Annotated in this window: 205 protein-coding genes and 3 tRNA genes (2 of these 208 running past the window's edge); 116 read left to right on the top strand and 92 right to left on the bottom strand. The window is 40.7% G+C overall.

All coding sequences use genetic code 11. The features are described 5' to 3' along the window. Together HX021_RS03515 and HX021_RS03510 are read left to right on the top strand one after the other, a co-directional pair. Nucleotides 1-358 carry the end of a TlpA family protein disulfide reductase gene (locus HX021_RS03515; protein WP_286588394.1) on the top strand. The gene continues 1,163 nt to the left of window position 1, outside the view, so 358 of the gene's 1,521 nt are visible here — the last part of the coding sequence; the start codon falls outside the window, past its left edge; it ends in the stop codon at nucleotides 356-358. Between the two features lie 66 nt (nucleotides 359-424). Next, complete coding sequence (locus HX021_RS03510) at nucleotides 425-790, top strand: hypothetical protein (protein ID WP_286588392.1); 366 nt, start codon at nucleotides 425-427, stop codon at nucleotides 788-790. A 33-nt stretch (nucleotides 791-823) separates the two neighbouring features. Here HX021_RS03510 and HX021_RS03505 read toward each other — a convergent pair whose 3' ends face one another. The 3 genes from HX021_RS03505 to HX021_RS03495 are packed head-to-tail and all read right to left on the bottom strand — an operon-like array spanning nucleotide 824 to nucleotide 2,901. Continuing rightward, nucleotides 824-1,627 carry a helix-turn-helix domain-containing protein gene (locus HX021_RS03505; RefSeq protein WP_286588391.1) on the bottom strand — a complete coding sequence of 268 codons (804 nt, stop codon included), beginning with the start codon at nucleotides 1,625-1,627 and terminating at the stop codon, nucleotides 824-826. A gap of 18 nt (nucleotides 1,628-1,645) precedes the next feature. Further along, entirely contained in the window at nucleotides 1,646-2,128 is a 483-nt protein-coding gene (locus HX021_RS03500; protein WP_286588390.1) for a GlcG/HbpS family heme-binding protein, read from the bottom strand. Then, nucleotides 2,110-2,901 (bottom strand): SDR family oxidoreductase, encoded by a 792-nt coding sequence (locus HX021_RS03495; RefSeq protein ID WP_286588388.1) that lies wholly within the window; start codon nucleotides 2,899-2,901, stop codon nucleotides 2,110-2,112. Before HX021_RS03495 ends, HX021_RS03500 begins: the two co-directional genes overlap by 19 nt. A 245-nt stretch (nucleotides 2,902-3,146) precedes the next feature. Here HX021_RS03495 and HX021_RS03490 point away from each other — a divergent pair, with 245 nt between their 5' ends. Together HX021_RS03490 and HX021_RS03485 are read left to right on the top strand one after the other, a co-directional pair. After that, nucleotides 3,147-3,509 carry a response regulator transcription factor gene (locus HX021_RS03490; RefSeq protein ID WP_286588387.1) on the top strand — a complete coding sequence of 121 codons (363 nt, stop codon included), beginning with the start codon at nucleotides 3,147-3,149 and terminating at the stop codon, nucleotides 3,507-3,509. Nucleotides 3,510-3,653: 144 nt separating this feature from the next. Then, the gene (locus HX021_RS03485; RefSeq protein ID WP_286588386.1) at nucleotides 3,654-5,843 is read left to right on the top strand and encodes an ATP-binding protein; all 2,190 of its coding nucleotides are present in this window, start codon (nucleotides 3,654-3,656) and stop codon (nucleotides 5,841-5,843) included. 185 nt (nucleotides 5,844-6,028) lie between these two features. Here the strand turns inward: HX021_RS03485 and HX021_RS03480 are convergent, their stop codons facing one another. Continuing rightward, complete coding sequence (locus tag HX021_RS03480) at nucleotides 6,029-6,973, bottom strand: SPFH domain-containing protein (protein WP_286588385.1); 945 nt, start codon at nucleotides 6,971-6,973, stop codon at nucleotides 6,029-6,031. A 233-nt stretch (nucleotides 6,974-7,206) separates the two neighbouring features. Here HX021_RS03480 and HX021_RS03475 point away from each other — a divergent pair, with 233 nt between their 5' ends. Next, nucleotides 7,207-7,398, top strand: a complete 192-nt coding sequence (locus HX021_RS03475) for a hypothetical protein (protein ID WP_286588383.1) — start codon at nucleotides 7,207-7,209, stop codon at nucleotides 7,396-7,398. Here the strand turns inward: HX021_RS03475 and HX021_RS21660 are convergent. Beyond that, nucleotides 7,343-7,576 (bottom strand): PepSY-like domain-containing protein, encoded by a 234-nt coding sequence (locus tag HX021_RS21660; RefSeq protein WP_353621009.1) that lies wholly within the window; start codon nucleotides 7,574-7,576, stop codon nucleotides 7,343-7,345. The two genes, HX021_RS03475 and HX021_RS21660, sit on opposite strands and share 56 nt — an antisense overlap. Nucleotides 7,577-8,213: 637 nt before the next feature. Here HX021_RS21660 and HX021_RS03470 point away from each other — a divergent pair. Continuing rightward, nucleotides 8,214-8,948: a DNA-formamidopyrimidine glycosylase family protein gene (locus HX021_RS03470; protein ID WP_353621008.1), complete on the top strand. Its 735-nt coding sequence runs from the start codon at nucleotides 8,214-8,216 to the stop codon at nucleotides 8,946-8,948. A 189-nt stretch (nucleotides 8,949-9,137) separates the two neighbouring features. Here the strand turns inward: HX021_RS03470 and HX021_RS03465 are convergent, their stop codons facing one another. Beyond that, nucleotides 9,138-11,384 (bottom strand): TonB-dependent siderophore receptor, encoded by a 2,247-nt coding sequence (locus tag HX021_RS03465; protein ID WP_286588380.1) that lies wholly within the window; start codon nucleotides 11,382-11,384, stop codon nucleotides 9,138-9,140. A gap of 94 nt (nucleotides 11,385-11,478) precedes the next feature. Between HX021_RS03465 and HX021_RS03460 the strand changes: the two genes are divergently transcribed. After that, nucleotides 11,479-12,456: a helix-turn-helix domain-containing protein gene (locus tag HX021_RS03460; RefSeq protein ID WP_286588378.1), complete on the top strand. Its 978-nt coding sequence runs from the start codon at nucleotides 11,479-11,481 to the stop codon at nucleotides 12,454-12,456. A 515-nt stretch (nucleotides 12,457-12,971) separates the two neighbouring features. Beyond that, complete coding sequence (locus HX021_RS03455) at nucleotides 12,972-13,544, top strand: dihydrofolate reductase family protein (protein WP_286588377.1); 573 nt, start codon at nucleotides 12,972-12,974, stop codon at nucleotides 13,542-13,544. Here the strand turns inward: HX021_RS03455 and HX021_RS03450 are convergent. Further along, the gene (locus HX021_RS03450; protein WP_286588376.1) at nucleotides 13,534-13,929 is read right to left on the bottom strand and encodes a VOC family protein; all 396 of its coding nucleotides are present in this window, start codon (nucleotides 13,927-13,929) and stop codon (nucleotides 13,534-13,536) included. The two genes, HX021_RS03455 and HX021_RS03450, sit on opposite strands and share 11 nt — an antisense overlap. 164 nt (nucleotides 13,930-14,093) lie before the next feature. Then, nucleotides 14,094-14,372 (bottom strand): hypothetical protein, encoded by a 279-nt coding sequence (locus HX021_RS03445; protein WP_286588375.1) that lies wholly within the window; start codon nucleotides 14,370-14,372, stop codon nucleotides 14,094-14,096. Between the two features lie 268 nt (nucleotides 14,373-14,640). Here HX021_RS03445 and HX021_RS03440 point away from each other — a divergent pair, with 268 nt between their 5' ends. Genes HX021_RS03440 through HX021_RS03430 form a run of 3 tightly spaced genes read left to right on the top strand, consistent with a single transcriptional unit; the run spans nucleotide 14,641 to nucleotide 17,687 of the window. After that, entirely contained in the window at nucleotides 14,641-16,218 is a 1,578-nt protein-coding gene (locus tag HX021_RS03440) for a Na+/H+ antiporter (RefSeq protein WP_286588373.1), read from the top strand. A gap of 9 nt (nucleotides 16,219-16,227) precedes the next feature. Beyond that, a complete protein-coding gene (locus HX021_RS03435) occupies nucleotides 16,228-17,061 on the top strand; it encodes a helix-turn-helix domain-containing protein (protein ID WP_286588372.1) in 834 nt (277 codons plus the stop codon). A 59-nt stretch (nucleotides 17,062-17,120) separates the two neighbouring features. Next, nucleotides 17,121-17,687 (top strand): DUF417 family protein, encoded by a 567-nt coding sequence (locus HX021_RS03430; RefSeq protein ID WP_286588371.1) that lies wholly within the window; start codon nucleotides 17,121-17,123, stop codon nucleotides 17,685-17,687. Between the two features lie 148 nt (nucleotides 17,688-17,835). Here the strand turns inward: HX021_RS03430 and HX021_RS03425 are convergent, their stop codons facing one another. From HX021_RS03425 to HX021_RS03415, 3 genes are all read right to left on the bottom strand, one after another. After that, entirely contained in the window at nucleotides 17,836-18,270 is a 435-nt protein-coding gene (locus tag HX021_RS03425) for a MarR family winged helix-turn-helix transcriptional regulator (RefSeq protein ID WP_286588370.1), read from the bottom strand. Nucleotides 18,271-18,294: 24 nt separating this feature from the next. Then, nucleotides 18,295-18,927, bottom strand: a complete 633-nt coding sequence (locus tag HX021_RS03420) for a nitroreductase family protein (RefSeq protein WP_286588369.1) — start codon at nucleotides 18,925-18,927, stop codon at nucleotides 18,295-18,297. Nucleotides 18,928-19,144: 217 nt separating this feature from the next. Continuing rightward, nucleotides 19,145-20,467, bottom strand: coding sequence for an endonuclease/exonuclease/phosphatase family protein (locus HX021_RS03415; RefSeq protein ID WP_286588368.1), 1,323 nt, complete (start codon nucleotides 20,465-20,467; stop codon nucleotides 19,145-19,147). Between the two features lie 269 nt (nucleotides 20,468-20,736). Between HX021_RS03415 and HX021_RS03410 the strand changes: the two genes are divergently transcribed. Then, nucleotides 20,737-21,396, top strand: coding sequence for a FadR/GntR family transcriptional regulator (locus HX021_RS03410; protein WP_286588367.1), 660 nt, complete (start codon nucleotides 20,737-20,739; stop codon nucleotides 21,394-21,396). An 84-nt stretch (nucleotides 21,397-21,480) separates the two neighbouring features. Then, nucleotides 21,481-22,695 (top strand): MFS transporter, encoded by a 1,215-nt coding sequence (locus tag HX021_RS03405; RefSeq protein ID WP_286588366.1) that lies wholly within the window; start codon nucleotides 21,481-21,483, stop codon nucleotides 22,693-22,695. 48 nt (nucleotides 22,696-22,743) lie between these two features. On the opposite strand, the gene HX021_RS03400 is transcribed toward HX021_RS03405, so the two are convergent. Beyond that, nucleotides 22,744-24,615 carry a RagB/SusD family nutrient uptake outer membrane protein gene (locus tag HX021_RS03400; protein ID WP_286588364.1) on the bottom strand — a complete coding sequence of 624 codons (1,872 nt, stop codon included), beginning with the start codon at nucleotides 24,613-24,615 and terminating at the stop codon, nucleotides 22,744-22,746. 38 nt (nucleotides 24,616-24,653) lie between these two features. After that, the gene (locus HX021_RS03395; RefSeq protein ID WP_286588362.1) at nucleotides 24,654-27,869 is read right to left on the bottom strand and encodes a SusC/RagA family TonB-linked outer membrane protein; all 3,216 of its coding nucleotides are present in this window, start codon (nucleotides 27,867-27,869) and stop codon (nucleotides 24,654-24,656) included. Between the two features lie 425 nt (nucleotides 27,870-28,294). Here HX021_RS03395 and HX021_RS03390 point away from each other — a divergent pair, with 425 nt between their 5' ends. Further along, on the top strand, nucleotides 28,295-28,834 hold the full coding sequence (locus tag HX021_RS03390; RefSeq protein WP_286588360.1) for a GNAT family N-acetyltransferase: 540 nt from the start codon (nucleotides 28,295-28,297) through the stop codon (nucleotides 28,832-28,834). Nucleotides 28,835-28,873: 39 nt separating this feature from the next. Here HX021_RS03390 and HX021_RS03385 read toward each other — a convergent pair whose 3' ends face one another. Next, complete coding sequence (locus HX021_RS03385) at nucleotides 28,874-29,725, bottom strand: polysaccharide deacetylase family protein (protein WP_286588359.1); 852 nt, start codon at nucleotides 29,723-29,725, stop codon at nucleotides 28,874-28,876. A gap of 505 nt (nucleotides 29,726-30,230) precedes the next feature. Between HX021_RS03385 and HX021_RS03380 the strand changes: the two genes are divergently transcribed. From HX021_RS03380 to HX021_RS03370, 3 genes are all read left to right on the top strand, one after another. Further along, nucleotides 30,231-31,622 (top strand): glycoside hydrolase family protein, encoded by a 1,392-nt coding sequence (locus HX021_RS03380; RefSeq protein ID WP_286588357.1) that lies wholly within the window; start codon nucleotides 30,231-30,233, stop codon nucleotides 31,620-31,622. Between the two features lie 102 nt (nucleotides 31,623-31,724). Beyond that, nucleotides 31,725-32,756 (top strand): glutaminase A, encoded by a 1,032-nt coding sequence (gene glsA, locus HX021_RS03375; protein ID WP_286588356.1) that lies wholly within the window; start codon nucleotides 31,725-31,727, stop codon nucleotides 32,754-32,756. A 168-nt stretch (nucleotides 32,757-32,924) separates the two neighbouring features. Then, complete coding sequence (locus HX021_RS03370; RefSeq protein WP_286588355.1) at nucleotides 32,925-33,365, top strand: carboxymuconolactone decarboxylase family protein; 441 nt, start codon at nucleotides 32,925-32,927, stop codon at nucleotides 33,363-33,365. A gap of 366 nt (nucleotides 33,366-33,731) precedes the next feature. On the opposite strand, the gene HX021_RS03365 is transcribed toward HX021_RS03370, so the two are convergent. The 3 genes from HX021_RS03365 to HX021_RS03355 all read right to left on the bottom strand — a co-directional run bounded on the left by HX021_RS03365 (nucleotide 33,732) and on the right by HX021_RS03355 (nucleotide 38,842). Next, on the bottom strand, nucleotides 33,732-34,952 hold the full coding sequence (locus HX021_RS03365) for a DUF763 domain-containing protein (RefSeq protein WP_353621007.1): 1,221 nt from the start codon (nucleotides 34,950-34,952) through the stop codon (nucleotides 33,732-33,734). A 220-nt stretch (nucleotides 34,953-35,172) separates the two neighbouring features. Further along, a complete protein-coding gene (locus tag HX021_RS03360; RefSeq protein WP_286588354.1) occupies nucleotides 35,173-35,823 on the bottom strand; it encodes a hypothetical protein in 651 nt (216 codons plus the stop codon). A gap of 97 nt (nucleotides 35,824-35,920) precedes the next feature. Next, the gene (locus tag HX021_RS03355; RefSeq protein WP_286588353.1) at nucleotides 35,921-38,842 is read right to left on the bottom strand and encodes an FAD-binding and (Fe-S)-binding domain-containing protein; all 2,922 of its coding nucleotides are present in this window, start codon (nucleotides 38,840-38,842) and stop codon (nucleotides 35,921-35,923) included. Between the two features lie 210 nt (nucleotides 38,843-39,052). Here HX021_RS03355 and HX021_RS03350 point away from each other — a divergent pair, with 210 nt between their 5' ends. The 6 genes from HX021_RS03350 (at nucleotide 39,053) to HX021_RS03325 (ending at nucleotide 44,512) form a co-directional block, all read left to right on the top strand. Beyond that, nucleotides 39,053-39,556 (top strand): FUSC family protein, encoded by a 504-nt coding sequence (locus HX021_RS03350; RefSeq protein WP_286588351.1) that lies wholly within the window; start codon nucleotides 39,053-39,055, stop codon nucleotides 39,554-39,556. A 182-nt stretch (nucleotides 39,557-39,738) separates the two neighbouring features. Beyond that, a complete protein-coding gene (locus HX021_RS03345) occupies nucleotides 39,739-40,212 on the top strand; it encodes an Lrp/AsnC family transcriptional regulator (RefSeq protein WP_286588350.1) in 474 nt (157 codons plus the stop codon). Nucleotides 40,213-40,230: 18 nt separating this feature from the next. After that, entirely contained in the window at nucleotides 40,231-41,292 is a 1,062-nt protein-coding gene (locus HX021_RS03340) for an EamA family transporter (RefSeq protein ID WP_286588348.1), read from the top strand. Between the two features lie 152 nt (nucleotides 41,293-41,444). Next, on the top strand, nucleotides 41,445-42,206 hold the full coding sequence (locus HX021_RS03335) for a 5'-nucleotidase C-terminal domain-containing protein (protein ID WP_286588346.1): 762 nt from the start codon (nucleotides 41,445-41,447) through the stop codon (nucleotides 42,204-42,206). After that, a complete protein-coding gene (locus HX021_RS03330; protein WP_286588344.1) occupies nucleotides 42,184-43,143 on the top strand; it encodes a bifunctional metallophosphatase/5'-nucleotidase in 960 nt (319 codons plus the stop codon). Before HX021_RS03335 ends, HX021_RS03330 begins: the two co-directional genes overlap by 23 nt. Nucleotides 43,144-43,297: 154 nt before the next feature. Continuing rightward, nucleotides 43,298-44,512, top strand: a complete 1,215-nt coding sequence (locus tag HX021_RS03325; protein ID WP_286588342.1) for an MFS transporter — start codon at nucleotides 43,298-43,300, stop codon at nucleotides 44,510-44,512. Between the two features lie 68 nt (nucleotides 44,513-44,580). Here the strand turns inward: HX021_RS03325 and HX021_RS03320 are convergent, their stop codons facing one another. The 4 genes from HX021_RS03320 to HX021_RS03305 form a co-directional block, all read right to left on the bottom strand. Continuing rightward, nucleotides 44,581-46,584 carry a M13 family metallopeptidase gene (locus HX021_RS03320; RefSeq protein ID WP_286588341.1) on the bottom strand — a complete coding sequence of 668 codons (2,004 nt, stop codon included), beginning with the start codon at nucleotides 46,582-46,584 and terminating at the stop codon, nucleotides 44,581-44,583. A 105-nt stretch (nucleotides 46,585-46,689) separates the two neighbouring features. Continuing rightward, a complete protein-coding gene (locus tag HX021_RS03315) occupies nucleotides 46,690-46,899 on the bottom strand; it encodes a hypothetical protein (protein WP_286588339.1) in 210 nt (69 codons plus the stop codon). Nucleotides 46,900-47,002: 103 nt separating this feature from the next. After that, entirely contained in the window at nucleotides 47,003-47,947 is a 945-nt protein-coding gene (metA, locus tag HX021_RS03310) for a homoserine O-acetyltransferase MetA (protein WP_286588338.1), read from the bottom strand. A 112-nt stretch (nucleotides 47,948-48,059) separates the two neighbouring features. Next, nucleotides 48,060-48,587, bottom strand: coding sequence for a TlpA family protein disulfide reductase (locus HX021_RS03305; RefSeq protein ID WP_286588336.1), 528 nt, complete (start codon nucleotides 48,585-48,587; stop codon nucleotides 48,060-48,062). Nucleotides 48,588-48,836: 249 nt separating this feature from the next. Here HX021_RS03305 and acnA point away from each other — a divergent pair, with 249 nt between their 5' ends. From acnA to HX021_RS03290, 3 genes are all read left to right on the top strand, one after another. Continuing rightward, a complete protein-coding gene (acnA, locus tag HX021_RS03300) occupies nucleotides 48,837-51,605 on the top strand; it encodes an aconitate hydratase AcnA (protein ID WP_286588334.1) in 2,769 nt (922 codons plus the stop codon). Nucleotides 51,606-51,901: 296 nt separating this feature from the next. Continuing rightward, entirely contained in the window at nucleotides 51,902-52,468 is a 567-nt protein-coding gene (locus tag HX021_RS03295) for a pentapeptide repeat-containing protein (protein ID WP_286588332.1), read from the top strand. 175 nt (nucleotides 52,469-52,643) lie between these two features. After that, entirely contained in the window at nucleotides 52,644-54,029 is a 1,386-nt protein-coding gene (locus HX021_RS03290; protein ID WP_286588331.1) for a WG repeat-containing protein, read from the top strand. A gap of 69 nt (nucleotides 54,030-54,098) precedes the next feature. On the opposite strand, the gene HX021_RS03285 is transcribed toward HX021_RS03290, so the two are convergent. Then, nucleotides 54,099-54,986 (bottom strand): DUF808 domain-containing protein, encoded by an 888-nt coding sequence (locus tag HX021_RS03285; protein WP_286588330.1) that lies wholly within the window; start codon nucleotides 54,984-54,986, stop codon nucleotides 54,099-54,101. A gap of 137 nt (nucleotides 54,987-55,123) precedes the next feature. Between HX021_RS03285 and HX021_RS03280 the strand changes: the two genes are divergently transcribed. The 4 genes from HX021_RS03280 to HX021_RS03265 all read left to right on the top strand — a co-directional run bounded on the left by HX021_RS03280 (nucleotide 55,124) and on the right by HX021_RS03265 (nucleotide 58,599). Further along, nucleotides 55,124-55,681, top strand: coding sequence for a DUF4256 domain-containing protein (locus HX021_RS03280; RefSeq protein WP_286588329.1), 558 nt, complete (start codon nucleotides 55,124-55,126; stop codon nucleotides 55,679-55,681). 192 nt (nucleotides 55,682-55,873) lie between these two features. Next, on the top strand, nucleotides 55,874-56,335 hold the full coding sequence (locus HX021_RS03275; protein ID WP_286588328.1) for a GyrI-like domain-containing protein: 462 nt from the start codon (nucleotides 55,874-55,876) through the stop codon (nucleotides 56,333-56,335). Between the two features lie 266 nt (nucleotides 56,336-56,601). Continuing rightward, nucleotides 56,602-57,792, top strand: coding sequence for a chloride channel protein (locus HX021_RS03270; protein ID WP_286588326.1), 1,191 nt, complete (start codon nucleotides 56,602-56,604; stop codon nucleotides 57,790-57,792). Nucleotides 57,793-58,011: 219 nt separating this feature from the next. Next, on the top strand, nucleotides 58,012-58,599 hold the full coding sequence (locus HX021_RS03265) for a hypothetical protein (RefSeq protein ID WP_286588324.1): 588 nt from the start codon (nucleotides 58,012-58,014) through the stop codon (nucleotides 58,597-58,599). An 82-nt stretch (nucleotides 58,600-58,681) separates the two neighbouring features. Here HX021_RS03265 and HX021_RS03260 read toward each other — a convergent pair whose 3' ends face one another. From HX021_RS03260 to HX021_RS03250, 3 genes are all read right to left on the bottom strand, one after another. Beyond that, nucleotides 58,682-59,935, bottom strand: a complete 1,254-nt coding sequence (locus tag HX021_RS03260; RefSeq protein ID WP_286588323.1) for an amidohydrolase — start codon at nucleotides 59,933-59,935, stop codon at nucleotides 58,682-58,684. A 76-nt stretch (nucleotides 59,936-60,011) separates the two neighbouring features. Continuing rightward, nucleotides 60,012-60,863 carry an AraC family transcriptional regulator gene (locus HX021_RS03255; RefSeq protein WP_286588321.1) on the bottom strand — a complete coding sequence of 284 codons (852 nt, stop codon included), beginning with the start codon at nucleotides 60,861-60,863 and terminating at the stop codon, nucleotides 60,012-60,014. A 98-nt stretch (nucleotides 60,864-60,961) separates the two neighbouring features. Continuing rightward, nucleotides 60,962-61,357 carry a hypothetical protein gene (locus HX021_RS03250; RefSeq protein ID WP_286588319.1) on the bottom strand — a complete coding sequence of 132 codons (396 nt, stop codon included), beginning with the start codon at nucleotides 61,355-61,357 and terminating at the stop codon, nucleotides 60,962-60,964. 154 nt (nucleotides 61,358-61,511) lie between these two features. On the opposite strand from HX021_RS03250, the gene HX021_RS03245 reads away from it, so the two are divergent. From HX021_RS03245 to HX021_RS03235, 3 genes are read left to right on the top strand one after another with little or no spacing between them, the layout of a single operon-like run. After that, nucleotides 61,512-62,132: a hypothetical protein gene (locus HX021_RS03245; RefSeq protein ID WP_286588317.1), complete on the top strand. Its 621-nt coding sequence runs from the start codon at nucleotides 61,512-61,514 to the stop codon at nucleotides 62,130-62,132. A gap of 9 nt (nucleotides 62,133-62,141) precedes the next feature. Beyond that, the gene (locus HX021_RS03240) at nucleotides 62,142-62,504 is read left to right on the top strand and encodes a hypothetical protein (protein WP_286588316.1); all 363 of its coding nucleotides are present in this window, start codon (nucleotides 62,142-62,144) and stop codon (nucleotides 62,502-62,504) included. A gap of 21 nt (nucleotides 62,505-62,525) precedes the next feature. Further along, nucleotides 62,526-63,737 (top strand): oxygenase MpaB family protein, encoded by a 1,212-nt coding sequence (locus HX021_RS03235; protein WP_286588315.1) that lies wholly within the window; start codon nucleotides 62,526-62,528, stop codon nucleotides 63,735-63,737. On the opposite strand, the gene recR is transcribed toward HX021_RS03235, so the two are convergent. Continuing rightward, nucleotides 63,734-64,348 carry a recombination mediator RecR gene (recR, locus tag HX021_RS03230; protein WP_286588313.1) on the bottom strand — a complete coding sequence of 205 codons (615 nt, stop codon included), beginning with the start codon at nucleotides 64,346-64,348 and terminating at the stop codon, nucleotides 63,734-63,736. The two genes, HX021_RS03235 and recR, sit on opposite strands and share 4 nt — an antisense overlap. Before the next feature lie 115 nt (nucleotides 64,349-64,463). Here recR and HX021_RS03225 point away from each other — a divergent pair, with 115 nt between their 5' ends. Beyond that, entirely contained in the window at nucleotides 64,464-65,168 is a 705-nt protein-coding gene (locus tag HX021_RS03225; RefSeq protein ID WP_286588519.1) for an LOG family protein, read from the top strand. 1,050 nt (nucleotides 65,169-66,218) lie between these two features. Here HX021_RS03225 and HX021_RS03220 read toward each other — a convergent pair. Then, nucleotides 66,219-67,673, bottom strand: a complete 1,455-nt coding sequence (locus HX021_RS03220) for an exonuclease domain-containing protein (protein WP_286588311.1) — start codon at nucleotides 67,671-67,673, stop codon at nucleotides 66,219-66,221. A 353-nt stretch (nucleotides 67,674-68,026) separates the two neighbouring features. Between HX021_RS03220 and HX021_RS03215 the strand changes: the two genes are divergently transcribed. Beyond that, a complete protein-coding gene (locus HX021_RS03215) occupies nucleotides 68,027-68,308 on the top strand; it encodes a GNAT family N-acetyltransferase (protein ID WP_286588309.1) in 282 nt (93 codons plus the stop codon). Nucleotides 68,309-68,418: 110 nt separating this feature from the next. Here the strand turns inward: HX021_RS03215 and hutG are convergent, their stop codons facing one another. The 4 genes from hutG to hutH are packed head-to-tail and all read right to left on the bottom strand — an operon-like array spanning nucleotide 68,419 to nucleotide 74,249. Then, nucleotides 68,419-69,408: a formimidoylglutamase gene (gene hutG / locus HX021_RS03210; protein ID WP_286588308.1), complete on the bottom strand. Its 990-nt coding sequence runs from the start codon at nucleotides 69,406-69,408 to the stop codon at nucleotides 68,419-68,421. Continuing rightward, nucleotides 69,405-71,423, bottom strand: coding sequence for a urocanate hydratase (hutU, locus tag HX021_RS03205; RefSeq protein WP_286588306.1), 2,019 nt, complete (start codon nucleotides 71,421-71,423; stop codon nucleotides 69,405-69,407). The genes hutG and hutU overlap by 4 nt, the downstream gene beginning before the upstream one ends. Beyond that, entirely contained in the window at nucleotides 71,407-72,675 is a 1,269-nt protein-coding gene (gene hutI / locus HX021_RS03200) for an imidazolonepropionase (protein WP_286588305.1), read from the bottom strand. Before hutI ends, hutU begins: the two co-directional genes overlap by 17 nt. Nucleotides 72,676-72,686: 11 nt before the next feature. Next, nucleotides 72,687-74,249 carry a histidine ammonia-lyase gene (gene hutH, locus HX021_RS03195; RefSeq protein WP_286588304.1) on the bottom strand — a complete coding sequence of 521 codons (1,563 nt, stop codon included), beginning with the start codon at nucleotides 74,247-74,249 and terminating at the stop codon, nucleotides 72,687-72,689. Nucleotides 74,250-74,326: 77 nt separating this feature from the next. Between hutH and HX021_RS03190 the strand changes: the two genes are divergently transcribed. Further along, complete coding sequence (locus HX021_RS03190) at nucleotides 74,327-75,217, top strand: LysR family transcriptional regulator (RefSeq protein ID WP_286588302.1); 891 nt, start codon at nucleotides 74,327-74,329, stop codon at nucleotides 75,215-75,217. Nucleotides 75,218-75,235: 18 nt separating this feature from the next. On the opposite strand, the gene bioB is transcribed toward HX021_RS03190, so the two are convergent. After that, nucleotides 75,236-76,225: a biotin synthase BioB gene (gene bioB / locus HX021_RS03185; protein ID WP_286588518.1), complete on the bottom strand. Its 990-nt coding sequence runs from the start codon at nucleotides 76,223-76,225 to the stop codon at nucleotides 75,236-75,238. A gap of 155 nt (nucleotides 76,226-76,380) precedes the next feature. Between bioB and HX021_RS03180 the strand changes: the two genes are divergently transcribed. The 5 genes from HX021_RS03180 to HX021_RS03160 all read left to right on the top strand — a co-directional run bounded on the left by HX021_RS03180 (nucleotide 76,381) and on the right by HX021_RS03160 (nucleotide 82,124). Beyond that, nucleotides 76,381-76,671: an antibiotic biosynthesis monooxygenase family protein gene (locus HX021_RS03180; RefSeq protein ID WP_286588301.1), complete on the top strand. Its 291-nt coding sequence runs from the start codon at nucleotides 76,381-76,383 to the stop codon at nucleotides 76,669-76,671. 109 nt (nucleotides 76,672-76,780) lie between these two features. Then, a complete protein-coding gene (locus HX021_RS03175) occupies nucleotides 76,781-77,287 on the top strand; it encodes an S-ribosylhomocysteine lyase (RefSeq protein ID WP_286588300.1) in 507 nt (168 codons plus the stop codon). Next, nucleotides 77,288-77,932 carry a 5'-methylthioadenosine/S-adenosylhomocysteine nucleosidase family protein gene (locus HX021_RS03170; protein ID WP_286588299.1) on the top strand — a complete coding sequence of 215 codons (645 nt, stop codon included), beginning with the start codon at nucleotides 77,288-77,290 and terminating at the stop codon, nucleotides 77,930-77,932. It begins immediately after the preceding gene. A 194-nt stretch (nucleotides 77,933-78,126) separates the two neighbouring features. Further along, complete coding sequence (locus tag HX021_RS03165; RefSeq protein ID WP_286588298.1) at nucleotides 78,127-80,310, top strand: bifunctional alpha,alpha-trehalose-phosphate synthase (UDP-forming)/trehalose-phosphatase; 2,184 nt, start codon at nucleotides 78,127-78,129, stop codon at nucleotides 80,308-80,310. Beyond that, nucleotides 80,310-82,124: a glycoside hydrolase family 15 protein gene (locus HX021_RS03160; RefSeq protein WP_286588297.1), complete on the top strand. Its 1,815-nt coding sequence runs from the start codon at nucleotides 80,310-80,312 to the stop codon at nucleotides 82,122-82,124. The genes HX021_RS03165 and HX021_RS03160 overlap by 1 nt, the downstream gene beginning before the upstream one ends. Before the next feature lie 79 nt (nucleotides 82,125-82,203). Here the strand turns inward: HX021_RS03160 and HX021_RS03155 are convergent, their stop codons facing one another. The 3 genes from HX021_RS03155 to HX021_RS03145 all read right to left on the bottom strand — a co-directional run bounded on the left by HX021_RS03155 (nucleotide 82,204) and on the right by HX021_RS03145 (nucleotide 83,543). After that, complete coding sequence (locus HX021_RS03155; protein WP_077434089.1) at nucleotides 82,204-82,389, bottom strand: CsbD family protein; 186 nt, start codon at nucleotides 82,387-82,389, stop codon at nucleotides 82,204-82,206. A 44-nt stretch (nucleotides 82,390-82,433) separates the two neighbouring features. Beyond that, on the bottom strand, nucleotides 82,434-82,703 hold the full coding sequence (locus tag HX021_RS03150; protein WP_286588294.1) for a hypothetical protein: 270 nt from the start codon (nucleotides 82,701-82,703) through the stop codon (nucleotides 82,434-82,436). Between the two features lie 261 nt (nucleotides 82,704-82,964). Next, nucleotides 82,965-83,543 (bottom strand): hypothetical protein, encoded by a 579-nt coding sequence (locus tag HX021_RS03145; RefSeq protein ID WP_286588293.1) that lies wholly within the window; start codon nucleotides 83,541-83,543, stop codon nucleotides 82,965-82,967. 177 nt (nucleotides 83,544-83,720) lie between these two features. Here HX021_RS03145 and HX021_RS03140 point away from each other — a divergent pair, with 177 nt between their 5' ends. Further along, nucleotides 83,721-84,068, top strand: coding sequence for a hypothetical protein (locus HX021_RS03140; RefSeq protein WP_286588292.1), 348 nt, complete (start codon nucleotides 83,721-83,723; stop codon nucleotides 84,066-84,068). Between the two features lie 23 nt (nucleotides 84,069-84,091). Next, nucleotides 84,092-84,337, top strand: a complete 246-nt coding sequence (locus HX021_RS03135; RefSeq protein WP_286588291.1) for a DUF7218 family protein — start codon at nucleotides 84,092-84,094, stop codon at nucleotides 84,335-84,337. Between the two features lie 95 nt (nucleotides 84,338-84,432). Here the strand turns inward: HX021_RS03135 and HX021_RS03130 are convergent, their stop codons facing one another. Further along, on the bottom strand, nucleotides 84,433-84,675 hold the full coding sequence (locus tag HX021_RS03130) for a hypothetical protein (protein WP_286588290.1): 243 nt from the start codon (nucleotides 84,673-84,675) through the stop codon (nucleotides 84,433-84,435). Between the two features lie 403 nt (nucleotides 84,676-85,078). Between HX021_RS03130 and HX021_RS03125 the strand changes: the two genes are divergently transcribed. From HX021_RS03125 to HX021_RS03110, 4 genes are all read left to right on the top strand, one after another. After that, complete coding sequence (locus HX021_RS03125) at nucleotides 85,079-85,579, top strand: RNA polymerase sigma factor (RefSeq protein ID WP_286588289.1); 501 nt, start codon at nucleotides 85,079-85,081, stop codon at nucleotides 85,577-85,579. A 70-nt stretch (nucleotides 85,580-85,649) separates the two neighbouring features. Then, nucleotides 85,650-85,847, top strand: a complete 198-nt coding sequence (locus HX021_RS03120; protein ID WP_286588288.1) for a hypothetical protein — start codon at nucleotides 85,650-85,652, stop codon at nucleotides 85,845-85,847. A gap of 95 nt (nucleotides 85,848-85,942) precedes the next feature. Further along, on the top strand, nucleotides 85,943-86,410 hold the full coding sequence (locus tag HX021_RS03115; RefSeq protein WP_286588287.1) for a ferritin-like domain-containing protein: 468 nt from the start codon (nucleotides 85,943-85,945) through the stop codon (nucleotides 86,408-86,410). A 103-nt stretch (nucleotides 86,411-86,513) separates the two neighbouring features. Further along, nucleotides 86,514-87,473 (top strand): DNA topoisomerase IB, encoded by a 960-nt coding sequence (locus HX021_RS03110; RefSeq protein ID WP_286588285.1) that lies wholly within the window; start codon nucleotides 86,514-86,516, stop codon nucleotides 87,471-87,473. A 17-nt stretch (nucleotides 87,474-87,490) separates the two neighbouring features. On the opposite strand, the gene HX021_RS03105 is transcribed toward HX021_RS03110, so the two are convergent. Further along, nucleotides 87,491-88,693 (bottom strand): NAD(P)/FAD-dependent oxidoreductase, encoded by a 1,203-nt coding sequence (locus HX021_RS03105; RefSeq protein ID WP_286588284.1) that lies wholly within the window; start codon nucleotides 88,691-88,693, stop codon nucleotides 87,491-87,493. Between the two features lie 175 nt (nucleotides 88,694-88,868). Between HX021_RS03105 and ku the strand changes: the two genes are divergently transcribed. The 4 genes from ku to HX021_RS03085 all read left to right on the top strand — a co-directional run bounded on the left by ku (nucleotide 88,869) and on the right by HX021_RS03085 (nucleotide 93,884). Then, nucleotides 88,869-89,624: a non-homologous end joining protein Ku gene (ku, locus tag HX021_RS03100; protein ID WP_286588283.1), complete on the top strand. Its 756-nt coding sequence runs from the start codon at nucleotides 88,869-88,871 to the stop codon at nucleotides 89,622-89,624. 137 nt (nucleotides 89,625-89,761) lie between these two features. Beyond that, nucleotides 89,762-90,853 (top strand): sensor histidine kinase, encoded by a 1,092-nt coding sequence (locus HX021_RS03095; RefSeq protein WP_286588282.1) that lies wholly within the window; start codon nucleotides 89,762-89,764, stop codon nucleotides 90,851-90,853. Between the two features lie 68 nt (nucleotides 90,854-90,921). Further along, nucleotides 90,922-91,533: a hypothetical protein gene (locus tag HX021_RS03090; RefSeq protein WP_286588280.1), complete on the top strand. Its 612-nt coding sequence runs from the start codon at nucleotides 90,922-90,924 to the stop codon at nucleotides 91,531-91,533. A 173-nt stretch (nucleotides 91,534-91,706) separates the two neighbouring features. Continuing rightward, nucleotides 91,707-93,884, top strand: coding sequence for an ATP-binding protein (locus tag HX021_RS03085; protein WP_286588279.1), 2,178 nt, complete (start codon nucleotides 91,707-91,709; stop codon nucleotides 93,882-93,884). Nucleotides 93,885-93,917: 33 nt separating this feature from the next. Here HX021_RS03085 and HX021_RS03080 read toward each other — a convergent pair whose 3' ends face one another. After that, nucleotides 93,918-94,109, bottom strand: a complete 192-nt coding sequence (locus HX021_RS03080) for a hypothetical protein (protein WP_286588277.1) — start codon at nucleotides 94,107-94,109, stop codon at nucleotides 93,918-93,920. A gap of 180 nt (nucleotides 94,110-94,289) precedes the next feature. On the opposite strand from HX021_RS03080, the gene HX021_RS03075 reads away from it, so the two are divergent. Next, a complete protein-coding gene (locus HX021_RS03075) occupies nucleotides 94,290-94,592 on the top strand; it encodes a hypothetical protein (RefSeq protein WP_286588276.1) in 303 nt (100 codons plus the stop codon). Nucleotides 94,593-94,599: 7 nt separating this feature from the next. Here HX021_RS03075 and HX021_RS03070 read toward each other — a convergent pair whose 3' ends face one another. Together HX021_RS03070 and HX021_RS03065 are read right to left on the bottom strand one after the other, a co-directional pair. Then, on the bottom strand, nucleotides 94,600-96,630 hold the full coding sequence (locus tag HX021_RS03070; protein WP_286588275.1) for a glycoside hydrolase family 43 protein: 2,031 nt from the start codon (nucleotides 96,628-96,630) through the stop codon (nucleotides 94,600-94,602). A gap of 105 nt (nucleotides 96,631-96,735) precedes the next feature. Then, entirely contained in the window at nucleotides 96,736-96,900 is a 165-nt protein-coding gene (locus HX021_RS03065) for a hypothetical protein (RefSeq protein WP_286588274.1), read from the bottom strand. Between the two features lie 156 nt (nucleotides 96,901-97,056). On the opposite strand from HX021_RS03065, the gene HX021_RS03060 reads away from it, so the two are divergent. Together HX021_RS03060 and HX021_RS03055 are read left to right on the top strand one after the other, a co-directional pair. Beyond that, nucleotides 97,057-97,530, top strand: a complete 474-nt coding sequence (locus HX021_RS03060) for a hypothetical protein (RefSeq protein ID WP_286588272.1) — start codon at nucleotides 97,057-97,059, stop codon at nucleotides 97,528-97,530. Between the two features lie 24 nt (nucleotides 97,531-97,554). Beyond that, nucleotides 97,555-97,884 (top strand): four-helix bundle copper-binding protein, encoded by a 330-nt coding sequence (locus HX021_RS03055; RefSeq protein WP_286588270.1) that lies wholly within the window; start codon nucleotides 97,555-97,557, stop codon nucleotides 97,882-97,884. 132 nt (nucleotides 97,885-98,016) lie between these two features. Here the strand turns inward: HX021_RS03055 and HX021_RS03050 are convergent, their stop codons facing one another. Both HX021_RS03050 and HX021_RS03045 read right to left on the bottom strand, forming a co-directional pair. After that, nucleotides 98,017-98,673, bottom strand: a complete 657-nt coding sequence (locus HX021_RS03050) for a response regulator transcription factor (protein WP_286588269.1) — start codon at nucleotides 98,671-98,673, stop codon at nucleotides 98,017-98,019. A gap of 9 nt (nucleotides 98,674-98,682) precedes the next feature. Then, nucleotides 98,683-99,390: a hypothetical protein gene (locus HX021_RS03045; RefSeq protein WP_286588268.1), complete on the bottom strand. Its 708-nt coding sequence runs from the start codon at nucleotides 99,388-99,390 to the stop codon at nucleotides 98,683-98,685. Between the two features lie 371 nt (nucleotides 99,391-99,761). On the opposite strand from HX021_RS03045, the gene HX021_RS03040 reads away from it, so the two are divergent. The 4 genes from HX021_RS03040 (at nucleotide 99,762) to HX021_RS03025 (ending at nucleotide 104,026) form a co-directional block, all read left to right on the top strand. Further along, nucleotides 99,762-100,268 carry an RNA polymerase sigma factor gene (locus HX021_RS03040; RefSeq protein WP_286588266.1) on the top strand — a complete coding sequence of 169 codons (507 nt, stop codon included), beginning with the start codon at nucleotides 99,762-99,764 and terminating at the stop codon, nucleotides 100,266-100,268. 168 nt (nucleotides 100,269-100,436) lie between these two features. Next, the gene (locus HX021_RS03035; protein ID WP_286588265.1) at nucleotides 100,437-101,162 is read left to right on the top strand and encodes an SIMPL domain-containing protein; all 726 of its coding nucleotides are present in this window, start codon (nucleotides 100,437-100,439) and stop codon (nucleotides 101,160-101,162) included. 300 nt (nucleotides 101,163-101,462) lie between these two features. Continuing rightward, on the top strand, nucleotides 101,463-102,797 hold the full coding sequence (locus tag HX021_RS03030) for a GH1 family beta-glucosidase (protein WP_286588264.1): 1,335 nt from the start codon (nucleotides 101,463-101,465) through the stop codon (nucleotides 102,795-102,797). Nucleotides 102,798-102,985: 188 nt separating this feature from the next. Then, nucleotides 102,986-104,026, top strand: a complete 1,041-nt coding sequence (locus HX021_RS03025) for a threonine aldolase family protein (RefSeq protein ID WP_286588262.1) — start codon at nucleotides 102,986-102,988, stop codon at nucleotides 104,024-104,026. A 79-nt stretch (nucleotides 104,027-104,105) separates the two neighbouring features. Here HX021_RS03025 and HX021_RS03020 read toward each other — a convergent pair whose 3' ends face one another. From HX021_RS03020 to HX021_RS02990, 7 genes are all read right to left on the bottom strand, one after another. Continuing rightward, the gene (locus tag HX021_RS03020; RefSeq protein WP_286588261.1) at nucleotides 104,106-104,822 is read right to left on the bottom strand and encodes an MIP family channel protein; all 717 of its coding nucleotides are present in this window, start codon (nucleotides 104,820-104,822) and stop codon (nucleotides 104,106-104,108) included. Nucleotides 104,823-104,940: 118 nt separating this feature from the next. Then, a complete protein-coding gene (locus tag HX021_RS03015) occupies nucleotides 104,941-107,151 on the bottom strand; it encodes a glycoside hydrolase family 20 protein (protein ID WP_286588260.1) in 2,211 nt (736 codons plus the stop codon). 1 nt (nucleotide 107,152) lies between these two features. Beyond that, complete coding sequence (locus tag HX021_RS03010; RefSeq protein ID WP_286588258.1) at nucleotides 107,153-108,682, bottom strand: YaiO family outer membrane beta-barrel protein; 1,530 nt, start codon at nucleotides 108,680-108,682, stop codon at nucleotides 107,153-107,155. Nucleotides 108,683-108,686: 4 nt separating this feature from the next. Further along, nucleotides 108,687-110,123, bottom strand: coding sequence for a glycosyltransferase family 2 protein (locus tag HX021_RS03005; protein WP_286588257.1), 1,437 nt, complete (start codon nucleotides 110,121-110,123; stop codon nucleotides 108,687-108,689). A 33-nt stretch (nucleotides 110,124-110,156) separates the two neighbouring features. After that, nucleotides 110,157-111,263, bottom strand: a complete 1,107-nt coding sequence (locus tag HX021_RS03000) for a HEAT repeat domain-containing protein (RefSeq protein ID WP_286588256.1) — start codon at nucleotides 111,261-111,263, stop codon at nucleotides 110,157-110,159. A gap of 22 nt (nucleotides 111,264-111,285) precedes the next feature. Then, on the bottom strand, nucleotides 111,286-111,666 hold the full coding sequence (locus HX021_RS02995; RefSeq protein ID WP_286588255.1) for a response regulator: 381 nt from the start codon (nucleotides 111,664-111,666) through the stop codon (nucleotides 111,286-111,288). A gap of 166 nt (nucleotides 111,667-111,832) precedes the next feature. Continuing rightward, nucleotides 111,833-112,915 carry an NAD(P)H-dependent flavin oxidoreductase gene (locus HX021_RS02990; RefSeq protein WP_286588253.1) on the bottom strand — a complete coding sequence of 361 codons (1,083 nt, stop codon included), beginning with the start codon at nucleotides 112,913-112,915 and terminating at the stop codon, nucleotides 111,833-111,835. A 136-nt stretch (nucleotides 112,916-113,051) separates the two neighbouring features. Here HX021_RS02990 and HX021_RS02985 point away from each other — a divergent pair, with 136 nt between their 5' ends. Continuing rightward, complete coding sequence (locus HX021_RS02985) at nucleotides 113,052-113,975, top strand: EamA family transporter (protein ID WP_286588252.1); 924 nt, start codon at nucleotides 113,052-113,054, stop codon at nucleotides 113,973-113,975. Nucleotides 113,976-113,985: 10 nt separating this feature from the next. Here HX021_RS02985 and HX021_RS02980 read toward each other — a convergent pair whose 3' ends face one another. Then, nucleotides 113,986-114,324: a winged helix-turn-helix transcriptional regulator gene (locus HX021_RS02980; RefSeq protein WP_286588251.1), complete on the bottom strand. Its 339-nt coding sequence runs from the start codon at nucleotides 114,322-114,324 to the stop codon at nucleotides 113,986-113,988. Between the two features lie 118 nt (nucleotides 114,325-114,442). On the opposite strand from HX021_RS02980, the gene HX021_RS02975 reads away from it, so the two are divergent. After that, nucleotides 114,443-115,903 carry an MFS transporter gene (locus HX021_RS02975; RefSeq protein ID WP_286588250.1) on the top strand — a complete coding sequence of 487 codons (1,461 nt, stop codon included), beginning with the start codon at nucleotides 114,443-114,445 and terminating at the stop codon, nucleotides 115,901-115,903. Here the strand turns inward: HX021_RS02975 and HX021_RS02970 are convergent. Then, nucleotides 115,869-116,528, bottom strand: a complete 660-nt coding sequence (locus tag HX021_RS02970; RefSeq protein ID WP_286588248.1) for a response regulator transcription factor — start codon at nucleotides 116,526-116,528, stop codon at nucleotides 115,869-115,871. The two genes, HX021_RS02975 and HX021_RS02970, sit on opposite strands and share 35 nt — an antisense overlap. Before the next feature lie 316 nt (nucleotides 116,529-116,844). Between HX021_RS02970 and HX021_RS02965 the strand changes: the two genes are divergently transcribed. Further along, complete coding sequence (locus tag HX021_RS02965) at nucleotides 116,845-118,875, top strand: ATP-binding protein (RefSeq protein ID WP_286588247.1); 2,031 nt, start codon at nucleotides 116,845-116,847, stop codon at nucleotides 118,873-118,875. Nucleotides 118,876-119,003: 128 nt separating this feature from the next. Here HX021_RS02965 and HX021_RS02960 read toward each other — a convergent pair whose 3' ends face one another. Beyond that, entirely contained in the window at nucleotides 119,004-119,969 is a 966-nt protein-coding gene (locus tag HX021_RS02960) for an arginase (protein WP_286588246.1), read from the bottom strand. 3 nt (nucleotides 119,970-119,972) lie between these two features. Continuing rightward, complete coding sequence (gene rocD, locus HX021_RS02955) at nucleotides 119,973-121,232, bottom strand: ornithine--oxo-acid transaminase (RefSeq protein ID WP_286588245.1); 1,260 nt, start codon at nucleotides 121,230-121,232, stop codon at nucleotides 119,973-119,975. 125 nt (nucleotides 121,233-121,357) lie between these two features. Here rocD and HX021_RS02950 point away from each other — a divergent pair, with 125 nt between their 5' ends. Then, on the top strand, nucleotides 121,358-121,810 hold the full coding sequence (locus HX021_RS02950) for an Lrp/AsnC family transcriptional regulator (protein ID WP_286588243.1): 453 nt from the start codon (nucleotides 121,358-121,360) through the stop codon (nucleotides 121,808-121,810). Between the two features lie 82 nt (nucleotides 121,811-121,892). Here the strand turns inward: HX021_RS02950 and HX021_RS02945 are convergent, their stop codons facing one another. Then, on the bottom strand, nucleotides 121,893-122,078 hold the full coding sequence (locus HX021_RS02945; RefSeq protein ID WP_286588242.1) for a hypothetical protein: 186 nt from the start codon (nucleotides 122,076-122,078) through the stop codon (nucleotides 121,893-121,895). Nucleotides 122,079-122,235: 157 nt separating this feature from the next. On the opposite strand from HX021_RS02945, the gene HX021_RS02940 reads away from it, so the two are divergent. The 3 genes from HX021_RS02940 to HX021_RS02930 are packed head-to-tail and all read left to right on the top strand — an operon-like array spanning nucleotide 122,236 to nucleotide 124,672. After that, on the top strand, nucleotides 122,236-122,478 hold the full coding sequence (locus tag HX021_RS02940; RefSeq protein ID WP_286588240.1) for a hypothetical protein: 243 nt from the start codon (nucleotides 122,236-122,238) through the stop codon (nucleotides 122,476-122,478). Between the two features lie 32 nt (nucleotides 122,479-122,510). Further along, nucleotides 122,511-123,209 (top strand): NAD(P)H-binding protein, encoded by a 699-nt coding sequence (locus HX021_RS02935; RefSeq protein WP_286588238.1) that lies wholly within the window; start codon nucleotides 122,511-122,513, stop codon nucleotides 123,207-123,209. Nucleotides 123,210-123,259: 50 nt separating this feature from the next. Further along, nucleotides 123,260-124,672, top strand: coding sequence for an alkaline phosphatase (locus HX021_RS02930; RefSeq protein WP_286588236.1), 1,413 nt, complete (start codon nucleotides 123,260-123,262; stop codon nucleotides 124,670-124,672). Nucleotides 124,673-124,715: 43 nt separating this feature from the next. Here the strand turns inward: HX021_RS02930 and HX021_RS02925 are convergent. Both HX021_RS02925 and HX021_RS02920 read right to left on the bottom strand, forming a co-directional pair. Next, nucleotides 124,716-124,788 (bottom strand) — tRNA-Thr (locus tag HX021_RS02925). 35 nt (nucleotides 124,789-124,823) lie between these two features. After that, nucleotides 124,824-124,896: transfer RNA gene (locus HX021_RS02920), tRNA-Thr, on the bottom strand. Between the two features lie 261 nt (nucleotides 124,897-125,157). Between HX021_RS02920 and clpB the strand changes: the two genes are divergently transcribed. Continuing rightward, the gene (gene clpB / locus HX021_RS02915; RefSeq protein WP_286588234.1) at nucleotides 125,158-127,761 is read left to right on the top strand and encodes an ATP-dependent chaperone ClpB; all 2,604 of its coding nucleotides are present in this window, start codon (nucleotides 125,158-125,160) and stop codon (nucleotides 127,759-127,761) included. Nucleotides 127,762-127,821: 60 nt separating this feature from the next. Here the strand turns inward: clpB and HX021_RS02910 are convergent, their stop codons facing one another. Then, the gene (locus tag HX021_RS02910) at nucleotides 127,822-128,316 is read right to left on the bottom strand and encodes a TlpA family protein disulfide reductase (RefSeq protein WP_286588233.1); all 495 of its coding nucleotides are present in this window, start codon (nucleotides 128,314-128,316) and stop codon (nucleotides 127,822-127,824) included. Between the two features lie 158 nt (nucleotides 128,317-128,474). Here HX021_RS02910 and purN point away from each other — a divergent pair, with 158 nt between their 5' ends. Beyond that, on the top strand, nucleotides 128,475-129,047 hold the full coding sequence (purN, locus tag HX021_RS02905; protein ID WP_286588231.1) for a phosphoribosylglycinamide formyltransferase: 573 nt from the start codon (nucleotides 128,475-128,477) through the stop codon (nucleotides 129,045-129,047). A gap of 247 nt (nucleotides 129,048-129,294) precedes the next feature. Here the strand turns inward: purN and HX021_RS02900 are convergent, their stop codons facing one another. Beyond that, nucleotides 129,295-130,530 (bottom strand): MFS transporter, encoded by a 1,236-nt coding sequence (locus HX021_RS02900; RefSeq protein ID WP_286588230.1) that lies wholly within the window; start codon nucleotides 130,528-130,530, stop codon nucleotides 129,295-129,297. A 92-nt stretch (nucleotides 130,531-130,622) separates the two neighbouring features. Here HX021_RS02900 and HX021_RS02895 point away from each other — a divergent pair, with 92 nt between their 5' ends. From HX021_RS02895 to HX021_RS02855, 9 genes are all read left to right on the top strand, one after another. Further along, nucleotides 130,623-131,120 (top strand): DUF4442 domain-containing protein, encoded by a 498-nt coding sequence (locus tag HX021_RS02895; protein WP_286588229.1) that lies wholly within the window; start codon nucleotides 130,623-130,625, stop codon nucleotides 131,118-131,120. Nucleotides 131,121-131,159: 39 nt separating this feature from the next. Then, on the top strand, nucleotides 131,160-131,576 hold the full coding sequence (locus HX021_RS02890) for a transposase (protein ID WP_286588228.1): 417 nt from the start codon (nucleotides 131,160-131,162) through the stop codon (nucleotides 131,574-131,576). A 94-nt stretch (nucleotides 131,577-131,670) separates the two neighbouring features. Further along, a complete protein-coding gene (locus HX021_RS02885) occupies nucleotides 131,671-132,318 on the top strand; it encodes an SCO family protein (protein ID WP_286588227.1) in 648 nt (215 codons plus the stop codon). A 1-nt stretch (nucleotide 132,319) separates the two neighbouring features. Then, nucleotides 132,320-132,739 (top strand): c-type cytochrome, encoded by a 420-nt coding sequence (locus HX021_RS02880; RefSeq protein ID WP_286588225.1) that lies wholly within the window; start codon nucleotides 132,320-132,322, stop codon nucleotides 132,737-132,739. Nucleotides 132,740-132,951: 212 nt separating this feature from the next. After that, nucleotides 132,952-133,539, top strand: coding sequence for a TetR/AcrR family transcriptional regulator (locus HX021_RS02875; RefSeq protein WP_286588223.1), 588 nt, complete (start codon nucleotides 132,952-132,954; stop codon nucleotides 133,537-133,539). An 8-nt stretch (nucleotides 133,540-133,547) separates the two neighbouring features. Further along, nucleotides 133,548-134,873 carry a TolC family protein gene (locus tag HX021_RS02870; protein ID WP_286588222.1) on the top strand — a complete coding sequence of 442 codons (1,326 nt, stop codon included), beginning with the start codon at nucleotides 133,548-133,550 and terminating at the stop codon, nucleotides 134,871-134,873. Between the two features lie 29 nt (nucleotides 134,874-134,902). Next, complete coding sequence (locus tag HX021_RS02865; protein ID WP_286588221.1) at nucleotides 134,903-136,060, top strand: efflux RND transporter periplasmic adaptor subunit; 1,158 nt, start codon at nucleotides 134,903-134,905, stop codon at nucleotides 136,058-136,060. Nucleotides 136,061-136,097: 37 nt separating this feature from the next. Then, on the top strand, nucleotides 136,098-139,268 hold the full coding sequence (locus HX021_RS02860; RefSeq protein ID WP_286588219.1) for an efflux RND transporter permease subunit: 3,171 nt from the start codon (nucleotides 136,098-136,100) through the stop codon (nucleotides 139,266-139,268). A gap of 145 nt (nucleotides 139,269-139,413) precedes the next feature. Next, complete coding sequence (locus HX021_RS02855; protein ID WP_286588218.1) at nucleotides 139,414-140,025, top strand: HAD family hydrolase; 612 nt, start codon at nucleotides 139,414-139,416, stop codon at nucleotides 140,023-140,025. Between the two features lie 82 nt (nucleotides 140,026-140,107). Here the strand turns inward: HX021_RS02855 and HX021_RS02850 are convergent, their stop codons facing one another. Both HX021_RS02850 and HX021_RS02845 read right to left on the bottom strand, forming a co-directional pair. Beyond that, nucleotides 140,108-141,469, bottom strand: coding sequence for a hypothetical protein (locus HX021_RS02850; protein ID WP_286588217.1), 1,362 nt, complete (start codon nucleotides 141,467-141,469; stop codon nucleotides 140,108-140,110). A 14-nt stretch (nucleotides 141,470-141,483) separates the two neighbouring features. Then, nucleotides 141,484-142,089 carry an RNA polymerase sigma factor gene (locus HX021_RS02845; RefSeq protein ID WP_286588215.1) on the bottom strand — a complete coding sequence of 202 codons (606 nt, stop codon included), beginning with the start codon at nucleotides 142,087-142,089 and terminating at the stop codon, nucleotides 141,484-141,486. A 224-nt stretch (nucleotides 142,090-142,313) separates the two neighbouring features. Between HX021_RS02845 and lysS the strand changes: the two genes are divergently transcribed. From lysS to coaA, 6 genes are all read left to right on the top strand, one after another. Beyond that, on the top strand, nucleotides 142,314-144,032 hold the full coding sequence (lysS, locus tag HX021_RS02840; protein WP_286588213.1) for a lysine--tRNA ligase: 1,719 nt from the start codon (nucleotides 142,314-142,316) through the stop codon (nucleotides 144,030-144,032). 156 nt (nucleotides 144,033-144,188) lie between these two features. Beyond that, nucleotides 144,189-145,244 carry a patatin-like phospholipase family protein gene (locus HX021_RS02835; RefSeq protein ID WP_286588211.1) on the top strand — a complete coding sequence of 352 codons (1,056 nt, stop codon included), beginning with the start codon at nucleotides 144,189-144,191 and terminating at the stop codon, nucleotides 145,242-145,244. Between the two features lie 30 nt (nucleotides 145,245-145,274). Then, on the top strand, nucleotides 145,275-146,507 hold the full coding sequence (locus HX021_RS02830) for a spore maturation protein (protein WP_286588209.1): 1,233 nt from the start codon (nucleotides 145,275-145,277) through the stop codon (nucleotides 146,505-146,507). Nucleotides 146,508-146,643: 136 nt separating this feature from the next. After that, nucleotides 146,644-147,024: a methylglyoxal synthase gene (locus HX021_RS02825; RefSeq protein WP_286588208.1), complete on the top strand. Its 381-nt coding sequence runs from the start codon at nucleotides 146,644-146,646 to the stop codon at nucleotides 147,022-147,024. Nucleotides 147,025-147,045: 21 nt separating this feature from the next. Next, nucleotides 147,046-147,462 (top strand): OsmC family protein, encoded by a 417-nt coding sequence (locus HX021_RS02820; RefSeq protein ID WP_286588206.1) that lies wholly within the window; start codon nucleotides 147,046-147,048, stop codon nucleotides 147,460-147,462. Nucleotides 147,463-147,510: 48 nt separating this feature from the next. Further along, nucleotides 147,511-148,470, top strand: coding sequence for a type I pantothenate kinase (coaA, locus tag HX021_RS02815; protein ID WP_286588204.1), 960 nt, complete (start codon nucleotides 147,511-147,513; stop codon nucleotides 148,468-148,470). Here coaA and HX021_RS02810 read toward each other — a convergent pair. After that, the gene (locus HX021_RS02810; RefSeq protein ID WP_286588202.1) at nucleotides 148,467-149,315 is read right to left on the bottom strand and encodes a mechanosensitive ion channel family protein; all 849 of its coding nucleotides are present in this window, start codon (nucleotides 149,313-149,315) and stop codon (nucleotides 148,467-148,469) included. The genes coaA and HX021_RS02810 overlap by 4 nt on opposite strands. 177 nt (nucleotides 149,316-149,492) lie before the next feature. Here HX021_RS02810 and HX021_RS02805 point away from each other — a divergent pair, with 177 nt between their 5' ends. The 4 genes from HX021_RS02805 (at nucleotide 149,493) to HX021_RS02790 (ending at nucleotide 156,674) form a co-directional block, all read left to right on the top strand. Beyond that, on the top strand, nucleotides 149,493-151,592 hold the full coding sequence (locus HX021_RS02805; RefSeq protein ID WP_286588200.1) for a heavy metal translocating P-type ATPase: 2,100 nt from the start codon (nucleotides 149,493-149,495) through the stop codon (nucleotides 151,590-151,592). 161 nt (nucleotides 151,593-151,753) lie between these two features. Continuing rightward, on the top strand, nucleotides 151,754-154,303 hold the full coding sequence (gene gyrA / locus HX021_RS02800) for a DNA gyrase subunit A (protein WP_286588198.1): 2,550 nt from the start codon (nucleotides 151,754-151,756) through the stop codon (nucleotides 154,301-154,303). Nucleotides 154,304-154,398: 95 nt separating this feature from the next. Next, nucleotides 154,399-155,499 (top strand): tetratricopeptide repeat protein, encoded by a 1,101-nt coding sequence (locus HX021_RS02795; RefSeq protein WP_286588196.1) that lies wholly within the window; start codon nucleotides 154,399-154,401, stop codon nucleotides 155,497-155,499. A gap of 2 nt (nucleotides 155,500-155,501) precedes the next feature. Continuing rightward, nucleotides 155,502-156,674: a tetratricopeptide repeat protein gene (locus HX021_RS02790; protein ID WP_286588195.1), complete on the top strand. Its 1,173-nt coding sequence runs from the start codon at nucleotides 155,502-155,504 to the stop codon at nucleotides 156,672-156,674. Nucleotides 156,675-156,752: 78 nt separating this feature from the next. On the opposite strand, the gene HX021_RS02785 is transcribed toward HX021_RS02790, so the two are convergent. Both HX021_RS02785 and HX021_RS02780 read right to left on the bottom strand, forming a co-directional pair. Next, nucleotides 156,753-157,187, bottom strand: coding sequence for an FKBP-type peptidyl-prolyl cis-trans isomerase (locus HX021_RS02785; RefSeq protein WP_286588193.1), 435 nt, complete (start codon nucleotides 157,185-157,187; stop codon nucleotides 156,753-156,755). Nucleotides 157,188-157,375: 188 nt separating this feature from the next. After that, entirely contained in the window at nucleotides 157,376-157,789 is a 414-nt protein-coding gene (locus tag HX021_RS02780) for an OsmC family protein (RefSeq protein WP_286588191.1), read from the bottom strand. Between the two features lie 244 nt (nucleotides 157,790-158,033). Between HX021_RS02780 and HX021_RS02775 the strand changes: the two genes are divergently transcribed. Both HX021_RS02775 and HX021_RS02770 read left to right on the top strand, forming a co-directional pair. Then, on the top strand, nucleotides 158,034-158,285 hold the full coding sequence (locus HX021_RS02775) for a hypothetical protein (protein ID WP_286588189.1): 252 nt from the start codon (nucleotides 158,034-158,036) through the stop codon (nucleotides 158,283-158,285). A 54-nt stretch (nucleotides 158,286-158,339) separates the two neighbouring features. Further along, complete coding sequence (locus HX021_RS02770; RefSeq protein WP_286588188.1) at nucleotides 158,340-159,524, top strand: MFS transporter; 1,185 nt, start codon at nucleotides 158,340-158,342, stop codon at nucleotides 159,522-159,524. Between the two features lie 100 nt (nucleotides 159,525-159,624). Here the strand turns inward: HX021_RS02770 and fabV are convergent, their stop codons facing one another. Next, nucleotides 159,625-160,830, bottom strand: coding sequence for an enoyl-ACP reductase FabV (gene fabV / locus HX021_RS02765; RefSeq protein ID WP_286588186.1), 1,206 nt, complete (start codon nucleotides 160,828-160,830; stop codon nucleotides 159,625-159,627). Between the two features lie 162 nt (nucleotides 160,831-160,992). Between fabV and HX021_RS02760 the strand changes: the two genes are divergently transcribed. After that, nucleotides 160,993-161,931 (top strand): DMT family transporter, encoded by a 939-nt coding sequence (locus HX021_RS02760; protein ID WP_502958990.1) that lies wholly within the window; start codon nucleotides 160,993-160,995, stop codon nucleotides 161,929-161,931. Between the two features lie 14 nt (nucleotides 161,932-161,945). On the opposite strand, the gene HX021_RS02755 is transcribed toward HX021_RS02760, so the two are convergent. The 3 genes from HX021_RS02755 to HX021_RS02745 all read right to left on the bottom strand — a co-directional run bounded on the left by HX021_RS02755 (nucleotide 161,946) and on the right by HX021_RS02745 (nucleotide 165,225). Beyond that, nucleotides 161,946-163,736, bottom strand: a complete 1,791-nt coding sequence (locus HX021_RS02755) for an ABC transporter ATP-binding protein (RefSeq protein WP_286588183.1) — start codon at nucleotides 163,734-163,736, stop codon at nucleotides 161,946-161,948. Nucleotides 163,737-163,936: 200 nt separating this feature from the next. After that, nucleotides 163,937-164,731 carry a S1/P1 nuclease gene (locus tag HX021_RS02750; protein WP_286588181.1) on the bottom strand — a complete coding sequence of 265 codons (795 nt, stop codon included), beginning with the start codon at nucleotides 164,729-164,731 and terminating at the stop codon, nucleotides 163,937-163,939. Nucleotides 164,732-164,763: 32 nt separating this feature from the next. Then, nucleotides 164,764-165,225 carry a DUF4268 domain-containing protein gene (locus tag HX021_RS02745; RefSeq protein ID WP_286588179.1) on the bottom strand — a complete coding sequence of 154 codons (462 nt, stop codon included), beginning with the start codon at nucleotides 165,223-165,225 and terminating at the stop codon, nucleotides 164,764-164,766. A 99-nt stretch (nucleotides 165,226-165,324) separates the two neighbouring features. Here HX021_RS02745 and HX021_RS02740 point away from each other — a divergent pair, with 99 nt between their 5' ends. Continuing rightward, entirely contained in the window at nucleotides 165,325-165,861 is a 537-nt protein-coding gene (locus tag HX021_RS02740; protein WP_286588178.1) for a lipocalin family protein, read from the top strand. Here HX021_RS02740 and HX021_RS02735 read toward each other — a convergent pair. Both HX021_RS02735 and HX021_RS02730 read right to left on the bottom strand, forming a co-directional pair. Then, nucleotides 165,858-166,163, bottom strand: a complete 306-nt coding sequence (locus tag HX021_RS02735) for a hypothetical protein (RefSeq protein ID WP_286588177.1) — start codon at nucleotides 166,161-166,163, stop codon at nucleotides 165,858-165,860. The two genes, HX021_RS02740 and HX021_RS02735, sit on opposite strands and share 4 nt — an antisense overlap. A gap of 114 nt (nucleotides 166,164-166,277) precedes the next feature. Beyond that, nucleotides 166,278-167,582 carry an ammonium transporter gene (locus HX021_RS02730; protein ID WP_286588176.1) on the bottom strand — a complete coding sequence of 435 codons (1,305 nt, stop codon included), beginning with the start codon at nucleotides 167,580-167,582 and terminating at the stop codon, nucleotides 166,278-166,280. Nucleotides 167,583-167,841: 259 nt separating this feature from the next. Here HX021_RS02730 and HX021_RS02725 point away from each other — a divergent pair, with 259 nt between their 5' ends. Then, on the top strand, nucleotides 167,842-168,894 hold the full coding sequence (locus HX021_RS02725; RefSeq protein WP_286588174.1) for a porin: 1,053 nt from the start codon (nucleotides 167,842-167,844) through the stop codon (nucleotides 168,892-168,894). A 129-nt stretch (nucleotides 168,895-169,023) separates the two neighbouring features. Here the strand turns inward: HX021_RS02725 and HX021_RS02720 are convergent, their stop codons facing one another. Next, on the bottom strand, nucleotides 169,024-170,424 hold the full coding sequence (locus tag HX021_RS02720; RefSeq protein WP_286588173.1) for an OmpA family protein: 1,401 nt from the start codon (nucleotides 170,422-170,424) through the stop codon (nucleotides 169,024-169,026). Between the two features lie 73 nt (nucleotides 170,425-170,497). Then, nucleotides 170,498-170,911 (bottom strand): NUDIX hydrolase, encoded by a 414-nt coding sequence (locus tag HX021_RS02715; protein WP_286588172.1) that lies wholly within the window; start codon nucleotides 170,909-170,911, stop codon nucleotides 170,498-170,500. Nucleotides 170,912-171,015: 104 nt separating this feature from the next. On the opposite strand from HX021_RS02715, the gene HX021_RS02710 reads away from it, so the two are divergent. After that, a complete protein-coding gene (locus HX021_RS02710; protein ID WP_286588171.1) occupies nucleotides 171,016-172,041 on the top strand; it encodes a L,D-transpeptidase in 1,026 nt (341 codons plus the stop codon). A gap of 108 nt (nucleotides 172,042-172,149) precedes the next feature. Beyond that, nucleotides 172,150-172,881, top strand: a complete 732-nt coding sequence (locus HX021_RS02705) for a murein L,D-transpeptidase catalytic domain family protein (protein ID WP_286588170.1) — start codon at nucleotides 172,150-172,152, stop codon at nucleotides 172,879-172,881. 150 nt (nucleotides 172,882-173,031) lie between these two features. On the opposite strand, the gene HX021_RS02700 is transcribed toward HX021_RS02705, so the two are convergent. Then, on the bottom strand, nucleotides 173,032-173,796 hold the full coding sequence (locus HX021_RS02700) for a carboxylesterase family protein (protein ID WP_286588169.1): 765 nt from the start codon (nucleotides 173,794-173,796) through the stop codon (nucleotides 173,032-173,034). A 334-nt stretch (nucleotides 173,797-174,130) separates the two neighbouring features. Here HX021_RS02700 and HX021_RS02695 point away from each other — a divergent pair, with 334 nt between their 5' ends. The 6 genes from HX021_RS02695 to gap all read left to right on the top strand — a co-directional run bounded on the left by HX021_RS02695 (nucleotide 174,131) and on the right by gap (nucleotide 183,224). Continuing rightward, nucleotides 174,131-175,336, top strand: a complete 1,206-nt coding sequence (locus HX021_RS02695) for a metallophosphoesterase family protein (protein WP_286588168.1) — start codon at nucleotides 174,131-174,133, stop codon at nucleotides 175,334-175,336. A gap of 4 nt (nucleotides 175,337-175,340) precedes the next feature. Next, entirely contained in the window at nucleotides 175,341-178,379 is a 3,039-nt protein-coding gene (locus HX021_RS02690) for a sbcc family protein (RefSeq protein WP_286588167.1), read from the top strand. Between the two features lie 327 nt (nucleotides 178,380-178,706). Beyond that, the gene (locus HX021_RS02685; protein WP_286588166.1) at nucleotides 178,707-180,173 is read left to right on the top strand and encodes an aminotransferase-like domain-containing protein; all 1,467 of its coding nucleotides are present in this window, start codon (nucleotides 178,707-178,709) and stop codon (nucleotides 180,171-180,173) included. Between the two features lie 81 nt (nucleotides 180,174-180,254). Next, nucleotides 180,255-181,346, top strand: a complete 1,092-nt coding sequence (locus tag HX021_RS02680; RefSeq protein WP_286588165.1) for an AI-2E family transporter — start codon at nucleotides 180,255-180,257, stop codon at nucleotides 181,344-181,346. A gap of 237 nt (nucleotides 181,347-181,583) precedes the next feature. Next, complete coding sequence (locus HX021_RS02675) at nucleotides 181,584-182,192, top strand: TlpA family protein disulfide reductase (protein ID WP_286588164.1); 609 nt, start codon at nucleotides 181,584-181,586, stop codon at nucleotides 182,190-182,192. 6 nt (nucleotides 182,193-182,198) lie between these two features. Next, on the top strand, nucleotides 182,199-183,224 hold the full coding sequence (gap, locus tag HX021_RS02670) for a type I glyceraldehyde-3-phosphate dehydrogenase (RefSeq protein ID WP_286588163.1): 1,026 nt from the start codon (nucleotides 182,199-182,201) through the stop codon (nucleotides 183,222-183,224). 91 nt (nucleotides 183,225-183,315) lie between these two features. Here the strand turns inward: gap and HX021_RS02665 are convergent, their stop codons facing one another. Continuing rightward, nucleotides 183,316-184,095: a TIGR02757 family protein gene (locus tag HX021_RS02665; protein WP_286588162.1), complete on the bottom strand. Its 780-nt coding sequence runs from the start codon at nucleotides 184,093-184,095 to the stop codon at nucleotides 183,316-183,318. An 8-nt stretch (nucleotides 184,096-184,103) separates the two neighbouring features. After that, on the bottom strand, nucleotides 184,104-185,138 hold the full coding sequence (locus HX021_RS02660; RefSeq protein WP_286588161.1) for a quinone-dependent dihydroorotate dehydrogenase: 1,035 nt from the start codon (nucleotides 185,136-185,138) through the stop codon (nucleotides 184,104-184,106). Nucleotides 185,139-185,198: 60 nt separating this feature from the next. Here HX021_RS02660 and HX021_RS02655 point away from each other — a divergent pair, with 60 nt between their 5' ends. From HX021_RS02655 to HX021_RS02640, 4 genes are all read left to right on the top strand, one after another. Continuing rightward, the gene (locus HX021_RS02655) at nucleotides 185,199-187,118 is read left to right on the top strand and encodes an ABC-F family ATP-binding cassette domain-containing protein (RefSeq protein WP_286588160.1); all 1,920 of its coding nucleotides are present in this window, start codon (nucleotides 185,199-185,201) and stop codon (nucleotides 187,116-187,118) included. A gap of 131 nt (nucleotides 187,119-187,249) precedes the next feature. Further along, nucleotides 187,250-187,322 (top strand) — tRNA-Lys (locus HX021_RS02650). A gap of 562 nt (nucleotides 187,323-187,884) precedes the next feature. Beyond that, entirely contained in the window at nucleotides 187,885-188,853 is a 969-nt protein-coding gene (locus HX021_RS02645; RefSeq protein ID WP_286588158.1) for a bifunctional helix-turn-helix transcriptional regulator/GNAT family N-acetyltransferase, read from the top strand. Next, on the top strand, nucleotides 188,854-189,411 hold the full coding sequence (locus HX021_RS02640; RefSeq protein ID WP_286588157.1) for a GNAT family N-acetyltransferase: 558 nt from the start codon (nucleotides 188,854-188,856) through the stop codon (nucleotides 189,409-189,411). On the opposite strand, the gene HX021_RS02635 is transcribed toward HX021_RS02640, so the two are convergent. From HX021_RS02635 to HX021_RS02620, 4 genes are all read right to left on the bottom strand, one after another. Then, nucleotides 189,404-190,387, bottom strand: coding sequence for a hypothetical protein (locus HX021_RS02635; RefSeq protein ID WP_286588154.1), 984 nt, complete (start codon nucleotides 190,385-190,387; stop codon nucleotides 189,404-189,406). The genes HX021_RS02640 and HX021_RS02635 overlap by 8 nt on opposite strands. 189 nt (nucleotides 190,388-190,576) lie before the next feature. Then, nucleotides 190,577-191,365 (bottom strand): phytanoyl-CoA dioxygenase family protein, encoded by a 789-nt coding sequence (locus HX021_RS02630; protein ID WP_286588152.1) that lies wholly within the window; start codon nucleotides 191,363-191,365, stop codon nucleotides 190,577-190,579. 287 nt (nucleotides 191,366-191,652) lie between these two features. Then, a complete protein-coding gene (locus tag HX021_RS02625) occupies nucleotides 191,653-192,870 on the bottom strand; it encodes a hypothetical protein (protein ID WP_286588151.1) in 1,218 nt (405 codons plus the stop codon). 80 nt (nucleotides 192,871-192,950) lie between these two features. Further along, entirely contained in the window at nucleotides 192,951-194,639 is a 1,689-nt protein-coding gene (locus HX021_RS02620) for a GMC oxidoreductase (RefSeq protein WP_286588149.1), read from the bottom strand. A 341-nt stretch (nucleotides 194,640-194,980) separates the two neighbouring features. Here HX021_RS02620 and HX021_RS02615 point away from each other — a divergent pair, with 341 nt between their 5' ends. Together HX021_RS02615 and HX021_RS02610 are read left to right on the top strand one after the other, a co-directional pair. Next, the gene (locus HX021_RS02615) at nucleotides 194,981-196,036 is read left to right on the top strand and encodes a sugar phosphate isomerase/epimerase family protein (protein WP_286588148.1); all 1,056 of its coding nucleotides are present in this window, start codon (nucleotides 194,981-194,983) and stop codon (nucleotides 196,034-196,036) included. Between the two features lie 24 nt (nucleotides 196,037-196,060). Continuing rightward, nucleotides 196,061-197,221, top strand: coding sequence for a Gfo/Idh/MocA family protein (locus tag HX021_RS02610; protein ID WP_286588146.1), 1,161 nt, complete (start codon nucleotides 196,061-196,063; stop codon nucleotides 197,219-197,221). Nucleotides 197,222-197,226: 5 nt separating this feature from the next. Here HX021_RS02610 and HX021_RS02605 read toward each other — a convergent pair whose 3' ends face one another. From HX021_RS02605 to HX021_RS02585, 5 genes are all read right to left on the bottom strand, one after another. After that, the gene (locus HX021_RS02605) at nucleotides 197,227-198,234 is read right to left on the bottom strand and encodes a YihY/virulence factor BrkB family protein (RefSeq protein ID WP_286588145.1); all 1,008 of its coding nucleotides are present in this window, start codon (nucleotides 198,232-198,234) and stop codon (nucleotides 197,227-197,229) included. A 122-nt stretch (nucleotides 198,235-198,356) separates the two neighbouring features. Next, nucleotides 198,357-199,637, bottom strand: coding sequence for a hypothetical protein (locus HX021_RS02600; protein WP_286588143.1), 1,281 nt, complete (start codon nucleotides 199,635-199,637; stop codon nucleotides 198,357-198,359). Next, nucleotides 199,630-201,696 carry a hypothetical protein gene (locus HX021_RS02595; RefSeq protein ID WP_286588141.1) on the bottom strand — a complete coding sequence of 689 codons (2,067 nt, stop codon included), beginning with the start codon at nucleotides 201,694-201,696 and terminating at the stop codon, nucleotides 199,630-199,632. Before HX021_RS02595 ends, HX021_RS02600 begins: the two co-directional genes overlap by 8 nt. Before the next feature lie 97 nt (nucleotides 201,697-201,793). After that, complete coding sequence (locus HX021_RS02590; RefSeq protein WP_286588139.1) at nucleotides 201,794-202,429, bottom strand: response regulator; 636 nt, start codon at nucleotides 202,427-202,429, stop codon at nucleotides 201,794-201,796. Nucleotides 202,430-202,443: 14 nt separating this feature from the next. Beyond that, on the bottom strand, nucleotides 202,444-204,690 hold the full coding sequence (locus tag HX021_RS02585) for a tetratricopeptide repeat-containing sensor histidine kinase (RefSeq protein WP_286588137.1): 2,247 nt from the start codon (nucleotides 204,688-204,690) through the stop codon (nucleotides 202,444-202,446). A 226-nt stretch (nucleotides 204,691-204,916) separates the two neighbouring features. Here HX021_RS02585 and HX021_RS02580 point away from each other — a divergent pair, with 226 nt between their 5' ends. Continuing rightward, nucleotides 204,917-205,246: a DMT family transporter gene (locus tag HX021_RS02580; protein WP_286588135.1), complete on the top strand. Its 330-nt coding sequence runs from the start codon at nucleotides 204,917-204,919 to the stop codon at nucleotides 205,244-205,246. Between the two features lie 53 nt (nucleotides 205,247-205,299). Then, a complete protein-coding gene (locus tag HX021_RS02575; protein WP_286588133.1) occupies nucleotides 205,300-206,589 on the top strand; it encodes a DEAD/DEAH box helicase in 1,290 nt (429 codons plus the stop codon). 89 nt (nucleotides 206,590-206,678) lie between these two features. Here HX021_RS02575 and kdsA read toward each other — a convergent pair whose 3' ends face one another. Together kdsA and recQ are read right to left on the bottom strand one after the other, a co-directional pair. Continuing rightward, complete coding sequence (kdsA, locus tag HX021_RS02570) at nucleotides 206,679-207,494, bottom strand: 3-deoxy-8-phosphooctulonate synthase (protein WP_286588131.1); 816 nt, start codon at nucleotides 207,492-207,494, stop codon at nucleotides 206,679-206,681. Between the two features lie 17 nt (nucleotides 207,495-207,511). Further along, nucleotides 207,512-209,701, bottom strand: a complete 2,190-nt coding sequence (gene recQ, locus HX021_RS02565; RefSeq protein WP_286588129.1) for a DNA helicase RecQ — start codon at nucleotides 209,699-209,701, stop codon at nucleotides 207,512-207,514. 101 nt (nucleotides 209,702-209,802) lie between these two features. Between recQ and HX021_RS02560 the strand changes: the two genes are divergently transcribed. The 4 genes from HX021_RS02560 (at nucleotide 209,803) to HX021_RS02545 (ending at nucleotide 212,989) form a co-directional block, all read left to right on the top strand. Next, complete coding sequence (locus tag HX021_RS02560) at nucleotides 209,803-210,768, top strand: KpsF/GutQ family sugar-phosphate isomerase (protein WP_286588128.1); 966 nt, start codon at nucleotides 209,803-209,805, stop codon at nucleotides 210,766-210,768. Nucleotides 210,769-210,865: 97 nt separating this feature from the next. Then, complete coding sequence (locus HX021_RS02555; RefSeq protein WP_286588126.1) at nucleotides 210,866-211,240, top strand: DUF1573 domain-containing protein; 375 nt, start codon at nucleotides 210,866-210,868, stop codon at nucleotides 211,238-211,240. 96 nt (nucleotides 211,241-211,336) lie between these two features. Continuing rightward, nucleotides 211,337-212,536 (top strand): pyridoxal phosphate-dependent aminotransferase, encoded by a 1,200-nt coding sequence (locus HX021_RS02550; protein WP_286588124.1) that lies wholly within the window; start codon nucleotides 211,337-211,339, stop codon nucleotides 212,534-212,536. Nucleotides 212,537-212,695: 159 nt separating this feature from the next. Next, nucleotides 212,696-212,989 carry a hypothetical protein gene (locus tag HX021_RS02545; protein WP_286588121.1) on the top strand — a complete coding sequence of 98 codons (294 nt, stop codon included), beginning with the start codon at nucleotides 212,696-212,698 and terminating at the stop codon, nucleotides 212,987-212,989. Between the two features lie 70 nt (nucleotides 212,990-213,059). Here HX021_RS02545 and cmk read toward each other — a convergent pair whose 3' ends face one another. The 3 genes from cmk to topA are packed head-to-tail and all read right to left on the bottom strand — an operon-like array spanning nucleotide 213,060 to nucleotide 216,570. Further along, on the bottom strand, nucleotides 213,060-213,755 hold the full coding sequence (gene cmk, locus HX021_RS02540) for a (d)CMP kinase (RefSeq protein ID WP_286588119.1): 696 nt from the start codon (nucleotides 213,753-213,755) through the stop codon (nucleotides 213,060-213,062). Beyond that, nucleotides 213,755-214,168 (bottom strand): hypothetical protein, encoded by a 414-nt coding sequence (locus tag HX021_RS02535; protein ID WP_286588118.1) that lies wholly within the window; start codon nucleotides 214,166-214,168, stop codon nucleotides 213,755-213,757. The genes cmk and HX021_RS02535 overlap by 1 nt, the downstream gene beginning before the upstream one ends. Before the next feature lie 2 nt (nucleotides 214,169-214,170). Beyond that, complete coding sequence (topA, locus tag HX021_RS02530) at nucleotides 214,171-216,570, bottom strand: type I DNA topoisomerase (protein WP_286588117.1); 2,400 nt, start codon at nucleotides 216,568-216,570, stop codon at nucleotides 214,171-214,173. A gap of 376 nt (nucleotides 216,571-216,946) precedes the next feature. On the opposite strand from topA, the gene HX021_RS02525 reads away from it, so the two are divergent. Then, entirely contained in the window at nucleotides 216,947-217,861 is a 915-nt protein-coding gene (locus tag HX021_RS02525; protein ID WP_286588116.1) for a glycerophosphodiester phosphodiesterase family protein, read from the top strand. A gap of 112 nt (nucleotides 217,862-217,973) precedes the next feature. On the opposite strand, the gene HX021_RS02520 is transcribed toward HX021_RS02525, so the two are convergent. Continuing rightward, nucleotides 217,974-218,813: a patatin-like phospholipase family protein gene (locus HX021_RS02520; RefSeq protein ID WP_286588114.1), complete on the bottom strand. Its 840-nt coding sequence runs from the start codon at nucleotides 218,811-218,813 to the stop codon at nucleotides 217,974-217,976. Nucleotides 218,814-218,903: 90 nt separating this feature from the next. Between HX021_RS02520 and HX021_RS02515 the strand changes: the two genes are divergently transcribed. From HX021_RS02515 to ppk2, 3 genes are all read left to right on the top strand, one after another. Next, nucleotides 218,904-219,608, top strand: a complete 705-nt coding sequence (locus tag HX021_RS02515; protein ID WP_286588112.1) for a DsbA family oxidoreductase — start codon at nucleotides 218,904-218,906, stop codon at nucleotides 219,606-219,608. A gap of 69 nt (nucleotides 219,609-219,677) precedes the next feature. Beyond that, nucleotides 219,678-223,220 (top strand): chromosome segregation protein SMC, encoded by a 3,543-nt coding sequence (smc, locus tag HX021_RS02510; RefSeq protein WP_286588110.1) that lies wholly within the window; start codon nucleotides 219,678-219,680, stop codon nucleotides 223,218-223,220. Between the two features lie 511 nt (nucleotides 223,221-223,731). Further along, complete coding sequence (gene ppk2, locus HX021_RS02505; RefSeq protein WP_286588109.1) at nucleotides 223,732-224,541, top strand: polyphosphate kinase 2; 810 nt, start codon at nucleotides 223,732-223,734, stop codon at nucleotides 224,539-224,541. 109 nt (nucleotides 224,542-224,650) lie between these two features. On the opposite strand, the gene pckA is transcribed toward ppk2, so the two are convergent. Continuing rightward, nucleotides 224,651-226,267: a phosphoenolpyruvate carboxykinase (ATP) gene (pckA, locus tag HX021_RS02500; protein WP_286588105.1), complete on the bottom strand. Its 1,617-nt coding sequence runs from the start codon at nucleotides 226,265-226,267 to the stop codon at nucleotides 224,651-224,653. Nucleotides 226,268-226,513: 246 nt separating this feature from the next. Here pckA and HX021_RS02495 point away from each other — a divergent pair, with 246 nt between their 5' ends. Then, nucleotides 226,514-227,350 (top strand): MBL fold metallo-hydrolase, encoded by an 837-nt coding sequence (locus HX021_RS02495; protein ID WP_286588103.1) that lies wholly within the window; start codon nucleotides 226,514-226,516, stop codon nucleotides 227,348-227,350. Nucleotides 227,351-227,440: 90 nt separating this feature from the next. On the opposite strand, the gene HX021_RS02490 is transcribed toward HX021_RS02495, so the two are convergent. Together HX021_RS02490 and HX021_RS02485 are read right to left on the bottom strand one after the other, a co-directional pair. Then, nucleotides 227,441-228,313 carry a hypothetical protein gene (locus HX021_RS02490; RefSeq protein WP_286588102.1) on the bottom strand — a complete coding sequence of 291 codons (873 nt, stop codon included), beginning with the start codon at nucleotides 228,311-228,313 and terminating at the stop codon, nucleotides 227,441-227,443. A gap of 175 nt (nucleotides 228,314-228,488) precedes the next feature. Next, nucleotides 228,489-230,686, bottom strand: partial view of an aconitate hydratase gene (locus tag HX021_RS02485; RefSeq protein WP_286588100.1) — the 3' portion only. It continues 67 nt past the right edge of the window; 2,198 of the gene's 2,265 nt are visible here — the last part of the coding sequence; its start codon lies off the right edge, out of view; the stop codon is at nucleotides 228,489-228,491.

Genomic DNA, 230,686 nt, shown 5'->3' with positions numbered 1-230,686 from the left:
TAAGTATCAGGACAAGGTGGTATGTATCGACCTTTGGGCAACGTGGTGTGCGCCCTGCCTGGAGGCGATCAACCAATTTAGAAGGACAAAAGGTGAATTTAAGGATAAGGATGTTGTATTTGTATATCTCACAAACGGCTCTTCACCCCAGCAACTATGGGAAGAAAAAATAAAAGGAATAGGTGGCGAACATTATTATCTGACAAAGACTCAATGGAATTTCATGATGGACTATTTTGGATTCGAAGGTATTCCCTCTTATCTATTATACAATAAGGATGGTGTGCTCAAGAATAAGTTTACCGCATTTCCTGGCAATGATGCAGTGAAAGAGATTATCAATAGCCTGTTAAAATAACAACTGTCTCATTCAATCCATATAAAACACATAAAAAATATAATATCTATTTTAAATATGTCGGTTATGTATAAACTAGCTCTATTCATTATTCATACTGTCTTTTGCTTAAATAATAGTTCAGCGCAAGTTCCAATCAATTCTCAAAATGAGGAGGTACATACGACCTTTTCTTACGCGTACATACATGTGGAGGGGAAATTTTGGTCAAATAAATTAAGGGTAGATGTTGACTTAGGAGATTCGGACAAACAGATCGATGAAGGTAAAAAGTTGTCTCAGATCTTGACCAACAAAAAATCTTATGCCGCTGTACTGAACTATATGTCAAAACTTGGCTATGAATTGGTCAATACCATCGATCTAACGGATAACCGTGATGGTTCGGGCGGAACGTCGGGTATTGTATACATTATGAAGAAAGCGGAATAATTTATGTGGTTGTTGTACAACTCCAAAATGCTGTTATATATCAGTTGTAGTTAATCCAAACTTTTGTTTGAAAGCATAATAAAAATGAGCTAGGTTTTCGAAACCTAAATCCAAATAAAAATCGGCTGGTTTTTGTTTTTTGTGCTTGATTAAATAATGCGCTTCGTCTAAACGTTTTGCCAGCAACCATTTTTTTGGTGTCGTATCAAATATTTTTGTAAAATCTCTTTTAAAGCCTGAAAGACTTCTTCCAGTTAGTTTTGCGAAAGATCCTACGGATACATTGAACATATAATTTTGATTCATAAATTCTTCCAAATCCATTTTGTAAGGCTCAGAAAAATCGAATAGAATTTGTTTAAAATCAGGGTTACATTGTAGTAATAACTCTATTGCTTCCCTGATTTTTAAATCTGCCAATCGTGGCGTTGCTTCTTTCTTCTTGTTGATGTATGGAGCTAATGAGATGAAATAATTTTGAAGAAAATCATCAGCTTCAAAAAACAATCTCTTTTTGCCCACATATTTTTTGTCAGCTACAATTTTGTTTTCCAAAGCATATTGTTGCAAGGTTTCCTTGTCCAACGTGATCGATAAAAATTGGTATTTCCCTGATTTGGCGGGATATTTAATTGTTCTTATTAATTGGTTTCTCTGTACCAATACGATAGTATTTTCGGGGATCACTGTATTTCCATCTGCGTGAAAAGCATGTGTTTCTCCCGATAATTGAAACCCTAGAAAAAGCTCGGGAATGAATTCTTCATTTCCCCTGTGCTTTTCAAAAACACAGGAATAGACCAACTTATCAAAAATAATTTCACGTTTTGCTTCCATACTACAAATATCTTAAATTTAATTGGGCCCAACAGTTCCTGCATTCGCAATTTCTTTATCCTGTTCTGGCGAACCACCCGAAGAAGCAATGGCTCCGATAATATTGCCCTTTCTGTTTTTAATTACGACACCACCTGCAATGGTCAATAATCCGTCATTTGAATTTAACATTCCATGTCCATTAATGCCTGCTCCAGAAACGATTGTTCCCATGGTATCGCTATCTAGACCAAACATTACGGCAGTCTTTGCTTTTTTAATGGCAAATTCTATCACGCCAAAAACACTATCTAATCTTGCAAATGCAAGCAGGTGTCCACCAGAATCTACCACGGCAATACTTACAGGAATATTTAATGCTTTTGCCTTTTCTATGGACGCATCTAATGCTTTCTTTGCTTCGTTATAGGTTAAGTTCATTTTTTTATGTTTGATTAATGAAATGAAAACTGTTTGTTGAACTGCACTTTCATAAATTTTATTTAGCTTTTTGCTGTCCAAGCTTCTACTTGCAATTGTTTTACAAAATCTTCAGTCTCTTTGGGATATACATTTCTAAAGTTTGAATTTTCATCCAAGGCCACATCAACTATGCAAGCTGCCATAGATTGTGGGTCTAGCTGATTAGCCAAAGCTTCAGCAGTACCATCGAACGCAGATAAAGGAGTGAAATTGGTTTCAGGATTGTACCAACGAGAAATTGTATCAGCACCACGGTCGTTAAAGCCAGTTCCAAAAATGCCGGGGTTACAAGTTGCAATCTTGATATTGAATGGTGTTAATTCTGTTCTCAGACCTTCCGCGATTGAACCCATTGCGTGTTTGGAAGCACAATAGGCGGCCACATAAGGAACGGTCCATAATTCACCCATGGAAGTTGTGAACACAATTTTTCCTGGCCTTTTTTCATCTATGAATTTTTTGATAAAACCTTGCGCCAATTGCAATCCCCCAAAAACATTAACATCAAACATTGAACGGATTAAATCGATAGGTTGTTCGGCAATTGGACCACCTTCCATAATTCCAGCGTTGCTGATTAAAATATCAATGTCGTATTTTCGAGTAATGTAGGCGATATCCGTAAGGTTTGTTACATCCAATTTATCCACAGTCAATTCTATTCCTTGGTCTTTGGCATCTCTTATCAAATCGCTCATTTGCGGATAAATTTGTGCCGTAGCAATGACTTTGTGTCCTTTTTTTGCTAAATCAAAAGCGGCAATTTTTCCAAATCCACTTGCAGCCCCTGTGATTAAAATTCTTTTGCTCATATTTTCTATATTTAAAGTTATATAAGCAAATATGAACTAATTAACCATCAAATTAATTCGTGAGAGGTTCAAAATCATATTGTTGAAACGTCCTATTTATTATTTGTTCATTATTACTAAATGAATATTTGTTCGCCAATTGTTGATTTTTACGCTCTTCGATGTGTTTCTACGTAAAATATCTATTTATTAAACCTTACCTTCTTTACTCCCGTCCTATTGGATATAAATAAAAAGATTAAAATATGAGCAGACAAAAGATTTTTATTTGTGATGATGGACCAATCGGCGAAATGTTATGTTTTGCGCTTTCCCAATCAACGGACAACGAGGTTTTTTCGGAGACCAAAAGTGCCAAAGCTTTTGATTTTATAGAAAAAGAACGACCAACAATCCTGATAGTCGATTTAAATATGCCTGAGGTCTCTGGTGCCAGTTTGATTACTAAAATACGGAAAAGTGAAAATTTATCATCCCTCGGAATAATCTGTATCTCAGCCGAATTCAATGGAAAGGAAATAGCAATGGCAGCGGGTGCAGACATTTTTGTTGCCAAACCATTCAATTTGGATGAAATCCTGGATGCGATATATAGGTTAAGTGCCTAAAATACTTACAATATAGCTAAATACTTCATGATAATTTAGTATTTTAGCATAAATTACCGTCTAGCTTACGGGAGCCAGCCAAAATGTAATCACATTCGTTTTTCTGTCCTCTTCCCTTATCCTTGATATTAAGATCAAAATACTATGCGAGAATTAGAATGCCATGAAGAAAAGATACATCTGTGTGGAAAGATCCAAAATATTGGTTATCTATTCGTTTTTGATAAGACAGGCTGCATAGCTACCAGTGAAAATATCGAACATATTTTAGGGATAAAAGCAGATCAAGCATTTAGACTTTCTATTAAACGCATTTTGGAATTATTAAGCACCAAATTTCAATCTCCAGACCTGCTCAGCATTGTGCCCTCAGACCTTTCGGATGAATCGCAGCGCGAAGTACACTTTATTCAAACTGGCGATAAGAAGTATTCTTTAAGCCTATATGTGCAAGGCCAACACATCTTTATTGAAATTGAACAATGTGAAATGACGAGGTTGGGGGAAGATGGACGCTATCTAAATACCGAGTACCTAAAGATCTTCGGCAACTGTCCATGGCAGTCTCTCACGGAAGTGATCAAAAAAACGATTGAATTTGATCGGGTAATGGTTTATCGATTTAATGAGGATAACAGTGGACAGGTTATTGCGGAATGCATATCCGAAGACATGGCTCCCCTTCTGGGTTTTCATTACCCTGAGTTTGACATTCCAGCGCAAGCCCGACGTCTCTATACGGAGTTCCCATCCAGGCACGTTGCAGACATTCATGCTCCCGCCATAAAGATCAGAGGTATTGGCAGGGAGGATCTTGATCTGAGCAAATGCGGTATAAGGGCCCTCTCACCTATCCATCTACAATATCTTAAGAACGCAGGTGTGAATGCGAGCGCTAGCTTTTCGGTCATCGTGGAAGGCAAGCTCTGGGGACTTGTAGCCTGCCAGCACAGAGTAGCTCGCAATATAGATCTTGTACAGCGGAATCTATGTATATTCCTGACTCAATATACCGTTAACCATTTTCTAACGCAGCAGCATAAAGAAGAACTGAAAATCCAATCTGCAGTCAGCGATATAGAAAAAGAATTAAAGTCGGAACTACTGGTCAACAATGACTTATATGGCGCTTTCGAAAAATTTGTCCCTTCGCTATTGGCGTATACGGCTGCGGATGGAATCACTGTGGTCCATGACAGGGGTAGACAAACCTGGGGCAATACTCCGAATGATGCATGCTTCAACGAAATCGAAACCAAACTCAGGGACACCGCTGATAACGACTTTTTTTGTACGACCAATTTTAAGTACGAAAACGCCATGCTCAGCTCAAACGATGACCGATACCCTGGTATAATGCGCTTGTGTATCTTGCCGAGTAACAATTGGTATATCTATTTGTTCAGGAAAGAGTATATACATGAAAAAATCTGGGCCGGTAAACCGGAAAAGTTCGTCGAAATAGATGGGAAGAATGGTAACAAATATCCCTCACCCCGTACTTCCTTTCAAGCCTGGCGGGAAATAATGCGTGGAAGTTCCATACGATGGAAAGACGCTGAAATTGACTTTGTCAAAAAAATTGTTCAAGCTGCACAACAGGCTCTAGCAAAACGAAGTGGCGAGATTGCCTTATTAAACAAGGAACTGGTCAAGTCGAATGCTGCACTGGATACATTCGGGCATACGTTAACACATGACCTCAAAAATCCGCTTTCGGTAATTCAGCTGGCAGCGCAAATGCTGGTCTTACATCAGGACGCTTCTAAGCTAAAGCTGGAGAAACTGGGTAAAAACATTATTGATGCGACAACGTTGATCCGCGAAATGCTCGACAAAATATATCAGTTATCCCAATCCAACTATGTCGCTTTAAAACAAGAATTAATAGATCCCAGAGCAAAAATTCTTACCATTATTGAGAGCTGTAAAACGCAATATAGCGTCGAAAATCTGACCTATGAACTTGGCCCCACTCTGCCTATATTAGGAGAAAGAACGCTTCTTTACCAATTGTTTCTAAATCTTATCGGAAATGCCATTAAGTATAGTAGTAATAAACCGAACCCAAAAATTGAAATATTCTGTAAAAAGTATAATGGTTTGGTCCAATATTACATCAAGGACAATGGCATCGGAATGAATAGTGAAGAAATCCACAATATCTTCGAAATATTCAAACGACTGCCCAATTCCCAGGGATTTGAAGGTACAGGCATTGGGCTTTCCATAGTAAAAAGAATCGCAGACCGACTGGGTGCTAAAATCTCTGTTGAAAGTGATCTCAACAAGGGAACCACTTTCTGTGTAGCGTTTAAATCGACGTATGGGTAAAAACAATACTAAATTAAAGATAGCTTACCTACAGGTAGCAGAACATTCCATCCAATTGCTATAAAGAAGAAACAGCGGATCTGCAGGTCCGCTGTTTCTTCTTTATTATAATAAACGTATAACCATATTTCTTGGTATATATAAATCATACGTTATTTTCAGATCTAATCCGAACAATAGGTCATTTAAGATCCTTCCTGTGGGCCTTCGTTTTTGGGAAATTCACGCAACTGAGTTTTATTCTCTTCAGTAATTTTTTGTGTTGCTGCCATGGATACAACCAGGTCATTCAGCATGGAGCTTGCAGCCGTTGGTGAATTGGGAAGCAGGACCAGATTGCTTCTGCTATTGGCTCCAACAGCATTCAATGTGTCATAATGTTGCGTAACCACAATTAGAGCAGAGGCTTCCTGAGCGTTAATATTGGCGGCGTTCAGCATTTTGACAGACTCTTCCAGTCCCCTGGCAATCTCTCTCCGTTGGTCTGCAATCCCTTGCCCCTGCAGCTTTTTGGATTCTGCTTCGGCTTTTGCTACGGCAACAATTCGTATTCTCTGGGCTTCAGATTCGTATTCTGCGGCGGTTTTTTCACGCTCTGCAGCGTTGATTCTATTCATGGCATGTTTTACCTGTTCATCAGGATCAATATCGGTCACTAAAGCTTTGATAATATTGTAACCATAGCTTTGCATCGCGTCCTGCAATTCACTTTTCACGGCATTGGCTATATCGTCTTTTCTGACGAAAACATCATCCAATTTTGTTTTGGGCACTTCCGCACGTACCACATCAAAAACATAAGATGTAATCTGATTTTCAGGATTTTCCAGACGGTAATAAGCGTCTTTTACATTATCTCTGATCACCTGATATTGAACGGAAACTTTCATCTTTACAAAAACATTATCCAAGGTTTTGGTATCAATGATGACATCCAATTGCTTTATTCTAAGATTCAGACGTTTGGAGATCTGATCCAAAAACGGAATTTTTAAATGCAAACCGGCATGGCTTACTTTTAAAAATTTACCCAACCTTTCTACCACAGCCGCAGATTCTTGTTTTACAGTATAGAAAGAAGCAAATAATGTAATTAGTCCAAAAAAGACGACAATTCCTAAAAATATCATATTCTTAAATTTAATATTGATTATACACAAATTTACGGCTTTACCTTTACATTATCATTCCTATACATCAATTCTTTTTATTTTTCGTTAAAAAATCGTCTGTGCAAATATTTTCATTCGGGATTCGTATTCTATGACAACCAATATTTTCTGGTAATTGCTACTTTTGGGCTATCCTTGACATTCGATTACTAACTTACAATAGCTATACTCCTGTCAAAAATCAAGGTGTTGTGGCTTTTCCTATCAACAAGGTGTACGTTACTTGGGATAATGTTGGGGATGTGGTCAAGCGTTCGACCTTGAAAGAGCTGACAAATGACGATGGTTATATTACCTTAAAAATACCAACTAACACAGCTTTTGATTCTATCGTTCATCAAGCGGTATATGGTAATTATATACCGTTACAAACTGACCTTTGAAGTCAAAAATAAGGCGCTCACCGTCCATAATATCTATTCTATATGTGCTATGATCTTTTTCAATAAATTTGACGAGACTCGCAGGGTAATTTTGGATGATGTAAGATAAAATATTCCTTCTGATATCTTGTGATGACAACTTTCCTTCTATTCCGCTTATTAAATTCCAATTAACCATATAACTTAAGTTTTAATTATTAAATATGTTGATAATCTAAAGCTAATTATCAATTTAGGAAAAAATTGGGAAAGAATCAAGTTGAATACGCTCTATTGACTTGAATCTGAGCATGTCTGCTTGGTTCCAATAGTATCTGACAGTATCTATGTTTGTTGCGCATGATCATAAATGGCCAAAGAACCCTCTACCTGACAGGCATCGAAATATTTCTTGAAATCGGATCTAATAACCATCGAATCACTTGATTGAAGTATATTTTGAGCGACAATGACCTTCGGGCAGAAGATCAACAACAATATTAGTAGTCTTTTAAGAAAAATCATTGTACCTACGTTGTGATGCTAAGATATCAAAATATTTATACTATTGTCACAAGCCCCGAAAATGATAGGCAATTGTATTGACAACAGAAAAATTAATAATACAACATATTTTAGTCAGATAATAGATATTAGAGATCTGTACTGCAGGTAAGCCTGCATAATCTATCAAAACCTTTATCCTCAAAGCACTGTTCTTAAAACAAATATTCCTACCTGTTTGATTCATTCTTTAAGAAAGGGACATTTAGGATTGCTGACGGGCGTACCCGCTCAATCATATATAGTTTTAATAATCAGCTAATGATCAACATATGCCAGAAGGACCTTCTATATTGCTGCTAAAAGAAAACCTAATGAATTTTGTATGTCATCAGGTGACTAGTGCTTCAGGGAATGCAAAATTTGATAAAGATTGGCTACCTGAAGAAGTATTAGTTGACATCAAAACTTTTGGTAAACAATTGTACTTGCTGTTTGAAAAAGTAGCCATACGCATTCATTTACTCATGTTTGGTTCTTACAGTGTGAATGAGCAGACAAAACCTGAAAAAAGCCTGCGGCTAAGGATTGATTTTGATGCTGGCAGCCTCTTTTTCTATACTTGCTCCGCTAAGCTGGTTGATAAAAGCTTTCTGGAGAAAATCGACTGGGAAGCGGATGTGATGAGTGAGGCTTGGAATCCCAAAAAGGCGAAGAAGAAATTGAGGTCCTTACCCCTAGCAATGGTCTGTGATGTATTGTTGGACCAGAACATTTTTTCGGGAGTTGGAAATATCATCAAAAATGAGGTGCTATTCAGAATTGCTGTCCATCCGGAAAGTTTAATCGGAAATCTTCCAACAAAAAAGGTGGATGAACTGATCGCCGAAGCCCGTCAATATAGTTTCGACTTCTTAAACTGGAAGAGGGATTATGTGTTGAAGAAACATTGGCTGGTGCATACGAAATCTACCTGCCCGAAATGTGGGGAAAAACTGATCCGTAAGCATTTGGGAAAAACCAATAGACGATGTTTCTATTGTCTTCAGGATCAAAAACTGTATTGATTGGTATCTTTCGCCAATGGCTCCAAGACAAGCCGCAGCTTAAAGTTAAAGCACTGCTTCCGTCGAGCATCAGACAGGAAGTTTGTCCTGTGCTGCATACTTTAGCATTCAAAAATCAAAAAGCCCAACTGTGGTAGAGTTGGGCAAAAAATAGGTCACGTGCAATTTTTCACACTGCGGCAGCGCGGATTAGAATTTGTAGGCCAAGTTCAACCGAAAGCCTTGTGGATTGACTACACGCCAGCCATAGTGTGTATAGCCCCAAGCTCCGGGATAAAATCCGACGTAATTATACCGGTTGGTCACATTATTGACCAATAATGATATATGGTAATTATTCTTTTGATAAGATGCCCCCAAATCTATGGAAAACAGGTCATCAGGGAGGTATTTATGATCTTGGACAACGGGCCAGGTGGCTCGCTTGGCCTGATATTCATAACCTGCTGAAAATCCCAGGCCTTCTAAATTGCCCTCGGCAATGGTATATTTGATCCAGGCATTGCTGATATGACGTGCCGTACCATACAGCATGCCACCTATTTTTGCAGGATCTTTATCTTTCGTCACCTTGGCATCGGTATAGGCATAATTGAATAATACATTCCAGTTTTTACCAATAACGCCGTTGACATCCAATTCAATTCCTTTGGACGTTGCTTCACCTGATTGCTCATATTTCCCTGGGTTATCCACACCTGCAGCGGTAAGCATATTTGTTTTTGTTAAATGATAAGCCGTTAGGTTGGTCATTAGTTTATTCTGAAACCAGGTTTTCTTTAGGCCGACCTCTTTGTTGCGTCCGTAAGATGGATCCGCACTACCACCGTCCAACAACAATCCGGTCTGCTCCTGGAATGTCTCGTCATATAGGGCATAAACAGTAAAGGTGGGCATCAGCAGACCAGTCACACTAAAGCGTGGTGTAAATGCTTCATTCTTTACTTCATTGCCATTATTGGCAATGGATACTTTCTTGGTGGCGCTATACCTTACGCCGGCAGCTAACCTGATTTTGTCCTGCAAAAAGCGGACTTCATCCTGAATATGCACGGAGCTGTACGCATAATCAGCTATATAATTTGCACCCCGTTCCCTCAATGACTTGGAACGATCGTATTCAGGAAGCATATTCTTGGTCAAATTGCCATAAACGGGATTATAGATATTAAAGATCACCTCCCCCGTGGCGTTGACTGGCAGCTTCTTGCTTGGGTCGACAATGCTGCCAGCAACAGACCAATCGGCCACATAGAACTTCTTACCCATGTCTAATCCCGCCAGAATATTGTGGTTAACTGTTCCTGTTTTGAACTTTCCACGTGTAAATACCTGTCCGACAGTCGAACTATTCAACGCATCATTAATACTGACATTACGGGTGACATCTCCCTTTTTAACACCACCTGGTCCATCTGCCAGAGCGATCGTATTGTAATTGGCATACATGGAGGCTCCTTCCATCTCGGAACGAACATAACCAAACTGTGCTGTCAACAGCCAGTCTTCGTTAAAATTATGATTGATCGTTCCATAGATATTATGCTCCCAGGACTTGGTGGGATCCATGATCGGATCGTTAAATGAAAAGCTCTTTTTGACTTCCTTAAAACCGTCTATGCCATATGCATATTTTGAAAACCCACCTTCAAAATTATTCTGTGAGAGAATATATTCGAATATCACATTGGTATTTTCACTGGCATTGTACTTAAATGATGGGTTCAGGACAAACTGTTCGTGATTGACATTTTGCTGAAAATTTCCCTTCTTGGTTCCCATCACATTAAAGCGTCCCAAAAACTTTCCATCATTGCTCAGTCGCTGGTCAATGTCAACCGCAGCACGCAATAGATTGTAGCTTCCTAAGGTCATTTGTGCAGTCCTTCGATTATTTCCGCTTGGCTTTTTGGTCACAATATTATAAAAGCCACCAGGCTGTGTATTGCCCATCATAAATCCTGCAGGGCCTTTCACAAATTCGACACGCTCCACGAAGGCTATGTCCTCACGCAACGGTCCAAAACTACCGCTTACATCCATTCCATTGCGTAAATTGGAGGCCTGAAAGCCGCGCACAGCAATCCCTACACTCCCCTCCTCCTGGTGCGTGATCGTGCGCACTCCACTCACATTCCTTGACAGTCCCTCGGCCGTCGTCAAGATCATCTGATCATGCAGCAGGCGCTGGTCGATAACTTGTATATTTTGGGGTGTAACCAAAAGGTTTTCACCCAGGCGTAAGGTCGATGATGGTATGGTCGTTCTATTGGCAACTACATTGGCGGTCGATAGCACATAAGACTTGGTGCTGTCTACTTGCGTAGAATCAACTACCGATGGTATGCTGTTCTTCCCTTTTTCTGGCTGACCGTGCTGTGCTTTTACCAACGTTGGTAAAAGTAGGATGCTCCAGAGAATACTTTTCTTAGACATGCTTTATTTAGAATTAATATAATTAAATTTACACCACAAAATTAGAGCACATTTAGACAATAGGGTTTCGAATTCGGGAGAAAAACATTAGAATATGGGAGCAATTAAAACAAATCAGGAGCTGTTAGATGAGGTACTTTGCTTTTACGATCAGGACGAAAAGGAGCAAACGATAAATCATATGACAACTGATCTGGGCAGCTTTACCACCACTTATATCTATGATAGTCCCGAGTTTATCATCAGAGATTATGCCTATACCTATGCTCGGGATATTACGATGAAATATAGAACGTCAGCGAAAAATTATATTCAAATTGCCTTTTTCCTGAATCAGCATGTGCTCAAAGATAGTATCAACAACAAACAAAATACTTACCTGCCGCATCATAACTATATCTATTTTACACCCTCAGAATCGGATGTGATGATATTCTTCAAGAAAAATATTACCTACCGTAATTTTGATATCTACGTGGAGTCGGACTATTTTCATCAGTTTGTCGCTGAAACACCCCTTGTTAATTCATTTACTGCGGAGGTCGACAAAAATAACTTTGTCCGTCTGGTGGAAGCGGGCATTCCCATTAGCCCACAAATGCTTCACGTCCTCCGGGAAATGACGTCCTGCCGCAAACAGGGTATCCTACGGCAATACTTTATGAAAGGCCGGGTCATGCTCCTCCTGCAGTTGTTATTTGAATGGATCGAACTGGAAAAAAATCAATGTGATATTGGGCACCATCAAGCTGAGGCTGACACTGGTATATTCCATGAAGTTCAGGATTTTATCATTAAAAATACCCGTGAATTTTATACCATTGAGCAATTGGCCATCAAATTCGGGGTGAATGAATACAAATTGAAAAAGGGGTTTAAAGAAATCTCTGGTATGGGCCTGTTCCAGTTCGCCACAAAAGTTCATATCCAGAAAGCTATTTCCCTGTTAAAAACAACGGATCTATCAATTAAGGAGATTGCCTTCCAGACTGGTTATTCAGCGCCATCCTCTTTTTCTGTCGCATTCAAAAAGGAATGTGGCATAGCGCCAAGCCAGTTTCGAAAGAAATGAATTATCCCGGCTTCGAACGAATAGCTTACCTTCATTGTTAAATGATAGCTATCCTCAGAAAGCTATAAAGTTAGCCACCTTTAAGAATCACTTCAATCGATCCCAATCCCCGCCAGAAAAGAAAGCAATATAGATCATAAAAAGATAAAAAAATATACAGATCACGTTTACGAGGAGTAATAAAATCCCAATTTTACTTCTCCGTATTTTGTAAGCTGCTGAAATCGCCAATATATCTAATAAAATAAGGAACACTACAGTCGCTTTCTCCAGCTCATAAATGATAAAAATGCTACGGTAAGCTAATGATAGTATGGCAAATACAATATGGAAACAGGTATAAAAGATGCTGAACTTAATTGACATAGTTTTTTATGGACGGATTGACAAGCTCCAAAATTAATATATCCAACAGAATTCTGAAAAAAATTTGCCCAGTATCTGCTATCTGCTGCTGGATCAGCTCCTCAGATTAGAAAAATTACTATCTTTAAATAACTATAAACCAGCATAAAATGAGAAAGGTAATCGCAGCGATCAACATGACGATTGATGGGTTTTGTGATCATACGGCAATAGTGCCTGATAAAGAAATTCATGAGCATTATACTGAGCTATTGCGTGAGGCGGGTGTAGTGCTGTATGGTAGAATAACGTACCAGCTTATGCAATATTGGCAATCCTTTATGGAAAATCCGCGTGGTGAAAAATCGATGGATGACTTTGCCGCGGCCATTGATGTTATTCCTAAAATTGTTTTTTCCCATCAGCTACAAAGTACCGGTTGGGCGAGTGCCAGTCTCTCCCATCAATCTATCAGCGAAACTGTCAGCGCACTAAAGAAGGAACAGGGTAAGAGCATTCTGGTTGGTAGTAGAAGCCTCATCATTCAGCTCATGCAGCTTGACATGATTGATGAGCTTCAACTTTGCATACATCCTGTAATTGCTGCTGCCGGTCTCCCACTATTTGAAGATATACAGCGAAGGATAACTCTTAAGCGATTCAAAGTCAAATATTTTACCAGTGGTGCTTTGATCCTTTACTTTAAACCAGAAAGTCTAATACACACCAAAGCTACATCCTAAAAACATTGAACTTATGCCCATCAGGATCTGCAAAAACAAAACCATAATAATCTTTTCCAAAATATTCTGGTTTTGAAACAAGTGTTCCGCCGGCAGGTTCGATCTCCTCAGCCCATTGATCTACCTGCGCGTTACTCTCAGCGGAAAGCGTGAAGATAATCTCATTATTTTGCTGTGCATCACCGAACTTTACTTGCTTCACATTGGACTCCAAGATATTTTTCAGGAAGAAATGAATCACAAAATTATTCCCCCCAAAGAAGAAGCTGGCCAATTCCTTTGACGTGTGAGGACCATTGGATTTAAAACCTAAGGTTTCATAGAATTTCTGTGTACGTTCCAGATTGGCAACCGCCAAATTGGCCCAGATCATTTTAGGTTCCATATTAATTTATTTTGATAGGATAAAGTTACTATATTCCACCAGGTGAAGGTTTGCCCTATGGCAAGTTTTCCTGTCCCTCAGAAACTAGTGATTTGGTTAGCTGCCTGAAGCGCACTACTCCTGTTTGCTAAGACAGCTTAATCTACTGGTTCAGCATAGCGGACTTATTTACTTTGTTCAAATTTTTTATACTCTACATCTAGTTCGGTGAATGCTGAATCTGAAATTGTCAGGTTTTGACCATCAGCCAGTCCTGCAATTTGGTTAAAAATAGTCACTGTCTTCGTGATAATTTCTTCAGGAAATTCATTCAACTGTCCTTCTTCAATAAGGGAGCGGAAAAACTTCAATTGCTTCGTATAATAGGCTTCATCCTGCTCCAAGATAGCATCATACGTTTTTCTCAACATATCTACATGAAAATATAATTCATTCTTTTCCATACTCGTTTGTATTTTGGTTTTATATCTGCGCATTTATTTTTGAATCAGTTCATTAATACCGATCAGACCGCTCAAATAAAGGGATTCTATCCTGGAAACCATCTTCATTCATCTATAGTGCTTATACCATTAAACAATTTTTAGGGAATATGGTTCCCTCCAGATAGAAATTGATTTTTTTTCCTTTCGTAGGCTGTCTGCTTTTAGCAGTTTCAGTGTTATATATTTTTAAAAAATTGCTATATATTTATGTACCTAAAAATTGTATATGTTAGCGCATTTTGAATTTTATCTTTTTTTGGTTCTGCTTATCACCATGCTCATTATGCTAGCCAAAAAAATTCAGGTTGCATACCCTGTTTTACTCGTACTGGCTGGACTTGTAATAAGTTTTATCCCAGGGGTACCCCCTATAAAAATTGAACCGGAATTAATATTCATCATTTTTCTACCGCCGCTGCTCTATGAAGCCGCTTGGTCAACCTCGTGGAAAGAACTCTGGCGATGGCGAAGGATTATTTTCAGCTTTGCCTTCGTAGTTGTCTTCTTCACAGCGCTTTCCGTAGCAATTTTTGCCAATTATTTTATCCCGGGTTTTTCTTTGGCCCTCGGTTTCTTATTGGGCGGCATTGTCTCTCCTCCTGATGCAGTGAGTGCCGCAGCGATTTTAAAATTTATAAAAGTACCGAAGAGACTGGCTTCCATCCTTGAAGGTGAAAGTTTATTGAATGACGCTTCTTCATTGATTATTTTTCGCTTTGCGATGATTGCTGCTGCAACGGGCCAATTTGTATGGTATGAAGCGGCAGGAAGTTTTGTATGGATGTGTATTGGTGGTGTGGGCATCGGGCTTGTCCTTGCCTATATATTCCTGAAAATGCACAAGATGCTGCCAACGGATTCAAATATAGATATATTGCTTACCTTCATCGCACCTTTCTCAATGTATCTGGTGGCTGAACAGCTTCATGCCTCTGGGGTTTTGGCAGTCGTATGTGGTGGCTTGTTTCTATCTTATCGCAGCCATGATTTTTTGAGCAGTGCATCCAGAATACGTACGGTAACGGTCTGGGAAAGCTTTTGCTTTTTACTCAACGGCATTGTGTTCATGCTGATCGGTTTAGATCTGCCTGAAATTGTTTCCGGTTTGGGTGACACGGACATCTACACGGCAATCGGTTATGGTATAGCGGTGACAGCAGTGCTGATTCTTGTCCGCATCTTTGCAGGCTATGCTGCAGTGATCACCACGCTGATCATGCGAAACTTTATAACGGTTGCAGATGCACAATCTCCTGGATGGAAAACCCCATTGATCATTGGTTGGACCGGCATGAGAGGTGTCGTCTCCCTGGCTGCAACGCTTTCAATCCCCCTGACTTTGGCTGACGGAACTCCTTTCCCGCAAAGAAACCTTGTTCTTTTTATCACATTTGTTGTGATCCTCTTAACACTGCTTGTTCAGGGTCTTACCCTTCCTTTTTTACTCAGAAAATTCAGGCTGGCAGACCGGGATTTTGTGCGTACTGAAAAGGAAATCGATTACGAAATTCAGAACAACCTAGCTCAGGTCGCAGTGGATAAAATTCGTCGTGATTATGCAGACAAAATAGACAGTTTTCCAACCTTGAAAGATCAACTGCAAAAGTATGAAAATCAATTGACCAGTTCTGAAATCATTATTAACTACGCTGAGTATCGAAATATATACATCGATATTCTCGAAACGCAGCGGAAATGGCTGATCAATAAAAATCGGGAGGAGCTGCTGCTGGACGAAGAAATCATTCGGAAACATCTTCGCATACTCGATCTGCAAGAGGAAAGAATGAATATGAGAAGTTAAAATTTAGACATGGAAAATACCTTTCTATCTGTGGAGAAGCTAGATCTTAAAAAATTCAACAATAGCTTCAGTGATCCGTTTTATCACATTCTCCTGATTCAGGGGCGCGGAAAGATCATGGTGGATTTTGTTGAATATGATTTCAACGGGAAGACGGTATTCTTTTCATCTCCATTTCAGCATGTACAGATCCTAGGCGATGTGTTGCAGGCTATTGAAATTCTCCGTTTTCACGGTGACTTTTATTGCATTGAATTCCATAAAAATGAAGTCGCCTGTAACGGGTTACTGTTCAATAACATTTATCTTTTTCCCCACTTTGAACTGCGTGCCGAGATTTTTGATGAAGTTTCGGACTATTTTTCAAAGATCGGAAGGCTGAATGAACAAGAAGATTTTTCGCTTGCTATTCTGCAGTCTTACCTACAACTTATCCTGGCGATTTGCAGTAAAGAAAAAAATAGGCTTATGCCAGACCAGGAACTCATCCTGGATAATTTTGATGAGCTAAAATTATTTCAGCATCTGGTGGAAAAGCATTTTCTGTCCAACAAGGATCTTTCTTTTTATGCAGGTCTGCTTCATATAACACCCAATGCCCTAAGCAAAAAGATCAAATCCCGGTTCAACAAAACTCCCTCACAGATCATACAGGAAAGGGTCATACTGGAAGCTAAAAAACAGATTCACCTCACCCGGAAATCCATCAAGGTAATCGCGGCAGAATTAAACTTCACTGATGAATTCCACTTCAGCAAATATTTTAAAAAATATACCGGCGTTTCACCAACTCAGTTCCGTAAAGAGGTGGGGATTTCTGTTGTGGCAGATTTGTACAAATGATTTCCATTATCTTCCATTCTTGAGCCGTTGTCTTCCATGTAACTTTGTTAAAAAAAGTTATGATTGATCTATTAATACACGCACAAAAAAAGTTAATTCATTTTACACGAATAGGTATTTTCATTGTTATGGCCTGGATCGGAGGATTGAAAGCGTTCCATTATGAAGCTGAAGGGATTATTCCCTTTGTGGCCAACTCCCCTTTTATGAGTTTTTTCCTGAATAAGGACGTTACGGATACGGACAATTATAAACTCCATAAAAACAAAGAGGGAGAAGTCATTGCCAACAATGTACAATGGCACGCAGCTAATGGGACATATATTTTCTCGTACCTCTTGGGAGCAGTAATTGTCACTATCGGAATATTGGTGCTCATGGGCATCTTTTATCCTAAACTCGGCCTGTGGGGCGGGATCTTAACCGCAGGCATGTCCTTTGTCACCCTTTCTTTTCTTATCACAACACCCGAAGTCTGGGTACCCAATCTTGGGGGAGCGGAACATGGATTTCCACTGCTCTCAGCTGCGGGAAGACTTGTCTTAAAAGACATTATTATGATGGGTGCAGGTCTGGTAGTCGCTTCAGATGCTGCTGGCAGGATACGGGGTATTTCGCCAGCCTAATACAACTATTGTCTGGAAAAAATATACAAATGATCATCTGAAGGGGATATTCAGTCCCTACATGGTGAAACTATTCATTAAACGAGAAAAGCCAATCTTTTAATTGGCTTTTCTCGTTTAATGAATATAGAAAGTTGGGCTTCCTTGCCTATTTCTCTATTTTGCTCAATATTTTCTTGGCACTTTCTTGAAGTTCGGTCCATTCAGTAGGAGTCGCATCAATTTTACGGTAAATTTTTTCAGGAATCTTGGCGGCCTTTTGCTGTAAGGCTTTTCCCGACTCAGTCATAAATACCTCAACCACTCTTTCATCTTCCTTTTTCCGCTTTCTAAGAATAAATCCTTTGGATTCCAACCTTTTCAATAAGGGCGTAAGCGTCCCACTGTCAAGATATAGTTTCTCACCGATACAATTCACGGCAAGACCTTCATTTTCCCAAAGTATCATCATGACCAGATACTGTGAATAAGTAATATCCAGCTCATCCAAAAAAGGACGGTAAAGCCCCGTAATCTCTTTTGCCAACACATATAGTGGAAAACAAATTTGGTCTTCTATTTTCAAAGATTTTGAATTTCCCATAAGAATGAAATGCCTAATGGCCAGCTATTTTTTAAGAATGAATTCCTCCATTGGAACACGTACTTTCTTCATTGAAGCGAGCCAGTCCTTTTCTTGGTCTCTGTAGCCCAGATATAGCAAACTTACACTTTTTAAACCTAATTCTTTCAATCCCAACACTTCATCGACAACCTCATTGCTGAAGCCTTCCGCTGGTGTGCTATCGATTTTGAGCTCGGCCGCCTGAGCCAGTGCCAGGCCCAACGCGATGTAAGTCTGTCTTGCCGTATGCGCAAAATGTTCATCTACTGTCTGCGCAGCATACATCGCCTTGATCTTGTCAGTATAACTTCCAAAACGACCCCGCGGCAATTCCCGGACATCGGTATGATGATCATATACTTTATCAATTTTTTCATCAGAATAGCTATCCCAGGCCGCAAAAACCAATACATGAGAAGAATCTCTCATGACCTCAGGATTCAGCGCCCCAGCGACCATTTTTTCTTTCAACTCCTGGCTTTCCACCACAATCAGCCTAAATGGCTGTAAACCGGACGATGTTGGAGCTAACCTAGCTGCTTCCAAAATGGTGTTTAGATCTTGTTCTGAAACTTTTTTCGTAGGATCATATGCTTTAACAGCGTGTCTCCATTCTAAATTTTGTATTAATGACATGTTGCTCTGTTTTAATTTTTCCATTATTCTTTGCTTGACTGAATAAACAGCATACAAATATAAAGACAATTAAATTGTGTACAATTTAATTGTTAAAATCTAACATTTAGCTGACTTTTTCGTTCATCAGTAGGGTTACATGTACAGCGATTGTGGCTTTTCCATTGAAATTTAACTTAGGTTGGCTGGTCATAGCCATCCTAAGTTAAACTTTAAGCTATTGATAAGTGAATTTTTCCCAGCCCCTGACCTCTACAGATGCACAGGTCATATCTGAAGTACCGTTTCCCGAGGACACGTATCTTCCATTCGACCCACGGAGAGAAAATGTCCCATCGGCATTGGGTATCCAATCAAATGACTCCCAGCTACCGGCGCTTGTCCTGTTACAGATCATAGGCTTTTTTCCAAATTCGGAAGAAGCATACTTATCCATGGCTTTCAGGTAGACTTTGCCTGTTCCAGCGTTGATTACTTCAAAACGCTCCCAGCTCCCTGCAGTACTGCGGTCGCACATCATATTGGCAGTGCCATTATTGCTGGATACAAACTTGCCGTTATTTCCTTTGATCGTGATGGTCTTACCATATGGAATGGTAACCGAGGCGGGTTGATCGGGCTGGCTTGCAGGATTTAAACGCACGCGAACGGGATAATGATCGGAAGGCAGTTTGTTATCGTAGAGATCTGTAATAATATTGATCTGATCGACCTGAAAATGTGTCGAGACAAAAATATGATCAATCCGGCTGCTTGAAACTTTATTCACATCCCATCCATTGGAGGTGTGTCCCTTGGGATTATATGGATATTTATTTAAGGTATAGGCATCCTTTAGTATTCCGGATGTCTGCAAGGTATTATACTGCGTCGTTGTCTGGCTAAAATTAAAGTCGGCGGATAACACCACGGGGTTTGTACCAGCTATTTCATTCATTTTTGACAACAGCAGACTGACGCTTTCTGTCTTCGATAAGGTGGTCAGGTCAAGGTGTGTATTGAAATAAAAGAATGAAGTATTGGACGCTATGTCCCTGATCTTTGCCCAGGTACACACACGGGGGTATGAGGCATCCCAACCTTTACTCCCAGCGACATTTGGCGTTTCGGAAAGCCAAAAATTGCCGCTCGACAAAATGCTAAACTTGTTTTTATTATAAAAAATAGCCGTATGTTCACCGGTTCCATTTGCCTCTCTTCCAACCCCTACCGTATTAAAATCGGGCAGCAGGTTTTCCAGATCAGTCATTTGATTGTCCTTGGCTTCCTGAACGCCAAAAATGTCAAATTTATGGGTTTTGATCAGGTCTACTATCATGGTTTTCCGTTCTGTCCATGTATGGTCGGGTGCATCGACGGATACATCCGTCCGGACATTATAGGTTGCCATAACAAGAGTTGGAAGGCTGCTCGCTTCCGCTGTCACGCTGGCCCGCGTAGCAGTTGTGGATAATACTTCTTGTTCGATTAAAGTATCCTTACAGGACAAAAAGGTAGCCAGGCTGAACAGCATCAGCATGCCAAGCTTACATGATTTCATATCTATTATTTAATTGGTGATAAACAAAGCTATATTCTTTCCATTTGCCTTAAAATCAATCCATCAACAGGTTTTTACAAATACATTCAGCACAAACAGGATCATCCCATCTTCCCGACACGATCTCTTTCCATGATCTGGATGCTGCCTTTAATTTACGATAAAGAAAGTGAAAAGTATAGGCAAAAGAAATTTGCAACGATTTTTCATCATCATTTATTTATATGAAAAATTCTGTTACCTTTGCAAACATCAGATGATATGATTATATGAAAACTGAAGCTATCGTACGGAGATCATTGGCAGAGGAAGTCGCCGCGGCAATTGAGGAAAAAATCAAACTGGGTGATTTTCCTATGGGAGCCAAACTCCCCACAGAGCCTGAATTGATGAAACAATTTGCCGTGGGCAGATCAACCATTCGTGAAGCGGTGAAGTATCTGAGTCAGTCGGGTTACCTCAATGTGCAACAGGGTTTGGGCACTTTTGTCAAAAGTACCACTGGCCACCATGCATTAGATGCAAAAATAGAACAGGGTAAATTTGACGATATTTTCGAAGTCCGGCATGTACTGGAATTGCGTATCATCGAAAAAGCAGCCATAAACCGGACAGCCAAAGGACTAAAGGATATGGGCCAAGCACTTAAAAACAGGGCTAAATATGCCGAAAATGGTAATTTGGCGGCTTGTATTGAAGCAGATATTGCTTTTCATAGTGCCATTGCACAGTCCAGTGGCAATAGTATATTAACAGCACTCTATACAACCTTATCGGTGCATGTCAATAAATTCTTTCAGGCAATTTATAAAGACACCACACCCTTTCAGATCTCACAGCCTCAGCATGTGGAACTGATGCTGGCCATTAAAGATAAAGATGTCCAAAAGTCCGTTGACATCGCCAATAGAATTATTCAGCATATATAAATTTTAAACATCGCTTAACGATCCGTATCAAGTATATATCAGTATTACGCAAACAAACATCAGATGACCTGATGTATAACATTCATGAAAACACAGTCTTTAACCCCCAGTGGCTCTTGGAACAGTTCCCAGACCGCTTATCCCATCTTATTTGCCATTAGTATTTCGCACTTGCTCAATGATCTTATTCAGTCGGTCATACCAGCAGTATATCCCATGCTGAAATCAAATTATGCACTTAATTTTACCCAGATCGGTATCATCACGCTGGTCTTTCAGCTGACAGCATCTATTCTACAGCCATTTGTTGGCTTATATACAGATAAGAAGCCCACTCCGCGTTCCTTGGCCATCGGCATGCTCTTTTCCCTGATAGGTTTAATCTGCATTTCCTTTGCTTCGAACTTTATGTATATCTTATTATCGGTGAGTCTTATTGGAATGGGGTCATCAATTTTTCACCCTGAAGCCTCCCGCGTAGCACATCTCGCATCGGGTGGCAAAAAGGGTCTGGCCCAATCGATCTTTCAGGTGGGGGGAAATGCCGGCGGAGCCATAGGCCCACTTCTGGTAGCACTGATCGTTATTCCCTTTGGACAGCAATATATCGGAATTTTCGGGATATTGGCCATTGTCGCTGTACTGATTCTAACGTATGTAGGAAATTGGTACCAGATGCACCTCAGCCCCAAAACACAGGGCGGAGCTCCTGCCCTCGGCTCAAAATCAAATTTGTCGAAATCAAAGATTATATTTGCACTGGCAATTTTATTGGTGCTGATCTTTTCTAAATATTTCTACATGGCTTCCATGACCAGCTATTTTACTTTTTATTTGATCGACAAATTTCAGGTTTCTGTACAGGAATCCCAGATTTATCTCTTTATATTTCTGGCTTCTGTAGCGGCCGGAACAATTTTGGGTGGTCCTCTTGGGGACCGCTATGGGCGTAAGCTCATCATCTGGGTGTCCATCCTGGGGGCTGCACCATTCACGTTACTTCTGCCACATGTAGGTCTTGGGGCTACCATTGTTCTTGCCGTTTTGATCGGCCTTATTATTTCCTCTGCATTTTCGGCGATATTGGTCTACGCAACTGAGCTTATTCCTGGAAAGGTGGGCATGATTGCCGGTCTCTTTTTCGGTCTTGCCTTTGGTATGGGGGGAATCGGTTCGGCTGTACTGGGCTGGCTTGCAGACCGTACTTCTATCGAGCATGTATTTAACATCTGCGCTTACCTTCCATTGATTGGGATAGTTACTGGACTACTACCCAATATCAATCAAAAGAGGAAATAATCCAAAAAAGAAGACCTCCTTATTTAGTTAAGGAGGTCTCTTCATCTATTAATATCCTGGATTCTGAATCAGCTCGGTATTTCTGTTGATCTCATCCCTATGCAAAGAGGTGAAATACATCTTATCATCCCAGTTCCTGTTTTCAATCCCCGGATCAATATTACTGACCACATATTTGTACGTATAGCTGGTCGGATCATATTTGTAAAGACTGACCTTCTTGTTGTCCTTCAATATACCGGTGATATTGACAATGTTTGCTTTCCGTCCCAAAGTTTCGGCAGCAATCATCCAACGCCTAGCATCAAAGAAACGATGTTCCTCATAGGCCAATTCAATACGACGTTCATTTCTATACCGATTTTTAAGAGCTGCCCCTGTTTCGGTAATGGCAGGCATACCTGCCCGAAAGCGGATTTTATTTAACCATGTTTTTGCTTCTGTATCCTCCCCGAGCTCGATACATGCTTCCACATAGTTGAGTACAGCTTCTGTATAGCGCAACATTGGCCATGGGATACGTTGTCTGGTATTCTGATCTTCCATGACCGGATCTGGATCGGTAAACTTGCGGATATAATAGCCTGTTCGGGAGCCATTCCAATCTTCAATGGGGCTTTTGCGGGTGTCGAGTCCAAAGTGAATGACCTTCTTGCCTGCTGCGTTTATGATCTCATACTGTCCTGTTTGGATCTGGTTGTTCGGGTCGCGGGTCTTGACATCGGCAGTCCGTGGTTTCCAGTCCGCACCATCATATAGTATGGTTGCTTTCAATCTGGGATCACGGTCTTGATAAGGATTTGCTGCCATGGCAGTGTTGGACCAATCGAATTTTTTGCCGTCTTTGGTTTCATAATCATCAACCAACAATTGAATCGGCGTATTACCGGCCCAGTTATGATAACCATTGGGGCCATTGTCACGGCCTACCCATCCGCCACGTTCATCTTTTTCATCAATAAAGAAACGGCCCAAAATCATGTCCATGGCCGCCGCTGGATCGGCCACTTTACTTCCGCCACCCAAGGACAATGCCATATAATTGGCTGTACCGTCACTGGCAGATGCTGGGGCCGAAAGATCCAATTTATAGGAAAATTCAGCATGGCTCAATACCGCTTTGGCGGCATCCTTCGCCTTTTTCCAACGCTCAGCCTGACTACCACTCGTATACATCAAGTATTCTGGTTTTGAATAGCTCTTCAGCAGTGCTGATTTTGCTCCGGCTTTATTCATGTCATGCAGATCACTTGCAGCATACAGCAAAACCCGGGATTTTAAAGCCAATGCCGCCGTCTCATTTGCGCGTCCTTTAACCACTGGGGCCGTTTTTAACAGTGACGCTGCACTGTCAAGATCATTGACAATTGCATTTACACAGTCTTCATAGCTGTTTCTTGGCACCATATAGTCTTTGTCGCCCAGGTTGTATATTTTATTATCGACAGGTATGCCGCCGTAAAAGCGTAAAAGCTGTTGATAATAATACCCACGTAAAAAATAGGCTTCCCCCAATAGGTTGGCAGCCTTTGCCTGGTCAAATTTCGGCGAGCTTAAATTTTTAATGGCAATATTGGTTGCCCGGATCCGCGTATACATGCGGCCGTACTCGTAGGTGTCCATGATGTACCCCTGGTCTGCCGGGTTGGACCGTGATTCGGTTACCGTGTTGATTCCTCGATTGGGATGCGTAAATATTGCTTCGTCGGTCATCGAGGCCATTTCTTGCTCATAAAACCCGCCAACACCAAAGCCATTATATATTTCTAAAACAAAAGCTTCCGAGAGTCCGGCATCGGACCATACCGTTTCCTCTGGTATTTCACTCAGCGGCTTTGTATTAACAAAATCATCATTGCAGGATTGCAACGAGGCTGATAATACAAGCATTAATAAGGATATATTTACAATTTTTTTCATTTCTTATCGCATTTATTTTTTCACTTTATCTCTATCATTTAAAAGGACAATAGCACACCGGCATTGAGCAGTCTGGCCTGTGGATAATATTGTCCCAATGCATTCACGGCTTCCGGATCATACATCTTGATCTTGCTCCAGGTGATCAGGTTCATCCCATTGGCATATACCCTTAATGCTCCTATTCCAATTTTACTGCAGATCTCGGGAGAAAGGTTGTACCCTATTTCCACATTTTTTAAGCGCAGGTAATCTGTACTCCGCATCCAGTAGGTATTATTATAGGAATAATATTGGTTGCTACGGTCTGTCAAACGTGGATAGACACTGCTCGGATTGCTGATGCTCCAACGGTTATCGTAGAACTCTTCCAGGAAATTACCGATAGACCCGGACTCGTCCGTACCGACACGTATCTCGCCACCAGTCGCTCCTTGGAATAAGATCGATAGATCAAAATCCTTATAGGTCAAGCCTAGGTTGAAACCACCCTGAAATGTGGGGTCGCTATTTTTGTCTCTCCTTACCCGGTCGTCCGGAGTAATTTTTCCGTCCCCATCATAATCTTTGTATTTCATGTCTCCAGGGCGTAATGTTTTGGTGATCGCACTATAGTCTAGCTTATTGTTGGCGATGTCTTCCCCGTCCCGAAAAACGCCATCATAGATATAGTATATATCTGTTTTAATGGGTTTGCCTGTACTCTGCTGCCAAGCTGGTGCACCAGGTGCCTCATCCCAAAAGATGATCTTATTTTTGGCATATCCACCATTGACACTCACGTTGTAGCCAAGTTCTCCGATCTTATTCCTATAGCCGAGGTTGAATTCCCAACCTTTATTGTCCACCTTACCAATATTTTCAGCTGGCAAAGTCATCCCAGTACTTTGCGGAATGGAAGCATTTTTTCGCCATAAGATCGAATTTCTCCGGTTTTTGAAGAGATCAAATTCAAAATTCATTTTCCCTTGAAAAAATTGAAAATCAAATCCCAAGTTGTAGTTGTTAGCCACCTCCCAGGTGATCATTTCGTTTGGTACCCTACTTTCGAACAAGGTTTTGGCCAGCTTGTCATTGATAATATAGCTTCCAAATGAGTAGGTGGAGAAATATTGATATTCTTGTAGTTTATCGTCGTAATAAATATTGTCATTACCCATCTGCCCATAAGAAGCCCTGATCTTGAAGTAGTTCACCACAGGCACATTTTCTTTCCAGAAATTCTCTTCGGAGACTACCCAGCCTGCCATTGCGCCCGGGAAAAATCCAAACCGTTTACTTTCTGGAAACATGTAAGAACCATCGTAGCGCCACAAGAACTCAGCAATATATTTGCTTTTGTAATTGTAACCAAAACGTCCAAAATAATTCAGGCGTGCCCTTTTCCATGCTGTTCCGTCATTATTCTTCTCCTGCTCCCCACCTGCAAACAGATAATCGATGCTATTGGACAGGAAGTAACGCCGATAAGCACTGAACAAATCATTGTCTATGGTCTCCCGGTTTACACCGGCAATGGCATTGACCTGATGGTCTCCAAATTTGCGTTCAAAACTCAATATACCGCCCAATAAAATATTCAACTGGTCTTCATTGCTTTGATTGAGGTTAGGATCGGCCGGACCACGCCTTCCGGGTTCCAGCAATGGAGTCTTTCCATCGGATTCATACGCCCCTTGCCACGAGTACAGCGTCCAAGGGGTAACCCATGTTTTTTGATTCTTCACATATTTGTCCACGGAGGCATTCAGCGTCAGCTTAAGCCCTTCCACCCATGGGTTGGTGATGTCCACCTGTCCATTGGTCTGAAAGTAATAACGTTTGTCCCGATCGTATCCAGTGGCATTGGTTGTGATAACGACAGGATTTTCACCATTCTCAATATCTGGACCAGGCATTCCATTTGGCCAGATGGCGGGTTGGGTTGGGTTTCCACGCATTAACATCCGAAAGATCGTACCTGCACTCTTTGTTGGAAAACTACGGTTTTCCTGCCGCCCCAAAACGCCAAACTGGGTCTTGATATATTTACTGATGTTAGCATCAAGATTGATCCGCAGGTCATATTGCTTATAGCCTGTCGCCGAGTTTTTATAATAGGCATCCTGATTTTGATAGCCCAGTGACATCAGATACTTCACATCCTCGGTACCACCGTTAATCTGCAGATTATGGCGTTGCTGCGGAGACCAGTCCTTCAGTGTAGATTTGTACCAATCTGTATTGGGATGCCCCCAAGGATCTGATCCATCATTGAATTTTTGAAAATCTTCAGGCTTAAATGGTGCATCCAGCACACCGCCATCTTTTTTGTTATAGGTACCTGTATTATTTATTGCCGTATAGGCTGCAGACCATTCTTCCACCGGAAGGTTATAGATCTCAAGCTCATTCCGGATTTCTGCAAACTGTGAGGCATTTGTTAATTTAGGAATAACGGTGGGCTGGGAATAACCTTGATTAAAGGTATAAGAAAATTGAGGCTTCCCTGTTTTCCCTCTTTTTGTGGTCACCAGAATAACACCATTCGCCGCTCTGGCTCCATAAATAGCTGCAGATGCATCTTTAAGGACGGAGATATTTTCAATATCCCGGGGGTTAAGGCGCTCAATCCCGCCTTCACGGGCAGGGACACCATCAATAACAACCAAAGGGCTGCTATTGCCCAGGGTGTTTGTACCACGGATTTTGATGTTTGATCCATCATAACCCGGCTCGGCACTTCCATTGGTGGCTGTTACACCAGGAACCCTTCCTGTCAGTGCATTGGAAACATTCAGTGCAGGCGACTTAGCCAGGTCACTGCCTTTTACTGTCGCCACGGAACCTGTCACCGTTTCCTTCCGTTGTTGACCGTATCCCACCACAACCACCTCATCGAGGCTGGATTGTGAGGCCAGCAAGGTAACGTTAATAGCCCGTCTGCCGTTGACGATCTCGTCCATAGCCTGCTTTCCTACCATACGGAAATTGATGGTACCATTGGAAGGAACTTTATCCAATGTGTAATGTCCTTCATTGTCCGTCTTGGTCGCTAAATTGGTTCCATTAACCGAAACTGTTACGCCAGAAACTGGCATTCCTGACTCGTCACGTACGGTACCGGTAACACTGATTTCTTGTTGAAAGAGTGTTCCATAACTTGCAAAGGTCGCGGCATCACTGGCATGCGGAGTCAAGGCTACTAATGAGCACAACGATCCAGTCCAAAATGCCTTCTTCCATTGATTTGAAAAATAATGGCAATTAATCATAAAAACTGTTTATTGGTTTAAATTGTATGTTTATTAGTTATCTTTCTGTTACGTCAAGATGAATCGGTTTAGGTTCTTGTCCGCAACTGGTTTATAATTGAATTTCGTTGTATGAAAATACAAAAATAAATATACAATGCAAGTGTTATTTTAACACTAATTTACAAAAGCTTGCACAGAATAGTATTGGATAGTATTTCAGCGAAAAAAACAATACCTTTACTTGATCTCGGCTGTCCATCATCAGGCAGGGTCAAATCCAATATTCTTTTGTAATCACACTTGAATAGCCTATTGGATCGTCGCCTTAATTAATAGGATAGTTTGTTTTATAAAAATAATGATGTTTATAGCTGTATATTCTGTATTGTAGTCAATCAGGATAGAAAATATAGTCTAGAAATATGTTGCACCCTTAAAAAACAATGATGACCATAAACATTAGACAGGAAGTTTCAGCTGACCATAGGGCTGTCTTTGAGCTCGTACAAAGGGCCTTTGAAAATAGCGAACATACGGATCATCAGGAGCAATACCTGGTTGAGAAGCTACGGCAGTCAGCAGCATTTATACCAGAATTATCACTTGTTGCTGAAATAGACCATCAACTAGTAGGCTATATCCTCCTGACAAGAATCGACATTGTCGATGATGACAATCAAGCACATCAGTCCCTGGCACTGGCGCCTATCGCGGTATTGCCTGAATTTCAGGACCAGGGTATTGGCGGGAAATTAATTGTAACAGCACATCAGATTGCCAAAGAGCTCGGTTTTGGCTCGGTCATCCTATTGGGGCATGCAGCCTATTACCCAAAATTTGGCTATCAGGCAGCCTCAAAATATGCAATAAACATGCCTTTCGATGTGCCTGATGAAAACTGTATGGCCATCGAGCTTCATCCCGGCTCCTTAACAGATGTGAAAGGGATGGTTGTATATCCTAAAGAATTTGGGATAGCGTAAGTTAGAGCTAGTTGACCCCATCCTTAATAACCGTCGGGATTAATACTTAACGGGATAGTCCTGCATGAATTCGAACTGATAGCCTTCTCTTTTAAGTCCGTCTATTAATGCTGATAACTGTTCCTGCCCCTTTTTGGTCTGGAACATATCATCGTGCATTAAAAAAACGACGTTATTGGGTGTCATGGAACTTTTATTGTTCATAAAATTGCGAATATGGGTCAGCGTTGCTTCCTGGCTTTGACCGGCTATACCGGTTACACTATTGATACGCCATTCTACATCCCAGCCAAAGATCTTGTATCCTGCATTGTGCAATAAATCGGCTGTAGTAGCCCCACTTTTCAGGTCTATCTTCCGAACATCATCATATACCCAAATATTTCTTCCTGGAAGTCGCACAATCTTATGCTTCAGCTGAAGGTCTTGTTCATTTTTTTCAAAATCGGCAAAGGCTTCTTGTGGATTATTATAAAATCTTGAATACTGATTCCTCGCATGGGTATAACTATGATTGTAGCAGGCAACCAATGGATTGGATTCATATTTCTCCAGATCCCGTTTTCTCCGTTTGCTCATATTCGCATGCCTACCGATTAAAAAAACACTCACCTTGACATTTTTTTCTCTGGCTAAGGAATCAATCGCTGCGCTTCCGATCAAAGGGCCATCATCGAAAGTCAGATAGATATGTTTAGGATGTGTATTAAATGCAGCACGCAAAGAATCTTTAAGATTACGCTTTTGTTGCTTGACAGGAATAGGATTTAAACTATCTACCGTAAAATGAATCAGATTTTTTTGCAGGGAATCCCATCTGTTCAATAAAACAGGTTTCTTTTCCTGCTGGGTCAATCTTTCTTTTAAGGTATCCCTACTACTATCTTCCATGCCACTGCCCAATACTTTACTGGAGAACTCCTTGCACGACACAGTACATAACAGCACAGTACATGTGAACAATGAAATCAACAACCTACTACACTTCATATCTATCTTAATAACTTAAGTGATTTTTTTTCAATGCTCAAAATTACTATAAAAACCTGCTTACTAAAGCATAAAATTTGATAAATCCCCAATTTCAGGGATAAATAGCTACAAAAAACAGGAAAATAGCAATATGATCGCATCCGATAATCAGCCAAGATCAAGTTGTATACAACATCTCTAAAAGAAAGTCCTTATTATTTTTGAAAACAGCTGCTCATTGAAAGAATATGATTCGCGTATTTAAATTGAATCCGGCATTCTTGCAGTTTTTGTGTAAATTCACCAACTGAAGTGGATAAAACCCTAAATCAACATCAGCTCATTGAAATTTTCCGGTCGCGTATCACGGAAGCAGATCATTTCATAAGTCTCATGTTAAACAATTTATAGACATCATAACGATATGAAAAAACAGCTAATTAAAAAAGGTGCTCTTTGCCTATTACTAATTTGTATCCATGGCTTCTTTATGCCTGCTTCCCATGCTGCGGAGCGGGAGAAACAGGCTATGTTCTGGACTTGGCTTGACTATAGTCCAACAACAAATTTCGATTCTATATGCCGGGAAATGAACTACCTGGGCATTGATGGTGTTATGCTAAATGCGGCAAGCCCTGACGAATATCGGGTTGCTGTTCCGATTGCCAAAAAATATGGTATCCAGGTCATTGCATGGCTGTGGACCATGAACCTTGAACATGACCGCGATAAAATCTTAAAAGAACATCCGGAATGGTTCAGTGTCAACAGAAATGGCAAGAGCCTGGCTGATACAACAGCTTATGTTGATTATTATAAATTCTTATCGCCCGTAGTCCCCGGAGTGAAGGAATATATCAAACAGAAAATCCAATCCTATTGCGAGGTTGAGGGGCTCTCTGGTATTTCAATTGATTATCATCGTTACGTTGATGTGGTGTTGCCGACGACATTATGGCCAAAATACAATATCGTACAGGATCGTGAATATCCTGCATGGGATTATGGATACCATCCTATTGCCGTTGAAAAATTCAAAAAACAGTACGGTTACGATCCTCATGCTCAGCAGGATCCTTCAAAGGACCTAAAATGGCGACAGTTCCGTTGTGATCAGATCACTGAAATGGCAAATATGATCGCAGATGTGGTTCATGCCAATGGAAAAATCATGGCAGCCTCTCCTTTCCCAACGCCCAAAATGGCTTCACGTATGGTCCGTCAGGACTGGGGGAAATGGAATCTGGACATTGTATTTCCCATGGTCTATAGCAGCTTTTATACCGAAGATCCGAGCTTTATTAAGGATTGTACATTGGAAAATGTGAAGGATAAAGGAAATAACACCACTTTATATTGCGGACTGATGGCTAAAAACAATGATGAAATGTTTGTCGACATGGACGAGGCCCTAAATAACGGTGCTCAAGGGATTTCCATTTTTACAATACATAGCTTAAAAGATCCAGCAATCAAAGCTCGTTTTAAAGCCTATACAACAGCAGCAAAAATCAAAAAGGACAAAAATAATGGAATCCTTCCCCGCCTTTCTGCCAGCAAAATAGAGAATGATCCTTTTAAGAAGGAAGGCATCATGAAGCTGATCACCCAAAAAATACAGGAAATGGTACAGCTTCAAAATCCATCAGCAGCCCCTGTGGCTTTATCAGCATATAAGAAAGTGGATGAATACGATGTGACAAAAAAATATCTTGTAGAAGATAATACGAGCAAGCAACGTTTCTATGTGACGTTCTTCTTCTATGGCGGCATACTTTCGGGCTGGAATGTTGATCCTGCAACAACAAACGGTTAAAACATTGTACTGGGGTGGATCTTCCATGGCGGACTTCACCCCTGATTACAGCTTTCAATCTGGATACTTTCCTATCTTTGGAACTTGAACATATTCGATAACATGCGCAAAACTTATCATTTAATTACGGGCTTCTTGCTCCTGACCTGTCCAGCAACTTTACCGGTATGCTCCGCACAGCTCGGTACACGTACCCAGACAGTAAAAGACAGCACAGCCATAGATGCTGCAACATTAAACCGTATTCTCCAAAAAAATAGCTCATTTTTCAAACAGGGAAAAGTGGCTGATTATATTCCAGAGCTGGGTAAAGTCAATGCACAAGCTATTGGTCTATCTGTTGTCAACAGGGATGGCACGGTCGTTAGTGCCGGCGATGTGCAACAGAAGTTTACCATACAGAGCATATCAAAGATAATTGCCCTGATGATTGCGGTGCAAGAGCATGGAGAAGAGAATGTTTTCGATAAAATGGGCTATTTCGGTACAGACAAACCTTTCAATCATTTTGCCAACCTGGAGACCATGGGCAAACCGCTAAACCCGATGATGAATGCGGGCGCAATCTTAACGACAGCACTAATTAAAGGAAAAGGTGAAGAACCATTCGCCAAAATACTGAATATGATCCGTTTCATTACGAAAAATCCGGATATAAATTATAGTCATGCTGTATACAATTCGGAAAGAGAAACAGGACATCGGAATAGAGGGATGTTTTATCTGATGCGCAACAATGGCTTAATTATAGGCGACGGAGAAGAAAAGCTCAATAATTATTTCAAACAATGCTCTATAGAAATTACGGTTGAAGATCTGGCTAAGATAGGATTCTTTTTTGCCAATCATTGTGTCCGTTATGACGGCAATAAACAATATCAGAATACGAGCTTGTCACAGCTTATTTTGTCGCAGATGTTGATTGCCGGAATGTATGAATTCAGCGGAGAATATGCGCGGACGGTAGGGCTACCAAGTAAATCTGGTGTGGGAGGAGGAATTACCGTAAGTGTGCCCGGTCAAATCGGAATAGCTGCATTTAGCCCTGCCCTGGACCAGCATGGCAATTCACTTGCTGGCTATCATATGATTTTGGATCTGGTCCAATCCAGGAACCTGAGTCTATTTTATTAATGACTTGCTTGTTTATCTTTACAATTGTTATCCCTACTATAATTGAATATACCGAACTAGAATAACATCCGGAGAACAGAACATAGCGAATATCTGCTTTCTTAAACCAGTTTAAGTTTATTATCCGGTCATTCTCACAACTTTGTATCATCAAAAAAATATATCATTATGGCAGCACGTTTAAATATTGCAAAAGTAGATGCAACAGCTTATAAGGCAATGTTGGGACTGGAAACCTATCTTGCGGGTATTTTCCTGACCCCAATACAAAAGGAATTGATCAAAATAAGAGCTTCCCAAATCAATGGTTGCGCCTTTTGTTTGGACATGCATACGAAAGATGCACTGAAATACGGAGAAACACCACAACGTATATTCTTGCTGAATGCCTGGCGCGAGACTGAGCTATATACAGCTGAAGAGCAGGTTTTATTGGAAATGACGGAAGAAATCACGCTAATCCATCAGCAGGGTTTGACGGAAGAGACGTATCAAAAAGCAAAACAGTTTTTTGATGAAAAGCAGATTGCGCAGATCATTATTGCGATTGTCACCATCAACGCCTGGAACAGGATCGGCATAAGTACGCATTTGGAATTGCTGAAATAGACGATTGCTTTTCCAACCAACAGCGTTTCCGGATTGATCCCGGAGACGCTGTTGGTTTAAAACAAGACCCCGGCTAGCGAAGTCCATTCAACAAACAGCATATTTCCAGCCTCCTCCCAGATGTGCCTCCCCGGCCGGAACAACCTTTTCCTTTAGCGAAGCGTCATTATACTGATGCCTCAGGCTGACCGTGGGACGATCAGATTCATTGAGCACGATATGGCTGTTTCCGCTCCTGAGTAAGAGGAAACATATAAAACATACCATTGTAATGACCACTTTCATTTGGAAGCAAATATACTGGCGTATATATAATTTTAAAGATGTTTAACACAATTTAACTAAATGATTACAATCGGGCTATATTTACTCAAAAAGTGATAATTGCTTACCTTGCTGGCCTGCTTTAGGCGGCTTTGCTTCACCATAGACTGTCCTGCCCTTGTATTTCCATGAGTCTCGCCGTTCCTGTTCGATCACTTGCTGAATATCGAACTGCGGGTTAAAGTTCGCCTCTGCTTCCAATACGATTTGATGAAGTTTATGAATGGATTTTACCTTGTCGCTATTCCCTAGCTTTGATTGCCTTATTCCTTTCTGCAAGATCTGGATACTTTGATCATAAATCTTTAGCGGTACCGGAAAGGGATGTCCATCTTTTCCGCCATGTGCAAATGAAAATCGGGCAGGATCCTTAAATCGTGCCGGGGCCCCATGTATGATCTCACTGACTAGAGCCAATGACTGCAATGTCCGGGGCCCCATCCCTTTTAACAATAATAGATCCTCAAAATCCTGCGGCTGACTTTCACGGGCGATATATAACATCGCTCCCAGTCTTTTTAAATCAACATCCGCCGCCCTTACATCATGGTGCGAGGGCATCATGAGCCGTGCAACATCCTGTACGATCTTTGGGGTATCTTCTTGAATAATTTCCATAATACCATACCTGTTGGGCGCTGCTCCTGATGCTGTCAAATTCAGAATGACCCCCTGCGAACGACCATTGATACCGGTATGGGGTTCTTCAATAAAAGATCGGATCTGCTCCGAGTGCCAATGATACCGACGTGCTGTTCCGTCATCATCGTGCATACCCTGCTGAACAACAGCCCAGTGGCCATTGTCGGCAACGATAAAATTATGAAGGTACAGCTGATAGCCATCTTGTATGGCCGTATTATCCACCTTTGCAACGAGCTTGCTGGTCCGAACCAACTTGTCCCCATCCAATCCGGTACGGTGGGCCAACTGAACCAACTCCTGCGGGGTCTCCTTTGAAAATTTGCCCTTACCGCCACATACATAAAGTCCGAATGAACTGGCCTGAGGATTTATAGCACGTTTTAATGCCCCCATAACAGCGGTCGTGATGCCAGACGAATGCCAATCCATCCCCAGAACAGCACCAAAGCTCTGAAACCAGAAAGGATCAGCCAATCGGCGCAGCACCTCATCTTTTCCATAATCCATAAGAATGACCTCCACAATGGATCTTCCCAAAGTACTCATACGCTCATAAAGCCAAGCCGGTACCTTACCATAATGTAGGGGAAGATCTGCCGTTCCCGAGCGTCTCATCATAAAAAAAACTAAATTTATTAGCACAAAATTAACTTATTTCCAAGCATTAACCAAAACCTGATGTTATCTTTTTCGTGGAACGACCGGGAATGGTCATATAACACGATTAAATCGATTGCTAACTAAAGATAGTCCATGAAGCAGGTTCTCAATAAAAAAGGTTGGGAAAACAGCTGTTTTCCCAACCTTTTTATCGTTGATTTTTATTTTATGTCTAGCTCTACTTTCCCGTCAGTGCCGACAAGAAGCCCGCACGGAAGGAGGCATCTTTTTCCGAAAATTCGATAGAATGTTTGTAAGTATCCACATTAAAAAATAGTTCTGCCGGCTCAGCTTTTTTATTGTCTAAGAAAAGCTTAAAGCTATAGGCCGTTTTCTTGGATAAATCGACATTTGACTTGTTGGATGAAAATACGTTTGGCAGAATCGTTTCTTTTGTAAACGTATCAGTAGTTGGTGTCTCAAACAGCTCGCCTAGAGCTTTGACCAGATTATTGGACTGGGTACCTGTCGACGAAATCTTAATTTTTCCTTTAGTAAAGCCTACATCTTCACTCGGTTGCCCATCTATGATACCAGCGGGAATAAAATCAATGATCTCAAATTTGGCCCCTACTGTATCCTGATTATATAATGCTTTGGCGGTATAAATACGACTTGAATCCGTTTTAACCTCATCCGTTATACGCAGGAAGAAGCTCTTTTTTTCAGGTCCGGGTGTGCCATTGGATAGTTTTTCGATTCTTACCCGCTCGATTGTATTTGCTGTCGCCGTATCACGTCCATCAGTTTTCTTCTGATTGGAGTTTCCGCAGCTAGCCATTACCATAGTGGCTGTTGCAAGAAGAGCTATAGATTGGAATTTGTACATATTGAACATTGTTTATTATCAGTAATCATTCAAATATTGCGCTTAGTAATATTACTATTATTACTGATAACAAACAACTATTCCCAATGTTTTTATTTTATTTCAATAAAGCCTCGTATAGAATTTCCACGGGATGATGGGCTACGCGTGCCGCGCCGTCCTTGATCTGGTGTCTGCAGGAGGTGCCAGCCGCAGCGATCAGGGTATGGGTATCCGTCTTACGTACAGTGGGTAATAAAACGAGCTCAGCCACCTTCATGGAAAGATCATAATGCTCTGACTCGTACCCAAATGACCCTGCCATACCACAGCAGCCCGATGGAATGACCTCCACGCTATAATTCGCCGGAAAGGATAGCACCTGTTCAGTTACTGTCACCAGGTGAAATGCCTTTTGATAGCAATGCCCATGTAATTTAATCTTTCGCTCAGCAGCTGTAAACTGTTCGCGGTGGATATGCCCAGACTCAATTTCTTGCAATAAGAATTCATCGATCATGAGTGCGTGTTTTGCAATGCGCTGAGCGTCATGCTGAAGACTTCTGTCCACCAAACTTAAGTATTCGTCCCTAAACGTAATAATGGCTGATGGCTCAATTCCCAACAAGGGTGTATCAGCTGTAATAAGATCTTTTAAATAATCAACATTCTGATTGGCGATCTTCTTGGCTTCTTTAACGAACCCTTTGGAAAGATAGGTACGGCCACTTTGCACATGTTTCGGGATGATGACCTCATATCCCAATGCCGTCAAAAGCTTAACGGCCTTGATCCCGATTTCAGTATCATTGTATTCTGTAAATTCGTCAGCGAAAAGGTAAACTTTCCGTTTGGCCGTAGCGGTTGCCCGCTGTTTCTTTACCCATTGGCTCAGTGTCGTTCCATGAACAGTTGGAAGTGAGCGCTTGGGAGAAAACCCGACCGTCTTTTTCACTAAAGTAGACAAGAAATTATTTTTTACCACAAAATTGTACAAGGGTGCCACAAGAGAACCCAGCTTCTGCGAATCCGTAAAATTGGCTATTAATTTTGCGCGAAAGCCAGCACCATGCTCATCATAATAATGTTGTAAAAATTCGGCCTTCATTTTGGCTACATCCACACTTGAAGGACATTCGGTCTTACAGCCTTTACAACTTAAACAAAGATCCATCACTTCTTTGATCTCCTGATGATCAAAGCGGTTCTTTTTGGTGGAATTGGTCAAAAATTGACGCAGCATATTGGCCCGTGCGCGGGTCGTATCTTTTTCATCACGGGTAGCCATGAAAGAAGGACACATTGTTCCGCCGGTAATTTCAGTCTTCCGACAGTCTCCTGAACCTGAACACCTTTCTGCCATACGCAAAATGGATTCATCTTTAGAAAAGTCAAAATAGGTCGTGATATCCGTTCTGTTTTCATCATTGTCGTAGCGCAAATGCGCATCCATTGGTGGCGTATCGACAATTTTATTTGCATTAAAGACCCCCTGCGGGTCAAAGATTGATTTTACCTGCCTGAGGAGCCTGTACACCTCTGCGCCCAAAACCTTTCCAATAAACTCGCCTCTTAGCCGTCCATCTCCATGCTCCCCACTTAATGATCCATTATATTTTAGAACAAGATCACTTGTTTTTTCAAGGATGGAGCGGAATGTGCGCTTACCTGTTGCTGTTTTTAAATTGACAAAAGGCTCGATGTGCAGCTCCCCTGCCCCTGCATGTGCATAATATGAAGCATGAACCCCTTCTTCAGCCAGCAATTTTTGAATATCCATCACATAAGCCGGAAGGTCCTCGGGCGAAACAGCACAGTCCTCGATAAGATTGACAGGCTGGCTATCACCGGGAAGGTTACGGATAAGGCCCAAACCAGCTTTTCTGACATCCCACACTAGATTGGTCTGCTCCATCCCTGTAATATAAGGATAGGCATACCCTAAACCTCTTTCCATCAGCTCAGCCTTCAGAGCCATGGCTTTTGATTCAGCCTCAGCAGCGGTCTGCCCCCTAAACTCAACGATCAGTAATGCCTGGGGGTCTCCTTCAATAAAAAAACGGTTGTATTGGTAGGTAGGATGTCCAACCGTAAAATCCATAATATATTTGTCCACTAGCTCAGAAGCTTCGGGCCTGTGCTTTAATGCCACCACATTGCCATGCATACATTCAACCATATCAGCAAAATGAACACATAACAGGCCAAGTTCTTTCGGCGGCAGCTCCATCAGGTGGAGCTTGGCCTCAGTCACGATGGCCAATGTACCTTCCGAACCTGCCAGCAGCTTACACATATTGAACGGCTGGCTCTGATCGGCCAGCATATCCAAAGCATAGCCGGTATTTCGTCTAGTGATGGAACGTTTTGGAAAGCCACGTTCAATATCTTTCAAATGCTGGGGATTAGTCAGCAGGTCATTTATATGACGATAAATATCTCCTTCACGGTCGGCTTGTCTCAATTTTTTAAAATAAGCGGCCTCATCAAGCGTTTCGAAGGTAACTTCGGACTTGTCGTCCAACAGCACGTTGGCGGCGAGCAGGTTCTGGCGCGTATCTCCCCAAACAATGGAATGTAGCCCCGACGAATTGTTGCCTATCATACCGCCAATCATGGCACGACTGGCAGTAGATGTTTCGGGGCCAAACATCAGGCCAAATGGTTTGAGATAATTATTTAGATCATCCCGGATAATGCCGGGCTGCACACGCACCCATTTTTCTTCAACATTCAACTCCAGGATACCATTAAAGTGCCGGGAAATATCCATGATAATCCCATTGCCAACCACCTGTCCGGCCAAAGAAGTTCCTGCGGTCCGCGGGATCAGCGTAGTTTGATTATCCCGTACAAAATCAATTAAATGCTTGATGTCGTTGATATCAGCTGGGATAGCTACCGCCAATGGCTTTTCTTGATACACGGAAGCATCTGTTGAATAAGCAAGCAGCATGGTTTGATGCGACGCTTCATCCGAATAATACAGCTCCCCCTTTAGCCGGGATGCCAATAAGGCGAATTGATTCTGATCTTTCACTGAATTTACATTTAAAGTAGAATACAAATTTAGTTAAATTTCCGCTCGAGAAAAAGACTATTTGCAAGAAATACACAATTCCAAAAAACAACATGCATAAAAACGCAAAAACAAAATTGCGATAAAACTTAATTTTTTTTTCGTGTCTCAGGGATTGCATGTATTTTTGCAACATCAGCTCTTTTCATTATTCATACATCTTCTTCTGTTATGCGCAGTCTTTTCCTTCGATACACGTTACATTCTGATTTTACCATCTATACCCTACGTGTGCTAATCGGTTTCTTGTTGGGCTATATGCTATTCATAACCTTTCCCGAGTACTCCGTATCATGGACATTGATCTCTATTATTCTGGTCATTTCGCCACAGGAAAATGAGTCCAAGAAAATCGCGATCGACCGCGCAAAATCCAATTTTATTGGTTCGGCCATAGGACTTAGCCTATACTTTGTGCCTATTTCGCAGCTCCACGCCATGATCATTGGCATCGTATCATCCTTAATCATCTGCAAAGCATTAAATATAATGGCAGTGGCACGTACATCTATGGTCGCCCTGATCATCGTCTACCTACATGAACAGGAAAGCCGTTCTTATTTTGCAGCATTAGATCGATTTGGATGTGTATGTGTCGGTTGTCTGATCGGTCTAATGGTCATCTTATCTACCCGAAATATTATTTTTAAATTAAGAAATAGGTACAATTGTTGAGTAAACTTTTGATGACTCATTCTGCAATCCGCTCCTATTCAATGGAATACAACTATCGGCACAGCTTTTCAGAAAAAAATATCGAATAATATTCATAACAACTCCTGTATATTCAGAATTATATTCATAAATACATCTATAATTTTGAATATTATACTTTTTTACCTACCTTTGCACTCGAAATGACAAAAGTAGAATATAATTTAGATCAGGTGGACTACAAAATCCTGCGTTTAATGCAGGATAATGGCCGTATTAATAACGCTGATATTGCAAGAGAATTGGGCATGGCCCCTTCCGCGATACTTGAGCGCGTAAAAAAATTGGAACAGAAAGATGTTATCTTAAAGTATAGTGCCAAGATTAATCCAGCGGCTGTCGATCAGAAACTTTTATCATTTATTTTTATCAAAGCCAATGATATTATTGGCGAACAGGGTGTGGGTTTAGCCCTCGCCGAAATACCTGAGGTACAAGAAGTTCATGATATTGCCGGCGATGACGGATATCTTATCAAAGTAAGGACAGCTGATTCCAGTGGCCTGGTCGATTTGATGCGCAATACGCTGAGCAAAGTTGAAGGTATTATTTCAACACGCACAACGATCGTTCTTCAGACGGTAAAAGAAGATCAACAGGTAGTCATACCTGAATAAAAGAAAGGAGGTTTAATCATGTTGCAAGGACAAAAAAAGGCTGCAAGCCCATTAATGGTCGTTATTGCCTATTTCATTATTTATGTAGTTTGGGGGTCGACTTTTTTCTTTATCGAAAAAGCACTGCATAGTTTCCCTCCATTTATATTGGGTTCATTCCGGTTTGTGACCGCAAGTGCAATATTAATGCTGTATTGTGCACTTAAGGGATACAAACTGTTCAATAAGCGTTCTATTCTCGAGGCCGCTTTTGTTGGTTTTTTATTGCTTTTCATCGATATGGCCGGTGTCATCTGGGCCGAACAATATGTTTCAGGTGGAATTGCAGCGATTATTGCCGCTGCTGCTGCAATATGGTTCATTCTCTTGGACAAACCAAAATGGAAAGAGAACTTCAGCAGCATGACAACCGTAGCGGGGGTTATCCTTGGATTTTTTGGTGTCGTGATGTTATTTGCAGAGCAGATCCTGGCATCAGATGATAACACAAACGGAAACCTAAAGGTTATTGCCTTATGTATCTTGGTATTAGGCTCCATCTCCTGGACTGTCGGTTCATTAGCATCCAAATATTTCAAGAGATCGGAGAAAGACGAGAAAGAGGATCTTCATGTTATGGTCAAAACAGCATGGCAAATGGTTACGGCAGGAATTCTGTTTAACATAACGGCTCTCTTTACCGGTGAATACGCTTCATTTACATTAAATAGTGTAGCAGCAGTAGACTGGTTCAACCTGGGCTATCTGATCACCTTTGGTTCTATTCTTGCCTTCAGCTCCTACATCTGGTTGTTGCAGGTCCGCCCGGCAATGGAGGTGAGCACGTATGCTTATGTAAACCCGATCATTGCATTAATATTAAGCCATTTTTTCACTTCCCATGCTGTTACTCAGCTACAGATAGTAGGCCTGGCGGTTATTCTAGTCTCCGTTTTATTGATGAACTGGAAAGCTTATCGCACTAAATTGTCAGCTAGGAATAAAAGTAAAAAAGTCATGGATAAGGGCAACACGACTGTTACAACAGATCATAAGCAGGATCGTATTGACGGTATGCCGGAGGCAGAATTGGTTCATTAGGTTGTTATTTTTCTAATTATATGGGCAAGGCTTAACATGATATGTTAAGCTTTTGCTGTTTTTATCTTTTTATGAAAATTTGCATGTCATGAATAAGATTTCTTCGTGTATAATTGGCTAACTTTGTCACAATATTTGGTTAAACTAAAATAATGAATATATCAAAGCAAATTACCTTTATAGGTAGTATTGGGCTTGCTTCACTGCTGATATTCACAGGTTGTTCGAAACAGCTCTATCCTACGCAAAAAGACTTCAAGCAATACCATATGAGTGATGCCATACAGGCAGACCCGGCTGTTGTGTCAATTTACGAGCCTTTTAAACAAAAAATGGAGGCCGAGATGAACCGTGTGATAGGACATGCGGAAAAAGCGCTTACCAAAGAGAAGACGGCAGAAACTTTGATGGGTAATTTCTTTTGTGAGGCCCTATTGTGGATGAGCGAGCATTCGGCCCATAATCCCGCAGATCTGGCCTTTGCAACCAAAGGTGGCATCCGAAACGACCTCAAGGCCGGCAACATTACGGTTGGGCATATTTTTGAAGTCATGCCTTTTGAAAATTCCTTAACGATCATTGAATTAAAAGGCAGTCAGATACGACAATTGGCCGACTATATTGCCATGACACATGGCCAGCCTATTGCGGGAATGACCCTAACGATCATGGGCAGCAAGGCACAAGATATCAAAATCAAAGGGCAGCCCATCGATGACAATAAGTTGTATAAGCTAGCAACCTACGATTATCTTGCCAATGGCGGTGATAATCTGACTTTATTGACACGGGCTGTGTCAAGAGTCAACTATCCGCAGCGCATGCGCGAAGGATTAATAGCATATGTGAATGAATTAACGAAAGCAGGTAAACCAGTAAATGCGGAATTAGATGGAAGAATTAAGATCAATTAATCGGAGAACGTTTATCAAACAAGTGGGCGGGCTTTCTGGGGCCGTTGCTTTAGGCACCCTACCTTTTCAGGTCAATGCAAAGAGCAAAAAAACGAAGCTGACCATTTTGCATACCAATGATGTCCATAGTCGCATTGAGCCATTTCCAATGGATGGCGGTAAATATCAGGGCCTGGGCGGAGTAGCCCGCCGTAGTACACTGATCAACAAAATTCGCCAAGAGGAGGCTAACCTATTGTTGCTGGATGCCGGTGATATGTTCCAAGGAACTCCTTATTTCAACCTTTTTGGTGGAAAGCTGGAACTGGACCTCATGACAAAACTTGGATATGATGCAGGTACCTTTGGAAACCATGAATTTGATAATGGCCTGGAAGGACTTGTAAAATACCTGGATCATGCCAAATTCCCTTTTCTGACCGCAAATTATGATTTTAAAGGCACTGTGCTGGAAGGAAAGACCCAGGACTATACCATCTTTCATAAAGGGGGAATCAAAATTGGTGTATTTGGCTTAGGTGTAGATATTGAAGGATTGGTAGACCCCAATAATTTCAGGGGAATGAAATACCAGGACCCGATCGCTGTATCCAATAAGATCGTTAAGGTCCTGAAGGAAAAACACAGGTGCGACCTTGTGATCTGTTTATCACATCTAGGGTATCAGTATGAAAATGATAAAGTCTCCGATTTGGTATTGGCAGCAAAAACAGCTGATATTGACTTAATCATCGGTGGTCATACGCACACCTTTTTAAATGAACCAACACTGGTGACAAATCTGAAGGGTACGCAGACGATTATCAACCAAGTTGGTTTTGCAGGGATCAACCTTGGCCGGATTGATTTTATAATGGAGCCTGGATCTGGTAAAAAACAGATGAGCGCCTATACCTATCAAGTCAACCCATCAATAGCAGAATCTTTGTTGGCATAAGATTATTACCTGATAATAGATGCCAAATTGAAGATAATCAATTTGGCTTTTTTTTCTTAAAATTACTTGAAACCATCACGAGCTCAAGAGCCCCACTCGTAGATACGGGAGCTGACTCAGGATCGCTTCGTTGCTTTTAATACGATATTATTACATGAAAAAAATTATATCCATATACCTTGATTCCTTTCGGGGTCTCTCCCAAGCAGCATGGCTCTTGGCTATCGTGATGTTGATAAACAGAATGGGTAGCATGGTCATTCCTTTTTTAGGACTGTACATGACCCAGGTGCTGCATTTTGACATCAAACAAATTGGGGTTGTCTTAATGAGTTATGGAATTGGTTCGGTATGCGGTTCTTATATCGGCGGTTGGCTGACCGACCGGATCGGCAGCTTTAAAGTGCAATTTGGCAGTCTGGTGCTGGCAGCACCACTTTTTTTATTAATCCCTTATTTTAAGGAGGTTCAGTCTCTGTCGATCATGATCTTTACCTTAAGCTTAATTTTCGACGCTTTCAGGCCTGCAAATTCAGTCTCTGTGGCCAGTTATGCCAAACCTGAAAACATCACCAGAGCCTTTTCTCTAAACCGGCTGGCCATCAACCTGGGATTTTCAATCGGTCCGGCAGTTGCGGGCTTTTTAGCAACCATTTCATTCAACTGGATATTTTACGGCAATTCTTTTGCCGTACTGTCCGCAGCTGTCATCTTCTTTGTTTTTTTTCACAAACGACAAAAAAGAACAGATATCAAAGCCAAGAAAGAAATTGCTTCCACGAATGATTTAGCCAGACAAAGCAGAAATCCATATACGGATGTTCCCTTTGTGCTGTTCAATATATTCTGCTGTATTTTTTCGTTCTGTTTTTTTCAGCTGATCACCACTTTACCGCTATTTTATCGGGAGGTCCATCATCTGGATGATCACCAGATTGGCTTCCTTTTGGGCTGGAGCGGTTTTGTGATTGTGCTGTTGGAGATGTTTGTAGTCCATATTGCGGAAAAGAGATTTTCATTGATCAATACTTTGGTATTCGGCACATTTTTATGTGCCAGTTCCTATGCCATGCTGAATTACATGGGCGGACTGGGATGGTTATATTTCACTTTTCTGATCTTTGGACTCGGTGAAATGCTCACGTTGCCTTTTATGGCGACAGTATCAGTCAATCGTTCCACCCCTAAAACACAGGGCGCCTACATGGGCTTCAATTCCCTGGCCTTTTCGGCAGCAAATATCTTTTCACCCTTACTGGGAACCTCCATCGTTGACTCCTTTGGCTTTAACACACTTTGGTGGGCCACAGCACTTACCTTATCAGCTACTGCACTTGGATTTTATCTTGTCTTAAAGTGGATGCGCTAAGCCAAACAAAAGAGCCCATTTCATTTAGAAAATGGGCTCTTTTAAAATAGCATCCAACGGGATCCTCCTTACCAGATCTTAATGCGCTTATCCATTGGAACAAACATTTTATCTCCGTCTTTGGTATCCCAAGCTTGATGAAAAGCATCCAAATTGATAATTGGTGCAAAAGCCCGGTATTGTGCCGGCGAATGGGGATCAGTTTTCACCTGATTGACCACAAATTCATCAGTCGTCTTCGTTCTCCAAATCGTAGCCCAAGAAAGGAAAAAGCGTTGGTTTTGCGTAAATCCGTCGATCAAACCAGGATTCCCCTTGTCTTTCAAATAAAGCTGCAGAGCATCAAAGGCTACGGAGGAACCTCCTAGATCGCCAATATTTTCACCCAAGGTAAAACGGCCATTGACAAATACGCCCTCAACAGGTTCATAGGCTTCAAATTGTTTGACGAGCGCATCTGCGGCTGCTTCAAATTTGGCTTTGTCATCATCTGTCCACCAATTATTTAAGTTACCATTTCCATCATATTTGGCTCCCTGATCATCAAAGCCATGGGAAAGCTCATGCCCTATGACAGCACCTATTCCACCGAAATTAACGGCAGCATCTGCTTTATAATCATAGAATGGCGGTTGCAATATGGCTGCTGGAAAAACAATTTCATTAAATAATGGACTATAATAGGCATTGACAGTCTGTGGAGTCATTCCCCATTCAGATTTATCGACCGGTTTATTTTGCTTGCCTAAATTTTCATAAAAGGCCCATTTGCTGGATGACAAGACATTATCATATAAGGATGTACCAACATCAAGCTTGCTGTAATCTTTCCATTTGTCCGGATAACCGATCTTAACTTTAAATTTGGATAATTTCTCCAGTGCCTTTACTTTCGTATCCGCAGACATCCATGTCAGCCCTTCAATGTGCTGACCAAATGCCTTGACCAGATAACGCACCAGTTCTTCCGCTTCGGCCTTAGCTTGTGGCGGAAAATTCTCCTTTACATAAAGTTTCCCCAAAAGCTCTCCGGCAATGGAATTGACAAACTCCACCCCGCGCTTATCCAGTGCACGTTGCTCCTGCTGTCCTTTTAGCTTACGGCCCCAAAAATCAAAAGACAGGTCATTTAACTCTTGTGTCGTATATGATGCCGCCGTATTTAAAATATGAAACGTTAATATGTCTTTAATAACAGGAAGGTTCTGTGGGTTGAACACCTTGTCCAAATTTTCATAATATTTCAGTTCTGGAACAATTACAGTATCTGCCTTGAAACCAACAGCCTGAAGGTATTTAGCCAGATCAATGTTTTTCACCATCTTCTTCAGATCAGCTACAGCCACAGGGTTATATCTTCCATTGGCATCACGTGACTGCTCAACAGTCTTTAGATTGGCTGCCATTTCCTTTTCAAAGGCCACAATTTTAGGGCCCTTTAAATCTCTTGTACGTTGACCGGATTTAGCATATAAAGCAGAAATATAGTTTGAATAATCGTTTAACGTTTCTTCATTCTTTTGATCTTTCACCTGATAATAAGAACGCCCTAAACCCAAACTTCCGCCACCCAGATATACTGTATTGACATTGGAGTTTTTGAGATGTGCATATACATATCCACCAAAGAAAGGATTTCCGCCAATGGGTGCAACGTCGACTAAATAATTATAAAGGTCATCGAAATTCTTGATCGCATTAATTTTTGTCAAATAAGGTTGTACGGGCGACAGTCCTAACTTGTTCCGTGTTTTCATATCGACAAATGAACGGTACAGATCGCCGATCTTTTGATTATCGGTCCCTTTTTCAAACTGCCCGGACAAGGACTCCTGCAACACTTTTAGGGTTGCAACATCGGTATTCTCACGCAATTCGTCAAAGGATCCCCAACGGGCTTTATCCGAAGGAATTTTGACTGTCTTCATCCATTGTCCATTCACGAAATTATAAAAGTCATCCTGTGGGCGGACGCTTTTGTCCATGTAGTTGACATTGATGACTTTTGTTTGTGCATGTCCGGACAACGTGCCGCATGCCAGCAGAGCAGCTAAAAGTATATTTCTTTTCATATAGAATTTTAGTTTGTTACCTATCCTCACAAACTTAAGAAAAGTTCTGTGATTGTCTGTAATACAAAACATGATTTTGTTAACAACTAAAAAAATAATGAAACTTTAGGTATGCGTTTTGTTTTGGGTCGATTTACGTAGAAGAAGGATAAAAACAATCAGAAAGAAAGCTACTCCACCTATCCAAAGCCAGGGATTGGCATACCACAATGTGCCATTTGCCTCCCGGAGCTTCTGGTTTTCCTCTACTGGTACTTGTGCATACAACAATGATGTTACAATAATCAAACAAAATGATAAAGGTATTTTTTTCATATTCTCCCCCTCTTTATATGGATAGAATATCATTCTATCGTATTTTGTTTGAACGAAGTAAATTTTCTGCGTAGCCTGTACAAGGGGATCTTGCTGATTCTTTTTAGCTATTTTGCCTAATTTCACCTAAATGAACGACATCTTTTAGATCAAACGGTGTTTCCTGGTAGACAAAATAATTCAGCCAATTATTGAATAATAGATTTGCATGACTTGTCCAGCGCACTAAGGGTTTATTGTCTGGATTATCGTCCACATAATAGTTTAGCGGCTTGGCGATAGCCTGTCCTTTCTCCAAGTCCCTTTTATATTCCTCGTCCAAAGTCAAGGGTGCATATTCGGAATGGCCCGTAAGATAAAACTCGCGGCCACCACGGGAAGAGACAATAGCAATACCGGCATCGGGAGACTCGGAAAGGATTTCTATGCCCTCCTTTGCCAGCAGATCCTCCTTATCTATAGTGGTATGCCGGCTATGTGGAATAAAGAACTCATCGTCAAATCCACGAAACAAAGGATGTCTTTTATCTAATGTTGTATGTTTGAAAACACCAAAAAGCTTTTCATCCAATGGTTTCTTTTCCACGCCATAAAAATGGTATAAAGCTGCCTGCGATGCCCAACAGATATATAAGCTGGATGTTACATGTGTTCTGGCCCAGTCAAAAATCGTCTGAATCTCATTCCAATAGGTCACTTCCTCAAAGCGCACCATCTCCACAGGAGCACCGGTGATAATCATGCCGTCATAAAAGTTTTCCTTGACTTCGGTCAAACTCTTATAGAACATCTCCAAGTGTTCTTCAGGAGTATTCTTGGAGACATGCGTTTCCAGCCGGAGAAATTCCATCTCAACCTGTAAAGGATTGTTTGAAAGTAACCGAATAAAGTCGGTTTCAGTAGTAATCTTAAGCGGCATAAGATTAAGTACCAAAACACGGAGTGGTCTAATGTCCTGCTCATTGGCTCTAAGATCACTCATAACGAAGATATTCTCTTTTTTTAAAAGCTCGATGGCAGGCAGGTTATTCGGAAGTTTGACTGGCATATATAAATTCTCCTTATACAATTAGCATGCAAAATTAGCAAGAAAAAGGCAAAAATGCGAAATGAAAGCTCAATTATATTGCAATCAGTTCGGACCATTATTTCGGCACATCTTATTCATCACTTAATTGTTGTAATGCTTTTCGAAACTTGGGTGAACCGAAATTCATTCCGCCCACATGTTTATTGACCAGCTTTCCGGCTTTATCCAATATAATGGTGGTGGGTATGCTTTGGGTGCTCAGTTCTCTGGGCAAGCCAGAATGGAGTTGATACACAGGAAGACTATATTTTCTTTTCTTTAAAAACTTCTCCGCAGCCTGGGTACGGCCGTCGATATCCACTGACAGAAAGATTATACCACTGTTTCCTTGAAAATCCTTATATAATTTGTCTAAAGAAGGCATTTCGGCTAAACAGGGTGGGCACCAGGTTGCCCAAAGGTTAATCAGAACAACTTTCCCCCGGAGTTGGCTTAAGGAGATCACATTCCCCCTGCTGTCCTTAAAACTCACATCATAACTCTTCAGCAGCATGACTGTTTTTTCAAGCGGTTCTCCATCACTGGCCTGACACAATGCCGGTAAAAATAACGACAGAACCATCATGCAAGCTTTCATAAACCGGCTTATACTTTTCATTTCCATTTCTTCATATGCTTATCAACCTTTTAATAAACGTCAGATCTTGACTTGAATTGTTTAAAGCTACCGAAAGTAACCTTATATTGTAAATAATGATCTGTTTTTAACAAAAATATCTCCCATAGCTAGCTAAAGCGGGGTATTTGGGTTAAGGCATGGTGAAAAAGAAATTGGTTTATGTAAAAGTTATTACAAACAAATTCACAGCAATGACTATTATATACTATGAAAAATAAGTAAATCAATATGAGCAAGGAAAAATCAATCCAGGAAATTGAAATCAATGGGAAAGTTTATCAGTTTAGTTCGATAAAAGATCTACCTGAAGGAACGATAAACCAGCTCCCTTTTAGTATCCGGATTCTATTGGAGAATGTATTACGCAACCATGATGGATTTAGCATCACTGATGAGCACCTGGACACGCTCATCCATTGGTCTCCCCAACCTGTAGATAAGGATATTCCATTCAAACCGGCACGGATCCTTATGCAGGACTTCACCGGGGTACCGGCAGTTGTGGATATGGCTTCCTTACGGGCAGAATTTATCCGGCATGGTAAAGATGGACAAAAAATAAATCCTGCTATTCCTGTGGATTTGGTCATTGACCACTCGGTACAGGTCGATTATTTTGGAACCGAATATTCATATGACAGAAACGTTGAATTGGAATATGAACGCAATCGCGAACGTTATGAACTGCTCAAATGGGCTCAGAAAGGATTGGAAAATTTCACTGTTGTGCCACCGGGGATGGGCATTTGTCATCAGGTAAATTTAGAATATTTAGCCAAAGGAGTCATTGAACGGGACAACTGGTTATTTCCGGATTCTTTAGTAGGCACAGACTCCCACACGCCGATGGTCAACGGTATCGGCGTATTGGGCTGGGGTGTCGGTGGTATCGAAGCTGAAGCTGCCATGCTGGGACAGCCTATTTTCTTTACTTGCCCGGAGGTGATTGGACTTAAGCTTACAGGCAAAATCCCAGATATATGCACGGCAACAGACATGGTCCTCTCCATTACTAAAATACTCCGTGACAAAGGCGTGGTAGGCAAATTTGTTGAAGTCTTTGGCGATGGTCTCGATACCTTATCGGTTACCGATCGCGCCACGATATCCAATATGTCGCCTGAATTTGGCTGTACAGTCACCTATTTCCCCATAGATGACCGTACATTGGAGTACATGCACAGTACCAATAGAACGGATGAACAGATCAAAATTGTAGAAGAATATTGCAAGCGCAACCTCCTCTGGCGCACCGGAAAGGAAGACATCATCTACTCCGATGTGGTTGAATTTGATCTGTCGACATTAGAGCCTACAGTTTCGGGTCCAAAACGTCCTCAGGATAAAATTTTGGTGAGGGACCTCAATCAGAAATTCTCCCAATTACTTGACAGTGAACACCACAGACAATATGTCCCCCTACTACAACGGTCGGAGTCGGCCTGGCTGGCCGACGGTGGTTCCGGAACGGAATTCACTTTTGGAAAGGTACCCATTGAACACGCCGCCCCACATGAAGTCGTCACCGAGTCCATCCATGCGGTGCGGGTCAAACATAACCATAAAGAATATATTGTCAGTGATGGTAGTATTGCGATAGCTGCCATAACCAGCTGTACCAATACTTCAAATCCTACAGTAATGATCGGCGCAGGCTTATTGGCCAGAAATGCAGTCGAACGTGGCTTGCGCACCAAGTCATGGGTAAAAACCTCGTTGGCTCCAGGCTCAAAAGTCGTCACACAGTACCTCGAAAGATCGGGGCTCCATACAGATCTCGATGCGCTCCGATTTCATACGGTTGGCTACGGATGTACTTCCTGTATCGGCAATTCGGGTCCACTTCCACCACAGATCGCTGAAGCCGTGGAAAAAGGCGAATTGATCGTAGCCTCTGTTTTATCAGGCAACAGGAACTTTGAAGCCCGTGTACATCCGCAGGTGAAAATGAATTTCTTAATGTCCCCCATGCTGGTTGTAGCCTATGCACTTGTGGGCAGGGTTGACATAAATTTGCTGGAAGACCCCTTGGATTATGATCCAAATGGACAACCAGTTTATTTAAAGGATATATGGCCCAGCCGTGAGGAAATCATCAAAACGGTCAATGACTGTGTCAAGCAATCGGATTTTCAGGAGGTATATAATGTTATTTTTGAAGGATCTACCGATTGGCAAGAGCTTGAGGTTAACCTAGACCAAAATTATCAATGGGACAGTACATCCACCTATATTAAGGAATCTCCATTTTTCGAGAATCTGCAGGCTGTCCCCCGCCCTGTTCAGGACATCCGAGATGCACGTGTTTTACTTTTCCTCGGTGATTCAGTGACTACGGACCATATCTCGCCTGCTGGATCATTTCGGGAAGATACTGCTGCGGGACAATATCTTTTGTCACATCAGGTCAATAAGCAAGACTTCAACTCTTATGGCTCCCGACGTGGCAATCATGAAGTCATGATGCGGGGTACTTTTGCAAATGTCCGCATCAAAAATAAAATCACCGATAGAGAAGGTGGTTTTAGTCGATACTTTCCGACAAATGAGGTAAAAACAGTATATGATACAGCCATGGAATACCGGAAGTCAAGTACCCCCCTGGTCGTGTTAGCGGGCAAAGAATATGGTTCAGGTTCTTCCAGGGACTGGGCAGCCAAGGGAACCTTTTTACTTGGGATAAGGGCCGTTATTGCCGAGAGTTTCGAGCGCATCCACCGCAGTAATCTTGTTGGAATGGGTGTCGCTCCATTGGTCTTTGTCAATGGAGAAAATGCAGAAAAACTAGGTCTTGATGGAACTGAGGTTTACAGCATCACCGGGCTGGCAGAGAATCTCACACCGCACAAACTTCTTCAAGTGAAAGCCGTACACCAAAATGGGAAAACCACAACGTTCCAAGTGAAAGCCCGCTTTGATTCAGCAATTGAAATCGAATATTTTAAAAATGACGGTATACTACAATATGTATTACGGCAATACCTGAAAAACAATTAGCCGCATCCAATCGACGGATCAATACAAAGGGCACCATATGGTGCCCTTTGTCAACCTATATAAAACCTACCAGAGTTCCATTGTACAATGTTGTCCTATAGCTTTCCCAGCTGTATTTTCTATGGCTACACAAAAGTAACTGTCCAGACCAAGCATCCCCCTCCCTGAAATCAGCCATTTTTATATCCTTTGCTCATAGCGCATCCCCAAACTCATCCACTTCCACAAATAAGCTTCACAGTAAAGGATAAAAGTGTATTTTCGCTTTTAATCTATCGCTATTTACATCACATAACATGGAAGAACTTGTAGAGCAGACCATATCCAAAATGACTTTCAATCATGAACTTCAATCCATTAAGGAGTTTTATAAATGTACATTTGAGCATTGTGATTTTCAAAATGCCGCGTTAGTGGACCTAATTTTCATCGATTGTGTATTTAAAACGTGTAATTTATCAAACATTACACTGAAAGGCACCCAACTGGATCATGTGTCTTTTTACGACTGTAAGATGTTGGGTGTACAGTTTAACGAATGCAATTCATTTTCATTTTACATAGAGGCATATCACACTGTATTAGATTACTCTTCATTTTTTGAACGAAATTTAAAGCAGACTAAATTTGGGCATTGTTCAATGCAGCATGTGGATTTTGAGCGGGCGAATCTTCATCAAGCAGATTTTACTGATTGTAATTTGCTGCATGCACGATTTGAGCAAAGCAATCTTGAGGCCTGCGATTTCCGTACATCAATCCATATCCAGATTGACCCGGAAAGCAACCGCATGAAAAAAAGTAAATTTGGACAAGAACAATTGGCCGGGCTACTCTATAAGTATCAACTCTCCATCGACTGACATATAGACACAGAACGACAGAAAAAAGCTTTCATCGATTGAAATAACGGATTTCAGGGATATAAGACCCCATTGTGAATTGGCATCTTTGTTTATCGAACTTTACAGTGAAATGCAACTGCTGACAAGGGCATGGGCATCTTTCTGTAAATGGGTTAGACAATAAATTAATCTGATGAAAAAAACATTCTTATCATTAGCAGTCTTAATGGCTGTCAGTTCAGCATCTTTTGGACAAATTAACAAGGCGTTCAAAATCAATTATTCCATCGTATTCGCCAACCAGGAAACCGGCACTGAACAAGAGACTCCAGTCTCTTTATATGAAGCTTATGTCAATAACGAAAAAATAAAAGTTATTTCTTCTACCGAAGGGCAAGAGTCTATCTTTTTGGCGGAAAAGAATGCAGATAAATCGATGGTCCTTTATCCAAGTCTGGCAAAGTACACGGTTAAAGATGAGGAGCCAACCTCCTACTCAATAAATTTGGTTCCTGGAAAAACAAAAGAAATTGCCGGTTACTCTTGTCAGCTGGCGCAGATTGAGATTCCGGATATGGAAGATATGGAAGGTAATACCACGCTCTCCATCTGGTATAGTGACCAACTACCGGTGATCTATTGGGAGGGATTTGATATCTTTAAGAAAATTCCTGGGGCAGTATTACAAATCTCCACACCACTTGGCGTGGATATCGTGGCACAAAGTGTCCTCGACAGTGAGCTGAATGACAACGATTTTATTATTCCTCAGGAATACGAACAGGTAGAATCCATCTATGCGGAGGAGCAAGATTCAGCGGACAGCAATCAGCTCGCAGAAAATCTCTACTTATTTGAAGATACAACCACAGGCCTAGTGGGACTGGAAGATGGTACCAAAAAAATTATTCTCCCGGCGGAATATTCTTATATTGCGCCATTTGTGGGTGATTTAAGTATTGTACAAGACTCCAATGAAAAGTATGGCGCCATCAACTTATCCGGAAATAGCATCATTCCGATCAAATACGACTATCTAAACTACGATGATCATAGCGCACAATTTGTATTTGGCTTGAATGAAAAGTATGGTATTTTGGACAAAACAGGAAAAATCCATATTCCAGCAAATTACGATATGATCTCGTTCATGAATGGCGGTCATGCTGTCTTTCAGCTAAAGGAGAAATATGGTCTATTGAACCAATCGGGACAGGTCGTTATTCCAGCAAATTATAGCTATATTTCAGAGAATAATGCAACACACTTCATCAGTATTGAAGACGACAAATACAATTTGGTGGATATAAAAACGAATAAAGCCGTCACGCCCGCTTACGATTTTATTTCATTGACCGAGGAACCCGATCTTTTCCTGGCCAGCAAAGATGGTAAGTATGGCTATTTGAACGGGCTAGGGCAAATTGCAATACCATTGATTTACAGTGGGGCAACAGCATTTAGTGACGGACTTGCTTCTGTTACGTTAGCAGGTTCAGATGACGTTATGCTGATCAACACCAAAGGTGAAAAAATTGAATTAGATGCAGCCTTGGACGCAACTGCAGAAGAAATTTAACCTATTGTTCACTATAATGAAAAGGGGCAGTACGATATACTGCCCCTTTTTGTATGTGCACTGGAAAAATCAGTGGCCTGGGCTTACTGTCTTTTTTCTGCCAAATAATTTCTTCCCTACGGTAAAAAGCAATACTGCGATAAGGCCGCCGGCCAGACCAAACAATAATTCTTTCACTATAGCCGGGAAATTGGAAAGAGCATGATGTAGAAAATCAATATAATGCGAAAAAATGCCGCCAGATACCAAGATTAAAGCAATCGTTCCCACGACCGCCAATAGTTTGATAATAAATGGTAAGGCCCGTACCAGGAGCTTTCCCAAAGTAGCAATAGGTCCTTTTTCATTGGAGCTTTTGATCAATCGGTAACCTGCATCATCCATTCTAACGATTAACGCAACAATACCATACACACCTACTGTAGCAACAAAAGCAACTACACAGACCGTAATGATCTGTAATGTGAGGCTTTTATCGAGTACCGTGCCCAAAGCAATGATAACGATCTCCACTGAAAGGATAAAATCTGTGGTAATCGCAGACTTAATTTTTGCTTTTTCAGCCTCCTTGGTATTCTCTTCTATTACTTCCTCCACCTTACTTTCCCCCTCTTGATGTTTACGATGAAATAAATACTCTATAATTTTTTCTACTCCTTCAAATGCCAAGTAAAATCCACCCAGGATAAGGATATATTTAATAGCAATGGGAAAAAAAACGTTCAATAATAACGCAATGGGCACAATGATCAGCTTATTTAGCAATGATCCCTTGGTAATAGCCCATAATACGGGTAATTCCCGGGATGCTAAAAACCCCGTCGCTTTTTCTGCATTTACTGCCAGATCATCTCCCAAGATGCCAGCCGTTTTCTTGGTCGCTATTTTACTAGCGACCGCAACATCATCCATGAGTGCCGCAATGTCATCTAAAATTGCAAATATCCCTGAAGCCATATAACCTTTAAAATTTGACCATAAAAATATAAATTTAATTCAATTTTGAGCTAAGTAATTCAATTGTCTATACAAATCCCTTATAAACAGTTTTATTTTTATTCCGTATTTTAGCTATACAGAAATTAAAACCAACTATGAAACAGTCACTTTCAACTACGGAACAAACAGTCCTATTGAATACTTTAAAGGCAAGATTTGAGGCAAATACCTCCAGGCATAAGGGATTGACATGGGAAAAGATCCGAATTAAATTGGAAGAGAATCCAGCGAAATTATGGAGCTTACAGCAAATGGAAATAAGTGATGGAGAGCCCGATGTCATTGGCTTCGATGCGAACACTCAGCACTATTTTTTTGTTGACTGTTCTGAAGAAAGTCCCAAAGGAAGAAGAAGTCTGTGTTTTGATCAACAAGCTTGGGATACGAGAAAAGATCATAAACCCGAAGGCAATGCCATGACCTTGGCCAAACAGATGGGTGTTGAAATCTTGTCGGAAGAGCAATATCGGTACCTGCAGACATTGGGTAAGTTCGACCTGAAAACCTCCAGCTGGATACAGACGCCAGACTCTATACGTAAATTGGGGGGCGCCCTATTCTGTGACCGCCGCTATGATCATATTTTTGTCTATCACAATGGTGCGATTTCCTATTATGCTGCCCGCGGTTTTAGGGCGATACTCCTTCTGTAAAAAGACATCCTATTCAGCATAACAAAATAGGGATAAACAAGTGTATCCTATCTGGCTAATCTGTATATTATGGTCCTGCTTAACTGTTAGCCCCCTTATCAAGTGGGGCTGAATTTTATCAAATTCCAACAGGCACTCATGACATACTACTGTCAGTACCCTATGATAGCTTTGAAAAAAAATAAAAAGCTCATGAAAAATACATCCATTATCCCTTCTTTTAATATTGTTGGAATTGCCATACGCACAAGTAATCAGAACAATCAAGCAGCAAAAGATATTCCCGATCTCTGGGCCCGCTTTTTTGAAAACGACATTCTGAATAGAATTCCAAATAAAATATCCGATGCCTTATATTGTGTTTATATGGAATATGAGAAAGACCATACCCTACCTTACACCACCTTGTTGGGCTGCAAGGTTGCTTCCTTGAATGATATCCCGGATGATTTGGATGGTATCCGTATTGAAGAGCATCGGTATCAGCATTTTGAGGCCAAAGGTGATTTAAAAGATGGCATAGTTTACGAGACCTGGCAACATATCTGGAAATCAGATCTCCCCAGGGCTTTCACGGCAGATTTTGAAATTTATGAAAATCAGGCACAGGATATCCATCAGGCAAAAGTCGACATTTTCATTGCCCTTCAATAATGGGCTTGGGTATAATGAATTCCTGATTTTTATGGGCAGCCTTGGCTCAGCACCTCGAGATCTTCATCACTGTATGCCCAAAAACGTAACAAAAGGTATGTAACAAATGGCTTATCGTTTATTTTAAACAAAATAACTTTTACCTTTGTGCCGATTTAAAGTAAAATACTATGCAAGGTAATACGGCACATCGGAAAAAAATCGTCCGATATAGCTATTTAAAATTAATTGGAAGTTCAGTTTTTGTAAGCATAATCTGTTGCTTAATGGCGTACAGCCTAAAACATATTACAGGATATATACAGGATGAAATATTTGAAGGAGTTACTGCCTGGGACCATAGATTATTCATTATATTACCGAGTGTAGGTATTACGGCCATCTACTTTTTACGGAAATATGCTTTTCAAAACAGAAAAAATAAAGGAATAAAAGAAATTTATACGACATTGGAAACCAGAAAGGATCACCTGCCTTTCTTTAAAATCCCTTCACACTATATCAATGGTTTTCTGACGGTAATTTTCGGTGGATCAACTGGGGTCGAAGTTTCCACAGTTGTCGCGACAGCCACCGTAGGAAACCAGGCTTATAAGAGGCTTCATCCGGCCTGGGCTTACAAGACAGAATTGATCTGCGCAGGTGTAATTGCCGGCGTAACATTATTGTTTGGCAGTGCATTGGGCGGTTTTCTATTCGCTTTTGAAGTTATTGCCAGAAAGTATAATAAAACTTTGTTAATAAGTGGCATCAGTTCAATGCTTGTGGCTTCCGTATTTGTGTATTATATAGATTCCAATCCATTGTTTACGTTCACCGTAACCCAATGGCAATGGAATGCTATTCCCTTTATTATGATATTAGGAATTATAGGTGGTTTTTTAGCCCTGTATTTTACCAAGATTGTTATCTATGCCAAGTCATTCTTCGGTGGAATAAAGAATAATTTTATCCGTGTCAATCTAGGAGCCATAACAGTAGGTACTTTTATCTTCTTTTTGCCGGCATTGTATGGAGACAGTTATCATGGGCTTGGTGAAATCTTAGAGAACAGCCTGCATGGTTCTATCAATTTATTTTATTTTCTGCCCTTAGTATTACTTGTCTTACTCAAACCTCTTGCAGCATCACTTACATTGGGCGCAGGTGGAGATGGTGGTGTTTTTGCACCTAGTATCGTTACTGGCGCATTGCTGGGCGTACTCTTTGCCCAGTTTTGCAATCATTACTTTGGCACGCATCTTATTGTCATTAACTTTGCACTCTTTGGAGCAGCAGCAATGCTTTCAGCAGCGATCCACGCACCTTTTACCGCGATATTTATTATTGCGAGCTTGGTACCATCCGGATATTTACTGCTAGCTCCTTTATTATTGAGCAGCATAATTGCCAAAGTACTGGCAAAGAAAATCTACCCTTATAATGTATATACCTATAAAGAAGTAGCCCATAGTTAAACAGGCACTACTTGCCGGTCAGTTCATAAAATAAAAGCTGCTCCATTAGTATTGAAGCAGCTTTTATGCATGATAAAAAATCAATCTTCCCAGCTTCCAGCAGCCTCAGCATGTTTTTTGGTCAGAATCTGACTGTTCAAATAGCATAAATATCACGGTATTCCGGGAGAAAGGTCTGTAAATTAAGTGCTAATTTTACAGCATCAATTGATGGATACCATGGAAATAAAATCATTACCCATTGCTTTTCTCATATTTTGTATCATGGGCTGTACAGGCTCAAACCGGACTATTCCTGTGTTAGCGTCACAGGACAGTCAATTCGGAGATACGGCAAAATCAATAAAAACTCACGATCCAATACAGCCAGTTGCAAAACACGATCCGGCAAAAGAATGGTTAGTACAGATCTTTGACTGTGAACATGGCACGCAGGAAAAGTACTGCTACAATCTTGCGCAAGAAGATACCTTATGTACAGCACGCTTTAAAGAATTTTTGCACGATAGCAACGAAATCTATGGCCCCACAAACCTGACTGAAGCCGAATTGGTAGAAGCAGAATCGAGATATAAAGCAAAGTGGGCCAAAATATACTCTTTATACACACAAGAGATGTGGCTGTTTGGAAGAGGAAATGATGATCCCCTTCATGTTAACAGTATTGAGGTCAAGGAGCTGTCGGACAACCGCTATACGCTCACCATCGATTTTGCGGATCATATCAAGACGATGAACGAAGTGCAGCTGGTACAAGAAAACAATGCTTACAGGATTGATTATTGCAAAACCACTTTTATAGATTGATTCAGCAATCCACCTGGTTTCTACAAAAAAAAATGCCACTTTTATCATGAAGTGGCATTTCTTTTTGTAGATCGTGGTCCCTCTATAGCTGTTCTTCGAGATCCCATGTGACCGTGTTCCCCTTATTCAACAATCCTGCAACTGGAGAAATTCGGGACACAGCCTCGGCCGAACAGCTTGCATCCACCAATAGAAAGCTCGCTTCATCCCCTACTTTAGGCCATTCAATATTCCCTTTTTCATCAAGTGGCACCTTACCGTTCGTGGCATAACGTAGACAGCGGGATAAATCGAATTCTGTTTCATAGCCATATAATTGAGCTGCTAAATTTGCTTTTTGCAACATATTTCCACTGCCAAATGTCCCCCAATGATCCTGTACGTTATCATTCCCGGTATATACGCGCACCCCAGCATTCCGAAGTTCGGTAAATGGCATCATCATATTTCGGAAAGGAACAGAACTGGCAATTCCAACCTGGGACGCAGCCAGACGTTCAGCGGTATAGGCCAGATCTTTTTTCGACATAGATCCCAAAGCAAAGGCATGACTGATAAATGTCCGTCCCTCTAATTGTGGATTTTCAAGGACTTTATCAATCAAATAATGGATCGTTTTATAGCCCGATTCCCCACCCTCATGGAGATGAATATCAATACCTTTGTTATTGTCAACAGCAAGCTGAATGGTGAAATCTATTGGCTTTTCGATACTGCCATCAATACTGTAGGGATCCAAACCACCTATAAAATCAACTTGAGGCCATTTTGCTACTTCTTGCATTAGTCCAGTTGAATCGGTATAGTACAGCCCGTGTTGCGGAAAGGCGACTAATTCGGCTCCAAAGGAGTCTTTTACATGATCAAGTGCTTGCAATAGGTGTTCAAGTGACGCTGTGCCTGAAGTTGGGTCCACATTAAAATGTGTCCGTGCGAAATTTGTCCCATAGCCCTGTAAAAGCTTTATCAGCAACTCAGCCCGCTCAACAGAAGTTTTGAGCAATTCAGGAATAATCTTCTGTTCCTGGGCAATCATATCTTTTACCGTTCTATTTTTTGGAAATACTGCTTTCCATGGCAATCCATACAATGTTTTATCCAAGTGGATGTGCATATCCCTAAAAGCAGGCAATGCCAGTTTCCCCTTTGCATTGAAATGTTGATTTCCAGCGGTTTCTTTGGCTGGATCAATAGTTTTTATTTTCCCATTTTCTATCTCGATGTCAAAGAGTGCTGTTTTGGTCGCCACGATTTCTTCTTTTTCATATAGAAATCCCGTTTCCAATCGCACATTTCGTAATATATAGGGGCTGTTAGTTTGGTTTATTTTATTCATGACCATATCAATTTATCCAAAACTAAGGGATTTACAACATTCATCGTTGTATAAATCATGACAACTTGTGTATATATTATGGCTGGGACTTAAATTGGCTGGGGGTCATGTGCGTATGACTTTTGAAAAATTTGCTAAAACTCGCATTATCATAAAAGCCTAGGTCAAATACAATATCTTTAATCGTTTTATCGGATACCTTAAGCAATCGCTTTGCTTCCAACAATACCCTATTCTGGATTAAGGAAGATGCGGATGCCTGGAATATTTTGTTGCTCAGAACATTGAGGTAGTTTGCAGAAATATTCAATCGCTCAGCATAGAACGCAACAGATCGTTCTGTCTTATACCATTCGTCAATCAACTGGACAAATTTAGCCATTATAGGATTGTCTTGGTAGGGTTCATAATCATCAAAATTATCCTGAACAACCTTACTGATCAGCAAGGCTATGACTTTTACCCGACCATAGATCAATTCCCACAGAATATCCTTATCTTTCAGTTCATATGAAATTGCTCGAAACTCTGTCCATAAAGCCTGAAAATGATGTTCAGAGAGATCAATCACCAAATGCTTCAGGTAATAGGAAATCGGAAAGCGCAATGCAGGCAAAAGACTTTCAAACCATGAGCGGCTGATCATCAGCTGAAGCCCATGCGTTGGGTCTACCATCCGCCAATGATGCACCTGTCCAGGAAATATAAGGTGTAATTGACGTGTTCCCAAAGAGAATGTACTGAAATCGATGGTATGACTCCCAGTAGATTTTTCAAATAACAGCAGGATAAAAAAGTCGTGCTTATGTGGTTCTTCAATTTCCCGCTTGCCAACAAGTTCATGGAAAAGCAGGTGCCGATCAGACATGACTCCATCATAAAACTTCTGTAGATCCAATATTGGAAAATGGTCGGTAGGGTGATACATAAATAGTCCAAAAGATAATTGATTAAATATAAAAAACAAAAAGGAACAATTGTATATTAAAACAACTGTTCCCTTTATAATTCTTCGTGGCGTATCACTTACTTTCTTTCGCAATCAGCCGTCCATACACGATCATCTTTTGTGTACCCAATGGTGAGTTTACCAGCATCTATCCGAATGGCTCCAGTACCAGCCGAACCAATACTGATCAGAACATTGCCCTTCTTCTCAAAATCCACGCCATTGAGGTCAGGAATTCCATTCCCAAAGGCAAAATTATAACTATCACCAAATTTGGTTACTGTAATTACCCCATTCCCAGAGGCTACGTCCTTGCTGTCGTCTTTTAGGTCATCAAATGCGATGGTACCTTCATATTTTCCAATAAAAATATCATTATCAGCCGGATCATCGTCTTTACTACAGCCTGTAAATCCGACCAAAATGGTCAAAATAAATACGCCTAAACCTAAGATTTGAATGAATTTTCTCATAATTAATGTGTTTAATGCAAAAATATAGTTACTTTGATTTCTGTTTAGTAAAAATCAAAGGTTGTGCCATGTATAAAATTTTGGTTATACAAGGTAGGGATCAACAGACAACAAATTGATTATAAACAACTTTAAAACATTATTCACCCCCGATATGCAGATTGAATTTGGAAATAACTTTTATGAATTGATTAGCTGGGATAAAGATTATGTACAGATTCAGGGCAGCGCTTCACCTTACCGGATCTATGCGCCACCTTATTATGATATCGTCTCCTTAAAACAGTATATCCACTTGCATCCACCGCAAGGAAACATACAAGAACTTCCCTATGTATATTTGGACCATCCCTATCATTTATTTCAAAAACCTTATCTGGTCAAAATTTACCATGCTTCAGCAACGGCAACAGTAGAACTTACCACAACCAGCCTATGTGTGACACAAAGACCAACCGTCAATACAATGAAACTGTTGCATCATTGGAAACAAAGACATCTATACAATGAATTGACCAAATTGATTGCCTATTGGGAGGAGCAGTTGGACAATTATAATGTGACCGAGATCCGAATCAGTAGCAGCATGAAAACATACTATAGCATTCGCGGATCTAAGATCAGTTTTTCACAACGTCTGATTGATTTGGACCGGGAACAGGTCAATTTGATTATTTTGATGGCATTTTGTAAATTTTCAAAAAAAACGAAACAAGCTTCCGAAGCTATTTTTAATTTATATATCCCCAGATGGCGGGAAATAGTTCCACAATAACATCATCCTATGACAGACAGAAAATTACAATTTCAGGTGACCACAAACAGCAGTATGGAATCTCTTGTACGGGATCCTATCCTGTTCCTTGAACTACTAAGTAAAGAACAGTGCCAACTGATTGCAGACCAAGTCGTCAGTCAGCTGGAAAATCAGGATGGCGCCCCTACTTTAATCGATTTGTACATTGATCACATTTTGTTTGAGGCCAAAAGCTCACAAGGTTCATTTCGACTGCATTTCAAAATTGCCCGACAGTTCTGCTGTAGTGATCTATCTTCCTGTCAAACAGACTATATAGACTTCCAGTTTAAAAAAGATAATTCAATCCTATATATAACAGGAAGTTATATATATTGGGAGATACAATAATTTGGGTAAATATGGAAATAAATGCAACCTATCAGTGTTAATACCTTTCTTTCAAATATGCAAATTCCTGAACGTTATGAAATCAACCGCACTGCTTTCCAATACTATTGGACAAAAGGTATCGGTGCGTCTTTGTTGGATAAACTAACAGAAAAACCTGTACTGTCTGACGCTAACAAATTGATTCCCTTATTGTATCAAAGCGATGACAGCTGCGACCAACTTGTTAAGAATTTACATTTAAAAATAGGCTTTACCCAGGGGCAGCAATTCATTGCTGATTATTTGCAAGGGAAATCCGTCCCAGATCTCTACAAAAGCTTAATTTCGGATTTCATCGCTAGGTTACCGCTGGAACCTGCATGGCTGGACTGGAATAAATTACAACAGGGCGTTGCGATCAGTCAGCGATCAGGTCTATCCGGGCTAATTGTATTACGGGATTATTGCTTAATGGGCGGATATGAATCGAGTGCGATCAATAAACCGCTGATCTTTACGGGAGCATTAAAAAAGGGGGCTGTGAAGCGCCTAACGGAAACCGTTACTTTTTGGGTGGATATCACCGGCGACAATGCCCTAAAAGAAGGAGGCATTGGCATTGAAGCTATACTCATGACCCGCTGTATACATTCATTCGCCCGGTTAAACCTGCTCAAATATGGGGGATGGAAAATAAACAAGTGGGGAATTCCGCTGAATACCTGGGATATGTTGGCCACGAATTTAGGTTTTTCTTTAGTTTACCTAATAGGATTGAAGCAGATGAAATTCAAGATATTAAAAGAAGAAAAGGAAGGGCTATTCCACCTTTGGAAATACATTGGGACACTGCTTGGTATCCCGGCGGACTTTTTACCTGACTCTGAGGAGGAGGCGATCAAGGCATTGTATTACTGGACCATGACCCAAAAAGGGGGTGATGAGGATAGCATAGCACTGGCTCAGGCGCTCATGGAAGAGCCCGTAGACGCAGCTTATCCAAGGTCTAAATTTGGTCGAAGACTCATGCGGGAAATCCATCTGTATTATAACAATCACCTCTTGGGGCGGTATTCCTGTAATTTGCTGGGACTGGGAAAAACTATAATTGGACAAATTGCTTATTTCAATATCCTCAAGAATAAACGGGCTAACAGCCGCATCACAGAACCTACATGGAGGCAGAAGCAAATCATAAAAGGCAGAAAAGTTCACGAACATGTTAAGCAGATCTATTTGACCTATAATTAACCGACATGACGCTCATAAGGTACCCGTGTGGCAATCGACCTTCCTAAAGTTAGTTCATCAACATATTCCAGTTCGCCACCAAATGCAATCCCACGTGCTATTGTGGTGATCTTCACATTAAACTCACGCAATTTACGGTAGAGGTAAAATATGGTTGTATCTCCCTCCATGGTAGCCGATAAAGCCAAAATAATTTCTTCTACTTCACCCCGTTGAACGCGATTGATCAATCCTTCGATTTTCAGATCCGCAGGGCCTACCCCATCCATGGGCGAAATGAGCCCTCCTAAAACATGATATACCCCCTGGTAGGAATTGGTATTTTCAATAGCCATGACATCACGGGTATCTTCCACCACACAAATGAGACTTTTGTCCCGTTTAAAGGAAGCACAGATCTCACAGGTGGTATGATCCGAAATATTAAAGCATTCCTGACAATACTGTATATCTTCCTTCAATCGGTCCAGAGACGCTGTAAAACGGGCTACATCAGCATCAGATTGCTTCAAAAGATGCAACACCAGTCTTAATGCAGTCTTTTGTCCCACCCCTGGTAATCTACCGAATTCTGCAACAGCATTTTCAAGAAGTTTAGAAGAAAAATTCATAATGCAAATGTAAGAATAATCGCAAAGAGTAACTAGTTTTAAAAAAATAGCTATATTGTATTCCTTTTTGAAAAAAGGTGTATTAGATATTTAATGTATAAAGTACTATATGGACATTACAAAAGAAGATAAAATTATCCGTGCATTTGAGAATAAAACTTGGCAGGAAATTAAGGTAAAGGACTCATGGCAGATCTTTAAAGTCATGTCGGAGTTTGTGGATGGATTTGAAAAGTTAGCTAAAATCGGCCCTTGCGTATCGATCTTTGGTTCGGCACGTACACCCCGCGAACATAAATACTATCAGATGGCCGTAGACATAGCAGCGCTATTGACCGAGCGCGGTTATGGTATTATTTCGGGTGGTGGTCCAGGCATCATGGAGGCAGCAAATAAAGGTGCCCATGAATCTGGAGGCAAGTCTGTGGGGCTCAATATAGAATTACCCTTTGAACAATTTCACAACAAATATATAGACAGAGACAAATTATTAGAATTTAAATATTTCTTTGTCAGAAAAGTCATGTTCATGAAATACTCTCAGGGCTATATCGTGATGCCAGGTGGCTTTGGAACCATGGATGAACTCTTTGAAGCGATTACATTGATACAAACAGGCAAGATTGCCCGGTTCCCAATTGTATTGGTCGGTTCCGAATACTGGAAAGGCCTGATGGATTGGGTGCAAAATACGATGCTGTCAAACAAGTATATCAGTGAGGAAGATTTGAAGCTTTACCGTATCGTCGATACAGCTGAAGAAGCTGCTGACCATATTTTCCGTTTCTATGATAAATATTTATTGAAGCCAAACTTCTAATAGTCGAGTATTCAATAACATATCAAAAAAAAGCATCCAAAAAATTGGATGCTTTTTTTTATGATTGCATAGGTCCCTATTAAGGCCATGGTGATGCGTATCGCTTTATCATGTTTACACACTTTTAGTATAAAGAAATATTTGCAGTATAAAAGTTAAAAATAACAGGCTTTATGAACGTCTTCGCTAGCCATATTTTGGTACGGCTGTCATCCCGTACAGATGGAAGCACTTGTCAAGTACTGATGAAGTACTTGTCAAGTATTGATGAAGTACAGATATAGTACTATTTCAGTACGTAGAAAAATATACTTGAATAGTACTATGTACGTGCTATTGAACTACTGAAAACCGGCTGATGGTAAAGAATGGCAGTCTAGCTGAGATTAACTATTAAACAACTCCCATAACTCAAAGAAATGCACCTATTTATGCTAAAGCTGCAACATTCACAACCTACTCGCTGGCACATGGCGCTGGTAGATTGAATTTGCATAGACCATTTACGATCATAAAAAAAGGGCCTTAAGGCCCTTTTATATATAAAGATATGGATAAGATATACCGTAGCTACTTTTAGAAAACGCCCCATCCTTTGTTTACTAATTCCGCTGTTACAGTATGCAGTAACTAAAGTAGCTGAAATTAACCCGTCAGAGAAAAAAATGAGGGGGACAAAAGGGGGACAAAACACAAGACACTGACAGCTAAAACATTACAATAGAAACCTGAGTAACCTAAAATGGATATAGCGGTCAAAACAGCCCATTGAATTATAAAATAGGTATGCCTTTAATCAACTAGAAGATGTAAAAAAAACAGTAAAATCACGTCAGGTTCCCAAAAAAAAGAAGACCTGAGGTTGGGAGCCCCAGGTCTTAACTAACCAATTATTAACCTAAATTATGAAAAGTCTTTTTAAATATTCTACATCTAGATTATTTCAACTATTAGACCAAAAATAAAAGCAAACTTCCTTTTCACATTTATTTAACAGATTACTGAGATTGATATGACGAACTGCTTCTTTGACTCTTTCTAACCTAGCCATCACCAGGCATGAAACAGACTATGTTCGGCCCTTCTGTCATAAGATGATTCAGCTTCTGCCGCCACCCTTTGACCTATGGTATCTTTTGCAAAAAAACACACTTTATCCGGATATCTTTCTGCTGTCTGCCTAATTAATTCCATCATATAATGATTGCTTTGGTAGGTTTTTACTTGCATACTGATATCCTCAATATCATTCCACTGACAATATTGATCAATATACCCCATCCCATAAAAATGTCCATCCTTCACCACAATACAACTTTTTTCTTCGGCATTCCTTCCTTTGTCAAGGAGTACATAGGAAGGGCGCTGCTGCAACCATTGATCAATACATCTTTCCACGCGTGTATTATGCAACTCTCTATCTGGCAGTGGGCTGTTTCGGACCGATTTTGTCGCCAAACTGGCACTGCCAAATTGACAAAAATAGGGACAGATATCTCCTGTGCGCATGAGTGACTGCAACAATTGAATAGCATCATATTCCCGCTGAAATAACTGAAGACAATCCTGGCCCCTGTTTATTTTATCAATGGCCAAATGCAGGTATCCATTTTGGTCCTCATAGCAAAATAGACCAAATTTGGGCTCGTACCGCTTCAGTGCTCTATTGTATTTAGGCCATAACCTTTTTATCTCTGCACATTCCAACAATAAGGACATCAATTCAGTACCACAATACTCATAGCTTATATGATAGATTTCTTTTAAAAAGTGCTGCCTTTGTGCCTGAATATTGTTGCCCGTGAAATGAGACAGCACCCGCTTCTTAATATTTACTGCTTTTCCAACGTAAATAACCCGGCCCGCTTGATTATGAAAATAATAAACGCCAGGCTCATGCGGAAGTTGTTCAAACTCCTTGAGATTCAAATTGGGTGGAAACCGTTGTTCAATAGACTTGTGCTTGATCATGTCTTGAAAAATCTGTTCTGTGTCCAAGGCGCGCAGATAGGCAAAGAGAATAGCAGTAGCATCGGCGTCCCCTCCTGCCCGATGTCGATTTTCGATCGGTATATCCAGATAATCACACAAACGGCCCAAGCTATACGATAGTAGGCCTGGTCTTATTTTTCGTGCATAACGTACCGTGCACAATTTGATGGATGACCATTCTATTCCCGCTTCTTGCAATTGAAAACGGACAAAAGAATAGTCAAAATTCACGTTATGGGCAACAAAAATTCGATCCTTTAATAAACTGTAAACATGTTCCGCCACTTCTTCAAACAATGGCGCGTCCTTGACCATATCATTGTCAATGCCAGTAAGTGCAAAAATAGAATTAGGAATATCCTTCCCAGGATTTACCAAAGTTTCCCAACGGCCCAAAACTTGGTTACCATCATGGATAACAATGGCGATCTCTGTAATTCGGCTCGACTTTGCATTCCCACCTGTGGTCTCGATGTCCACAATGGCAAACTCCTGTTTTTTACTTCTATCCATAATAGCTCCTCAGAACAAATATACTAACATTTTTAGTATATCAATATCTTTTTTTGTGTTTTGCACATAGCAATCAGCAGCAGACTTACAGTCCAATTAAAAATCCCCAAACTGTACACAGTATGGGGATACCAATTATTAACCTAAATTATGAAAAATAGAAAGTTCTATTACTGTGTCAATATACAATATTATTTAACTCGGTGAATACTGACAACAGATTTATTACAAAGGCAGACACTGTTATAATTCAGTCAATTTTTAACCATATGTGTATGGATCAACAGTACAGGTAGGTTGGTTCAGTAGTTTTTTTTATTTTGCACTATGTTATACATTAAATTTTATCATCGATGGAAGTAGTACATAAAAACGAAGAAAAGCATGGTAGCTTTGAAGTGATGGATCAGGAAAGGTCAGTTGCACAGATGACGTATACTTGGGCTGGTCCAACAAAATTCATTATTGACCATACTGAGGTTAGCGAAAACTACACAGGCAAAGGTTTAGGAAGACAAATGCTCATGGCGGCAGTGGCTTTCGCACGAAAGGAGCACCTGAAAATTCTACCACTATGTCCATTTGCAAAATCAGTTTTTGACAAAGAGCCTGAAATTGCAGATGTGCTTTTCTAAGCGCATGCCATATGCTGTTAGGCAGTATTTTGATTTCCTTTTAAATACTGCCTAACGATAAAACAATGTGAATAAAACAGATAACAACACAATATTAAAGTCAATATTAACTAAAAACGCTTTAAAAGTTTAAAAATAAGATCTGCAGCTAGTTTAGCTGTCCGGGCATCAATATCAAACGTGGGATTTAATTCGGCCAAGTCCACTGACTTTAAATTGGGAAGTTGCAGGATCACATCGTACAGGCTAAAAAACAGCTCATCTGGAATGATGCCATTAAAGGCTGGTGCACTCACACCTGGAGCATATGGGGCTGCAAAAACATCGAGATCAATGGTCAAATAAACGTAGTCTACCTCTTTTGCAAAAGCCTCAATCTGTTTACGGATACTATTGAACCTGCTGGAGACGATAGCTTCTCGATCGATGATCTGCACCCCCTTGGCCTTCGCATAATTGATAAGCCCTTGGGTATTACTGATTTCCTGGATGCCCATGGCCAAATAATGAAACTTTTCCCCGGCAGCCATCTGATCTTGCGCGATCTGATAAAAACCAGTGCCCGAATTGCCCTTTCCTTCAGGCCATTCACGCATATCCAAATGGGCATCTAGATTAATAATCCCTACTTGACTGTTTGTATGCTGTAAAAATTCCCTGATCCCCAAATAATGGCCGTAAGTCACCTCGTGCCCGCCCCCCAACACCACAGGAAATCCACCTTGATTCAAAATGTGGGCAAGAGCCTTTCCCAATGCCATTTGAGAAAGCTCTAAATTATTATTTTTCACTAAAATATCACCTGCATCTTTAAGCCTAACTTCATCTGAAAAATGAACAGGGAGATTGGCCAAAATAGAACGCAATGCCATTGGTCCTTCAATAGCTCCCACCCGTCCCTGATTACGAGCAACTCCTTCATCGCTACAAAAGCCCAGAAACGTGACCGAATGCTCAAGATCTGTATTCCCATGGAGGTTCACACAGTCGATCTGCTGATGCCAACGCAGCCAATCTTTATCCTGACCATCCATGCGTCCTTTCCAGTTCCCCGTATCGGCACTGCTGTACAGATCGGTTTGATTTAACATAAAACTCATTCTCCTTTACTAAATAGTTGTTCAATAAGCATATCATCCACCAACTGCGAACGGGTAACCTGCAGTCTGGCATTTTTTGCCATGGCATTATCCAGCGCCTGATTTGCTTCTTTATTTCTTGCCCAGGCACGTCTGGCAATGCCATTATTCACATCAAAATACAGCATTTTTTCGAGCTTGGCATCTGCTGAGGAAGAGCCATCGAGCAGCATGCCAAAGCCGCCGTTGATAACTTCGCCCCAACCGACTCCTCCTCCATTATGGATGGAAACCCAGGTTGCTCCCCGAAAGCTATCCCCGATAACGTTATGGATGGCCATGTCAGCAGTAAACTGACTGCCATCGTAAATATTGCTCGTTTCACGATAGGGCGAGTCTGTGCCACTCACATCATGGTGATCTCTACCCAGCACAACTGGTCCTGCCAATTTACCGTTTCGGACCGCTTCATTAAAAGCTTTCGCCAGCGCTATACGGCCATTGGAATCGGCATACAAAATACGGGCTTGTGATCCGACAACCAATTTATTCCGACCAGCCTCCTTTATCCATTGGATATTGTCGAGCATCTGCTGTTGAATCTCCGCAGGGGCGACTGCCTGGAGCTCCATTAATACCCTGATAGCTATGCGATCCGTTTCTTCCAAATCTGTGGATTCGCCGGATGTACATACCCAGCGAAAAGGTCCGAATCCGAAATCAAAGCACATTGGCCCCAAAATATCCTGAACGTAAGAAGGATACCGGAATTCCCCTTCTTCCAATCCAGCGACCTCAGCTCCTGCCCGACTGCTCTCCAGCAGAAATGCATTTCCATAGTCAAAGAAATATGTGCCTTTGGCAGCATGCTTATTAATAGCATCGACATGTCGAATTAAAGTCTGCTGGACAAGCTGCTTAAATCGCACTGGATCATTGGCGATTAAAGCATTCGACTCTTCAAAAGTGAGGTCCATCGGATAATACCCGCCAGACCAGGGGTTATGCAGGGATGTCTGATCAGAACCAACGGTGACATCAATTTTTTCCTGGTCAAAAGCCTCCCATACGGCCACGACATTACCAATAAAGGCGAAGGAAACAGTTCGCCGTTCAACCATTGCTTGCCGCACCTGGATGACCAGTTCATGGATATCATCAATCAAGACATCTACCCAGCCCTGTTCATGTCTTTTCTGTGCTGCCGCCGGATTAATTTCGGCACAAACGGTAATACAGCCTGCAATATTACCTGCTTTGGGCTGCGCACCGCTCATGCCTCCCAGACCAGACGTCAGAAACACTTTCCCCTGGATACTGTCACCAGCAGCAAGCTGCCGTCGGAATGCATTCATCACAGTAATTGTAGTACCGTGAACAATTCCCTGTGGGCCTATATACATATAGGAGCCTGCGGTCATTTGCCCATATTGCGTCACACCAAGAGCATTATAACGCTCCCAGTCATCCGGTTTTGAATAATTGGGGATCATCATCCCATTGGTGACCACTACCCTTGGCGCCGATTCAGATGAAGGAAATATCCCCATGGGGTGACCGCTATACATATGCAGGGTCTCCTCATCTGTCATCTGCGAGAGATATTGCATCGTAACAAGATATTGTGCCCAATTTTGAAAAACAGCCCCATTTCCACCATAGGTAATTAATTCATGCGGATGTTGTGCTACTGCTGGATCCAAATTATTCTGGATCATCAGCATAATTGCCGCAGCTTGCCTGCTTTTTGCCGGATAGCTGTCAATCGGACGTGCATACATCGCATATTCGGGTCTAAAACGATACATATAAATCCGTCCATAGTCCCGAAGTTCTGCCAAAAACTCAATCGCCAATTCGGCATGCCATGATGCTGGAAAATACCGGAGGGCATTCCGCAATGCCAGCTTTTCTTCATTTCTAGAAAGAATATTCTTTCGCTTAGGCGCGTGACTCACGGTTTGATCACGGTCTGCCTTAGGCGGCAACTCCGCAGGAATGCCAGCCCTGATTGCTCTGCTAAATGTACTGTCCATCGTTGTTATTTGAAACTACTTCTTTCCCATCTTTCCATACCGCCGCTGGCAGCATACTTCCCTGGTAATAAGTGATATTTTGATAATTATCTGTCTTGTATAGTATAAAATCTGCCCGCATTCCGGGGACTAATCTCCCCCGATCATGGAGCCCCAATGCTTTTGCTGCACGAAAAGTTAATGCAGAAAGTACTTCTGCATTGGTGAGCTTTTCCATGGTGGCCAATATACAGGCACTGGTCAATAACTGGCCCATTGGTGCAGAACCAGGATTCCAGTCACTGCCGATGGCTAAACATGCCCCTGCATCCAACAGTTTTCTGGCTGGTGTAAAATCGCATCCTATGCCCAGAGAGGCTGCTGGCAAGGCGACAGCAACAGTAGTTGATTGTGCAATTAAATCAATCTCGGTGGATGTCGATGCTTCCAGATGGTCAGCAGATCTAGCTCCGAGTTCGACCGCAATCTGGCTTCCTGAAGTGGTAAATTGATCTGCATGTACGGTTAAATCAAAGCCCATTTCTTTTGCTCTTTGCAAATATGGTTTTATCACATCTGCCTGAAATGCTGTTTTTTCAATGAAAGCATCCATCCTATTGGACAACTGTTCCGTTTTCAACAGTGGAAAAAGAACCGTTTCCATCTGATCGAGATACTCCTTTGCTCCGCCATCAAAATCTCTGGGAAGCATATGGGCCGCTAAACAAGTTGGGATTAAGTCCGCATCCGTCATCCGATTAGCAGTTTTTATAGCACTGAGGATCTTAAGTTCTTCTTTAACCTGAAGACCATAACCACTTTTAACTTCAATAGTTGTAACACCCTGACTCAGTAAAAATCGGGCACGTTCAACGGTCAATCGTACCAATTGGTCTTCTTTACTTGCTCGCGTATGCGAGACGGTATTCCAAATACCACCTCCTGCTTCCGCAATCTCCAGATAAGAAGATCCTGCATTACGAAGAGCAAAATCATTTGCCCGATTACCAGCATAGGCAATATGGGTATGGCAATCGATAAAACCAGGTAAAGCAACCTGACTTCCCTCCGTACAAACAAGTTCAGCCTGTTCATGCCATCGCTGGTATAATGAGTCGAAGTCACCAATTTCTTGAATTACGCCGTTCTGCAATACCATTCCGGCATGTTCCACTATCTGCAATTGTTCATCCTTGACAGCGCCTTTTTCCGGTATACCATCCAGCGTCAGCACTTGTCTCAAGGGGCCAATAAGTATTAATTTTTTTTCCATTGAGACTCCGTTTAAAATGTATCAAAACGCGCTATCAACGCATGGTTCAAATCATCCTTCAGCCCATGTTGGTGACGTAATGCAATCAATTCTCCTGATTTAACCAATGCAAGGGCATTCGTCAACAATTCTTCCATGGGCTGATCGGATTCGATATGGGGAATGGATTGACGGATCCTTTCATGGATTGCTTCCAATGCAGCCGTGGATCTTAAGGGTTGATGATAATCCTTGGCCTGTGCGGCACATAGCAATTCGATACTCAAGATCTTATCCACATTATCAATCACTTGCAATAATTTTCTACCTGAAATCGACCCCATGCTAACATGATCTTCCTGTCCCAAGGAAGTAGGTATGCTATCTGCGCTCGCCGGAAAGCACAAGCCCTTATTTTCACTTGCAATGGCTGCCGTACTGTATTGAAGAATCATAAAGCCCGAATGAAGTCCTGTCGATTTCATCAACAGTTTAGGAACACCATTGGTTTGACCTTCCAATGATAAATAAACTCTGCGATCGGCTATATTTCCAATTTCCGAAGCCGCCAGTGTGGCGTAATCTAATGGCAATGCGATCGATTGACCATGAAAGCTACCACCGCTGATCGTAAGCTGGTCGTTAATAATAACCGGATTGTCGGTCACAGAATTGATCTCTATTTCCATGGTTTCCTTCAGGTGAAGCCAAGCATTACGGGATGCGCCATGCACCTGTGGAATACAGCGCAAAGAATAAGGGTCTTGTACACGGGAACAGTTTTTATGGCTTTCCAAAATAGCTGATCCATTGAGCAGTCCATAAATGTTAGCTGCGACATGGCGATTACCTGAGTGCGGTCTTAACTGATGCAATTCACTGAGAAAAGGTTTGATAGAACCATTTAAGCCTTCAATCATCAAGGCCGCTATCAGATCTGCATTCTGAAGTACCCGGTTGAGCTCGCTGACTGCCTTTACACCATGCGCAGCCATAAATTGGGTGCCATTGATCAATGCCAATCCTTCTTTTGCCCCCAGTTGAATGGGTTTCAAGCCCTGCTCCTTTAAAATGCGATCTGTAGCGTAGATCTCTCCGTTGACATTGACCTTACCCAAACCGATCAACGGTAAAAACAGATGCGACAATGGTGCCAAATCGCCAGATGCCCCTACCGACCCCTGTTTGGGTACCACCGGGATAATATCCTGTTCTATATGCCAAATAATACGCGCTATGGTACTGTACTGAACACCAGAAAAACCTTTTGCCAATGCATGCACTTTGAGTATCAGCATCAATTTAGCCAAATCATTGGTAATGGGTTCACCAACACCAACGGCATGACTCTTCAGAATATTTTCTTGTAATAATTGGGTCTGATTGGCATCAATCAATGTGGTACATAAGGGTCCAAATCCTGTATTAATACCATAGACAGTCTCGCCACGTTCCACAATTTGCCGAACGCAGGAAGCACTTTGTTCAATGCTGGCCTTAACGGCTGGAGATATCTCGCCTTGAACTTCTCCTTTTGCTATCGCCAATGCAATCGAACAGGTCAAATGCTCACTCCCATATAAAAATTTTTTCATTGTTATAACTGCTTTAATCAAATTTAGCCGCTATATTTGATAATTAGAAATACCATCTTAATCATCAATTGATAACCATGAATTATCAGATAGAACTTAGACATCTGCTCTATTTTAAGATTTTGGCGGAAGAATTGCACTTTCGGAGAGCTGCAGAACGATTATTCATTGCACAACCGGGTTTAAGTCGGCAAATCAAGCAATTGGAAGAAAATTATCGGGTAACCTTGTTTGAACGCAATAAACGGAATGTTGCCCTGACCGAGGCCGGAAAATATCTCTTTGACGAAGTGAAAGAACTATTCAGGCATTTAGATCAGATTGAAACACAGCTCCAAAGCTTGGCCAATGGAAAGATCAGTACATTAAAGTTAGGTTTTATAGGATCAGCGGTACAAACAATTTTACCACAATTATTGGTTACTTTAAAACAGAAACAACCGGACATTGAATTGGCCTTGCATGAACTTGCCAATGAGGTACAGCTGGACATGCTGCAAAAACAAGAACTTGATTTTGGCTTTGTACGCCTTTCCGAAGCGCCCATGGGCCTGAACAGTATACCGATATATACCGAGCATTTCAGTCTGGTACTCCCCAATACTCATCCGGTATTACAACAGGACCGACTAAATCTGTATGCACTAAAAGATGAATCGTTCATTCTTTTCTCCAAAAACTACAGCCACTCCTATTACGACCTGGTGATGAGCATTTTTCAGGATCATCAATTTACACCGAAGGTGACACTTCGAACGGTGAATGCGTTAACGATCTTTAATATGGTGGCTCAGGGTTTGGGTGTGGCGATTGTCCCCTCTTCGTTAAAAAACGGTTACCACGTGAATGTTACTTTTCTGGAACTGGATGCCTTGGCTCAACGGACCACGCTATCACTGGTATGGAATACCCAAAATCGAAATCCGGGCATTCCATTTGTCCTAGAAATCTTTGCATCGCAAACATAAAGCCGGACGAACAACAGATCAATTCGTCCTTTTCATCGGCTTTAAGCCCAGATTTTCCAGCATGATGCGATCATCCACTATACTGGGATTTGGGGTCACCAATAGTGTTTCGCGTTCTCCAGTAAAGATTGAATTTGCGCCAGCCATAAAACACCAGGCTTGCTCCGTCTCAGTCATTTCTAACCGGCCTGCACTTAGCCGGACCATGGATGCTGGCATCACAATTCTTGCCGTGGCAATCATCCTGACCATATCCCATAGGGCCACCTTGGGATTGTTCTCCAAGGGCGTACCCTTTACTCTTGCCAAAGCATTAATCGGTACTGACTCTGGATGCTGCTCCATATTTGCCAAGGTTCGGAGCATCGCCATACGATCTGCGTGGGTTTCTCCTAAACCAATAATACCACCGGAGCAAACCGTTAGCCCTGCTTGGCGCGCATGGTTGATGGTTCCAATCCGTTGATCAAATTTGCGGGTTGAAATAATTTCTTCATAATATTCTTCTGAAGTGTCCAAATTATGGTTATATGCATGTAAACCGGCTTCTTTTAAACGTATAGCCTGTTGTTCAGTAAGCATACCCAGTGTACAACAAACCTCCAATCCAATTTCATTGACTCCTTTGACCATTTCGATGATCCGATCAAAATCCCTGTTGTCCCTTACTTCACGCCAAGCAGCCGCCATACAAAACCGAGATGCTCCATTATCTTTCGCTTGCCGTGCATGCGCTAATACCGTAGCCGTCGACAACAAAGACTGCACCTGGATATCTGTATGATAACGTGCAGCCTGCCCACAGTAGGAGCAATCTTCGGGGCACCCTCCTGTCTTGACCGACAATAAGGTGGATAACTGTACTTCATTTGCCTTGTGCCATGTGTGATGTACCGTAGCAGCTTCGTATACCAGTTCGAGAAGAGGACGCTCATATATTTCTAACAGTTCTTCTTTTGTCCAGTTATGACGCAATTCTTTCGTACTTATTTCGTTGATCTCTTTCATAGCATTACCATTGATGATTTTGCATGCAAAAATATCCTTCATTCTTTAGCGGATAAATAGTCCGGGTAAAATAAAAAATATGGTCCGGACAGATTTTAAGAAATCAGTGGAAAATTTAATATATTTACATAATAACATTTAAATAAAAACAGCTTATGATTCTAGAAGTAGCGGTACTACAAATTATTGCGGGACAACAGTCTAATTTTGAGCGTGATTACCAAACAGCCTGTCAATACATCAGTGCAAGCAAAGGCTATATCAGCCACTCATTGCGTAAATGTCTTGAAAAGGATAATCAGTATATTTTATTAGTCGAATGGGAAACCTTAGCGGATCACACGGTGGGCTTTAAAGAATCACAATTGTTCAAAGAATGGGAAAAACTATTGCATCATTATTATGACCCTTTCCCTACCGTAGAACATTATGAAATGTTAAAATAACTGGACAGTCCAGCTATTTCAATAATATCTAGTATCTTTGTAGAAATTTTACAGTCAACTTTTAACCCCTATAAGGCCACGGGCGTTATAGAAAAATGAATAGATAAAGATGTATACGAAAGAAAAAGCTAAAGTAAATAGTTTCACGGTAGATCATACCAAATTGAAACAAGGCATCTACGCTAAAGCCTCCGCGACGAATAATAGTAACCTGGATAGCTATACGACCTACGATATCCGCATGATAAGACCCAATTCACCGGAACGTATGTTGTCTCCAGAAGTAATGCATACATTGGAACATTGTTTTGCCACAGAAATCAGAACTATTTTGGGCGACGAGGTTATTTACGTGGGTCCAATGGGATGCTGCACGGGTTTTTATGTGGTCCTGGCTGGTACAGACAAAAGTCCGCAGGATGTGGCTGGATTGATGAAAGAAGTCTTAGAGACAGTGCTTACACCGGGCTATGAGGTGCCATTTCAAAACCCCATCAGCTGTGGAAATTATACCTTCATGGACTTTGATTCTTCAAAACAAGCTTGTGTCAATTTCTTGCATTTAATTGATGCAGGAGAGCTAGCGTTTGAATACCCATATATTGAAGAAAATTAGATGATTCTAAATAAAGATATTGAAATAATCATTTTGGTAGCAAACAAAAATGAACTGTCTTTTACTACCGAAAATAAATCAACCTTTATCTATGAAATAGGTGTGGGAAAGGTCAATGCAGTCTTATCGTTGGCAACGCTGTATGAAGAAATCAACCTATTGGGAATCCAGCCTGTCCTACTGAATGTGGGTACTGTGGGGTGTACCAGATACCCGATAGGTCATGTACTTTATCCGGCCTACTATGCTCAGGGCGATGCATATACGGAAGGCTTTTTTTTAGAGAACACCTTATTTCTAAAAGGACAAGGATTGATCGAATCGATTTCCATGGCGGAATTCAACTATGAAGAAGCACTGTTGACATCCGATCGTTTTATCAATGTAAACACCGCTTTTTATCAAGATATCAAGCATTTTAACCCCTTAGCATTCGATATGGAATCTTATGCCTTGGCAAATTTTTGTCACCTCAAAAATCTTCCTTTTTACAGCATTAAGATTGTTTCGGATAATTGCGACGGCACAGTAAAAGACTGGGAAAGTATTCTTGGTGAAATTTCGGGGCGATTGGGACATATTCTGGACCGATTTATCAAAGAACGTTTATGTCAAGAAAAAATAGGTATCCCGGATATTTCATAAAATTTAAATTTTATTTTTTTTAAAAAAGGCCTGTAAAAAATTACAGGCCTTTTTTGTTTTCTTAATTCTGCTATTATTATTTGAATTATTCAAAACTATTCTGGTTAGGAATTGTTCAAATACATGGATTACTGCCTCATCGTGATAGTCAATACAGCTCTTCCGAACGACAAATAAATCGATCCAATATTTTTATGAAGAATAAAAAGAAAATAATAATTTCAAATAGGTTGCCGATACACATAGAACGAAAAAAAGAAAAACTAATCATCACACCAAGTGCAGGAGGTCTGGCCACAGGTCTCAATTCGGCTTTTGATCATAATGAAATTCTCTGGGTGGGCTGGCCTGGAATAGTTCCAAAAGACGACAATGAGAAATTTAAAATTATTGAGTTGCTCAAACCCATGAACCTGCTTCCTGTTTTTCTGTCCAAAGAGGAGATCCGTAACTTTTATGAGGGCTATTCAAATGAAGTCCTGTGGCCGATATGCCATTATCAGCCGAGCTATATACATTTTGACCGCGAATACTGGACCACTTATGTTACTGTGAACAAAAAATTCTGCGAGGCTGCATTATCTATTCAGCAGCTTTCGGATTTTATCTGGGTACAGGACTACCAGCTCATGTTGCTCCCCCAGCTTTTGCGTCAAGAAAAACAGGATCTCAATATTGGTTATTTTCACCATATCCCCTTTCCTTCGGAAGAACTGTTTATGAATATCCCCCAGCGGAAGGAACTTATAGAAGGGCTCCTGGGAGCTGATCTTGTTGGTTTTCATACCTTCGCTGACAGCCAAAACTTCCTGAATGCCTGTAAAAAAATACTACACGTTCCCGCCGGACATAATCAATTAAAGTATAAAGACAGGCATATATTTATTGAATCATTTCCAATGGGAATTGATTTTGATAAATTTGTTCAGACGAGTACCCTCCCAAACGTCAATGCAATTGCCGATCAGTTCCGAAGCCATTTTCCGGATCAAAAAATTATTATTTCAGTAGATAGACTAGACTATAGTAAAGGGATCTTGGAAAGATTACGTGCATTTCTGACTTTTCTGGAAAAGTATCCTGAATGGCATACGAAGGTGGTCTTGTATATGCTCATTGTCCCCTCCCGCGATAAAGTTTCACAGTATAAAAAGCTCAAGGACGAAATTAACCGAAAAGTCAGTGAGATCAATTCGATCTATGGAAACCTAAGCTGGACTCCAGTTCTCTATTTTTACAAGTCCCTCCCATTTGAAGAATTAATCGGGTTATATGTCGCCTCAGATATATGCATGGTCACATCAACCAGAGATGGGATGAACCTGGTCAGCAAAGAATATATGGCCTGTAAAACTATGTCCAGTGGGGTTTTAATCCTGAGTGAATTTGCTGGTGCTTCGAAAGAGCTTGTTGATGCGCTCATTATCAATCCTTTCAATCGATCAGAGACAGCAGATAGCATTTATCAGGCGCTCAAAATGCCTCCTGAAGAGATCCGTGAACGTATAGATGCCAATATCCAGATCATCCAAAAGTTCAATGTCCAGCACTGGGTTCAATTATTTTTGACCCGCTTGGCCGAAACAAAAGCTATTCAACGGGATGAATGGGCCCGGCGGATTTCAGATAAAGTCCTTCAAAGTATTGCTGAAAGATACCAAAGAAGTCACAATCGGCTATTCTTTTTAGATTATGACGGCACGCTTGTAAAGTTTCAAAATCATGCTCAAAAGGCCAGCCCTACAGTCCTGCTGTACAATTTATTGGATAGTATCATTTCGGACCCGCTTAATACCTTGGTCATTATCAGTGGGCGTTCTCAGGAAAGCCTCTCCAGTTGGTTTGATGGACGCTCTTATTATTTAGTGGCTGAACATGGCATATGGTCCAACTTCCCCAACTTCAATTGGTCTTATAAAAAGGGGCTGGCGCTGCACTGGATGCCAGAAGTCAAAAAATTAATGGAAAAATTAGCGGATCAGACCCCCGGCGCCTATATCGAAACAAAACCTTATTCGCTAGCCTGGCATTACCGCAAAGTGGAACTCGGTTTGGGCGAGCTCAAAGCCGCTGAATTAAAGGAAATCTTAAGCCCTATGCTACATGATTATGGTTTGCAACTCCTCGATGGAAATGCTGTTATCGAGGTAAAAAACACAGAAGTCAACAAGGGAAAGGCCGCTCTGGAAATTGCCGGTCATATTAAAGCTGATTTTCTATTGGCTATCGGAGATGATGTTACGGATGAAGATCTGTTTAAATATTTGCCCCACTCGACCATAAGCATCAAGGTAGGCAACAACAAATCTGCTGCGAAATACTATTTGGACCAGCAAGAAGATGTACTACAATTTTTAAATCAACTTATCATAAAGTAATGAGGGAGAATACGACAACAAACAGACACCTTTATCAGGCTGGTATTATTGGAAATTGTTCATATATAGCCCATGTTGGAACTGACAGCAATATATCTTGGCTATGTTGGCCTTCTTTTGAAGATAGTTTTGTGTTTGGTGGTCTTATCGACAAAGATCAGGGTGGTTCCTTTACCATTAAACCTGAAGAAGAAGTACTGGAAACAAAACAGTATTATATTAAGAATTCCAATATCCTGTGTACGGAAATTCATACGGAATCATTTGCCTATCGCATTACAGATTTTGCACCACGCTTCGAACAGTTTGGCCGATATTTCAAACCATTGATGTTGATCCGCAAAATAGAACCACTCCGCGGTGCGCCCAGTGTGCGTATCCGATGTCAGCCGACCGGTAATTATGGGCGTCATGTTTTAAAACCTACGAGAGGCAGTAACCATATTCTGTACAGCAATGATACGATTGGTGAACGTATCCGTTTAACAACGGATTTACCTATTTCACATTTTTTCCAAACCGATAGTGGGACAATCATCAGCGAAAACAAGTATCTGATACTTACCTATGATGCTGCTTTCGAATCTGCTATTGCCAGTACCTGTGAAGACTTCCTAAATAAAACGTTAAGTTATTGGCAACGCTGGATAAAGCGCTGCAGTATCCCAAATATCTATCAAACCGAAGTTATCCGTTCCGCTTTGGTCCTTAAGCTGCATCAATATGAAGACACCGGTGCTATTATAGCGGCATCAACGACCAGCTTACCCGAACATCCAGACTCGGGAAGAAACTGGGACTATCGGTATTGTTGGGTGCGCGACAGTTATTATGTGCTGACGGCACTGACGCATATTGGTCAATTTGAAGAAATGGAAAGTTTTGCCAACTATATTGCGGGCATAACACATCACAATCCAGGAAGGCTTCAGCCTCTTTATGGGATATTGGGGACTTCTGAACTGACAGAGCATATTCTACCTTATCTGAAAGGTTATCAAGAAAATGGCCCAGTGCGCATTGGCAACCAGGCTTTTGAGCACATTCAGAACGATGTGTACGGCCAGGCAATGATCGCATTGCTGCCTTTGTTTACAGACCAGCGATTTAAGATTCATGAAAATAAAAATGTGCTGGGTTGGGTAAATTTCATTCTGGAAAAAATTGAAGCTACTATTGATGAAAAAGATGCGGGAATCTGGGAATTCAGAAATTTTGCCAATCATCATTGTTATTCCAACTTATTTCAATGGGTTGGATGTAAGGCTGCCCTCCTTATAGCCCGTCAAAATGGTTATAAAGACATGGAAGAAAGAGCAACTATTTTACTTAAAAAGGCGGAGGTCTATATCGAAGCCTGTTACGACGAGGAAAGAAAAGTATATCAGAATGCCCTAAACAGCCGGAATCTGGATGCCAGCACACTACAATTAATTGTTATGGATTACTTGGAGCCAACCTCAGACCGGGCACGCCAACACCTGGAAATGCTAGAAAAAGAACTAAAGGGTGAGAATGGGCTTTTTTACCGCTATAAGCATCAGGATGATTTCGGTAAGCCAAAGTCGACCTTCTTGGTCTGTGCCTTCTGGTACGTAGAAGCTTTGGCTTGCGTGGGCAGAATCGAAGAGGCCAAAGAAATTTTAGAAAGACTACTTAGCTATAGCAATCATCTGGGCTTGTTTAGTGAAGATGTCACTGAAGATAATGGTAGTCAATGGGGTAATTTTCCTCAAGCTTATAGCCATGTGGGCTTGATGAATGCAGTTTATCGGCTGGCAATCAAGCAGGATAAGCCAATTTTTTCCCTATAAATAACAGAACAACAAAAAAGTGCGATCAAAAATCTGATCGCACTTTGTATATCTGACTAAAAACTTAAGAGAAGTGTATCTACATCTTATTTAACCAGTCTTCCACCTCTTCTTTGGTTTTTCCAGTTTTTTGCTGCAATTTGCCCAATAACTCATCCTCTTTGCCTTCGGCATATAAGAGATCATCATCAGTCAAATCCGCATATTGCTGTTTTACTTTTCCTTTCAGTTCGTTCCAACGTCCTTTCCATGTTAAATTACTCATAATACTTATTTTTATATTTAATAAATGAATTGTGTTTATTGCTATTATATTAATGACTGCTTATACTGATCGAAATGCTCACAGATTTCTTCCATTCCAATCCGTTTTCCCATCAAATCAATAAAGCGATTTTTATAGAGAGAAAAAATATACATGCCCGTGGCTAAACTCCCAAGAACGAATATGCCTTCAAGCTCATTGCTTTTGACCAGCTTATCATTTAGCCGGCATTCTTTATTTAATGGGATGTTATAAGAAGACCATTTCCCCATTCTGTCCCTGAGTATCAATCCGATATTCTTTGTTGTCACCATTTTTATATTCCTTTCTATATACAGAACATTTTTTCGGCATCAACTGTTTGAAAAAATAAGGGATTTAGAACAGAATAAGTCTTTAACTGCTAAGCGACCGTATTTATACGTCTGAATAACTCAAGTTCAGTACTTTTCTATATATCATATTGTATGGATAATAATTCTTTAGCAAAGCACAGATCCAAGATGTCCGGTAAGAAAAGTTTCCAACCGCTAAAGGGTTGAAAACTTTTTGTTAAAGATCGCCATATGGCTATTTTATCGTCTACCTGGCAAATAAATCTGGAAACCTACCCCTACACCTAAGCCACTTGCCCCACTTCCGGTATTAATATTTGCTTTGCTGTAATTATAACCAAAGGTAGCTTCAAGTGCGACAGTCCTGGTAATGAAATGTGCATAGCCTACATTGGCGCCTACGGCTAAAGCCACATTTTTTCCGATTGAACTTCCTGAAATCCCAATATCACCCTGACCGAAGAATCGACCGGTGGAAGATCCTCCCCTAGGGAAATAATAGCGGACAAAGGGAGCAATACCATAGGTCCATACATCTTTTTCATCTTTAACCGTGGCCAGCCCTAAATTAGCCTGGGCACCTATGGCCAAACCGTCTGAAACAAAATATCCCGCTCGTGGTTGAAGGGCTGCATTAAATGATTTTCCCTCAAAACTATATCCCAGATTACCAATTGACCCCCCAACCATCCAATTGCCCTGACGAATTGGTTCAGTCCCAACATCGGATGACATCTGTGGTGTAGTTTCAATTTTTTGAGCATTTGCTTCTAAACAAATACCACCTGTAACGAATAAAAGTAGTGCTAATTTTCTCATTATATCTTTTTTAATATATTACTTTAATTTAATAACAACATCAATATGTGAAATGTTTTAAATTTTTGATTAACCCTATTATTAGTCTAGCAATTAACTTATCCAAAGAAATAAATAAGCTGTTTAATAAAAATCAACGAATTCAAGCTATGAACTGTTCATCTAGAAAAAAGAATTATGAGAACAACCATTCATTTGCATAAGGGATCATTATTTACTATTGAACAAGCCTATATGCTTTTCAATGAAATAGACCCCATTGGCAATAACCCAGGTACAGACGACGGTGGACATGTACGGGTTCCACCAAAAGTTCCACAATTAGAAGAAGTGACACCAGATCAGTATTATCCCGAAAATACAGAAGGACCAGATCCTACTGAGGAAGAGCAGCGAGATCAGGAAGATCTTGAAAACACCGATTCGGAAGAAGAGAGACATCCCGAAAAACCTGATCATGAAGATGATGACATTTACAATCCTGACGATGACCAGGCTGAGGATGTGGAGGAAAAGGGAATTTAACGATATTCAAAATTTAATACCTTATGACAAAGAATCATGGCAAACAAATCAAAGATGATGCAAAATATGAAGCATTGCGTCATGAAGGCTATAGCAAAGAAAAGTCTGCACGTATAGCCAACTCACCTAATTCAGGAAAAAAAGGAGGTAAAAGTTCTGATCTAGACGAACGAAGTAAAGCTGAACTCCTGGATGAAGCCAAAAAAATAGGCATAAAGGGCCGTCATAAAATGACAAAAGATGCGCTCATCAAGGCAATCCGATCCTGATAAAAAAGCTCTATCAATATTGATGGAGCTTTTTATTTAAACCTAATGAAAATAGCCGTCCCTGCCTCACAGCAGGTCATTCGTTGAGCAACAACTTAATCTATATCTTCCAAGCTGTCATGCTGAATAGTATCCAATAGAGTAGTATCCTTTTGCATACTCATCTTTTGTTGTTGACTCAGATTATACCTTGTCTCATCCGCATCGCTCGGCGCGATATTGTTCGACTGGCCACTGCCTTCTGCTGGATTTTTTGTTGAGTTTCCACACGAAAATACAAGGGTACTAGCAAGTAACCCTAAGTTGAACATACCTATTAATTTCATCCGCTTTTTCATAACTTATTCTTTTTTTCTTTTAATTAGAACTCCATTGAAGAAAGTTTAGTTCAATAAAAAAGTAAGAAAAATTAATTACCCGATTCTGCCTAAAAAAATAGACAGCTTAAGCTCATCAAATTTAATTTGTTCCGATCCGTAAATAGGACATTTCGGATAGGAACAAATACCTGTTTGGCCTTAATCACATAATGCCCAAAAGTCAGGGGTCCGATTCTGCCTATTGCGGACAAAAGGGCATTTTCTGTAGCTATATAGCTACAATGGTATAAAAATCACGCACTACGTATTTTTCTCATTCACCTGTTTAAACAACTGTTAACGAGTCTTTTCTAAGAAAACTAGCACTCTAATTGTTCAGTTATTACGAGAAAGCACATCAATCAATTTAATAAACGAAACTATGAACAATTCCAATTTAAACTTGCTAGTTGAAGAAAAAAGAAGTCTATTGAAACATTTTGCGGGAAAATTCACAACCGATCCAGATGAAAAAGAAGATTTGATTCAAGAGACATTAATTCGCGCACTAAAATCGATCGATGACTTTATCAAACATCCAAAATTAATGTCCTGGTTGTATGTTATCATGAAGAATGTGTATATCAATCAATACAGGAAGGCAAAAAGGACAAATGATATTCATGAAGTCTATCTTGGCCTGGAAACTTCAAGCCAAATAGAAGCAAACAAGGGCGAAAATAAATTTATCGCAGATGATATTGAAAAAGCCATGTGTAGTCTGTCAGAAGAAAATTACCAGGTTTTTCAATTATTTCTTGAGGGCTATAAATATCATGAGATTGCTACTTATTTCGGCATGCCGGAGGGAACCATTAAAACAAGGATACATATGGCCCGTAAAAAGTTACAAAAACAATTGAAAGTATACCGGCTTAAATAAAACCAAAAGATGTCTTTTGATGTTAATCTCAAAAACAGTCAATTATAATAACACACTAAAAAATAAATATATGAAATCTAGCTTAACAAAGTATCATCAGCCCAGCATGGTGGTGTTACTGATTATTTGTGGAGGTCCTATTGGAAAAGGAAACGGTAAGGCAATTATTCAAGCGGAAGCCAATGATTTATCGGATAAAAAATTGCCAAAAGATAATATGAAGAAAGGTAAAAAGCCGTCTTATTCCCCCGATCAAAACAAACTTTAAGGTAGAAATACGTATACTTTTCTTTTTTTCAACTGAATGCTGTCATTATCAGTTCTTCCTGTGAAACAAAATTTACAAACTTAAAAATTGAACAGATGGAAACTATAACAGTTAATGACAGCACTTTAATCAATGATTTGATACAAATCAATAATGACCGCATTGCAGGTTATCAAAAGGCTATAGAAATAGCGACACGATTAGATCTTGAAAATTTGAACAGTATCTTTGTTGAGTACATGAATCAATCGGAGTTGTTTATTGAGGAACTAAAACCCTATCTGGAACAGCAAGGTTCTCCTGCCACGGATGGTACCATGATCAGTGGTAAATTATTTAGGATATGGATGGACATCAAATCTGCGATTTCTGGAAATGATGAAAAGAGCCTATTGGCCAGTTGCGAACAGGGGGAAGATGCCTTTAAAAAAACATACAAGGATGTTGTCGATAACGAAGGTTGGGAGATCACACACGACCTCTTACTACTTGTTGAAAAGCAACTGGCGATTCAACTCGAAGCACATGAATATATAAAAACACTACGTGATAATGCACAATGACACCAAAAAAGGGGTATTCTTGATCAAGAATACCCCATCTACTCTCCCAGCCTAAACTATAATGTTCAGGCTACACCGCATATTTGTTGTTCTATGGATTAAAATGAAGACGATAAAAGGCTATACACGGAAAAAAAAAGGCGCAAAATTCTACTATTATGACGAGCTAGGTAAAGAAGTTGTCGCTGTAAAAATCTTGAAAAGGATCAGCCAATTGGTCATTCCCCCAAAATGGACAGATGTATGGATTTCTAAAAATCCGCAAAGCGACCTACAGGCATTTGGTTTTGACCAAAAAGGACGTAAACAGTATATCTACCATCCCAAATTTGTAAACCAGCAGCAAGCCGAAAAATTTAAGCACATCCTTTACATGGGGCAATATCTCCAGGACCTGCGAAAAATAACTTCCAGTCACCTAAAACATCGCCGATGGGATATGGAAAAGTTATGCGCGATTGCCTTTAAAATTATGGATAGTACCTTGATCAGGATCGGTCATAAGCGATATACCCTTACCAATAAATCCTATGGACTGTGCACCTTAGAAAAACGACATGTTAAAATTGACGATAACATAATTTCATTAGCTTATAAAGGGAAAAAAGGGGTCTTCCAAGAAAAATCATGGAATAGTAAACAGCAGGCCCAGTTGCTGAATGAACTCATGCAAAAAAAGGGTAAAAATCTGTTTCAAATCGATAAAGTAAGTTCTCGGGGGGCATTCTGTGGCCGAATATTTAATACTTACCTTCGGGATCATTGTCCCGGATCCATCAACGGTAAAGATATACGTATTTGGGGGGCAAGCCGTGAGGCTTTTAAGCGCTTAGCAAAAACACAACAACCTCAAGAAGCTAAAGCACGTAGAAGACAATTAAATACAGTTATAAAGGCCGTGGCAAAGCTTATCGGCAACACCAAAACAGTATCTCAACACTATTATATTCATCCCGTCATCCAAAAGATATACCTTGAAGGAACATTCCCTTATATAAGTCAAACCTTGTCCTTGCCTAAATTGGAATATAAGTTATTTCGTTTCTTACTGAAAAACAGTTGATTCCTTCAACCTAAACATCAACGACCAAACCTAAAGCATTTCGACAGCGCATGATCTTTTCTATTTAACCAACAGGATACCATCTCCATGGCCGTTACTGAAAAGGTAATACCATTTCCACCAAAACCACATACAAAATAAGCATTTTTAAATTTTTTATGTTCCCCAATATAGGGCAAACCGTCTTTGGTCGAACCAAAAGTACCGGCCCAATTAAAATCGCAATAAAATGGTTTATTAAATATCTTATTAAACGATTTCTCCAGTTTATGGGACTTTTGATCAATCAAATTATCACGCTTTATGGGATCTTTAAATGGTTCGTCTTCACCACCGATCAAAAACCGGCCATCATCTGTGGTGCGCATATACAAATAGGGCTGGGCGGTATTCCAGATCAGGAGATCTTGATAACTGTTGTAAAGTGTCTCGTCTACTTCTGAAACAATGGCAAAAGTACTCAAGAGTTCTACAAATTTTTCCGGGATAAGCTCCGTTGTTTCATACCCTGTGCAATAAATAATTTTTTTGGTGGCTATCTTAGCAGCTGTGGAAAGAACCGCCACTGTACGCTGTTTTTTATTTATCACCCGAATGAGTTCGGTTTTGTCATAAATCTTCAAGCCTTTTTGGGTATTATGCTTTAATAATTCATGGGCAAAACAAAATGCATCGATACTGGCTCCTTGCTTGGACAGAATCCCCCCATAGGCTCCTGTTAAATCAAATTTATGTTTAATCTCTTGCTCAGAAAGCCAATTGACCTCAAAACCAGCAGACTGCCGGGCATGATACTCTTTCAACAAATTGGCGACATCCTTTTTACGTGAAGCATAATAAAACGAATGTTTCTTTCGAAAGCCAGCTTCCGAATCAATGTGTTGAGCAAGTTTTCCCAGTTTGTCAATAGCCTGACTACAAGCTTGGTAGCAGGCTACTGCAGCTTCCGTTCCAATAAGCTCTTTTAACCTATACAACGGGATATCAATTTCATATTGTAACATGGAAGTTGTGGCTGCTGAGCTTCCATTCACAATTTCTCTTTTATCAATGAGTATACATTTCAACCCTTCTGACATACATTGATGCGCAATTAAAGCGCCGGTAATGCCGCCCCCAACAATTAAAATATCGCAGCTCTCATCTTTATGTAAAGATGGATATGTGGACAGAAGACCATTTTTTACTAACCAAAAGGGCTCATGTGATTTTAGATCCATAATCGATGACTAACAAACGTCATAATAACCAATTCAAAGAAAAAAAGTTTGGGTATCATAGCTTCTACCCTATATTTTACCAATTTCTAAACTATTTGCGCATGGAACTGGTTATTCTTTGGAGCAAACAGCGGAATTGATTTGCGTAATAAGGATAAAATAAAAAGACTGAAGTATGCGAGCAATATGGACCGGGGCTATCGGATTTGGTTTGGTAAACATTCCCATAAAAATATATAGTGCTACCGAGAACAGTACTCTTGATCTTGATATGTTGGACCGTAAAGATCTGGCTAATATCAAGTTTAAGCGAGTCAATGAACTGACGGGTAAGGAAGTTAAATGGGACAATATCGTGAAAGGTTATTTTATGAATGATCATTATGTTGTATTGGAGGAAGCGGATTTTGAAGACGCAAGTCCTGAAAAAACAAAATTGATCAATTTACATGCTTTCGTCAAACTCGTCGACATCGATAGCATCTATTTCGAGACACCTTATTATCTTGAACCCCAAAAAGATGGTCAAAAAGCTTATCAGCTTTTACTAAAGGCGCTGGAAAAGACTAAAACTGCTGGATTGGGAGCCTTTGTCATGCGCAATGTCGAACATCTTGCTATTATCAAGCCCTATCAAAATACATTGGTACTGAACAAAATACGTTACCAGCAGGAAATTAGGGATGTTAACGAACTGAAATTACCTACGAATGTAAAAATTCAGAAAGCCGAGATGGACATGGCTACGCAACTCATCCAGCAGCATAGTAAGACTTTCGACATCAGCCAATATAAAAATGAATATGCCAACGATCTCTTAAAGATCATCAAACAAAAAGATAAAGGTAAGCGACCAACGATCAGGAAAATCAAAGTCAAACATACCAAAAGTGATGATATACTCGCCAAGCTTAAAGCAAGCCTGGGTTAAATTTCAGAAGTTCTACAGAATAGACATGGGCTAGGAAAAACGAGGTAAAAAACTGGCATAGTTTGTGTCAGCTATCATAGACCTATTTTTGTACATAGGCGCTATTTCAACCAACTAATTGCTTAATAAAGTCATGTATGATCATTAATGAACAAGTTTCCGTTTTGTCGATTTTGGACAATGTTCCTTTAGCCACAGCAATTTATAATAGTCCTCATCTCCATATCACTTATGTTAATCAGGCCATGCTCGATATGTGGCATGCCGACCGCTGTATTATTGGAAAAACTTTTTGTGAATGCTTTCCAAGTTTTCAGCAAGAAGGCTTCTCCTCTATTCTTAAAAATGTATGGAAAACCGGGATCACCTATCGGGCAACAGACACCCCTGCAGGTATTGTCAATGGCGATACAAAGACAACACGCTATTTTGATTTTGAGTACAAAGCACTGGTTGATAAGGACGGCAGAACATACGCCATTTTACATACTGCAAATGATGTTACCGAACGTAAATTAATGTATAATCGGGTAAAAAAGCAAGATGAAGAGATCTCATTTATCCACGCTCTGGATCTTTTGGCCAATACACTTTCTCACGATCTAAAAAACCCGTTGGCAGTGCTAAAAATGGGCAATGACTTTTTGATGAAAAATCCCGAACTCGCATTAGATATTAAGGCAAAATGGAACCTGAACATTACCGAAGCCATACGAAACATTGAAGCAATCATCAACCAAACGCTACAACTGAGTAAAGCGCGAAGCAACAATAATATTGCTGAATATATTGCCATGGACAAGAAGATACAGAATTGTCTTTCTGAAATCAAGTTAATCTATCCGAATCAGTCTGTAGAATTCAAAATCGGCAATTTATATTCGATATATGCTGATCGCGGAGTTATTTATCAGATCTTTGTCAACCTGATCGCCAATGCCGTAAAATATGCCAAAACCACGGGAACAGCTTACCTTCATATTTATAGCGAAAAAACAGACAAAGGAATTGTATATTATTTGGAAGACAATGGTATTGGTATTCCTGCAGATGAACAACATAAAATATTTTATGCGCATGAGCGCGCAAGTAACTCTTCTCAGGCCCCTGGAAGTGGCATAGGCCTGTCCCTAGTAAAGCGACTGATGGAACGCATGAATGGAACAATCAATCTTTCAAGCCAATTGGAAAAAGGAACGGTTGTCAGGTTATTCTTCCCTTACCCCTAAACGGGCTTCAATTGCGTAAGTATCCCACGCAAACCAAATTGGCTTGAACAGTGTTCTTTTTCAAAAACATGAAAAATATTATTCCCGAACAAAAAGAAGGAAAAAAACTGGACTGTTTTGAATCCATTGATTTTGAAAACACAGAAATCGCAAGCCAGGCCTTCGATTTGGCCTACACAAAGCTGGTGCATGTCAATTATTGGTATGAATTGGCTGAAATCCCAGCTACAACATTTCAATTAACTGATCAATGCGGTCTGCCGATTGACCGTGCTGTGCAATTACATGATTATATCCGCTTAAATATTCCTGGTCCGGGGCTCCCCAGTGGGGATGGATATGATTGGGTGAACGTAGTAAATATAATCTCCAATATCACCCAAGAATATAAGCTATTTGCCCTGACATTAAAACCCTGTCCAGATCCACAACACAAGGAGAATAAGGATACAGCACATTTCTTTGAAGGGATTTCCTCTTCAACCTTTTTGATCGAACAACGTAGAAACAGCATTTTAATACAATATGCCGGCCGGAACGAAATTATCAATGTAGAAAATGAAAACCTGGGTGATAATATCAGAAATTTTATTGTTGGTTTAGGAGCTAAAATGGGGGCTTCCTACCCGCAATGGAAATCACTTATAAAAGGTCTGGCCAACAGTATCCGTAAAAATTGATCGTATGCCATTTACGAAATAGGCTGGCGCTATGATACGTTTCAAATCTTTAACACAAATAAAAAAATAAAATAATAACCTCAAATTAAAAATTAGCCAAACACACAAAGTTCAATCTCCTTTGTTCTATTTTTTGTATATTTATATCAATCAGTAGGAGTTTTGGGAGCATCATGAGCAATGTACTTCAATCGAGCAATCAACACAGAATCGAACTTCAGCATTTTGGCAGCCTTGTTGTCTTGGATCAACAATATACTATTGTCGGTATAAGTGAATCAGCCATAAAGTATATCACAGATTCCACGAAGACACTGTTGGGCACGGAATTTTTCGAAAGCTTCGGCCCTGTTTTGGGCGATGTTATTTTAAAAATTAAGAACACCTTAGATCACATACGTGCAGGCGGACAATCGCGGCATATTTTACCGCTTAAAATTCATCATAATCGTCTCTATTTTAAACTACGGATTCATGAGGGCTATTTTTATATTGAATGGGAACAACAACATAAGAAATACATCTCAGCAAAAAAGATAAATGAATTCAATTTTTTGCTCGATACTATTCAGCCGAATAACTGGAATCGGGTATGTACGGCAATCAATAAAGTGTTGAGTTATGATCGTGTTTTCGTTTTAAAAATCCAGGAAACAGGTTATAGTGAAGTGATTGCAGAACACACTGCAAATGGTAAACCTTACTTTAAGGGGAAAGAATTTTCCAAAGATTTTATGCCCAAGGAAGCTATTGAATATTACAGCAGCTATTCTTATCGTTATGCTCCTGAGATCGACAATAATCGTCAACCTTTCTTCTACATAGACGATAATATCACCACACTTTCCTGCCTGCTCACGCCCATACCTGACCTGCATCAGCTGTTCTTACAAAAAATACATATCAAAAGTGCCCTATTTTTTCGTATCTGTATCGATGATGAATTTTGGGGATTGGTGGTCGCCCAAAACAGCCAGGAAAAACAGATTGACTTACAACAACGTAAACTCTGTACCTTCGCCATCCAGGCCGCAACCAGTAAATATGAAAGCCATATCAAACAAAATCTTTTGGAGAGAACCGAACTTTTAAATATGGCAGAAGAAGAACTGAAAAAAAGTCTATCTGAAAATAAAACGGTCAATTGTGCATTAGTACAGCACATGGATATTCTGACACAGCTCGTCAATGCCGATGGGTTGGCCATCTTTAATCAAGGCGATGTGTTTAGCTATGGACATGCACCACGTAAATCGCAGTTTTATGAAATCATTCATTTTCTTCAAAAACACAGTGACAAAGCCTTATTTAAAGATTATAACTTTAGATTGAACCAGCAAAGTTATTTTACCGAAAAATTAAACTTCGCTGGCCTTATGTACTTAAAAGTAGGACTAGAAAATGATTATTATCTCATCTGGTTTCGAAAAGAGTACCATAGTCAAGTGCTTCAAATGGAGGTTAAACAGGAATCAAACCTTAAAAAGACAAATCTTAAAATCTGGGAAGATCTTCGCTATGATGTTGCTCGGCCATGGAATGATGATGAGATCAACTTTGTGCTTAGGCTCAACCAGATTATTAAAGAATCAACATTTAAAAAACTGAAAGAAAGACAGCTTCTCAATGAGGAACTGTCCAGCCTGAATAATGAGCTGGAAATGTTTACCCACACCTTATCTCATGATCTAAAGAACCCATTATCCATCTTAAAAATGGGTATTCAGTTCCTACAGCAGCATTCGGATAGTATAGACCATACTAAATCGAATAAATGGTATCAAAATTTCAGCCGGAGCATTTCTAATATTGAGGATATTATCAACAATATGGTTCAATTGAGCCAACATAAATCAAGCGCGCTGGACAAAGAGCCATTACCGATGTCTTATACGATCCAACGGATATTTCAAGAAAACAGTATTTTATATGATGCAGCTAATTGTCAACCTTCCTTTGGAAAACTACTACCCATATGGGGCGAAAAAAGTGCCGTTTATCAAATCTTCACCAACCTGATTGTCAACGCTATTAAATATTCCTCATCTTCTAAAAATCCGGTAATCCGCATTGAAAGTACCCATCAGGAAGACTTGACACATTATTGCATAAAAGACAATGGAATCGGGATACCCGACCACCATCTTCCTCATATCTATGAAATGTTTTCGAGAGCAGATAATGTTGGTAGCATACCAGGCACCGGAATTGGCCTATCGCTCGTTAAGCGAATCATGGAGCGGCTTGGTGGAAACATTACAATAGATTCTGAAATGGGCAGAGGAACAGCTGTTCACCTTTATTTTCCGATTGTACAGCCATTTCCTGATCATATGCTCAATGATGATTAACTATTTTCTTGTGATTTGTTCATAACCTTATTGTTATTTCTTTTTTGAGATTCTTCGCAGGATTATAATGACCATAACCACAATAAACAGCAGGATAAAAAGCCAAATACCAATCTCTGTGTACCACTCATTGGAATGTTCGGTATCTAATACTTCCGTACCTTCGGTAGTTTCACTCACAAAAAAAGTAGCAACAAAACTTAAAAAATACAGTAATTTCATCATAACATTCTTTTGTTCCAAATCCTAAAAAACATCTTATTATAAGAACATTCGCTATATCGTTGTGGTTTTGGCTCCGTAAACTTTGTACAATAAAAGGATTTGTCAACCATTTATCGTTTAATAGTGTTCTCTTATTAGGGGAAAGGTTCCAGCCACCCTCCCACTCAATATTTCTACAACATGGAAAAGTTATTGCAACACGCACTAGTAAAACAAGGTTTAATTATTGCATATTATTTCAGCAACATATGGTACCGTAAAGGACTGTTCAGCGCAGATCATCACATTTCAGGCTCATCACGACCTAAACCTAATCCGGATAATGAGCCTCATTTGGATCTTACCAACACCGATAGGAAGAAAAATACCATCCATCAAAATGCGCAAGAAAATGAATATAATCCTCATCAATCAGCCAATAAAAAGTCCTCCGAGTGGGATGAGGATGTTCAAAATAATGCTATACCGAAAAATACGGATTGATTTAAAGTCAATCCGTATGGACTGTTAGCTCACCATTTTGTTGAAAAATAACATCACTGATAAAGACCATTCTGTCGTCTCCTGTTGCTGTGGTCCGCCCATGGTAGACACAACGCAGTTTTCCTTCCCGGTCCCTAAAAATACTATTATGCCCAGTTCCTGAGACAATACCTCCTTTATTGGTGTTTTTTTCAATAATCGGATTCTTCATGGATTTTTGGTACTTCCCCAATGGCTTTTCAGCAGTAGCATATCCCACCGCATAGTTTGCTCCCGCAAAATAATTTGCCGAATACATCATGTAATATTGTCCTTTTTCTTTGATCAAAAATGATCCTTCGGTCCACCTCCTGTTAATTTCACCGGAAGATACAGATCTGCTTTCCCATTCGGACTGGCTATCGTTCATTTTCACCGGGGGTCGGATCAAAAGGATCGGTTCACCGATAACCTTGCTCATGCTGCTGTCCAGTTCAACGCCATAAACCCAGCTCTCTTCCACTTCTTCATAGCCCAAATTCTTTTTGGCCCAATCTGCAATTTCAGAAGCAACAGGATGCTCATAACAGCAACGCGAATAAAATAAATAGTTCCTATTATCCGAGTCCCTAAATACATTAGCATCAATAATAGGATATCCGGGATCGAAAATAGGTTTTCCGGTCAGATCAATAAAGGGTCCTAAAGGGTTGTCTGCCACGGCGACGCCAATTCGGTAATTTTCCAGATGATGATGTGGGTTATCTTTCCAATGAGCACTGTAATATAGATAATACTTATCGTTTATATAATATACCTCCGGTGCCCAAAAATCTTTGATTCCCCACCCTTTGCTTTGATTGGCATCGTATACTTTACCCTCTTTTCTCCAATTTTTTAAATCACTGGAACTATAAGCAATAAATCCATTTTCTGTCCCCCCTGTCCCATAGAGGTAATATCGATCCGTCTTCTTATCAAATACAACAAAAGGGTCACCGAAAGCAACATCGATATGGTTGGAAGTCTTTTTGCCAGCTTTCAATAATCTGAATTTTGAGCCATCAAACTTGGGGACACTGACTATGGTACTATCCAAGGAAAAATCCACAGGTACAATAGCCGTTCTTCGCGGAGCGACTTTATCCTTTGAATAATGGGTATGGCATACGTAATACCATTGATTTTCTTTTCGGAACAGATCCCCATGTCCTGTCCCTGCAAAACCGCTTATCTTTTGATCTAAAGCAGGGTTTTCCGCCATTTTTTTCCAAGGTCCAAAAATATGTTCAGCAACCGCAACCCCAACAGCATAATCTTTGTTTCTAAAATCATTGGCCGAATAGAACATATAATAACGATCTCCGCTTCGTATAACAGTTGGTCCCTCACTCACCGTCCATTCAGCATTAGCTGTGTTCTCCCAGGGTAACTCCGCATGAATACATTCCCGTAAGGTTTCCGCGATTATTCCGGAGTAATCATCTTTCAGTTGGGCCACAAAAATCCTATTTCCATCTGATAAACGGACATGAAATAAGTACTTTTTCTTATTAGTATCCACAAATACGAATGGATCTATTTCCTTTCCATCCTTTATAATTGTTTGTGCTTGCTCTTGTTTAAATGGGCCTAGCGGAGAGTCACTGACAGCAATGGCTATTTTTTCATCTGCTGTATAGGCCATGAAGAATTTGCCATTTTCAAACCATACTTGAGGCGCCCAAAAGCCGGTGGACCCGAATACCTCATCTTTAATTAAAGCAAAACCTCCATGAACGCCAACAGGGCCTTCCCAGTGCTGAAGATCTTGGGAGCGGTAGACCTTAAACCCTAACCTTTCATCCTGATCGCCATTGGTACCATATAAATAATAGTAGCCTTCATGATAAAAAATAGTAGGATCAGCCTGCAAAATGCTCCTTCCACCCCTTAATGTATCCAATCGGTCGATCGTATCATGTTGCAATTGCCTGCTGATACTTCCTTTGGCGAAAAAAACGAATCCAGATAATAGTAGAATAGTACATAATAAATAATAGGACCTCTTGTGTTTCATGAATCAAATGTAAGCTAAGCGCTAAATTCATTAAATCATTTTAGAATCTTGGGTATAATTGTATCAATGAAACATCAATTTGTATCAGCGAATGGAAATAAGCGACTATCCTTTCTTCTTATTTTCATTCTTGGTTTCTTTCTTATTATGTGTAATATCCTCTCCCTTAAATTCATTTTCCTCCGATTCTCGACTATCCAGATTATTCTTATTCAATACCGTATTTCCTTTGACTTGCGTGGTCTTCATGTTTTTATTTTGCGTTTTCATATCCCTGTATTAAAAGTTAAAAAATACTGTCTATAGTATGAACCACGGTAAACCCTATTTCGTTGAATTGCTAAATAAAAAAAACTATTCATTTTTGAAACCTGTTCTAATTGTGATGATCAACAGGGTATAGTCAATTCATAAAAACATTATAAAATGCAACATAAAAGAATTTTTCTTTCCTCATTACTCATAAGCAATATACTTCTTGGGGCCTGCAACAATCAGACGCCACAAGAAAAGGCAACACGTCAGATGGAAAAAGCTGAAGAGCTGGCTGCAAAGGCAAATGAAGAGGCCATGTCAACATCAGAACGTGCCGCAGCTAAAAATACTGATGCCGTTGTATATGCCAATATTGCGGCAGCGAATGAGGCTGTTTCAAAAATACCAGCCCCAATCTTATCCAATCAAGAAGCAAAAAAAATTTACTCAAAATTGGGCCGAACAATTGTAGACCGCATAAATGTCAAAACTGCAAAAGAGGCAATTGACAAAGAACAAGCTATTATTGCCATTAAAAATGATATAATCAGCAAACTTCAGCAGGGTAAAATAACACAAACAGATCGAAATAATATGCTAAAATACCTACAGGACTGTATTGCTGCCGCAGAATCGACAATTTAGTAGAGAACAAATTAAAATAGAGTCATGGACAATAGAAATTACCAACACTGCATAGAAGCCTGCTGGAACTGTGTGATCGCTTGTCAGCATTGCGCAGTAGCCTGCACAAAAGAAAAAGACATAGAAATGATGGCAAAGTGTATCGCTTTGGATCTCGAATGTGCTACGTTATGCTCGGCAACGGCACAATTGCTGGCCATGGAAAGTTTTTATGCCAGCCAGGTCATTAAACTCTGTGCGGAGATCTGTTCAAATTGTGCAGAAGAATGTTTCAAACATGATCATGAACACTGTCAGGCCTGTGCCAAAGCATGTGAAAACTGTGCAATTGCTTGCAACGAACTAGCTGCGTAGCTTCATTTCATCCATCTTCACAAATACTTAATATGTTTGATCTGCACAATGATTAAACCTGTCAAAACCTAAGGTCAATAAATCTGACTATGGATACGGGCACCAGGTTTGGATAGCTACAAAATGATCATGCTAGTTCAAAATACCATGTTCGAAAGCAAATTTCACCAAATGGGCTGTATTTTTCACCCCAGCTTTTTCAATTAAATTCTGCCGGTGCCCTTCCACCGTACGTTTGCTTAAAAATATCTTATCCGCAATTTCTATATTTGTATATCCTTCAGCAATCAATTTTAGTACTTCCAGTTCACGCTCAGAAAGATCCACATCTATCGGCAGTTTCATTCTATCTTTTCCATTATATTGACCAGAACGCACTTGATGCAAAAGTAGCATGGAGATTTCTTCACTCATGTACCGCCCACCATTTGCGATGTGATTAAGCGCAAAGAGCAGCTCATTATAACCGACATTTTTTACCAAGTAGCCCATAAGACCATATTCGAAAGCCTCAAGAACATAGTTGATTTGGTTTAACATAGAAAGAATAACTACTTTAATGCTGTCATACTCCTTATGCAGAATCTGTAAAAGCTTAAGCCCATCCATCTCATCCATGCTAATATCAGTCAACACAATATTCGGGGCCGGGTTGTTTTTCAAATAATCAAGGGCCTCCATGCCATTAGAAGCTTCTCCGACAACTTCAAAGCCATCTTGAGACTCTAAAAGCAATTTAATACCGTTACGAACTACCATATGGTCTTCGACCAATAGAATTTTTATCATTATTTTTATTTAAATAGTTAATTGAAGTAAAATACCTTTTTCCAGTGTATGGCTAATGATCCGAGCATTGTAAAGCTCCACAATTTTAAGAAGCCGCATTGGTTTTTCGATACTTTTAGTGTTTTGTGCAATCCTTTCCTGCTGAAAATAAGGCAGTATTTTGATAAATACCGAAAAATCGATAAGCTGAACGGAAATTGAAACTGTTTGAGTAGACATCTCATCTTTTAGGTATTCAAATAGTGCTGTTAATAATTTAAAAAGTTGGACCTGAATATAATGATGCAATTCTTTCAAATGGGGGTCAAGAATAATATCAATGGTCAGCCCCAATCTTTGTTTATATGATGCAATGACCTCATCGATGGCATGAAAAATCCCTAGATCACTCAATAAAGGGTTATATAGCAATACGGCCTTGTTTCGTAACTCTATCACCAGATTTGCCAATGAGTCGCGTAAACTGCGTAATTCCTCAAAATCGCCGTACAGATTGGTAAAATTCTGTAATGAAATCCGCATGCCATATAATTCTTGGGCCAGCTCATCGCGAAAATAACGCCCTATCCGCCCGATGTCATCCTGTTGGTTTCTTATAATGGATTTATAAAAGTCTTCTTGGCTGTCTTCCCATTGCCGATGTGCATTTGACCTCCGCTCCTCATGTGATTGATCGATATAAATATCCTTATTTTCGTCCCCCATAATGTTTTTCATTTCATACTTTAGATAATAACCATTATCAGCCCTGAACAGTTTTTAAAAATTGATCACAGGCTGATCTTGGATGTATGATTTACAGTACTACGTATAAATACGGGAGCATCGGGATAAAGGGGGGTTTTAACAAAGGAAAACACTTGTTGTTTAAGTAAAAAACACCTTACCTATCCCCAATAACCGCTCTAAAAACATGTAAAAACAAAACATAAAACACTTATTATAAATTAATTACATTACAAAAAACCAGAAATTAGCCATATTTACTGATTAACTTACTTTCTTCTTGTCTATTTTTTCTAGCATCTTAATTGTAGTAAGCTTTAACGAATAAGCTTTACACGAATAGATACTTAAAATTTGATAATATGGAAAATACGACAATCAATCAACTGTTTAAGGAAAAAAGACCTACATTAAAATATCTGGCAGCACAATTCACCAATGATCCAGATGAAAGAGAAGATCTGGTTCAAGAAACTATGGTTCGTTCCTTGTCTTCCATAGAAAAGTTTCTAAAGCATCCAAAATTAATGTCCTGGTTATACATTATTATGAAAAATACCTATATCAACCAGTATACCCGTAACAAGCGATTGGAAAACTACCGTCATGAATATGCTCATACAAATAATATGAATGACGTGACAGGTAATCGGGGAGAAAATAATTTTGTTGCTGCAGATATTCAACAGGCACTGAACAACTTATCAAATGATTATTACAATGCATTTGCCATGTTTCTAGAGGGCTTTAAATACTATGAAATTGCCGAACAGTTACAAATTCCTGAAGGAACCGTAAAAACACGTATTCATATGGCCAGAAAATCTCTTCAAAAGCAGCTCAAAACGTATTCAAAAAGTATTTATTAAAAAATAATAAACCATTTATTTAAAAAGCGGAACGCCTTTGGCATTCTGCTTTTTTTATTTCCTATATGCTCCGCCTAAAATACTTTGAATATGAACGGGAATACTATTCAATAATTTATTATATTAGAGTTAAAAGTCACCACGAAGGAACAATTAAACTTCATCGTTATGAGAAAAAAAACATTCTTATTACCCCTACTCGCAAGCGGGACTTTATTATTGTCTGTATCTTGCCAATCTGTTATATCCAATTACAATCAGGATCGAATACGTGTAAGTGGCGAAGGAAAAATTAGAGTGATGCCCGACCAGGTGACACTGACAATAAATACAGCATTCACCAAGCCAAGGATGGTCGATGCCGTACGTGAAACACAGTCCACTGTAGATAGTGTTATCGGCATACTTCAAAAGTACGGCAATAAAAAAGAAGATATTAAAACAAGTAGTGTTTCCGCCAACAAAGATTATCAGTATATCGGCAATACAAGTAAATTTGTGGGTTATCAGGCCCAGCAGACCATAGATTTCGTCTTGCACGATCTATCCAAGTTCACCGAGTTAACCAGCAAATTGTTGGAAACAAAAATCAGTGGCATAGGTTCTATTTCATTTGCCCACTCCAAAGCTGATAGCATATTAAGGGAAGCGGACTTAATCGCCTATGATGATGCGTTAAAATCTGCCCAGAAATTAGCATCAAGAGCAGATATAAAAATTGGAAAACTGCTCTATCTTTCTAATGATGGTAGTGCTTCGAATGAACCAGCAGCCTTTCGGACCGGGATGGCATTAGAAACATTCAATAAAGCGTATGGTGGTGAAGGCTTTAAAATTAGCCCTGAAGTTCTCGAGTTCAAACGGACCATTTATACGGAGTTTGAAATAGAATAATGCGGACTAGCCTTACTTGATTATTCATAAAAAACGGATATAATATTAAATTTCATCAAAAAACCTGCGCAATATTTAATATATAATTTACAACTAGTTCATATGCGTTCAGTAGCTTTATAAGCAAATAATTAATGGACTTAACGTATTAATTATGAAAACAATCAGCTATTTTTTCCAGAGGGTTATATTCAGAATCTTTTTAGGCCGGTTCAGTTCATTCTATTCACCGCTTAGATTCCATAAAACTTAATTATTATAAAAATCGGTTTTTCACCACCGATCATTATATTTCGATCAATGCATTTAACCAAAGATGCCTTTGGCAAAGATTTCATCTGGGGCGTGTCTACTGCTGCTTATCAAATCGAAGGGGCACATAATCAACATGGCAAAGGCCCATCTATTTGGGATATTTTTGTACAAAAAAAGAATCGCATTTTTAAAAATCAGCATGGCAACGATGCCTGTGATTTCTACAATCGCTATGTACAGGATTTATACCTGATGAAAGGGATGAATATCCCTAATTATAGATTTTCATTATCGTGGAGCCGTATATTACCACAGGGTATTGGACCTTCTAATCCACAGGGAATCGATTTCTACAATCGCCTTATTGACCTTTCACTTGAGCTGGATATTATTCCATGGATAACACTATATCATTGGGATCTTCCCCATGCCCTGGAGAAAAAAGGGGGTTGGGTGAATCGTGATGTCAAGGAATGGTTCGGTGAATTCGTTGAACGATGCATTCGCAGTTATGGTGATCGCGTGAAGCATTGGATGGTGCTCAATGAGCCAACAGTATTTACGGCTGCTGGTTATTTTTTTGGGGTACATGCCCCAGAAAGAAAAGGCCTGGGCAACTTTTTGGCTGCAGCCCATCATGCTGCACTCGCACAGGCACATGGAGCTAGGACGATCAAATCTTTACTTCCAGATAGCCAGGTGGGGACAACCTTTTCATGCTCACATGTGGAACCATTTACAACAAAAGAAAGAGATATCCTCGCGGCAAAAAAAGCAGATGTATTACTGAATAGACTATTCATTGAACCCTTGTTAGGCATGGGATACCCCACGCAGGAAATCAAAATTCTCAATAGAATTGAAAAATACATCAAGTGCAATGATGAAAATGATTTAAAATGTGATATGGATTTTATTGGGCTTCAAAATTATACACGTGAAATGATACGGTATGCCATGTTTGTGCCCTACCTTCAGGCAAAAATCGTTACAGCCAAAGAGCGTAATGTTGACATGACAGACATGAACTGGGAAGTATATCCGGCTTCTATCTATCATGTATTAAAGAAATTTAGTACCTACACCAATCTACCTCCGATCATCATCACTGAAAATGGCGCTGCTTTTCCAGATCAGATCCTGCATGGTCAAGTAGATGACCCCAAAAGAGTATCTTACCTACAAGACGCTATAAAGCAAGTATATAGAGCAAAACAAGAAGGAGTAAATATAAAGGGTTACTTCGTATGGACATTTTTGGACAATTTTGAATGGGCTGAAGGCTATCGGCCGCGATTTGGGTTAGTGTATGTCGATTTTCAAAATCAGCAGCGCATCATTAAATCTTCCGGGCACTGGTATGCAGATTTCTTAAAGTAATAACCGTATTAGGGCCAATCCTGTCCATATACCTCAACGTTTCTGGGTATAACTTACTTGAATGTTCAGCAGGAACATATATATCAGCAAATTAAATCTTATTTTTTATCCAAAGACAAAAAAATAAGATGGTATGCGTACATTTAACGTCATATAAGCTATAGATGGATAAATCCTCCACAACGATTATGTATAACTTCAAAAACGATTATTCAGAAGGGGCACATCCCCGTATTCTAGACAAGCTCATCGAAACAAATTTCGAACAGCAGCCGGGCTATGGTGATGATGAATATGCCCAGCAAGCTAAAACGCTATTAAAAGAAAGATTAGGTGCCCCCAATGCAGTCATCCACTTTATATCAGGTGGTACACAAACTAATTTACTGGTTATTTCATTCCTATTACGTGTACATGAGGCTGTAATAAGTGCAAAGACTGGGCATATATATGCCAATGAAACCGGGGCTATTGAATCAACGGGCCATAAAGTTATCGCTGTGGAAACAATAAATGGAAAATTAAGCCCCAATGATGTGATTGCGGTCTTACATGAATATGCCCTGGCCCCTCATGTGGTAAAACCCCGAATGGTTTATATTTCGAACTCCACGGAAATTGGTACCATTTATACACTTGATGAACTAAGAAAGTTATATCAATGCTGTCAGTCCTATAATTTATTACTTTACCTGGACGGGGCACGATTAGGCCATGCACTTACTGCCTATAATAGTGACCTAACGCTTGAAGATATTGCCAAATATACTGACGTCTTTTACATCGGTGGTACCAAAAATGGAGCCCTATTGGGTGAAGCTGTGGTCTTCAGTCAATCTGACCTAGCCATGGATTTTGAGTATGCCATTAAACAAAAAGGGGCTATGTTGGCCAAGGGCCGCATACTTTCCATTCAATTTTTGGAACTTTTTAAAGATGATCTCTATTTCGAGCTGGCCAGAAAAGCCAATAAGTTGGCGATGCTTATCACAAAAACTATTCAGGAAAAAGGGTATTCCTTTCTAACGGAGTCTACCACAAATCAGATTTTCCCAATTCTTCCCAAGAAGGTCATTGATCAACTGAGCAAAAACTATCAATTTTATATATGGAAAAATATCGATACGAATCATGATGCAATCCGTATAATTACATCCTGGGCAACGGAAGAAAACAAAGTCAATGCGTTTATTAATGACCTGAAGCATGCGACTGTGTCACAACCATAATAGGAGCTAATGCTATTCTATAAAGTAAAGAAGGCGAAGATGTTAATCTTCGCCTTCTTTACTTTATAGATAAATCAATTTATTCTTTAGGTTCCAAAGCTCTCCATACGCCAGCGGCAACTGCAGCTCCAACAATTGGTGCAACAATAAACAACCACAGTTGTGATAAAGCCTGCCCACCGGCAAGGATTGCTGGCCCGAATGAACGTGCCGGATTAACAGACGTTCCGGTAACAGGTATCGCAACCAAGTGGATCAACAGTAATGTAAACCCAATAGCCAATCCCGCCATTGTTCCATTTCCTACTTTAGAAGTTGTCGCCAATATGACGAAAAGGAAGATGAAAGTCAAGACGGCTTCGATCATGAAAGCAGAGGCCGTACCATATTCATTTTGATAACCTTTTCCCCATCCATTCGCTCCATAAGCCCATTCCCCTGCGGAGAAACCTGCCAACTGTCCATTTAAAATCTGTTGCAGTACAAATGCTCCTAAAAGTGCACCGATAAACTGGGCAATAATATAAATCACTGCATCTTTTACAGACATTCTTCCGGCCAATAACACGCCTATGGTCACCGCAGGATTAATATGGCAGCCCGAAATTCCTCCGATAGCGTAAGCAAATACAACGACAGAAAGGCCAAAGGCTACCGCAATTCCCAGTAGGCCTAAACCTGAAAGCCCCCCCATCGTATTGGCTCCGGCAATAGCGGCTGCTCCACAACCAAAAAGTACTAAACCAAATGTTCCAATTAGTTCAGCAACAAACTTTGAAGATGTTTTAATTTCCATATGAATCTGTTTATAATTTAGTTAACTCTAATTTAACTATTTTCTATATAATATTATAGTGATATATAAATTATTGTAGCACAATATCCACAGCATGAAATAACACGGATAGTTGACATTATTCTATCCAGATTTCATCACAGGCAATCATGGGTTTCCTGCTCGGATGATGACGCCAAACGGGTAACTTACTCAGTGGTTTGGCATATACGCGAACAATTTTTACATGGCCCGCTATTTGGGCACTGAATTTAACTTTTTGAACAGTATAATCCTCATCTACGGTCTCCGTTCGATCTGATAATACTTCCTGAAAAGAGCGCCCATCCATCGAAACAGCAATACGTACTTCCTCTGGAGCGAAGATCCAGTGTCTCGCATCCTGAAGGAAATTAACAGTAATGGAATCCATTTGCTGCCCATCTTTAAAATTAAGTTCAATATCCATGGGATCCCCATTCCACAATAACCAATTATAACTGTAATCCAGGTAACCGGGTACACTATCGGTCAATGTTCGAACCCCATTTGCGGGAAATGAGGTATCAAAGGGATATTTCAGCGTTACCAAGGCATTAGCAGCCTTATTAATCCGGAAGCCTGTATTAAAAATATCTTCCCATTCCTGCGCATATTTATCTGGTGATGGCCCACCTTCAGCAAGTTCTGTTAGCCCTATTTTTTTTACATCTGTAATGAATTTGTTTACCTTATGCTTGACTTTGGGCCTCGTGATCCATTGACCGTCCTTTTCTTCAAATATCCCATGCTGGCGCGGTCCATAAAATCGGGCCTGTTGTAAATAAGCATAGTCCAGTCCTAGCCCTATCCGTCTAATCCGTTTTTCCAATCGCTGGTCTCCTTCGATCGCTGCCTCAGCTTTCTCCAACAATCTGCTATATTCGTCCATCGCCTTAGGACTCAGAAAATCTGCCCTGTTATCAATTGGATTGCCATAAATGGATAAGGCCGAAGATGCATTAAATAAATGATTTCTACGGGCAACCAGATAAGCTTTAACGAAGGGCCCGGCTTGACCATAATATCCGTTGACAAATTCGTCAATCAAGTCTTCCTCCGAAAGATCAGTATCCCAAACTAAATGGGCCAGAATATAAGCATTAAGTTCGGCCATATCACTATAAGCTGTTCCTCCACCCTGTAGAAAAACTCCTTCAACACCTTGCGACTGTAGATAATAAAGATTCTTCTGCATCGTGCCCTGAATAGGAAAAGGAGCAAGATAGTTGGTAAACTGTGTTAAGTAATCCCAAACAAATATATGCTTTGCCTTAGCTTTCCAATCACGCAGCTGTCTTCTGAATATTGCCGCAGAATTTTCCTTTTGGATATCATCATTTCTAAAAGCATCTATATTACTTAATATCACGGTAACATTGTCTGCGACATGAAGGTGAGATGGGGCATTGGCAGTCTGCACATAAGCTAAAGTTGTAAATTGCTTATCCGGAAATCTTGCAGCAACCTGATTGACAAAATGGATCAACGATCCTTGGGGTCCGCCTTCCCGTTTATCGATGGCTTGACACCGATCACAGGTACAATGGCCTATATCATCATTAGGAGCAATGGACCAGTAGGCTGCCGCTGGATTTTCAAGCATCTGTTCCTTAAAATATGCCACAGTGAGTTCAAACACGGCTTCATTGGAGAGACAAAGTTGAATAGGCTGACGTGTACCATTATAGAGCGCATAGTATTCAGGATGCTCTTTAAAGTAAATAGCAGGAGGTATAATTTTATTAAAGGTATGGCCCCATGCGCCCCACTTCTCTTCCAGATTGTGCAAACCATACCAATCCATATATTCCTGATCCAGCTCTACCGGAAAATACAATTCCCGGAACTGAAAACTTGGTTTGGCAAAAATAGATAAGTCAGCATCAACAGCTAATGAAGTTAATTTGGGAACAAAGGTATCTTCCTTTCCGGTAAACCATTTGCGGGCACCAATAATTGTTCTAACATAACGATATGCACCGTAAAGTACCCCTTTCCCGCTCCCCTGTATATACAAATGACCAGATCTAAAGGCGATCGAATAACTATCCGCTGGATAAGTCTGGTCGATTGGAAGCTGCTTCAGAATGATGGATGGTTTTGACATATTGCCGCTCCCAAACACAAATATGGCACCTGTACACTGTTCGGTAAAATCATTTATTATCTGTGCGGCCTTCAGCAAAACAGGATCATTCTGGTCAAATTGCAGGACAAAATTGCTTTTACCTTTTTCCACTAACGTTATCCGTTCACGACCATGCGCCATCGTTGCCATAAGCAGGAAAACTAACGTATACTTCCACATATTAAAAATATTTCCTCAAGGAGAGATTCAGATCGTATTGATTCATAAACCTCTGCTCCGTGACTTTGTAATAACTCCATCCCCCCATCAGTGTAAAACCCCAGCTTTCGATACGGTGTTGCCAGCCCGCATTAATTGACCGTGACAAGAAACCGAAGCGGTTGTTTAGAAACTGGTATCGTGACGGATCATCGGGTGATGTTCCTATATTGCCAATGAGGGTGACATAAGAATTTGACTTTTCACTATTGTAATAGTGCCGGACAGCAAGCGAATAAGCCTGGTTCCAACGTTGCTCATCCCGTAATAAAAATCCTCGCAGATAGATAAACGTTGCCCCAAAATAACGGCCACCAGATCCCACCAAGCCATAATTACTCGTATGATCAGCTGAACGGACATAGCGTCCACCAAGATCGAAGAGCCAAGCTCCAGCCTCGCGATACAGGCTATACGCTGCACGCCAGGTTGGAAATACGGTTCCATCAGCCCAGGCAAACTGATGGTATCCATATACTTTTGAACTATAATTCAGCCAGGCCTCCGCACCTACCTGATACCCTTTTTCACCACGTCTATTACCATAATTGAACTGTCCAATCAGCATATCTTTTTCACCTATTTTCTGCCCATACTCCAAACCAGAGATAAAAAAATGACCATTTGGTTTATCCTGCGAACTTTGCATGTGATTGAGTCCAACGTAAAAGTTCGTAGGCAGATTCTCTCGGTAGACTTTAGCCAGATGCTGATACTTGGCATTCCCCGGTGAATTTTGCCTGAGCTCCTCCATATAGGTTAGTGCCGCTGGATAATCTTTGTTTGCAACAGCTATATTTGCCAACTGTTCAATAATAAATGGATTACGATCACCTTTATTCAGCAATATTTCATAATCTGCTTTTGCTTTTGCGTATTCTTTGCCATGCATATAAGCACTTGATCGAAGATATAGATAGCGCATGTCTTGTGCATCAGCTAGCCTTAAACTATCAGAATATGTCAATGCTTCCTCAACCTTCCCCTGTGCAATGGATTTTTTACCAGCTAAGTACCAATTATCCATGCGAAGGTCATCAGCACGACGCAAATTTCTAATTTCATACTGCTGATATAAACTTACCATCGAAGTATCTTGCGGAAAACGTTTGTGTACAAGTTGCCACAGATGATCAGCTTTGGCATAATTGCCCTCGGTTTCGTAAAGCATGGCTAAGGCAACATAACTGTCTTTATAGTTGATATCATTTGCTATTACATCCTCAAAATATGGGATAGCCCAATCAGCACGCCCCATTTTTTGGTAACTGGCACCCAGAAAATATTTAAAATCTGTATATTTTGGATACTTCGACAGTACTGTACGGCTCAACATAATGGATTCCTCCAAATGTCCTTCTTTTAAATAAGTTGCTGCTTTGGGTACCAGACTGTCAACATCATATTTTTTATTTTGCCAGATCACCTGTGCATTGACAACAGGGGGCCGTAGGATCAGGCAAAATAGTATTATAATCAATAACTTGTTCATTTTTTTACTTCTTAGTGCCATCAGATGGCAATGGCGACAATGTTCCTTTACGTTTCATCTCCCCCCAGGCATGCTTCTTGCCAAAGAGCTCCTGAACATATCCTTTTATTGAACTGTATACAATAATTGGGTGATATAGAAAGGGCTCGATAAAGGCTGTTAAACATAAGCGTACAATATCCTGTCTCCGCTTATAATATTTATAGACATAATTGTCCAAGAGGATCGAAAAACTCGTCAAAAAAATGGAAAACATATATACAAACACCAACAATAGAATGGCCATTTGCCAATTGATACCATTGGTCAGAATAAGATAGACGTAAAAGAAAATTCCTAAAATTTCCATGATAGGTGCCAAGAATTCGAAAATAGCATTATAAGGGAACACAATCAGTCCAAATCTTTTGTATTTGGGATTCAGAAATGCTTTCCGGTGTGAGCGGATAATCTGCATCAGCCCACGGGCCCAACGGATGCGCTGGCGGGTCAACATCTTCAGACTATCAGGCCCCTCCGTCCAGCATAAGGTCTGCGGGATATATTTGACCTCATACTTTTCATCATTTTCACACATAGTCATACACATTCGGGTCACCATCTCCATATCCTCTCCAAGAGACTGCGAATCATATCCGCCGGCGGCTATAAGAATCTCCTTATCAAATAATCCCAATCCGCCAGAAACATTGGGAATGCAATTCAGATAGTTCCATCCCATTTTACCAAGCAGGTAGGATCTGATGTATTCCATCTCCTGAAAACGTGCGAGTATGGGTTTTGGCAGTGCTGCCTCAACTAACATCCCAGAATCCACATAACTGGAATTGGACATGCGCAAAGTTGCCCCGACGGCAATAACACGCTCTTTAGCGTCTAAGACTGCCTCCATTAAATGGACCAAGGTGTCGTTAGCAAGTACACAATCTACGTCTGTATTCAAAATGTAAGGGAAAGAAGCCACGTTGATTCCCGCATTGACGGCATCGGCTTTACTTCCGCCATTTACTTTGTCTACAATAGTCAGCCGCTTATGCGAGATGTCTCTCGATTTATAGATGGCCTTGATCTCCTTACAAGGAACCATATAGTCCACCAAAAAGTCAACCTCCACAAGGTCAAACTCCTGAATAAGCTTCTGTAATGTATCGTCTTTACTCCCATCATTAACGATGACCACCTCGTACCGGGGGTAAAATAAAGTCATCAATGAGCGCACATTGTTAACAATAGTGACAGATTCATTATAGGCTGGGGCTACAATACTCACACCAGGCGCTATTTCAGATTCTAACAGTGTTTGTATCCGCCTGGAATTTCGTTTTCGGAGATTTTTCTTAATTGAGATCGATGACATCCGAAACAGCATCATGTAAACAATCAAGAGTAAAAGACAATAAAGTCCAAAAATAAACTCTATCGAAAATATAAAATGCTTCATATAAAATACCTTTTGATAAACGAGCCTTGCTGATTAAAAATAATGGACCATTGGATGATTGATATAACGTATCAGTTTATCATCATCGCTTTCAACCTCGTTGTCAAGCTTTCTTAAGCATGATGTACTATAGGGTTTTTGAGCAATTAAGGAACGGTATGCATGTTTTCTAAGGACCAATACCGAATTTTTATCCTTGAATATTGTTTCCAATAAATCAATAGATTTTCCTTGGCCAAGGCGACCAATGGCTTTAATGATTTCAATCTTCAGGTTAAGATCTTGTTCTTTATGAAATAAACACTGCAGCTGATCTTCACTTGCCCGGGCCAAAAGCTTGCCCAATGCATTAATAGCTTTTTGTACGGTTCGCAATTCTTTGCGCGCCATGATCAGTTTCCAGAGCTCTTCCTCATCCAGCTGTTGATAATATACCATGAGATCCATATAGAGACTATTGACTGCACATGTCTTGGAATCATCCAGCCATTGGGAGAATCGATAGGCTCCAACATAGTCCGTTAATACTATGGACTGATAGATATCGAGTGCATCCAGCTCGCTAATCCCATATATTCCAGCAAAAATGCGGTCAAAGGCCTGCTCACCCTCCACTTGCACCAAATATTTATAAGCTGCTACACGAATTTCAACCCTTGGGCTACCTAATAACTGCTTCAAAATATCATCTTGAATGTTTACTTGCATCAAGGCCAGATCAGATAACGACCTGACTGTGGCCAAAACATGCTTAGCTGAATGTCTAATTTCATATTGAGCTTCTTTATCAAAGCCCATTTCATTGAACAGGTTACGCATGCTCCTCCCCTTTTCCCCGCCGATTGTAAAGATAAATTCATGCAATATCTGCCGTACAACTTTCCGTACAATCCGTTTATCTAAATCGAGAGATAACTTCTCTATCGGGAAATGATTGAATGTATTTGCTATCAGCACATGCTCATAGATAAAGTCACGTAAGACCGGATAAATTCTGGTATAATGTGACCTATATCTATAATCCCGGTAATAAAATATGCAGATGCCAATGAGGCAAGCTGTCCAAAACATAAAACTAAGGACTAGTGCGATCCAAACGATCATTGGCCAGCCATCCCCTTCAAAGAAAGACCGAATCATGTGAACTGTATATTCAATTTTACTAAACATGGCCAATCCTCAAACGAACGCGTGAAACAAGCTCTGATGGTGATATAGGCTTTTTGATATAATCATTTGCACCAACCTCAAATCCTTCCACAATACTGTTATCATCCCGATATCCAGAGATAATAATGACAGGTACTTGATTATTCCTATTTCCTTTTCGTATGCGATCAATAATTTCATAGCCATTGGCAAATGGCAGTGCCAAGTCTGTGATTACAAGATCAATTGTCTCATCAGAGACCAAGGAAAGTGCTTCCTTGCCAGATTTGGCAAGCAATAGATCGTAGCCTTCTCTGGCAAGAACAAATTGCATTGTGTTTAATAGAATCTCATTATCTTCGATAATGAGAATTCTCTTTTTTCCGTCCCCCATTGTATCAGTTATTTATAAGTTTTTCATAGCTGCAACAAAGGTTTGAAAAAAAACAAAAACTCCCTGTAGAACAACAACTACAAGGAGTTTTTTAGTTATTTAAACGGCTTTTTTGGTGAAATATTTAATCTAAATGACAATACTTTGACACTATGAAACCTTAATTTTATCGTTCATGGTAAGTATTGTCGAATATATCGACTTTTTCAACCAGATCCCGAATGATCTCTCTAGTAGAACAATCACGGTAGGAATGGATAGATTGCCCGGTCCAGATACTCACAAAGTCTACATTATTATCTATTTTGGCAGCTTTTCTTAATAGATTGGTCAATTTATTTTGATAAGGGTAAGGTAAAATACAGCCTGATGTATCCATTGTTTCAATAAAAATGTTTTTGATACCTCTAGCATATCGTCCAGAGAAACTTCTGGTCAGGACAACATCTGATTCCTTAACCTGCATTAAACGTTGTTTTTCAAAGTCCAGCAGTGCACTTTCTGTTGACCTAAGCAACAGACTACCGATCTGGAATCCTTCCGCCCCCAGTTGCTTGGCTGCCAATAAAGTAGTTGCATTGTATATTCCACCTGCATACACCAAAGGTAATTTCACCCGATCACGTACTTGCGCCAATAAAGAAAGCCCCCCGATCTGAGGAATGTCCAGGGCACTAAAACTACCGCGGTGTCCACCGGCTTCCCATCCCTGGACACATATAATATCAATACCCGAATGTTCTAAAATCAGAGCCTCTTCGGTACAGGTACAGGTCCCGATGAGAATTGTGCCAGCAGCCTTCAGGCGACTTATACTTTCAGGATCTAAATTCCCAAAGGTAAAACTAACAATTTTGCACTGGTTCTCCAGAATAGCATCAACCTGTTCTCGATAATCAGTTAGCTTAATATCTTCGAATTCAGGCAGATCAACAGCTATATCATGCTGGTGGGCCAGTTTCTCCACGGCTGATTTTGCTTTTGCATATTGACCCCGTAAGGCATCTGAGACCTCCGGTATACTGTTCACAAAAATATTAACGGCAAAAGGTCCTTTGACAAGCTTTTTTGTCCTTTGGATCGCTGCTCTACATGCTGCTCCAGATAGATCTCCTAATGCCAGTGAACCTAGCGCCTCAGCTTCTGCGGCAGCGGCAACCATCTCAGGGGTAGTAACACCAAACATGGGAGCTTGGATAATGGGATATTTAACACCTAGCATTTGTGTGACTTGAGTTGACCAGTTCATGCAGCTATAATTTTAAATTCAAAAATGAAATAAAGTTGATGTCAACTAATTTACTGCTTTTATCATGTATTATCCAATAATAACCCTCTTTTATTATATTTACGCATCCAATCCAATCCACAAGAGGGACATAATTATGAACAAGGTGAACAATCATGAGATTTTAAAAGGCTTTTTGCTAGCTGTCATTGCAGCGGTACTTTGGGGTGTTTCAGGAACCTTTGGCCAATTCCTTTTTCATAAACGGGGAGTTAATGTCGAATGGCTTATTACAATACGGATGTTAGTGACAGGAATAATTCTGCTAACCCTTGCCGGAATAAATAGTCGTCCCGATCTTTGGCGAATATGGAGGAACCACAAAGATCGGGTCGATATATTGCTGTTTAGTATACTGGGGGTCCTGGCCGTTCAGTATTCTTATTTTGCTGCAATTAATTATTCCAACGCGGCAACAGCAACGGTTCTACAATATACCGGTCCGGTAATGATTGCCATTTATATTGCGTTGAAACGCAAAAAATTTCCTAACGGACTAACATGCCTTGCTATATTATTAGCCGTGTTAGGAACATTCTTATTGGTCACCCATGGAAATATAGGCACACTTTCCATATCAGGTATCGCACTATTTTTTGGACTCATGTCTGCTGTCACGCTTGCCTTTTACACACTACAGCCGGTTCGCTTGTTGAATAAATATCCTGCCAGTACCGTCATTGGTTGGGGTATGCTATTTGGTGGGATCACATTTTGTTTTGTAAAAGCTCCCTGGGATGTTGCTGGAACCTGGGATATTTACACTTATACTTACACTTGCTTCATCGTGATCTTTGGCACTTTAATCCCATTCTATGCCTATCTTACAGCTGTAAAATTAATTGGTGGTCAAAAGACAAGTCTTTTGGCTTCTGCCGAACCATTATCAGCAGCACTGCTCGCTGTCTTATGGCTCGATACACCCTTTACGTTCACTGATTGGATAGGTACCACCTGCATCATAATAACAATTATTCTGCTTGGAATTCCTTCGCATAAATCAACCAGCAGCCATTCATAAGAACTGTTAATCACTCCCGTTCATTTTTATAACTTAACCACCATGCATCCAGCATGTCGATGACGGGGAGTAGGGTCTTACCCAACTCACTCAGTTTATATTCCACACGTGGTGGTGATTCTGCATACATCTGCCTGCATAGAATACCGTCCCGCTCAAGCTCACGCAACTGTACCGTCAGCGTGGTCTGTGCCATATCTTCCATCGCTCGCTTCAATTCCCCGAACCGCTTCGGGCATTCTTTAGCAATAGCTTTGATCAGCAGGACCTTCCATTTACCACCAATGATCTTAAAAATACCATTGACATCACAGCAGCTTCCAAATTTTTCATATTTTTTTTCTTCCATAATCATCTCATACTGACCATTAGTTCATAAAACCATACCAAGTACATAAAATATAACTACTTGATCGTGCAAAAAATCCCCCCTACTTTTAGCCTAAAATTATTAAAAAACTTTCAATATGCGCTTCCAATTTAAAGATTTGCTTCCTATCTGCATCGTCTCCATTGGTATATTTTTATTTGTCATTGATCTCTTTATTATCAATGTATCACTCCCCACCATCCAGCATTCCTTACAGCTCAGTAATAGCTCCTCGCAATGGATTATCATCCTATATATTATTGGGTACGCCAGCTTGCTGATTAATGCGGGCAAGGCAGGAGACTATTTTGGAAAGAAAAAATTATATCTATTGGGCATGGCTGGCTTCACATTTGCCTCACTCCTCTGTGGAATCTCAGATAATATCTATGTGCTATTGTCGGGAAGATTCCTTCAAGGGATAAGTTCAGGGCTGATGGTCCCGCAGGGAATAGCCTTGATCACGGTTCTCTTTGACAACCAAGAGCAACGGTCCAGGGCTATGGGTATCTATGGAAGCATTGCAGGTATTGCATCTGTCCTCGGGCAATTACTTGGAGGAATATTACCCGATCAGTCATGGCTTGATGAAAGCTGGCGCCTTATTTTCCTGATCAATATTCCCATAGGCATCATAGCATTGTTTACTGCGTTTCGATATGTCCCGAATGATCGCATCAATTCAACATCCCATATATCCCCTATTCCCATGATTACCTTGTTTATACTCTTATTAGGTCTTATTTACCCACTCATCATGGGGCCGGAACTAGCCTGGCCTATTTGGTGCATTTTAATATTTGGAACTGCATTGATCTTAATCATCCTATTCTTAATAAAACAGAGAAGTCAATATCGTTCAGGGCAGGAGAGCCTGATCAATTTTGCACTTTTCAAGAAGCGGATCTTCAACCTTGGTATTGCAGCAGCATTTGCTTATTACATGGTCCAGGATGCCTATTTCATTATCAATTCTAACTATTTACAAAATGATAAGGGTTATACACCCACCATGACAGGAATTGCTTTTGTTTATCAAGGAATAGGCTATGTTCTTGCCAGTCTTATTGTTGGAAAATTCATTCAGCGAAATGGCAAATTCATCGTACTTATCGGACTTGGGACAATGATCATCGGTCTTCTTTTTCATTTCCTCGTTCTCAACAAAGTTGACGTCCGGCAGGACCATGTACATATGCTCTTCTTTTTTTATGGTCTTGGCTGTGGCAGTGTATTGCCTTCATTGATGACCCTTGCTTTAAAAGATATCAGAAAAGAACATATTGGTGTGGCTTCAGCGGTCTACCTAACCATACAACAACTGGCCATCTGTCTGGGCATAGTTTTTGTCGTCGGCCTATTTTTACACGATGACAAGGGCGCATTTCTCAACCTTAAACATATTACTGCCGCCTATGGCAAGGCCACATTATTATCAGTTCTATTGCTGATTGCCGTTGTATTTTTTATTGCTTTCTTACCCCGGCCAAAGAAAAACAGGAATAGCGATCTACTTGATTGTTCTATTTTAGAAGACCATGTTGAAAGGCAAACTTGACCAGTTCAGCTGTATTTTTCACCTTGGTCTTCTCGATTAAATTTTGTCGATGCCCCTCTATGGTACGTTTACTCAAAAAGATCTTATCAGCAATTTCCGAATTGGTAAAACCATCGGCAATTAATCCCAATACCTCCAATTCCCGTTCACTGAGATCAAAATCTGTAACTGCATATTTTTTTTCATCAGCATAATTCTCCGCGGAATTCACCTGATTAAGCAATGCCATACTGATTTCTTCACTCATATATTTCCCCCCATTGGCCACATGTTTTAATCCAAAAAGAAGCTCATTATAATCTACGGTCTTCAACAAATAACCACAAAGACCATGTTCAAAACCTTCAACAACATAATGTATCTGATTTAGCATCGAAAGAAAGATGACTTTGACCGTTGGATACTCTTTTTCAACCACTTTCAGCAACGCAATGCCATCCATATTGCCCATACTGATATCCGTTAGGATGATATCAGGAAGCAGCTTCTTCTCTACTATGATCATCAAAGCTTCTTCTCCATCAGAAGCTTCCCCTATTACTTCAAATTCTTCCTGGGATTCCAACAACAATTTGATACCATTCCGTACCACCATGTGATCCTCAACCAGTAGTATTTTGACCATCTCCATTCTTTATAGCGTTAATAAAACTTTTTCCTCCGTTATTTTCAATAGGATCCCATCATCGAGTCCAGCGATTTTTACAACATCCTTCTCAGCTGATGCAAGCATACCATAAAGATACGAAAATTCTCACCAATGAATGGGAAACATACCGGTCAACAAGGGGCACCTTTGCTTATAAGCTGGGAATAAACGGATTGCAAGAAGTCCATTTCAATCCTGTTTTCGCTCAGCATGACCAAATAATCTGTTAAAGACAATGGAATGGGAACAATATTTGTTTTAAGCTAACTAGCATTTAATTTTTTGACATTTTATGATCCGTTCAGACAAAGATATTTTAGCCGTTCTTACGTCTTCATTAGAAGCCTGTGCCATTTATGATAGCCTTGAGCTTCATATAGCCTATGCCAGTGCCAACATGCTTCAGTTATGGAACTGTGATAAAAATGTCATCGGACATCCACTTGAAAATTGTCTTCATGCAAGTGACCTTCCCTCCTATATCGGCCAATTAAAAAAAACATGGCATACCGGAAAAAGTCACAGCGACAAGAATGTACTTGTCAAAATATACCATGAAGGACAATTAGGATTACACGCCTGCAATTTGACCTATCATCCGCTCATCAATGAAAGTGGTGAAACCTATGGGATCTACCATACCATCAGCATTATCCCGGACAATAGATTACATTTCCAACAAACGGATGAGAAAAAAATTATTGAACGTAGACTGCTCCAGGACTTATTGACACAAAAATATAATCCTGTCAATTCCGTCCATGGTAATACCATACTAAACAGATACCATACCACAACAAACAAGCGTGCAGAAGATATCAATGAAAAGCTTAAGGATGCTTTAAAAAAGATCATCGAAAGTGAAGAACACTATCATTTTGCCCTGCAATCAGCTGAAATGGGCACCTGGAACCTAAATTGCAAAAGCTATATCGTGCATTGGGATGAACGGACCCGTGAATTATTTGGTTTTGCAAAGGGGGAATCTGTACCTTATGATGAGGTTTTGAAATATATTCACCCAGAAGATAGAAATAGAATCGACCACGAGGTCAAAAAATCATTGAACAATCAAAATAAGGGTCTATATGACGTCCAATTCCGTACGATCGGAGCTGAAGATCAAAAATTACGCTGGCTTCATTGTAAGGGAAGAATGTATTTTGACCAAGATCAACAGCCGGAATGGTTCGCAGGCACCACATTGGATATCACATCCCACTATGCAGAACAGGAAAAACTGGAATCTATCAATAACCTGATCGCTAAAAAAGATCAAGAGTTTAGAATGATCGTGGAAGCTGCTGGCATCGGAATATTTTCCATTGATCTGGAAACAAAGAAAATGGAACTCAATGACCGGTGCCGCGAGTTATTTGGTTTCGAACAGCAGGCTAACATCCAGGAACACGATTTTTTCGCACAAATCTTACCACAATATCGGGATAAGATACGTCATATCTTCATGGAGGTTGTCCTGAAACAATCTCCTTTTGATTGCCAATGTGAAATAGAAGATAAAAAAACGGAAAAGATAAAATGGTTACGCGCTATTGGGAATAGTCAATTGGGAGTGGATTCTAGGCATCAGATGATTTATGGAGCAATCATAGATACCACACATGATAAAGAAGAAGAACGAAAAAAACTGGACTTTATCAGTATCGCCAGTCATGAACTCAAAACACCTTTGACCTCTTTGATCGCCTACATACAATTGTTGTTGTCTAAGGAACAAACCCTCAGTTCAGATAAAAGAATACAATATCTTCATCAGTCTAACGAACAGGCAACCCGGATGCGTGCAATGATTGATGGTTTTTTAAATGTGTCCCAGCTCAATGAAGGCAAGTTGCTATTGCATAAAAGCACCTTCAGCATCTGCAGCTTGATAGATTATGTACGGAATATTTATTCACTGAAACCCGTAAAACATTTTATTCATTATACTGGTAAAGTACATTCAAGTCAAGAAATTGTAGCCGATCGTGATAAGATAGAGCAAGTGATCATTAATTTTATGGATAACGCCATAAAATACTCGCCAAAGAATTCGACCATAAACATGCATGTAGAAGTGGACCATACCTATTTTCATGTTCAAGTAAACGACCAAGGCCGGGGTATTGGCATCAAAGATCAAACGCAGATTTTTAATAAATTCTACCGGGTGAATGATTCTACAGACAGTTATGCTTCAGGATTTGGTATTGGGCTTTTCATCTGCCAAGAAATCATCCATAAACATCTGGGAGAAATAGGCGTCAATAGTGAATTGGGAGAAGGGTCCACATTCTGGTTCAAAGTCCCTATCCATACCTAAAGAATCTACCAAATTGAACAAAGCCCGCTCACCAGTGGTCACATAAACCATGGATGAGCGGGCTGCGTCATAAAGCTTTCATGATGAAAGCATGATCTTACATGCCTTGTTGCTTTAAACTGAGTCAATCAGGTATTTGATTTAAGCTCAATCAATGGAGTTATTCGCTCCAGTATGTCAAAGGCAACTTCCGCCATTTTATTCCCTTTATTGTCCAACAGGGGGTTTACTTCTACAATCTCAAGGCAGACGACCTTCTGAGATCGTATGATCTCTTCCAGAATAAAGACAATCTCCTTTGGCAAAAAACCTTTTGGTACAGGAGTTCCGGTACCATCTGAGATCAGCTCACTATCCATACTATCTACGTCAAAAGAAATATAAATCAGATCACATTCCTGCAAGCTGAGCAGCGCTTCTGCAACACAATCATTTACGCCACGTTGACGAACTTCCTCCACACGATAATTTTTCAGTCCCAAACGATCCATCAGCTGATTTTCAGGCTCTTCGGTATCTCTAACACCAAAATAGATCAAGCTATCGGGCAATATCTTGCCAACCGGTCCGGCAATACGTTTCAGCTTATTCCAGAGCTCCTGTGTTGACAGATCGATTTCATTGATTTTGCAAGAATCGTTGTCCTCATTTAACATGGCTGCCAGAGGCATGCCATGCATATTACCTGAAGGAGTCGTATATGGAGAATGAATATCGGCATGAGCATCCACCCAGAATACCCCGAGTTTTTTATCCGGATAGGCAGACTTTATACCGCTTATTGTCCCCATTGCTGAAGAATGGTCCCCTGAAAATACCAAGGGAAAATTACCGGCAGAAAGACTGTCTTCAACTGTGGAGGCCACCTGTTTGCACTGTTCGTAGATCTGCTGGATATGTTTCCCAAACGGATGGTTGTCGTTTTGATAGATCGAGCTATTTCGTGTAGGAACATCCACAAAGGGATAATTAATGAAATATTGACTTCCCTTATTTATCGCGGCAATCTCTATTGCATCGATTCCAAGGTCTGAACCTCTTGTACCGGCTCCGATATCCGATCTGTTTTTAATCAGTTCAATCATTTTCTTCATAGTCTATTCCACATTTATCAAAGATCGTTCAATGATTTCCAGACAGGTATTGACCTGATTTTCGGTAATGACCAACGGCGGAGCCAAGCGAATTTTATTGCCATGCGTTGGCTTGGCCAACAAACCATTTTCCTTAAATTTTAAGCAGATATTCCAGGCTACATCGCTCTCTTCACTGGCATTGATAACTATTGCTGTCAACAATCCTTTTCCCCTAACCTCTGTGATCAAATCAGATTTAGCCGCTATTTTTTCTAAACCGTCTAAAAACAGCTTACCCATTCGTTTTGCTTGATCAACCAAATTCTCATCCAGAACAACCTGAAGCGCCTCCATGGCCACAGCACAGGCCAACGGATTTCCACCATAGGTAGAACCATGCTCACCCGGTTTAATACACAGCATAACATCATCGTTTGCAAGCACAGCAGATACAGGCAACACGCCGCCAGACAATGCTTTTCCTAAAATCAGAACATCCGGCTTACATGGACTATTTGCATCAACAATATCATAAGAGGCCAACATACTACCTGTTCGGGCGATACCGGTTTGAATTTCATCCGCAATAAACAATACATTATAAGCCGTACATAATTGTCTGACACGTTGTAGATAATCCGCATCAGGAACCACAATGCCAGCCTCACCTTGGATAGGTTCCACAATAAAGCCCGCAATATTTTTATCCTGCTTGAATAACAGTTCCAATGCCTCGATATCATTATAAGGAACCAGCGTTATCCCCTCCACAAAAGGGCCAAAATTATGGGTCGCAGTGCTGTCATTGGAAGCCGATATGACCGAAATAGTCCTGCCATGAAAGTTATCTTTGGCAAACACAATGCTGGCCTGATTCCCTGCAATCCCCTTGACCTGGTAGGCCCATTTACGACAGAGTTTCATCGCCGTTTCAACAGCTTCAACGCCTGAATTCATTACTAAGGCTTTATCAAATCCAAAGAGCTTACACATCATCTCCTCAAAATCGCCAAGCTTATCATTATAGAAAGCACGTGAAGTCAGCGTTAATTTTTGAGCTTGATCTGTCAATGCACGGATAATACGTGGGTGACAATGCCCCTGATTCACTGCTGAATATGCAGACAGGAAATCAAAATAGGATTTGCCATCCACATCCCATACAAGCACACCTTCAGCCCGCTCCAATACAACCGGCAAAGGATGATAATTATGTGCTCCATATTTTTCTTCTTTGGCAATGAATTTTTCGCCTTTCCCTTGTTTAGATACTGTACTCATAATTTGGATTTTTTTCAAATAATAACAAATATACAATTTTTACTATTTTAAGTGTAAAATAATAAAAATTAACACTAAATTAGCGTATAAATATTAAAATTAACTTTTAAACCAGTACCGATCACATGAACAGCATTGATGAATTTGACCTACAGATCTTAAAATACCTCGATGGGGACGGACGGATGGCCTATTCCACTATTGCAACAGCATTGGGGGTATCCAATACCATGATCCACCAGCGAATTAACAGGCTCATTGAACAGGGCATCCTGGTGGGGATAAAACCAGTATTGGATGAAAAGAAACTAGGCTATGATTGGGGGGCGTTTACCGGTCTCAGCTTAGAAAAGGACCATGATTCAAGCCGTATTATTGAAGCATTAAAACAGATTCCCGAAGTCACCGAATGTTATTACATTACGGGCAATTATACCCTATATATTAAGATCATCGCTAAAAACCATGAACACATGCGTCAATTGCTCTATGAAAAGATTGACTGCATCCCCGGGATCGCCAAAACAGACTCCTTAATCGAGCTTGGCTGTGCATTTAAACGTAATATCATCTTCTAACCAATTTCAATCTAGGTCTTGAATCCCGAAACCACCTTTTTTAGGCACAATACCTTGTGGATTCAGGGCCCAGGATGAATGTTTACTTACCGATATTTGCCAGCTCTTCTTCTGTCCAGTAGATTAATTCACGTAGTACATAGACGTTTTCATAAGTTCCAAGCCCGTCAATATAATCCCACAAATTACCTTCTACTTTTACCGGTCTGCCATGATGCAAGAGATCATACCCCTGATCCAACCAACTCTGTATCTGTTCTTTATCCATACTTATACGATCTAGTTGTTAATATGCAATTAAAAATGACTACTTCAAATATAATGCATTTTTATTCTTTTTTCACCAGTGCAGAACTTCTTCTACCGAATTGGCTGGTTTTAAGAATAAATAAAGTATATTCGTATGAAACCAAAATAGCTTTATTATGGCAGACTTTTTTTATGTTGGCTTTGAAGGCGAAGATGAACTATTGGAATTGGTTGCCGTATCTACCATTCAGTCCTTATTGTATTTTCAGGATGCGGATCAGGAAGATTTCACAACCATAAAAACCTCAATTGATCAAAATTTTATCGTGGAGGAAGACCTCATCACTGTTGCCGAAACCCTGAGGTTGGATCAACCTATTGTCCGTTTTACCCCCGGAAAACCAAATTATAAAGATTAGCATTCCAACGATATCAAACTAAAAATCTAAAAATGAGAGTACTCTTAATTGGTGGTTCGGGAGCAACCGGAAAAGCACTTGTGCAGTGCTTATTAAAGTCAGATGATTTTACAGAAGTTGTCGTCTTCTTACGGCGTAAAGCGTTTGAGGAACATCCCAAACTACGGCAAATTATTTTAAATTTTGAAAACCTGCCCGATTATGAACAACACATCCGGGGCGAGGTTGCCATTTCCTGCCTCGGTACAACACGGAAAGATGCCGGAAGTAAAGAAGCCCAATGGAAAATCGACCATGACTTAAATTTACAATTTGCGGCACTGGCCAAAAAAAATAGTATCCCAACATTCCTTCTATTGTCTGCCGTCAATGCTGACCCTGCATCAAAAATCTTTTATAACCGCATGAAAGGAAGCTTGGAACAAAACGTAAAGGCTCTAGATTTCAATAGACTAATCATTGTCCAACCCGGAGGATTAATCCGGCCAAATACCGATCGTCTGGGCGAGAAGGTAGCCATCCGTACACTTCAGGCATTTAATCGCATGGGACTGTTCAAAACTTATGAGGCATTGCCCGTTGCCCAAGTCGCTTTAGCCATGGTGCAATCGATCCGCGATTCGCAGGAAAAAATTAGCTTCATCAACGTCGCAGCAATCAAGAGGCTATCGCTTACAGCGAGCAGAGAAATACAAAGCTTAATTCATAACAATGAATTAACAGAGAAGTAATCCTGGCTTTATAATTTGCAGCATTTATTATTTGTAAAATTATTCATCATATGAAAAAACGCTTTCTATTCTTTTTCCTCTTTATTTTCATTCATGTTTTTCCAGCATTTAGTCAAGAAGCAAAGTATATTTTTTATTTGATAGGTGATGGTATGGGACTTAACCAGGTCAATCTGACAGAGATCCACCGCGCCGAAATCGAAAATAGAAACAGTACAGTACCACTTGTCTTTACACAATTTCCTCATGTGGGATTTGCATCTACCAATTCACTATCAAATGGGGTGACGGATTCCGGCGCAGGCGGAACAGCACTCGCCGTAGGGAAGAAAACAAAAAACGGGGTGATCGGGATGGACAGTACGGGAACTATACCCTATAAAAGCATTGCATATGCGGCTAAAGAGAAAGGGAAAAAAGTCGGTATCATCACCAGTGTGAGTATTGATCATGCGACGCCAGCGGCATTCTATGCCCATCAGCCCAACAGAAACATGTATTACGAAATCGGAAAAGAGATCATCCAGTCGAACTTTGACTTTTTTGGAGGTTCTAATTTTTTAAAACCAGAAACGGCAGTTGACAAAAAGACCGTCCCTTCCCTCTTCCCAATGTTTGAAAAAGCGGGCTATAAAGTTCTTAAAGGTAAAGAAGCTTATGCAAAACATCCGAATAAGTCCGATAAGATCATCCTGATGAATAACGATGGGACAGCAAAGGAAGCATTAAAATACGCCATAGATCAGGAACCGAACGACTTCAAACTGGCTGATATCACCTCAGCAGCCATCAACTCACTCCAACAGAACAGCACAGATGGTTTTTTCCTGATGATTGAGGGTGGAAAAATTGACTGGGCATGCCATGCGAATGACGCAGCAACAACCATTCAGGAAGTATTGGATTTCAACTCGGCGGCAGAACTAGTGTATGATTTTTACAAAAAACATCCTGACGAAACACTGATTGTCGTGACGGCTGACCATGAAACAGGCGGACTGGGTATTGGCAATGGCAGTTCAACCTTACAAACAAAATTGCTATCACATCAAAAAGTTTCCCATACCGAACTTTCCAGGGCCGTTGGAAATCTTCGTAAAAACAATGCTAAGGCAAGCTGGGAAGATTTAAAGAGCCTTCTTTCTGTACATACAGGCTTATTCGCAGGCATAGAAGTCAACGAAACAGACAACAAGGCTTTACACGATGCTTACCAAAAAAGTTTTGTTGACCATCAAAACGAAACAGCAAAAAGTCTATATGCCAATGATGATAAAATAGCCGCGCTGAGCATTGCAATTTTAAATCGCATGGGCTCCATCGCCTGGGCCTCAAATAATCACTCGGCAGCCTATGCTCCAGTGTACGCCATCGGAACAGGAGCTGAGCTGTTTAATCAAAAAATGGACAATACAGACATACCAAAGAAAATAGCAATAGCAGCTAAATTAAATTTAGATTAAAACCAAAAAAGGTCGCTAAGTTATAGCTTAGCGACCTTTTTTGAGCCTCTTATCGGGATCGAACCAATGACCTACTGATTACAAGTCAGTTGCTCTACCAGCTGAGCTAAAGAGGCTTTTTAAAGAAGTTATTACTGAGTTTCACTCGAAGAGCCTCTTATCGGGATCGAACCAATGACCTACTGATTACAAGTCAGTTGCTCTACCAGCTGAGCTAAAGAGGCGTTACTTCTTTTCAATCTTACAACGGGCCTCCGTTTTAAGATGCTGCAAATATCGGAAGCCTTAATTAAAAATGCAAATGGATCCTCATTATTTTTAAATCCGAAAAGCCAAATATTTAAAAATCAATATCATTATTTTTATAGGCTGAAAATTTGTCATGATTCAATAAAAAATATTGCCATTTTTTCCGATTAACCGCCCAAAAACTGAATGGCACTTCGATTGTTATTATCAAAACACATCAACATCAAAGCAATAACATGAATTTTAACAATTATACAATCAAAGCCCAAGAGGCCATACAAAAAGCTTCGGAAATAGCTGCCGGCCATCAACAACAGGCCATCGAAACAGCACATATTCTAAAAGCATTACTCACTGTAGATGAAAATGTTGTCAGCCATCTCTTAAAAAAATTAAACGTCAACCTCACCTACCTAGGGTCTGAACTTGACAAACAAATCGAAAGCTTCCCTAAAGTCAGTGGCAGCAATATTTATCTCAGCAGTGATGCCAATAATGCACTTCAGAAAGCGCAGGGATATTTAAAGGAATTCCACGATGACTTCGTATCTGTCGAACATCTGTTATTGGGCATCCTGGCCACGACAGACAAAACCTCAACCTTACTGAAATCACAAGGTGTTACTGAGAAGGATCTAAAAATTGCCATCAAAGAACTACGAGGTAATAGCCGCGTAACAGATCAAAATGCCGAGGCAACCTACAATGCTTTAGGAAAATATGCCCGGAATCTCAACGAATATGCCGAATCTGGCAAACTGGACCCTGTTATCGGTCGCGATGAGGAAATCCGGCGCGTCATGCAGATTCTCTCCCGCCGCACCAAAAACAACCCCATACTCGTCGGTGAACCTGGAGTTGGTAAAACTGCCATTGCTGAAGGTATTGCTTACCGGATTATCAAAGGTGATGCTCCGGAGAATCTAAAATCCAAGATCGTATTTTCATTGGATATGGGGGCCCTTGTAGCTGGGGCCAAATATAAAGGTGAGTTCGAAGAGCGCTTAAAGGCGGTGGTCAAGGAAGTAACGGATTCCAATGGTGAGATCATCCTCTTTATCGACGAGATACATACATTGGTGGGAGCTGGCGGTGGCGAAGGTGCCATGGATGCGGCCAACATCTTAAAACCTGCCCTGGCCCGGGGAGAACTGCGTGCAATTGGCGCCACCACACTGAATGAATATCAAAAATACTTTGAAAAAGACAAGGCTCTGGAAAGGAGATTTCAAAAGGTCATGGTCGAAGAACCAGACACCCAAGATGCTATTTCTATCCTCCGGGGTCTAAAAGAACGTTATGAAACACATCATAAAGTGCGCATTCTCGACGAATCCATTATTGCAGCCGTGGAATTATCACAGCGCTATATCGCGGATCGATTTCTACCTGACAAAGCGATTGACTTAATCGATGAAGCGGCATCTAAATTGCGCCTTGAAATGGACTCTGTACCTGAAGCCGTAGACGAATTGGAACGCAGAATCATGCAGCTTGAAATTGAACGGGAAGCCCTAAAACGTGAGAATGACGAGAAGAAAGTGCAAGAACTTTCAGAAAGCATCGCTAATCTTTCAGCCGAAAGGGATACCTTGAGGGCGGCCTGGCAAGAAGAAAAAGGCCTTGTTGACAATGTCAATCAAGAGATTGAAAATATTGAAAACTATAAACTTGAGGCTGAGCAGGCTGAACGTTCGGGCGATTATGGTAAAGTTGCCGAATTGCGCTATGGACGTATAAAGGAAGCCCAAGAAAAGGTGGATCGACTGAAAGCAGAATTAGTGGAAAAACAGGAAAGCAAGCGTATGCTCAAAGAGGAAGTAACTTCTGAGGATATCGCCGATGTGGTCGCAAAATGGACTGGCATACCTGTTAGTAAAATGATCCAGTCCGAACGCGAAAAGCTCCTGAATCTGGAAGAAGAACTTCACAAACGTGTTGCTGGCCAGGATGAGGCTATAGAGGCTATTTCGGATGCCATCCGTCGCTCCAGAGCAGGCCTGAATGATGCAAAACGCCCGATCGGATCATTTATTTTTCTGGGAACCACTGGTGTCGGGAAAACCGAACTGGCCAAAGCCCTGGCCGAATTCCTCTTTGATGACGAACAGTCAATGGTACGTATTGATATGTCCGAATACCAAGAACGACACGCGGTATCTCGTCTGATTGGTGCGCCCCCAGGATATGTAGGCTACGATGAGGGAGGACAGTTGACTGAGGCTGTACGAAGACGCCCGTATTCAGTCGTCTTACTGGATGAAATCGAAAAAGCACATCCTGATGTTTTTAATATCTTATTGCAAGTATTAGATGATGGACACCTCACCGATAATAAAGGTCGCACAGTGAATTTTAAAAATACGATCATTATCATGACCTCAAACACCGGTTCGCATGTCATTCAAGAAAATTTCAGCCACTTACGCGACGACAATAAGGATGAGATCATTGCCAAAACACGTAATGAAGTATTCGATCTTCTCAAACAGTCCATTCGTCCAGAATTCCTGAACCGCATCGATGAGGTGATCATGTTCACACCTTTGAGCCGGGATGAAATTGCTGATATTGTCCGACTACAATTTACGCAGGTACAGAAACAGTTGGCCGAACAAAATATATTCATCACTGCCTCAGATGATGCCATGGACTGGCTGGCTCAGCTGGGATATGATCCAATATATGGTGCCAGACCATTGAAACGTGTCATTCAAAAGCGTATTTTGAATGAATTATCAAAGGAGATCTTATCTGGAAAAGTGAGTCGTGATTCCGTGATCAGACTAGATGTCTTTGATGGTCAATTTGTTTTCATCAACAAACAGGAAACTGTATAATAAAACAAGCCCGCTATAACTCATGGCGGGCTTGTTCATTTTAACACATCTTATTAAAAATCACTTCTTTGCAGCAACAATACTCAACAATTTATTAATATCATCTTCACCATCCAGATGCTGTATCAGCACCTTCGTTTTAGCATCATAGATATAGAGTGAAGGATAATTACCCGGCCTGAACTTTTCAATAAATTGTGTCCCTGGATCAAATAAAAACTTCACATTGGATGCGTTTTTGAGGGATTTGGCATACATATTAATAAACCCATCCACATAAGGTTTATCATTCATAGAAATAAAATAGAAATTGACCTGTTTCAGTTCTGTTAAATTTCGTGCAATACCAGCCCCCATTTTTTGACAGTGTCCACAGCCGGGGTCATAAAAATCCAGAACAATAAATCCTGTTTTGGGCAGCTTATCTGAGCTGAATTTACCGACCTGATAAACTTCATCAAATGTAAATGAAGGCATAGTCTTTGGCGCTTGTGCCAATACCTGCAAGGAAAGAAAAAATATACCAGCAAAAAAAATGAAATGGAATAGCCGCATATTAAAAGTATTTAAACGAATAATGAATATTCAATTAATTTTAATCCAATTATACCTAAAAATACGCTTCTGGTCTTCATCGTTTTAGTTTTTTTACAAAAATTGCGTAAGTTTGAGCTAATTTTTAAATCGATCAAATCCATTAATACCCATTAATCGTGAAAAAACGAATTGCCATTTTTGCTTCAGGTTCAGGTTCCAACGCTCAAAAAATAATGGAACATTTCAAATATTCAGACGACGTAGAGGTTGCATTGATTCTATCAAACAACTCCGATGCTTACGTTATTCAACGCGCTGACAATTTTGAAATACCGTCGCATGTATTCGATCGAAATGAGTTTTATCAGACAGACAATGTGGTCAATATACTTAAAAATCTAAATATTGATCTGGTCGTCTTGGCCGGTTTTCTTTGGCTCGTCCCAAACAATCTCTTAAAAGCCTTTCCTAATCAGATCATCAATATACATCCGGCCCTCCTTCCCAAATATGGAGGTAAAGGTATGTATGGAGATCATGTGCATAAAGCAGTTTTAGCCAATAAAGAAGAGGAACACGGAATCACCATACATTTTGCCAATGAACACTTTGATGAAGGTGAAATTATTTATCAGGCCAAATTTAAGGTAGACCCCACAGATACCTTGGATATTATTAAGTTCAAAGGACAGCAATTAGAACATCAGTATTTTCCCAAGATCATTGAAAATCTGATCAAAAAAATGTAAAAACTTCATTATTATTTAGAATTGTTTTAAACAAATGATAACTTTGTACCATGAATGAAGTTATTGAGTCCTGGACAGAACAAAGCAGTACAGAAAGTAAAGCTTCTCCATTTCAGTCTAGAAATGCCGCAATGCTCCCTTTTTCTGATTTTTCATGCGTTTGCTTCAAGAAATGCTGCAAAAAATATAAGGAGGGTAAACGTTGCAAAAAGTGTCCCGGCAGAAAAAAATAATGTTTTCTGCCACCTTACTGCTCCACATAATTCAGATCTTTATCAAAACTTTCCTCAAGCTGCGTCAATGCGTAAATGGCTATACCAGACAACAACAATACCATACTGATTGCCGCCGGAACGATACCAAAATAACTTACTAAAAATCCGTAAACCAATGTCGACGGAATAAGTGCCCCCCGTACAAAGTTGGGGGCAGTTGTCGCGACCGTAGCCCGCAGGTTTGTCCCAAACTGTTCTGCTGAGATCGTAACAAAGGTGGCCCAATAGCCAACTCCAACCCCCATCACAAAGGCTAAAGCAAAAAATTTATTGGCTGTGATCCCATCACTCAGAAGGTACCAAAGTGAACTCCCAATAATAAGTAACTGGCAAATAAAGACTACTTTTTTACGGGATTTCAAAACCTGCGCGAATACCCCTGCCAAAACATCACCGAGTGAAATCCCGATATAGGTAAACATCACTCCTTTTCCAGCACTTAATGTTTCTGTTGCCCCAAGTGCTTTTCCAATTTCAGGCGCCTGTGTTACCAGGACACCTACAACAAACCAGATCGGCAGGCCAATACATAGACAATTGATATAACGCTTCAATCGGTTCTTGTTGGTAAAAAGCATACTGAAGTCCCCCTTGACAACTTCCCCTTTATCCTGTTCTTTAAACAGTCCTGATTCAAAAGACCCAACCCGCAACAACAACAGCAACAATCCCATACCTCCCCCAACAAAATACGCCGTACGCCAATTAAACTCCTCAGAAACAAAATAAGCCAAGATCGCCCCCAATACACCGACACCAGCAACCAGCATCGTGCCGTATCCCCGTTTTGATCTATGCATACTTTCTGAAACCAGGGTAATACCAGCCCCCAGCTCACCTGCCAATCCAATCCCGGCCACAAACCGAATGATACCATACATCAGTACGTCATGGACAAAGCCATTGGCGATATTCGCTAAAGAGTAAAGAAGGATAGAACCAAACAGCACTTTCAGGCGCCCGAACTTGTCGCCGATAATCCCCCAGACCACACCACCAATAAGTAAGCCCCCCATCTGCATGTTAAGGACAAACTCCCCCTCCACACGCATTTGTTCCACCGGTACACCAATATCCGTAAACGACTGGATGCGCACAATGGAAAAAATGATCAAATCATAGATATCGACAAAATATCCTAATGAAGCTATAGTAACCAGTAACCATACCTTTTTGTTTTCAGATTCTTTCTCCTTTCGTGCTGACATTTTAGGTTGTTTGATCCTGTAAAAATACCATAGTGAATTTAGAAAACCAAGATTTCAAGAAATAATCCCATACATTGTTCTATTTTTGTACCATGAGATACAGTCCGCTTGCTTTAACATGGTTGTTGCGCTTTTACCCCCCATTTTTATTTCAAGGAATCTGGGTAAAGAAAATCAGCCCCGGCTTCAAAGGAGCCGAGGTGAAAATTTATAAGACGCCTTTTAATATCAACACGAATAAAACATTGTTCGGGGGAACCATCTTCGCTGCAGCAGACCCCATCTTTCCTATTTTAATCGATCAATACCTTCAAAAGATTGGATTTAAAAAAACCATCGCCTGGCTCAAATCATCAAAAATTGATTTTAAAAAACCCGGAAAAACCAGCGTGGGGTATTCGGTCCAGCTTTCTGATGAAGTGCTTGAAGAATGTGTTCAAAATATCCGGACAAAAGGCAAAATCATTAAAAACTTCACCCTACAGATCAAGGATAAGAATGATGAATTATGTGCAGTAGTGAGCTGTGAAACCTACATTCGTGACTTGAATTTTACATTCCCCTCCAGAAATAAAAATGTTGAGCCGTAAGAAATTGATATATTTGTCCAATTACCAAAAAATAGGAACATGAACAAAATTGCTTTCCTGGCTATCGCCACATTGACCATAACTGCTTGTGACACAACTGGCACCCATCACGTAAAAGTGCTTCAGGACTCAACCATCAAAATTCATGATGAAATCATGCCTCAAATCGCTCAGTTTGACCGTGATGCAATCAAAATAGATTCTATCCTGAATAATTTAAAAGCGATCAAAGCGACCAAGTCCAGCTTGGATACTTCAGCTACCCGCAAGGATCTTGGAATACTGAAAGCGAACTTAGAAAGTGCGACGGACCATATGATGGACTGGATGAAAGACTATAACGCCGACAGCACAGATAGCAAATATTTTGAAACCGAACTCCAAAAAGTATCCGATATGAAAAAAATATTTGACAATGTCGCCAAAGAAAGTCAAGAGAAGTTAGGGAACTTCTAGACAGCTCCTCGAACATCTGACCATAAAAAACCGCAATAGACAGCATAATAATTGAAAAGGTAGATTGATAAGGAAATACATAAAAAACATACAGATGAAACCAATCATTAAATTTTACTGTGCTACAGGTTTATTACTCGGACTCTTTTCCTGCAATAACAATAGCCCATCGACCTTGCCCATCTACGGCGAAAGAGAGGCTGTTGAAAAAACTGTGGATGGAAAACAAGTAGTAGATACTATTTACCATACTATCCCTGCATTTAATTTCCTAAATCAGGATAGTGTTATGATTTCAGACAAAGATTTTGAAGGCAAGGTATATATCGCCAACTTCTTTTTCACCCATTGTCCGAGCATCTGTCCAACGATGAATCGCAATCTGTTGAAGATATATGAACAATATAAGGATAATGATGCTGTACGCTTTTTATCCCATAGCATTGATTTTAAATACGATCAACCCTACGTGTTGAAAGACTATGCACAAAAACTGGGCGTCAGCAATGACCATTGGCAGTTTGTTTCTGGCACAAAAGCTGACATATATGGCATCGCAAATCAATACATGGTATATACCGCTGAAGATAAAAATGCGCCTGGGGGATATGACCACCAAGGTTATCTTGTATTGATCGATAAGGACAAACGTATTCGGGGGGCCTATGACGGAACCAACGACGAACAAGTCAAAAAATTGATGAATGACTTGCCTACATTACTGAGTGAAAGTAAAAATTAACATGCGTATTATCTTAACAACTTGTTTGACCATCGGCGCTGTGCTCATTGCCCTCATAAGTTGTCAAAACGAAGTGGATATCAAAACTGCACAATACGCTGTGAATGGCCAGAAAGTATATATTACACATTGTCAAAACTGCCATGGCGAACAAGGAGAAGGACTGGGCAACCTCTACCCGCCCTTGACAGACAGCAAATTTTTGGAAGCCAACCGTCAAAAACTGGCTTGCATGATTAAGTATGGTACTTCCGGAGAACTGGAAGTTGCCGGAAAAAAATTCAATAACAGCATGCCTGCCTCAAACCTTTCAGCCGTAGATATTGCTTATGTGCTTACTTACATTAATACAAAGATCAACAAAGGAAAAGAAATATATCCCCTGGACGAAGTGGAAAAGCAATTAAAAACATGTCAATAGTCAAAAAAAGGAACTTTAATTAAAGTTCCTTTTTTATTTGTCCCCATGCTCATCCCGAAAAAATAATCATGAATAATCAAAACAATTTGATCGTTTTTTCCTTATTGTATTATTGGTCCAAATTGTTTCGTCATTTATTGATTTATAACAATAATTTGACATTTTGACACCAAATTAATCGTTAATTTTGCAACCGAATGAACGTTCGATTGATGAATTCTAATGAAAAAATAGCGGCAATTTTTGCCGGCACACTAAAACTTATACAAACAAATGGCTTCCATGGAACGCCAATGAGTAAAATTGCGCAGGAGTCTGATGTGGCGATAGGAACGATTTACCATTATTTTCCCTCTAAAGACGACTTGATCTTTGCTCTCTTCAAGCATTGTCGGACTTTATTGAACGACTATATTTTTGATGGTATAAAAAGTGACTTTGATTATAAGGCTTCTTTTTTCCATGTATGGCGCAACTTTGTTAAGTTTTATTTAGAGAACGGTCCGATCTTCAGTTTTTTTGAACAGTTTTTTTCTTCTCCATATTATGAAAAAAACAAAGCTGAAATTCAGGAACCTGTAGGTGGGCAAAACAAAGTGCTTGACTTTTTGCAAGAAGGTATTGATCAAAAGATTTTAAAACAAGTGGATGTTCACCTTTTGGTGGCGAGTTATATTGGAGTTGCTTTGGCGACTGTACATAGTATCAAATTCAAAGACCTTCACTTCTCTGAACAGAATATGGGCGAGCTGGTTGAAATTATTTGGGATGGTGCTGTAAATAGAAATAAAAATAATTAATAACATATATGAAGTTTAACAAAATCGTTTATTCATTAGCGACCTTGTCACTGTTGAGTAATACAGGATTTGCACAACAGCAATCTGAAAACTTGCCTCCAAATGCAACGCTTCAGCAGCTGATAGATTATGCTTTACGGAATAAAATTTCAGTAAAACAGGCCGAGCTTGATGAGTCTATAGGCGAAAAAGATATTGATATTTCCCTATCAGGTTGGTATCCACAACTTGGTTTGACAGGAAGTTTCAATCATAATGTAAAATTGCCTACCATGTTTATCAACGGCGCCAATATTCCTATGGGCACCAAAAACAGTAGTGCTTTGACCCTGCAGGCTGATCAGCAGATCTTAAATCCGGCATTGATGCAAGCGAAAAAAGGTGCTGAGCTGATTCGTTTGAGCAATAAACAAAATACCGAAAGTCAAAAAATTGATGCTGTGGTGGATGTCAGTAAGGCTTACTATGACATTCTTACATCAGAAGAACAGATCAAGATTGTACAAGAAAATATTGCCCGGTTACAGAAGCAATACAACGATTCACATGCGCGCTACGAAGTCGGTGTCGTGGATAAAACAGATTATAAACGTGCTCAGATTGCCCTGGCAAATGCAAGGGCTGATGAGAAACGTACTGTTGAACTCCGCAAATACAAATACGAATATCTGAAACAGCTTTTGGCATTGGATAAAGCACAAAACTTGACACTTTCCTTCAATAATACGAATATGGAAAGCCAAATACTGCTGGATACCACGACTGCTGTGAATGTGACAAACCGGATTGAATTCCAACAATTGCAGACTTCTAAAAAGATCCAGGAACTGAATACACAATACTATAAATGGACATACCTTCCCAATGTCAGTGTATTCTATAACTACGCTTTTAATTATCGGAACAATAATTTCGGGAAATTGTATAATGACAACATCCCGAGCTCTGTGGCGGGTTTAAATCTATCACTTCCTATTTTCCAGGGATTTAAACGTAAACATCAGATCAATAAATCGAGATTGCAAGAAGAACGAATCGATTGGGATATCAAAAATCTAGAAACCATGGTCAATACACAGTACTCCATGGCTAAGGCTACTTACAATGCCAACATGAATGACTGGAAAACAGCACAGGAAAATGTTGTGCTTTCCAAAGAAGTTTATGAAACGATCAAATTGCAATATGATGAGGGAATCAAGACGTACTTGGATCTAATGACTGCGGAAACAGATCTTAAAACAACACAATTAAACTACCTGAATGCGCTTTACGCCTTGCTAGCTAGTAAATTAGACGTTCAAAAAGCAATCGGATCAATCCAAACAAATTAATCAACTAAAAAAGGAAACTATTACAAATCATGAATAAAAGACAATTATTATTCGCTTTCTTCCTTGGGACGGCTTTAGTATGGACCTCTTGTGGAAATAAAGATGCAAATAAGCAAGGTGCAGCACAGGCGCAAGCTGAGAAGGTTGTTCCTGTTACCTTTGGCACAGCATCACATGAGATTGTTACGGGTACCATCAGTTACCCTGCGACAGTCAAACCGTTGAACGAAGCAGACCTATATGCCGAAGTGAGCGGTTATATCACCAAAATATATGTTTCTGATGGTGCAGTAGTATCCAAAGGACAGCCTTTATACGAAATTGATGGTACACGTTATAATGCTGCCGTGCAACAAGCTAAAGCAAGTCTACAGGTAGCACAAACCGAATTGGACCGTCAGCAAAGGGATTTGAGCAGATATCAAACCTTAGCCGATAAAGATGCGATTGCTAAACAGACATTTGACAATGCCAAATCCAGTGTTGCAGCTTCACAGGCCCAAGTAGCATCTGCACGTGCTGCATTGGTGACAGCAAATACCAATTTATCACGCTCGACCATCCGCGCTCCTTTCTCTGGAACAGTGGGAATTTCACAGGTCCGTTTAGGTGCATTGGTCAATCCTGGTACAACACTTTTGAACACCTTATCTTCGACAAGCCCTATCGCCGTTGAGTTTCAGGTGAACGAAAAAGATATCAGCAAGTTTGCTCAGCTTCAAAGCAGCCGTTCATCTTCAGATCTTGCCATTGTGTTACCTGACGGCAATACCTACGAAGGTAAAGGAACGATCACCACAATTGACCGGGCTGTAGACCCAGCAACAGGAACGATTAAAGTCAGAGCTACTTTCCCAAACAATTCCAATGCATTAAGAGCTGGAATGAACTTAACAATGAATGTTTCCTCAACGTCAGCAACCGAAGAAATTGTCGTTCCTTACAAAGCAATCTTCGAACAACTTGGTGTCTTCAATTTATATGCTGTCAACGATAGCAGTAAAGCTGAAATACGCCAGGTAAAATTGGGTATCAAAGCTGGAGATAAAATCGTTATCAAAGAAGGTGTCAAAGACGGTGAAAAGATCATTGTCGATGGTACCATGAATGTCCAGAATGGTGTTAAGGTTGTGGATGCTGCAGTTGCGGCACAACAAGCTGCAAAGGGAGCTCCACAAGGAAAATAACAGCATTAATTTTTAAAGAGAATCTAAAAAATATAGAATGATTTCAGAAGTATTTATTAAGAGGCCTGTTACCGCAATCGTTATTTCGATCTTAATTTCCATTATCGGGATTATTGCGGTATCAACATTGCCAATTAGCCAGTACCCTTCTATTGCACCTCCAACTGTAACGGTTACAGCCAATTATACTGGAGCAGATGCACAGACGGTTGAGCAGACCGTAACGACGCTCATTGAGAGCCAGATTAATGGTACACCAGGCATGATTTATATGTCGTCAAATAGTACTTCAAATGGTCAAGCAACAATTACTGTCACATTTGAAGTTGGTACCGATATTGATATCGCTACCTTGGACGTACAAAACCGTGTGGGTATTGCCGAACCTTCCCTTCCGGAGGCTGTAAGACGTTTGGGGATCACCACCCGTAAGGCGAACACAGATATCTTGATGCTGGTCGCGTTGACATCTCCGAAAGGAACCAGAGATGAAAATTTCCTGGCCAATTACAACAACTTGTATGTCAAAGACGCTTTATTGCGTGTTACAGGTGTGGGGGATGTGACCGCTTTTGGTCAGCCATTTTCAATGCGTGTATGGCTAGATGCCAATAAATTGGCGAATTTGAGTATGACCCCTGCTGATGTATCCACAGCAATTGCTGAACAGAACTCACGCATCCCAGGTGGTAGCGTCGGTGGACGCCCGCAAGAGTCATCAACCGTTTTTGAATATCCAGTCATCACAGACAGTGACCTCTCTAATCCAGAAGATTTTGAAAATATTGTGGTCAAGACCAACAGAGACGGATCCATTGTATTGCTAAAAGACGTTGCCCGCGTGGAACTTGGACAATTTAATTATGGTACATCTTCCACCGTAAACGGCATGAACTCATCAGCCATGATGATCAGTCAAACTCCAGGAGGAAATGCCGTTGAATCAGCTGAGGGTATAGTTGCGACTTTAGAAAAATTGAAGCAATCCTTTCCGACTGATGTTGACTATACCATCAGTTATGAAACGGTTTCAGTCGTAAACGCCTCGATTTCATCTGTTATTCACACCTTAGTAGAGGCCTTGATTCTCGTAACGATCGTGGTCTTCTTCTTCTTGCAGAGCTGGAGGGCAACATTAATTCCCGTATTGGCGATCCCTGTATCCATTATCGGTACATTCATCTTCTTCCTGATGTTTGGCTTTTCGGTCAACAACTTGACAATGCTTGCCTTTGTATTGGCGATTGGTATTGTGGTGGATGATGCCATCGTTGTGGTGGAAGCGGTACAGCATTACATTGACCATTACAAACTGGACGCAAAAGAAGCGACCCGACGGGCTATGGCCGATATTACAGCTCCTGTAATTGCGATTGCTTTAATTTTGGCTGCCGTATTCGTTCCCGTAGGATTTATTCCGGGAATGGTCGGTAAATTGTATCAACAATTTGCCATTACGATTGCCGTATCCGTTATGTTATCAGCATTTATTGCCCTTTCCTTGACACCTGCCCTATGTTCAATTTTATTGAAACCAACAGCAGTACATGAAGGTGCAAGAGGTTTGAATAAGTTCTTTTATAAATTCAACGTATGGTTCGAAAAAGTAACCATTAAATATTCAAGAGGTGTCAAACAGGCTATTAAAAAAGCACCGCTTGTATTGATTATCCTGCTGTGTATCTTCATCGGAACAGGCTGGATGTTTACCACCAAACCTACCGGGTTTATTCCATCGGAAGATGGTGGAGCGTTCTTTGCTGGGGTCACCCTACCCGAAGGTTCATCCTCAGCCCGTACGAATGCCGTACTTAAGGAAATTGAGGAAGATCTGCATAAAACTTTCCCAGAGATCAAATATGTAACAGCGATCTCGGGTATCAATATCTTGAACAGGGCATTTAAGCCCAATGGTGCAACACTGTTCGTGTCACTGAAACCTTGGGAACAGCGTACCCGTACTGCTAATGATATTGCCGGTATGATCATGGGTAAATATATGGCCTATACCAAAGCCAAAGTATTGGCGGTAACACCACCAGCAATCCCTGGACTTGGTACATCTGGAGGTTTCTCCCTGCAAGTTCAAGATTTGCAAACAGTGAATATTAAAGACTTTGAGGCTACCGTGGGTAAATTCTTGATGGCCGCCAATCAGCGTCCGGAAATTGGAATGGCCTATACCATGTTCAACTCCAATTCACCAAACTATAAGTTGGAGGTCAATCGTGAACAGGCCAAACGCATGGGTGTTCCTATCTCAAGTATCTACTCAACCATCTCAGCTTATTTGGGAAGTAGCTATGTGAACGATTTCACGAAATATGGCCGTAGTTACCGCGTGGTGACACAAGCAGACATGCCGTACCGGATGAATATTGAGGATATCAACAAATTGTATGTCAACAATACATTAGGCAATCCTGTACCAATGGGTACCCTCGTGAAATACGAGTTGATTACCATGCCTTCTATCATTAATCACTACAACATCTTTAGAAGTATTGAGATCAATGGTAGTTCGGCTCCGGGTTATTCTTCCGGGGATGCATTGAAAGCTTTACAAGAAGTGGCTGCACAAACCTTACCTGAAGGTTTTGACTACCAATTCTCGGGTCTTTCTTTACAAGAGATGCAGTCAGGCTCAAAGACCATCCAGATCTTTGCACTCTGTATCCTTTTTGTATTCTTATTATTGGCGGCATTATACGAAAGCTGGTCTGTTCCATTCTCTATCCTCCTATCGGTTCCTTTAGGTGTATTCGGAGCAATCTTGACCTTAACGTTAATACCTTCGTTAGACAATAATATTTATGCGCAGATCGGACTGGTGACCATCATTGGTCTTGCGGCAAAGAATGCGATCCTGATTGTCGAATTTGCCAAAGAACGGGTAGATATTGGTATGAACCTCTATGATGCGACCTTGGATGCTGTCAAGCTACGTCTACGTCCGATTATCATGACATCCTTTGCCTTCATCCTGGGTATTATTCCATTGATGTTATCCCATGGTGCTGGTGCAATTTCACGTCAAACCATTGGTTGGACGGTATTTGGTGGAATGACAGCCGCAACACTATTGGCGATCTTTATCGTTCCAGTACTGTTCGTTGTCATCACAAGAATGGCTTATGGCAAGAAAAAGTTAGCTGAGTTGGAAGCGAATTTCGACGAAGAAAAAGCGAAAAACTTAAGTGCACATTAAACATAAGTTTCCTGCATTTCCAAACAGTGCATAAAAAGCAAGACGCCCTTCTCCATCTGAGAAGGGCGTCTTGCTGTATTATACTTCATCGGATATTTGTGCTTCCGATTATAATTTATAATTTTGCCATTCACTATTAAAAAATATGTCACCTGAATCACAACGCAAATTTGAATTGCTAAACCTTCTTGCCGAATCCTACGATGCACTACTATTTGATGTCGATGGCACATTGGCCGATAATATGGATGCCCACAAACAAGCTTACAAAGCTGCCGCTAAACAATATGGCGTAGAATTGGATGTCAATCTTATTGATGAAACAGCTGGCTGGCCTACCGTTGCTGTTGCCGAAGAAATCAGCAAACGCTATGGTGTGGACTTCGACTATCAAGAATTTTCAACACTAAAATCCACGATCTTCCGGGATGAATATGTTTTTAAAACAAAACCAGTGGATTACGTTGTTGAGCATCTAAAATATCAAAAAGGGAAAAAACATATTGCCGCTGTATCCGGTGGAACACGGACAACATTATCCATGACTCTGACAACCATTGATGTTTGGGATGATCTGCAAGCATTAGTCTGTGCTGGAGATACAGCAGAAGGGAAACCTTCTCCCCAACCGTTCTTATTGGCAGCCACCAAATTGGGTGTCGCTCCCGAAAAATGCTTGGTTTATGAAGATGGTGTTCCGGGTGTGGAAGGCGCAAAAGCAGCAGGAATGGGCTGGGTCCGCGTGGATGAGCTGTAATATATGCCTGCAATACTGAAAACAAACAGCCCCCATGAATCTTTGGATTCATGGGGGCTGTTTGTAAATAAAATCTGAAGCTTTAGAAGCTCGTAATAATTTTCACGCCACCGTTGCTGTAATTCAGATCCGAAGACCTTAATCCCCCCAATGGCACCTTGTAATAGGGTTCGACAGAGATGGAGAGTTTCCCGACCTGTTGTTTGCGGCCAATTGAAAGATTGACAAAACCATTCATCCCCTTATCATCCACATTCTTTTCAGTAGATTTCTGCTTATATTCTGTATTATTGGTTTCATAGATGGTAGAACGTTCCTGGTCCAAAACCCCAACATATGACACCCCAACAGAAGTGTAAAAATGCTTATTGATTGCATAGCGGACATCCACCGGAATATCTACTGTCAGAATCTTACCCGAAACGCGCTCATTACTCTTGGCACTTTTTGCATCCGCTGTCCGCATCACAAAAGAATTATTAAGGGTCGGCTGCGAGATATAGTTTGGTGCATCTGCAACAAATGAATTCGATGCAGTCGCTGGCGTAATGGGACTATTTCCTGAGACAGCCCCATAATGCTGGATGGAAGCGCCCGAACGGATACTGACCTTGTTGGACACATGATAAGCCAAGGCAACACCGCCCCCCAATGTGATACTCTCAGAAGTCGAAGCTGGAGAAACAAATGCACCCATTTCCCATTTTCGTTCCTGACCACCTTTATTTAAAACGATGCTATTTCCCGTATCCTTATGCTGGGAAGCATAAAGTTGAGAAAGTCTGGCAGCATCACGCTGTGTTTGGCTCTGTGGATTTGTATGCAGCGCAGCTTGCTGCGGCTGTTTATCCACTTCAGCACTATTCATGACTTCCTTCGCTTCAGCAACATCCCCCTCTTCCGAGCTGACCTGTGCAGTGAAAGTATTTTTTTTCAATTGCATGGATTTACTGCCTATCCCCGCTAAAGTGCTGGACAATGTAATGTCATGTCCACCGATTGTGCGCGGCGGATTTAATTCCCCAAACGGCAGCTCCCCTTCAGGAATACGATCTTCTATTTTAGAATACGTAAACGGTTTTTCCAGATAAAGCTCTTCTGAGGTTAATCCTTTTTCTTTTGTCACCTCAGACAAAGAACGCTGAATAGACTCTTTTAAATCTTTACTGTCCGCTAAAACTTCATGTTTTTCTCTGCTGTCATTCAAGGAAACTGAAGGTGAATTTACGAACGTATTATTATTCTCAAGCCCCCAATACCCCACACCAAAACACAGGAGCACTGCCGCAGCCGCACTCCAATATTTCCAATTCGATGAAGATCCAGCCGCAGTCCCATATTTTGAAGCAAATTTTTCCCAAGAGCCTTCCCTGTAGGGTAGCTCATGATCTTTCAATCGCCCAACAATCTCTTCAATCAATTCTTTTTTCTTATTGCCTTTCATTGTAACAACAATATTTATCTTATCGCTTGAATTACGCCTGTATAATCCAAGTATAATTTTCTTAGTTTCTGCTTTGCCCTGGTCAGATAAGTACGCGAAGTACTGTCCGGTATATTGAGCATTTGGGCGATTTCATCGTGTGAATAGCCTTCTATTTCATAGAGATTAAAAATAGTCTTTTGGATCTCCGGAAGCTGGTCCAACAACCGCATGATTTCATCGACCTCCAATCGACTGTCCAGCTGGACAGCTGGCGTATGTATATCCCCTTCAGCCAGATCTTCAACAGAATAAAACTGCTTCTTGCTTCTCAAAAAATCAATGGAGATATTCGCCGCAATCCGCCCAATCCAGGACCTGAAGGACTTTTCGAGATGCTCTTCATCAATATCCATATTGAAAGAGTCTAATTTTCGAAAAACCCGGACAAAGCTCTCATTTACGAGTTCCTCCGCATCAACTTCCTGTTTGACATAACGAATGATAATTGCCATGAGATAGCCATAATACTTTTTATAGACAAAGGCCTTCCCATCCTCACGATTTCGCAAGCAACGGCCCAAGGCATCATGTAAGGATGATAACTTCTTAGTATAAAAATATGACTGTATAATTCCCACTTAAACTATTTAAATATTAAGCTTCAAATAACGAAAATAAAATTATAAAACTTAAAATCAAATAGTCGAATGTCCCCTCGTAATATCACTATTTAACTATTTTTATTCTCTAACGACCTGCGTTTGGATTTCGCTACAGTGCTTTCGAAAAAAATCAATAAAAAGAATAGAAAAAAATGGCTATTTTTGCATGATTTTCACATTTTAAATATTATTCATACCGAATGAGTACTGTATTATCCGAACAGGAACAACTTAGAAGACAGGCGATGCAATCGTTGTTGGATATGGGTATTGACCCCTTCCCGGCGAATGAATTTGTCGTCAACGCGCATGCTGCCGATATTTTAGAAAACTACGATAGAGATAAATTAAATTATAAGAACATTACCATTGCCGGACGCATCATGAGCCGTCGTGTGATGGGTAGTGCATCATTTTTTGAAATTCAAGATGCTACAGGTCGTATCCAGGCTTATATCAAGCGTGACGATGTATGTCCTGGTGAAAATAAGGACCTCTATAATGTAGTCTTCAAAAAACTATTGGATATCGGGGATATCGTTGGCATCAAAGGATATGTTTTCACGACGCAGACCGAAGCCATTGCAGTACATGTTGAAGAATTCACCGTATTATCCAAATCACTGCGTCCTCTTCCAGTTGTCAAGTCTGCTGAAGGTAAAACCTATGATGCCTTTACAGATCCGGAACAACGCTACAGAATGCGTTATGTGGATTTAATCGTAAATCCTACCAACAAGGATATATTTGTAAAACGCACCAAATTGTTCAATGCCATGCGTCAATTTTTTAATGACGCTGGATACATGGAGGTCGAAACACCAGTACTTCAATCTATACCCGGGGGAGCTGCGGCACGTCCATTTATCACGCATCACAATGCACTGGACATCCCATTATACCTGCGTATTGCCAATGAGCTTTACTTAAAAAGACTGATCGTGGGTGGTTTTGATGGCGTGTATGAATTCTCCAAAAATTTCCGCAATGAAGGGATGGACCGTACCCATAATCCAGAGTTCACAGCCATGGAAATTTATGTCGCTTATAAAGACTATAATTGGATGATGGATTTCACCGAACGTCTTTTGGAACACTGTGCCTTAGCAGTGAACGGCACGACTGAAGCAACTTTTGGTGAGCACAAAATTGACTTTAGAGCACCTTACAAGCGTATTTCCATGACCGACTCCATCAAAGAGTTTACTGGATTTGATATTACAGGTAAATCTGAAGATGAAATTCGTCATGCGGCAAAAGAAATGGGCATTGACGTGAACGAAACAATGGGTAAAGGTAAACTCATCGATGAGATCTTTGGGGCTAAATGTGAAGGAAACTACATCCAGCCCACATTCATCACTGATTATCCAAAGGAAATGTCTCCGCTGACAAAGAAACATCGGGATAACCCTGATCTAACAGAACGTTTTGAATTAATGGTCTGCGGTAAAGAAATTGCCAATGCCTATTCTGAGCTGAACGATCCTATTGATCAGCGTGAGCGCTTTGAAGATCAACTGCGCCTTTCGGAGAAAGGTGATGACGAAGCCATGTTCATTGATCAGGATTTCTTACGGGCTTTAGAATACGGTATGCCCCCTACTTCTGGGCTAGGTATAGGTATGGACCGTCTTATCATGTTCCTGACCAATAATGCTTCGATTCAAGAAGTGCTGTTCTTCCCGCAAATGCGTCCGGAGAAAGTGGCCAAAATTGCTGATGTCAAAGATTATGAAGATCAGGGCATTCCTGCAGCATGGGTTCCTGCATTGCAAAAAATGGGCTTTACCACGATTGAAGCTTTAAAAGAAGCTAATCCAAATAAAGTATTCAATGACCTTGGCGGAATGCGCAAAAAATTAAAACTAGATATAAGCATGCCTTCCAAAGACGAAGTGCTCGCCTGGTTTAATTAGCCCCTGCTGGTCATAGTCATCCAGACATCTAACATCAGAGATCCTAAAGTTGTTGCACTACACCCTTAGGGTCTCTTTTATTTTACCATTTTTAATTTTTACTTTTCGCCTAATCCTTTATATTTACGTATCGTGAATTAAAAATAGCTTTGGCATATGAAGAACATCCTTGCCTTAGATGGTGGTGGTATTCGAGGTATCATTCCCGCTATGGTGCTCGTTGCTTTGGAGGAAAAATTGCAGAAAAAAACAATGGACCCAAATGCACGGATTGCGTCCTACTTTGACTTTATTGCCGGAACAAGCAGCGGTGGCATTCTGACAAGTATACTCTTATATCCCGAGGATGGTAACCCTGCGCATCCTAAGTTTTCCGCACGCGATGCATTAAACTTATTTGTAAATCACGGAAGCGAAATCTTTAATGCTTCCAAATGGCGGCGTTTTCTCAGTGGTTTTGGACTCGTTAGTGAATTATATTCAGATGCTCCACTTTCCAATGTCCTGGACAAGTATTTTCAAAATGCCCGGTTAAGCCATCTGATCAAACCCTGTATCATTACCGCTTATAATATCGAACTGCGCAAGAATCATTTCTTCAGACAGCAAAAGGCTATTACACATGGTGAAGCCCGAGATTTCTACCTCAAGGACGTGTGCAAAGCAACTTCAGCCGCCCCAACGTTTTTCCCTGTTGCTGAAGTATATTCAATCTCAAAAACCAGATACCCACTCATCGATGGTGGTGTATTTGCTCAAAATCCATCCATCTGTGGACTATTGGAGGTACTCAAAGCATTCAACAGCACCCAGATCAACGATATGTTTATGGTGTCCTTAGGCACCGGTATATCTAAAGTCGCTTATAATTATGAGCATTTTAAAAAAAAATTGGCTATTCAGATCGGTCCTGCCCTGGTAGATATCATGACCAGCGCTTCATCCGAAAGCACTGAATTCTTCATTCGACAATTGTTCCATAATAATGGCAAACAGCAGAATTACATCCGTCTAGAACCACTAAATCTTTCCAGTATCAACGCTTCGTTGGACGCTGCCTCGCCCAATAATATCCAAAAACTCATCTCACTATCCGACAAACTGATCAGTGAACAAGAAGATACATTGGACTATATTATCGAACATCTTGTCAAGGAGAAGAACCAGAATAAAAAGAAAAATCCATGGAGCCAGTTGATGGATAAATTCTAAAAGATTACTTTTACGCATATTTAAATCTATATGGCATTAAACTACGTTTGGGTTGCATTTTTCTTGATCACATTTGCCGTCGCCCTTATTAAACTAATCTTTTTCGGGGATACCGAAGTCTTCCAACAAATTGTCAATTCAATCTTTGACAGTGCCAAAACGGGAGCCGAAATCTCCTTAGGATTAATTGGGATGATGAGTTTTGCCTTAGGTATTATGAAAATCGGTGAAAAAGGCGGTATGATTAATATTTTCGCGAAAATTGTCAGCCCTTTTTTCCATAAATTATTTCCCGAAGTTCCAAAAAACCACCCAGCACTTGGCTCCATCTTAATGAACTTCTCAGCGAACGCCCTCGGGCTGGACAATGCTGCCACCCCGCTGGGGCTTAAAGCCATGAAAGAACTTCAGGAGCTGAATACGGACAAGGACACAGCAACCAATGCACAGATTATGTTTATCGTGCTCAACGCTTCAAGCTTGACACTGTTGCCGATTTCAATTATGGCTTATCGTAAAGAAGCAGGGGCACCCGATCCTTCGGATGTCTTTTTACCGATTTTAATCGCCACCTTCTTTTCGACCTTAGTAGCCTTGATTTTAGTATCAATTTATCAGAAAATTAATCTATTCAATCGGGTGGTATTGGGCTATTTAGGTGCCATGGGTTTGTTTATTGGTGGATTACTGTATTACTTTTCGGGATTACCACAATCCGAAATTGAGATCTTCAGTAAAGTATTTGGCAATGTGATTTTATTCAGCTTATTCACCTCTTTTATCGGTTTAGCCTTATTTCGTAAGGTCAATGTATATGACGCATTTATCGAAGGTGCAAAAGAGGGGTTTGAAGTATCTGTCAAAATCATTCCCTATCTGGTAGCCATGTTGGTCGGCATAGCCGTTTTCAGAGCATCCGGAACCATGGATTACCTCGTGGCTGGAATTGCTCAGGCCATTGCCTTCTGTGGATTAGACACTTCTTTTGTGGATGCTTTGCCAGTGGCTTTCATGAAACCACTAAGTGGTTCTGGAGCGCGTGGGTTAATGGTTGATCTGATGAACGCAAAAGGTCCTATGGACTTTGCCGCCCGTGTTGCCTGTGTCATTCAGGGATCTACGGAAACGACATTTTATGTTTTGGCTGTTTATTTTGGTGCCGTTGGCATTAAACGCAGCCGACATGCATTGCCCTGTGCCCTATTGGCTGAACTCGCAGGTGTAATTGCAGCAATCATCATATCTTACATCTTTTTTAAATAAAAAAACTGACGGTAAAAACGCATTGACAATGATTCAAAAGCTCAGGAGATTCATTGAGATCTAGAAGAATAGCTTAGCAGCACAGCCTCCATAAAAGAAAAGAAATAATTGCAAATACAAATTAATGATCATGCTGATGAAAAAAACAATAGCACTAATTGCCCATGATGGCAAAAAACCAGAGATGGTCGCATTTGTCAAAGATCACCAAGAATTACTGGAACGAGCCAGTATTATTGCAACGGGCACCACGGGCTCTTATGTCCAGAAAACGGGGTTACCTGTCGAGCTCAAGCTAAGTGGCCCGATGGGCGGCGATGCACAGATCGCCGCATTAGCCGCTGAAGGAAAAGTGGATGGCATTATCTTTTTCCGTGACCCACTTGGCAAGCACGCACACGAACCTGATATTCAGATGCTCATGCGCGTATGCGACCTTTATAATGTACCCCTGGCGACAAACCCTGCTACAGGTAGTTTAATTATCGAAGGCTTACTGGAAGATATCAACGAATAAACAGCAATTTTAATTAGAATAATGGAAAACGATGTTATTGTTAAAATAGGGAAAACACCTTATACCACAAGTGTGCAGTATGGCAAACACCAGATCATGGTGGATGAACCAGAAGATCTTGGCGGACAGGATCAGGGCATCAACCCAACACCACTGTTACTGTCCGCCCTGGGTAGCTGTAAGGCAATTACTGTAAGAATGTATGCCGACAGAAAGAAATGGCCACTAGAAGAAGTCATTGTACGCCTATCTCACGAAATTCAGACAAGCGAACAACAGCAGACAACTTATATACAGTGTCATATCGGCTTTAAAGGTGACCTGGATGATGAACAGCAGAAAAGACTATTCAAAATAGCCGAGAAATGCCCTGTTCATAAAATCCTGACCAATCCCATTGTAATAACTTCAAATCATTTGTCATCTTACTTGGGATAACCAATAACACTATTTATATTTGTCCCCACAAAAAATTAAAAGCCAGCGATGCAATTGGATCCACAAATAGCAATAGACTCTCCTTTTAGATCGATCAAAAGGGAGGATTGGAAAAATCTGAATGGAAAGGTATTGCACAACTTCAGTCCTGAAGATCTTGAAAACCTGCACGCCCTCAATGAACCATTGACAAATCAGGAAATTGAAGAGGTCTATTTTCCATTGAGTCATCTGCTGGAGATTCACATCGATCGCTTTCAAAGCCTCCATCAGCGAACCAACCGTTTTTTTGGCAAGGAAGAAAGCAAATTACCATACATTATTGGTATTGCAGGCTCGGTGGCTGTGGGAAAAAGCACAACGGCCAGAGTGCTGCAACGTGTTTTAAGTCTCCTCCCCTCCAAACCAAAGGTGGACCTGGTCACAACAGATGGTTTCCTATATCCAAATCAACTGCTCATCGAAAAGGGGATTCTAAACCGCAAAGGCTTTCCAGAGAGCTATGATGCCAAACGATTGATCCATTTTCTTTCCGCTGTCAAATCTGGAGCGCCGAAAATTGCTGTCCCCGTCTATAGTCACTTGGTCTATGATGTCTTACCCGACGAGCAGCGGCAAATAATCGAACAGCCCGATATTCTTATCGTGGAAGGAATCAATGTCCTTCAGGTAAATTCACAGCGCCCACGCAAAGGTCATAGTGTTTTCGTATCCGATTTTTTCGATTATTCCATTTATGTACATGCCAGTGAAAAAAACCTGATAGAATGGTATACCAATAGATTCGAATCCCTTCGTGCCACCGCATTCCAGAACCCAGCTTCATTTTTCCATAAATATGCCGATATGACGGTCGACGAAAGTCATGCCATGGCTGTTAATATCTGGAACGAGATCAACAAACCAAATCTGCTCAAAAATATCTTACCAACACGGTACCGTGCCGATCTTATTCTAGAAAAAGGTAGTCATCATTTTGTTAAAAATGTGAAGGTCAGAAAGATCTAACCAAATAACTTTTTGAATTGCAATACTTCATTCAGTATACTGCTCTGAACCTGCTGGTGAATCTTATTGCTGGAAGAAATCGTACTGACTTCCACCTTGTATTTAATATAATCCTTAGCCACATCAGCTATTTTAACCGTAAATCCCTGTGCGTGGTCTAAGTTGGTGTTATTTTGGAACAAAGGCTTAAAATACAACTCCAATTCTTCTACAGCAGCGGCACGATCAAGCGGTAGCTCAAATTTCACCACAATTTTATTGGACTTTTGAGACGTCTTATTGACTAAAGTAGCCGTGAAGACCAGGTTATTGGGAATCATGACTGCATCATCATCCTCATCCCGCACAACCAGGTTCGCTAAAGTAATATCAACAATTTTACCCTGGTACTCCCCGATTTTGATCCGGTCTCCCACAGCAAATTGGTCAGAAAACATAATAATCAATCCTGAGATCATATTCGTGATATATTCCCTAAAAATAACGGCTATTGCCATAGCAACAATAGTCATGCTCGTAATAAAATCCCTGGGATTGATACCAATAGCGATCATCAGGCTGACAATAATGAAGAAAACATTCCCTACCGTAGCTACACGGGTAATCCCCAAGACAAAATTACCTCGCACGACCTGCTGCTCATTTCGGCTATTATAGAGCTTGACCAAGATAAAATGGCCGATTGAAATCAATACGCTGGCTGTTAAAAACGTATTCAATCCATAGGCAATATCCCGAATTGTTTTTCTCTGTTCGTAAACATCTGCCAACGGCACAAAAGATGCAGTCAATACAACCCATAGAATGATGCGTACAATAAAGGAAATTGAAATAGATTTTGTCATTTCTAAACTTAGATAAATTTGTTTTTATTTACAAATCTATCATTTATCCCCTGCAATCGATGATTTTTTACAATCTAACTAGCATAAAGAACTTCAGCAGGCCAACAATTTCACTTTGCCTAAAAAGCATTTATAGGGAAATACTTATCTTTGCCTAAAGACATTACAGGCTATTAAATGAAGGAATCCAACGTGCAAACTGAACTGAACGTAACCGGAATGCACTGTACAAATTGTGCCATTTCAATCCATAAATATCTGGAAAACAGCGGAGCTAAAGAGATCTACGTTGATTTTTCTTCAGATGAAGTTAAGTTTTCTGATATCCCCTCCGATAGGATTCCCCAGGTTGTCAAAGGGATTGAATCGTTAGGGTACAAAGTAATCACTGACAGTAGCAATAAAAGTAATTTTTGGAATTCTATTGAATTAAAGTTTTTCTTTTGTTTACTATTTACCGTTCCGTTATGGTGCCATATGTTCATTGATTTACCTTTACTTCATGACCCTTATTTTCAATTGGCACTATGTATTCCTGTCTACCTCATGGGCTGTTTCTATTTTGGGACTAGTGCGGTCCGGTCCTTATGGAATAAAATGCCCAACATGGATGTTCTGATCTTTGTGGGCGCAACGGCAGCTTTTGTATACAGTGCTATCGGAACTTATTACCAGCTTGGTCACGATTTTCAGTTCTATGAAACCTGCTCGACCATTATTACCCTGGTTTTTATGGGGAATGTACTTGAAAAACGCGCTGTTAAAAAAACTACCTCTGCCATCAGGGACCTTATCCGCTTCCAAGATGTAAAATCCATTAAAATTCAGGGAGATCAGGAAATTGAAATAGCAGCCAAAGACATTAAATCCGGTGACATCCTGAAAGTGAATAGCGGCAGTCAGATCCCTGTGGACGGTGACATCCTGACGGGACATGCCTGGGTGGACGAATCCATGATCACAGGTGAAAGCCTGCCCATTGAAAAAGCAAAATACGATTCGGTGGTCGGCGGCACGCTGCTCACAGAAGGTAATATTAGCCTCGTAGCAACAAAAGTAGGATCAAAAAGCGTTCTATATCAGATCATTCAATTAATTAAAGATGCGCAGCGTAAAAAGCCACCTATCCAAAAGTTTGGCGATAAGGTAGCGGCTTATTTTGTACCCATCGTTGTGGCGATATCATTTTTCACTTTTTTTATTGCCTATTTTATAGCCCAATTGCCCCTACAGCAATCATTGATGAATGCCATTGCAACACTGGTGGTATCCTGTCCCTGTGCCATGGGCCTGGCGACACCGACAGCAGTCATGGTTGGCTTGGGTAGGGCTGCAAAACATGGCATCTTAATCAAAGGTGGTAGTACCATCGAGGAGATGTCCGAACTCAAGCACATGGTTTTCGATAAGACAGGTACCCTCACAACCGGCAATTTTAAAATTAAAGCCATTCAAACCTTTGGCATCGAACAATCCCAGGTGGAATCCATTATTGCCCAGTTGGAAAGCTATTCAAGCCATCCCATTGCCACATCGATCCGTAAGCAACTGAAAGAAGTTAAAGCTTATCGCATCATTTTCAATGAGGTGAATGAAATCAAGGGACAAGGCATCTTTGCAAAAGACACGAATGGCAATAGCTATTCAATCTGCAACGCTAAAATTGGTAAGAAAGACTACTCTAACCGATACGATCTCACGTTAACGATCAATGATGTTGTCATCGCAGGCATTGTGCTGGAAGATCAGCTCAAACCTTATGCAAAAGAACTCATACAGTATTTAAAAGACAAAGGTATACGCCCTATTCTTTTAAGTGGTGACAGGCAAAGTAAATGTGAACGTACGGCACAAAAACTAGGTATTGCAGATGTCTATTGGGAGAAATCACCCCGCGAAAAACTGACGATCCTATCCGATTTAAAAAAGAACGGACCGACGGCCATGGTTGGCGACGGCATCAACGATGCCCCTGCACTTACTGCTGCTGATGTAGGCATTTCCCTAGGAGATGCAACACATATCGCTATACAATCGGCCAAAGTGGTGTTGTTGAACAATGATTTAAAATCCATCCAAAAACTGCTTAAAATAGGTCATCACACCTTACTTACCATTAAGCAAAATCTTTTCTGGGCTTTTGCCTACAATATCATTGCCATTCCACTTGCTGCCACGGGCTTTTTGGGTCCCATGCTTGCCGCACTCAGCATGGCCTTCTCTGACCTTATTGTCATCGGTAATTCCATCCGTTTACGTTTCAAAAAATTGAAATAAAAGCAATAGCACAGAAGTACAAGACAATCCATAAAAGATTGTCTTTTTTGTGTATATTAGGGCTAGAATCATTCGCTTTTGAGGTTAAATTTTTGTAACTTCGCATGCGTAGCAACCCACATTGAAGGCTTGCTTACTAGTTTTATTGAAACCAAATTCATATGGCTGAAGAAACAGAAAACGACAACAATCTTGTTCCGGCAAACGACCGGATTATCCCTATCAATATCGAGGATCAGATGAAGTCTGCGTACATTGACTACTCCATGTCAGTCATTGTCTCCCGGGCCCTTCCTGATGCACGTGATGGTATGAAACCAGTGCATAGACGTGTTCTTTACGGCATGTTGGACTTAGGGGTTACCAGTGGTAAACCATATAAAAAGTCTGCCCGTATCGTTGGTGATGTATTAGGTAAATATCACCCACACGGTGATTCATCCGTATATGACACCATGGTTCGTATGGCTCAAGATTGGAGTTTGCGCTATCCCTTGGTAGATGGCCAAGGTAACTACGGTTCCATTGATGGGGATCCTCCTGCGGCCATGCGTTATACTGAGGCAAGACTGAAGAAGATTGCCGAAGAAATGTTATCCGATATCAACAAAGATACTGTTGATTTCCAAAATAACTTTGACGACTCTTTACAGGAACCTACTGTATTGCCGACCCGTATTCCCAACCTCCTGGTCAATGGAGCTTCAGGTATTGCTGTGGGTATGGCCACCAATATGGCTCCGCACAATTTATCCGAAGTGATTGACGGAACGGTTGCATTTATTGAAAATCGTGATATTGAAGTACCGGAATTGATGCAACATATCAAGGGGCCTGACTTCCCTACCGGTGCCTTGATTTATGGGTATGCCGGTGTACAGGACGCTTGCAATACCGGTCGTGGCCGTATCGTCATGCGTGCTAAGGCCGAAATAGAAAGCACCAAATCTGGCAGAGAGCAGATCATTGTGACTGAAATTCCTTATCAAGTGAATAAAGCCAATATGATCGAGCGTACAGCAGAACTGGTGAATGAAAAGAAATTGGAAGGTATTTCGGCGATTCGTGATGAATCTGATCGTACAGGTATGCGCATCGTCTATGACATCAAACGAGATGCTAATGCCAATGTGGTTTTAAACAACCTATTTAAATATACTGCGCTACAAACCTCTTTCTCAGTCAATAACATTGCCTTAGTTAAAGGAAGACCTCAGCTCCTGAATCTGAAAGATATGATCCATGAGTTTGTGGAGCATAGACATGACGTCATTGTCAGACGTACGCGTTTTGAATTAGCGGAAGCAGAAAAACGTGCCCATATCTTAGAGGGATACCTCATTGCATTGGATCATTTAGATGAAGTCATCAAATTAATCCGTAACTCCGAAACACCGGAAGATGCGCGGGTTGGATTAATGGAAAAATTCAGTCTATCAGATCTTCAGGCTCGTGCAATATTGGACATGACTCTTCGTCGTCTGACAGGACTGGAAAGAGACAAGATCAAAGAAGAATATGCTGAATTGATGAAGACAATCGACTATTTGAAAGCTGTATTGGCAGACGAAGAGCTCCGCATGAAAATCATCAAAGAAGAGCTGATTGAAATCAAGGAAAAATATGGTGATGAACGTCGGTCACAGATCGTACATTCTGCCGAAGATATGCGCATGGAAGATTTTATTGATGACGAAGAGATTGTTATTACCATTTCGCATAATAGCTATGTAAAACGCACACCACTGACGGAATACAAACGTCAGGGTCGTGGTGGTCGTGGATCGATCGGCACCAATACACGTGAGGAAGATTTTACCGAGCATATCATTACCGCCTCAGCGCACAACTATATGCTCCTATTTACCGAAGCTGGCCGTTGTTTCTGGCTGAGGGCATTTGAGATCCCTGAAGGAAGCCGGACTTCCAGGGGCCGTGCGCTTCAAAATATCATCAATGTCCCTAAAGAGGAAAAAATAAAGGCGTTTATCTTAGTGAAGAATCTGAAAGACCAAGAGTATCTGGAAAACAACTTCATTATTATGTGTACCAAGAAAGGTACCATCAAGAAAACATCTTTAGAAGCTTATTCTCGTCCGAGGGCCAATGGTATCAACGCAATTAACATCAATGAAGGAGATCAATTGATCGAAGCATGTTTGACTACAGGAAGCAGCGAAATTGTGATGGCACTGCGTTCGGGAAGGGCAATTCGCTTCAACGAATCCACTGTCCGCCCAATGGGCCGGACCGCGACAGGAGTCCGTGGGATCACATTATCTTCCGAAAGCGATGAAGTGATTGGCATGATTAGTGTAAATGATTCAGAGACAACTGTATTAGTCGTTTCGGAAAAAGGATATGGTAAACGTACCGATATCGAAGATTACCGTGTCACAAACCGTGGTGGTAAAGGTGTGAAAACCATCAACGTAACCGATAAAACAGGTGAATTGGTTGCCATCAAGGGTGTCACTGACGACGAAGACCTGATGATTATCAATAAATCAGGTATTGTTATCCGAATTGCGGTTGAAGAATTAAGAGTCATGGGACGCGCCACACAAGGTGTCAGACTCATCAATCTGAAAGATAATGATGAGATCGCTTCCATCACTAAAGTAGATCGTGAAGAAGAATCTGATGAAGAACTGGAAGATGGTGAAACTTCAACAGATACAGAAGAAAATACGGATTCAAACGAAGAATAAACTGGATGGACGATCATGGGCATAGGTTTGGCTCACAAACGAAAAAAAGCTACGTTCATGATTGCATCATTTCAGCTAAAAAGCAAAATATTCTAATGAAAAACTTACTGATATCATTGATAATATCCGCAAGTAGTTTAACTGTTGCTGCCCAATCAAATTTGAAGGAGGGCAGCAACAGTTTTGCTTTATATACCAAAACTGGAGAATTTAAAAATCTAGAAAATGCCCGAAAGTTTGCAGATGCAGCATTCAAAACAAAAAAAGATTCCGCTTCTGTCAATATCAACCTTTTAAGGGCATTGGTATACAGTGCACTGGCTGTGGCAGACTCGACTAGACAACAACAATACAAACAGGACCCTATAGATGAAGCCATTGGATCGTTGAAGCTTTTGGATGCTAAAAAGGCCCGCCGGGATTTTCCGGCAGAGATGGATTATGTGCGTCAAAATCTAGCTGGTGCCATATCCTACAAAGGAGCATTGGCCTTAAAGGAAGATAAATTCGATTCTGCCTATAAGTCCTATCTCCGCATAGACTCTCTGGGCTTTAAAAATAACGACTTGAAATATAATCTAGCCGTACTCTCAGGCAAAAACAAGGATTATATGAATTCGATCAAGTATTACGACGAACTTATCAAAAGTGAAAACCCCAAACCCAATTACTTTTTAGAATTAGCACATATTTATGAGCTTGGAGGTACTAAACAAGATGTGCTCAACGTTCTAGAAAAAGGGCGTGCAATATTCCCTGAGAATAAGCAGATACTTTTTAGATTAATCGATGTATATTCAGCAAACGGTTCTTATGATGCCATATTGAATGTCATTACGGATGCAATTCGTCTGGAACCAGAGAATGTCGGGTTAAATTACATTGCTGGATATTCTTATGAGAATGCCAATGATCTAAAAAAAGCGAAAGAATATTATAACAATGTATTAAGGTTAGATCCGAATAACTATGAATCTAATTTGGCATTGGGTTTAATTAATCTCGAGGCACTTTTAAAAGAGCCAACAAATCAGGATATTCAAGATTTAGCAATTGAACATCTTTTGAAAGCCAATGAGATAAAACCCTATGATGTCAATGCATTAAAAGCATTAGCTAAATATTATACGCTGATTGACGATGTATCGCAATTGGATCGTGTAAATTTATTATTGAATCAATTAACAGTTAAATAGATATGAATTTAAAATCTCTATTATTATTAGCGGCAATAGGTACAGTATCTACGTCAGTTTCATTTGCTCAATCTGGTAATGTCAAAAAGGCGAAAAGCGGATTGGCAAAATTTCAAGAGTTGAAAGAAGCTGGTACAGCCGAATTAGGCCTACCGAATCTAAAGACAGCCAAAGAAGCTATCGACGCCGCTGTTGTCCATGAAAAAACAAAAGACAATGCCGAAGCTTGGACAGTATATGCTTTAGTAAATGCCAACCTTTCAACTATAGACAAATCTGCTGAATTAGCGAAATTAGCAGAAGACGGAATCGCTAAAGCAAAAGAACTGGATACGGATAGTGCCAATAAGGCCAATATCACCGTTGCAGAGCAGATTCTTGGCCAGTACAACTTCAATATCGGTGCAGAAGAATATCAAGCACAGAAATATGCTGATTCTTACAATTCTTTCACCAAGGCCTTGACTTATCTTCCAGGTGACACATTAGTTACTTATTACAGTGGCGTAGCTGCATTATCCAATAAAGATTATAAAAATGCGATCGAACGTTATAAAGCCCTGATTCCAAGAAAGGATTTCTCATCGCACAAAACAATTATGGTAGACCTACCTAAATTGTATCTGTCCATTCAGGATACTACTTCTGCTCTTGAATATGCAAAAAAAGCAGCCGAAGCTTATCCGGATGACAATGCGGCTATGACTCAAAATATCGAATTGAATTTGATTACCGGTCATGAAAAAGAAACGATTGATGCAATCACTTCCCAATTGGCCAAAGATCCGAACAATAAAAGTCTAAACTATTATTTGGGCATCGCGCAGTCAGCTGCAAAAAATGATGAAGCAGCGATTGCAGCTTACAAAAAAGCATTGGAAATCGACCCTGATTTCTTTGAGGCCAATACCAATCTTGCGATCACATTAATGAACAAAACACGTGAGCAATTGAATGTTGTTAATAACAACAGAAAATTGACACAAGCCCAATACGATACAGAAGTAGGTAAAATCAAGACTGAACTACAACCGGTGTTGCCCTATTTGGAAAAAGCAGTTTCCCTACAACCTAAAAATGTAGACGCTTTGAACAATTTGAAAAATTACTATATTTTTATGCAGGACGAAGCTAAAACCGCTGAAATCAATGCAAAAATTAAAGAGATCGAATAAATATATTTATTCTCTTAAAAACAGAAACGGCCTACATGTATGTAGGCCGTTTCTGTTTTTATGCGCCATCATCATCAATTAGAGAATGGCAATCAATTCAATTTGGAACAACAAGGTACATGCTCCCCCCTTTCTTGGCAACAGTTCTTCCTTGCCATAGGCCAAACTTGGTGGAAGATAAACTTCCCAGATAGATCCTACCGGCATCATACACATGGCCTCCTGCCAACCCGTTATAAGTTCATTAACATAAAAAGTCTCCGGACGTTTACGCTTATAAGAACTGTCAAACACGGTTCCATCCAAGAGCTCGCCTCTATAATGGCAAATTACTTTAGCTGTTTTTGTAGGCACTTTTCCGGCACCTGCAGTTAATATTCTATATTGCAGCCCCGACTTGCAGACCACCACATCTTTCTTTGTGGCATTTTCATCTAAGAAAGCCATGCCCTCCGCCTGGTTCTTTTCCTGCAATGCTGCTGCATTTAATTTAATTTTCTTCTTCTGTACCAAAATTCTGTTGTTTAACTTTCTCAAATAAATCACCCTAGACCCTATCTGTTCCAAAGTAACAGCTTTTGTTTTTTTAAACGAAAAAAGCGCAACACTTTTTAGCCATATAAAAATTGTCGCGCTTAGATCAAGTCAATGAAAACGGACTACCAATTACCGGGACCGTCTCCATACATGCCTACTTCTTTTTACGAAGTCAAATTAATTTGTAATGTCTTTTCAAAACTAAAGGCCTTACTGACCGGACAGTTCTCTTTCGCTTTATGAGCAATCTCCTGAAATTCACTTTCGGCTATACCTGGAACACGGCCCGTCAATTCAAGCTCTGACCGCACAATAGCTCCATTTTCAAAGACAATGGTCGCTGCAGTTTTTAACTCTTCAGGAATAAAGCCCTTTTCAGTTAAATAAGCACTTAGCTGCATGGTAAAACAACCAGCATGTGCCGCAGCCAATAATTCTTCAGGATTTGTTCCAATACCATTTTCAAACCGCGTCGAAAATGAATATTGTGTATGATCCAATACGCTGCTGTCCGTTGTTAAATTTCCTTTGCCTTCCTTTAAATTGCCATGCCATAGGGCTGTTGCTTTTCTTCTCATGATTTGTTCTATTTCTAATATATTATTATTGTATGTCCGTTTCTGTTTAGGCTTCCAATAAAATCGTATGACCTAACGTGACCAGCTTGACCATTTTATAAGCTGCTCATGACCGTCGCGCCGGCGAAACGTTTATCGCTTACCTATTACAACAACAGAACGGCCAAAAAGTTGACACCTATGCTAATTTAGTGTCGCATTCCAGCACTAAACCACGTTAACTATTTTAATTAAAGCTAAACTCATGAATACACTATTTTATCTACTGCCCCTAATTTTTATATGTTCATCCTGTAAGACACGTCAACACAACCAGCAGACCCTGATACAAGATTGTCCCGAAGAAAAAATCATCAATAAAATTCCTGGCCCACCAGTAAAGGGAGAATCAGAAAAGGTCTATTATATTTATCAGGGAAAAAAAATGTCTGCCGAAGCCTTCGACCAGGAATGGCTTGAAAAGAATTGTGATATTAAAGAGACAGTAGCTTATTGATTTTATTTCTGGAAACAAGTCCAAAGGTGTATTTTTGCCTAAAATTTTTTTAAAATGACAATTTCTTTTCGGGAGGTCGACCAAAAGATTTTAGGCTATGTTTCATTAACCTTTCTGGGTTATTTCACGATAGGTCTATCACTCGCGACCCTGCCCATCTTTATTCATCAGATTTTAGGGTTCAATACGATTATAGCAGGATTAGTCATTAGCGTACAATATATTGCCACATTTTTGCTTCGCGGTTATGCCGGAAAAATTGTGGACATCAGGGGACCCAAAGTATCTGTCATGCGCAGCATGCTTTTTTTTGGGCTGGCTGGTCTATTATTGCTGCTGGTCTTTTTGTGCAAATCACAGCCCACAGTCAGTCTGGGTTTATTACTGATCACCCGCTTGTTGACAGGCATCGGTGAAGGCCTGGTGGGTGCAAGCCCGATTAATTGGGCGTTATTGGAACTTGGTGAGGAACATGCCGCCAAAGCAATTTCATTCAATGGCATTGCCAGCTATGGTGCTATAGCCCTGGGAGCCCCATTGGGCGTATTGATGGTCGATTATATCAGTTACGAATCATTGGGCTTACTGACCTGTGCTATTGCGATCATGGGTTACCTATACAGCAGATCTAAAATACCGTATCAGGTAACTTCCAAGAAAACTGAAACCATTAGTTTTAAGCGGGTGCTAATCCTCGTCGCTCCTTTTGGAATCTGCCTGGCATTGGGCGGGCTTGGTTTTGGTAGTATCTCTACCTTTATGACACTTTACTATGAGCATTTTAACTGGCAAAATGGGGCTTCTTGTCTAACAATTTTTGGTATTTTCTTTATACTCACAAGGCTTGTGTTCAATAAGGCAATTGATCAATATGGCGGTTTAAGAGTCGCATTGACGAGCCTTTTTATTGAATCGCTGGGCCTATTGATCATTGCAGTGGGGGTCCATCCAATATGGACTCTCCTGGGCGCTGCACTGACAGGCATAGGATTCTCTTTGGTATTTCCAGCCCTCGGTGTTGAAGCCATCAAAAGGGTGGATCAGAGCCAGCAAGGTTCAGCCCTTGCGGCCTATGGCCTATTTATTGACATCTCATTGGGAATCACAGGACCGTTGATTGGTTTTGTCGCCAATAATATGGGGATGACGGCCATCTATCCTTTCAGCACAATCCTAGTTGCCATAGGATTTGCCCTTGTCGGAAACCTATTGTATAACAAAAAAGAAAATATAGTCTAGTAGCTGCCCGGGTGAAATTGACCGCTATTTGGCTATTAAATAAAAGAGCGGCAGATCAATGATCTGCCGCTCTTTTATTTAATAATAAAGTCTGCTGAACTTAGGAGTTCGCTATACTTGGTACGGCAACAACTTCGTTGGTATCGGCATTGTAGTCTATACCGTCAAAATTAAAGCCGAACAGATTAAAAAACTCGTTACGATAACCTTCAATATCCGATATTTCAGCCAAATTCTCTGTCGTTGCTTTTTCCCAAAGAGCAGCAACCTCAGCCTGAACATCTTCACGCATTTCTAGATCATCCACACGGATACGGCCTTTATCGTCAAGCAACACTTTTCCATCAGCAGTATAAAGACGCTCAGCAAACAAACGTTGCATCTGCTCAATCGTACCTTCATGGATACCTTTTTCTTTCATCACTTTATATAACAAGGAAATATACAAAGGTACCACCGGAATGGCCGAACTGGATTGTGTCACTAAAGCTTTATTGACAGAAACATATGCGACACCATGCAGGTCACTGAGGATGGCATTGATCGCAGGCACCGTTCCTTCAAGATCATCTTTTGCCCGGCCGATAGTTCCATTACGATAGATCGGATAGGTCAATTCTGGACCAATATAAGAGTAGGCAACCGTCTTTGCTCCATCCGCCAGTACACCGGCAGCTTTCAGGTCCTCAATCCAAAATTTCCAGTCCTCTCCTCCCATTACAGCAACCGTGTTGGCAATATCCTCATCATTCTCAACAGGCTGAATGGTGATATCCGAAATAACACCCGTATGAAAATCCACAGTTTTATTAGTGAAAGGCTCCTGTATTGGTTTTAAAACAGAAGCATGAGCAACGCCAGTTTTTGGATGTGTGCGACGTGGAGATGCTAAACTATAAACCACTAAATCCACTTGCCCCAGATCCTTTTTGATCAAGGCAATGGTTTGCTGTTTTATTTCATCAGAAAAAGCATCACCATTGATGCTTTTGGCATATAATCCCGCTTCATGCGCTTCCTTTTCAAAAGCAGCTGAATTGTACCAGCCTGCAGTTCCTGGCTTACCTTCTGCTGCAGGTTTTTCAAAAAATACACCGATTGTAGCAGCTCCAGAACCAAATGCTGCAGAAATCCTAGATGCAATACCAAATCCGGTGGAAGCACCGATGACAAGTACTTTCTTTGGACCATTCGCGATCTCACCCTTTGATTTCACGTATTCAATTTGATTTTTAATGTTTTGCGCAGCCCCTTGTGGATGCGAGGTTAAACAAATAAAACCTCTAGTTCTTGGTTGTATAATCATCTTGATTAATTTTCTTACTACTTGTTTTATTGATTAGGCAAAATAAGGAATTTTAAATGAGAAAATCGCCATAAAAGTCAATTACTTTTTGTTTCATTTCTGATTAAACGGACATTTACTTACTTTCACAGTTGATAAACAGACAGCACATTCATCTTATTTATGCCATCCCAATTTACAATAAAAAAAAATAAAAATACGGCACTTTTTTTAGGAATATTAGCATCGCTATTTTTTGCCAGTACCTTTGTTCTAAACCGCGTCATGGCTATTTCTGGAGGAAGCTGGCAGTGGACTGCAGCATTACGCTTTATCTGGATGCTTCCCTTCTTGTTTATGATCGTATGGATTCGGGGTAACATAGGCCCGCTCTTTCAGGCAATCAGCGCTAACCTATTTCAATGGTTGCTATGGAGCACAATAGGCTTTGGCCTGTTTTATGCAACGCTTACCTTCGGGGCAAGCTTTGGTCCCTCCTGGCTGGTTGACAGCACCTTTGAATTCACCATTATCGCGGGCATGTTTATCGGTCCATTACTAGAAAAAAAAGCTTCTCGAAAAAGGTTTTCCAAAACCTCGCTCCTTTTTTCAGTAATTATTTTTTTGGGAATAGCCTTGATGCAGGTTTCAGAAGCACGCTCGACCTCCCTCGAATCCATGCTGCTGGGCAGCGTTCCCGTGCTGATTGGCGCTATTGCCTATCCTTTGGGCAACCGTAAAATGATGCAAATTGCAGGCAACAGTTTAGACGCATTTCAACGAACACTAGGTATGACCCTCTGCAGCATGCCTTTTTGGATTATAATCAGCATTTTCGGTTACATGGAACAGGGACTTCCCATGGAGAGCCAACTGGTACAGACGCTGATGGTGGCTATCTGTTCAGGCGTAATCGCCACACTCTTATTTTTTACTGCAACAGACATGGTCCGTACCAACCCTAAAGCCCTCGCTGCCATCGAAGCAACACAGGCCATGGAGGTGATCTTTGCCCTAGTGGGCGAAATAATTTTATTACAGCTTGCCCTGCCAAATGCGTACTCCTGTGCTGGAATCATGCTCGTTATTATTGGAATGATATTACATAGCCGTACAAATTAAGAAAGCCTGTACCATCAATTTTCATCCATGTGCAATGTTCTGCTGATCTTGTTCAAATTAAGGCTGTTAGCCATCGCAGAGAAGATATGATAGTAAGTCCCTTTCAACCTATACAGATCCTCATGCTGTCCTTGCTCCACTACCCGACCTTTCTCCATCACGACGATCGCATTGGAATCTATAATCTGAGAAATACTATGCGACACAATGATGACGGTACGGTCTTTTTTAATGGCATCCAAACTGTTTTTAATTTGCTCGGTGGCAATGGCATCCAGATTCGCTGTTGGTTCATCCAGAAAAATAATAGGTGGATCTTTTAAGAATAATCGGGCAATGGCAATCCGTTGCTGCTGCCCTCCTGAAAGAGATTGTGCATCCGATTCATATCCTTTGGGTAGCTCCATGATCTGCTGATGAATATAAGCTTTTTTCGCCGCAGCGACAATTTCCTCCTGTGAACTGCCCATTCTTCCATATTCAATATTTTCAAATATGGTCCCCTTAAAGATATGATTGCGCTGCAGCACCATGCCAATATGCTGCCGTAAATAAGCTGTATCATAATCGGCCAGATCCACCCCATCCAAAAGGATCTGGCCCCTTGTCGGTTCATAGAATTTATCCAGGAGATTGATAATGGTACTCTTCCCAGCTCCACTTAATCCGACAAGTGCTGTAATCTCATTGGGTTTAATCGAAAAATTAACGTCTTTCAGCGCCTGTGTTCCATTGGGATATTCAAAGAATACCTGTTTCAATTCCAGATGTCCTTTTATTCTGGCAGGACGATAACTGCCCGGTGATTCAATCTGATCATCAGATTCCAGAATCTCAAAAAAAGATTCTGAATAAATCAAAGCATCATTGACTTCATCATAAATACGGTGCAATTGACGTATCGGGGCTGAAACATTATTGAACAACATGATATGAAACATAATGGCACCAATGGTAATCTGTCCGGATAGGACCAAATAGGCCGTCAGCACAATGATAATAACCACAGCAATCTGTTCCACAAAATTCTTGATGCTATCGTAGAAAAAACTGGTTTTACGGGTTTCCATTTGATTTTCAGTCATTTCATATTGGATTTTCTCATGACGCTTTGCTTCTTCAGGCTCCCGTACAAAGGATTTAATGACCAGAATAGAGTCAATCAAACTGATGATACGATTATTCTTTGATTCACGATAATTGCGCATCTGACGCCTAAAACCTGTCAATTTTGACGCCTGATTCTGACTGATATACAGATACAATGGAATGACGGCCAGGCCAACCAGGCCAACATAAACATTCGCATAGAACATACAGGCCAGGGCAATGATTGCATTGGCAAATAAAGGAAGAATGTCAATAAAAAAGTTCTGCACCAAACGGGTCAACGAGCTTATTCCTGCATCTATCCGTGTAGCCAGTTTCCCACTTTCATTATCCGTCCTGGTATAAAAAGCCAATTTATAGGATAGGATTCGTTTGACAATGGATTGGGAAAAATCGCGCGCAATATAAATACGAAGCTTCTCGCCATAGAACTTCTGCCCAAATTGGACTAACGCGTATACCACCTCCTTAAACAATAGGATTGCACTGATGATCCCTACAATATACATCCCCTTGGACAAGGGTTCTTTAGCAACCATCATTGCATTAATGGTATCTACTGTATACCGCAAGATAAAAGCATTGATCTGCGCAGCAAAAGAACCAATGGCTGTCAGGACCAACGTATACACAATCAATTGACGGTATGGCCTAGCAAAAGGCACAATTTTTTTAAACAGTTGCGGAATAGTCATTGAAAATAGATTGCCAGTGGACATGAAACAACCAAGCCCTACCCTTTGTTTAAATGTAAGCAGAAAAATGTATAATTCCCACCCTGGACTTATGGTCCCACAACAAAATAGCCGTATCACTATAAGTAATGATACGGCTATTTGTTGTCCCATGAGCTAAAGCAATTGGGAACATAAGTTATTCTTAAAAATGGAAGGACCTATCCAAATATACGGTTTAGCACTTTCGCCAGGCGCAAACCACCCTTTAATAAACATTGCTCCATCACATCTTTATTCTGATAGACATATGAATAGGATAAATTGGCATTGTTGGCCACATCGGCATAAATTTTTTCAGCAAGCTGATTTGATTCATACAGCCAGTTTGACAATTCGCCAGCACTCAGCTGCTCATTTTCAGTTTTATTTTTGACATCTAAAACAGTCGCATACTCTGTATAGCTATATTTTTCATTATCCACCAGATCACTGTCCCAAACACGGTGTATGTTTGATTTTTTACCAAACCAGCTGACTTCGATCTTATTTCCACCCTGATCTTCTGCACGGCTTACATGCATAGGCTGATGTGCATCACCCAGGATGTGGATCAAGAAATAAAGATTTTCTTTTTGCTGATCGAGCGTAGCATTTTTATCTGCAAGGGATTTTTCCATCCGAATAGCGGTTTTATACAGATTCTCATCGGCTGAATTTTCCAGTCCTTGCTGAAATTCAGCCCAGGGTAAGTTGGAATTCAAATTGATGAAGTGTGCATTCCCCAGTTTTTTTAATTCGGGATTAGGATCAGATTTTATAAAATCACCCCAATTGGCCCAATAAGCCAATTTCTGCTGTCCAATAATTTTTCCTATATTCTTCTTGGCTTTTTTATTCAAATGGCGTTCAGCTATTTCAGCCACAACACGATGCCCAATCGTTCCCCAGGCGAATACCGATGAAAGTTGAAAACACAACACCACAGCCAATAAACCCTTGATCATTTTTCTCATTGTTGTATATATTTATAGAATAGTAATTAACATTATTTAAAAATATCGAATGCGTATTTTGCGGTGGACCAGAATTCGTCAAGAGCGATCATCCGGGGTTTAAAAAAAGAAATAAGCTCGCCCCAATCCGCTTCTTTAAAAATACTATAACCGTCCAATGTTTGATAGATCTGGCAGATCGGTTTGCCGTAGGCATCGCTGGCCTCCATGTCCCAGCCCCACTCTTCACCCAGGATATCCGTCAGTATTACTTTATATTGAAGAAACTGTTCCGCCATCAGGGCCCGAATTCCAGCATCAGGATGAGACCAGATGACCGCAATCCGCGCCTGCTTTTTATCAGCATCCATTTTAAAATACAGATGCTTGATCCCAGTCTTATAGTTGATCCAGTTCACTTTATCGCCATCAGCAGACAAATGCAGAGCCATAAACTGTCCAAATTTGGTCCAGAACAACTGTTTTAGCTGCTTTTCCTCTTCCCTCGAATACACAAATACAATTTTTAAGTCACAAAATTAAGAAAATAGCTTGGTATGGCTAAACCATATCCGTATCAAAATTGTTGTTTTATCAACAAACAAATTCAAAAGATGAATATAGACAAGAAAAAATCCCTTTTATTATTGGTCACAGCAGCTTTGGGGGCCGTGGCATACAATGCACTAAAACCAGTAATTTCACGCCCTGATGTCGTAGATCCTTTTGATTTGGATAAATATCTTGGAAAATGGCACGAAATTGCACGGCTGGACTTCCACTGGGAAAAAGGACTTAGCCAAGTCTCTGCTGAATACAGCAAAAATAAAAATGGAACCATCCGGGTAAACAATCAAGGGTATTCTGAAGAAAAAGAGCGGTGGAAACAGTCGATCGGAAAAGCTAAATTCGTCAATAGTCCTAACGAAGGGGCATTGAAGGTGTCTTTTTTTTGCCCATTTTATAAAGGCTACAATGTCGTTAAAGTAACAGCAGATTATACCTATGCACTCGTGTTCGGGGACAACCTGGATTATATGTGGATTTTGGGTAGGGAAACAGAAATTCCTGATAAGGTCAGAAATGAATTCCTGACCTATGCCCTGCAATGTGGTTATGAGACAGGAAACTTAGTCTGGACAAAACATTAGTCAAAAATCGGGGCGATTACCTGATAGTTGAGCGTTGGGTCCTGTGCCAAAACATGAGCGATCTCCTGAAGATCTTGTTCGTTGATGACATGCTTGATCCCTGCATTGTATAAGTTCGCCAGGAACAATGCCGCCTCAGGCTTTTCATTTTGCATTAATATGGAGCTTCCAACATAGAAATTGAGAACAGATGCAGCATAGTCACCAAAGATAGCAAAACCGAAATCGCCATTTTTTTGTAAGCTATAGCGCATCATCTTCTCAAAATCCGAGCGTAGGGTGTTCTTAATCGTTTCATTCATGCTATACATGTAATTTCATAGTTTCATCAGTTCCTGGCAAAGGTGCAAAAAAAATCCCAAACACGGCCTTGTAAAAAGGCAGTGTTTGGGATAACATACCGTATGTGATAGCAATTAAAGTGCTTCAGCGTGCTGCGACACATCAAGCCCAAGTTCTTCATCTGTCTCTTCCACACGCAAAGGAGAAATCAGATCCGTTACTTTCAATAAGATCAAAGATCCTACAAAAGCAAAGAAAGAAACAGCAAATAAAGCTACTGTATGAGCAAAAAACAATTTCGTTTCACCAAAAAACAAGCCATTATCGACCACCAAAGGGTTAACATTATGATGCGCAAAAACACCCGTCAACACCATGCCTACCATCCCACCTACACCATGACAGGGAAATACATCCAAGGTATCATCGATACTTGTTTTACTTCTTAAATAGACAACCAAATTACTGATCAGTGCAGCGATCAGACCGATGACCATAGCATGGGGAATGCTCACAAACCCAGCAGCCGGTGTGATAGCAACCAAGCCCACGACAGCACCGATGCAGGCACCCATTGCCGATGGTTTTTTCCCACGGATGATGTCGACGAAGATCCATGCCATGGCCGCCATTGCGGAGGCGGTAGTTGTTGTGGCGAAAGCATAGGCCGCCAGGCTATTTGCACCACCGGCCGAACCGGCATTGAATCCAAACCAGCCAAACCAAAGCAAGGCTGTTCCTAAGATCACATACGTGATACGAGCAGGATTATGTGTTTGAGACTTCCGGCCTTTTAAATAAATTGCTGCAGCCAATGCAGCCCAACCCGCCGACATATGCACCACAGTCCCGCCGGCAAAGTCAAGCACTCCGAATTTGGCTAAAATCCCTTCTGGATGCCAGGTTGCATGTGCCAGCGGCATGTAGATAAAGATACCAAACAGAATAATAAACAACATATAAGAATTAAACCGGATACGTTCCGCAAATGCACCCGTAATGAGGGCCGGGGTTATAATCGCAAATTTCAATTGAAACATGGCAAATAAAACCAAAGGTATGGTCGGCAGCGCTCCCCAAGCAATATTCCCCAGGGTACCCTTCATCATAAAGAAGGTACGGGGATCTCCGATAATACCACCAATGTCATTACCGAAAGCTAAACTAAATCCGAAAATAACCCATAAGATCGTCATCAAGCACATACAGATAAAACTCTGCATCATCGTTGAGATCACATTCTTTTTACTGACCATTCCGCCATAAAAAAAAGCTAGACCGGGTGTCATGATCAATACCAACGCTGAAGAAGTCAACAACCAGGCGGTATCACCGGTATCGAATGTTGTTGTGTCCAACGCCGTTAAATCTATCGAGGGAAATAAAAGTCCTAATACACCTAAAAGTACCAGAACCGAAAGTGGAATAATTTTTTTCATTTGTTTAAACTGATTAGTTTTTATTAATACACCAATAAATTGTTAGATAAAATACAAAAACAAGACAAAAACCCTTTACTACTTATTGTTTTGACAAATATAAAGTGTTTTTATTAAAAAATTACTATCAAATATTATTTTTTATAATATTTTTTACATAATTTCACATCAAAACAAATACAAAACACCAAAAACCTATAGTAAAAACAATAAAAACCAACAAAACCACAAACAAATCAAACTTAAACCACACAAAAACATGAAAAAGATCATTCCATTAATTATTTTTTCAATATTTATCTCAAAAAAATCCATATCACAAGAAGAAAACAAAGAAAAACCAATAGAAATATCGGGATCAGTAGACACTTATTGGAAATATGACTTTCAGAATAAACCAAACATCAATACTTACTTTACTGAAGACAACAATTCAGTCTCTATCGGAATGGTTGATCTCGCCCTAAAAAAGAAAATCAAAAAGGCATCTTTTGTTGGTGAACTGTCCTTTGGACCGCGCGGACAATACCGTTCCATCATCAATGGTGACGGGCAATCCGGCGACGATAAAAATAGTTTCCATATCCAAAATCTCTATATCGGTTATGACCTGACCGATAAACTAAACCTTACTGCTGGTTTTATGGGTACCTTTGTGGGTTTTGAGGTCATATCACCCACCTACAACTTCCATTACTCAACCTCCTATCTTTTTGGCGCAGGCCCCTTCCAGGATGCAGGTTTAAAAGCGACCTATAATTTCTCCGACAAAATAGCACTGATGATAGGTATATTCAATGATTGGAACGTGTACCAAGATATGAATGGCGTATCCCATGTAGGTTCTCAGCTGGCTTATACACCGAATGATAAGGGCAGTTTCTATCTTAACTTCCTCACAGGATCTTCTGTCGGTGGCAAAGCAAACTATTCTTCCGGAACATTACTCGACTTGGTCGCTAATTATGACTTTACATCAAAGTTCTTTCTGGGACTAAATGCAACGCAGTATAAGAAAAAAGATGATGGTGGATATACCGGTATAGCACTTTATCCAAGATTTCATTTTTCAGAACATTTCGGGATAGGCCTGCGGGAGGAATTCTTTCAGACCCATAAAGAGGTGGACAACAACGTCCCCAGCGCCAACATCCTGGCCACTACACTAACAGCTGAATACAACTACCACGGTTTTAAATTTATCCCCGAAGTCAGAATTGATAAAAGCAACCGGGAAAAATTTATCAAGAATGATCTTAGTCCCACTAAATCCGCAGGACAGTTCCTGTTAGCCTGTGTATACAGTTTCTAAAACATGATTTACACAAGCAGGCTAACCTATTTCAGACGAAAATACAGGCACAACAAAAGCCAGCATGGCACCCTCGTAGATTAAATAAAAAGAGCAGAACTTTTCAGTTCTGCTCTTTCCACAATCACACTATCTTACAGAGACTGCGACATGACGGTCCAATATCCGATCTGATTCAGGAGCATCAGCGGCATATTTAGCAAATTGCGAACCATAACCTTCAGCACCGGTCACCTGACCCGAGAGTCCCTTTTTATCCAGGTAATCTTTTACTGCATTCGCCCGGTTTAAAGACAAGGTCTTGTTAAAATCTTCATTTCCTGTTTTATCGGTATACCCACCTATTTTGACATGAGCCGCTGGAAAGGCTTTTAAGATTTCGGCTAAATTGCTCAGCTGCACTTCACTTTCGGGCAATACCGTCGCTGTTCCAGTTTCAAAATTCAGGTAATCAAAATCAAACCATGTATTTTTTAACGAATCTTCACCAAGTGACTGGTAATCTGATTTTAAAAATTGAACCAGCTGATCCTCTATCCCACCTTTAAATGCGGCCAGTTTGACACCTGTGGGTAGAGTCACCTCCAGACGTTCGCGATCGACCCCGCCGGCCGCGCCATTGGTTGCCCCATTCAGCATGGTGTCAGTGCGATCAACCTGTACTTGGCTCACGCTCGTATCTGTGGCACCTTCTTTTTTACCACTACTGCATCCTTTACCAAACAAAAACCAGAGCAACGCCAGAATGATCAATGCAACAAGAATCTTCCACCAACCACCTCCACCTGATGAACCTGTTGCCACCGCGGCTTTGCCCTCATCTGACCTGGGTAAAGACAAAGGCTCTTTATGTGCTGCCAATTCTGTTGCTGGATCAATAGGAGTTGGTATCGGAGGTACCCCACTACCTTTGACAGCATCCGTAGGCACAGCAATATCCTCAGGCAGTTTTTCTTCAGGAGCTGAAAATGCCCCACCATCAAATAATTTTCCAAAAGCACCTAATCCTAACCCTGCCGGGATAGCTGCAGCAAACGCTGTTTTATTTTCTTGCAGCACCTGGCTAATTGTACTCGAATCCCAATTTTGTCCCTTATTGGTCAGGCTCGAAAAAATAGCTGGCAATGACAAGCCCATCAATTTCTTGACCGATTCCCCATTAAAGCCCAGGTAACCGGCAACTGTACTTAAAACCGTTTCCAGTCCACCACCAAATATGGAAGTCAATAACTGACCAGAAGTTGACTGACCACTTTCTCCAGCCTGAACTTCCGCTGTCGTTCCCACCGGACCACCTCCCATAAGCTCGCTCAGATCAAAATTCGAAAAATGCTGTTTAGCCTGATCCAAAATACTGGAAATTCCAATCCCAGAATCCGACTGCTGACTCAATCCCAAAAACAAAGAAGGAACCACCACATCCAGCCCCCGCTTTACCTGCTCCTTGTCTTGGTTTAATGTTTGCCCCATGTGTGCGAGAACCTCATCATCAAAAAAGTCTTTCGCTTGTTTTAAAAGGTGATTTTCCATAATCATTATTTAGTTAACACTTTTTTTATAAAGCTTTAACAAACAAAGATTTAAATTGTTCACAAGAACTGATTCAAACATCAAAAGTATCCGCAAGCCATTTTGGAACCACAAATTCCGCGGCAAGATGTGCCAATTTGTAATTTCGCCAGTTCGCCTTATTAATCCATTGCACCTCCTCCAGCTCTTCATAAGGGATAAAAGCGTATTTTTCTTTCAATCTAATCAAATAGATATTCCCCTCTACCAATGTATCAGGCTCATTGACGGCTTCCGTGATATGCTTACCGATAAACTGAAGGTCTATGTTGCTCACATCAAGCTGAAGTTCTTCTTTCAGCTCCCTTGCCAGTGTTTCCTCCTGCTCCTCCCCAATCGCCATCTTTCCACCAGGCAGCTGAAAATAAAGTGAACCTTTTTTCCTGACCATCAACAATTCCCCGTCCATACTGACCATCATAGCCGAACATATCACTATTTTTTGCATATCTTTTACTTAATTAAGACAAAACTAACTTTTTACCAATCATTTAAAAAATGTGTTTTATTCTTATATTTAAAGAGTAAAACAATAATTTAGATAATCCATATATGAAGCAAGGATTAACATGTATCTTATTTAGCCTATTGTTCCTATCACTGGGATGTCAGCAAGAAAAGAAAAACACCACCGATAACAATCCTAATGAGCAGCCCATCAAGCATCAGGAAACCGCTCCTGACAAAGAGCAAGAAAAGCCGAAAATGCTAAGTGCTGATGATATTATCCTTAAAAAAGAATTACGTTACGATAAATACACCTTAACGGACACTTATCCATATAAAGACACCACACGGCAATTTCAATGGGACAAAATCAAGGAAAAGCTAGCATTTGTTGAAAATTTTCAACAAACCCCATCCTTGTATGCTGTACTCCAGAATTACCAAAACGAAAATGGCGAAGCCCCTACCATACAGCACTATCAGCGGGATGCCTATAGGCGCGTATCCGATAGCTTCAATGTCGAAAGATACCAGGCTGCCCCATTATATGATCTGACTACGGACAAAGCTGTCCGCTATGGACGTGATGGATGGCTGGTCCGGGTACAGGGGCCAGATACATTAGCCCGAATCCCTATCGCCGGAGTATCATTTGAAGGCCAATATACCGTTCCAAAAAAATACCTACGCCTGATCAAAGACAGCGTGCAATTCAACATCATCAATATCGTTGATGTCAAGAACCAGAATATCTGTACGCTAGAAAAATCTGGTAAAGAATGGATTATACGTAGCATGAACCCAGCGACCAGCGGCAGACACAAGCCACCTCATGCACAGGAAACACCCACAGGCCTGTTTGTGGTACAGGAACATAAGTCAAAAATGTTCTATTTTAAAGACGGAACCCGTACTTATGGCGGTTTTGCCCCTTATGCCACACGCTTTACTGCTGGAGCCTACATTCATGGTGTTCCGACCAATGATCCGAAAGGAAGCATCATTGAATACAGTGAAACCTTGGGAACGGTCCCTAAGTCACATATGTGTGTCAGAAATGCGTCATCCCATGCGCAATTTGTTTATAAAAGGTCAAAAGATCTTGCGTCGCTCGTTATAGTGATTGATTAACACTATTTAACATTCTGTAAATCAAATATGTATTAACTTTACGATTATTTTTGCAAAAACATCTACAGAAAAGGGAGGAGAATGGGAAATACGTTTATGTTTCTTTTAATGGCACTAAATACAGCACTGTCATCAAAAGAAGAATTAAAAACAACAGATCAACAAACCACTACCCATCATATAAATGTAGAACGTCAACGCACCGATGTTGATTCCTTATATGATGAAATGAATTTAGGTCCCGTATTGAAATACGAGGCATTCCGACAAGCAATGGAAGGCAGAAAGGAACTTCCGATACAAAACAAAAACATCATGACAGTCATTGATTTTTCGTTGGCATCGACGGAAAAGAGGCTGGTTGTGCTGGATCTGAACCGTAAAAAAGTTCTTTTCAACACACTGGTGTCACATGGAAAAAATAGTGGAGAGAATTATGCCGTAGATTTTTCAAATCAACAGGAATCACTGAAAAGTTCCTTGGGATTTTTTATGACTGAAAATACCTATAATGGAGAAAACGGTTATTCACTGGTACTCAATGGTCTTGAAGAGGGCATCAATGACAATGCCAAAGCAAGGTATGTCGTGATGCACGGTGCCGATTATTGCAGCACCGGAACCATAGCTAGCTTGGGCCGCTTGGGCAAAAGTTACGGTTGTCCCGCTGTACCACGCAAATACGCAAAGCCTATTATCAATACCATTAAAAATGGGACACTTTTATTCATTTATGCGGACGATCCTGAATACCTGGCCAAAAGCCATTTAATTCATCAGCCAAATATATTGATGGCACAATTTAATAAGACCCAGCTTGCCAAGAGCAATGAAGGTTAGCCTGCATACGCCAGAAGTCATGCCACTAACCGGCAAGCATATGATTTAGTCCATTAAAGAATATTTACAGCAAACAAAAAAGCCTGATGGTACACATCAGGCTTTTTTGTTTTTATATCCTGCTCGGCAGGTACCCTGTCCCCTTGAAGCTTATGAACGCTGCTTTTTCCTGAACTTAAGCATCCAGTTATAAATCGCATCATCATGGAATAAGCGTTCAACACTTCCATGCGTTCCTCCTTTAATAACATTCAGGCGCACATTAGCATCAGGATTTGCCTTTTTAATAGCTTTCATAATTTTTCGGGATTCTGAAATCGGCACCGCACGGTCGGCCGTTCCATGGTGAAGCCATATGGGCACCTGCGTTAAATTAGCGGCGTACTGACTGGACCCACCACCACATATGGCCACTGCCGCAGCAACTCTTTCAGGATATTTGCCGGCTACATCCATGGTTCCATATCCACCCATACTCATCCCACAAATATAAATACGGTCAGGATCCGCATTAAAGTGAGCAATAACATAATCAACAACCTCCATCACCTTATCCGGGTCCCATCCTCCACGCGATTGTGGAGCGACGATAATCCCTGGAACTTCCTGCCCCTTTTCTATGGCATAAAGTACTCCATAACGTTTCACTCGGTTCAGGTTTGTTCCCGATAAGCTCCTACCATGTAAGAACACAAAGACGGGCTTCTTTTCCGCCTCAAAAGAATCCTGAGATTCCTTTTCCTGCTGCGATAGCTCGTTCTCCTCTTCCAGCACATATCCTTCATTGTCACCCTGCGGTCCATCTTTCAATAAAAAAGGATAAGCCGTCTTGTTTTTGATTGCCTGTATCTCCTGTGCGCTCCCTCCTCTCAACATCAACAAGAAAAAGCACAAGCATAGGTAAACCTTTTGCATAAATCTAAATTGTCTTCGAAATATATTAGCCTAATTTGGAGCGCTAAAAATACCATTAAATGATTATTGGCCGGGGCATTTAACATGTTTTAACATTTTAGCATCCTGTCCGTACAGCTAGTTAGCTTGGCTGTTCCGACATGGACTAAAATTAGCTTTGCCTTACACCCATCTTTTTCATAAAATAGCCTCAGGAATAAGGCTCCAGGGATCAGTCTTGGATGGAGCAAACTTCATCTAACCATAAATTTTAATCATACGGTACAATTATAATTGCATATCAGGGCAAATTTATCTTAGTTTGTACTGTTTGACGTAAAACGCAGGGCATATCATGAAAATACTACATACTGCCGACTGGCATTTGGGCAAAAGACTGGACAGCTTCTCACGCATGGACGAGCAGCACTTGGTGATGGAAGAGATCATCCAGATCGCTGATCAGCAAGAAGCCGATCTGGTTATCATTGCCGGCGATCTTTTTGACACATTCAATCCTGGGGTTGAGGCCATCGAATTGTTTTACAGAACAATCAAACGCCTGTCAAAAAATGGGATGCGCCCAGTGATAGCCCTAGCAGGAAATCACGATTCCCCAAACCTGATCGACGCCCCCGACCCCCTGGCTCGGGCTTCAGGTATTATTTTAATAGGACATCCAAATGCCATAGTTACCCCTTTTGCGACTGAAGGATTTTCTGTGCTCCGTTCAGACACTGGATTCATCGAGCTGGCTATCAACAATTACGATTATCCGGTTCGCATTCTGCATACCGCATACGCCAATGAGATCCGTTTAAAACAATATCTTGGTGAGGAAAAAGAAGCTAAACTAAATGAAGTGCTGGCCAAGAACTGGCAAAAGCTGGCGGATACTTACTGTGACCACAAGGGTGTCAATCTATTGGCAGCCCATTTGTACATGAACAAAATCGGGACAAGCCTGATTGAGGAACCTGACGGAGAAAAACCTATCAAAATCGGAAATGCTGACCTGATCTATTCAGAATCAATCCCCAACCAGATCCAATATACCGCCCTGGGCCATATCCATGGGTTCAAAAACATCGGATCGCCTGATAGGCCTGTGGTATACGCATCTTCTCCGCTTTGCTACAGCTTTGCCGAAGCCGGACAGACCAAATATGTAACCTTAGTAAATGCTGTTCCGGACAGCCTTGTCACATTCGAGAAAATACCATTAACGCAAGGAAAAGCATTGATCAGAAAATCCTTTGATGACATCGGTCAATGTATTGCCTGGCTGGCTGAAAATCAGGAAACCTGGGTAGAGCTCAGTCTGAAATCCCAAACATTCTTAAAGGCTGAGGACCGTAAATTAATTTACCAGACCCACGCCGGTATAGTATACCTGATCCCCGTGGTGCAACAGGATAATGAACATACAGTGAAGAACAAGGAGATCAATCTGGGGCAAGATATCTCCCTGCTCTTTCAGGACTATTTCAGGTCTAAAAATGCCAACCAGACTCCCAATGACGAGATTCTTGACCTTTTTCGCGAAATACTAAATTCTTAACATCATGATTCCTTTAAAGTTAATTATAGAAGGTATATATTCCTATCAGGAACGCCAGACCATTGATTTCTCCACCTTATCCGAGGTTGGGCTCTTTGGGATCTTTGGGGCGGTGGGCTCCGGAAAATCTTCTTTATTGGAAGCGATTACCTATGCCCTGTACGGCGAAACGGAACGGTTAAATGCCCGGGATAGACGCGCCTATAACATGATGAATCTCAAATCCAATCGTTCTTATCTGGAATTTGATTTCATCAACTTTGAAAATCGCATATTTAAGGTCACCAGAGAGTTCAAACGGAACTCCAAAAACTTTGATGATGTCAAGACAACAACGGTTGTCCTATACGAAAAAAGCAATGAACAATGGGTTCCACTAGAAAGCAGTAACACACAAAAAATCATCGGATTAAGTTACGAGAACTTCAAAAGAACCATCATTATTCCACAGGGACAGTTTAAAGAGTTTATCGAGCTCGGTGCAAAGGAACGCACCGATATGATGAAAGAGATCTTTCAGCTCCATCGCTTTGACCTCCAGGACAAAGTATCCGATCTCTATAAAAAAAATCAATCCGAACTGGATCAGCTCAATGGGCAGCTCCTTGGATTTGATGATATCACACCCGATCGCATTGAATCCACCCAGGCCAGGCTCCAGGCTGAACGGGAATCTTTCACCCATGCGGAGCATAGGAACAACATTTTACAAGAAGAGTTCCAGGAACTTAAAAACCTAAAAGAAGGCTTTGCGGAGCACAGCAGGATCAAATCCCTATTTCAACAGCTATCTGATCAGCAAGGCGAAAAAGAGCGCTTGCAGCAAGGTCTGAATCGCTTTGAAGAAGCACAGCTCAATTTTCAACCTATCCTTACGACAAAAGAAAAGCTCGACAAAGAAAACAGCGCTGAAGGAAGCCGTCTCGCGGCTGCAAAGACTAAACTCGAAGAAATCCAACAGCTTATTGAACAGATAACCCTTCAGCAGCAACAGGTGAAAGCGGAGTACGAACGCTTGCCCGAACGCCGGATCGATGAACTGGACCTCGAGTTAATTCTCCAGCTCATGGTATTTTCAAACGAAATAAAGGGCTTGCAGGAACGTGCCGAAAAGGGCAGAAATTTTGTCCTTGAAACAAAAGAACAGCAGATCCAGTGCAAATCCAGTATCCAGCATACCGAAAAAGTACTCGACAACTTAAAAAAATCAAAACCCGTTGCCAGTGAACTTATGGAACTCGGACAATGGTACGCCAGACAACAGGCGCTTCAGCAGCAAAAAACGGAATTGGACAAACAAAATGCTGAGCTAAATAGTACGATCAAAGCTGTAAAACAGGAACTAGCAGGTCTAGTTAATGACATCGAAAAATATAACGACCGGCACCGCTTAGAATTGCAAGAACTTGATGACAAGCTCCAGATGCTCCATGATGAGAAAACACATTTATTATTACAACAAAGGCTGTCTCACTTCGCATCCAATCTCATCCCCGGGTCAGCTTGCCCCTTATGTGGCGCCCTTGAACATCCTAAAATAGCCGAAATTCAAGATATTACCCAGGACACGATAGAAAATGACCGGCTGATCACAGAGACAAATGAACAAATCAAACGTAAGCGCGAGCAGAAATTTGAGATTGAAAAACTCCTACTCAAACAACAAGCTTTACAAGAACAACAAAATAATCTCAACTCCCAGATCGAGCTTAACACAGCTTCATGTGCACTGCATCTGCAGCAGTTTATATGGCCGAACTACAGCAGTACTGATGATTCCTTTTATCTATCACAGAAACAAGAGCTTACCCGCATTGAATCCCAGATTGCTGCAACGGAACAAACCATGACCAGCCATCAGGCGACCCTGCTATCCATTGAGGAGAAACTAGAAAAATACAGCAAAGCATTGGGACAGTTTGAATTGGAAGAAGCAAGCAAAAAGGCCCAAATCAATCAAAATGTTGGCAACTTAAAACGATTGAACTGGTCAAACTACCAATTGCAGGAACAGGCCATCGTCGAAAGTGAATACAATCAACTCAAAATTTCCAACCTTCAGCTGGAGAAGGACTATGCCTCCCTAAATGATAAATTACATGCATTGAATAATCAGTTTGCCGCCCAAAATAGTTTTGTACAATCGATCAGCAGCCGGATTTCCACTATTACAACAGAGCTAACGCAGGTTAATGGCCATATCCAGGAACTTCTCCTTACCTCACAATTTGAACATATTGGCCAGGTAAAAGAAACCCTGGCCGAAGAACTGCCTGTGCAGAAAATCCGGCAGGAACTCGAACAGTTTCGGATTCAGCTCGAAACCACAAAATCCCAGCTGCTCCAGCTGGACAGGAGACTTATGGGCAAAGTCTATGACGAAACACTTTTTCAACAAAAAGAAGCTGCTTTTGTTGCCAGCGCAGGCCACTTAAAACTACTTACCGAAAATGTGGCAAAATACGCACAGGAATTAAGCCAGCTCGAAACTGCATACGAGAAGAAAGAGGTTTTACTTGCACAACAGGTCAAATTAAATCTACGTAATGATAACCTCAAGCAGCTATTTAACCTATTCAAAGGGGCTGGATTTGTCCAGTATGTTTCCTCTATTTATTTACGTCAGCTCTGCGATCATGCCAACATCAGATTTCATCGGATGACCCGTAACCAGCTCAGCTTACATCTGAATGAAAACAACGATTTCGAGATTATTGACTATCTGAATGAAGGGAAAAGCCGGAGTGTGAAGACCTTGTCCGGAGGTCAGGCCTTTCAGGTCTCCCTTAGCCTTGCCCTGGCACTGGCAGAAAGCGTCCAATCCAATACCCTGGCCGCAAAAAAATTCTTCTTTATAGATGAAGGCTTTGGCACCCAGGATATCAATGCCGTCAATATCGTCTTCGAAACATTGATGGATCTTCATAAAGAAAATAGAATCGTGGGCATTATTTCCCATGTTGAAGAGCTTAAAGAGCGGATTCCGGTATCACTCTCCATCGAAAAAGATGAAGAGCGGGGAAGTCAAATTTTTATAAATTGATTGATTCCCAAAGTTATTTTGTATATTAGTTATAGGGCCGATTGCGGATATTACGGCTCTATAACCAAAAAAACGAAAGATTATGGGCTTATTTTCAAACCATGGAAAGGGAAAAAGGTCTCATCCTTTTTTTCATAAAACAGCGAGATCAAGTACTCGTTCTACCAATGCAGCGGCTAAACCAGATCGTCCCCAGCACACCACATCCCTACTTTTTATCAAACAATATGATATTCTGACTATTTATAGGGAGGTCCTCATGCCCCAAAATCAAAATTAGAATTTGGCAAAAATGCTTATCTTTCCCACGGCAAACAAACAAGTGACGTGGAGCAGATAGATTTTGGTACTTTTATTCGCATTGACAAAAACGATCAATCCCCCATATTTATGCAGGTTGTGCAGCAAACTATTCTCGCTATACAACAGGGCCTTTTATTGAGCCAATCCAAACTCCCGGGGACACGGCATATCGCCAGGCAGATTGGCCTGAATAGAAATACCGTCGTTGCGGCCATTAAAGAACTCGCCAATCAAAACTGGCTCCAGATCAAGCCCAATATTGGGACTTTTGTTTCTGCCGACCGCACGGCCAAATCCCGGCATGATAGACACAATGCTGGCCCCTATCCCATTCCACCAACTGCCGCCTATACTTTTGAAGAAAGCCAGTTGCTCGATCAATATTGCAGCCCATCCAGGTCTTTTCTTTACCAATTGGATTCAGGAGTTCCCGATGAGCGATTGATTCCATTCTCAAAAATAGCGGGCATATTTTCGGCCTGCACCAAAAGGGCCAATGCTTTTCGGTATTGCGGTCACGCTTACGAATATCAGGCAGATTCAAACTTTAAGCAGAGCCTTTGTAATTATATCAATTACGGATTAAAGCAAGCATTTCTTCCAAAAAACTTACTGGTGTCCCGCAGTCATAATACAGCCAAATACCTCGTCGCAAAGGCTTTGATCAGGCCATCTGATACAGTCGCCTCCACCCATCTCGGCGACCAGGAAAATAACATGATCTTTCAACTGGCCGGTGCTCAGATCAAAACCATCCCAATGGAGCATGATGGCCCGGCGCTGGATCATCTTGAGGCCCTCTGTAAAAACACCAAGATCCGCCTGTTATATCTGTCCACACGACATCATTTCCCCACAACTTGGATAACAAGCCAGGAAAAAAGACTCGGAATCATCGATCTGGCTGAGAAGTATGATTTCATTATTGTTGAAGATGATTTTGAAGCCATGTTTAATTTTGGCAGGTCAATATTACCGACCTTAATTGAACAAGATCCGTATGGCCGGGTCATCTACCTCCATCATTTTGGTACCGGCCTCACCCCGAACCTCCGCTATGGTCTCGTGTTTGCTGCTGAAAACCTTATTCGCGAAGTCAGTAAATACCTCTTCCTACTGGATAGAGAAAACGATTCCCTTTCCCAGCAAGTTTTGACCGAGCTTATTGACGATGGTGTCCTAAGTGCCTTTCATAAGAAATCACTAAAATTATACAATGAGCGGAGAAATATCTTTGCAACCCAGATGGTATCACAATTGGGTGATGTCCTCTCCTTACATATTCCCGAATCAGGCTTGGCCATCTGGACCGAATGGGACAAAAAGATCAATTTGGCACAATTGACCAAAAAGATCGAAAAACAGGGAATCATACTCCCCAATCATCTTGTCTATCAGTCCAAATCGTTGAGCGGGATAAGATTTGGATTCGCCAGCAAACAAGAAAAAGAAATTCGAAAAATCATTGAAATTATAAAAAAGGAAGTTTAACTTAACATGATAAAACTTTTGTTGAAGAATATTGTCATACGATAAAATAGTCATTAATCAGCTAGTACTTATTCCAGGTATATGAAATACAAACAAATAAACAACAATTCCATCAACCAGATTATGCTTATCGTCATCATTCTGTTGATATGCATTTTAATATTCACCAGTTTGTTTTACTACCTTCCGGGTTTTTTAGGTGCGATCACATTATATGTCCTTTTTCGAAAAGTCAACTTCAGACTGACGGTAGAAAAAGGCTGGAACAAGTCTATAGCAAGTATCCTGTTGATTTTGCTGACCATTATATTTCTGGTGGGACCATTATACTTATTGATCAATTATATGGTACCACAAGTGACCGACGTCATCAACAATAAAAATGAGATCATTCAAAAATTTGACTCCATTAAAACCTACTTCAAAGACAGCCCTTATCTCAGCAATATTGACCTTTCTGATACAGCTTTAATTGGCGCACTGCAGCGGGCTGCCAAATTCATCCCGAATATCCTCAATTCAGTTGCTGAAGTCGGTGTCAATGTTTTAGTCGCCTTATTTGTACTTTATTTTATGTTGGTCAGCAGCAAGCAGCTCGAACAAACAATTTATAATGCAATTCCATTCTCTAAAACAAGTAAGACAGAATTATGGAAAGAATTTGATATGATGGTTAAATCCAATGCCATTGGCATTCCGATCCTAGCGATCTGTCAGGGTATCGTCGCAGGACTGGGCTATTGGTTCTTTGGATTGGAAAGCCCTATTTTTCTGGGTATCTTAACAGCAGTAGCGACGATCATCCCTATTTTAGGAACCATGGTTGTCTACCTTCCTGCAGCCCTCTTTCTACTGGCCAATGGGCAGTCTGGCAATGCCATAGGCTTGGCATTATATGGTATCATTATTATCGGGAGTATCGATAATATTCTTCGATTTACGATATTGAAAAAACTGGGAGATGTTCACCCGCTCATCACAGTCTTTGGTGTCCTATTGGGTTTGAACCTTTTCGGAATGCTCGGCCTGATATTTGGCCCCCTGATTTTATCCTGTGTTGGCGTATTACTGAAAGTTTATGGTATCGAATTTGGCCGGAGTACACCAGCAATTGTTGAGTCAACTTCCATCGTTGAATCAGATAATCCACCCCATGAGGCTGACACCGAGTAAAGAATATACTGCAGTATTTATCCATTAGATCAAACCATATTTAGTGATAACCACCAAACTGTCATAACTTCATATTGAACACTGCATAATCCTATTTTTTTCATAGTTTTGAAGTCATAAGGGTGTTCCTGAAAAACGATATGTTTTCCCATAAACCAAGCTTGAATGCAAATCGTTTATTAGCAGGACCTAAAGTATAACAGATCACTAAAACTGGTTTAAAATCAAACGTAGTCTATGAACAAAAAAATAATCTTAGGGGCAACAGCAATATTAGCAGCAAGCATGCTTTACTCATGCAATAATAATGGCAGTACAACAACAGGCCAAACAGCAGAAAGTAGTAGCCAAGCAAGCAGTGCGGAAAGTCAGGACCACGCTGGACATGACCATGCTCAAGCCCCCCAAGCACCGTCATCAGAGCCGGCAGCGATACTTCCTAATTTCACGTTTTATCAACTTCGGTCGGGAATACGTGTTACCAACGAAAATGTCGCCAAAGATAAAAACACGGTGTTTATTTTATTTGATCCAGGATGTAGCCATTGTCAGCATGAAGCCACTGAGCTGGAAAAAAACATTGACCGTTTAAAGGATGTCAATATCTATTATATCTCTATGAACGACCCTGCGTTGGTCTTAGGTTTCTTCGATACATTTGCGCCAAAATTGTCTAAATCTTCCAACGTGGAAGTACTGATAGATAAAGACCAAACCTTTATCCAGAGCATACACGTTCCGTCGCAATTTCCGGCAAACTATGTATATGGTGCTGACGGAAAGCTCAAAACACACTGGGAAGGTGAAAAAAATATAAATGAGGCGATAAGCCAATTTCATAAATAAGCTGAGATGCTACAGATAGCCATAAACGGATTCGGGCGCATCGGTAGAAACACGCTGCGCAACATCTTTCTGCGGAACGCTCTTGATGAACTTCAGGTTGTGGTCATCAACGATCTGACGAAAACAAAAACATTGGCACACTTATTTAAGTATGACTCGGTGCACGGTCCCTTTCCAGGTCTTGTATCCCACGATGAGAACCATATCATTGTCAACGGTCATCCGATTTTGGTGACCAGGGAAAAGAATCCAGCTCTACTGCCCTGGTCAGTTTTAAACATCGATGTCGTCATTGAATCTACAGGTCATTTTACCAGTCGGGACAAAGCAGAGCTACATTTGAACGCTGGTGCCAAGAAAGTGATTATCTCCGCCCCACCCACTGACAAGGATATTCCGACCATTGTACTGGGCATTAACGACCGTACTGTCGACCTTTCGGCACCTATCCTATCCAATGCTTCATGTACCACCAACAACGTGGCACCCTTGGTCAAAATATTGGATGACAATTGGGGCATTAAAGATGGATACATCACAACAGTACATTCAATGACGGGAGATCAGAACCTCCATGATGCACCGCACAAAGACCTCAGAAGAGCACGAGCGGCCTCTTCGGCAATTATACCGACGACAACAGGTGCCGCCAAAGCCATTACCAACGTCTTTCCTCACCTGCAAAACAAACTGGGCGGAGCGGGTATACGGGTACCTGTGCTCAATGGCTCCTTGACTGACTTCACCTGTACCCTCGAAAAGGAAACTACGGTACAAGAGATCAACGCCACATTTCGGGCTGCTGCTGAAAATGAACTAAAAGAGGTCCTTTATTATACCGAAGACCCCATCGTCTCTGTTGATATTATCAACAACCCCTATTCCTGTGTATTTGATGCCCAGCTGACATCAATCGTGGGCGGATTAGTCAAAGTCGTAGGCTGGTATGATAATGAATTCGGGTATTCTAACCGTTTGGTAGATCTATTGATCAAGATTGACCAAGCCAAGCATCAGGAGCCCCTGTCCTAATTACACTGCCCCCAAAAAGTTAGATACTATTGGGGGCACTTATTTGTGCCAATAGCACAAGGATATATGTCCAATAAAATGACGCTGAATCTTAAAGTTCTCTTTCCACCCCTAAGCCAAATAACGCAAAATCATATTTAACGGGATCATCAGCGTCCAGTAACCGAAGGTTTCCGGTCAATTCCAGTGCGGTTTTCCAGTTGACCTTATCCAGCGTAATCAGGCCAAGCTTTCTAGCCACACGTTCTACGTGCACATCACATGGACAAATAAGGTCGCGTGGCGACAACCTGTTCCAAATACCAAAATCGACCCCTTTGTTATCTTTTCGCACCATCCAACGTAAAAACATATTGATGCGCTTGACGGTAGATTTTTGGGCTGGGCTACTGATATGTTTACGTGTGCGCTGCGGATAATCGGGCAACGAAAAGAAATATTCCTTAAAGGTATTCAAGGCCTGTTCAAGATCGACCTTTTCTTTTGTTTCCTGCCTGATCAGAAAGGCATCTTCCAACGATTCAAACTGAAGGTAATGCTGTTTGAAGAAAGATACAAAATAGAGGATATCTGTGTCATTAAAGGTACGATGCTTAAAGCCAAGCAAGCTTTTTAGATCCTGCTCACGATGCTGCATAATGTACTCATAAGGGCTTCCATCCATCCTTTTTATCAATTCATTGCATTTATTGATAATTGTCTTCCGTTGGCCCCAAGCCATTATCGAGGCCAAAAAACCCATAATCTCAATATCCTGACGGGCAGAAAACTGATGTGGAATGGAGATGGGGTCGTGCTGTATAAAACCGGGTTGGTTATAAGTATCAACCTTTTTATCCAAAAAATCTTTTAAGTTAAAATCCACAGCCATCGCAATATCTATCGTCCTGTCTGCAGCAGGCCTTTGCAGATGTTCGCCACCAATCCGGGGCCCTCATAAATAAATCCTGTATAAACTTGAACAAGGCTGGCCCCAGCATCTAATTTTTCAATAGCGTCTTTTGCAGAATGAATACCGCCAACACCAATAATTGGGAATGCACGGTTTGATTTCTCACTCAAGTAACGGATCACTTCTGTTGAGCGTTTGGTCAATGGGCGCCCGCTCACTCCACCTGCTTCCTGTGTCAATTCCTGCTGGCTCTTCAATCCTTCCCTAGAAATGGTGGTATTGGTCGCAATCACACCGGCAATACGGGTTTCCAGCACAATCTCGACAATATCATCCAATTGGCTATTCGTCAAGTCTGGTGCTATCTTGAGCAAGATGGGTTTAGGTGCTGCCTTCGTATTATTCAGTTCCTGCAGGGCGCGCAGGATATGTTTTAGCGGTTCTTTTTCCTGCAGATCCCTTAGACCGGGGGTATTTGGCGAACTCACGTTCACAACAAAGTAATCCACATGATCAAAAAGTGCATTGAAGCAATATATATAGTCGTTTACGGCTTCATCGTTAGGGGTGACTTTATTTTTGCCGATATTTCCGCCAATCAGCAGCCCTTTCCGATCTTTCAGATTTTTCAATCTATTCGCGGCAACATCTGCCCCCTGGTTATTGAAGCCCATCCGATTGATCAGCGCCTTATCCGGTACAAGACGAAACATTCTTGGTTTATCATTTCCAGGCTGTGGTTTAGGTGTCACGGTACCGATTTCGATAAAGCCAAATCCCAAATTAGTCATATCAGCAATATATTCGGCATTTTTATCGAAACCCGCAGCCAAACCCACAGGATTTTTAAATTTGAGACCAAAAACTTCACGTTCCAAACGGGGATCTTCCACCGTATATATCGCATTCAATAATTGCTTGGCTCCCCAGATTTTGGAGAAGACATTCAACCCGCCGGTCACCTTATGGTGTGCCAGCTCTGGATTCATCGTAAAGAATATAGGCTTGACTAATTTATACATAATGGCAAAGTTAATCAAACAAGAAGAAATATTCATTACTTTTGTACTTTTGCAGTTGAAATGATATCAATAAATAATTTAACATTTGAAATAGGATCCCGTGCCCTGTATGATGAAGCTAATTGGCACATCAAACTTGGAGATAAAGTTGGGCTGATCGGTGCCAATGGAGCGGGTAAGTCTACGCTGTTACGATTGATCGTTGGACAGTATACGCCAACATCGGGGTCGATATCCATGGCGAAGGACCTTAAGATCGGTTATCTGAATCAGGACTTACTGTCCTACCACTCGGATAAAAGCATTTTGTACGTAGCCATGGAAGCTTTCGAGCGCCAGAATCAGCTACATGCTGAGATTGAGGACCTGCTACATAAATTAGAAACAGACTATTCAGATGATATCCTGAATAAACTCAGTGATAAGCAATTGGAATTTGAAGCTTTGGATGGCTATAACCTTGAGTTTAAAGCCCATGAGATCCTGGCAGGTCTGGGATTTTCGGAGGAAGAACAGAAGAGACCTTTAGCAACCTTTTCTGGGGGCTGGCGCATGCGTGTCATGCTTGCCCGAATTTTATTGCAGACCCCGGATATCCTGTTACTGGATGAACCGACGAACCACATGGACTTACCATCGATCAAATGGCTTGAGAACTATCTACAGGCTTTTGACGGTGCCATTGTCATTGTCTCGCACGACAGATATTTTCTGGACCGCATCATTAAGAAAACGGTAGAGTCACGAAAAGGAAAATTAACTCTTTATGCAGGTAATTATAGTTTCTACCTTGAAGAAAAGGAGTTAAGAAATGAACTGCAGGCAAATCAATTCAAAAACCAGCAGGCAAAGATCAAGCAGGAAGAGCGCCTGATCGAGCGTTTCCGTGCCAAAGCCTCAAAAGCCAAAATGGCACAGTCGCGGATCAAAGCCTTGGACCGTATGGAGAAAATCGATGATGTCGATGATGATAATCCAACGGTAAATTTCAGCTTTAAATTCTCAAAACCATCAGGGCGCCATGTGGTGACATTGGAAAATATTTCTAAGTCCTACCCGAACCTGGAAATATTGAAAAATACTTCTGCCATCATTGAAAAGGGTGACAAGATCGCTTTAATCGGTGCCAATGGTAAAGGGAAGTCTACCCTACTCCGGATCGTCGCAGGAGCAGACAATCAATTTGAGGGCAAAGCAGAGCATGGGCACAATGTCACGCAAACATTCTTTGCACAACATCAACTGGAGGCACTTCACTTAGAAAACTCGATCCTCGCAGAACTGCAGGCATTTGCACCAAAGCATACAGAAACGGAGCTGCGCTCTATATTAGGCTGTTTCCTCTTCACCGGTGATGATGCTTTCAAGAAAATCAAGGTGTTGTCCGGAGGTGAAAAATCACGGGTAGCTTTAGCAAAAGCACTAACGGCAGATGCCAATTTCCTGGCACTCGATGAGCCGACCAATCACTTGGACATGCAATCCGTTAATATCTTGATTCAAGCGCTGCAACAGTATGAAGGAACATTTATTGTTGTCTCCCACGACCGATATTTCCTGGATCATGTTGCCAATAAAATTTGGTTTATCGAAGACAAAGAAATTAAAGAATATCCAGGCACTTACCAAGAATACGAAGAATGGGCTGCAAAACGTGAGGTAAGAACAGAACTCAAGCCCCAAAAGAAAATCAAAGAAGAACCCAAAGTCAAAAAAGAAAAGTTACATCTTTCAGAAGACAGGAGTCGCCTGCTGAACAAAAAGAATAAAGAACTTGCTGCTTGTGAACAAAAAATTGCAGAACAGGAAATGCTGGTCAAAGATCTGGAGCTGAAACTAGCTGATGAAGCTGTGTATTCGGATGCTACTCAGCTACAGGAAACTACACGTTCGTACAATTCCATGAAAGCCCAGTTGACCCAGTATCAGGAGCAGTGGGAACAGTTGGCAGAAGAAATTATGGAATTGGAAGATAATTAATTTTTTAGACTTAGAATCAGCTTTTTAGAGCTTCATCAACAATTTTAGGGCAAAAATATTTGCAGGAGCGACTGTAAAGCCCTATTTTTGCATCACTTCAAACAAGGAACGAAAGTTTAAAAAAGAAGTAAGATTCCGTAGCTCAGCTGGTAGAGCAATACACTTTTAATGTATGGGTCCTGGGTTCGAATCCCAGCGGGATCACAAAAGAAAAGCTAATCGAAAGATTAGCTTTTCTTGTTTAACAGTATCCGGATTCGAAAGAAGCGTCGGCCGGGTTCGATCCGAGGGAGGCTCAGGGATATGCGCGGGAGTTGCGGGGCTGAGCCAATCCCAGCGGGATCACAAAAGAAAAGCTAATCGAAAGATTAGCTTTTCTTGTTTAACAGCATCCGGATTCGAAAGAAGCGTCGCCGGGTCCGATCGAGGCACAAAAATGTTTCTTTGGTATGCCTTTCTTCTAAGATTATAGTAAGGATACTATATCTATAACTAGACAATTATCCATATAATATGTATAAGTAATCACCTAAATAAAAGATACATAATACCTACATAATGCCTACATAAAACAGCTATAATTGGTGACTTATTACTATTATAGGTATAACATCACAAGGCCAGCTTTAAGAAATTCACTACTGCAGCAAAATCTCAACGTAGCGAAAACCATTCTCATCGCCCAGCATAAAATCCCAAGGATAAGTTATGCTATATAATATAAACTTCTTATATTTACATAATTAGTTATGTAAATAATTATATTATGGCAGAAATATTTGAAAGAACAGGTAAAGTTGCATTAGGAAGCAGGTTACGTCTAATGACATCCCAACTCACTGACGATGCTAGTCAGTTATATAGACAATATAGTATGGATGGTTTTTCGCCCAAATGGTTTCCTGTGTTCTTTTTACTCTCAAAGGATGGTGAGAAAACGATCACTGCAATAGCAAACGAAATTGGGCATTCACAACCTTCAGTCACCAAAATTATCAAGGAAATGGCTAAAGCTGGATTGGTAAAAGATAATCTTAAATCCAAAGACAAGCGAAGGAATATCGTTGGCTTAACCGATAAGGGGACTTCACTAACGGAAAAGATCAGGATCCAATGCAACGATATTGAAATGGCCATTGACGGTATCATTGCCGAGGCTACCCATAATCTCTGGGAAGCTGTTGCCGAATGGGAATTTTTGTTGGAACAAAAGTCGCTACTTAAAAGAGTACTTGAACAAAAGAAGGTCCGTGAAAGTAAGCATGTAAAGCTTGTGGAATATCAATCCCACTATCAGCCTATTTTTAAATCGCTCAATGAAGAATGGATTTCGACCTACTTTGAGCTGGAAGAAACTGATCACAAAGCATTGGACAATCCTGAAGAATATATAATACAAAAAGGTGGAAAAATATTAGTCGCTCTGTACCATGGTGAACCTGTAGGGGTTTGTGCCTTGATCAAAATGGAAGATGCTCAGTATGATTATGAAATGGCAAAAATGGCTGTTTCACCTACCGCACAGGGGAAAAACATTGGTTGGTTATTAGGCCAGGCCATTATCTCTTCAGCGAAAGAAATGGGCGCATCAAAAATTTACTTGGAAAGCAATACTATACTGAAAGCTGCCATCAATTTATACCATAAACTGGGCTTTCAGAAAATAGTAGGCCATCCCACACCTTATAAGCGCTGCAATATTCAAATGGAACTGGTATTAAATAAAAAAGATTAAATGGAAGTGAACGATTTTCATATTAGCAACACGACTCACAATGACTGGAATAAGGTGATCGAACTTTTCCGAAAAGCTATGCAATTGCAAGGAAAAAACGGATACAAAGTATGGGAAAAGATCGATGAAAAGGGCGTACAAAAGGACATCAACAATGGTCTTCAATATAAGATTGTGCAGCATGGTGATCTTTTATGTGTTTTCTCCATACAGCTTAGCGATCCTTTTATCTGGCAGGAAAGAGATAAAGGAGATGCTATCTATTTGCACAGGATAGTCGTAAATCCCGATTTCAAAGGACAAAAACAATTTGCCAAGGTCCTCCACTGGAGTAAACTGTACGGTATACGAAACAACCTGAAGTATATACGGATGGATACCTGGGCTGATAACAGGAAAATCATTGCTTATTACCGATCATTTGGCTTCGAATTTGTTGGAAATCACAAAACAGGAAATGAACCTGATCTACCCATCCAGAACAGAAATCTAGCCGTAGCACTTTTGGAACTGGATCTATCCACAAATAACAGCATGATTCCTCCTGAACTTATTTAACGAAATCAAGATCGTAGTATTTCATTCCATTTTCACCAATATAAACCTGCTCTGTCTGATGCAGATCTGGATTTTCGATGACAGCTGTAAAAACCTCAAATTCTTTTCCTTGATTTGATAAGGTTGTTGAATGCCTAAAATTTGAAAACTCATTTTTGAGCGATTTCCCAGAATGAATAATATAATAATAAGCGATTGTTTTAGCAGCGGTTTCCGATTCAGTATAAGCGATAAACTGAGGCATAACAGCAAGATAGGTATACTGTTTTGGTTCAAAAACGGTCTGCCCTGCTTCTGTAATAATTCCTTTGTTATTACCTGCTTGGGTTATACTGATATAATAACAATTTTTCGAAGGTATCCAGACTGCGGACTGATAACTTATCTGCTCGTCATTTCGTAACAACGTTTTTGTCTTTGGCAGAAATAATCCCTCATTCTTTCTTGTTCCTTCCGAAAGCGATTCGATCTGAAAATATGCACTGTTTGCAGAAAATACGTTCAGTCTTACGGACTTGTATACATTTCCATACTTTTCCTTGAACAACTCAAGTACTTCTTCCCGTGTATATCCCAATTGCGATGGATATTCAGCCGGATATACAAGACCGCTTTCTTGTCCTACCGGATTTAACTCCCTCCGCTCAACCTCTTTATAATCGTTATCGTAATATATCAATTCATTGCCCTTTTTTACGATCAGGTGATCCCCGCTGGCAAAAATAGGTTGATCTGCCATAGGGGGAATAACCACCTGCAAATTAACGCCCATCAGTCCAAACAGCCCCTCGCTCTCTATACTGTAGCCCTTTACCTTTTCATTAAAAAATGAAAGATAGTTATATTGAGGTTCAACTTTTATATTTCCGTTGATGTCGCAAAGTCCATATTTTCCATTTTTATTAAATGGAATCAAATGCTGTGCCCTCAGCATGGTGAATGAACTTACCAAAATAAAAAGTACAATCAATCGCATAATCAAAATTTAGGGTTAAATATACAAACATTCTACATACATTCTGCTCCTGCTAAGTACTGGAGAAGATTATGGTTAAAAAATGACCAAATCTCCGTGAACTGACGGAAAAATAAACAGAACAAGATTTGAAAGGCATACAATGTTCCTAACAAGAGGTTACATCCAGCAACCTCTTGTATGTGAAATTTAGTTTGACAGGTCTAATGCCAAACGAATGGCCCGTTCAACTGGGGCATACCCCGACTCAGAACCTGAAATAGACAGTTCCCCCTTTAACAGCAAGGGCGGTTGTGCCATAAATTTGGGCATGGTCCCACGATGTGGTTGGGCAGAATGAACTAAAAATGGATGACATAAATAAATTGTTCCTGCTTTACCTGTTGCATAGACTTCCTTTTTCTTGGGTAGGTTGTCCAGACGGCCCGCGAGTTCCATAAATGAAAGCCCCCAATCCCCTTCTTTGGATAAAAGCTTTGCAACATCCATATGAGAACCCTCATATATAACCGTGGGTGCATCATTTTCGCTGACATCTGAATACAGCACAAGCATTAGTAAAGCTCGTGCTTTTGATTTGAGATTGATACACCATTCTAAAAAATTAGCAGGTTCATTGCCCGCGAAACTTGCATCAACGTGTTTGCCCGTATCATTAGGCGGTTCAATAGCCGGGAATCTCACTGGGAATGTACCCACATTCCGACAAGGAATCCATTTATTTTCACCAACCAATTGGTTAAAAATTAAATGTAGTTTTTTGCTATTTAACGATTCCACAAAAGGTTCATCTGTATACATCCCCAAACGGATCACTGGCGCTGTCCAGGTGGCAGGATCAAACCTATCACAGGGCAAATCATTCCATAGAACCGCTAAAACCTCATCGGCAATTTCTTGTGAAAATGCATTGTCAATACGAACATAACCGTGGATAATAAACTGTTCTATTTCCTTTTTTCCTAGTATTTTCGACATAATTTTTAAATTGTAAAACGACTGGACGGAACAACAGTTACCTGTTCGCCAAATCGTTCAGATTATTCCTAAAATTTAAACAATACAAAATTATACAGTGCGAATCATACACCGTATCATGCTTAAGAACCAAGCACAGAAAGGATTTTATAACATCACGGTCATTCTCATTTAACAAATATATATATTATTTTTATAAGTACAACATGAAAATCAGCTCAATGATTGCGTGATCAGCTTCCCCCGCGTCCTTAGCTAGTATTCCCTAGTGAAACCCCAACTTTTACTTACCTAGGCAATCGCTCGCCGGTTTTTCCATTATAGTGCAGCGATTCCTTTCCACCCTCAAATACGATATGAATATCCACATAATTGCGTGAATAATCTGGAGCGATGCGACGATCACGTGTACCCCAACGGATGCCCCTGCGAAATCCGATGTACATAATATCCGCGATATCATGATCTGTCGCAGCGTCATCGAGTGCTTTTTTGAGCAGGTCATAAGGAGCTGATCCCAACGTAAACATCCTGTCCTGATCATCCAGTGGCATCTTCATGAAGCCCCAGCCCACGGAATTGCCTCTGATAGTCACACTTTCGACAAAACCGGGATTATCTGACGGTTCTAAGGTTACCTGTGTGAAGCTCTTATAAAAAAGCCATGACTCTATACGCTGCTGCCCGATGTATTGACTGGCCCTATCATAGGATTTCCTAAATGCCACAGGATTAAAGTTACCTTTGTCCTGAAAAATCAATTTCTGGGGGAAATAGCGCACTTTCAAACCGAGCCAGACTACATTATCGGTCATCCAATAGGGTGACAGAAAACCGATGCTGAATAGCGTGATGATCAGTACCGCACTTGCCATTCGTGTAAACAGATTTGGCCTGCGTCCGATTAATAACCAGAGCCCTGTTCTTTGCCGTTTGGGGTAGACTTTATCTGCCTGAAATGTATTAAAGTCCGACCGGGTTACATCAACTGGTGATCCTGAAACTACAGTACCATAGCCCTGATCTTGTGGATCTTCGTAAAAAGTAACAGCTTCTGCTACCTGCACTTTGTCAATTTCAGCAGTTGTCATAAACTGGCTGATAGTCGTCTGATAAGGGATGCCATATACTGGAAATACAGTTAGTTCAAGAATCATCAGATCACGTTCCTCCAGCATGCGTACACCGCCCGTATAAAGTGCGTCAAGACGGGCTACAGCAGCTCTTTCATTACTTGTTCCATGAACGACAGTCATTGATACCCGTTTACGGTCGTTATACAGAAAAAATAACCGTATGAATAACCAGCCCATACCAATCGATCCGAAGAGATGGATCACAAAGAACCAGATGGGCATAAATCCCTGGACCTGGGCAATAAGAGCTCCAATAGAAATTCCCAAAAATAACCATGCAAGCGCCTTATAACAGAATACAAGGAGTCGATCCAGCCAATAGGGTGCTGAAGGATGATCCTTGTTCTGAAAATCAGGTCGTGTATCCATAGCCTTTTTGTTAAAGATACATATTTGCCATTAATGGTTGAGAAATCCAGTCATAAACCGTGCCCTGGGCATGCCCTACCCTAAATATTGCCCTTTTTCAATTCACTTACCGCATAATCTACTGCCCTTGCCGTTAAAGCCATATAGGTCAATGAAGGATTGACACATGATGCCGATGTCATACATGCCCCATCGGTCACAAAAACATTGGTGGCATCCCACACCTGGTTATGTTTATTTAATACAGATGTTTTGGGATCATGCCCCATGCGCGCAGTGCCCATTTCATGAATGCCCTGTCCCATGCTGAAGCCATTATCATAAGTATTTACTTCCTTCACACCAATAGATTCAAGCATTTCTTTCATTTCATTGCTCGCATCAATGCGTATCTTCTTTTCATTTTCTTTGATCTCGGCGTCCATAGCCAAAATAGGTAGTCCCCATTTATCTTTTGTCGAGGTATCCAGCGAAACTTTGTTCTCATGATATGGCAGTATTTCGCCAAATGCGCTAAAGCCTATGTTCCATGACCCCGGCTCGCATATGGCATCTTTCCATGCTCCACCGACACTTTGGTTGTCCACCTCCCCTGACCAATGTCCACGGGAAGCTCCGCCTTGGTACCCAAATCCACGTATATAATCCCTCTTCTTTGTATCTCCAGGCACATTAGCAAATCGAGGCACGTATAAACCATTCGCACGACGGCCAAAAATATATTTGTCTTCATAGCCCTCCACACGCCCACTGGCACCACTGTTCAACATATGATCCATGAGATTGTGCCCTAACTCACCACTGCTGCTCCCAAGCCCCCCAGCCCATACATCTGTCGCTGAATTCATTAATACCCAAGTTGAATTAAGCGTCGAAGCACATACGAAAACAACTTTTGCAAAATATTCGTAGGTCTTATTTGTCTCGGCATCCAGGATCTCCACTCCTTGCGCTTTTTTAGTATTCTTATCATAAATAATACTCTTGACGATAGAAAAGGGTCTTAAGGTCAGATTCCCAGTCTTCACGGCCGCGGGCAGTGTGGAAGACTGTGTGCTGAAATAAGCCCCAAAATTACATCCCAGCCCACATTTATTTTGATATTGACAATTCACCCGACCGTGATGCGGGACCGTAATATTGGCAGTTCTTCCAATGATAAAATGTCGTTTGCCACCATAGTATTTCTTGAGGCGCTCGGCCATGTCCTTTTCTACAATGTTCATTTCCATAGCCGGCATAAACTCCCCATCGGGCAAAACGGCAATTCCATCTCTGTTGCCTGATATACCGGCAAACTTTTCAACATGACTATACCAGGGTGCTATATCACGGTAGCGGATCGGCCAATCAATACCATGTCCATCCCTGATATTGGCTTCAAAATCCAGATCGGAAAAACGGTAACTCTGCCGTCCCCACATTAAGGAACGTCCGCCTACATGATAGCCCCTAAACCAATTAAAAGGTTTCACCTCCGTATACGGACTTTCCTTTTCATTGGTCCAGAAATCAACATTACTTTCAGTGATCCATCTGTTCTTAACTCCATAAGGCAGGTAATTTTTCGCGATGTCAAGGGGTATGCTACCCCCATGCGGAAATTCCCAGGGATTTTTGTTCGGAGAGGGATAATCCTTAATATGCTCAATATTCCGGCCACGTTCCAACATGATGGTTTTTAAGCCTCTTTCTGTCAGTTCTTTCGCTGCCCAGCCACCTGTGATCCCTGATCCGATGACAATAGCATCATATACATTACTTGCCATTTTTAATTAATTGGTTTATCGGGTTATGCATGGGCACGACATTTTCCATTGAAAAATGCGTCATGCCATACCATTATTTAGTTTTACAAATACAATAAAATCCCATGATCCGAACGTGGATTCTAATTGTAATTCAAGTTTATCTCCTACAAGTTTATGATTTTTTTTCCATTTAATTGCAACCGGTTGCAATTTTTTGTAATATTGCATTGAGCAAGCTTATGGCTTGAAATGACCACATTATAATAGTATTAAAATTGTCGGCTTAAATTAGATGTTCCACTGGGCTGCGTCCACAGCTATGTACAACATGTCAGAGCCGCCCTTAAACGAAAAAACATATGACAACAATTAAAGGCCCCGCTATTTTTCTCGCACAATTTATCGGCGATGAAGCTCCGTTTAACACATTAGAAGGTATCTGTAAATGGGCTGCAGATCTTGGATATAAGGGTATACAGCTTCCAACCATAGACCCTCGGTTTATAGATTTGGAAAAAGCCGCTCAGGATAAAACTTATGCGCAGCAGCTCAAAGCTACAATCCAATCCTATGGCTTAGAACTTACCGAGCTTTCAACCCATCTACAGGGACAGCTCGTTGCCGTCAACCCCAGTTTCGATGATCTTTTTGATGCCTTTGCGCCAAAAAATTTGCATGGCAATCCCCAAGCCCGCCAACAATGGGCTATTCAGCAGATGAAATACGCGGTACAAGCCTCCCATAACCTCGGCCTCAAAGCATTGGCAACATTCAGTGGTGCTTTCTTATGGCCATTTATTTACCCCTGGCCACAGCGGCCCACCAACTTAGTGGAAACAGGCTTTGCTGCACTGGCAAAATTATGGCTGCCAATCCTGGATGAATGTGAAAAATACGATGTGAACCTTTGTTATGAACTACACCCTGGTGAAGATCTCCATGACGGCGCCACGTTTGATTTATTCCTGGAGCAGGTCAATTACCACAAACGCGCAAATATTCTATATGACCCTTCTCATTTTGTTCTTCAATGTCTCGATTACTTGCAATTTATTGATATCTACCACGAACGCATCAAAATGTTCCATGTAAAGGATGCTGAATTTACGCCATCAGGCCGTCAGGGAGTTTATGGTGGTTTTCAAAACTGGCCATCCAGGGCGGGGCGCTTCAGATCTGTAGGCGACGGGCAAGTAGATTTTAAATCCATTTTTACCAAACTGACCCAATACGATTTCCAGGGCTGGGCGGTGCTCGAATGGGAATGTGCGTTCAAACATCCGGAAGATGGCGCAAAAGAAGGCGCTCCATTTATTAAAGATTGTATCATACGTGTCACTGATAAAGCATTTGATAATTTTGCAGCAGTAGACACCAATGATCGTTTAAACAAAAAACTATTAGGTCTTAGTTAGTAATTTATTTCAATATTCCATATCATGAGCAACACAAAACTACGAATGGGTATGATCGGTGGTGGACAGGGCGCTTTTATTGGAGCTGTCCACCGCATGGCTGCAGGCATCGACGGTCATATCGAACTATGCTGTGGAGCCCTTAATTCTGATCCTGACCGGGCGAAAGAATCAGGAAAACTCCTGTCGCTTCCAGAAGACAGAATATATACGAACTATCAAGAAATGATTGTTTCGGAAAGTAAATTGCCCAAAGAAAAGCGGATGGATTTTGTGAGCATCGTAACGCCCAATTTTGCGCATTTCGAACCAGCCATCATGGCTTTGGACCATGGCTTCCATGTCGTGCTTGAAAAACCAATGACATTGACACTGGAGCAGGCGCAATTGATCCAGAAAAAGGTGGAAGAAACGGGGCTTACCCTATGTGTTGCCTATACTTATTCGGCTTATCCAATGGTCAAACAAGCACGCTATTTGGTAAACGAAAACCAATTAGGGGCCATTAGAAAAGTGATGGTTGAATATCCACAGGGCTGGCTCAGTAATATGATTGAAACAGGGCTTACACTCGCCGCCTGGCGCACCGATCCATCAAAAAGTGGGAAAAGTGGCTGCATGGGAGATATTGGAACGCATGCTGCCCATTTGGCTGAGTATATTTCCGGACTGAAGATCAGCAAGATATGCGCGGATCTACATACTTTTGTTTCAGGTAGAAGGCTTGAAGATGATGGCAATATCCTGCTCCGTTTTGACAACGGTGCCACGGGTGTACTTTCAGCTTCACAGGTGGCCGCTGGTGAGGAAAATGCCTTGAAAATCAGGATCTATGGCGAAAAAGCCGGGTTAGAATGGAATCAACAGGATGCTAACACTTTAATCTTTAAACCCCTCGATGCCCCTATGCAAATTTTCAGGGCCGGTCAAGCATATTTATCCCCCCTTGCAAAGCACAATATCCGCTTGCCAGCGGGACATCCCGAAGGTTATATTGAAGCCTTTGCCAATATCTATCAAAATTTTGCCACAAGCATCTTGGCGCATAGAGCTGGAACGGCAGTCTCAGCAGAAATTATGGATTTTCCAACTGTATCAGATGGTATCCGGGGTATGCAGTTTTTGGAAACCGTCATTGCCTCGGGGCAGTCTGAGCAAAAGTGGACCGATTTACCGGATCAATAAAGGGCTCATTCTTCCTGCTTCCTATCTGGAGGCAGCTCAGTATCCGTTGTCTGCTCGCTCTGGGTCAATGGTGCCGGTGGTATTGCTGCTACCTGACGTTCGATCTCCTGGGTTTCTACATGTACGGCAAATTGGGAGGGTTCTATTGGGATTCCCATCACTGTCGCATATTCGCGGGTGTAAATAGCTCCGAAAAATAATATCGCAGCCGTGTAATATACCCAAAGAAGGATTAGCACAAATGATCCAGCTGCCCCATAGGTATCCTTGGTGGCAGAATGCTCCAGATAGATCCCAATCAGGTATCTTCCCAGCACAAATAGAATCGCTGTAAATAATGCTCCTGCACGGACAGTCCGCCAGGCTATATTCACATCGGGAAGCGCCTTGAAAATAATGCTAAAGAGCAGAAAGATGATTGCAAAAGATAGCGCAAAATTTATCCCATCGACCAGCATTACGGTCATGTCAGGAAAATACCGCTGAAGTTGATCGGTTAGGGCTAAAATTACACCGTTTATAATTAAGGTGACCACCAAGAGAAAACCAAGACCTATGACCAGCGAGGAAGACAATAGCCTATCCTGGATAAGCTTTAGCCATCCTTTTTTGGGCTTGGCCCTGACATGCCAAATTTTATTGATCGAGTTTTGGATATCCCCAAATACCGTCGTTGCCCCGAGAATCAAGGTGATACCGCTGATCAATAAGGCCATATTGGTTTTACCGGACAATTGTAAATTTTGGATCACTTCCTGAATCTGCATGGCTGCACTATTTCCAACCAATCCCCGCAGCTCCATAAACACCTTTCCTTCAATGGCATCTTCACCATAAAAAATTCCGGCCAATGCAATGATCAATACTAATATTGGTCCAATCGAAAAAACAGTATAATAAGATAATGAAGCACTATACTTCATGGAATCTTCATTCAAAAATCCCGAAACTGTACTTTTCAATATCCGCCAATAGGTCTTTAATTTACTCTTGCTTTTTGTTCTGACATTCATACTTCCACTCTTTGTTAATAACAATAAACCGCCGAGCAACTAAGAATGTTTTGAATTTGCAAGAAAACTGAAATGGTTACATGAAAACGTTCTGCATCGTTCCAGACAACATATTTTTGAAATTAACGCGAGTAATCTTGAATTTTTCCCCGAAGAACAAGTTTATCTGAATGGGTCACTTTTAATGTGAGGTTGAGGTCTGAGGCTATGGTTTTCAAGAGTAATATTGAAGATAGTTTAAACTCATTTGGCCAATCCGAGAGGTGAATTGCGAGATGAGCAAGATCGTCAGTCTTATGATATTTGCTGTGCTGCTGGGCAATGGTTGAAGACGTTGATAAGATAGTATGTTGGCCATCCCCTTTCTGGAACCATTGGTAAAACAATTTATTCGGAAGAAACCTGGACAGGTCTTCATCGCCCTGGATTCCCAGCCTGATTTCAGGCACCTTACTATCGTATGCTGTCATCTCTTCTACTGTTTCAAAGTTCTCGTCAACGGCATAGCTAATGATGGTGTCCCTCTGTGCCACTTTATTTTTTAAAATTTCAATATCGAGGTAGTTACCACGCGCATGGGCCATGATCGAGTCTGTTTCCAAAGGCATATCCCGCAACAGATTTTTAACCAGTGCATGAAACTGTATATCCGAAAAATTGAGCCAGCCTTTACCAATATAATGCTGATCCACCAATTCCCGAACCAAATATTCATTTGGAAAATTCCAAGCCTTAGATGTAAATTCACCAGCAACGTCGATACGATTGCCTTTGAGTTCAAACTCAACAAAATTATTGGTTGAGATGTTGCTATAGCGCAAGGATTTTTGGGTCAATGTACTCGGATTGTGAATAAACTTCTCGATCGTGATCCGACCTTCATCGGATCGAATCAGCTGAAGCATTTCGTCGCGTTTTTCAACTAGATCAAAGCCCAAGCCTACCAATAACTCCTTCCCTTTCCAAACAAAAGCAATCTTATGTGTTTCTTGATAGGCATAATTTACGCCAGGATAGGCATTCCGCTCAATGGAATCAATAGCCAACCCTTCTTTTAAAAATGTTAAAAACTGCTGTTCATCTTTCAGATCAAAAAATGCATAGAAGCTTTTCGGTGTCTCTTCAAGGGAAAAAAGAAATACATTTGCCTTGATATCAATTCCATTATCCTTCAGCCGGTTCAGTTTCTTAGCAAAATCCTGCCCTCTGCTTGGAGCCGTTTGCCATTTGTCAAAAAACTGATTCAAGAGGATATCATCCAAGGAAATGGTCAGTAATGCCTTGCTTTTCTTGTGAACGATAGCGCCATAAGACTGCTGTTGCCGAAGGATATAAATCCCCCAACCGATGATCACCAGAACGACAAGAATAGAAATTATCCAGATTATACCTTTTTTAATCATTTTCAGTTACATCAATTGAGTGGTCAAATTCAAGTTGCTCATCGGCTGCAAGTCTATCCATTAACTGATTCAAAATAAATTGCAATGCATTTTTCTCGGCTGAGGGTAGGTGAAGCTGCAGATCTGTTTCTAATCGATTCCCAACAATTCCTTTAGAATTTAAGGTAAAATTACCATAATTATTCAATTCATCTAATATATCCTGCCAGTTTTTATCCAGCACTATATTGAGATCCTTTACTAAGGCAGGAATTCTGCTAACTTGAAAGGAGGCCGAAAGCTTATTATTTTTCATGAGCTTGATAAAAGCCTTGTTCGGTTTATACCCCCTGTTTTTATGCTGTAAAATTTTAGGTAGCTGGGTACTGTCATTACTAAGCATGATCAAATCTTCGTGGAATAATACATACAATGGGAAATCCTTCCCATTGTTTTGTACAATGCGATAGATTCCGTCTGCCAGATGTGCCTTTGATTTTGATACGGCAAAATCCAGTGTTTTTTTAATCATCCGCTGGTCCTTGGAAGTAAACATCCAAACAAATGAAGGTACTTTCTCTTCTTTGGTCTTATGTACTTCCTTTAATTCATAATTGTCGTCATAATCATAATCCGTATAATCCACCTTCAGATGTGTTATACCATTGACTATAATCAGATGATCACCTGGCATAATATCGGCAATAGCCTTTTCATCTATCACAATTTCAAAGCCTGTAGCAAAAAGCTGCAATAGCTCCTCTTCATGGCCGAAAAACTTACCTAGATTTTTAGAAAAAAAAGTGGGCATTTCATTTAAATAAGCTTCCGTATTTAAATTCACGTTCACATAGCCTATGGTTTCATCAGTCAGATACTTGGCAAATTTAGGATTTGGTTTCCTTGCATACAGCTTCTTGGTCAATGCTGCCAGATCTTTCCCTAGGCTAACACTTGTTTTGAGCCTGAGTTTGTTCTGCTGCTGGGATAAATCAACGAACAAATCTTTGTATTCACTATCCAATGAAAATTGTTCTGCGCTAAAATAGGCATCGACACTAGAGCGTACGGAATTCAGCCCACGATAAAATCCATCAACTCTGGGAATCCATATCCTTAGAAGATCCACCTTGTTCAACAGACGTTGCTGCTCTTCTTTGCTTATCACTGGATATGTTCCATTCAGCAAGTGTTCCTGCTCTTGCAATAACCATCTGTCCAATAAAGCATTCTTAATGGAATCGTTCCGCTTATTGGCCTCTTCATAAGCTGTATAAAGTGAATCATAGTTGATATCATCAACGTCCATCATATCCATATCGACCCAGTTGCTATCTACCAAAACAGGGGCCTCTTCACCTTTCTCCAGTTCTTCCCCATGAACACGGTCAAAATCAGTTGCCTCCCAGCTCACTTCTGTAGAATCCATGGGAAAAGTATCTGCCCTGGGATATGTTGCGGCTTCAGCAGCAGCCTCTGCTGCTATACTGGTTGCTGCCATCGTCCCCGAGGCATAATCCACAGGCTCGATACCATATAATGCAGCAATAGAATCAGTACTGAAATAAGTGGCTCCGGTCGCACCCATGAGTATCCTAAACTCCTTGGCATTCCAGGCCAATAGGTTTCCAGATTCCATTCTAAACCGCTCGTAGCCGTTTAGTGATGGCAAAGAGGTTCCCTTCAAGTTCAGCAAGCTTGTGTAGCGCTGGATATCCTGGATTGGGATTACAAGCTCTGCATAGCGCAGACTATCTTTGTTAATTCTATAGTAAAATGCCTTTCCGTTCAAATCGATCCCCGATTGATAAAGATCTTGCTGCAGGTCAATATTTTTCTTTTCGAACTGTTTAAAAAAACCGGTCCGGCCCAGAAAACGATTTAATATTACCCCATCTGCATGTGCTACGATCTCCGAAAAGTTAAGAACAACGATTGTGTTGGCATCCCGAGGAATTTTCTGGTCAATCTGCTGAGCCTGTACTTTTTGGGAATTCATGCCCGAAAATAGAGCCAAGATAAAACCAATGGCGAGGAATTTGCCTGTGTGGGGGCGGAAATGACGAATTGATATACACATATGCACTTGATACTTTCTCAAATAAATCTATAGCATCAAAAGTATCAAATGCAATAAGGTATTTTCCTCCCTGAATTCAGGGAATTCAGCAATTGTGTTACGATTCGCGTATCAATCCATATTCTATGGCAGATTTCACTGCCGCAGTAACACTTTTGGTCTGAAATTTTTCCATCAGGTTTTTCCGGTGACTTTCAACAGTATGCGAACTGATAAACAAGGATTCGGCAATTTGATTGGTAGTCATTCCTTTGGCAACAAAAGCCAGGATCTCTTTCTCCCGACGTGTCAACTTCGGTACCTGCTTGAGCCCTGCTTCAGCCTTCTTATTATTTAATATTGCCTGTGTTTTTTCACAGATATAGCGTTTTCCCAGTAACACGTCCGAGATCGCGGAAATGATTTCATACCCGTTGGCATTTTTCTGCAGGTAAGCATCTGCGCCTTCATTCAAGATACTATTGATAACGGCAAACTCATTGTGAACACTAAAGGCTACAATTTTTAATTCCTGATGAGCAGCTTTCAGCCCTTTTACCAGATCAATACCATTAGCATCAGGCAAGTTAATATCCAACAGTAATACCAATGGTGCATCAGCTTCTATATGGTTGAACAGGTCGGCTGCACTCGCATACATGCCGACCACATCAAAGTCTTCATGTGCATTGATAATGTTCTTCAATCCTTCCAATAACAAAGGATGATCGTCGGTAATTGCTATCTTTATCATGTGGTGAGTTATAGTTAAGACAGGGGGATTTCAATCTCTATGGTGGTACCTTCTCCAATTTCGGACATGATTTTCATGTCTCCATTCAGAAAAGAAAGCCGGGATCGCACATTGTGCATGCCAGCAGAATTTTGCAGATCGATATTTTCAGTATCAAACCCCTTTCCATCATCTTCAACGGTAATATGTAAACGTCCATTATGGGCTGAAAGTTGTATAAAAATACTCGTAGCCGTGGCATGTTTCAATGCATTATTAACTAGTTCCTGAATAATTCTATACAGGGAAATTTCATGTTCAACACTTAGCTCCGCTTCAAAATGGAGAAACTCGCATTCCACCTGGCATTTTGCCTGGCTCATACGGGCAGCGTAATCCCGTAATGCCTCCTTCAGTCCGTATTTGACAATGAGGTCAGGCATGAGGTTATGCGCAAGACGGCGCAGTTCGTCTACCGCGTCGTCCAATAGCACAATACTACGGTTGATGCCATCTTTCACGGCAGATTCTTCAGGAGTACCCTCACCGATGGAGGACAGTCCAAGTTTGGTACTAGACAGTAATCCACCCAATCCATCGTGTAGATCGCGGGCAAGACGTGTCCGTTCTTTTTCCTCTCCCGCAAGCATAGCCGTCAGGTTCTTAATGGCATGTTGCTGGTTATTTTTTTCTATTTCGAGACCATATAGATGCTCCTTTTGTTTCAGTGTCTTAGAACGCTGCCAATAAGCATAAAAAAGTAAGATAACAGCAATTAAACAACTAATAAACAACCAGATATAAATAGTATTCATCCGAGATTTAAAAGCAATTTCCTTTTTGGATACATCAAGCTCCTGTGAGCGCTGTTCATTCTCCAGTCGGCTTAATTGCAGGTCTTGTTCTTTTTTATCCCGTTCCAGCTGCAACACTTTCAGTTGCTGTGATCGGTTGAGTTCATTTAACTTCAGATTTTCAACCAATTGATTTTGTCTATCATTCAGTGCTTTCATCAGCTTGATCTGCTGCTCTTTCTTCTCTCCTTCTAAACGAAGGCGCAACAATTTCTGATTCTGCAATTCGCGTTCAAATTTTATCTCCAGTTGTTTGGTTTTATCCAGCTTATCTGAATTGAATGCTTTTTCGAATACATCAATATAACTTTTCTGATACCTGAAGGCTTCTTCGTATTTACCTTCTTCCACGCTTACCTCCGCCAACCGGCTGTATAGGCTTAAGCCAACTTGATAATCATAATGTGGTTCCCGCTCAAAATTGGACAAAGCTTGCTGCAGATATTTCTTACCCTCTTCACGATGACCATTCTTGAAAGACTCATCCGCCAATACACCATATGCTGGTATTGTAATCGCGTATTGTCCTGTTTCTGCAGCAATTTCCAAAGCCTGCTGTGCAAAAGAAATCGCTTTTTGACTTCCATTTTGAGGATAAAATTCGTGATACAGATTGGCCAGGTTGACTGAAACATAAGCCAAATCTGTTGGGTTAATGAGCTGGGCCTGGTTATTCTTGAGCAGATCATAGGCAGCAAGATAGTGTTCTTCAGATTTCCTCAATAAAGCCAGGTCTGTGGTATTAGCCCTGTATTCTTCTTCAAAAAGATAACCAGCTTGCATATATGCATCAAAAAGACTGTTGATATTTTTTCCCTTCTTGGCCGTTTCTAATAAAAGACTTGTGTATTTCTCCTGAAACTCATAATTCCGTTGATTGGCATAAATAGCTGTCAACTCTTTATAAATGGCTAGTTTGCGTGCTGTATTCACATCATTTTGTGGGGCTTTCTCTAAATAAGAAATGGCGTTATGAAATTGTGAAACGGCCTGTTCTTCCTTATTCTGACGTGTCATGATCCAACCATCACAATAATAAACATACCCCTTTGTGCTGTGATCAGCAATGATGGGTAATACAGATTTAGCCTGTTCAAGGTAGGCTCTTGATTTTTCGAAAGAACGGTCATTGTAGCTGTTCATCGCTGCAATGCAGTTCAAATAGGCGTAGTACTGTTTATCCGGATAGCTTTTGGCCAGCTGAATGTTGTCATTGAGCACTTGATTGGCCTGTACTTTTTCATTGTTGAAATATAGCGCCTGGGCATACTTTCCTGTTAATACAAAGCGTTCTTTACTTCCCAACGGAAGGTTGTTATATGATTTCCTGAGGTCCTGAAGCTGGTCCTGAGCAGAAACTGATCCCCAGGCCAACAGAAAAATCAAGAATATAACTATCGCTCGAGCAAAAGTTTGAGCATATCCCATAAAACCAATCATTGCATTCCTCTACGTGAATGGGTCAAACTTAGCTAAATTTAACTTTATAAACAATTTTAATTGTTCTGAATAAAATATGAATCTACTCTTTGTTACCCTGTTCTTGCCGATATGAATTGACATGTTCAGTTCATCCGGACACCTGAATTTACAGCATCGGGATTGTGATAAAATCAAAATTGTAGCTTTGTATATAAATAAGAATAAAATCAATATGAAATATCTGTACTTATTGCTAGCTATTGTTGCTGAGATTATTGCGACCACATTTCTAAAAAAATCTGACGGTTTCACGTTATTTAAACCGACTATAATCTGTGTTATTGGCTATATTATTGCCTTTTACTTTTTAAGCATTACATTGAAATATATACCTGTGGGCATTTCTTATGCAATCTGGTCGGGAGTCGGAATCGTAGCAATTACATTAATAGGTTTATTCTTGTTCAAACAAATTCCTGATACGCCTGCAATTATAGGAATGACGCTCATTGTAGCCGGTGTCATTATTATCAATCTGTTTTCAAAAATGTCGGCACATTAGCTGATCTAAAAACTAAATGTGTACTTTTGTAACTTACATAAACTAAAGGATACGTGTCGTTAGAGAAACTAAAACTAAGCAAAAGATTGACTGCTACGATGACTGAGCTCGGTTACCTGGCACCAAAGGAAATTCAAAGTCGATGCATTTCCAGAATTCTTGGCGGGCAGGATGTGATTGCCATTGCCCCTGAAGGAGCCGGAAAGACCACTACTTATGTCCTATCGACCTTAATGAAATTGAAATTTACGACAGATGAAGCACCAAAATTTTTAATCTTGGCGCCGAATGAAGAACGTATTGACGAGATCGTGGATAGATTCCATCAGCTGAGCAAAAATAAAAGCCTCCGCATCATTGGACTACGTGCCAGTGGCAGTATGGAAGAAGAAATAGATGCATTGGTCGATGGAAAGGATATCGTGGTGGCCACACCGAATCGTGCCAGGGCCATCTATCTTAAATTAGCGTTGAACCTAAACCGTATCCAGACCCTGATCATTGATGATGCTGAGGAAATTATCAAACAGGGGATGCAGAATCCTGTTAGGGAACTGGCAGAAAGCTGTGGTAAGGTACAACATTTGGTTTTCAGCACTGTTGAACATCAGAAACTCTATGACATGATCGACGTTCACCTGAATGAGAACTATGCTTTAATAGAGGTAGACGAACTGGAAAATGAATCGGTTGATACTTTAGATCTTTTCTTATACCAAGCTCCTAATTTCACGACAAAAATCAACTTATTGAACCACCTGCTACAGGATAAAGAAGTATTTCAAAAAGTGGTTGTTTTTGTCAACTCAAAGCTTACAGCACAAAAACTGGCGAGTAGCCTGTTTAGCGCTGAAAAACAGGAAATCGCTATCCTCAACCCCTTGTTTTATGATGATTTTGGGTATGAAACAGTCCAGGACTTTACTGATAATAAGCGATCTCGTGTATTGATTATTGCGCGTGAAAACACCAACATCGTAGACCTCACCTATATCCCATTTATCATTCAATTTGAACTTCCGAATGAAAAAGAAGAATTTTTGAAGCATCTTCTTAAAAATGACCAGAACGAAGAAACAGTCATATTGACATTCAGCACTGACTTAGAGCTTCCAATGGTTCGAAAAATTGAACAGGCAGTGGGCAAAAGAATGGAGATCCTGGAACTCCCAGATGATCTTTTGGTATACAGTCCAGCGATGAATAAGAAGAAAAAAGCAGTTAAAGCTGAGCAGGAAGACAGTTCACGCGGTGGGGCATTTCATCAAAAGAAAGAAAGCAATGCCAAAACCTTCAATTATGGCGGTGGCGAGAAAGCTAAGATGAAGATGAAGAAAAAATAACATTTGACAACACAGCACAGCTGGGTTAGGTATACATAACATAAAAAAGGAGCCCATGAGCTCCTTTTTATTGCGATTTATTTATTATACTATAAAATAGCTTGTCTTACGCGCACCAATTTCTCCAACAACCCCTCCAACAAATCAAGCTGCAACATATTTGCGCCATCGGATTTTGCATTGGCAGGATCAGGATGGGTTTCAATAAACAGACCATCAGCTCCTACAGCGATGGCAGCTTTAGCAATAGTTTCAATCAATGCGGGTTTTCCTCCTGTAACACCTGATGTCTGATTGGGCTGCTGTAGGGAATGTGTACAGTCCATGACGGTAGGCACATTAAAGGACCGCATTTCAGGAATGCCACGGTAATCGACAATAAGGTCCTGATAACCAAAAGTATTGCCACGGTCTGTCAAAAAGACTTTATCGTTGCCTGAATCCACAATTTTGTCAACGGCGAATTTCATGGAACCGGCACTCAAAAATTGACCTTTCTTCACGTTCACTACTTTATTGGTTTTCGCTGCTGCAATCAATAGATCTGTTTGCCTACATAAAAATGCCGGAATCTGAAGAACATCAACATATGCAGCTGCCATTTCAGCTTCATGACTTTCATGGATATCGGTCACTGTGGGCACCCCAAAAGTCCTGGATACTTTTTCCAAAATCTTAAGTGCTTTTTCATCCCCTATTCCCATAAAAGAATCTAGACGTGAGCGGTTGGCTTTACGGTATGACCCTTTAAATATATAAGGAATATTGAGCTTATCTGTAATGGTAACAATCTTCTCCGCAATCCGCAATGCAATTTCTTCTCCCTCGATTGCACAAGGCCCAGCCATTAAAAAGAAATTCTGCGAGGTTCCATTCTTTATTTCAGGAATGTATGTGTTAATCATATAAATTATATAAAAAATTAATTACCCAATTCTGATAAAAACTTAATGCGCATCAATTGAAGGTCTTCATAAGTATAATCATCGCCGCCCAATTCTTTCAGCGCATCATTGATGGAGTCTGTCTCGGCAGTTTTAAAATAGTCATAAACTTCATCCTGACGATCTTCATCAATAATTTCATCAATAAAATAATTGATATTGATCTTAGTTCCAGCATTGACTATCGTCTCAATCTCTTTCAGTATCTCCTCATATGTAATCCCCTTTGCTGCGGCAATATCATCCAGGGCTATTTTGCGGTCGATGTTTTGAATAATGGCTACTTTCAAGGCTGATTTGTTAGCCGTGCTCTTAATAACAAGATCTACCGGGCGGTCAATTTCATTCTCCTCCACATAGTCTTTGATCAAAGCAATAAAGGATGCTCCGAATTTGATCGCCTTTCCATTCCCTACCCCCTGAATCTGCTTCAGTTCATCAATATTGACAGGATAATGTGTACACATCTCCTCCAAGGATGGGTCTTGAAAAATAACAAAAGGAGGTAAAGATTTGCTCTTGGCTATCTTTTTACGTAGATCTTTCAGCATCCCTAGTAAGGTTGTATCCAAAGCTCCTGTTCCATGACCTGCTTCTTCGGAATTCGTCGTGTCTCCCTTTTCAATCGGGCGGTTTAAAATAAACTTCAACTGATAGGGATTATCCAGATAATGCTGACCTACATCTGTCAATTTCAACAGACCATAATGATCAATATCTTTCACGACGAAATTATCCAAAACAGCTTGTCTTAGCAGTGATTTCCAATAAAGGACACCTTTTTCTTTACCCGAGCCGAACAAGCGGTGTTCGTCATGTTTATAAGAAGAAACCGGTTGATTATTTTGTCCGATCATCACATTGATCACATGCTGATCATCAAATTTTTCTCCTTGCTCCTTGATAAAGCCCAATACATCTTTTAACGATTCTTCGGCTTCAAAATATTCCTTCTCCGAGCGGCAGTTATCACACATATTTCCGCATCCCTGCTCATCAAAATTTTCACCGAAATAGTGCAGAATCTGCTTCCGGCGACAAACGGCGGATTCGGAATAATCAATAACTTCTTTAAGTATCTGTGTACCAATCTCACGTTCAGCCACCGGCTTATCTTTCATGAATTTGGTCAATTTTTCTACATCCTTCTCCGAGTAGAAAGCAAGGCAATATCCATCGCCACCATCCCGTCCTGCACGACCTGTCTCCTGATAATAGCCTTCCATGGATTTTGGAATATCATGGTGGATAACATAGCGAACATCTGGCTTGTCAATCCCCATTCCAAAAGCGATTGTTGCGACAATCACTTCCACATCTTCCATCAAAAATTTATCCTGAGTATCGGCCCTGGTCTTGGCATCAAGTCCCGCATGGTAAGGCAGCGCTTTGATCCCATTCAGATTCAATACTTCGCTTATTTCCTCTACCTTTTTTCTGCTCAAGCAATAAACGATACCGGTCTTACCTGATTTTGTCTTAATAAACCGTACAATTTCTTTGACAACATCTTTTTTCGGACGTACTTCATAATACAAATTACTCCGATTGAATGATGATTTAAATAATACAGCATCATTCATTTGCAAATTTTTCCGAATATCGGATTGCACTTTAGGTGTCGCTGTTGCTGTCAACGCAATAATTGGAATATTATCGCCAATTTCATTGATTACTTGACGAATTTTACGATATTCTGGCCTGAAATCATGCCCCCATTCAGAAATACAGTGCGCCTCGTCCACCGCTACGAATGAAACCGTGATTTGGTGGAGAAACTCCACATTATCTTGCTTGGCTAATGATTCTGGAGCCACGTAAAGCAGCTTTGTCTTTCCGGCTAGTACATCGTCTTTCACCCGTGTGATTTCCCCCTTGTTTAAAGAGGAATTCAAAAAATGAGCGATGCTGTCTTCGCCACCGAATGCACGAAGCTGGTCGACTTGGTTTTTCATTAAAGCAATCAGCGGAGAAATTACAATTGCAGTTCCCGCACTCATCAGTGCAGGCAATTGATAGCAAATTGATTTCCCGCCCCCTGTTGGCATAATAACAAAGGTATCCTTCTGTTGAAGAATACTGGTTATAATAGCTTCTTGATCTCCTTTAAAAGTGTCAAAACCAAAAAAATCCTGTAAATTGTCGAAAAGTGATTTTTCTATTTCCATTGCGCCTTGGGCAAAAATAAGATAGATAAATGAAGAAATAATCCTGAAAAATAATCTATTTTTGCAATCTATTCTAATACATAAAAGTAAGAGTATTTTTTGTGAAAAACAACTACGAAATAAAAAATATAGCTATTCAGGCTATTCAAGAAGAGGCTAAGGCAGTAGCTGCTCTAGCTCAATATATTGATGATGATTTTGTTACTGTTGTCAATAACATTCTTCAGCTGCAAGGGCGTGTCATCGTGACCGGCATAGGAAAAAGTGCCATCATTGCACAAAAAATAGTTGCAACACTAAATTCAACGGGTACCCCCTCTATTTTCATGCACGCAGCAGATGCCATCCATGGTGATCTGGGTATTATCCAGCAAAATGATTTAATCATTGCCATCTCTAAAAGCGGTAACACACCTGAAATCAAGGTTTTAGTCCCTTTTCTGAAACAGACCAAAAACATTTTGGTGGCCTTAGTCGGAAATAGCCATTCCTATCTGGCACAACATGCGGATTATGTCTTAAATACCACTGTCGAGAAGGAAGCTTGTCCAAACAACCTAGCCCCTACTTCAAGTACAACCGCTCAACTGGCGATGGGCGATGCCCTAGCTGTTGCTTTACAGGAATGCCGTGATTTTACCGATAAAGATTTTGCAAAATACCATCCCGGCGGTGCGCTGGGTAAAAAGCTATACTTGCGGGTTGGGGATCTATCTGATCAAAATGGTAAACCTAGCGTCGAACAGCATGCTAGCGTTAGGGATATCATCATCACCATTACACAATTCAGATTGGGGGCTGTCGCTGTCTTAAATGAGGGGGAAATCCAAGGTATCATAACAGATGGGGATATCCGACGGATGCTGGAGAAACATAGCAATCTCGTAGAAATCACCGCAGCGGATATTATGGGAAAATCACCTAAGGTGATCGATAAGAATGAACTTGCGGCGAATGCTCTTCATATTATGAGAGAGAACAATATTACGCAGCTTCTCGTTACCGACAATGGTCATTATGCTGGGGTTATTCATATACAGGACTTATTAAAAGAAGGTATAATATAACTGTAATAAAGTTGTTAGATGTAAAATAAATTGGTAATAAACATTACATTTGGCATATCAGTTGTACTATTTAAGTTTAATGTAATATCTTAGAAACATGAAAAAGTATATAGCAATTTTAGCAGTAATCATTTCCTTTATCGGTTTTACGTCTATGCAGGCGGGTCAAGGAGAGTTTAAATTTGAAAAGGAAACACACGATTTTGGTAAAATTCCAGCAGGCACGCCTGTATCATATAATTTTAAATTTTCGAATACAGGCAGTGAACCCATTATTATTTCCAATGTGGTACCAACGTGCGGCTGTTCTGTTGCAGAGTTTACAAAAACTCCAATTAAGCCCGGAGAAACCGGCACGATTAAGGTGACTTATAATGCTGCTGCCAAGGCGCCTTTTACAAAGAGTTTCACTGTTCAGTCAAACACAAAAACGCCGGTAAAGACCTTATATATTAAGGGTATTGTCGAGTAACAAGCCTACTCATAAAACGAAAAAAGCCACATCATGATGTGGCTTTTTTCGTTTTATTTTGGTTAGCTTTGCACTACTAATTTTAAAAAAACTATAATGCCAGTAATATCAGAAAAAGGGCGAAACATGCCTGCGTCACCCATTAGAAAGTTGACGCCTTATGCTGATCAAGCAAAAAAAGAAGGTAAGAAGATATATCATCTGAACATCGGACAGCCTGACATCCAAACACCTGAGGGGATGCTGAATGCTTTGAAAAACATTGATTTCAAAGTATGGGCCTATACCCCATCTGAAGGAACGGCCTCTTACCGCAACAAATTAGCCGAATACTACAATAAACTCAATTACAATATTGAGCCCACAGACATACTTGTCACCAATGGTGGTTCGGAAGCCATCACCATTGCCATGCAAGCATGTTTGAATGCAGGCGAAGAAGTGATTATACCGGAACCGTTCTATGCCAACTATAATGGGTTTGCCTGTTCATCTGACATCGTTATAAAACCGATCATGTCCTATATAGAGAATGGGTTTGCCCTGCCTTCCATCGCCGAATTTGAGAAAGTGATCACCGAAAAAACCAAAGCAATCTGTATCTGCAATCCCAATAACCCAACAGGATATCTATACTCCAGAGAAGAATTGGAAGCATTGCGGGAGCTATGTTTAAAATACGATCTATACTTATTCTCTGATGAGGCTTATCGTGAATTCTGTTACGATGGAAGGGCTTTTATTTCTCCCATGCATCTAGAGGGCCTAGAAAACAATGTGGTGATTTTTGATACGGTGTCCAAACGCTATTCAGCATGTGGTGCCCGTATAGGTTGTATTATCACCAAAAATAAAGAATTGTACCAAACAGCGTTAAAATTTGCACAGGCACGTTTGAGCCCATCGCTGGAAGGTCAGATTGCCGGAGAGGCGGCAGTGGATACTCCGGACAGTTATTTTGAGGCGGTATCAAAAGAATATACCGCAAGAAGAGATACCTTGGTCAATGGATTGAATGCCATAGCGGGAGTTTACTCTCCAAATCCAGGTGGTGCTTTCTATGTTGTGGCAAAATTACCCATTGATAATGCCGATGCATTCTGCCAGTGGATTCTCGAGAAGTTTTCATACAATAATGAAACCGTCATGATGGCGCCAGCAACAGGCTTTTACAGCACGGAAGGTGCCGGTACAAATGAGGTTCGTCTCGCCTATGTCCTGAATCAGGAGGATTTAAAAAAAGCATTAATCTGCCTGGAAAAAGCCTTAGAAGAATATCCAGGGCGAACAAATTAACGCAAAAACAGATCTGAAAGAAGACTTGTTGTCATTTAACAAGTCTTCTTTTTATGCCCATTCAATCGCTTCCAACGCGCCTATTTTGAGTTTTTTTGAAAAAGCTAAAACAAACTATCAGACCGCATTGTTCTATCTATATAACTAAAGATATTGCATATGGATAAATTGAAGAAGTTCCAATTGATGGAAAAAATAGCTAGAGAATTAGAAGATGTAAGAAATAGTCAACAAGCTGTTTTGGAAAAAATAGGCAAAATCGAAGTTGATAACATCGAACTCAGTGATAAAAATATTGAAAAAACAATTCCCGATATCTATCAACGGACAGCGGACAATTCAGATGCTATCAAAGCACTTCTGGAATCTTTTCAGGAACAAACCTCAGAGTTTGGGGAGAAGAACAATGTGGACAAATTATTGGAACAGCAGCAAATCAATAATATTAAATAGCTCGTTTCACCATAAAAAAAGCCACGTCTACAGACGTGGCTTTTTTTATGGTGAACTATAACAACAATAGTTAAGCCTGTATTTTTAATGCTTTTACTTTCAGATATTCTTCTTCGACAAAATGAAGCTGCTGTTCGGGGGTCAGATTTGAATTGTCCAAAACAATAGCATCCTCAGCTTGTCGCAAAGGACTCTCAGCACGAGTACTATCGATGTGATCCCGACTTGCTAAGTTCTCCACAACTTCCTCCAAAGTAACATCCTCCCCTTTTTCGGTTAATTCCAAATATCGTCTTGCAGCTCTTACTTTAGGATCTGCAGTCATAAATATTTTGAGATCAGCATCAGGGAAAACGGTCGTGCCGATGTCACGTCCATCCATAATAATATTTCTTCTGCTTCCAAGTTTTTGCTGTTGTGCAACCATGGCCACTCGAACAGCCTTAATCGCACTCACCTCACTAACCTTATCCGAGATATACATCTGGCGGATCTCTTCTGAAATATCCTCGTCGTTCAGATGTATTTCCGTTTTGGTTGCATTTGGAATAAAATCAATATGAATCTCTTTCAAAGCATTATCGATGGCCTCTTGATCATCCAAAGCAATGCTGTGCCGAATAAAATAGAGCGTAACCGCTCTATACATGGCTCCACTATCAATAAAGGCAAATTTCAGCTTCTTGGCAAGGGCTTTGGCAAGGGTGCTTTTTCCACAGGAAGAAAAACCGTCTATAGCAATAATAAAATTGTGATGTCTACTCATTATTCGTTTCCTCCAATAATTACACCGGGTCTGTTAACCAAAGGTACTTTTGTTAAATTTCCGTCCACAATGCTTTCTGGCAAAAAAATATATTTTTTATCGTAAATGATATTATCTATGTAGAAGCTCAGCCAATACTCATTCGTCAATCCAAATACCTGCTCATCGATTGCTTCCACCCGATCAAAGGATTTTGCTTCTATATTTCCGATAAAATGCCGTAAAGTCGTCGTTGTCACTTGCCTTCCATCTTTCTCTCCATAGCCTTTCGAGCTGATCAAAACATTCTGAATAGGCACATTTTTATCGTTTATGACATATACAGTCCAGTTTTTCGTTTCTGCCGTCTCTCCTTCCAAAACGACAGCAATCATAATATCTCTAACAATATTCTCTGGCAAATCTGCTTTCATCGCTATTTAGACTTTGTTGTTTTTTTAGCTGGAGCTTTCTTTGCTACCGTTTTTTTTGTGGTGCTTTTCTTCTCGGCGGATTTCGATTTTGTCGTTTTTCCTTTGGGAGCATCGGATTCAGCCCATTTTAAAACATCAGCGTAAGTAATATCCTCAATCGCTGTACCTTTAGGAATTTTTAAATTTTGCTTGCCGAAACGAATAAAAGGTCCCCACCGGCCTTGTTCAATCTGAGCTTCTGGATTTTCTTCAAAAACCCGGATGATTTTTTCAATATCTTTCTGACGTTTATCTTTAATAATCTGAATAGCCTCCTCTTCAGTCACGTCCAATGGGTCTAATCCTTTTGGCAATGAATAGAAAGCTGAATTATGTCGGATATAAGGTCCAAAGCGTCCCACTGCCACCGTCATGTCCTTCTCCTCAAATACACCTACTTTTTTCGGTAGCTTGAACAGTTCCATGGCATCTTCAAAGGTAATGGTTTCAATCATCTGACCTTTACGCAATGAAGCAAATCGAGGTTTTTCCTCATCATCAGGCGAACCGATCTGAACCAATGGTCCAAATTTTCCAATGCGAACAGAAACCGGCTTTCCAGAAACAGGATCAACACCAAGTTCACGCTCATTATTGGCACGATCAGCATTTTCCAAGGTATCCTCAACCTCAGAATGGAAAGGGCCATAGAAATCATGCAGCATTTTTGTCCATTCGGTCAACCCATGTGCAATATCATCAAATTCTTTTTCAACATTTGCTGTAAAATTGAAATCGACAATTCCATTAAAGTGTTCAACCAAAAAATCATTGACGACTACACCGATATCCGTTGGGAACATCTTTCCTTTCTCTGCCCCTGTGATCTCCGTCTTAGTAACTGCTTTCAATTCCGCGTGCTCCAGCGTCAAGACTCGGTAGTCACGCGGCTTCCCTTCACGCTCTTCTTTCACCACATAGCCACGATTTTGAATCGTCGAAATAGTTGGTGCATAAGTTGAAGGGCGGCCAATACCTAATTCTTCCAATTTTTTCACGAGAGCCGCTTCCGTATAGCGAGCTGGAGGCCGGGAGAAACGCTCCGTAGCGGACATACTTTTCAGGGTCAGCTGTGCCCCTACTGTCAACGGAGGAAGTATGGCATTATCGCTATCCTCATCCATTGTGTTGTCCTGATCATCATCCACAGATTCCATATAAACCTTTAGGAAGCCATCAAATTTCATTACTTCGCCAGAAGCATTCAGGTCTTCTTGACGTGTTGAAATGGAAATCTTCGCTAAAGTACGCTCAAATTCTGCTTCACTCATCTGAGAGGCTATTGCCCGTTTCCAGATCAATTCATATAAGCGTTTTTCTGATGAGTCGCCATCAATAGTATGCTCAGAAAAATAGGTCGGCCGAATAGCTTCGTGTGCTTCCTGTGCTCCTGAAGTTTTTGTTTTATATTTTCTTACTTTATGATATTGATTACCATAAGCAGACTTAATCTCATTCTCTGCAGCTTCAATCGCTGTATCACTCAAATTGACCGAATCGGTACGCATATAGGTAATACGTCCAGACTCATACAGTCGTTGAGCAACCTGCATCGTACGCGCCACGGAAAAGCCTAGTTTTCGACTTGCTTCCTGTTGCAGAGTAGACGTGGTAAACGGTGCTGCAGGCGAGCGTTTGGATGGTTTCGTTTCCAGGTTTTTAACAGCAAACAATGCAGCTTTACAATCTTCCAGGAATTTCGTCGCCTCAGCTTCTGTGGCAAAACGTTGAGGAAGCTCTGCTTTAAAACTATCTTTTACCTTACCTGTATGGAAAAAAGCGACAATCTTGAAGGCAGCTTCTGGCTCAAACTTATTGATTTCACGCTCCCTGTCCACAATCAATCTAACAGCGACTGACTGCACACGGCCAGCAGATAAAGACGGCTTAACCTTTTTCCATAAAACTGGTGATAGTTCAAAACCCACCAATCTATCTAAAACGCGTCTTGCCTGCTGGGCATTCACCAGATTATAATCAATTTTTCGAGGATTATCAATGGCTTTGAGAATCGCCGGTTTTGTAATCTCATGGAACACGATACGTTTGGTACTTTCATCTTTCAGCCCTAATGTCTCAAATAGATGCCATGAAATAGCTTCCCCCTCACGGTCCTCATCGGATGCGAGCCATACTGTTTCCGCAGCTTTAGCCAATTTCTTCAGTTCACTGACAACCGCCTTCTTATCGGACGGAACTTCATACTTCTGCTCGAAATTCTTCCCCGTATTAATTGCGTCATCGGTCTTCACCAAATCACGGATATGTCCATAACTTGACTTAACCAAAAAATCTTTCCCTAAATATCCTTCTATCGTTTTTGCTTTCGCTGGAGACTCAACTATCAATAAATTTTTCGCCATCTAATTTGAGATTTGTGCAAATAAAGGGAATTCTAAAAGGAATGACAATAATTTCTTACAAAAAAGACAAAAAAAATAGATTTCCCCTTGACAAATACGTTTTTTTTCACATGAACAAAAACATTGCCATTGGCCAATTTAAACTTTTTCCAAATTCGATCCTATCATTTTATCCCGTCTTAAACTTTCGTTTTTCTTCGTTCTTCTATACTGCCAGAATTCATAGCTATTTGTTACATAGCAAAAGTACGATCTAAAAAAGCAAAAAACAGCAATATGAAGATCTAAAAGGCCATAAAATAAAATAGGATATGTATATTCGCTTATTGATAACCTGGGCACAATAGCCCGCTATTTTGGTAAAATAAAAATAATCATGAGAAGAAGTTTTCTTAGAATAGCCTCTTTGGCCCTATTACTACCATTTGCATCCTGTTCAATGATGAAAGATTCTACACCACATACAACAAACAACTTTCCAAAACTTAGCTTAGAAGCACATCGAGGCGGCCGTGGCTTATACCCTGAAGAATCTATTGCTGCCATGAAAAATGCCATCGACTTGCCCAGGGTAACAACTTTGGAGATGGATTGCCACATTACCAAGGATCTGAAAGTCGTGGTTTTTCATGATGATTACCTTAACCCAAAATTTGTGCTCAAACCTGACGGCAGTGAGATCCCGGAAAAAGACAAATCGTTGAAGATTTATTCCATGCTTTATCAGGATCTGATAAAATATGATATAGGTTCTAAGTTTTACAAGGAATTTCCTCATCAAAAAAAACAGGTCACTTATATATCAAAACTTGCCGATCTGATTGATAGTACCGAAGCATACGCCAGTCAAAAAAGGAAGGCTCCGATGTTCTATAACATTGAGGTAAAGAGCAAGGAAGGTAAAGATGGTGTTTACCATCCCAAGGTAGAAGAATTCGTGGACTTAATGGTGCAAGTAATAATAGATAAAAAAATAGCCCCACGTACAGTCATTCAATCTTTTGATAGCCGGGCCATCAAATATCTTCACAAAGCCTATCCACAGCTTAAAGTATCTTACCTGATTGATGCAAACTATACTAAAAATATACAGGAAACCATCGCGGACCTGGGCTTTGTCCCTTTTATCATCAGTCCACATTTTAAAATAGTTACTGATGACTTTGTCAAACAATGCCACAAAGAAAATATCAAGGTAATTCCTTGGACGGTCAACTCATCAAATGAAATCCAGCGACTACAAAATTTAAATGTAGACGGTATCATCAGTGATTATCCCGATCTTTTTTAATACGATTCATTTTTAAACGGAACAGCGCTTGCCTCCTGTCTGATTGCCTGCAGCATATGGCATGATAAGGGGCAATTCCGTCATAAACCCACTTGAAGTGATCTCTATTGGATCACTTCAAGTGGGTTTTCTTTTTAAAGGCATTATCCATATATTCTCTTCCCTTTTGAACTAAAAATTCGGCCCGGTGATAATCCCATAAATTGCAAATATTGTATGGAATATCGACAACAATATCAGGTTGATAGAGATCGATAATCATTCGGCTCATCTTTCTACGCATAACATAGTAGGAAGCTTGAAGGATATCCAATGAGTTGGAAGTTTTGGTATCCAATTTTTTTATTATTGAATATTGTTTGTCCGGCTTGGATTCTAAGTTCACCGCAACAATTATATTCTCCTTCTTTGTGACATGATTGATTGGTAAGGGGTTGAGTACCCCGCCATCGACATACACGTGCGTATCATCTTCTATGGCCGTAAAAACAGCAGGAATAGCAATAGAGGCCCGGATAGCATCATACATACTTCCAAAATCCAGAACGACTTCTTTTTCATAATTGAGATCCGTGGCAACAGCTTTGAACAAAATTGGGAATGTTTCTATATTGGCATCCGGGATTACTGCCTTCAACGCATTAAAGACCTTGATCCCCTTCATCATTCCTAACCCTCGCCAACTAAAATCCATCATGTTAAATACTGATTTCTTGGTTAAACCTTGCATCCAGTCCTCCAATATATCGAGCTTTCCTTGTGCATAAATTCCACCGATCAAGGCACCTATGGAGCAACCAACTATTTCGTCGATCTCAAATCCTAATTCCTCCAATTTACGAATGACTCCGATATGTACCAAACCTCTTGCACCACCGCCTCCAAGGACAAGTGTAACTTTACGATTCAAAAAAAACTTATCTGGCATATATTCAAAAACTACCTGCTGCATATGTTTACAATGCAGCAACAATGTAAACGAATAATCATCGTTATTTTATATGTATTTTTGATTACAATATACGCAGTAAAACTAAGAAATATGAAAATAGAAATTTGGTCGGATATCATTTGTCCGTTTTGTTATATTGGTTTGACGAAACTTGAACAGGCATTACAGGAATCTTCCGGTCCTGTTCAGGCTGAAATCAGCTGGAAATCCTACCAGCTCAACCCAGATTATCCTGAAGATGCCCCGGGTATGCCAACCTATGACTATCTTGTTCAAACCAAAGGCATGAGCATGGATGATGTTGTCGCCATGACTTCCCAGCTTAGCACACAAGGCCGCGAACTTGGTATTGTGCTGAATTTTGACAAGGCAATTGTCGTCAATACAAAAAAAGCGCATCGACTGATTCATTTTGCGCAAACCTATGGCAAGGGCACGCTAATCAAAAAGTCTTTATTTAAGGCGCATTTCACCGACGGCTTGGATGTCAATGACACAACTGTACTCATTGCGCTAGCAACCCAACAGGGCCTCTCTGCCCAAGAGGTGCAGGCGCTGTTGGGTACAGATAAATATGCGTATGATGTGGCCCAGGATATTCAAGAAGGTGTGAATTTGGGACTCCGTGGTGTTCCTTTCTTTGTATTCGACCGAAAATATGCCATCCCTGGAGCGCAACCCATGGAGGTATTCCATAATACGATCAAAGAGTGCTTACAGACTCAAACTGCCCCCCTGCAACAGCGTGGTGAGGAAGGTCCTTCATGTGATCCTGAAACAGGTAAATGTGAGTAAAGAAAGAAAAAAGTTTTATTTTAATTTACTATTTTCGCAAGCTTATAACGACAAACAAATTTGGTATAAATGCAATTAACCAAACTAGAAATAAAAGGATTTAAAAGTTTTGGCGACAAAATCACGATCAACTTTAATGATGGTGTTACCGCTATTGTAGGACCAAATGGATGTGGTAAATCCAATGTAGTTGACGCCATCCGCTGGGTTCTTGGTGAGCAAAGCACAAAGATGCTACGCTCAGATAAAATGGAGAATATTATTTTCAATGGAACAAAAAACAGGAAACCGGCAAACCTGGCTGAGGTCTCGCTGACTTTCAATAATAACAATAATATTCTGCCTACTGAATTTTCAACCGTGACGGTAACACGAAAATTATTCCGGAATGGAGATAGTGAGTACCGGCTTAACGATGTGAAATGTCGTTTAAAAGATATCACTGATCTATTTCTGGATACGGGTGTCGGCGCTGACAGTTACTCGATTATTGAACTGAAAATGATCGACGAGATCATTAACAATAAAGATAACTCACGCAGAAATCTATTTGAGGAGGCATCAGGAATCTCTAAATATAAGGTCCGCAAGAAACAAACTTTGGCCAAGCTCCGGGATACTGAAGCGGACCTTAGCCGAGTGGATGATCTGCTTTATGAAATCACTAAAAATCTGAAGTCATTAGAAAATCAAGCAAAAAAAGCAGAGAAATATACCTTACTCAAAGAAGAATACCGGCAGAGCAGTATTGATCTGGCTTACTATAGAATTGCTGATTTTTCAACGGATCTAGAACGGCTTCAAACACAGGAATCTAAGGTTCAAAAGGATGCGGCAGGAGCCCAACAAACAATTTTAAATGTGGAAACTGAATTACAGTCGTTACGACAGGCTAATTTAGAACAGGAAAAAAACCTTTCCATACAACAAAAAACAACACAGGAGTTTGTCAATAAGATCCGTGGTTATGAATCCGAAAAGAAGATCAAGAATGAGAAGGTCAAAAATCTTCAGGATAAAGAAAATCGTTTAAATTTAGATATCAACAGCGACAAGCAGCAGCTTAATCATGTGCTCTATACCATTAAGCGATTGAACGAAGAGTTATTCGATGAGCAGAACAAACTTGATCACTTAAAAGATCATCTGGAATCCAATAAATCGGAAGTGGACGAATTACGTGGTCAGCAGCAATCTGCTAAGGCTAAGTTAGATATATTCAATAAAAGTAATGCTGAACTTCAGGCAAAGATCTATAAGCTGGAAAAAGATCTTGCAGTATTTAATATCCAAAAGGAGGCATTACTACAAGAAGCCATTCGCAATAGTGCGGATACAGAAGCAAAAGAAACCGAATTGGTCCAGTTCAATAGTTCAGTGGCTGAATTGGAAGGCCGTGTTGAAGCACAACAGATACAATATGATTCGGCAAATCAACTTGAAGAAGAACTTCAGGGCCAGATCATTCAATGTCAAGCAAATTTGGAAGAGTTAAAAGCACAGCTAGCCAAAGATCTCCGCCTGGTTGATGCAAAACAGAACGAATATAATCTGACAAAATCGCTTATTGATAATTTGGAAGGTTTCCCTGATTCGATCCGATTCTTAAAGAAAAATGCCGGCTGGAAAAAACAGCCACCCCTCTTTTCAGATGTGCTCTTCTGTCAGGAAGATTATCGGGTGGCCATTGAAAATTACCTAGAGCCGATCATGAACCATTATGTCGTGGAAACGCAGCAGGATGCCGTGCAGGCGATTCAACTCCTGAGCGATGCATCCAAGGGCAGGGCCAATTTCTTTGTACTGGACGCGATTGATACAGTCATTGCCCAAGATCCCGTCCACAACGGCAACCTCATGTCTGCATTGGATGTTATTACGGTAGACGAAAAGTATAAGGGACTCTGTACCCTCCTCCTGCAGCATGTGTATATTCTTAAACAGGAAGGTGAAAAAGAGATGGAGCAGAAGCTACCTTCTTCCGGCCAGGTGATCTTACAAAAGAATGGTCGGTACGCTAAACATCATTTAGGGCTTTCGGGTGGATCGGTTGGACTTTTTGAAGGTAAACGTATCGGTAGGGCAAAAAATCTTGAGGTACTCTCTCAGGAAATCAAAGCTTTAAATCAGGAGATTTCGAAGCTCGAAGATAAAATTACGGCCGAAACTGCCCGCTTGGATGCGCTACGCGGCAACTCGCAAAAAGAACTTATCGATGAATTGCGTTTTCAATTGAACAGAATTAATAACGAGCTCATTACCGTACAGACTAAACAAGAACAATATCAGGCTTTCATCAACAATGCGCAGGCCCGCAAGAAGGATATCCAAGAAAAGATCGAAGGCATAGAATCTGAGCTGAAAATAGCTGAACCTCAACTTCAGGAATTACGGGTAGAAAAAGAACAAAGCGTGATTGAGCTGTCTGCATTGCAGGATCAATTTCATGAGGTCTCAGAAGTATTGAATGAAAAGTCGACTGCATACAATCAAGAAAATATCAGTTATCATCAACAGTTAAATAAGGTCTCCAATATTACCAAAGATCTTGAATTCAGAGAGACCCAAAAGGAGGATAGTGAAACCCGGATTGAACGGAACAGCATCGAACTTATTGAAGTCAAAGAAGCTTTAAGAACGACAATTCCTTTTGAGGATGAAGAAGATGAGGATCTGATCGCTATGTACGAGCAAAAGATTTCGCTGGAAGATGGACTGAATGAACTGGAAGACTCTTATTATGCCAACAAGCAAAAGATCAATGATCTTGAAGATCATTTGACCCAGCAGCGCCGGTCAAAAGAGCAGTGCGATTTTCTCATCAATGAAATCAAGGACAAGAAAACAGCGCTTCAAATTGACCTCAACGGTTTAAAAGAACGTCTTTCCGTTGAATTCAATATCGAGCTCAAAGAACTTATTGAGCGTGAAGATGTACCTGAAATTGCCGAAGATCAATCTACACTGGCAACAAAATGTAGTAAGCTCAAGAAACAGCTTGATGAATTTGGAACAATCAATTTAATGGCCAAGGAAGCTTTTGATGAAATGAACGAACGCTACGATTTTATCAATAAGGAAAAAGCAGATCTGATCGAAGCAAAAGGTTCCCTTATGGCAACGATCAAAGAAATTGATGATACCGCCCAAGTACAGTTTATGTTTACCTTCAATGCGGTAAGGGACAATTTTGTCAAAGTATTTCGTTCACTATTTAACGAGGAAGACAGTTGTGACCTTATTTTGACAGACCCCAATAATCCACTGGATTCAGACATTGATATTATTGCCCAGCCAAAAGGAAAAAGGCCACTGTCCATCAATCAGCTTTCTGGCGGTGAAAAAACACTGACCTCAACAGCCTTACTATTTTCCTTATACTTATCCAAACCAGCGCCGTTCTGTATTTTTGATGAAGTTGATGCTCCATTGGATGATACCAATATTGACAAATTCAACAATATTATACGGGATTTTTCTAAAAATTCTCAGTTTATCGTTGTTTCTCATAACAAGAAAACCATTGCTAGTACAGACATTATTTATGGTGTCACCATGGTAGAACAGGGTGTATCACGTGTCGTAGCAGTAGATTTAAGGGAAGTCGCCTAAACGCCTTCAACATATAAGTAAAAAAGCCCTACGAGTAATCTTAGGGCTTTTTTTATAAAAGTATCATCTATCTTCACAGACAAGTTAAAAATGTCAAAAAAAATAAAAAGCCCAGAGTGGGGAACTCTGAGCTTTCGTTAGCCATATATTAACCTATTTTATGAAAAGTATTTGTAAAGAAAACGCTACTTTTTTCAATTAATTACATTATCGGCATTCCTTTAACATTTTTTAACATTTAAATAATAAATAGAACCATACTTACCCATATCAAGCTGGTCAAACAAAAAAGCCCGGGGTGTGGAACCCCGAGCTTAACCTAACCAATTATTAACCTAAATTTATGAAAAGTCAATCCAGTATACGCACATTCTCACTGTGCTTTAGGTTATTAACGTTTTCCTTTTCTCATTATTACATATGTCCAATTGATTTATTTGGCATTTGACATTTTTTAACAAATCAATAAGTAACTTTAATACACAAAACTTAAAAAAACAATAGATACATTATGGCAGAATATGATTTGCGTGAACTTCAAAAAATCCGTCAAAATAAAGATGTCTTAGACTACCTCGAACAACAAGGAATCATAGAGATAGAAAAGTTCAATGATGTTTATGACTATGAGAAAAATCTCTATGATTTACAGGTCAGTTTACTTAAGCTACAATATGACATCATTGAAAAAGGCAAGCGTGTGGTTATTATTTTTGAAGGAAGAGACGCTGCAGGAAAAGGAGGTACTATTGGTAGGCTCATTGAACACTTAAATCCAAAAAAGCTGCGGGTTGTGGCGCTACCTAAACCAACTGAGGAAGAAAACGGACAATGGTATTTTCAACGTTACATCAAGCATCTTCCAAATGCGGGTGAGCTTGTTATTTTTGATCGTAGCTGGTACAATCGGGCTGTCGTTGAACCTGTCTTTGGGTTCTGCAATAAGGAACAGCATGAGCTTTTTATGGAACAAGTTCCCGCATTCGAGAAACAGCTGATTGACGATGGCATTATTTTGATCAAGCTGTTTCTAAGCATTGATAAAGAAGAACAGGCTGAACGATTGAAAGAGCGTAGAGAGGATATACTTAGGCAATGGAAAGTGGGGAGCCTGGATGAACAGGCACAAGAAAAATGGGATACATATACCGGGTATATCGAGCGTTTATTTACGGATACAGGGACAAAAAAATCGCCTTGGTTTGAAATCAGCAAAAATAACAAGAAAAAAGCACGATTGGCTGCATTCCGGGTCATCATCAACGCCCTAGCTGACAAAGAGCAAGAGCAACTGGATTCTTTCATCACTAAACATAATTAAAGACGAATGGATTAATCACCTCCTATTCGCCAAAAATTACGCCCAAAAAGGACTTCCTTTTTGGGCGTATGATAGTTTTCATATCCTCCTTTTAGACCAATGGAGGTGATTAGATAAGAACGCTTTGGTCAAGCTTCGGTCCCGCCTCCTTAACAGAAACGGGCATTTCTTTAGCGAGTTTCTCAAAATTTGCAATGAATAATTTTGCCAGGCGCTTAGCCTGTGTATCATATGCCTCATTATTATTCCATAATCCCCTTGCATCCAAAATCTGCTCAGGAACCTGCTCGCCACAACTTGTAGGATAATCCAGTCCAAAGATTTCATGCTTATTAAACTGAGACTCCAACAGTGATCCATCCATAGCTGCGCGAATGAGTGCTCTTGTATAATTCAATTTGATACGTCGGCCAATCCCATAGGGCCCCGCAATCCACCCCGTGTTCACCAACCATACCTTAATTTTTGGGTTCCGCTCTAGCTTTGCCCGCAACAGGGATGCATATTTCGCTGGATGCAGGGGTAGAAATGCCTGCCCAAAACAGGTGGAGAATGCAGCAGTGGGTTCCTTCACCCCTACTTCTGTACCAGCAACCTTTGCTGTATAACCGCTCACAAAATGGTATACTGCCTGGTCTATGGTTAACAAAGATATCGGTGGCAGTACACCAAAAGCATCTGCCGTCAAGAAGAAAATATTTTTAGGTTCACTTCCCACACCGCTCATTTCAGCATTTTCCATAAAATCGATTGGGTAGGAAACCCGCGTATTTTCCGTTTTACTGATATCATCGTAATCTGGCTTGTCGAACTGGTCCAGAACGACATTTTCAAGCAATGAACCGAAACGGATAGCATGGTAGATCTCAGGCTCTTTTTCCTCCGTGAGACCTACACATTTGGCATAACAGCCACCTTCAAAATTGAATATCCCTTTTTCACTCCAGCCATGCTCATCATCACCAATTAACTTCCTGTTCCTATCAGCAGACAGCGTTGTTTTCCCGGTTCCCGAGAGTCCAAAAAATAAAGCTGTATCACCTTCTTTTGAGGTATTGGCAGAACAGTGCATGGATAATATATTGTATTGGAATGGTAGAATAAAATTCAATATGGAAAAAATACTCTTCTTAATTTCACCGGTATAACCTGTCCCAGCAATTAATACAATCTGTTTGGTAAAATCAATCGCCACAAAATTTTCATTGATAATACCATATTGTTGCGGATCACCGATCAATAGTGTCGGGGCCGCTAAGATAGACCATTGTGGTTGACGGTTGCTATCGGCATCCGGTCTCAAAAACAAATTATTCGCAAAGATACTCTGATATGCTGTTTCAGTAATCACCCGTATCGATAACTGATAGGCAGGATCTGCCCCTGCGGCACAATCTCTTACGTAGATGGCTTTATTGCTTAGATGTGCTGCTACTTTCGAAAATAGTGCATCAAAATTTGCGGGTGCCATAGGCTGATTTATATCTCCCCACCATATGGCATCCTTAGTCAAGGAATCTTCCACCAAAAAACGATCTTTGGGAGATCTCCCAGTAAATTTTCCTGTGTCAGCGGCTAATGCTCCAGCATCAGATAATCTTCCTTCTTGATGAACTAAAGCATGTTCGACCAACTCTGAAACAGGCAATTGATAAAATACGTTTTCCGTATTATCAATTTTCAAATATTTCAAATCAGGCGCGTTTCCAATGTTACCCTTTTTCATATTTTTTATTTGTTTTAAAATGTGTCCAAATTTAAAGTCAAATTTTGCTAAAAACAAAACTTAATCATCTAAAAATCAAGCTTATTGTATAAAAAACACAAAACCAAAACACTCATTACCAAGTCCTTATGAGGGTAAAAAAAATAGAAAATTTTAGCATATTTTTTTTAGCATAGTCACACCTTGGGCCATCGTAATAATTTATATTTTTCGTAAATTGTTCCAAGCTTTACAAATATTAATAAGATGAAATTACATGCGATAGAAACTGGCTTCTTTAAGCTCGACGGTGGTGCCATGTTTGGGGTAGTTCCCAAAAGCATTTGGAATAGAACAAATCCAGCTGATGCCAATAATATGTGTACATGGGGGAACCGTCTCCTGCTCGTGGAAGAAGGTAACCGGTTAATGCTGGTGGATACCGGACTTGGGGATAAACAGAATGAAAAATTCTTTAGTTATTACTATTTACATGGAGAAGCCACACTGGACAAGTCATTGAAAAATATTGGTTTTGATCTAAATGATATTACAGATGTTATTCTTACACATTTGCATTTTGATCATTGTGGTGGAGCAATAATCCGTCAAGGAGAACAGCTGTCACCAGCCTTCAAAAATGCAGACTTCTGGAGTAATCGTGACCATTGGTCCTGGGCGACAAATCCAAACCCGAGAGAGAAAGCATCGTTCTTGGCAGAGAACATCCTTCCCATCCAAGAAAGTGGAAGGCTGAAGTTTGTCGAGGATGTTCAAACTCCTTTTGGGGAGGATATTAACATCCGTTATGCGCATGGCCATACCGAAGCCATGATGCTGCCTCAAATTCAATACAAGGGAAAAACAATCCTGTATATGGCCGATCTCTTGCCCTCGGTTGGGCATATCCCAATTCCCTATGTAATGGGATATGATATTCGACCTTTGATCACAATGGAAGAACGAAGCAGTTATTGGAATGAGATTGTCGACAACGAATATATTCTCTTTTTCGAACACGACCCCATCAATGAATGTTGTACTTTACAACGTACCGAAAAAGGTATCCGGGTTAAAGATATATTCAAATTGGATGAGCTCTAAGCTAAAAAAAAAATGCCTCCAAAAGCTAAACCTGCTTTTGAGGCATTACCGTAATGACCAATAAAATAATATCTTTTTTAAGTGCAATGGTTAGAACCTAAAACCAAGTGCCCAGTAATTCTCAAAAAACCAGATCTTTTGGGTGGCCTTGTCCACACCTCTCCTGCCTGTCGTTCGAATGTTGTAGAGGTCTGTCCAGCCAGTTTTGAAATTTCCTTGGAGATACAGGCCTTTATAAAAACGGTAATGCAAGCCAACTTTTGCAGAAGCACCATATCCTGCAATATTCCAGAAATGATTGCCCCCTTCTCCGAAAAGATGAACATCCGAACGTGGAATCAAAAGTCCTACATCTACCCCAGATTCCATGGTCAGTACCTGCTGCCCTTTACGGTTCACCAGAATATCATCATAGCGTTCCAAGCCTACTGATGCAAAATTATAACCGTCTGTGTGTTCAAAAGTGAGCATTGCTGAATCTACGGTAATCAGTTCACCATTGTATTGCCCGGCACGATTTCCTGTTGGTATTCCCGGGTTGGAGATCTCCTCCCCTATGTAGCCCGATATCTTGACCTGTTGTGGAATATCAACTACATATTTCATATGATCCCAGCCTAAGGAAATGGAATAATTATCTTTGATATAATAACCAAAATGAAGATTGAATTGTGGAATGGTCAAACGACTGGGATCAAAATAAGTGGACCCAAATTTCGTAGGGCGGTCGCCTGCTTTTACATCGTGAAGAATAAAATCATAATTCGGTCCCTTAAAATGAATATCGGATTTCGAATAAGAGGAAAAATTATATCCCCAGAAAAAAAAGAACTTTCCTTTGTTGCTTTCAGTTCTTAAATTCTTTGGCTTAAAAATACTTTTTCCTATGGTGGGATTTTCCTGTGCAAATAAAGTCGAAACACTTAATACTAGTGCTCCTATCGTCAAAAATAATTTTCTCATATCGGCGCTAAAAACGTTGGGCAAAAGTAGCCTCATTCTATTTTATAACCAAATAAATTCCATGGAAATTAGGAAAATATGACGAAGATCACAGAATTGTGGTTCTAGGAAGATGAAAAAAAAGCTGCTCTTCAAAGAAGAGCAGCTTTTTCAAAAATTCATACCATCAAGTCATTTATCCTTGATTTTTTCGGATGATATTCAAAGCACCACCAGCTTTGAACCATTCGATCTGTTGTTCATTGTATGTATGATTTGCCAAGATTTCTTCCTGCGTTCCATCAGCATGGTGCAATACGAGTGTCAATGGTTTACCTGGGGCAAAGCTGGTCAATCCATTGATATCGATGGTATCATTTTCCTGGATCTTGTCGTAATCTTCTTTATTTGCAAAAGTTAATCCCAACATACCTTGTTTTTTCAGGTTTGTTTCGTGAATACGTGCGAAAGACTTAACTAATACAGCACGAACACCCAAGTGACGTGGTTCCATTGCGGCATGCTCACGGGAAGACCCTTCACCATAATTTTCATCTCCCACAACGATTGAACCAATACCATGGGCTTTATAATCACGTTGCGTTGCCGGAACAGCACCGTATTCTCCTGTTAATTGGTTTTTCACATTGTCAGTTTTTTCGTTGAAAAAATTCACTGCACCAATCAACATATTGTTGGAGATATTGTCCAAATGCCCCCGATATTTCAACCATGGCCCCGCCATGGAGATATGGTCAGTTGTACATTTTCCTTTTGCTTTGATCAATAATTTCAGACCTTTCAAATCCGTACCTTCCCATGCTGCAAAAGGCTCCAATAATTGAAGACGGTCAGATGTTGGATTAACATCTACAACAACAGCACTACCATCAGCAGCAGGAGCTTGGTATCCTGGATCGTCTACAGCAAAGCCTTTTGTGGGCAGTTCATCACCTGTCGGTGGATCTAATTTCACTTGCTCACCCTTGCTGTTGGTCAACGTATCAGTTACTGGATTAAATCCTAAGTTACCAGAAATTGCAATTGCTGCCACTAACTCGGGTGACGCTACAAAGGCATAGGTATTTGGATTACCATCAGCACGTTTGGCAAAGTTACGGTTAAACGAATGCACGATGGTGTTTTTCTCCTGTTTGTCGGCACCAACACGATCCCACATACCAATACATGGGCCACATGCATTGGTGAATATCGTTGCATTCAGATCTTCAAATGTTTTCAATAAACCATCCCGATCAGCTGTAAAACGAACTTGTTCAGAACCTGGGTTGATACCAAATTCAGCTTTAGTGATCAATCCTTTATCGACAGCCTGCTTAGCAATGGATGCTGCACGCGACAAGTCTTCATAGGAAGAGTTGGTACATGAACCTATCAATCCCCATTCAACTTTTAATGGCCAGCCATTTTTTTCAGCTTCTTCACGCATCCGTGAAACAGGTGTATATAAATCAGGTGTGAACGGCCCATTCAGTGATGGTTCCAGTTCAGAAAGATTAATCTCGATCAACTGATCAAAATATTGTTCAGGGTTAGCATATACTTCAGCATCTGCGGTCAGATGCTGCTTAATGGTATTTGCAGCGTCAGCAACCTCAGCACGACCTGTCGCACGAAGATAACGCTCCATAGACTCATCATACCCAAATGTTGAAGTTGTTGCACCAATTTCAGCGCCCATATTACAGATCGTTCCTTTACCAGTACAAGACAAAGACTCCGCACCTTCACCGAAATATTCAACGATAGCACCGGTTCCGCCTTTTACTGTTAAAATACCAGCAACCTTTAAGATTACATCTTTTGCAGCTGCCCATCCGTTTAATTTACCTGTTAATTTGACACCGATCAATTTGGGAAATTTAAGCTCCCAAGGTAATCCGGCCATGACATCACAGGCATCGGCACCACCAACGCCGATTGCGACCATACCCAAACCACCTGCATTAACTGTATGTGAGTCTGTACCGATCATCATCCCACCTGGGAAAGCATAATTTTCTAAGACAACCTGGTGGATAATCCCGGCACCGGGTTTCCAGAAACCAATACCGTATTTATTGGACACAGAACTCAAAAAATTAAAAACTTCAGAGCTTTCATTTTTAGCACGTGCCAGATCTTTATCCGCCCCTTCTTTTGCCTGAATCAGGTGATCACAGTGAACTGTTGAAGGGACGGCAACTTTAGGACGTCCAGCCTGCATAAACTGCAACAAAGCCATCTGTGCTGTTGCGTCTTGCATAGCTACACGGTCGGGTGCAAAATCGACGTAAGAAACACCACGTTTGTAATCTTCAGCAGCATTACCATCCCAAAGGTGTGCATACAAAATTTTCTCAGATAAAGTCAAAGGTTTATTGACCACTTGAC

Source organism: Sphingobacterium sp. N143, assembly GCF_030325625.1.
Classification (GTDB): Bacteria; Bacteroidota; Bacteroidia; order Sphingobacteriales; family Sphingobacteriaceae; genus Sphingobacterium.
Note: the sequence above shows the minus strand (reverse complement) of the source record. Positions and strands in the feature narration are given on the sequence as shown.

Coding starts and splice junctions, on each gene's coding strand:
- HX021_RS03510 (WP_286588392.1), top strand. CDS start 425: ATGTATAAACTAGCTCTATTCATTATTCATACTGTCTTTTGCTTAAAT.
- HX021_RS03505 (WP_286588391.1), bottom strand. CDS start 1,627: ATGGAAGCAAAACGTGAAATTATTTTTGATAAGTTGGTCTATTCCTGT.
- HX021_RS03495 (WP_286588388.1), bottom strand. CDS start 2,901: ATGAGCAAAAGAATTTTAATCACAGGGGCTGCAAGTGGATTTGGAAAA.
- HX021_RS03490 (WP_286588387.1), top strand. CDS start 3,147: ATGAGCAGACAAAAGATTTTTATTTGTGATGATGGACCAATCGGCGAA.
- HX021_RS03485 (WP_286588386.1), top strand. CDS start 3,654: ATGCGAGAATTAGAATGCCATGAAGAAAAGATACATCTGTGTGGAAAG.
- HX021_RS03480 (WP_286588385.1), bottom strand. CDS start 6,973: ATGATATTTTTAGGAATTGTCGTCTTTTTTGGACTAATTACATTATTT.
- HX021_RS21660 (WP_353621009.1), bottom strand. CDS start 7,576: ATGGTTAATTGGAATTTAATAAGCGGAATAGAAGGAAAGTTGTCATCA.
- HX021_RS03470 (WP_353621008.1), top strand. CDS start 8,214: ATGCCAGAAGGACCTTCTATATTGCTGCTAAAAGAAAACCTAATGAAT.
- HX021_RS03465 (WP_286588380.1), bottom strand. CDS start 11,384: ATGTCTAAGAAAAGTATTCTCTGGAGCATCCTACTTTTACCAACGTTG.
- HX021_RS03460 (WP_286588378.1), top strand. CDS start 11,479: ATGGGAGCAATTAAAACAAATCAGGAGCTGTTAGATGAGGTACTTTGC.
- HX021_RS03455 (WP_286588377.1), top strand. CDS start 12,972: ATGAGAAAGGTAATCGCAGCGATCAACATGACGATTGATGGGTTTTGT.
- HX021_RS03450 (WP_286588376.1), bottom strand. CDS start 13,929: ATGGAACCTAAAATGATCTGGGCCAATTTGGCGGTTGCCAATCTGGAA.
- HX021_RS03445 (WP_286588375.1), bottom strand. CDS start 14,372: ATGGAAAAGAATGAATTATATTTTCATGTAGATATGTTGAGAAAAACG.
- HX021_RS03440 (WP_286588373.1), top strand. CDS start 14,641: ATGTTAGCGCATTTTGAATTTTATCTTTTTTTGGTTCTGCTTATCACC.
- HX021_RS03435 (WP_286588372.1), top strand. CDS start 16,228: ATGGAAAATACCTTTCTATCTGTGGAGAAGCTAGATCTTAAAAAATTC.
- HX021_RS03430 (WP_286588371.1), top strand. CDS start 17,121: ATGATTGATCTATTAATACACGCACAAAAAAAGTTAATTCATTTTACA.
- HX021_RS03425 (WP_286588370.1), bottom strand. CDS start 18,270: ATGGGAAATTCAAAATCTTTGAAAATAGAAGACCAAATTTGTTTTCCA.
- HX021_RS03420 (WP_286588369.1), bottom strand. CDS start 18,927: ATGTCATTAATACAAAATTTAGAATGGAGACACGCTGTTAAAGCATAT.
- HX021_RS03415 (WP_286588368.1), bottom strand. CDS start 20,467: ATGAAATCATGTAAGCTTGGCATGCTGATGCTGTTCAGCCTGGCTACC.
- HX021_RS03410 (WP_286588367.1), top strand. CDS start 20,737: ATGAAAACTGAAGCTATCGTACGGAGATCATTGGCAGAGGAAGTCGCC.
- HX021_RS03405 (WP_286588366.1), top strand. CDS start 21,481: ATGAAAACACAGTCTTTAACCCCCAGTGGCTCTTGGAACAGTTCCCAG.
- HX021_RS03400 (WP_286588364.1), bottom strand. CDS start 24,615: ATGAAAAAAATTGTAAATATATCCTTATTAATGCTTGTATTATCAGCC.
- HX021_RS03395 (WP_286588362.1), bottom strand. CDS start 27,869: ATGATTAATTGCCATTATTTTTCAAATCAATGGAAGAAGGCATTTTGG.
- HX021_RS03390 (WP_286588360.1), top strand. CDS start 28,295: ATGATGACCATAAACATTAGACAGGAAGTTTCAGCTGACCATAGGGCT.
- HX021_RS03385 (WP_286588359.1), bottom strand. CDS start 29,725: ATGGAAGATAGTAGTAGGGATACCTTAAAAGAAAGATTGACCCAGCAG.
- HX021_RS03380 (WP_286588357.1), top strand. CDS start 30,231: ATGAAAAAACAGCTAATTAAAAAAGGTGCTCTTTGCCTATTACTAATT.
- glsA (WP_286588356.1), top strand. CDS start 31,725: ATGCGCAAAACTTATCATTTAATTACGGGCTTCTTGCTCCTGACCTGT.
- HX021_RS03370 (WP_286588355.1), top strand. CDS start 32,925: ATGGCAGCACGTTTAAATATTGCAAAAGTAGATGCAACAGCTTATAAG.
- HX021_RS03365 (WP_353621007.1), bottom strand. CDS start 34,952: ATGATGAGACGCTCGGGAACGGCAGATCTTCCCCTACATTATGGTAAG.
- HX021_RS03360 (WP_286588354.1), bottom strand. CDS start 35,823: ATGTACAAATTCCAATCTATAGCTCTTCTTGCAACAGCCACTATGGTA.
- HX021_RS03350 (WP_286588351.1), top strand. CDS start 39,053: ATGCGCAGTCTTTTCCTTCGATACACGTTACATTCTGATTTTACCATC.
- HX021_RS03345 (WP_286588350.1), top strand. CDS start 39,739: ATGACAAAAGTAGAATATAATTTAGATCAGGTGGACTACAAAATCCTG.
- HX021_RS03340 (WP_286588348.1), top strand. CDS start 40,231: ATGTTGCAAGGACAAAAAAAGGCTGCAAGCCCATTAATGGTCGTTATT.
- HX021_RS03335 (WP_286588346.1), top strand. CDS start 41,445: ATGAATATATCAAAGCAAATTACCTTTATAGGTAGTATTGGGCTTGCT.
- HX021_RS03330 (WP_286588344.1), top strand. CDS start 42,184: ATGGAAGAATTAAGATCAATTAATCGGAGAACGTTTATCAAACAAGTG.
- HX021_RS03325 (WP_286588342.1), top strand. CDS start 43,298: ATGAAAAAAATTATATCCATATACCTTGATTCCTTTCGGGGTCTCTCC.
- HX021_RS03320 (WP_286588341.1), bottom strand. CDS start 46,584: ATGAAAAGAAATATACTTTTAGCTGCTCTGCTGGCATGCGGCACGTTG.
- HX021_RS03315 (WP_286588339.1), bottom strand. CDS start 46,899: ATGAAAAAAATACCTTTATCATTTTGTTTGATTATTGTAACATCATTG.
- metA (WP_286588338.1), bottom strand. CDS start 47,947: ATGCCAGTCAAACTTCCGAATAACCTGCCTGCCATCGAGCTTTTAAAA.
- HX021_RS03305 (WP_286588336.1), bottom strand. CDS start 48,587: ATGAAAAGTATAAGCCGGTTTATGAAAGCTTGCATGATGGTTCTGTCG.
- acnA (WP_286588334.1), top strand. CDS start 48,837: ATGAGCAAGGAAAAATCAATCCAGGAAATTGAAATCAATGGGAAAGTT.
- HX021_RS03295 (WP_286588332.1), top strand. CDS start 51,902: ATGGAAGAACTTGTAGAGCAGACCATATCCAAAATGACTTTCAATCAT.
- HX021_RS03290 (WP_286588331.1), top strand. CDS start 52,644: ATGAAAAAAACATTCTTATCATTAGCAGTCTTAATGGCTGTCAGTTCA.
- HX021_RS03285 (WP_286588330.1), bottom strand. CDS start 54,986: ATGGCTTCAGGGATATTTGCAATTTTAGATGACATTGCGGCACTCATG.
- HX021_RS03280 (WP_286588329.1), top strand. CDS start 55,124: ATGAAACAGTCACTTTCAACTACGGAACAAACAGTCCTATTGAATACT.
- HX021_RS03275 (WP_286588328.1), top strand. CDS start 55,874: ATGAAAAATACATCCATTATCCCTTCTTTTAATATTGTTGGAATTGCC.
- HX021_RS03270 (WP_286588326.1), top strand. CDS start 56,602: ATGGCGTACAGCCTAAAACATATTACAGGATATATACAGGATGAAATA.
- HX021_RS03265 (WP_286588324.1), top strand. CDS start 58,012: ATGGAAATAAAATCATTACCCATTGCTTTTCTCATATTTTGTATCATG.
- HX021_RS03260 (WP_286588323.1), bottom strand. CDS start 59,935: ATGAATAAAATAAACCAAACTAACAGCCCCTATATATTACGAAATGTG.
- HX021_RS03255 (WP_286588321.1), bottom strand. CDS start 60,863: ATGTATCACCCTACCGACCATTTTCCAATATTGGATCTACAGAAGTTT.
- HX021_RS03250 (WP_286588319.1), bottom strand. CDS start 61,357: ATGAGAAAATTCATTCAAATCTTAGGTTTAGGCGTATTTATTTTGACC.
- HX021_RS03245 (WP_286588317.1), top strand. CDS start 61,512: ATGCAGATTGAATTTGGAAATAACTTTTATGAATTGATTAGCTGGGAT.
- HX021_RS03240 (WP_286588316.1), top strand. CDS start 62,142: ATGACAGACAGAAAATTACAATTTCAGGTGACCACAAACAGCAGTATG.
- HX021_RS03235 (WP_286588315.1), top strand. CDS start 62,526: ATGCAACCTATCAGTGTTAATACCTTTCTTTCAAATATGCAAATTCCT.
- recR (WP_286588313.1), bottom strand. CDS start 64,348: ATGAATTTTTCTTCTAAACTTCTTGAAAATGCTGTTGCAGAATTCGGT.
- HX021_RS03220 (WP_286588311.1), bottom strand. CDS start 67,673: ATGGATAGAAGTAAAAAACAGGAGTTTGCCATTGTGGACATCGAGACC.
- HX021_RS03215 (WP_286588309.1), top strand. CDS start 68,027: ATGGAAGTAGTACATAAAAACGAAGAAAAGCATGGTAGCTTTGAAGTG.
- hutG (WP_286588308.1), bottom strand. CDS start 69,408: ATGAGTTTTATGTTAAATCAAACCGATCTGTACAGCAGTGCCGATACG.
- hutU (WP_286588306.1), bottom strand. CDS start 71,423: ATGGACAGTACATTTAGCAGAGCAATCAGGGCTGGCATTCCTGCGGAG.
- hutI (WP_286588305.1), bottom strand. CDS start 72,675: ATGGAAAAAAAATTAATACTTATTGGCCCCTTGAGACAAGTGCTGACG.
- hutH (WP_286588304.1), bottom strand. CDS start 74,249: ATGAAAAAATTTTTATATGGGAGTGAGCATTTGACCTGTTCGATTGCA.
- HX021_RS03190 (WP_286588302.1), top strand. CDS start 74,327: ATGAATTATCAGATAGAACTTAGACATCTGCTCTATTTTAAGATTTTG.
- bioB (WP_286588518.1), bottom strand. CDS start 76,225: ATGAAAGAGATCAACGAAATAAGTACGAAAGAATTGCGTCATAACTGG.
- HX021_RS03180 (WP_286588301.1), top strand. CDS start 76,381: ATGATTCTAGAAGTAGCGGTACTACAAATTATTGCGGGACAACAGTCT.
- HX021_RS03175 (WP_286588300.1), top strand. CDS start 76,781: ATGTATACGAAAGAAAAAGCTAAAGTAAATAGTTTCACGGTAGATCAT.
- HX021_RS03170 (WP_286588299.1), top strand. CDS start 77,288: ATGATTCTAAATAAAGATATTGAAATAATCATTTTGGTAGCAAACAAA.
- HX021_RS03165 (WP_286588298.1), top strand. CDS start 78,127: ATGAAGAATAAAAAGAAAATAATAATTTCAAATAGGTTGCCGATACAC.
- HX021_RS03160 (WP_286588297.1), top strand. CDS start 80,310: ATGAGGGAGAATACGACAACAAACAGACACCTTTATCAGGCTGGTATT.
- HX021_RS03155 (WP_077434089.1), bottom strand. CDS start 82,389: ATGAGTAATTTAACATGGAAAGGACGTTGGAACGAACTGAAAGGAAAA.
- HX021_RS03150 (WP_286588294.1), bottom strand. CDS start 82,703: ATGGTGACAACAAAGAATATCGGATTGATACTCAGGGACAGAATGGGG.
- HX021_RS03145 (WP_286588293.1), bottom strand. CDS start 83,543: ATGAGAAAATTAGCACTACTTTTATTCGTTACAGGTGGTATTTGTTTA.
- HX021_RS03140 (WP_286588292.1), top strand. CDS start 83,721: ATGAGAACAACCATTCATTTGCATAAGGGATCATTATTTACTATTGAA.
- HX021_RS03135 (WP_286588291.1), top strand. CDS start 84,092: ATGACAAAGAATCATGGCAAACAAATCAAAGATGATGCAAAATATGAA.
- HX021_RS03130 (WP_286588290.1), bottom strand. CDS start 84,675: ATGAAAAAGCGGATGAAATTAATAGGTATGTTCAACTTAGGGTTACTT.
- HX021_RS03125 (WP_286588289.1), top strand. CDS start 85,079: ATGAACAATTCCAATTTAAACTTGCTAGTTGAAGAAAAAAGAAGTCTA.
- HX021_RS03120 (WP_286588288.1), top strand. CDS start 85,650: ATGAAATCTAGCTTAACAAAGTATCATCAGCCCAGCATGGTGGTGTTA.
- HX021_RS03115 (WP_286588287.1), top strand. CDS start 85,943: ATGGAAACTATAACAGTTAATGACAGCACTTTAATCAATGATTTGATA.
- HX021_RS03110 (WP_286588285.1), top strand. CDS start 86,514: ATGAAGACGATAAAAGGCTATACACGGAAAAAAAAAGGCGCAAAATTC.
- HX021_RS03105 (WP_286588284.1), bottom strand. CDS start 88,693: ATGGATCTAAAATCACATGAGCCCTTTTGGTTAGTAAAAAATGGTCTT.
- ku (WP_286588283.1), top strand. CDS start 88,869: ATGCGAGCAATATGGACCGGGGCTATCGGATTTGGTTTGGTAAACATT.
- HX021_RS03095 (WP_286588282.1), top strand. CDS start 89,762: ATGATCATTAATGAACAAGTTTCCGTTTTGTCGATTTTGGACAATGTT.
- HX021_RS03090 (WP_286588280.1), top strand. CDS start 90,922: ATGAAAAATATTATTCCCGAACAAAAAGAAGGAAAAAAACTGGACTGT.
- HX021_RS03085 (WP_286588279.1), top strand. CDS start 91,707: ATGAGCAATGTACTTCAATCGAGCAATCAACACAGAATCGAACTTCAG.
- HX021_RS03080 (WP_286588277.1), bottom strand. CDS start 94,109: ATGATGAAATTACTGTATTTTTTAAGTTTTGTTGCTACTTTTTTTGTG.
- HX021_RS03075 (WP_286588276.1), top strand. CDS start 94,290: ATGGAAAAGTTATTGCAACACGCACTAGTAAAACAAGGTTTAATTATT.
- HX021_RS03070 (WP_286588275.1), bottom strand. CDS start 96,630: ATGAAACACAAGAGGTCCTATTATTTATTATGTACTATTCTACTATTA.
- HX021_RS03065 (WP_286588274.1), bottom strand. CDS start 96,900: ATGAAAACGCAAAATAAAAACATGAAGACCACGCAAGTCAAAGGAAAT.
- HX021_RS03060 (WP_286588272.1), top strand. CDS start 97,057: ATGCAACATAAAAGAATTTTTCTTTCCTCATTACTCATAAGCAATATA.
- HX021_RS03055 (WP_286588270.1), top strand. CDS start 97,555: ATGGACAATAGAAATTACCAACACTGCATAGAAGCCTGCTGGAACTGT.
- HX021_RS03050 (WP_286588269.1), bottom strand. CDS start 98,673: ATGATAAAAATTCTATTGGTCGAAGACCATATGGTAGTTCGTAACGGT.
- HX021_RS03045 (WP_286588268.1), bottom strand. CDS start 99,390: ATGAAAAACATTATGGGGGACGAAAATAAGGATATTTATATCGATCAA.
- HX021_RS03040 (WP_286588266.1), top strand. CDS start 99,762: ATGGAAAATACGACAATCAATCAACTGTTTAAGGAAAAAAGACCTACA.
- HX021_RS03035 (WP_286588265.1), top strand. CDS start 100,437: ATGAGAAAAAAAACATTCTTATTACCCCTACTCGCAAGCGGGACTTTA.
- HX021_RS03030 (WP_286588264.1), top strand. CDS start 101,463: ATGCATTTAACCAAAGATGCCTTTGGCAAAGATTTCATCTGGGGCGTG.
- HX021_RS03025 (WP_286588262.1), top strand. CDS start 102,986: ATGTATAACTTCAAAAACGATTATTCAGAAGGGGCACATCCCCGTATT.
- HX021_RS03020 (WP_286588261.1), bottom strand. CDS start 104,822: ATGGAAATTAAAACATCTTCAAAGTTTGTTGCTGAACTAATTGGAACA.
- HX021_RS03015 (WP_286588260.1), bottom strand. CDS start 107,151: ATGTGGAAGTATACGTTAGTTTTCCTGCTTATGGCAACGATGGCGCAT.
- HX021_RS03010 (WP_286588258.1), bottom strand. CDS start 108,682: ATGAACAAGTTATTGATTATAATACTATTTTGCCTGATCCTACGGCCC.
- HX021_RS03005 (WP_286588257.1), bottom strand. CDS start 110,123: ATGAAGCATTTTATATTTTCGATAGAGTTTATTTTTGGACTTTATTGT.
- HX021_RS03000 (WP_286588256.1), bottom strand. CDS start 111,263: ATGATTCGGTCTTTCTTTGAAGGGGATGGCTGGCCAATGATCGTTTGG.
- HX021_RS02995 (WP_286588255.1), bottom strand. CDS start 111,666: ATGGGGGACGGAAAAAAGAGAATTCTCATTATCGAAGATAATGAGATT.
- HX021_RS02990 (WP_286588253.1), bottom strand. CDS start 112,915: ATGAACTGGTCAACTCAAGTCACACAAATGCTAGGTGTTAAATATCCC.
- HX021_RS02985 (WP_286588252.1), top strand. CDS start 113,052: ATGAACAAGGTGAACAATCATGAGATTTTAAAAGGCTTTTTGCTAGCT.
- HX021_RS02980 (WP_286588251.1), bottom strand. CDS start 114,324: ATGGAAGAAAAAAAATATGAAAAATTTGGAAGCTGCTGTGATGTCAAT.
- HX021_RS02975 (WP_286588250.1), top strand. CDS start 114,443: ATGCGCTTCCAATTTAAAGATTTGCTTCCTATCTGCATCGTCTCCATT.
- HX021_RS02970 (WP_286588248.1), bottom strand. CDS start 116,528: ATGGTCAAAATACTACTGGTTGAGGATCACATGGTGGTACGGAATGGT.
- HX021_RS02965 (WP_286588247.1), top strand. CDS start 116,845: ATGATCCGTTCAGACAAAGATATTTTAGCCGTTCTTACGTCTTCATTA.
- HX021_RS02960 (WP_286588246.1), bottom strand. CDS start 119,969: ATGAAGAAAATGATTGAACTGATTAAAAACAGATCGGATATCGGAGCC.
- rocD (WP_286588245.1), bottom strand. CDS start 121,232: ATGAGTACAGTATCTAAACAAGGGAAAGGCGAAAAATTCATTGCCAAA.
- HX021_RS02950 (WP_286588243.1), top strand. CDS start 121,358: ATGAACAGCATTGATGAATTTGACCTACAGATCTTAAAATACCTCGAT.
- HX021_RS02945 (WP_286588242.1), bottom strand. CDS start 122,078: ATGGATAAAGAACAGATACAGAGTTGGTTGGATCAGGGGTATGATCTC.
- HX021_RS02940 (WP_286588240.1), top strand. CDS start 122,236: ATGGCAGACTTTTTTTATGTTGGCTTTGAAGGCGAAGATGAACTATTG.
- HX021_RS02935 (WP_286588238.1), top strand. CDS start 122,511: ATGAGAGTACTCTTAATTGGTGGTTCGGGAGCAACCGGAAAAGCACTT.
- HX021_RS02930 (WP_286588236.1), top strand. CDS start 123,260: ATGAAAAAACGCTTTCTATTCTTTTTCCTCTTTATTTTCATTCATGTT.
- clpB (WP_286588234.1), top strand. CDS start 125,158: ATGAATTTTAACAATTATACAATCAAAGCCCAAGAGGCCATACAAAAA.
- HX021_RS02910 (WP_286588233.1), bottom strand. CDS start 128,316: ATGCGGCTATTCCATTTCATTTTTTTTGCTGGTATATTTTTTCTTTCC.
- HX021_RS02900 (WP_286588230.1), bottom strand. CDS start 130,530: ATGTCAGCACGAAAGGAGAAAGAATCTGAAAACAAAAAGGTATGGTTA.
- HX021_RS02895 (WP_286588229.1), top strand. CDS start 130,623: ATGAGATACAGTCCGCTTGCTTTAACATGGTTGTTGCGCTTTTACCCC.
- HX021_RS02890 (WP_286588228.1), top strand. CDS start 131,160: ATGAACAAAATTGCTTTCCTGGCTATCGCCACATTGACCATAACTGCT.
- HX021_RS02885 (WP_286588227.1), top strand. CDS start 131,671: ATGAAACCAATCATTAAATTTTACTGTGCTACAGGTTTATTACTCGGA.
- HX021_RS02880 (WP_286588225.1), top strand. CDS start 132,320: ATGCGTATTATCTTAACAACTTGTTTGACCATCGGCGCTGTGCTCATT.
- HX021_RS02875 (WP_286588223.1), top strand. CDS start 132,952: ATGAATTCTAATGAAAAAATAGCGGCAATTTTTGCCGGCACACTAAAA.
- HX021_RS02870 (WP_286588222.1), top strand. CDS start 133,548: ATGAAGTTTAACAAAATCGTTTATTCATTAGCGACCTTGTCACTGTTG.
- HX021_RS02865 (WP_286588221.1), top strand. CDS start 134,903: ATGAATAAAAGACAATTATTATTCGCTTTCTTCCTTGGGACGGCTTTA.
- HX021_RS02860 (WP_286588219.1), top strand. CDS start 136,098: ATGATTTCAGAAGTATTTATTAAGAGGCCTGTTACCGCAATCGTTATT.
- HX021_RS02855 (WP_286588218.1), top strand. CDS start 139,414: ATGTCACCTGAATCACAACGCAAATTTGAATTGCTAAACCTTCTTGCC.
- HX021_RS02850 (WP_286588217.1), bottom strand. CDS start 141,469: ATGAAAGGCAATAAGAAAAAAGAATTGATTGAAGAGATTGTTGGGCGA.
- lysS (WP_286588213.1), top strand. CDS start 142,314: ATGAGTACTGTATTATCCGAACAGGAACAACTTAGAAGACAGGCGATG.
- HX021_RS02835 (WP_286588211.1), top strand. CDS start 144,189: ATGAAGAACATCCTTGCCTTAGATGGTGGTGGTATTCGAGGTATCATT.
- HX021_RS02830 (WP_286588209.1), top strand. CDS start 145,275: ATGGCATTAAACTACGTTTGGGTTGCATTTTTCTTGATCACATTTGCC.
- HX021_RS02825 (WP_286588208.1), top strand. CDS start 146,644: ATGAAAAAAACAATAGCACTAATTGCCCATGATGGCAAAAAACCAGAG.
- HX021_RS02820 (WP_286588206.1), top strand. CDS start 147,046: ATGGAAAACGATGTTATTGTTAAAATAGGGAAAACACCTTATACCACA.
- coaA (WP_286588204.1), top strand. CDS start 147,511: ATGCAATTGGATCCACAAATAGCAATAGACTCTCCTTTTAGATCGATC.
- HX021_RS02810 (WP_286588202.1), bottom strand. CDS start 149,315: ATGACAAAATCTATTTCAATTTCCTTTATTGTACGCATCATTCTATGG.
- HX021_RS02805 (WP_286588200.1), top strand. CDS start 149,493: ATGAAGGAATCCAACGTGCAAACTGAACTGAACGTAACCGGAATGCAC.
- gyrA (WP_286588198.1), top strand. CDS start 151,754: ATGGCTGAAGAAACAGAAAACGACAACAATCTTGTTCCGGCAAACGAC.
- HX021_RS02795 (WP_286588196.1), top strand. CDS start 154,399: ATGAAAAACTTACTGATATCATTGATAATATCCGCAAGTAGTTTAACT.
- HX021_RS02790 (WP_286588195.1), top strand. CDS start 155,502: ATGAATTTAAAATCTCTATTATTATTAGCGGCAATAGGTACAGTATCT.
- HX021_RS02780 (WP_286588191.1), bottom strand. CDS start 157,789: ATGAGAAGAAAAGCAACAGCCCTATGGCATGGCAATTTAAAGGAAGGC.
- HX021_RS02775 (WP_286588189.1), top strand. CDS start 158,034: ATGAATACACTATTTTATCTACTGCCCCTAATTTTTATATGTTCATCC.
- HX021_RS02770 (WP_286588188.1), top strand. CDS start 158,340: ATGACAATTTCTTTTCGGGAGGTCGACCAAAAGATTTTAGGCTATGTT.
- fabV (WP_286588186.1), bottom strand. CDS start 160,830: ATGATTATACAACCAAGAACTAGAGGTTTTATTTGTTTAACCTCGCAT.
- HX021_RS02760 (WP_502958990.1), top strand. CDS start 160,993: ATGCCATCCCAATTTACAATAAAAAAAAATAAAAATACGGCACTTTTT.
- HX021_RS02755 (WP_286588183.1), bottom strand. CDS start 163,736: ATGACTATTCCGCAACTGTTTAAAAAAATTGTGCCTTTTGCTAGGCCA.
- HX021_RS02750 (WP_286588181.1), bottom strand. CDS start 164,731: ATGAGAAAAATGATCAAGGGTTTATTGGCTGTGGTGTTGTGTTTTCAA.
- HX021_RS02740 (WP_286588178.1), top strand. CDS start 165,325: ATGAATATAGACAAGAAAAAATCCCTTTTATTATTGGTCACAGCAGCT.
- HX021_RS02735 (WP_286588177.1), bottom strand. CDS start 166,163: ATGAATGAAACGATTAAGAACACCCTACGCTCGGATTTTGAGAAGATG.
- HX021_RS02730 (WP_286588176.1), bottom strand. CDS start 167,582: ATGAAAAAAATTATTCCACTTTCGGTTCTGGTACTTTTAGGTGTATTA.
- HX021_RS02725 (WP_286588174.1), top strand. CDS start 167,842: ATGAAAAAGATCATTCCATTAATTATTTTTTCAATATTTATCTCAAAA.
- HX021_RS02720 (WP_286588173.1), bottom strand. CDS start 170,424: ATGGAAAATCACCTTTTAAAACAAGCGAAAGACTTTTTTGATGATGAG.
- HX021_RS02715 (WP_286588172.1), bottom strand. CDS start 170,911: ATGCAAAAAATAGTGATATGTTCGGCTATGATGGTCAGTATGGACGGG.
- HX021_RS02710 (WP_286588171.1), top strand. CDS start 171,016: ATGAAGCAAGGATTAACATGTATCTTATTTAGCCTATTGTTCCTATCA.
- HX021_RS02705 (WP_286588170.1), top strand. CDS start 172,150: ATGGCACTAAATACAGCACTGTCATCAAAAGAAGAATTAAAAACAACA.
- HX021_RS02700 (WP_286588169.1), bottom strand. CDS start 173,796: ATGCAAAAGGTTTACCTATGCTTGTGCTTTTTCTTGTTGATGTTGAGA.
- HX021_RS02695 (WP_286588168.1), top strand. CDS start 174,131: ATGAAAATACTACATACTGCCGACTGGCATTTGGGCAAAAGACTGGAC.
- HX021_RS02690 (WP_286588167.1), top strand. CDS start 175,341: ATGATTCCTTTAAAGTTAATTATAGAAGGTATATATTCCTATCAGGAA.
- HX021_RS02680 (WP_286588165.1), top strand. CDS start 180,255: ATGAAATACAAACAAATAAACAACAATTCCATCAACCAGATTATGCTT.
- HX021_RS02675 (WP_286588164.1), top strand. CDS start 181,584: ATGAACAAAAAAATAATCTTAGGGGCAACAGCAATATTAGCAGCAAGC.
- gap (WP_286588163.1), top strand. CDS start 182,199: ATGCTACAGATAGCCATAAACGGATTCGGGCGCATCGGTAGAAACACG.
- HX021_RS02665 (WP_286588162.1), bottom strand. CDS start 184,095: ATGGCTGTGGATTTTAACTTAAAAGATTTTTTGGATAAAAAGGTTGAT.
- HX021_RS02660 (WP_286588161.1), bottom strand. CDS start 185,138: ATGTATAAATTAGTCAAGCCTATATTCTTTACGATGAATCCAGAGCTG.
- HX021_RS02655 (WP_286588160.1), top strand. CDS start 185,199: ATGATATCAATAAATAATTTAACATTTGAAATAGGATCCCGTGCCCTG.
- HX021_RS02645 (WP_286588158.1), top strand. CDS start 187,885: ATGGCAGAAATATTTGAAAGAACAGGTAAAGTTGCATTAGGAAGCAGG.
- HX021_RS02640 (WP_286588157.1), top strand. CDS start 188,854: ATGGAAGTGAACGATTTTCATATTAGCAACACGACTCACAATGACTGG.
- HX021_RS02635 (WP_286588154.1), bottom strand. CDS start 190,387: ATGCGATTGATTGTACTTTTTATTTTGGTAAGTTCATTCACCATGCTG.
- HX021_RS02630 (WP_286588152.1), bottom strand. CDS start 191,365: ATGTCGAAAATACTAGGAAAAAAGGAAATAGAACAGTTTATTATCCAC.
- HX021_RS02625 (WP_286588151.1), bottom strand. CDS start 192,870: ATGGATACACGACCTGATTTTCAGAACAAGGATCATCCTTCAGCACCC.
- HX021_RS02620 (WP_286588149.1), bottom strand. CDS start 194,639: ATGGCAAGTAATGTATATGATGCTATTGTCATCGGATCAGGGATCACA.
- HX021_RS02615 (WP_286588148.1), top strand. CDS start 194,981: ATGACAACAATTAAAGGCCCCGCTATTTTTCTCGCACAATTTATCGGC.
- HX021_RS02610 (WP_286588146.1), top strand. CDS start 196,061: ATGAGCAACACAAAACTACGAATGGGTATGATCGGTGGTGGACAGGGC.
- HX021_RS02605 (WP_286588145.1), bottom strand. CDS start 198,234: ATGAATGTCAGAACAAAAAGCAAGAGTAAATTAAAGACCTATTGGCGG.
- HX021_RS02600 (WP_286588143.1), bottom strand. CDS start 199,637: ATGATTAAAAAAGGTATAATCTGGATAATTTCTATTCTTGTCGTTCTG.
- HX021_RS02595 (WP_286588141.1), bottom strand. CDS start 201,696: ATGTGTATATCAATTCGTCATTTCCGCCCCCACACAGGCAAATTCCTC.
- HX021_RS02590 (WP_286588139.1), bottom strand. CDS start 202,429: ATGATAAAGATAGCAATTACCGACGATCATCCTTTGTTATTGGAAGGA.
- HX021_RS02585 (WP_286588137.1), bottom strand. CDS start 204,690: ATGGGATATGCTCAAACTTTTGCTCGAGCGATAGTTATATTCTTGATT.
- HX021_RS02580 (WP_286588135.1), top strand. CDS start 204,917: ATGAAATATCTGTACTTATTGCTAGCTATTGTTGCTGAGATTATTGCG.
- kdsA (WP_286588131.1), bottom strand. CDS start 207,494: ATGATTAACACATACATTCCTGAAATAAAGAATGGAACCTCGCAGAAT.
- recQ (WP_286588129.1), bottom strand. CDS start 209,701: ATGGAAATAGAAAAATCACTTTTCGACAATTTACAGGATTTTTTTGGT.
- HX021_RS02555 (WP_286588126.1), top strand. CDS start 210,866: ATGAAAAAGTATATAGCAATTTTAGCAGTAATCATTTCCTTTATCGGT.
- HX021_RS02550 (WP_286588124.1), top strand. CDS start 211,337: ATGCCAGTAATATCAGAAAAAGGGCGAAACATGCCTGCGTCACCCATT.
- HX021_RS02545 (WP_286588121.1), top strand. CDS start 212,696: ATGGATAAATTGAAGAAGTTCCAATTGATGGAAAAAATAGCTAGAGAA.
- cmk (WP_286588119.1), bottom strand. CDS start 213,755: ATGAGTAGACATCACAATTTTATTATTGCTATAGACGGTTTTTCTTCC.
- HX021_RS02535 (WP_286588118.1), bottom strand. CDS start 214,168: ATGAAAGCAGATTTGCCAGAGAATATTGTTAGAGATATTATGATTGCT.
- topA (WP_286588117.1), bottom strand. CDS start 216,570: ATGGCGAAAAATTTATTGATAGTTGAGTCTCCAGCGAAAGCAAAAACG.
- HX021_RS02525 (WP_286588116.1), top strand. CDS start 216,947: ATGAGAAGAAGTTTTCTTAGAATAGCCTCTTTGGCCCTATTACTACCA.
- HX021_RS02520 (WP_286588114.1), bottom strand. CDS start 218,813: ATGCAGCAGGTAGTTTTTGAATATATGCCAGATAAGTTTTTTTTGAAT.
- HX021_RS02515 (WP_286588112.1), top strand. CDS start 218,904: ATGAAAATAGAAATTTGGTCGGATATCATTTGTCCGTTTTGTTATATT.
- smc (WP_286588110.1), top strand. CDS start 219,678: ATGCAATTAACCAAACTAGAAATAAAAGGATTTAAAAGTTTTGGCGAC.
- ppk2 (WP_286588109.1), top strand. CDS start 223,732: ATGGCAGAATATGATTTGCGTGAACTTCAAAAAATCCGTCAAAATAAA.
- pckA (WP_286588105.1), bottom strand. CDS start 226,267: ATGAAAAAGGGTAACATTGGAAACGCGCCTGATTTGAAATATTTGAAA.
- HX021_RS02495 (WP_286588103.1), top strand. CDS start 226,514: ATGAAATTACATGCGATAGAAACTGGCTTCTTTAAGCTCGACGGTGGT.
- HX021_RS02490 (WP_286588102.1), bottom strand. CDS start 228,313: ATGAGAAAATTATTTTTGACGATAGGAGCACTAGTATTAAGTGTTTCG.